Source organism: Ancylobacter sp. TW_SC_1 (assembly GCF_056836805.1).
In genome coordinates, this window is record NZ_CM166365.1 from 671,379 (window position 1) to 894,710 (window position 223,332).

The 223,332-nt window shown below is 68.8% G+C and carries 212 protein-coding genes, 5 tRNA genes and 2 pseudogenes (2 of these 219 running past the window's edge); 108 read left to right on the forward strand and 111 right to left on the reverse strand.

Annotated features, from left to right (window positions below; all coding sequences use genetic code 11):
- The 3 genes in view from rsmG to AC1PZ7_RS03120 are tightly spaced (at most 42 nt apart) and all read left to right on the forward strand, a layout consistent with a single transcriptional unit that may run on beyond the window.
- A protein-coding gene (gene rsmG / locus AC1PZ7_RS03110; protein ID WP_482358060.1) for a 16S rRNA (guanine(527)-N(7))-methyltransferase RsmG crosses the window boundary here: on the forward strand, positions 1-85 show its end. 557 nt of this gene lie to the left of the window's left edge; the window shows 85 of its 642 coding nt (coding positions 558-642); its start codon lies beyond the left edge, outside the window; its stop codon occupies positions 83-85.
- A 42-nt stretch (positions 86-127) separates the two neighbouring features.
- The gene (locus AC1PZ7_RS03115) at positions 128-991 is read left to right on the forward strand and encodes a ParA family protein (RefSeq protein ID WP_482358061.1); all 864 of its coding nucleotides are present in this window, start codon (positions 128-130) and stop codon (positions 989-991) included.
- A gap of 10 nt (positions 992-1,001) precedes the next feature.
- Positions 1,002-1,907 (forward strand): ParB/RepB/Spo0J family partition protein, encoded by a 906-nt coding sequence (locus tag AC1PZ7_RS03120; protein WP_482358062.1) that lies wholly within the window; start codon positions 1,002-1,004, stop codon positions 1,905-1,907.
- Positions 1,908-1,913: 6 nt separating this feature from the next.
- Here AC1PZ7_RS03120 and holA read toward each other — a convergent pair whose 3' ends face one another.
- The 3 genes from holA to leuS are packed head-to-tail and all read right to left on the reverse strand — an operon-like array spanning position 1,914 to position 6,113.
- Positions 1,914-2,939: a DNA polymerase III subunit delta gene (gene holA, locus AC1PZ7_RS03125; RefSeq protein WP_482358063.1), complete on the reverse strand. Its 1,026-nt coding sequence runs from the start codon at positions 2,937-2,939 to the stop codon at positions 1,914-1,916.
- Positions 2,940-2,947: 8 nt separating this feature from the next.
- Complete coding sequence (locus AC1PZ7_RS03130; RefSeq protein ID WP_482358064.1) at positions 2,948-3,514, reverse strand: hypothetical protein; 567 nt, start codon at positions 3,512-3,514, stop codon at positions 2,948-2,950.
- Positions 3,501-6,113 carry a leucine--tRNA ligase gene (gene leuS / locus AC1PZ7_RS03135; protein WP_482358065.1) on the reverse strand — a complete coding sequence of 871 codons (2,613 nt, stop codon included), beginning with the start codon at positions 6,111-6,113 and terminating at the stop codon, positions 3,501-3,503. Before leuS ends, AC1PZ7_RS03130 begins: the two co-directional genes overlap by 14 nt.
- Before the next feature lie 653 nt (positions 6,114-6,766).
- Between leuS and AC1PZ7_RS03140 the strand changes: the two genes are divergently transcribed.
- The gene (locus AC1PZ7_RS03140; protein WP_482358066.1) at positions 6,767-7,465 is read left to right on the forward strand and encodes a YggS family pyridoxal phosphate-dependent enzyme; all 699 of its coding nucleotides are present in this window, start codon (positions 6,767-6,769) and stop codon (positions 7,463-7,465) included.
- A gap of 40 nt (positions 7,466-7,505) precedes the next feature.
- Here AC1PZ7_RS03140 and AC1PZ7_RS03145 read toward each other — a convergent pair whose 3' ends face one another.
- Complete coding sequence (locus AC1PZ7_RS03145; protein WP_482358067.1) at positions 7,506-8,114, reverse strand: L,D-transpeptidase family protein; 609 nt, start codon at positions 8,112-8,114, stop codon at positions 7,506-7,508.
- A gap of 181 nt (positions 8,115-8,295) precedes the next feature.
- Here AC1PZ7_RS03145 and AC1PZ7_RS03150 point away from each other — a divergent pair, with 181 nt between their 5' ends.
- From AC1PZ7_RS03150 to arfB, 3 genes are read left to right on the forward strand one after another with little or no spacing between them, the layout of a single operon-like run.
- Positions 8,296-8,982, forward strand: coding sequence for a response regulator transcription factor (locus AC1PZ7_RS03150; protein WP_482358068.1), 687 nt, complete (start codon positions 8,296-8,298; stop codon positions 8,980-8,982).
- A gap of 43 nt (positions 8,983-9,025) precedes the next feature.
- Positions 9,026-9,511 carry a cyclic nucleotide-binding domain-containing protein gene (locus tag AC1PZ7_RS03155; RefSeq protein ID WP_482358069.1) on the forward strand — a complete coding sequence of 162 codons (486 nt, stop codon included), beginning with the start codon at positions 9,026-9,028 and terminating at the stop codon, positions 9,509-9,511.
- A 49-nt stretch (positions 9,512-9,560) separates the two neighbouring features.
- Positions 9,561-9,989, forward strand: coding sequence for an alternative ribosome rescue aminoacyl-tRNA hydrolase ArfB (gene arfB, locus AC1PZ7_RS03160; protein WP_482358070.1), 429 nt, complete (start codon positions 9,561-9,563; stop codon positions 9,987-9,989).
- A gap of 71 nt (positions 9,990-10,060) precedes the next feature.
- Here arfB and AC1PZ7_RS03165 read toward each other — a convergent pair whose 3' ends face one another.
- The gene (locus tag AC1PZ7_RS03165) at positions 10,061-10,300 is read right to left on the reverse strand and encodes a DUF1674 domain-containing protein (RefSeq protein WP_482358071.1); all 240 of its coding nucleotides are present in this window, start codon (positions 10,298-10,300) and stop codon (positions 10,061-10,063) included.
- Positions 10,301-10,500: 200 nt separating this feature from the next.
- On the opposite strand from AC1PZ7_RS03165, the gene htpX reads away from it, so the two are divergent.
- From htpX to AC1PZ7_RS03185, 4 genes are all read left to right on the forward strand, one after another.
- Positions 10,501-11,463, forward strand: coding sequence for a zinc metalloprotease HtpX (gene htpX / locus AC1PZ7_RS03170; protein WP_482358072.1), 963 nt, complete (start codon positions 10,501-10,503; stop codon positions 11,461-11,463).
- A gap of 108 nt (positions 11,464-11,571) precedes the next feature.
- A tRNA-Thr gene (locus AC1PZ7_RS03175) sits at positions 11,572-11,647 on the forward strand.
- A gap of 196 nt (positions 11,648-11,843) precedes the next feature.
- The gene (locus tag AC1PZ7_RS03180; protein WP_482358073.1) at positions 11,844-12,881 is read left to right on the forward strand and encodes a YeiH family protein; all 1,038 of its coding nucleotides are present in this window, start codon (positions 11,844-11,846) and stop codon (positions 12,879-12,881) included.
- Between the two features lie 19 nt (positions 12,882-12,900).
- Positions 12,901-13,788, forward strand: a complete 888-nt coding sequence (locus AC1PZ7_RS03185; RefSeq protein WP_482358074.1) for a LysR family transcriptional regulator — start codon at positions 12,901-12,903, stop codon at positions 13,786-13,788.
- A gap of 51 nt (positions 13,789-13,839) precedes the next feature.
- On the opposite strand, the gene AC1PZ7_RS03190 is transcribed toward AC1PZ7_RS03185, so the two are convergent.
- Complete coding sequence (locus AC1PZ7_RS03190) at positions 13,840-14,277, reverse strand: hypothetical protein (RefSeq protein ID WP_482358075.1); 438 nt, start codon at positions 14,275-14,277, stop codon at positions 13,840-13,842.
- Between the two features lie 218 nt (positions 14,278-14,495).
- Here AC1PZ7_RS03190 and AC1PZ7_RS03195 point away from each other — a divergent pair, with 218 nt between their 5' ends.
- The 3 genes from AC1PZ7_RS03195 (at position 14,496) to AC1PZ7_RS03205 (ending at position 15,667) form a co-directional block, all read left to right on the forward strand.
- Positions 14,496-14,792, forward strand: a complete 297-nt coding sequence (locus tag AC1PZ7_RS03195) for a hypothetical protein (RefSeq protein ID WP_482358076.1) — start codon at positions 14,496-14,498, stop codon at positions 14,790-14,792.
- A 58-nt stretch (positions 14,793-14,850) separates the two neighbouring features.
- The gene (locus AC1PZ7_RS03200; RefSeq protein ID WP_482358077.1) at positions 14,851-15,300 is read left to right on the forward strand and encodes a hypothetical protein; all 450 of its coding nucleotides are present in this window, start codon (positions 14,851-14,853) and stop codon (positions 15,298-15,300) included.
- A 280-nt stretch (positions 15,301-15,580) separates the two neighbouring features.
- A tRNA-Leu gene (locus tag AC1PZ7_RS03205) sits at positions 15,581-15,667 on the forward strand.
- A 14-nt stretch (positions 15,668-15,681) separates the two neighbouring features.
- On the opposite strand, the gene AC1PZ7_RS03210 is transcribed toward AC1PZ7_RS03205, so the two are convergent.
- On the reverse strand, positions 15,682-16,590 hold the full coding sequence (locus AC1PZ7_RS03210) for a DMT family transporter (protein ID WP_482358078.1): 909 nt from the start codon (positions 16,588-16,590) through the stop codon (positions 15,682-15,684).
- A 108-nt stretch (positions 16,591-16,698) separates the two neighbouring features.
- Between AC1PZ7_RS03210 and AC1PZ7_RS03215 the strand changes: the two genes are divergently transcribed.
- Positions 16,699-18,138 (forward strand): aminotransferase-like domain-containing protein, encoded by a 1,440-nt coding sequence (locus AC1PZ7_RS03215; protein WP_482358079.1) that lies wholly within the window; start codon positions 16,699-16,701, stop codon positions 18,136-18,138.
- 54 nt (positions 18,139-18,192) lie between these two features.
- Here the strand turns inward: AC1PZ7_RS03215 and AC1PZ7_RS03220 are convergent, their stop codons facing one another.
- From AC1PZ7_RS03220 to AC1PZ7_RS03245, 6 genes are all read right to left on the reverse strand, one after another.
- Positions 18,193-19,128, reverse strand: a complete 936-nt coding sequence (locus AC1PZ7_RS03220) for an acetamidase/formamidase family protein (protein WP_482358080.1) — start codon at positions 19,126-19,128, stop codon at positions 18,193-18,195.
- A 32-nt stretch (positions 19,129-19,160) separates the two neighbouring features.
- Positions 19,161-19,853 (reverse strand): urea ABC transporter ATP-binding subunit UrtE, encoded by a 693-nt coding sequence (urtE, locus tag AC1PZ7_RS03225; RefSeq protein WP_482358081.1) that lies wholly within the window; start codon positions 19,851-19,853, stop codon positions 19,161-19,163.
- A 2-nt stretch (positions 19,854-19,855) separates the two neighbouring features.
- The gene (gene urtD, locus AC1PZ7_RS03230) at positions 19,856-20,584 is read right to left on the reverse strand and encodes an urea ABC transporter ATP-binding protein UrtD (protein WP_482358082.1); all 729 of its coding nucleotides are present in this window, start codon (positions 20,582-20,584) and stop codon (positions 19,856-19,858) included.
- Positions 20,581-21,678, reverse strand: coding sequence for an urea ABC transporter permease subunit UrtC (gene urtC, locus AC1PZ7_RS03235; RefSeq protein ID WP_482358083.1), 1,098 nt, complete (start codon positions 21,676-21,678; stop codon positions 20,581-20,583). Before urtC ends, urtD begins: the two co-directional genes overlap by 4 nt.
- Positions 21,675-23,294 (reverse strand): urea ABC transporter permease subunit UrtB, encoded by a 1,620-nt coding sequence (gene urtB, locus AC1PZ7_RS03240; protein ID WP_482358084.1) that lies wholly within the window; start codon positions 23,292-23,294, stop codon positions 21,675-21,677. The genes urtC and urtB overlap by 4 nt, the downstream gene beginning before the upstream one ends.
- A gap of 68 nt (positions 23,295-23,362) precedes the next feature.
- Complete coding sequence (locus AC1PZ7_RS03245) at positions 23,363-24,613, reverse strand: transporter substrate-binding protein (RefSeq protein WP_482358085.1); 1,251 nt, start codon at positions 24,611-24,613, stop codon at positions 23,363-23,365.
- Positions 24,614-25,016: 403 nt separating this feature from the next.
- On the opposite strand from AC1PZ7_RS03245, the gene AC1PZ7_RS03250 reads away from it, so the two are divergent.
- A complete protein-coding gene (locus AC1PZ7_RS03250) occupies positions 25,017-25,373 on the forward strand; it encodes a transposase (RefSeq protein WP_482358086.1) in 357 nt (118 codons plus the stop codon).
- A gap of 124 nt (positions 25,374-25,497) precedes the next feature.
- Positions 25,498-26,676: an MFS transporter gene (locus AC1PZ7_RS03255; RefSeq protein ID WP_482358087.1), complete on the forward strand. Its 1,179-nt coding sequence runs from the start codon at positions 25,498-25,500 to the stop codon at positions 26,674-26,676.
- Positions 26,677-26,703: 27 nt separating this feature from the next.
- Here AC1PZ7_RS03255 and AC1PZ7_RS03260 read toward each other — a convergent pair whose 3' ends face one another.
- Complete coding sequence (locus tag AC1PZ7_RS03260; protein WP_482358088.1) at positions 26,704-27,606, reverse strand: LysR family transcriptional regulator; 903 nt, start codon at positions 27,604-27,606, stop codon at positions 26,704-26,706.
- Between the two features lie 139 nt (positions 27,607-27,745).
- Here AC1PZ7_RS03260 and atzF point away from each other — a divergent pair, with 139 nt between their 5' ends.
- The 3 genes from atzF (at position 27,746) to AC1PZ7_RS03275 (ending at position 31,299) form a co-directional block, all read left to right on the forward strand.
- Positions 27,746-29,545: an allophanate hydrolase gene (gene atzF, locus AC1PZ7_RS03265; RefSeq protein ID WP_482358089.1), complete on the forward strand. Its 1,800-nt coding sequence runs from the start codon at positions 27,746-27,748 to the stop codon at positions 29,543-29,545.
- Between the two features lie 129 nt (positions 29,546-29,674).
- Positions 29,675-30,580 (forward strand): aldo/keto reductase, encoded by a 906-nt coding sequence (locus AC1PZ7_RS03270; protein ID WP_482358090.1) that lies wholly within the window; start codon positions 29,675-29,677, stop codon positions 30,578-30,580.
- Entirely contained in the window at positions 30,580-31,299 is a 720-nt protein-coding gene (locus tag AC1PZ7_RS03275) for a DUF6064 family protein (RefSeq protein WP_482358091.1), read from the forward strand. The genes AC1PZ7_RS03270 and AC1PZ7_RS03275 overlap by 1 nt, the downstream gene beginning before the upstream one ends.
- On the opposite strand, the gene AC1PZ7_RS03280 is transcribed toward AC1PZ7_RS03275, so the two are convergent.
- The gene (locus AC1PZ7_RS03280) at positions 31,246-32,430 is read right to left on the reverse strand and encodes a glycosyltransferase (protein ID WP_482359553.1); all 1,185 of its coding nucleotides are present in this window, start codon (positions 32,428-32,430) and stop codon (positions 31,246-31,248) included. The genes AC1PZ7_RS03275 and AC1PZ7_RS03280 overlap by 54 nt on opposite strands.
- Positions 32,431-32,485: 55 nt before the next feature.
- Positions 32,486-33,928, reverse strand: a complete 1,443-nt coding sequence (locus AC1PZ7_RS03285; protein WP_482358092.1) for a mannose-1-phosphate guanylyltransferase/mannose-6-phosphate isomerase — start codon at positions 33,926-33,928, stop codon at positions 32,486-32,488.
- A 159-nt stretch (positions 33,929-34,087) separates the two neighbouring features.
- Here AC1PZ7_RS03285 and AC1PZ7_RS03290 point away from each other — a divergent pair, with 159 nt between their 5' ends.
- From AC1PZ7_RS03290 to AC1PZ7_RS03305, 4 genes are all read left to right on the forward strand, one after another.
- Positions 34,088-35,458, forward strand: a complete 1,371-nt coding sequence (locus tag AC1PZ7_RS03290; RefSeq protein WP_482358093.1) for a phosphohexomutase domain-containing protein — start codon at positions 34,088-34,090, stop codon at positions 35,456-35,458.
- Between the two features lie 96 nt (positions 35,459-35,554).
- Positions 35,555-36,571 (forward strand): GDP-mannose 4,6-dehydratase, encoded by a 1,017-nt coding sequence (gene gmd, locus AC1PZ7_RS03295; protein WP_482358094.1) that lies wholly within the window; start codon positions 35,555-35,557, stop codon positions 36,569-36,571.
- Positions 36,572-36,719: 148 nt separating this feature from the next.
- Positions 36,720-38,000 carry an FkbM family methyltransferase gene (locus AC1PZ7_RS03300; RefSeq protein WP_482358095.1) on the forward strand — a complete coding sequence of 427 codons (1,281 nt, stop codon included), beginning with the start codon at positions 36,720-36,722 and terminating at the stop codon, positions 37,998-38,000.
- Position 38,001: 1 nt separating this feature from the next.
- The gene (locus AC1PZ7_RS03305) at positions 38,002-41,727 is read left to right on the forward strand and encodes a glycosyltransferase (RefSeq protein WP_482358096.1); all 3,726 of its coding nucleotides are present in this window, start codon (positions 38,002-38,004) and stop codon (positions 41,725-41,727) included.
- Positions 41,728-41,827: 100 nt separating this feature from the next.
- Here the strand turns inward: AC1PZ7_RS03305 and AC1PZ7_RS03310 are convergent, their stop codons facing one another.
- The 5 genes from AC1PZ7_RS03310 to AC1PZ7_RS03330 all read right to left on the reverse strand — a co-directional run bounded on the left by AC1PZ7_RS03310 (position 41,828) and on the right by AC1PZ7_RS03330 (position 47,648).
- The gene (locus AC1PZ7_RS03310; RefSeq protein ID WP_482358097.1) at positions 41,828-44,053 is read right to left on the reverse strand and encodes a hypothetical protein; all 2,226 of its coding nucleotides are present in this window, start codon (positions 44,051-44,053) and stop codon (positions 41,828-41,830) included.
- Positions 44,050-44,901 carry a hypothetical protein gene (locus AC1PZ7_RS03315; RefSeq protein ID WP_482358098.1) on the reverse strand — a complete coding sequence of 284 codons (852 nt, stop codon included), beginning with the start codon at positions 44,899-44,901 and terminating at the stop codon, positions 44,050-44,052. Before AC1PZ7_RS03315 ends, AC1PZ7_RS03310 begins: the two co-directional genes overlap by 4 nt.
- Positions 44,898-45,563 (reverse strand): class I SAM-dependent methyltransferase, encoded by a 666-nt coding sequence (locus tag AC1PZ7_RS03320; RefSeq protein WP_482358099.1) that lies wholly within the window; start codon positions 45,561-45,563, stop codon positions 44,898-44,900. Before AC1PZ7_RS03320 ends, AC1PZ7_RS03315 begins: the two co-directional genes overlap by 4 nt.
- Positions 45,564-45,602: 39 nt before the next feature.
- Entirely contained in the window at positions 45,603-46,535 is a 933-nt protein-coding gene (locus AC1PZ7_RS03325) for a glycosyltransferase family 2 protein (protein ID WP_482358100.1), read from the reverse strand.
- Positions 46,536-46,685: 150 nt separating this feature from the next.
- Positions 46,686-47,648 (reverse strand): alpha/beta hydrolase family protein, encoded by a 963-nt coding sequence (locus AC1PZ7_RS03330; protein ID WP_482358101.1) that lies wholly within the window; start codon positions 47,646-47,648, stop codon positions 46,686-46,688.
- A gap of 79 nt (positions 47,649-47,727) precedes the next feature.
- Here AC1PZ7_RS03330 and AC1PZ7_RS03335 point away from each other — a divergent pair, with 79 nt between their 5' ends.
- Entirely contained in the window at positions 47,728-48,315 is a 588-nt protein-coding gene (locus AC1PZ7_RS03335) for a TetR/AcrR family transcriptional regulator (protein ID WP_482358102.1), read from the forward strand.
- A gap of 103 nt (positions 48,316-48,418) precedes the next feature.
- Here AC1PZ7_RS03335 and AC1PZ7_RS03340 read toward each other — a convergent pair whose 3' ends face one another.
- On the reverse strand, positions 48,419-48,619 hold the full coding sequence (locus AC1PZ7_RS03340; protein ID WP_482358103.1) for a hypothetical protein: 201 nt from the start codon (positions 48,617-48,619) through the stop codon (positions 48,419-48,421).
- 313 nt (positions 48,620-48,932) lie between these two features.
- Here AC1PZ7_RS03340 and AC1PZ7_RS03345 point away from each other — a divergent pair, with 313 nt between their 5' ends.
- Positions 48,933-50,159, forward strand: coding sequence for a lipase family protein (locus tag AC1PZ7_RS03345; protein WP_482358104.1), 1,227 nt, complete (start codon positions 48,933-48,935; stop codon positions 50,157-50,159).
- On the opposite strand, the gene AC1PZ7_RS03350 is transcribed toward AC1PZ7_RS03345, so the two are convergent.
- From AC1PZ7_RS03350 to AC1PZ7_RS03385, 8 genes are all read right to left on the reverse strand, one after another.
- Positions 50,156-50,764 carry a hypothetical protein gene (locus tag AC1PZ7_RS03350; RefSeq protein WP_482358105.1) on the reverse strand — a complete coding sequence of 203 codons (609 nt, stop codon included), beginning with the start codon at positions 50,762-50,764 and terminating at the stop codon, positions 50,156-50,158. The two genes, AC1PZ7_RS03345 and AC1PZ7_RS03350, sit on opposite strands and share 4 nt — an antisense overlap.
- A 5-nt stretch (positions 50,765-50,769) precedes the next feature.
- Positions 50,770-51,177: a response regulator transcription factor gene (locus AC1PZ7_RS03355; protein WP_482358106.1), complete on the reverse strand. Its 408-nt coding sequence runs from the start codon at positions 51,175-51,177 to the stop codon at positions 50,770-50,772.
- A gap of 92 nt (positions 51,178-51,269) precedes the next feature.
- On the reverse strand, positions 51,270-51,926 hold the full coding sequence (locus tag AC1PZ7_RS03360) for a response regulator transcription factor (protein WP_482358107.1): 657 nt from the start codon (positions 51,924-51,926) through the stop codon (positions 51,270-51,272).
- Positions 51,923-53,353: a PAS domain-containing sensor histidine kinase gene (locus tag AC1PZ7_RS03365; RefSeq protein ID WP_482358108.1), complete on the reverse strand. Its 1,431-nt coding sequence runs from the start codon at positions 53,351-53,353 to the stop codon at positions 51,923-51,925. The genes AC1PZ7_RS03360 and AC1PZ7_RS03365 overlap by 4 nt, the downstream gene beginning before the upstream one ends.
- A gap of 205 nt (positions 53,354-53,558) precedes the next feature.
- Positions 53,559-55,130: a DHA2 family efflux MFS transporter permease subunit gene (locus tag AC1PZ7_RS03370; protein WP_482358109.1), complete on the reverse strand. Its 1,572-nt coding sequence runs from the start codon at positions 55,128-55,130 to the stop codon at positions 53,559-53,561.
- Between the two features lie 9 nt (positions 55,131-55,139).
- A complete protein-coding gene (locus AC1PZ7_RS03375; RefSeq protein ID WP_482358110.1) occupies positions 55,140-56,321 on the reverse strand; it encodes an HlyD family secretion protein in 1,182 nt (393 codons plus the stop codon).
- A gap of 110 nt (positions 56,322-56,431) precedes the next feature.
- Complete coding sequence (locus AC1PZ7_RS03380) at positions 56,432-59,596, reverse strand: efflux RND transporter permease subunit (RefSeq protein WP_482358111.1); 3,165 nt, start codon at positions 59,594-59,596, stop codon at positions 56,432-56,434.
- Position 59,597: 1 nt separating this feature from the next.
- On the reverse strand, positions 59,598-60,740 hold the full coding sequence (locus AC1PZ7_RS03385; protein WP_482358112.1) for an efflux RND transporter periplasmic adaptor subunit: 1,143 nt from the start codon (positions 60,738-60,740) through the stop codon (positions 59,598-59,600).
- Between the two features lie 405 nt (positions 60,741-61,145).
- Here AC1PZ7_RS03385 and AC1PZ7_RS03390 point away from each other — a divergent pair, with 405 nt between their 5' ends.
- Positions 61,146-62,066 (forward strand): helix-turn-helix domain-containing protein, encoded by a 921-nt coding sequence (locus AC1PZ7_RS03390; protein WP_482358113.1) that lies wholly within the window; start codon positions 61,146-61,148, stop codon positions 62,064-62,066.
- Between the two features lie 118 nt (positions 62,067-62,184).
- Here the strand turns inward: AC1PZ7_RS03390 and AC1PZ7_RS03395 are convergent, their stop codons facing one another.
- Both AC1PZ7_RS03395 and AC1PZ7_RS03400 read right to left on the reverse strand, forming a co-directional pair.
- On the reverse strand, positions 62,185-62,733 hold the full coding sequence (locus tag AC1PZ7_RS03395; RefSeq protein ID WP_482358114.1) for a cytochrome b: 549 nt from the start codon (positions 62,731-62,733) through the stop codon (positions 62,185-62,187).
- A 2-nt stretch (positions 62,734-62,735) separates the two neighbouring features.
- Entirely contained in the window at positions 62,736-63,890 is a 1,155-nt protein-coding gene (locus AC1PZ7_RS03400) for a catalase family peroxidase (protein ID WP_482358115.1), read from the reverse strand.
- A 541-nt stretch (positions 63,891-64,431) separates the two neighbouring features.
- Here AC1PZ7_RS03400 and AC1PZ7_RS03405 point away from each other — a divergent pair.
- Together AC1PZ7_RS03405 and AC1PZ7_RS03410 are read left to right on the forward strand one after the other, a co-directional pair.
- Entirely contained in the window at positions 64,432-65,556 is a 1,125-nt protein-coding gene (locus tag AC1PZ7_RS03405; RefSeq protein ID WP_482358116.1) for a type III polyketide synthase, read from the forward strand.
- A gap of 16 nt (positions 65,557-65,572) precedes the next feature.
- Positions 65,573-66,124 carry an isoprenylcysteine carboxyl methyltransferase family protein gene (locus AC1PZ7_RS03410; RefSeq protein ID WP_482359554.1) on the forward strand — a complete coding sequence of 184 codons (552 nt, stop codon included), beginning with the start codon at positions 65,573-65,575 and terminating at the stop codon, positions 66,122-66,124.
- On the opposite strand, the gene AC1PZ7_RS03415 is transcribed toward AC1PZ7_RS03410, so the two are convergent.
- Positions 66,093-67,613 carry an MFS transporter gene (locus AC1PZ7_RS03415; protein WP_482358117.1) on the reverse strand — a complete coding sequence of 507 codons (1,521 nt, stop codon included), beginning with the start codon at positions 67,611-67,613 and terminating at the stop codon, positions 66,093-66,095. The genes AC1PZ7_RS03410 and AC1PZ7_RS03415 overlap by 32 nt on opposite strands.
- A 113-nt stretch (positions 67,614-67,726) precedes the next feature.
- On the opposite strand from AC1PZ7_RS03415, the gene AC1PZ7_RS03420 reads away from it, so the two are divergent.
- On the forward strand, positions 67,727-68,353 hold the full coding sequence (locus AC1PZ7_RS03420; RefSeq protein ID WP_482358118.1) for a hypothetical protein: 627 nt from the start codon (positions 67,727-67,729) through the stop codon (positions 68,351-68,353).
- A gap of 49 nt (positions 68,354-68,402) precedes the next feature.
- Positions 68,403-68,939 carry a hypothetical protein gene (locus AC1PZ7_RS03425; RefSeq protein WP_482358119.1) on the forward strand — a complete coding sequence of 179 codons (537 nt, stop codon included), beginning with the start codon at positions 68,403-68,405 and terminating at the stop codon, positions 68,937-68,939.
- 63 nt (positions 68,940-69,002) lie between these two features.
- Here the strand turns inward: AC1PZ7_RS03425 and AC1PZ7_RS03430 are convergent, their stop codons facing one another.
- The 4 genes from AC1PZ7_RS03430 to AC1PZ7_RS03445 form a co-directional block, all read right to left on the reverse strand.
- Entirely contained in the window at positions 69,003-69,926 is a 924-nt protein-coding gene (locus AC1PZ7_RS03430) for an ACP S-malonyltransferase (RefSeq protein ID WP_482358120.1), read from the reverse strand.
- On the reverse strand, positions 69,917-70,822 hold the full coding sequence (locus AC1PZ7_RS03435; RefSeq protein ID WP_482358121.1) for a triphosphoribosyl-dephospho-CoA synthase: 906 nt from the start codon (positions 70,820-70,822) through the stop codon (positions 69,917-69,919). Before AC1PZ7_RS03435 ends, AC1PZ7_RS03430 begins: the two co-directional genes overlap by 10 nt.
- Complete coding sequence (locus AC1PZ7_RS03440) at positions 70,819-71,028, reverse strand: phosphoribosyl-dephospho-CoA transferase MdcG domain-containing protein (protein ID WP_482358122.1); 210 nt, start codon at positions 71,026-71,028, stop codon at positions 70,819-70,821. The genes AC1PZ7_RS03435 and AC1PZ7_RS03440 overlap by 4 nt, the downstream gene beginning before the upstream one ends.
- Positions 71,029-71,124: 96 nt before the next feature.
- On the reverse strand, positions 71,125-71,370 hold the full coding sequence (locus tag AC1PZ7_RS03445; protein ID WP_482358123.1) for a hypothetical protein: 246 nt from the start codon (positions 71,368-71,370) through the stop codon (positions 71,125-71,127).
- Positions 71,371-71,910: 540 nt separating this feature from the next.
- On the opposite strand from AC1PZ7_RS03445, the gene AC1PZ7_RS03450 reads away from it, so the two are divergent.
- The 8 genes from AC1PZ7_RS03450 to AC1PZ7_RS03485 all read left to right on the forward strand — a co-directional run bounded on the left by AC1PZ7_RS03450 (position 71,911) and on the right by AC1PZ7_RS03485 (position 76,371).
- Positions 71,911-72,216: a hypothetical protein gene (locus AC1PZ7_RS03450; protein ID WP_482358124.1), complete on the forward strand. Its 306-nt coding sequence runs from the start codon at positions 71,911-71,913 to the stop codon at positions 72,214-72,216.
- Positions 72,217-72,303: 87 nt separating this feature from the next.
- Positions 72,304-72,546 (forward strand): hypothetical protein, encoded by a 243-nt coding sequence (locus AC1PZ7_RS03455; RefSeq protein WP_482358125.1) that lies wholly within the window; start codon positions 72,304-72,306, stop codon positions 72,544-72,546.
- Positions 72,547-72,769: 223 nt separating this feature from the next.
- Positions 72,770-73,045 carry a DUF1488 family protein gene (locus tag AC1PZ7_RS03460; protein WP_482358126.1) on the forward strand — a complete coding sequence of 92 codons (276 nt, stop codon included), beginning with the start codon at positions 72,770-72,772 and terminating at the stop codon, positions 73,043-73,045.
- 26 nt (positions 73,046-73,071) lie between these two features.
- Entirely contained in the window at positions 73,072-73,884 is an 813-nt protein-coding gene (locus AC1PZ7_RS03465) for a transglutaminase-like domain-containing protein (RefSeq protein ID WP_482358127.1), read from the forward strand.
- Between the two features lie 339 nt (positions 73,885-74,223).
- Positions 74,224-74,436 (forward strand): cold-shock protein, encoded by a 213-nt coding sequence (locus AC1PZ7_RS03470; RefSeq protein ID WP_482358128.1) that lies wholly within the window; start codon positions 74,224-74,226, stop codon positions 74,434-74,436.
- 225 nt (positions 74,437-74,661) lie between these two features.
- Positions 74,662-74,790 (forward strand): hypothetical protein, encoded by a 129-nt coding sequence (locus AC1PZ7_RS03475; RefSeq protein WP_482358129.1) that lies wholly within the window; start codon positions 74,662-74,664, stop codon positions 74,788-74,790.
- 361 nt (positions 74,791-75,151) lie between these two features.
- On the forward strand, positions 75,152-75,559 hold the full coding sequence (crcB, locus tag AC1PZ7_RS03480) for a fluoride efflux transporter CrcB (RefSeq protein WP_482358130.1): 408 nt from the start codon (positions 75,152-75,154) through the stop codon (positions 75,557-75,559).
- Complete coding sequence (locus AC1PZ7_RS03485; RefSeq protein ID WP_482358131.1) at positions 75,556-76,371, forward strand: hypothetical protein; 816 nt, start codon at positions 75,556-75,558, stop codon at positions 76,369-76,371. Before crcB ends, AC1PZ7_RS03485 begins: the two co-directional genes overlap by 4 nt.
- A 95-nt stretch (positions 76,372-76,466) precedes the next feature.
- Here AC1PZ7_RS03485 and katG read toward each other — a convergent pair whose 3' ends face one another.
- Positions 76,467-78,641, reverse strand: a complete 2,175-nt coding sequence (gene katG, locus AC1PZ7_RS03490; protein ID WP_482358132.1) for a catalase/peroxidase HPI — start codon at positions 78,639-78,641, stop codon at positions 76,467-76,469.
- 164 nt (positions 78,642-78,805) lie between these two features.
- Here katG and AC1PZ7_RS03495 point away from each other — a divergent pair, with 164 nt between their 5' ends.
- Positions 78,806-79,765, forward strand: coding sequence for a hydrogen peroxide-inducible genes activator (locus AC1PZ7_RS03495; RefSeq protein WP_482358133.1), 960 nt, complete (start codon positions 78,806-78,808; stop codon positions 79,763-79,765).
- Here AC1PZ7_RS03495 and AC1PZ7_RS03500 read toward each other — a convergent pair.
- The 4 genes from AC1PZ7_RS03500 to AC1PZ7_RS03515 form a co-directional block, all read right to left on the reverse strand.
- A complete protein-coding gene (locus tag AC1PZ7_RS03500) occupies positions 79,762-82,116 on the reverse strand; it encodes an acetamidase/formamidase family protein (protein ID WP_482358134.1) in 2,355 nt (784 codons plus the stop codon). The two genes, AC1PZ7_RS03495 and AC1PZ7_RS03500, sit on opposite strands and share 4 nt — an antisense overlap.
- A gap of 102 nt (positions 82,117-82,218) precedes the next feature.
- A complete protein-coding gene (locus tag AC1PZ7_RS03505) occupies positions 82,219-83,457 on the reverse strand; it encodes an acetamidase/formamidase family protein (RefSeq protein WP_482358135.1) in 1,239 nt (412 codons plus the stop codon).
- A 49-nt stretch (positions 83,458-83,506) separates the two neighbouring features.
- A complete protein-coding gene (locus AC1PZ7_RS03510) occupies positions 83,507-85,141 on the reverse strand; it encodes an amino acid ABC transporter permease/ATP-binding protein (RefSeq protein ID WP_482358136.1) in 1,635 nt (544 codons plus the stop codon).
- Between the two features lie 80 nt (positions 85,142-85,221).
- Positions 85,222-86,103: an ABC transporter substrate-binding protein gene (locus AC1PZ7_RS03515; protein ID WP_482359555.1), complete on the reverse strand. Its 882-nt coding sequence runs from the start codon at positions 86,101-86,103 to the stop codon at positions 85,222-85,224.
- A gap of 453 nt (positions 86,104-86,556) precedes the next feature.
- On the opposite strand from AC1PZ7_RS03515, the gene AC1PZ7_RS03520 reads away from it, so the two are divergent.
- From AC1PZ7_RS03520 to AC1PZ7_RS03555, 8 genes are all read left to right on the forward strand, one after another.
- A complete protein-coding gene (locus AC1PZ7_RS03520; RefSeq protein ID WP_482358137.1) occupies positions 86,557-87,714 on the forward strand; it encodes a transporter substrate-binding domain-containing protein in 1,158 nt (385 codons plus the stop codon).
- Positions 87,715-87,765: 51 nt separating this feature from the next.
- A complete protein-coding gene (locus AC1PZ7_RS03525; RefSeq protein ID WP_482358138.1) occupies positions 87,766-88,380 on the forward strand; it encodes an ANTAR domain-containing response regulator in 615 nt (204 codons plus the stop codon).
- 270 nt (positions 88,381-88,650) lie between these two features.
- Positions 88,651-89,481: a nitrilase family protein gene (locus tag AC1PZ7_RS03530; protein WP_482359556.1), complete on the forward strand. Its 831-nt coding sequence runs from the start codon at positions 88,651-88,653 to the stop codon at positions 89,479-89,481.
- Positions 89,482-89,541: 60 nt separating this feature from the next.
- Positions 89,542-90,696 (forward strand): substrate-binding protein, encoded by a 1,155-nt coding sequence (locus AC1PZ7_RS03535; RefSeq protein ID WP_482358139.1) that lies wholly within the window; start codon positions 89,542-89,544, stop codon positions 90,694-90,696.
- A gap of 344 nt (positions 90,697-91,040) precedes the next feature.
- Positions 91,041-91,877, forward strand: coding sequence for a branched-chain amino acid ABC transporter permease (locus AC1PZ7_RS03540; RefSeq protein ID WP_482358140.1), 837 nt, complete (start codon positions 91,041-91,043; stop codon positions 91,875-91,877).
- Positions 91,870-93,699 (forward strand): branched-chain amino acid ABC transporter ATP-binding protein/permease, encoded by a 1,830-nt coding sequence (locus AC1PZ7_RS03545; RefSeq protein ID WP_482358141.1) that lies wholly within the window; start codon positions 91,870-91,872, stop codon positions 93,697-93,699. The genes AC1PZ7_RS03540 and AC1PZ7_RS03545 overlap by 8 nt, the downstream gene beginning before the upstream one ends.
- Positions 93,696-94,394 (forward strand): ABC transporter ATP-binding protein, encoded by a 699-nt coding sequence (locus AC1PZ7_RS03550; RefSeq protein ID WP_482358142.1) that lies wholly within the window; start codon positions 93,696-93,698, stop codon positions 94,392-94,394. Before AC1PZ7_RS03545 ends, AC1PZ7_RS03550 begins: the two co-directional genes overlap by 4 nt.
- A 13-nt stretch (positions 94,395-94,407) precedes the next feature.
- Positions 94,408-95,139 carry a DUF1028 domain-containing protein gene (locus AC1PZ7_RS03555; protein ID WP_482358143.1) on the forward strand — a complete coding sequence of 244 codons (732 nt, stop codon included), beginning with the start codon at positions 94,408-94,410 and terminating at the stop codon, positions 95,137-95,139.
- Between the two features lie 51 nt (positions 95,140-95,190).
- Here the strand turns inward: AC1PZ7_RS03555 and AC1PZ7_RS03560 are convergent, their stop codons facing one another.
- The 7 genes from AC1PZ7_RS03560 to AC1PZ7_RS03590 all read right to left on the reverse strand — a co-directional run bounded on the left by AC1PZ7_RS03560 (position 95,191) and on the right by AC1PZ7_RS03590 (position 102,051).
- Positions 95,191-95,946, reverse strand: coding sequence for a sulfite exporter TauE/SafE family protein (locus tag AC1PZ7_RS03560; protein WP_482358144.1), 756 nt, complete (start codon positions 95,944-95,946; stop codon positions 95,191-95,193).
- A 104-nt stretch (positions 95,947-96,050) separates the two neighbouring features.
- Positions 96,051-96,806: an SDR family NAD(P)-dependent oxidoreductase gene (locus tag AC1PZ7_RS03565; protein WP_482358145.1), complete on the reverse strand. Its 756-nt coding sequence runs from the start codon at positions 96,804-96,806 to the stop codon at positions 96,051-96,053.
- Positions 96,803-98,176 carry an MmgE/PrpD family protein gene (locus tag AC1PZ7_RS03570; protein WP_482358146.1) on the reverse strand — a complete coding sequence of 458 codons (1,374 nt, stop codon included), beginning with the start codon at positions 98,174-98,176 and terminating at the stop codon, positions 96,803-96,805. Before AC1PZ7_RS03570 ends, AC1PZ7_RS03565 begins: the two co-directional genes overlap by 4 nt.
- Positions 98,173-99,669 (reverse strand): tripartite tricarboxylate transporter permease, encoded by a 1,497-nt coding sequence (locus tag AC1PZ7_RS03575; protein WP_482358147.1) that lies wholly within the window; start codon positions 99,667-99,669, stop codon positions 98,173-98,175. Before AC1PZ7_RS03575 ends, AC1PZ7_RS03570 begins: the two co-directional genes overlap by 4 nt.
- A complete protein-coding gene (locus tag AC1PZ7_RS03580; RefSeq protein WP_482358148.1) occupies positions 99,666-100,160 on the reverse strand; it encodes a tripartite tricarboxylate transporter TctB family protein in 495 nt (164 codons plus the stop codon). The genes AC1PZ7_RS03575 and AC1PZ7_RS03580 overlap by 4 nt, the downstream gene beginning before the upstream one ends.
- A gap of 85 nt (positions 100,161-100,245) precedes the next feature.
- A complete protein-coding gene (locus tag AC1PZ7_RS03585) occupies positions 100,246-101,205 on the reverse strand; it encodes a tripartite tricarboxylate transporter substrate binding protein (protein ID WP_482358149.1) in 960 nt (319 codons plus the stop codon).
- Between the two features lie 144 nt (positions 101,206-101,349).
- Positions 101,350-102,051 carry an FCD domain-containing protein gene (locus AC1PZ7_RS03590; protein ID WP_482358150.1) on the reverse strand — a complete coding sequence of 234 codons (702 nt, stop codon included), beginning with the start codon at positions 102,049-102,051 and terminating at the stop codon, positions 101,350-101,352.
- A gap of 887 nt (positions 102,052-102,938) precedes the next feature.
- Between AC1PZ7_RS03590 and AC1PZ7_RS03595 the strand changes: the two genes are divergently transcribed.
- The 3 genes from AC1PZ7_RS03595 to AC1PZ7_RS03605 all read left to right on the forward strand — a co-directional run bounded on the left by AC1PZ7_RS03595 (position 102,939) and on the right by AC1PZ7_RS03605 (position 106,264).
- Positions 102,939-104,267, forward strand: coding sequence for a tyrosine-type recombinase/integrase (locus AC1PZ7_RS03595; RefSeq protein WP_482358151.1), 1,329 nt, complete (start codon positions 102,939-102,941; stop codon positions 104,265-104,267).
- Positions 104,268-104,422: 155 nt separating this feature from the next.
- Positions 104,423-104,650, forward strand: coding sequence for a helix-turn-helix domain-containing protein (locus AC1PZ7_RS03600; RefSeq protein ID WP_482358152.1), 228 nt, complete (start codon positions 104,423-104,425; stop codon positions 104,648-104,650).
- Positions 104,651-104,881: 231 nt separating this feature from the next.
- Complete coding sequence (locus AC1PZ7_RS03605; protein ID WP_482358153.1) at positions 104,882-106,264, forward strand: Fic family protein; 1,383 nt, start codon at positions 104,882-104,884, stop codon at positions 106,262-106,264.
- Between the two features lie 73 nt (positions 106,265-106,337).
- On the opposite strand, the gene AC1PZ7_RS03610 is transcribed toward AC1PZ7_RS03605, so the two are convergent.
- Entirely contained in the window at positions 106,338-106,556 is a 219-nt protein-coding gene (locus tag AC1PZ7_RS03610; RefSeq protein ID WP_482358154.1) for a helix-turn-helix transcriptional regulator, read from the reverse strand.
- Positions 106,557-106,683: 127 nt separating this feature from the next.
- Complete coding sequence (gene traA, locus AC1PZ7_RS03615; protein WP_482358155.1) at positions 106,684-109,629, reverse strand: Ti-type conjugative transfer relaxase TraA; 2,946 nt, start codon at positions 109,627-109,629, stop codon at positions 106,684-106,686.
- 153 nt (positions 109,630-109,782) lie between these two features.
- Here traA and AC1PZ7_RS03620 point away from each other — a divergent pair, with 153 nt between their 5' ends.
- Together AC1PZ7_RS03620 and AC1PZ7_RS03625 are read left to right on the forward strand one after the other, a co-directional pair.
- Complete coding sequence (locus AC1PZ7_RS03620) at positions 109,783-110,127, forward strand: conjugal transfer protein TraD (protein ID WP_482359557.1); 345 nt, start codon at positions 109,783-109,785, stop codon at positions 110,125-110,127.
- A 1-nt stretch (position 110,128) separates the two neighbouring features.
- A complete protein-coding gene (locus AC1PZ7_RS03625) occupies positions 110,129-110,362 on the forward strand; it encodes a conjugal transfer protein TraD (RefSeq protein ID WP_482358156.1) in 234 nt (77 codons plus the stop codon).
- A gap of 670 nt (positions 110,363-111,032) precedes the next feature.
- On the opposite strand, the gene AC1PZ7_RS03630 is transcribed toward AC1PZ7_RS03625, so the two are convergent.
- From AC1PZ7_RS03630 to AC1PZ7_RS03640, 3 genes are all read right to left on the reverse strand, one after another.
- Positions 111,033-113,693 (reverse strand): cation-transporting P-type ATPase, encoded by a 2,661-nt coding sequence (locus AC1PZ7_RS03630; protein ID WP_482358157.1) that lies wholly within the window; start codon positions 113,691-113,693, stop codon positions 111,033-111,035.
- A 186-nt stretch (positions 113,694-113,879) separates the two neighbouring features.
- Positions 113,880-115,604: a cation:proton antiporter gene (locus tag AC1PZ7_RS03635; protein ID WP_482358158.1), complete on the reverse strand. Its 1,725-nt coding sequence runs from the start codon at positions 115,602-115,604 to the stop codon at positions 113,880-113,882.
- Positions 115,604-115,858 carry a helix-turn-helix domain-containing protein gene (locus tag AC1PZ7_RS03640; protein WP_482358159.1) on the reverse strand — a complete coding sequence of 85 codons (255 nt, stop codon included), beginning with the start codon at positions 115,856-115,858 and terminating at the stop codon, positions 115,604-115,606. Before AC1PZ7_RS03640 ends, AC1PZ7_RS03635 begins: the two co-directional genes overlap by 1 nt.
- Positions 115,859-116,137: 279 nt before the next feature.
- On the opposite strand from AC1PZ7_RS03640, the pseudogene AC1PZ7_RS03645 reads away from it, so the two are divergent.
- Together AC1PZ7_RS03645 and AC1PZ7_RS03650 are read left to right on the forward strand one after the other, a co-directional pair.
- A pseudogene (locus AC1PZ7_RS03645) lies at positions 116,138-116,278 on the forward strand (fumarylacetoacetate hydrolase family protein); the annotation flags it as partial.
- Positions 116,279-116,569: 291 nt separating this feature from the next.
- Positions 116,570-116,801 (forward strand): annotated as a pseudogene (locus AC1PZ7_RS03650) (ATP-binding cassette domain-containing protein); the annotation flags it as partial.
- 233 nt (positions 116,802-117,034) lie between these two features.
- Here the strand turns inward: AC1PZ7_RS03650 and AC1PZ7_RS03655 are convergent.
- The 10 genes from AC1PZ7_RS03655 to AC1PZ7_RS03700 all read right to left on the reverse strand — a co-directional run bounded on the left by AC1PZ7_RS03655 (position 117,035) and on the right by AC1PZ7_RS03700 (position 125,264).
- Positions 117,035-117,109, reverse strand: a tRNA-Gly gene (locus AC1PZ7_RS03655).
- 156 nt (positions 117,110-117,265) lie between these two features.
- Positions 117,266-118,123 (reverse strand): Pnap_2097 family protein, encoded by an 858-nt coding sequence (locus AC1PZ7_RS03660; protein ID WP_482358160.1) that lies wholly within the window; start codon positions 118,121-118,123, stop codon positions 117,266-117,268.
- Complete coding sequence (locus tag AC1PZ7_RS03665; protein ID WP_482358161.1) at positions 118,120-119,385, reverse strand: MSMEG_0569 family flavin-dependent oxidoreductase; 1,266 nt, start codon at positions 119,383-119,385, stop codon at positions 118,120-118,122. The genes AC1PZ7_RS03660 and AC1PZ7_RS03665 overlap by 4 nt, the downstream gene beginning before the upstream one ends.
- Positions 119,386-119,401: 16 nt before the next feature.
- Entirely contained in the window at positions 119,402-119,689 is a 288-nt protein-coding gene (locus AC1PZ7_RS03670; RefSeq protein ID WP_482358162.1) for an MSMEG_0570 family nitrogen starvation response protein, read from the reverse strand.
- Complete coding sequence (locus AC1PZ7_RS03675; protein ID WP_482358163.1) at positions 119,682-120,839, reverse strand: MSMEG_0565 family glycosyltransferase; 1,158 nt, start codon at positions 120,837-120,839, stop codon at positions 119,682-119,684. Before AC1PZ7_RS03675 ends, AC1PZ7_RS03670 begins: the two co-directional genes overlap by 8 nt.
- Positions 120,836-121,876, reverse strand: coding sequence for a sll0787 family AIR synthase-like protein (locus AC1PZ7_RS03680; RefSeq protein WP_482358164.1), 1,041 nt, complete (start codon positions 121,874-121,876; stop codon positions 120,836-120,838). Before AC1PZ7_RS03680 ends, AC1PZ7_RS03675 begins: the two co-directional genes overlap by 4 nt.
- Position 121,877: 1 nt before the next feature.
- The gene (locus tag AC1PZ7_RS03685; protein ID WP_482358165.1) at positions 121,878-122,435 is read right to left on the reverse strand and encodes an MSMEG_0567/Sll0786 family nitrogen starvation N-acetyltransferase; all 558 of its coding nucleotides are present in this window, start codon (positions 122,433-122,435) and stop codon (positions 121,878-121,880) included.
- Complete coding sequence (locus AC1PZ7_RS03690) at positions 122,432-123,574, reverse strand: MSMEG_0568 family radical SAM protein (protein WP_482359558.1); 1,143 nt, start codon at positions 123,572-123,574, stop codon at positions 122,432-122,434. The genes AC1PZ7_RS03685 and AC1PZ7_RS03690 overlap by 4 nt, the downstream gene beginning before the upstream one ends.
- Positions 123,492-124,586: a Nit6803 family nitrilase gene (locus AC1PZ7_RS03695; RefSeq protein ID WP_482358166.1), complete on the reverse strand. Its 1,095-nt coding sequence runs from the start codon at positions 124,584-124,586 to the stop codon at positions 123,492-123,494. The genes AC1PZ7_RS03690 and AC1PZ7_RS03695 overlap by 83 nt, the downstream gene beginning before the upstream one ends.
- A 195-nt stretch (positions 124,587-124,781) precedes the next feature.
- Positions 124,782-125,264 carry an MSMEG_0572/Sll0783 family nitrogen starvation response protein gene (locus AC1PZ7_RS03700; protein WP_482358167.1) on the reverse strand — a complete coding sequence of 161 codons (483 nt, stop codon included), beginning with the start codon at positions 125,262-125,264 and terminating at the stop codon, positions 124,782-124,784.
- Positions 125,265-125,696: 432 nt separating this feature from the next.
- Between AC1PZ7_RS03700 and AC1PZ7_RS03705 the strand changes: the two genes are divergently transcribed.
- A complete protein-coding gene (locus tag AC1PZ7_RS03705; RefSeq protein WP_482358168.1) occupies positions 125,697-127,082 on the forward strand; it encodes an aminotransferase-like domain-containing protein in 1,386 nt (461 codons plus the stop codon).
- Between the two features lie 67 nt (positions 127,083-127,149).
- Here AC1PZ7_RS03705 and AC1PZ7_RS03710 read toward each other — a convergent pair whose 3' ends face one another.
- Positions 127,150-128,208, reverse strand: a complete 1,059-nt coding sequence (locus AC1PZ7_RS03710; RefSeq protein WP_482358169.1) for a threonine aldolase family protein — start codon at positions 128,206-128,208, stop codon at positions 127,150-127,152.
- A gap of 339 nt (positions 128,209-128,547) precedes the next feature.
- Here AC1PZ7_RS03710 and AC1PZ7_RS03715 point away from each other — a divergent pair, with 339 nt between their 5' ends.
- The gene (locus AC1PZ7_RS03715) at positions 128,548-130,122 is read left to right on the forward strand and encodes a bifunctional aminoglycoside phosphotransferase/ATP-binding protein (protein WP_482358170.1); all 1,575 of its coding nucleotides are present in this window, start codon (positions 128,548-128,550) and stop codon (positions 130,120-130,122) included.
- Here the strand turns inward: AC1PZ7_RS03715 and AC1PZ7_RS03720 are convergent.
- Complete coding sequence (locus tag AC1PZ7_RS03720) at positions 130,119-130,775, reverse strand: DsbA family protein (protein WP_482358171.1); 657 nt, start codon at positions 130,773-130,775, stop codon at positions 130,119-130,121. The two genes, AC1PZ7_RS03715 and AC1PZ7_RS03720, sit on opposite strands and share 4 nt — an antisense overlap.
- A gap of 85 nt (positions 130,776-130,860) precedes the next feature.
- Positions 130,861-131,598: an HTH-type transcriptional regulator RutR gene (gene rutR / locus AC1PZ7_RS03725; RefSeq protein ID WP_482358172.1), complete on the reverse strand. Its 738-nt coding sequence runs from the start codon at positions 131,596-131,598 to the stop codon at positions 130,861-130,863.
- Positions 131,599-131,720: 122 nt separating this feature from the next.
- On the opposite strand from rutR, the gene AC1PZ7_RS03730 reads away from it, so the two are divergent.
- A complete protein-coding gene (locus AC1PZ7_RS03730; protein WP_482358173.1) occupies positions 131,721-132,200 on the forward strand; it encodes a cytochrome b in 480 nt (159 codons plus the stop codon).
- A 26-nt stretch (positions 132,201-132,226) separates the two neighbouring features.
- Positions 132,227-133,213, forward strand: a complete 987-nt coding sequence (locus AC1PZ7_RS03735; RefSeq protein ID WP_482358174.1) for an esterase-like activity of phytase family protein — start codon at positions 132,227-132,229, stop codon at positions 133,211-133,213.
- Positions 133,214-133,243: 30 nt separating this feature from the next.
- Here AC1PZ7_RS03735 and AC1PZ7_RS03740 read toward each other — a convergent pair whose 3' ends face one another.
- Entirely contained in the window at positions 133,244-133,873 is a 630-nt protein-coding gene (locus tag AC1PZ7_RS03740) for a queuosine precursor transporter (RefSeq protein ID WP_482358175.1), read from the reverse strand.
- A gap of 5 nt (positions 133,874-133,878) precedes the next feature.
- Positions 133,879-134,172, reverse strand: coding sequence for a 50S ribosomal protein L28 (gene rpmB, locus AC1PZ7_RS03745; RefSeq protein ID WP_482358176.1), 294 nt, complete (start codon positions 134,170-134,172; stop codon positions 133,879-133,881).
- A gap of 265 nt (positions 134,173-134,437) precedes the next feature.
- Here rpmB and AC1PZ7_RS03750 point away from each other — a divergent pair, with 265 nt between their 5' ends.
- From AC1PZ7_RS03750 to AC1PZ7_RS03775, 6 genes are all read left to right on the forward strand, one after another.
- Entirely contained in the window at positions 134,438-135,280 is an 843-nt protein-coding gene (locus AC1PZ7_RS03750; protein WP_482358177.1) for a DUF3108 domain-containing protein, read from the forward strand.
- 128 nt (positions 135,281-135,408) lie between these two features.
- Positions 135,409-138,891: a helicase-related protein gene (locus tag AC1PZ7_RS03755; protein ID WP_482358178.1), complete on the forward strand. Its 3,483-nt coding sequence runs from the start codon at positions 135,409-135,411 to the stop codon at positions 138,889-138,891.
- Positions 138,892-138,904: 13 nt separating this feature from the next.
- A complete protein-coding gene (locus tag AC1PZ7_RS03760) occupies positions 138,905-139,228 on the forward strand; it encodes an RNA-binding S4 domain-containing protein (protein WP_482358179.1) in 324 nt (107 codons plus the stop codon).
- A gap of 102 nt (positions 139,229-139,330) precedes the next feature.
- A complete protein-coding gene (gene fdxA, locus AC1PZ7_RS03765; RefSeq protein ID WP_482358180.1) occupies positions 139,331-139,666 on the forward strand; it encodes a ferredoxin FdxA in 336 nt (111 codons plus the stop codon).
- 387 nt (positions 139,667-140,053) lie between these two features.
- A complete protein-coding gene (locus tag AC1PZ7_RS03770) occupies positions 140,054-140,650 on the forward strand; it encodes a CarD family transcriptional regulator (protein ID WP_482358181.1) in 597 nt (198 codons plus the stop codon).
- A 288-nt stretch (positions 140,651-140,938) separates the two neighbouring features.
- Complete coding sequence (locus AC1PZ7_RS03775; RefSeq protein ID WP_482358182.1) at positions 140,939-141,823, forward strand: RNA polymerase factor sigma-32; 885 nt, start codon at positions 140,939-140,941, stop codon at positions 141,821-141,823.
- A 33-nt stretch (positions 141,824-141,856) separates the two neighbouring features.
- Here AC1PZ7_RS03775 and AC1PZ7_RS03780 read toward each other — a convergent pair whose 3' ends face one another.
- A complete protein-coding gene (locus AC1PZ7_RS03780; RefSeq protein WP_482359559.1) occupies positions 141,857-143,341 on the reverse strand; it encodes a M48 family metalloprotease in 1,485 nt (494 codons plus the stop codon).
- 23 nt (positions 143,342-143,364) lie between these two features.
- Positions 143,365-144,243, reverse strand: a complete 879-nt coding sequence (locus tag AC1PZ7_RS03785) for a thermonuclease family protein (RefSeq protein WP_482358183.1) — start codon at positions 144,241-144,243, stop codon at positions 143,365-143,367.
- A 203-nt stretch (positions 144,244-144,446) separates the two neighbouring features.
- Here AC1PZ7_RS03785 and AC1PZ7_RS03790 point away from each other — a divergent pair.
- Together AC1PZ7_RS03790 and AC1PZ7_RS03795 are read left to right on the forward strand one after the other, a co-directional pair.
- Positions 144,447-144,523 (forward strand) — tRNA-Arg (locus AC1PZ7_RS03790).
- Between the two features lie 158 nt (positions 144,524-144,681).
- Positions 144,682-144,888 carry a hypothetical protein gene (locus AC1PZ7_RS03795; protein WP_482358184.1) on the forward strand — a complete coding sequence of 69 codons (207 nt, stop codon included), beginning with the start codon at positions 144,682-144,684 and terminating at the stop codon, positions 144,886-144,888.
- Positions 144,889-144,982: 94 nt separating this feature from the next.
- On the opposite strand, the gene AC1PZ7_RS03800 is transcribed toward AC1PZ7_RS03795, so the two are convergent.
- The 5 genes from AC1PZ7_RS03800 to AC1PZ7_RS03820 all read right to left on the reverse strand — a co-directional run bounded on the left by AC1PZ7_RS03800 (position 144,983) and on the right by AC1PZ7_RS03820 (position 149,654).
- A complete protein-coding gene (locus AC1PZ7_RS03800) occupies positions 144,983-145,249 on the reverse strand; it encodes a hypothetical protein (RefSeq protein WP_482358185.1) in 267 nt (88 codons plus the stop codon).
- Between the two features lie 53 nt (positions 145,250-145,302).
- Positions 145,303-145,719 carry a hypothetical protein gene (locus AC1PZ7_RS03805; protein ID WP_482358186.1) on the reverse strand — a complete coding sequence of 139 codons (417 nt, stop codon included), beginning with the start codon at positions 145,717-145,719 and terminating at the stop codon, positions 145,303-145,305.
- Between the two features lie 244 nt (positions 145,720-145,963).
- Positions 145,964-146,653, reverse strand: a complete 690-nt coding sequence (locus AC1PZ7_RS03810) for a hypothetical protein (protein ID WP_482358187.1) — start codon at positions 146,651-146,653, stop codon at positions 145,964-145,966.
- A 167-nt stretch (positions 146,654-146,820) separates the two neighbouring features.
- Positions 146,821-148,419, reverse strand: a complete 1,599-nt coding sequence (locus AC1PZ7_RS03815) for a bifunctional helix-turn-helix transcriptional regulator/alpha/beta hydrolase (RefSeq protein ID WP_482358188.1) — start codon at positions 148,417-148,419, stop codon at positions 146,821-146,823.
- A gap of 341 nt (positions 148,420-148,760) precedes the next feature.
- Positions 148,761-149,654 carry a LysR family transcriptional regulator gene (locus tag AC1PZ7_RS03820; RefSeq protein ID WP_482358189.1) on the reverse strand — a complete coding sequence of 298 codons (894 nt, stop codon included), beginning with the start codon at positions 149,652-149,654 and terminating at the stop codon, positions 148,761-148,763.
- 101 nt (positions 149,655-149,755) lie between these two features.
- On the opposite strand from AC1PZ7_RS03820, the gene AC1PZ7_RS03825 reads away from it, so the two are divergent.
- Positions 149,756-150,496 carry an SDR family oxidoreductase gene (locus AC1PZ7_RS03825; RefSeq protein ID WP_482358190.1) on the forward strand — a complete coding sequence of 247 codons (741 nt, stop codon included), beginning with the start codon at positions 149,756-149,758 and terminating at the stop codon, positions 150,494-150,496.
- Positions 150,497-150,575: 79 nt separating this feature from the next.
- Complete coding sequence (locus tag AC1PZ7_RS03830; protein WP_482358191.1) at positions 150,576-150,788, forward strand: tautomerase family protein; 213 nt, start codon at positions 150,576-150,578, stop codon at positions 150,786-150,788.
- A gap of 25 nt (positions 150,789-150,813) precedes the next feature.
- Here the strand turns inward: AC1PZ7_RS03830 and AC1PZ7_RS03835 are convergent, their stop codons facing one another.
- From AC1PZ7_RS03835 to AC1PZ7_RS03880, 10 genes are all read right to left on the reverse strand, one after another.
- Complete coding sequence (locus AC1PZ7_RS03835; RefSeq protein ID WP_482358192.1) at positions 150,814-151,185, reverse strand: YciI family protein; 372 nt, start codon at positions 151,183-151,185, stop codon at positions 150,814-150,816.
- Positions 151,186-151,211: 26 nt separating this feature from the next.
- Positions 151,212-151,550 carry a ubiquitin family protein gene (locus AC1PZ7_RS03840; protein ID WP_482359560.1) on the reverse strand — a complete coding sequence of 113 codons (339 nt, stop codon included), beginning with the start codon at positions 151,548-151,550 and terminating at the stop codon, positions 151,212-151,214.
- Positions 151,551-151,555: 5 nt separating this feature from the next.
- Positions 151,556-152,641: a WD40/YVTN/BNR-like repeat-containing protein gene (locus AC1PZ7_RS03845; RefSeq protein ID WP_482358193.1), complete on the reverse strand. Its 1,086-nt coding sequence runs from the start codon at positions 152,639-152,641 to the stop codon at positions 151,556-151,558.
- A 12-nt stretch (positions 152,642-152,653) separates the two neighbouring features.
- A complete protein-coding gene (locus AC1PZ7_RS03850; RefSeq protein ID WP_482358194.1) occupies positions 152,654-153,070 on the reverse strand; it encodes a VOC family protein in 417 nt (138 codons plus the stop codon).
- 447 nt (positions 153,071-153,517) lie between these two features.
- Complete coding sequence (locus AC1PZ7_RS03855) at positions 153,518-156,220, reverse strand: carbohydrate-binding protein (protein WP_482358195.1); 2,703 nt, start codon at positions 156,218-156,220, stop codon at positions 153,518-153,520.
- Positions 156,221-156,519: 299 nt separating this feature from the next.
- Complete coding sequence (locus AC1PZ7_RS03860) at positions 156,520-158,094, reverse strand: HlyD family type I secretion periplasmic adaptor subunit (RefSeq protein ID WP_482358196.1); 1,575 nt, start codon at positions 158,092-158,094, stop codon at positions 156,520-156,522.
- Positions 158,091-159,845, reverse strand: a complete 1,755-nt coding sequence (locus tag AC1PZ7_RS03865; RefSeq protein WP_482358197.1) for a type I secretion system permease/ATPase — start codon at positions 159,843-159,845, stop codon at positions 158,091-158,093. The genes AC1PZ7_RS03860 and AC1PZ7_RS03865 overlap by 4 nt, the downstream gene beginning before the upstream one ends.
- Positions 159,842-159,964 (reverse strand): hypothetical protein, encoded by a 123-nt coding sequence (locus AC1PZ7_RS03870; protein WP_482358198.1) that lies wholly within the window; start codon positions 159,962-159,964, stop codon positions 159,842-159,844. The genes AC1PZ7_RS03865 and AC1PZ7_RS03870 overlap by 4 nt, the downstream gene beginning before the upstream one ends.
- A gap of 275 nt (positions 159,965-160,239) precedes the next feature.
- Entirely contained in the window at positions 160,240-160,842 is a 603-nt protein-coding gene (locus tag AC1PZ7_RS03875) for a helix-turn-helix domain-containing protein (RefSeq protein ID WP_482358199.1), read from the reverse strand.
- A 187-nt stretch (positions 160,843-161,029) separates the two neighbouring features.
- Positions 161,030-161,980: a LysR family transcriptional regulator gene (locus AC1PZ7_RS03880; protein ID WP_482358200.1), complete on the reverse strand. Its 951-nt coding sequence runs from the start codon at positions 161,978-161,980 to the stop codon at positions 161,030-161,032.
- 161 nt (positions 161,981-162,141) lie between these two features.
- Between AC1PZ7_RS03880 and AC1PZ7_RS03885 the strand changes: the two genes are divergently transcribed.
- From AC1PZ7_RS03885 to rhmD, 4 genes are all read left to right on the forward strand, one after another.
- Positions 162,142-162,987: a fumarylacetoacetate hydrolase family protein gene (locus tag AC1PZ7_RS03885; protein WP_482357822.1), complete on the forward strand. Its 846-nt coding sequence runs from the start codon at positions 162,142-162,144 to the stop codon at positions 162,985-162,987.
- Between the two features lie 14 nt (positions 162,988-163,001).
- Positions 163,002-163,754 carry an SDR family NAD(P)-dependent oxidoreductase gene (locus AC1PZ7_RS03890; protein ID WP_482357823.1) on the forward strand — a complete coding sequence of 251 codons (753 nt, stop codon included), beginning with the start codon at positions 163,002-163,004 and terminating at the stop codon, positions 163,752-163,754.
- 111 nt (positions 163,755-163,865) lie between these two features.
- On the forward strand, positions 163,866-165,185 hold the full coding sequence (locus AC1PZ7_RS03895; protein WP_482358201.1) for an MFS transporter: 1,320 nt from the start codon (positions 163,866-163,868) through the stop codon (positions 165,183-165,185).
- Between the two features lie 64 nt (positions 165,186-165,249).
- Positions 165,250-166,437 carry an L-rhamnonate dehydratase gene (gene rhmD, locus AC1PZ7_RS03900; protein ID WP_482358202.1) on the forward strand — a complete coding sequence of 396 codons (1,188 nt, stop codon included), beginning with the start codon at positions 165,250-165,252 and terminating at the stop codon, positions 166,435-166,437.
- A gap of 197 nt (positions 166,438-166,634) precedes the next feature.
- On the opposite strand, the gene AC1PZ7_RS03905 is transcribed toward rhmD, so the two are convergent.
- On the reverse strand, positions 166,635-166,910 hold the full coding sequence (locus AC1PZ7_RS03905; protein WP_482358203.1) for a hypothetical protein: 276 nt from the start codon (positions 166,908-166,910) through the stop codon (positions 166,635-166,637).
- A gap of 95 nt (positions 166,911-167,005) precedes the next feature.
- On the reverse strand, positions 167,006-167,527 hold the full coding sequence (locus AC1PZ7_RS03910; RefSeq protein ID WP_482358204.1) for an aminotransferase class V-fold PLP-dependent enzyme: 522 nt from the start codon (positions 167,525-167,527) through the stop codon (positions 167,006-167,008).
- Positions 167,528-167,695: 168 nt separating this feature from the next.
- Between AC1PZ7_RS03910 and AC1PZ7_RS03915 the strand changes: the two genes are divergently transcribed.
- Positions 167,696-168,598, forward strand: a complete 903-nt coding sequence (locus AC1PZ7_RS03915; protein WP_482358205.1) for a hypothetical protein — start codon at positions 167,696-167,698, stop codon at positions 168,596-168,598.
- Positions 168,599-168,775: 177 nt separating this feature from the next.
- Positions 168,776-169,198 (forward strand): cupin domain-containing protein, encoded by a 423-nt coding sequence (locus AC1PZ7_RS03920; protein WP_018390379.1) that lies wholly within the window; start codon positions 168,776-168,778, stop codon positions 169,196-169,198.
- 474 nt (positions 169,199-169,672) lie between these two features.
- On the opposite strand, the gene AC1PZ7_RS03925 is transcribed toward AC1PZ7_RS03920, so the two are convergent.
- Entirely contained in the window at positions 169,673-170,590 is a 918-nt protein-coding gene (locus tag AC1PZ7_RS03925) for a LysR family transcriptional regulator (RefSeq protein WP_482358206.1), read from the reverse strand.
- Positions 170,591-170,891: 301 nt separating this feature from the next.
- Between AC1PZ7_RS03925 and AC1PZ7_RS03930 the strand changes: the two genes are divergently transcribed.
- Together AC1PZ7_RS03930 and AC1PZ7_RS03935 are read left to right on the forward strand one after the other, a co-directional pair.
- Positions 170,892-171,440, forward strand: coding sequence for a hypothetical protein (locus tag AC1PZ7_RS03930; protein ID WP_482358207.1), 549 nt, complete (start codon positions 170,892-170,894; stop codon positions 171,438-171,440).
- Between the two features lie 8 nt (positions 171,441-171,448).
- Positions 171,449-172,423, forward strand: a complete 975-nt coding sequence (locus tag AC1PZ7_RS03935; protein WP_482358208.1) for an NAD(P)H-quinone oxidoreductase — start codon at positions 171,449-171,451, stop codon at positions 172,421-172,423.
- A gap of 448 nt (positions 172,424-172,871) precedes the next feature.
- Here the strand turns inward: AC1PZ7_RS03935 and AC1PZ7_RS03940 are convergent.
- Positions 172,872-172,961 (reverse strand) — tRNA-Ser (locus tag AC1PZ7_RS03940).
- A gap of 473 nt (positions 172,962-173,434) precedes the next feature.
- Between AC1PZ7_RS03940 and AC1PZ7_RS03945 the strand changes: the two genes are divergently transcribed.
- From AC1PZ7_RS03945 to AC1PZ7_RS04040, 20 genes are all read left to right on the forward strand, one after another.
- On the forward strand, positions 173,435-174,799 hold the full coding sequence (locus AC1PZ7_RS03945) for a sensor histidine kinase (RefSeq protein ID WP_482358209.1): 1,365 nt from the start codon (positions 173,435-173,437) through the stop codon (positions 174,797-174,799).
- 4 nt (positions 174,800-174,803) lie between these two features.
- Entirely contained in the window at positions 174,804-175,811 is a 1,008-nt protein-coding gene (locus tag AC1PZ7_RS03950; protein WP_482358210.1) for an NADH-quinone oxidoreductase subunit B family protein, read from the forward strand.
- Positions 175,808-177,274, forward strand: coding sequence for a nickel-dependent hydrogenase large subunit (locus tag AC1PZ7_RS03955; RefSeq protein WP_482358211.1), 1,467 nt, complete (start codon positions 175,808-175,810; stop codon positions 177,272-177,274). The genes AC1PZ7_RS03950 and AC1PZ7_RS03955 overlap by 4 nt, the downstream gene beginning before the upstream one ends.
- Before the next feature lie 8 nt (positions 177,275-177,282).
- Complete coding sequence (hypF, locus tag AC1PZ7_RS03960; RefSeq protein ID WP_482358212.1) at positions 177,283-179,568, forward strand: carbamoyltransferase HypF; 2,286 nt, start codon at positions 177,283-177,285, stop codon at positions 179,566-179,568.
- Between the two features lie 176 nt (positions 179,569-179,744).
- The gene (locus tag AC1PZ7_RS03965) at positions 179,745-180,869 is read left to right on the forward strand and encodes a hydrogenase small subunit (protein WP_482358213.1); all 1,125 of its coding nucleotides are present in this window, start codon (positions 179,745-179,747) and stop codon (positions 180,867-180,869) included.
- Entirely contained in the window at positions 180,866-182,677 is a 1,812-nt protein-coding gene (locus AC1PZ7_RS03970) for a nickel-dependent hydrogenase large subunit (protein WP_482358214.1), read from the forward strand. The genes AC1PZ7_RS03965 and AC1PZ7_RS03970 overlap by 4 nt, the downstream gene beginning before the upstream one ends.
- 12 nt (positions 182,678-182,689) lie before the next feature.
- A complete protein-coding gene (cybH, locus tag AC1PZ7_RS03975) occupies positions 182,690-183,442 on the forward strand; it encodes a Ni/Fe-hydrogenase, b-type cytochrome subunit (RefSeq protein ID WP_482358215.1) in 753 nt (250 codons plus the stop codon).
- 303 nt (positions 183,443-183,745) lie between these two features.
- Positions 183,746-184,363 (forward strand): HyaD/HybD family hydrogenase maturation endopeptidase, encoded by a 618-nt coding sequence (locus AC1PZ7_RS03980; RefSeq protein ID WP_482358216.1) that lies wholly within the window; start codon positions 183,746-183,748, stop codon positions 184,361-184,363.
- A 5-nt stretch (positions 184,364-184,368) separates the two neighbouring features.
- Complete coding sequence (locus AC1PZ7_RS03985) at positions 184,369-184,713, forward strand: HypC/HybG/HupF family hydrogenase formation chaperone (protein ID WP_482358217.1); 345 nt, start codon at positions 184,369-184,371, stop codon at positions 184,711-184,713.
- Positions 184,710-185,177, forward strand: coding sequence for a thioredoxin domain-containing protein (locus AC1PZ7_RS03990; RefSeq protein WP_482358218.1), 468 nt, complete (start codon positions 184,710-184,712; stop codon positions 185,175-185,177). The genes AC1PZ7_RS03985 and AC1PZ7_RS03990 overlap by 4 nt, the downstream gene beginning before the upstream one ends.
- A gap of 8 nt (positions 185,178-185,185) precedes the next feature.
- Positions 185,186-186,055 (forward strand): hydrogenase expression/formation protein, encoded by an 870-nt coding sequence (locus AC1PZ7_RS03995; RefSeq protein WP_482358219.1) that lies wholly within the window; start codon positions 185,186-185,188, stop codon positions 186,053-186,055.
- A gap of 9 nt (positions 186,056-186,064) precedes the next feature.
- Positions 186,065-186,883, forward strand: coding sequence for a [NiFe]-hydrogenase assembly chaperone HybE (gene hybE / locus AC1PZ7_RS04000; protein WP_482358220.1), 819 nt, complete (start codon positions 186,065-186,067; stop codon positions 186,881-186,883).
- Positions 186,880-187,878 carry a nickel-dependent hydrogenase large subunit gene (locus AC1PZ7_RS04005; protein WP_482358221.1) on the forward strand — a complete coding sequence of 333 codons (999 nt, stop codon included), beginning with the start codon at positions 186,880-186,882 and terminating at the stop codon, positions 187,876-187,878. Before hybE ends, AC1PZ7_RS04005 begins: the two co-directional genes overlap by 4 nt.
- Positions 187,871-188,212, forward strand: a complete 342-nt coding sequence (gene hypA / locus AC1PZ7_RS04010; RefSeq protein WP_482358222.1) for a hydrogenase maturation nickel metallochaperone HypA — start codon at positions 187,871-187,873, stop codon at positions 188,210-188,212. Before AC1PZ7_RS04005 ends, hypA begins: the two co-directional genes overlap by 8 nt.
- Positions 188,212-189,135, forward strand: coding sequence for a hydrogenase nickel incorporation protein HypB (hypB, locus tag AC1PZ7_RS04015; RefSeq protein WP_482358223.1), 924 nt, complete (start codon positions 188,212-188,214; stop codon positions 189,133-189,135). Before hypA ends, hypB begins: the two co-directional genes overlap by 1 nt.
- Positions 189,132-190,604, forward strand: coding sequence for a sigma-54-dependent transcriptional regulator (locus AC1PZ7_RS04020; protein WP_482358224.1), 1,473 nt, complete (start codon positions 189,132-189,134; stop codon positions 190,602-190,604). Before hypB ends, AC1PZ7_RS04020 begins: the two co-directional genes overlap by 4 nt.
- A 10-nt stretch (positions 190,605-190,614) precedes the next feature.
- Positions 190,615-190,920 (forward strand): HypC/HybG/HupF family hydrogenase formation chaperone, encoded by a 306-nt coding sequence (gene hypC, locus AC1PZ7_RS04025; protein ID WP_482358225.1) that lies wholly within the window; start codon positions 190,615-190,617, stop codon positions 190,918-190,920.
- Between the two features lie 14 nt (positions 190,921-190,934).
- A complete protein-coding gene (gene hypD, locus AC1PZ7_RS04030; protein ID WP_482358226.1) occupies positions 190,935-192,071 on the forward strand; it encodes a hydrogenase formation protein HypD in 1,137 nt (378 codons plus the stop codon).
- On the forward strand, positions 192,068-193,144 hold the full coding sequence (gene hypE, locus AC1PZ7_RS04035) for a hydrogenase expression/formation protein HypE (RefSeq protein WP_482358227.1): 1,077 nt from the start codon (positions 192,068-192,070) through the stop codon (positions 193,142-193,144). Before hypD ends, hypE begins: the two co-directional genes overlap by 4 nt.
- 15 nt (positions 193,145-193,159) lie before the next feature.
- Entirely contained in the window at positions 193,160-193,543 is a 384-nt protein-coding gene (locus tag AC1PZ7_RS04040) for a hypothetical protein (RefSeq protein WP_482358228.1), read from the forward strand.
- Between the two features lie 10 nt (positions 193,544-193,553).
- On the opposite strand, the gene AC1PZ7_RS04045 is transcribed toward AC1PZ7_RS04040, so the two are convergent.
- The 5 genes from AC1PZ7_RS04045 to AC1PZ7_RS04065 are packed head-to-tail and all read right to left on the reverse strand — an operon-like array spanning position 193,554 to position 196,925.
- The gene (locus tag AC1PZ7_RS04045; protein ID WP_482358229.1) at positions 193,554-194,261 is read right to left on the reverse strand and encodes an energy-coupling factor ABC transporter ATP-binding protein; all 708 of its coding nucleotides are present in this window, start codon (positions 194,259-194,261) and stop codon (positions 193,554-193,556) included.
- Positions 194,258-194,971: a cobalt ECF transporter T component CbiQ gene (cbiQ, locus tag AC1PZ7_RS04050; RefSeq protein ID WP_482358230.1), complete on the reverse strand. Its 714-nt coding sequence runs from the start codon at positions 194,969-194,971 to the stop codon at positions 194,258-194,260. The genes AC1PZ7_RS04045 and cbiQ overlap by 4 nt, the downstream gene beginning before the upstream one ends.
- Positions 194,968-195,540 carry a cobalamin biosynthesis protein CbiL gene (locus AC1PZ7_RS04055; protein ID WP_482358231.1) on the reverse strand — a complete coding sequence of 191 codons (573 nt, stop codon included), beginning with the start codon at positions 195,538-195,540 and terminating at the stop codon, positions 194,968-194,970. The genes cbiQ and AC1PZ7_RS04055 overlap by 4 nt, the downstream gene beginning before the upstream one ends.
- A complete protein-coding gene (cbiM, locus tag AC1PZ7_RS04060; protein WP_482358232.1) occupies positions 195,537-196,151 on the reverse strand; it encodes a cobalt transporter CbiM in 615 nt (204 codons plus the stop codon). The genes AC1PZ7_RS04055 and cbiM overlap by 4 nt, the downstream gene beginning before the upstream one ends.
- 6 nt (positions 196,152-196,157) lie before the next feature.
- Positions 196,158-196,925, reverse strand: coding sequence for a DUF4198 domain-containing protein (locus tag AC1PZ7_RS04065; protein WP_482359561.1), 768 nt, complete (start codon positions 196,923-196,925; stop codon positions 196,158-196,160).
- A 176-nt stretch (positions 196,926-197,101) separates the two neighbouring features.
- On the opposite strand from AC1PZ7_RS04065, the gene nikR reads away from it, so the two are divergent.
- Both nikR and AC1PZ7_RS04075 read left to right on the forward strand, forming a co-directional pair.
- The gene (gene nikR, locus AC1PZ7_RS04070) at positions 197,102-197,611 is read left to right on the forward strand and encodes a nickel-responsive transcriptional regulator NikR (protein ID WP_482358233.1); all 510 of its coding nucleotides are present in this window, start codon (positions 197,102-197,104) and stop codon (positions 197,609-197,611) included.
- 128 nt (positions 197,612-197,739) lie between these two features.
- Entirely contained in the window at positions 197,740-200,055 is a 2,316-nt protein-coding gene (locus AC1PZ7_RS04075) for a Tex family protein (RefSeq protein WP_482359562.1), read from the forward strand.
- Positions 200,056-200,211: 156 nt separating this feature from the next.
- Here the strand turns inward: AC1PZ7_RS04075 and AC1PZ7_RS04080 are convergent, their stop codons facing one another.
- Genes AC1PZ7_RS04080 through AC1PZ7_RS04100 form a run of 5 tightly spaced genes read right to left on the reverse strand, consistent with a single transcriptional unit; the run spans position 200,212 to position 204,335 of the window.
- Entirely contained in the window at positions 200,212-200,916 is a 705-nt protein-coding gene (locus tag AC1PZ7_RS04080; RefSeq protein ID WP_482358234.1) for a fumarylacetoacetate hydrolase family protein, read from the reverse strand.
- The gene (locus AC1PZ7_RS04085; RefSeq protein ID WP_482358235.1) at positions 200,916-201,668 is read right to left on the reverse strand and encodes an ABC transporter permease; all 753 of its coding nucleotides are present in this window, start codon (positions 201,666-201,668) and stop codon (positions 200,916-200,918) included. Before AC1PZ7_RS04085 ends, AC1PZ7_RS04080 begins: the two co-directional genes overlap by 1 nt.
- 11 nt (positions 201,669-201,679) lie before the next feature.
- On the reverse strand, positions 201,680-202,486 hold the full coding sequence (locus tag AC1PZ7_RS04090) for an ABC transporter ATP-binding protein (protein WP_482358236.1): 807 nt from the start codon (positions 202,484-202,486) through the stop codon (positions 201,680-201,682).
- A gap of 2 nt (positions 202,487-202,488) precedes the next feature.
- Positions 202,489-203,319, reverse strand: a complete 831-nt coding sequence (locus tag AC1PZ7_RS04095; RefSeq protein ID WP_482358237.1) for an ABC transporter permease — start codon at positions 203,317-203,319, stop codon at positions 202,489-202,491.
- Between the two features lie 11 nt (positions 203,320-203,330).
- Complete coding sequence (locus AC1PZ7_RS04100; protein WP_482358238.1) at positions 203,331-204,335, reverse strand: ABC transporter substrate-binding protein; 1,005 nt, start codon at positions 204,333-204,335, stop codon at positions 203,331-203,333.
- A 183-nt stretch (positions 204,336-204,518) separates the two neighbouring features.
- On the opposite strand from AC1PZ7_RS04100, the gene AC1PZ7_RS04105 reads away from it, so the two are divergent.
- The gene (locus AC1PZ7_RS04105; RefSeq protein ID WP_482358239.1) at positions 204,519-205,205 is read left to right on the forward strand and encodes a FadR/GntR family transcriptional regulator; all 687 of its coding nucleotides are present in this window, start codon (positions 204,519-204,521) and stop codon (positions 205,203-205,205) included.
- 18 nt (positions 205,206-205,223) lie between these two features.
- On the opposite strand, the gene AC1PZ7_RS04110 is transcribed toward AC1PZ7_RS04105, so the two are convergent.
- Positions 205,224-205,643, reverse strand: coding sequence for an RrF2 family transcriptional regulator (locus tag AC1PZ7_RS04110; protein WP_482358240.1), 420 nt, complete (start codon positions 205,641-205,643; stop codon positions 205,224-205,226).
- A 104-nt stretch (positions 205,644-205,747) separates the two neighbouring features.
- Here AC1PZ7_RS04110 and AC1PZ7_RS04115 point away from each other — a divergent pair, with 104 nt between their 5' ends.
- Entirely contained in the window at positions 205,748-206,188 is a 441-nt protein-coding gene (locus AC1PZ7_RS04115; protein WP_482358241.1) for a group III truncated hemoglobin, read from the forward strand.
- On the opposite strand, the gene AC1PZ7_RS04120 is transcribed toward AC1PZ7_RS04115, so the two are convergent.
- Positions 206,185-207,225, reverse strand: a complete 1,041-nt coding sequence (locus tag AC1PZ7_RS04120) for an HPP family protein (RefSeq protein ID WP_482358242.1) — start codon at positions 207,223-207,225, stop codon at positions 206,185-206,187. The genes AC1PZ7_RS04115 and AC1PZ7_RS04120 overlap by 4 nt on opposite strands.
- A gap of 166 nt (positions 207,226-207,391) precedes the next feature.
- Between AC1PZ7_RS04120 and AC1PZ7_RS04125 the strand changes: the two genes are divergently transcribed.
- Positions 207,392-208,711, forward strand: a complete 1,320-nt coding sequence (locus AC1PZ7_RS04125; RefSeq protein WP_482358243.1) for a PAS domain S-box protein — start codon at positions 207,392-207,394, stop codon at positions 208,709-208,711.
- A 36-nt stretch (positions 208,712-208,747) separates the two neighbouring features.
- Here the strand turns inward: AC1PZ7_RS04125 and AC1PZ7_RS04130 are convergent, their stop codons facing one another.
- Positions 208,748-209,668: a LysR family transcriptional regulator gene (locus AC1PZ7_RS04130; protein WP_482358244.1), complete on the reverse strand. Its 921-nt coding sequence runs from the start codon at positions 209,666-209,668 to the stop codon at positions 208,748-208,750.
- Between the two features lie 132 nt (positions 209,669-209,800).
- On the opposite strand from AC1PZ7_RS04130, the gene AC1PZ7_RS04135 reads away from it, so the two are divergent.
- From AC1PZ7_RS04135 to AC1PZ7_RS04150, 4 genes are all read left to right on the forward strand, one after another.
- Positions 209,801-210,955: an aromatic ring-hydroxylating oxygenase subunit alpha gene (locus AC1PZ7_RS04135; protein WP_482358245.1), complete on the forward strand. Its 1,155-nt coding sequence runs from the start codon at positions 209,801-209,803 to the stop codon at positions 210,953-210,955.
- Positions 210,956-210,966: 11 nt separating this feature from the next.
- On the forward strand, positions 210,967-212,124 hold the full coding sequence (locus tag AC1PZ7_RS04140; protein WP_482358246.1) for an aromatic ring-hydroxylating oxygenase subunit alpha: 1,158 nt from the start codon (positions 210,967-210,969) through the stop codon (positions 212,122-212,124).
- A 119-nt stretch (positions 212,125-212,243) separates the two neighbouring features.
- Positions 212,244-212,561 (forward strand): 2Fe-2S iron-sulfur cluster-binding protein, encoded by a 318-nt coding sequence (locus AC1PZ7_RS04145; protein WP_482358247.1) that lies wholly within the window; start codon positions 212,244-212,246, stop codon positions 212,559-212,561.
- A complete protein-coding gene (locus AC1PZ7_RS04150; RefSeq protein WP_482358248.1) occupies positions 212,558-213,775 on the forward strand; it encodes an NAD(P)/FAD-dependent oxidoreductase in 1,218 nt (405 codons plus the stop codon). Before AC1PZ7_RS04145 ends, AC1PZ7_RS04150 begins: the two co-directional genes overlap by 4 nt.
- 48 nt (positions 213,776-213,823) lie before the next feature.
- On the opposite strand, the gene AC1PZ7_RS04155 is transcribed toward AC1PZ7_RS04150, so the two are convergent.
- From AC1PZ7_RS04155 to AC1PZ7_RS04170, 4 genes are all read right to left on the reverse strand, one after another.
- On the reverse strand, positions 213,824-214,645 hold the full coding sequence (locus AC1PZ7_RS04155) for an ABC transporter permease (RefSeq protein ID WP_482358249.1): 822 nt from the start codon (positions 214,643-214,645) through the stop codon (positions 213,824-213,826).
- Between the two features lie 15 nt (positions 214,646-214,660).
- Positions 214,661-215,926 carry an ABC transporter permease gene (locus AC1PZ7_RS04160; RefSeq protein ID WP_482358250.1) on the reverse strand — a complete coding sequence of 422 codons (1,266 nt, stop codon included), beginning with the start codon at positions 215,924-215,926 and terminating at the stop codon, positions 214,661-214,663.
- Between the two features lie 110 nt (positions 215,927-216,036).
- Positions 216,037-217,092, reverse strand: a complete 1,056-nt coding sequence (locus AC1PZ7_RS04165; protein ID WP_482358251.1) for an ABC transporter substrate-binding protein — start codon at positions 217,090-217,092, stop codon at positions 216,037-216,039.
- A gap of 47 nt (positions 217,093-217,139) precedes the next feature.
- Positions 217,140-218,246, reverse strand: a complete 1,107-nt coding sequence (locus AC1PZ7_RS04170; protein WP_482358252.1) for an ABC transporter ATP-binding protein — start codon at positions 218,244-218,246, stop codon at positions 217,140-217,142.
- A 314-nt stretch (positions 218,247-218,560) separates the two neighbouring features.
- On the opposite strand from AC1PZ7_RS04170, the gene AC1PZ7_RS04175 reads away from it, so the two are divergent.
- Both AC1PZ7_RS04175 and argE read left to right on the forward strand, forming a co-directional pair.
- A complete protein-coding gene (locus AC1PZ7_RS04175) occupies positions 218,561-219,439 on the forward strand; it encodes an adenylyltransferase/cytidyltransferase family protein (protein ID WP_482358253.1) in 879 nt (292 codons plus the stop codon).
- Positions 219,436-220,590, forward strand: a complete 1,155-nt coding sequence (argE, locus tag AC1PZ7_RS04180) for an acetylornithine deacetylase (RefSeq protein WP_482358254.1) — start codon at positions 219,436-219,438, stop codon at positions 220,588-220,590. The genes AC1PZ7_RS04175 and argE overlap by 4 nt, the downstream gene beginning before the upstream one ends.
- A 3-nt stretch (positions 220,591-220,593) precedes the next feature.
- Here argE and AC1PZ7_RS04185 read toward each other — a convergent pair whose 3' ends face one another.
- The 4 genes from AC1PZ7_RS04185 to AC1PZ7_RS04200 form a co-directional block, all read right to left on the reverse strand.
- Complete coding sequence (locus tag AC1PZ7_RS04185) at positions 220,594-221,598, reverse strand: LysR family transcriptional regulator (RefSeq protein ID WP_482358255.1); 1,005 nt, start codon at positions 221,596-221,598, stop codon at positions 220,594-220,596.
- A 99-nt stretch (positions 221,599-221,697) separates the two neighbouring features.
- A complete protein-coding gene (locus tag AC1PZ7_RS04190; protein ID WP_482358256.1) occupies positions 221,698-222,375 on the reverse strand; it encodes a DUF1028 domain-containing protein in 678 nt (225 codons plus the stop codon).
- Between the two features lie 10 nt (positions 222,376-222,385).
- The gene (locus tag AC1PZ7_RS04195; protein WP_482358257.1) at positions 222,386-222,805 is read right to left on the reverse strand and encodes a RidA family protein; all 420 of its coding nucleotides are present in this window, start codon (positions 222,803-222,805) and stop codon (positions 222,386-222,388) included.
- An 88-nt stretch (positions 222,806-222,893) separates the two neighbouring features.
- On the reverse strand, positions 222,894-223,332 hold the 3' end of the coding sequence (locus AC1PZ7_RS04200; protein WP_482358258.1) for a 4-hydroxyphenylacetate 3-hydroxylase family protein. It continues 1,025 nt past the right edge of the window; 439 of the gene's 1,464 nt are visible here — the last part of the coding sequence; its start codon lies beyond the right edge, outside the window; the stop codon is at positions 222,894-222,896.

Consider the following 223,332-nt stretch of genomic DNA (forward strand, 5'->3'; position numbering starts at 1 on the left):
TTGGAGAATCAAAAGTGAGATCAGGGACAGTCTGACGGACGCCAGCGGCCATATCCTGATTGTCCAGGCGGCCGAACCGCAGTGACCGATTCACCGGGCTCCATGCCCATCTCGCAGGGTCGACACCATGATGGATGAGGCTTCCCTCGTACCGACCGCGCCGCGACCCGTCCCGCGCGTGCTCGCCCTTGCCAACCAGAAGGGCGGCGTCGGCAAGACCACGACGGCGATCAATCTGGGAACCGCGCTGGCCGCCATCGGCGAGACGGTGCTGATCGTCGATCTCGACCCGCAGGGCAATGCCTCGACGGGCCTGGGCATCGATCGGCGCAGCCGGCTTGTCTCGACCTATGACGTGCTAACCGGTGATGCCGGCCTGCGCGAGGCCGTGCTGGAGACCGCGGTGCCGCGGCTGCATATCGCGCCGTCGACCATGGATCTTTCCGGGCTGGAACTCGAGCTCGCCAGCCAGCGCGACCGGGCCTATCGGCTACGCGATGCCATTCGCCGGCTGAACGCTCCGTCCGGGAGTTCGGTTCGGGTCCGTGACGAAATCGATTACACCTACGTTTTGATCGACTGCCCGCCGTCGCTCAACCTGATCACCGTCAACGCGATGGCGGCGGCCAACGCGATCCTCGTGCCGCTGCAGTGCGAGTTCTTCGCGCTGGAAGGTCTGTCGCAGCTGCTCAAGACCGTCGAGCAGGTGCGTACGACGCTCAATCCTGAGTTGACCATCCACGGCGTCGTCCTGACCATGTTCGATGCGCGCAACAATCTCTCCAATCAGGTGGTCGAGGATGTGCGCCAGTTCATGGGCGAGAAGGTCTATGAGACGATCATTCCGCGCAATGTGCGCGTCTCGGAGGCGCCGTCCTATGGCAAGCCGGTGCTGCTCTACGATCTCAAATGCGTCGGATCGCAGGCCTATCTTCGTCTCGCATCCGAAATAATCCAGCGCGAGCGCGCCCTGCGCCTTGCGGCCGCGTAGGGAGGGTGTGATGGCGGAAGATGGCGGGCGTTCGCGCCTCGGGCGCGGTCTCGCGGCCCTGATCGGCGACATGGGTGACGACAACGGCGCCGCGAATGATCGCGGCCGCAGCGGTGGCGGTGCGCGCAAGGTGCCGCTGGCCTTCCTGCGGCCCAACCCGCACAACCCGCGTCGCTCCTTCGCCGAGGCGGATCTCGAGGATCTCGCCGCCTCGATCCACGAGCGCGGCATCATCCAGCCGATCGTCGTGCGGCAGGTCGCCGGCGAGCGCGACGCCTATGAGATCGTCGCCGGCGAACGCCGCTGGCGCGCCTCCCAGCGCGCCGGTATCCACGAGGTGCCGATCGTCGTCGTCGAGGTCAATGACCGCGAGGCGCTCGAGATCGCGATCATCGAGAATGTCCAGCGCGCCGACCTCAATCCGCTCGAAGAGGCGGCCGGCTATCAGTCGCTGTCGGACCAGTTCGGCTATTCGCAGAACGACCTCGCGCGGGTGATCGGCAAGAGCCGCAGCCATGTCGCCAACACGATGCGTCTGCTGCGCCTGCCGGAGACGGTGAAGCAGTATCTGGCCGACGGGCGGCTCTCGGCCGGCCACGCCCGCGCGCTGCTGACCCAGGACGATCCGGAGGCGCTGGCGCGGGCGATCGTCGACCAGGGCATGAATGTGCGCGCCATCGAGGCGCTGGCGCAGGAACTCAATGTCGCCAAGGCCGAAGCCGCCGGCAAGCCGCCGCGAAAGGCGAAGGTGGCGCTGGATCTCGACGCCGACACCGCCGCGCTGCAGCGGCGGCTCTCGGACGAGCTGGGGCTGAATGTGACGCTCAAGCACAATGGCGAGTCGGGCGAGATCCGCATCCGTTATTCCTCGCTCGATCAGCTCGACGAAGTCTGCCGGCGCCTTGCCGGCGGCTAGGCCGGCTCAACCGCGCCGAGCCTGTCCCGCCACCTGAAGCAAGGCCCGTTCGGCCACTGCCGGGCCAAGCGCGGCGTTGCGCCGCGCAGCCAGCAGCGCGTCGTCGAGAGCAAACAGGGCGGCTTCCAGCCGGGCTGCGGTCCAGCTCCGGAGTGCCGTTTCAATCAAGGGCTTGCGCCTGAAATGGACGGCTGGCCGGGCGCCTTCGACGGCCCGCTCGACGCTGCCGCCAGCCTCGATGCCGAGACGCATCTGGTGGAGCGTCTGCGCCGTCCGGCAGACGGCACCGAGCACGATGTCGGCCCTCATGCCTTCGCCGGTCGCCTTGCCGAAGGCGACGGCCATCTCGGCGGGCTGGCCGGCGAAGGTCGCGTCGGCGATCTCGTCGAGGGCGAGGCTGGAGGCGTCGCCGACAATGGCGCGGACATGTTCGCCGGTGATGCGCGGCTCGCCGGCGGCATAGAGCAGCAGCTTGGCGATCTCGCCGCGCGAGGCCATTCGATCGCCGCCGAGCAGACCCATCAGCTCGGCCCGCGCATCGCGATCGATCGTGATGCCGGCCTCGGCCGTCATGGTGTCGATCAGCCGCGTCAGGTCGCGATCGGTGTCGGAATAGCAGGCGATGGCGAGCGCGTGGGGCGAGGCTTCGCAGAGCGCGCGCAAGCCGGTGCCACGCTTGAGATCGCCCGCCTCGATGACGATGACGGCATCGGATGGCGGCGCCGCCAGCAGCGCCTCCACGGCAGGCAGGACGTTGCGCGAACCGACACGCAGGGAGACGACGCGCCGGCCGCCGAACAGCGCGACCGTACCCGCCTCGTCGACGAGGCGGCCCGGATCGCCGGAAATCTCGTCGCCATCGAGCCGGACGATGCCGAACGGGTCGTCCGACCCCTCGGCGGCGCGGGCGAGATAGGCGCGGCCGCGCTCGCGCACGAGGCCACTGTCCGGGCCGAAGAGCAGCAGGACGGGACGCAGCGCATCGATGCGGGTGAGCGTCGCCTCGACGTCTCCGGGCCGGACCGCGACCATGGCGCGGCTCAGCTCTTGGGGGCGTGCGTCAGGAAATAGGAGGCGAGCTGGTTCTTGATCGAATCGGCGACGACCCGCGAGGAGCGGTTTTCCGCGTCGCGAATGGCGCGGGCGCGGGCGAAACGCTGATAACCGCTGTCCAGCGAGGCCTTGCCGATCGCCTTGCCGGAGGCAAGCGGCACCTTGGGCGTGCCGACATCGAAAAGCTGCCAGCCCACTTCCACGGTGACCAGCTCGACTTCCGGCAGGCCGGTCAGCGGGCTCACCACGGACGCCGCCGTGGTGGAGCTGTGGACATTGAGCACCAGCCGGAAGGGCACGCCGGTTGGATTGCCAGCACCGCCGGTCAGCGCGAAGATGAGGTCGTTGCGGACCTCGTTGCCGACGCGACCATCCGCAAACACCACTTCGATCTGGCTGAACTGGTCATTGAGCGCCGAGCCCTCGCCGGGCTTGGTCTCGGCATACATGGGCTGGAAGCAGCCGGCGGTCGAGGCGGCAAGCAGCCCCGCGCAGGCGAGACCCAGCAGGCGGCGGCGTGAGGGCATCGGGTTCATCCGGTCAGGCGACGACATTCACAATCCTCTGCGGCACCACGATGATACGCTTCGGCGCGCGCCCGTCGAGTGCCTGCGCGACAAGATCGAGCGCAAGAACCGCTCTCTCGACCTCGGCGGGGCTCGCATCCTTCGGCACGACGATCTCGCCGCGCCGCTTGCCGTTGATTTGAATCGGCAGCGTAACGCTGTCGTCAAGCAGCAGCTCCGGCTCGACCTCGGGCCAGTGGGCGTCGGCGACGAGGCCGGCGCCGCCGAGGACGCTCCAGCATTCCTCCGCCAGATGCGGCACCATGGGCGCCACGACGCAGACGAGGATGGTCGCCGCCTCGCGCAGAGCGAAGGCGAGATCGGCAGGAACCTCGTCGCCCTTGTGGGCGGCCACCAGAGCGTCGCTGAACACATTGGCGAAGGCGTGCACGCGGGCCACGGCGACGTTGAAGCGCAGCCGTTCGACATCCTCCGCGACCTGCGCCGCCAGCCGGTGCGCGGCGCGGCGCAGATCGGTCGATTCGGCCCCGAAACCAGCCGGCCTGGCGACCGCCTCCGGTGCGAGCGCCAGGGCCTCGCCGACCACACGCCAGATGCGCTGCACGAAGCGCCAGGCGCCCTCGATGCCGGCGCTGGTCCATTCGCTGTCGCGCTCGGGAGGGGTGTCGGCGAGCATGAACCAGCGGGCGCAGTCGACGCCATAGGTGTCGGCGACGATTTCCGGCGGCACCACGTTCTTCTTCGACTTCGACATCTTCTCCGGCGGCCCGATGGTCACCGGCTCACCGGTGCCGACCTTGACCGGGCGGCCCTCGGCGTCGCGCTCGACCTCCTCGGGGAACAGCCAGCGGCCTTCCGCGTCCTTGTAGGTCTCGTGGACGATCATCCCCTGCGTGAACAGCCCGGCGAAGGGCTCTTCCAGCGAGACGCGGCCGGTCTTCCTGAGGGTGCGGATGAAGAAGCGCGAATAGAGCAGGTGCAGGATCGCGTGCTCGATGCCGCCAATATACTGGTCGACCGGCAGCCACTGGTCGGCGGCTTCCTTCTGCAGCGGCGCGGTGCCGGGCTCGGAGGCGAAGCGGGCGAAGTACCAGGACGAATCCACGAAGGTGTCCATGGTGTCGGTCTCGCGCCGGGCGTTCGCCCCGCAACGCGGGCAGTTCACATGCTTCCAGCTCGGATGGCGGTCCAGCGGATTGCCCGGCTGGTCGAAGGTCACGTCGTCGGGCAGCCGAACGGGGAGCTGGTCCTCGGGAACCGGAACCGGGCCGCAGCTGTCGCAGTGGATGACCGGGATCGGGCAGCCCCAGTAGCGCTGGCGCGAGATGCCCCAGTCGCGCAGGCGATAGTTCACCGCCCGCTCGCCGATCGGCGCATTGCCGAGAATCTCGTTCTCCAGCCTCAGCGCCACCTTCTCCTTCGCCATGGGAACGGAGAAGCCGTCGAGGAAGCCGGAATTGAACAGCGTGCCGTCGCCTTCATAGGGGCCGTCGGCGACCGAGAAGGTCGCCGCGTCGACGTCCAGCGGCAGCACCACCGGGGTGATCGGCAGGCCGTACTTGCTGGCGAAATCGAAGTCGCGCTGGTCGTGCGCGGGGCAGCCGAAGATGGCGCCGGTGCCGTATTCCATCAGCACGAAATTGGCGACATAGACCGGCAGATCCGGCCCGCCCAACGGATGGCGCACCTTCAGCCCGGTATCGAAGCCCATCTTCTCCTGGGTCTCGATCTCGGCGGTGGAAGTGCCGCCGCGCCGGCATTCCTCGACGAAGGTGGCGAGCGCCGGATCGGTCGCCGCCAGCGTCTCCGTCAGCGGGTGGCCGGGGGAGAGGGCGATGAAGGAGGCACCGAACAGCGTGTCGGGCCGCGTCGTGTAGACCTTGATCTCCTGAGGCAGTTCGGCCGGCGCATTGTCCAGCACGAAGCGCACATGCAGGCCCTCGGAACGGCCGATCCAGTTGCGCTGCATCAGGCGCACCTTGTCCGGCCAGCGCTCCAGCGTGTCGAGGCCGGCCAGCAGTTCCTCGGACGCGTCGGAGATGCGGAAGAACCACTGCGCCAGCTTGCGCCGCTCCACCAGCGCGCCGGAACGCCAGCCGCGCCCATCGATGACCTGCTCGTTGGCGAGCACGGTGTTGTCGATCGGGTCCCAGTTCACCTCGCTCTCGCGGCGATAGACGAAACCGCCCTTGAGGAATTCGAGGAAGATGCGCTGCTGCTCGCCATAATAGGAGGGGTCGCAGGTGGCGATCTCGCGCGACCAGTCGAGCGAGAGGCCGAGCAGCTTGAGCTGCTCGCGCATGGTCGCGATGTTCTCGTAGGTCCACTTGCCCGGATGCGTCTTGCGCTCGATGGCGGCATTCTCGGCCGGCAGGCCGAAGGCGTCCCATCCCATCGGGTGCAGGACGTTGAAGCCCTTCATCCGCTTGAAGCGCGCGACCACGTCGCCCATCACATAATTGCGGCCATGACCGATATGGATGCGCCCCGATGGATAGGGGAACATCTCGAGCACGTAATATTTGGGGCGCGGGTCTTCGTTGCGGGTGCGGAAGATGCCGCGTTCGTCCCAGATCTTCTGCCAGCGGGGCTCGGCCTCGCGGGCATTGTAACGCTCGGTGCTCATGGACAGGCTTCTTGGATAGGCAGACGTCGGAAATTGAGGCCGCAAACGGCTCGATGATGGCGCCGGACTAGGCACCAAGTCGCGCGCCTGGTCAACCTTTCGCTGCGCCGCAACGCTGTCAGCCGGCGGCGACATGCAGATCGGCCCGCGACAGCTCCGGCGGGGGATGGCCGGCGGCGCAGCCGATGCTTGCCGTCACACGCCCTCGGGCGCCCCGGCCGAAACGTCGTCCTGAATGAGACCGGTGGTGGTGGCCAGGGTGAGGAGGACGGACCGAACGCCGGCGACCATCTTCTCGTAGTGACCGACGCCGCGGTCGGGAAGCTCCGTCGCACGGCTTTCGGCTGCGGCCGGATTGTCGTAATGCAGACAGACGAGCAGACGGACGCGGAGACTGACGGTTCGCAGCCGAGGCAGGCGCTTGGACGGACTTTCGAGCGTTTCCTCCGCAGAGAGTTTTCGCCCTCAGTGAATTCCTCAGCGATGGAATCCAATGGCCGCAGCGTGCGCGCCGCCCGCCAAAAGGGCAGAGCTGCCGCACGGCGATGCGGCGCTCCACCGGCGCGATCCGGGCAGTGTGAAACGCCCTGCGCGTTGGCGCCAACGGCGGCTGGCGGATTTCGCGTTGGGTTCGAGCAGAGGCAGGGGACAGGATGATGGTGCGTGATCTGGCCGCGGAAGTGACGGCGCGACTTGTCGAGGTACGCGAACGGATCGAACAGGCCTGCGGGGACGCCGGGCGTGATTCCGCCGGCGTCCATCTGATCGCCGTGTCGAAGACCTTCGGCGCCGAGCATATCGTGCCGGCGATCGAGGCCGGTCAGCGCCTGTTCGGCGAGAACCGGGTTCAGGAATCCAAGGCGAAATGGCCGCCGCTGCGCGAGCGGTTCGCGGACCTCGAACTTCACCTGATCGGCCCGCTGCAGACCAACAAGGTGCGCGAGGCACTCGCCCTGTTCGACGTGATCCACACGCTCGACCGCCCCTCGCTGGCGGCGGCGCTGGCGAAGGAACTCGCCCGGGAGCCGGAGAAGGATGGCGGGCGTCCCGCGCCGCGCCTGCTGGTGCAGATCAATACCGGCGAGGAGCCGCAGAAGGCCGGCATCGCGCCGGCGCAGGCCGACGCTTTCATCGCCGAATGCCGTGACGTCCACGGCCTGGCGATCGACGGCCTGATGTGCATTCCGCCGGCGGACGAGCCGGCCGCGCCGCATTTCGCCCTGCTGGCCAAGATCGCGCAGCGCAACGGGCTGGCGACGCTGTCCATGGGCATGAGCGGCGACTACGAGACCGCGATCGCGCTCGGCGCGACCTATGTGCGGGTCGGCAGCGCCATTTTCGGCACCCGCTAGAGCGCCCTCGGGCGAAGCGGATACGTCGAAACGAAAGGCTCTAGACGACCTCGATCACGGTGTTCGCGTCCATCCGCGCCAGCAAGCGCCGCAGATCGGCGCGGCGGAAGGCGATGCAGCCGGCCGTCGGTTCGAAGGCGCCGCGCGCCAGATGCAGGAACACCGCCGAGCCACGTTGCGCCCGGCGCGGGCGACTGTTGTGATCGAGCACGACGACGAGGTCGTAGAGGCCGTCGCCGCGCCACATCTCCTCATGCGAAGCGGCAAAGGGCAGGCGGACCGGGCGATTGTAGCGCCCGTCGCGCGGCTCGTCGCACCAGCCGTCCTCGGCCCGGGTGCGCCGGACCGGCAGGCGCGTCACCGGCCGCATGCCATGGTCGGCACGGTAGCGTACCTCGCGCGGGTGCCAGAAACCCCTCGGCGTCGCGCCGTCGCCCTCGCGCTTGTCGGCGCGGATGCCGGAGCGGCCGAGCGCGACGGGAATGGTGCGGCCGTCGAGGATGAGCCAGCCGCGCTGGCGCGCCGGCCCCTGCAGCCGCGGGCGGGCGATCACGCGCAGGCGGGCAGGGGAAGAACGTGCACCGGGGGATTTCCCGCGACTTTCTTTGTGAAAGGGCTTCTTCTTCACGCGTTTTCCGTTCACGATCACGTCACGAACCCGCAGCTACGTCGTCCCGCGAGACCGCCGACTCTTGCCGAACGCGTCCCACCTGCCTACTCGGGAACGATGGCAACTTTATCCGACGTCGCGCGAGAGTGAACGTGCGGCCCGCCACGACAAATGCTTCGGCAAGCGACCCTCCGGGAACGCGGATATTCGGGAAAGCGACATGGCGAACGCCCAGCGAGTTTTGGTGGTCGACGACGACAAGGATCTGCGCGAGGCGCTGGTGGAACAGCTCTCGCTCTATGACGAGTTCGAGGTCGTCGCCGTCGACACCGCCCAGGCCGCGATCAACGAGGTCGATGCGAACCGCGTCGATCTCGTGCTGATGGATGTCGGCCTGCCTGACAAGGACGGGCGCGAGGCCGTGCGCGTCATGCGTCAGAACGGCTTCAAGGCGCCGGTGATCATGCTCACCGGCCACGACACCGACAGCGACACCATCATGGGACTGGAGGCCGGCGCCAATGACTACGTCGCCAAGCCCTTCCGCTTCGCCGTGCTGCTCGCCCGCATCCGCGCGCAGATGCGCTCGCACGAAGCCAGCGAGGACGCGGTCTTCACCATCGGCCCGTATACGTTCCGGCCCGGCGCCAAGATGCTGGTGACGGAGCGCAATTCCAAAATCCGGCTGACGGAGAAGGAAACCGCGATACTACGTTACCTTTACCGCGCCGGCAAGAAGCCGGTGGCGCGGGAAATATTGCTGCAGGAAGTGTGGGGCTACAATTCGGGGGTGACGACGCATACGCTGGAGACGCATATTTATCGCCTGCGTCAGAAGATCGAAAAGGATCCTTCGCACCCCAATCTGCTTGCCACCGAGGCTGGGGGCTACAAATTGCTGCCTTGAGCAGGTCGGTTGATTCGTCCTGCCGTGGAGTTTCGCCTGCCGAATGTCCATCGAGGACGACATCGCCTTCCTGGAACGTGTACCGACGCTTGCGCTGATCGGGCGTGAGGCCCTGCGCGTGATCGCCATCAGCGTCGAGCACTTTTCCGTCGCCCGGGGGCAGGCGCTGTTCCGCGAGGGCGATGTGGCCGACTGCGCCTATGTCGTGCAGAACGGAATCTTCGCCATCAGCCGCGAGGATTCCGAGCTCGCCCGCCGGCCCGGCCAGACGGTGCGGGTCGGCCCAACCGCCCTGCTCGGCGAAATGGCGCTGCTGACCGACACGCGGCGCCCGGCGACTGCCGTCGCGCTTGAGGAGTCCGAGGTTCTGCGCATTCCGCGCACCGTGTTCCTGCGTACGCTGGAGAGCTATCCGGAAGCCGCGCGCCGGCTGACCAAGCAGCTCAGCGCACAGATCACCGCCACCCTCACCGAGCTCGACCAGGTACGCCAGCGGCTGGAGGGGATCGACGCCGAGCGGCGTCCATGAGGGCGCATCCGGGAGTGCATGTCGGTGCCTCGTCCGCGCGGGTGCGCGCATGATTCCGGTCACGCCGCGCATCTGGCTCGACGAGGACGAGATCGTCGAGACCTTCGTGCGCGCCTCCGGGCCCGGCGGGCAGAACGTCAACAAGGTGTCGACCGCGGTGCAGCTGCGCTTCGACGTGCGCGGCTCGAAGACCTTGCCGGAGGCGGTGAAGCAACGGCTGGAGCGCATCGCCGGCCGCCGGCTCACCAAGGACGGCGTGATCGTGCTGGTCGCGCAAAGCCACCGCACGCAGGAGCGCAACCGCGAGGACGCCGTCGCCCGGCTCGTCGAGATGGTGCAGGAGGCGGCGGTCGCGCCGGTGATCCGCCGTCCCACCCGTCCGACGCTCGGCTCGAAGCTGCGGCGGCTGGAGGGCAAGACGCGGCGGGCCGGCGTCAAGGCGCTGCGCAGCGACAAGCCGGGCACCGGCGGCGACTGAGACCGGGTCTTTCGAATTCCGCCGGCGGCAAGGCTCTTCGACATGCGCGCTCAGGCGCCCGCTTCTGGCGTTCAGAAATCCGAGGCGATGCCCTTCACTTCCCAGTCGCCATAGCGCACCGGCTCGGGCCCGTCGCGGCCGTCGATTTCCGTCGGGCCCGCGACAGGTCGTACGGCGGCGCGCCGTGCGGCGGCCTCGGCCAGCGCCCGTTCGGCGGCCGGGGAGAGCGGGCGGCGTCCGGCCGGCACCGTGGGGGCGGCGGAATCGGACGCGGCGGGTGTCTCGCGAAGGGGGCGGTCGGTCGGCATCATGGCGCCATTGGAACCATCGGACCGGCACGTCCGTCAAGCAGCATGGGCCGCGCCCGGCGCATGGCTCCACGCCGCCGGACGCCGCGTCGGCAAGGCGCGGTGCCGGGCCGTGCGTCGCCGCCAGAAACTTGCAGGCGCCGCGGCCACTTCCCATTCTATCGGTGCGAAGGCCGCGCATGGCGGCGAAGGACGAGGGAAAGATGAACTACTTCCGTACGGCGATCCTGCTGGCAGGCATGACCGCGCTGTTCATGGGCGTCGGCTTCATGCTGGGCGGCCAGAGCGGCATGGTGATCGCGCTCCTGGTGGCCGCCGGCATGAACGTGTTCAGCTACTGGAACTCCGACCGCATGGTGCTGTCCATGTACGGCGCGCGGCAGGTCGACCGTGCCACCGCGCCGGAATTCTACTGCATGGTGGAGGAGCTCGCGGCCCGCGCACAGCTTCCCATGCCGCGCGTCTTCCTCATCGACAACCCGCAGCCCAACGCCTTCGCCACCGGCCGCAACCCGCAGAACGCCGCGGTGGCCGCCACCACCGGCCTGCTGAACTCGCTCTCGCGCGAGGAGGTTGCCGGCGTGATGGCGCACGAGCTGGCGCATGTGAAGAACTACGACACGCTGACCATGACCATCACCGCGACGCTGGCCGGCGCGATCTCCATGCTCGCCAACTTCGCCATGTTCTTCGGCGGCAACCGCAACAACAACAATCCCTTCGGCATCATCGGCACGCTCGCGATGATGATCCTGGCCCCGCTCGCCGCCATGGTGGTGCAGATGGCGGTGTCGCGCTCGCGCGAATACGAGGCCGACAAGCTCGGCGCGCAGATTTGCGGCCAGCCGCTCTGGCTTGCCTCGGCGCTGGCCAAGATCTCCAACGCCGCGCACCGCATCCCCAACATGCCGGCCGAGCACAATCCGGCGACGGCACATATGTTCATCATCAATCCGCTCTCGGGCGAACGGATGGACAGCCTGTTCTCGACCCATCCCGCCACCGAGAACCGCATCGCCGCGCTGCAGGCGCTGGCGCAGGAGATGGGCGCAATGCCGGCCTCCCCGGGTGGGTGGGCGCAGGGCCCGGCCAGCGCCTCGCGTCCCTCCAGCAATGTGTGGGGCCGTAGCGGCCAGGGCGGCGCGCGGCGCGGCCCCTGGGGCTGAAATCGCCGGAATGACGGGCTTCTCGCCTGTCCTGTCGCGCGGCGATGGAGCGGTTGTGTGCGGCAGTGCTTGAAAAGAAGGCCCGTCGCGGCTATCAGAGCCGCGCGTGCCGCTTTAGCTCAGTTGGTAGAGCATCGCATTCGTAATGCGGAGGTCGTCAGTTCGAGTCTGACAAGCGGCACCATTCTCCGATCCGGCGCGACAGCGGCGCCCGAAACTCCTCCCTCAGATCGCTCATGAATCTGATCCCGCCCTGCAGGGGCGCCCGTCGCCGTCGGCGCATCGTTCGTTTTTATCGAATGATTTGTGCGATATAATGCGCTGGATCGAATGATTGCAGCTTGCGAAGACGGGTCGTTGCCAAGAGAGGGACGACGACCATGGTCGCGCATGTGGATATCGCCGATGAGCGCAGGGCATCGAAGGCGCGTCGCTACGGCATCGGACCGGGTCTGGCGCTCACCGCCGGCATCGCCGGCGCGGCTTTCGGGTTGCGCCAGCTGCCGATGGTCGGCGTGCTCAGTCCGATGATCCTCGCCATCCTGATCGGCATCACCTTCCATAATGTCGTCGGCACACCGGCGCGGGCCAAGGAGGGCGTGACCTTCGCGATGCGGCGCATCCTGCGCGCCGCCATCGTGCTGCTCGGCCTGCAGCTCACCGCCGCGCAGGTGGCAGAGGTCGGAGCGAGCGGTCTGGCCGTCATTGCGCTCACGCTGGTGTCGACCTTCCTCTTCACCACCTGGCTCGGCCGGCTGATCGGCGTCGAGCGTGGTCTGGCTGAACTCATCGCCGCCGGCACGTCGATCTGCGGTGCCTCGGCGGTGATCGCCACCAACACGGTGACGCGCGCGCATGACGAGGACGTCGCCTATGCGGTGGCCTGCGTCACCGTCTTCGGTTCGGTGGCGATGTTCCTCTATCCGCTGCTGCCGCAGGTGCTCGACCTCACGCCGCATGCCTATGGGCTGTGGACGGGCGCCTCGATCCACGAGATCGCTCAGGTGGTCGCCGCCGCCTATCAGGAAGGGCCGGCGGCCGGCGAGTTCGGTACCATCGCCAAGCTTTCGCGCGTCATGCTGCTGGCGCCGATGGTGATCGGGCTCGGTCTCGTCGCTGCCCGCCGGGCGGCGCATCACGGCCATGGCGCCAGCCGCGCCAAGCCTCCCATGCCGTGGTTCGTGCTCGGCTTCCTCGCCATGGTGGGGCTGAACAGCGTCGTGACGATGCCGGCCGAGATGAAGTCGGTCCTCGTGCTGCTGACCACCTTCATGCTGTCGATGGCGCTGGCCGCGATGGGGCTGGAAACCGACATCGCCAAGCTGCGCGCCAAGGGGCTGCGGCCCTTCCTGCTGGGCTTCGCCGCCTTCGCCTTCATCGCCCTGTTCAGCCTGGCTCTGGTAAAGATGACGGCGTGAGAGACCTGAAGGACGGCGGATGACCCTGGAGCAGCTACGCATCTTCGTCGCCGTCGCCGAACGCGAGCACATCACGCAGGCCGCCCGGGACATCAACCTCACGCCGTCCGCGACCAGCGCGGCCATCGCCGCGCTCGAGGCGCGCCATGCCACCCGCCTGTTCGACCGGGTTGGACGGGGCATCGCGCTTACCGACGCCGGCCGCCTGTTCCTGCCTGAAGCGCGCGCCGTACTGGTGCGGGCTCATGCGGCGGAGAAGGTGCTCGCCGATCTTGCCGGCCTGGCGCATGGCACGCTGGCGCTGGCCGGCAGCCAGACCGTGGCCAATTACTGGCTGCCGCCGCTGATCGAGAGCTACCGCAGCCGCTATCCCGGCATCGCGGTGAGCCTGTCGATCGGCAATACCGATTTCGTCGCGGCGCGGGTCCAGGAGGGGGCGGACGATCTCGGCTTCATAGAGGGCGATGTCGACGCGCCGGTGCTGGCGGCCACGCCTGTCGCCGACGACGAGATGGTGCTGGTGGCGCCGGTGACGCACCGCTGGTCCTGGCGCCCGCCCGCTTCCGCCGCCGAACTCGCGGAGGGGCCTTGGGTGCTGCGCGAACCGGGATCGGGAACGCGCGCCATCTTCGAGGCCTATCTGCAGGAGGTCGGTGTCGCGCCGCGCGCCCTTCGCGTGGCGCTGGAATATCCGTCCAACGAGGCGGTGCGGGCGGCGGTGGAGGCCGGCAGCGGAGCGACGGTCATCTCCCGCCGGGTCGTCGAGGGGTCGATCCGCGCCGGCACCATGGCGCTGATCGACTATCCCTTGCCCTCGCGCCGCTTCCTGTCGCTGCGCCACCGCGAGCGCTATTCGACCAAGGCGGCGCAGGCCTTCCTCGATCTCATCGCGGCGGCTGGACAATAAAAGGCGCGGACCGAGGCCCGCGCCTTCCTCACATGGTCGAACGGGTCGTCGTCAGCGCCAGACATACCAGCAGGTGCGGATGCGGCGACCCCAGCGGTTGCGCCGCCAGCCGCACACGCGCCGCCGGCGGCGGCGATGACGACGCCGCACGCCGGGCGGCGGGCCCCAATACTGGGCATCTTCGACGGCGGTCCCGTCGGGCGTCGCGCCCGCGCGTGTTTCCGGGAGAAGGTCGGCGTCGGGAATTCGTTCGGGTACGAAATCCTTCAGCTGCCCGAGCACGGTGGCCTGCGCCGGCGAGAGTGTCGCCGAAGCTGCGGCACCCGCGCCGAGCGCGCCGGCGAGACCAAGCAGAAAGCCTCGTCTGTCCATTTCAACTCTCCACTGTCGTCCGCCCATGCCCAGGAAGTCAGGCTCCCCGTCATTGCAACGCGCGCAGGGCGGAATGGTTCGCCAACCACCGACAGGCTCGCCGGTGATCGCGGCCATGATGTGTTCACAATAGCACATTCCGGTGCGTTAGGTCGGACGCTCTCGTTCGTCGAAAACGCGATGAATCAAAGCGTTGACGGAAGAGGCATCAATGTCGGCGGGCCGCGTTCATCTTGCGGCCGCAATCGCGCGGCTCCAATGTACCGCCGCACGGTCCCTTGTCCGCGGAAGGGGCTCGCGCGATAGTCGGATGAGCGAATCGCGCGAGGTGGGACATGAGCATATTCGGATTGACGATGCGTGCCGGCCTTGCCGTCGCGGTCGTCGTGCCGGCGCTGGTGGCGAGCGTGCCGGCCAAGGCGAGCAATTCCACCGGGGCGCTGATCGGCGGTCTGGTTGCCGGCGCGCTGGTCGGCTCGGCGGTCACCGCCGCGACGCAGCCCAGGACCTATTATTACGCGCCTCCGCCGCCTCCGCCGCCGGGCTATTATCCCCCGCCGCCGCGGCCGGCCTATGGGCCCGGCTATTGCGGCGCGCCGCCCTATCCGCCGTGCCGCACGCCGGTCTACTGAGGCTGCGGGCTGCTCGCCCGCTTTCCTGCTTCCTTCGGTCAAGCGACAGGGTCCTCCCATGCTGAAGACGACCGCTACCGCCCTTTGCCTGATGCTGGGTCTCGCCGCCGCGCAGGCGCAGGATTCCGGTCCGTCCGCCGCCGAGCCGCCCCAGGCCGCTCCCGACCAGTCCCTGCCGCCGCCGCTCGCCTGCACCTTCGACAAGGTGTTCGTCTGCGAGGCCAAGGGCTGCGCGCCCTCGCAGGAGCTCGGCACCATCGACCTGCCCGCGCGTTTCCTGGTGCATTTCGGCGAGCAGATCATCGCCAGCGCCTCCGACAGTGACCTGCCGCATATCAGCTCGATCCAGAGCGTCATCGGCGACGGCGACAGCTTCATCATCGACGGCAATGACAACATGACCGCCTGGGCCATGCAGCTGTCGGTCTCGAAGCCCGAGGCGACGCTGACGACGCTTGCCGGCGGCAAAGTGCTGACAGCTTTCGGAACCTGCCAGCCGGCGCCGTGAGCGCCGGTCTTCGCGACGACTTTCGTGCGCGGCGCAAGGTCTGTTTACCAGAGCGGGAATGGTTCGGCGGCAATCTCCAGTGCAAATTGCGTGGAGTCGCGCATTCGAGCCGTCCTGTGCTGGAATGACTTCGAATTGATCGGCGCTTTTGCAGTGGCCGAGACCTGTCTGTCCGGATCGCGACAGGCGCGACACCAGCCGATACATCGCGGGAACCGCCGACGGAGCGCCGTCTTTTCGCTTGGCGACGAGATTCATTCGTTATAGAGAAACGCACCGCGCGGGCGTGGCGGAACTGGTAGACGCGACGGACTCAAAATCCGTTTCTGGTGACAGAGTGTCGGTTCGAGTCCGACCGCCCGCACCATCCCGACGCCCCGCTCAGCCCACGGCGCGCCGCGTCCGAGCCCCGGCGCGCCCGGCCGGTCCCCCCGCGAACTTCCTGGCGCCGGCCACGCAGCCGACGATGCCGAGGGTGGCGAGGAGCATGGCCGTGCTCACCGTCTCGTTCAGCAGCAGCGCCGCGAGGCCGAGCCCGAAGAAGGGCTGGAGCAGCTGCAGCTGCCCGACGGCGGCGATGCCGCCGAGCGCGAGGCCGCGATACCAGAAGACGAAGCCGATCAGCATGCTGAACACGGAGACATAGGCGAGCCCGCTCCAGGCGCTCATGGGCACGTCCGCGAAGGAGGCCGGCAGGGTGAGCGCGGCGAGCGGCAGCATGAGCGGTAGCGACAGCACGAGCGCCCAGCAGATGACCTGCCAGCCGCCCAATTCGCGCGACAGGCGCCCGCCCTCCGCATAACCGAGGCCGCAGACGACGATGGCGGCGAGCATCAGGAGGTCGCCGACCGGGGCAACGGCGATTCCCTCGCGGAGAGCGAAGGCGACGACGAGCGCGCTGCCGATGGCCGAGAACAGCCAGAAGACCGGGCGCGGACGCTCGCCGCCGCGCAGCACGCCGAAGATCGCGGTCGACAGCGGCAGCAGGCCGATGAAGACCAGCGAATGGGCGGAGGAGACGTGCTGAAGGGCGAGCGCCGTCAGCAGCGGGAATCCCACCACGACGCCCAGCGCGACGATGGCGAGCGAGGGCAGCTCGTTGCCGCGCGGAAGCCGCTGCCGCAGCAGGATCAGCCAGGCCATGCCGAGCAGCCCGGCGATCGCGGCGCGGGCGCCGGTGAGGAAGATCGGATCGAAGCCCATCACGGCGGCGCGCGTGGCGGGAAGCGATCCGGAGAAGATCACCATGCCGATGAAGCCGCTGATCCAGCCGCTGGTCGCCTTGTCCATTCGTCGCTCCGTTGGGTCGTCGTCCCTGCTTGCGCGCGCGCGGCATCGACTTCCAGACACACACCAGTACAATCTTGATGAACTGTTATGCATGGATGTGCAGCACGGATGGACGCGGACGCTAAGGCGACACGAGTGGCGAGCGGCGATCGTGGCGGGACCCGCATCGAGGCGGTGATGGCGGCGATCCGGCAGAGGATCACCATGAGGGCCCTGCTGCCGGGCGCGCGCCTGCCCTCGGTGCGCGCCGGCGCGACGGCGATGAAGGTCTCGGTCTCGACGGTGGTCGAGGCCTATGAACGGCTGGCGGCCGAGGGCCTGATCCATGCGCGCCCCGGCTCGGGCTTCTATGTCTCGGGGCCCGCGGCGCCGCTAACGCTCGCGCAGATCGGGCAGAGGGTGGAGCGGGAGGTCGATCCGCTATGGATCTCGCGCCAGGCGCTGGAAGCCGGCGACGACGTGCTCAGGCCCGGCTGTGGTTGGCTTCCCCCGGCATGGATGCACGAGACCGGGTTGCGCCGGGCCCTTCGTACCCTGGCGCGGGCCGATGTGTCCGCGCTCACGGAATATGCCAGCCCGCTTGGCCTTCCGGCGCTGCGCCAGGTGCTTTCCCGCCGCATGGCCGCGAACGGCATCGAGGCGGGTCCGGACCAGGTGATGCTGACCGAATCCGGCACCCAGGCCATCGACCTGATCTGCCGCTTCCTGCTCGAGCCGGGCGACACCGTGCTGGTGGACGATCCCTGCTACTTCAACTTCCATGCGCTGCTGAAAGCGCATCGGGCGAAGGTCGTGGGCGTGCCCTACACGCCGAACGGCCCGGATGTCGATGCCTTCGGCGCGGCGCTCGCCACGCATTCGCCGCGGCTCTACATCACCAATTCCGCTATCCATAACCCGACCGGCGCGGTGCTCTCGCCGGTGACGGCGCACCGGTTGCTGAAGCTGGCCGACCGTTCGGAACTGGTGATCGTCGAGGACGACATCTTCGCCGATTTCGAACCGGCGCCGGCGCCGCGGCTGGCGGCCTATGACGGGCTGTCGCGGGTCGTGCATATCGGCAGCTTCTCCAAGACCCTCTCGGCCTCGGTGCGCTGCGGCTACATCGCCGGGCGGCCGGACTGGATCGAGGGCCTCGCCGATCTCAAGATCGCCACCAGCTTCGGCGGCGGCCGGCTGGCCGCTGAGCTGCTGCTCGCCGCGCTGACCGATGGCGGCTACCGCAAGCACATGGAAAGCGTGCGGCGGCGGCTCGCCGTGGCGATGGAGCGGACCGTCGTCCGGCTGCGCGGGCTCGGCATCTCGCCCTGGCTGGTGCCGCAGGCCGGGATGTTCCTGTGGTGCCGCCTGCCGCACGGCGTGGATGCCGCCGCGCTGGCCCGCGCCTGCCTGCGGCAGGGTGTCGTGCTGGCGCCCGGCAACGCCTTCAGTCCGTCGCAGACGGCGAGCGGCTTCGTGCGCTTCAATGTGGCGCAGTCGGGCGATGACAGGGTCTTCGCCGCGCTCGAACGCGCGCTTGCCGGGAATGCCGACGTCTCGCGCGGGTGACGAGACGCCGGCCGTTCGCGTCGCCGGCAAGATGCGAGGCGTCGCGGGGGCGGTTCAGAGCAGCGATTTGGCGAGCAGCATGTGGATGCCCTTGTTGCCGTCGACCATCTGCGTCACGCGCAGGTTTCCGGCCAGCGAGCACAGCATGTAGGCCTGGTTGCGCGACAGATTGGTGCGCTGGCACACATGCTTGACCATTTCCCGCGTCGCCTGCTTGGCGGCGTCGTCGAGATCCTCGTCGAGGCCGATCGACATCAGATGCGTCGCGCTCTCGGCGAAGGGCCAGTCGAGCTGCATGTCCTTGCGCAGGGTGAGGCGGAACGTGCCGGTCACGCCGGTCTCCAGCGCGGTGATGCACACTTCGCCGTCACCCTGCACGCCATGGCCGTCGCCGGCGAAGAACAGCGCGCCCTCGTTGAAGACCGGCAGATAGAGCGTCGTGCCGGCGCGCAGCTCCTTGTTGTCCATGTTGCCGCCGAAGGCGCGCGGCACCGGCGAGCCGCAGCGGCCCCAGGCCGGCGGCGGCGCGGTGGCGATGATGCCGAAGAAGGGGTCGAGCGGAATCTCGGTGCCCCAGGGCATGACGCAGACATTCCTGGAGTGGTCGACGAGCGGGTGGATGGTCTCGTAGTCGGTGAACTCGTCGGGCAGCGTGCCGAGCAGCGGCAGAATGGAGACGAAGCCCCAGTCCTGGCGCACCTTCACGTCGAGGATGTCGACCTGCAGCGTGTCGCCGGGCCTGGCGTCCTTCACATAGACCGGTCCGGTGATGAAATGCGGGCCGGGGCCCTGCGGCAGCGTGTTCAACGCGGCCATGAAGTCTTCCGGCACCGGCAGGTTGTCGGGGAGCGTCTCCTTGCCGCCGGCCGGGAAGGAATGCAACGTCACCACGTCGCCTGAAGCGACCTCCAGCACCGGTGGCGTGGAGCTGTCGAGATAGCCCCACACCATGTTCTCCGGCGTGGAGGGAATTTCAAAGCGGCGCGACATGCGGAACTCCTGGGGTCGACTGCGGATAGGGATCAGACGGCGATGAAGCGGGTGAGGTGATCGCGGTTCATCGTCTCGCCGCGGCCCGTCTCGACGACGGCGCCGCGTGAGAGGATAACGAAGGCGTCCGCGGTCTCGACCGCGAAGTCGAGATATTGCTCGACCAGCAGGATCGACAGGCGGCCCTTCAGCGCGCGCAGCACCTCGCCGATGGCGACGACGATGTTGGGCTGGATACCTTCGGTCGGCTCGTCGAGGATGAGCAGCTTCGGCTGGGTGACCAGGGCGCGGGCGATGGCGAGCTGCTGCTGCTGGCCGCCCGAGAGCGCGCCGCCGGGGCGCCTCCACATCTCGCGCAGCACGGGGAACAGGTCGATCGCCTCTTCCATCGCCGGGGTGCCGTAGGTGCCATGGGCGCGGGCGGCGGCCTCGATGTTCTCAGCAACCGTCAGCTCGGAGAAGATCTCGCGGCCCTGCGGCACATAGGCGAGGCCGGCGCGGGACCGGCGGTTGGGCGACCAGCCCGTCGCGTCCGCACCATTGAGGACGATCTTGCCCGAGGTCGGCGCGATCAGCCCCATGACGCATTTGAGCAGGGTGGACTTGCCGGCGCCGTTGCGGCCGAGCACCGCGAGGCACTCGCCCGGCGCGATCTCGAAGCCGACCTGACGCAGCACCTGCGCCGAGCCGTAATGCTGGTCCAGAGCCTCGATACGGAACTGCATGCTCAGCGCCCCAGATAGACGTCGACGACGCTGGCGTCGGCGCGCACCTTGTCCATCGAGCCCTCGAACAGCGTGCGTCCTTCGTGCAGGACGGTGACGCGGTCGGCGATGCGCTCGACGAAGTCCATGTCGTGCTCGACCACCACGATGGCGCGGTCGGGCCGGTTCAGCGAACGTACCAGCCGTGCGGTGCGCTCGGTCTCCTCGTCGGTGAGGCCGGCGACCGGCTCGTCGAGCATCAGCACCTTGGGGTCGGAGGCGAGCACCATGCCGATCTCCAGCCACTGCTTCTGCCCGTGGCTGAGCTCGCCGGCTAGGCGGTCCGCCTGATCGCACAGCCCCACGGTCTCCAGCACCTCGCCGACGCGGTCCTCCAGCGCCGGGGCATCCAGCCGCGAGCGGAAGCCGACATCGGCGCCGATGGCGATGTGCTGGCGCACGCTCAACCCCTCGAAAACGCTCGGCTTTTGGAACTTGCGACGGATGCCGGCGCGGGCGATGGCGGATTCGCTGGTGCCGGTGATGTCGGTCGTGCCGTCGAACAGCACGCGCCCCTGCCGGGGCCGGGTGATGCCGGAGATGACATCGAGCAGCGTCGTCTTGCCCGCGCCGTTCGGCCCGATGATGGCGCGCACCTCGCCATAGTCGATGGCGAGCGACAGGTCGTCGATGGCGCGGAAGCTGCCGAAGCGCACGGTCAGGCCATCGACGAGAAGGGCGGTGAGGCTCATGGGCGCGCCTCCCCGAGATCGGCGGCCATGCGCTTGGGTCCCATGGGGCGGGTCAGCCGGAGTTTGGCGAGGTCCATCAGTCCGTTGGGGAAGACCAGCACCACCAGCACGATGAGGCCGGAGAGGATGAAGGGCCAGATGTCCGGCGCGGCGGAGGACAGCCAGAACTTCACCGCATTGACCAGCAGCGCGCCGATCACCGCGCCGACCAGGTGCCCGCGCCCGCCGATGGCCACCCACACGGCGATCTCCAGCGACAGTTCCGGCGAGAGCAGGCGCGGATTGATGATGCCGACCTGCGGCACGTAGAGCATGCCGGCGATCATGGCGATCAGCGCCGACAGGCACCAGACGATGAGCTTGAGCCGCAGCGTCTCGTAGCCGAGCGTGCGCAGGCGCGTCTCGTCGTCCCGCGTGGCCAGCATCAGCGCGCCGAAGCGGCTGCCGACCAGCCAGCGGCAGAGCACCAGCACCAGCGCCAGCACCAGCAGGGAGGCCGCCGCGAGCGCGGTGATCATGCCGTTCGTGCCCATTGGCCAGCCGAACATGACGGTGAAGCCGGTCATGCCGTTATTGCCGCCGAAGCCGGTGTCGTTGCGGAACATCAGCAGCATGGCGACATAGACCAGCGCCTGGGTGATGATGGCGAAATAGACCCCGCCGACCCGCGAGCGGAAGGAGACATAGCCGAAGACGCCGGCGATCAGCGTGGTGGCGACCACCGCCACGGCGAGGGCATAGGGGAAGAACTCGAAGCCGGCCCAGTAGAAGGGGAATTCCTTCCAGCCCATGAACTGCAGGAAGTCCGGCACTGTGCCCGTCACCACGAAGGAGTGCTTGAGCAGGTACATCGCAATGAGGTAGCCGCCGAGCGCGAAGAACAGCCCGTGGCCGAGCGACAGGATGCCGAGATAGCCCCAGATGAGATCGAGCGAGAGCGCCAGCACGGCGAAGGCGGCGAGCTGGCCGATCGCGTTGGTGAGATAGCGCGACAGCTCGAATCCGCTGCCCGCGAGCGCCGGCATGGCGAGCGCGACGACGACCAGCAGGGCGACGAGGGCGAGGAAGGGGCGGTCGGAGCTCCAGCGTCTCATTTGCGGCGGCCCTTCACGGCGAACAGTCCCTCCGGGCGCCATTGCAGGAAGGCGATGATCATCAAAAGTACGATGACCTTGGCGGCGACGGCGCCCCAGAGCGGCTCGATCAGCACGTTGATCTGGCCGATGCCGAGCGCGGCGACCACCGTGCCGGCAATGGTGCCGACACCGCCGAGCACGACCACCATGAAGCTGTCGATGATGAAGTTCTGGCCCATTTGCGGGTTCACCGAATAGATCGGCGAGAGCGCGAGGCCCGCCAGGCCGGCAAGGCCCGAGCCGAGGCCGAAGGCGGTCATGTCGACCCGCCGGGTCGGGATGCCGATGCAGGCGGCCATGTCGCGGTTCTGCGTCACCGCGCGGATGTTGAGGCCGAGGGGGGTCTTGCGCACGATGGCCCAGGTCAGCGCCAGCGTCGCCACGGCGAAGCCGATGGCGAACATGCGGTTCCAGGTGAAGATGAAGTCGCCGATCACCGGCACTCCGCCGGTGACGTAGAACGGCGTCTCGAACTGCAGGTTCTGGGTGCCGAAGACGACGCGCACGAGATTCATCAGGAACAGGCTCACCGCCCAGGTGGCGAGCAGGCTCATCAGCGGGCGCTTGTAGAGATGGCGCAGCAGGGCGGCTTCCAGCGCCACCCCGATGGCGGCGGTGACGAGAAAGGCGACGGGTATGGCGAGGATCAGGTACCAGTCGAGCAGGCCGGGTGCGAAGCTGCGCAGCCCCTGCTGCACCAGCCAGGTGACATAGGCGCCGATCATGATCAGCTCGCCCTGAGCGAGATTGATGACGCCCATCAGCCCGAAGATGATGGCGAGGCCGATGGCGGCCATGAACAGGATCGAGGCGAAGCTGAGCCCGTTATACAGCGCGGCCAGTACGTCGCCGATGGCGATGCCGCGCTCGATCGCGCCGGTCGCGGCGTCGACGGCGGCGCGGAACGCCGGATCGGACGCGTAGGCCGGGTCCTTGGTGAGCGCGGTGATCTGGGTGAGCGCCCGCCGGCTCGGATTCTCGGCGATGCGGCCGATGGCGCGGATGCGCGCGGCCGGATCGGCGGCGTTGAGCGCGGCGGCCTGCGCCAGCGTCTCGATCTGTGTCTTCAGGGCCTGGTCGCTCTCGGCCGCGGCGGCGAGGTCGAGCAGCCCTTCGGGGATCAGCGCCGGGCGACGCTCCAGTGTCTTCAGTGCCGCCGTTCGCTGGGCCGCCTCCGGCGCGGTGCGCAGAGCGAGGGCGGCGTCGGCGAGTTCGTAGACCGCGCGGTTCTTCAGGCTCAGCACCGGCGTGCGGTCGCTCGCGGTAACGGCGCGCGGCGCGCGGGTGACGGCGTCGAGGTCGCCCTCGGTGAGCACGGCGCCGGCATCGTCGCAGGCGAGCTTGCGGTCGATCACGGCGCGGGCGAGCGGCACCGCCCAGGCGCGGTCGGCGTCATTTCCGGATATGGCGAGGCCGGTGAGCGCGGTCGCCGCCTCGCCCATCGCGCCGGCATTGCCGCAGAGATTGCCGATGAGGCCGGCGCGGTCGAGCGGCTGCGCGGCGGCTCCGGCGACGGGCAGCAGGCAGCCGGCCAGCAGGCTGGCGGCGAGAATGGGCAGGAACCGGTGCTTCATCGGGAACTCAAGACGGCCGCCCTGCGGGCAGGACGGCCGTCCTTCGAGGGAACGGGAAAGGCGCCGACTCAGCCGTAGGGGCTGAAGGGGACCGGCTTCGGCGTGTCCTTGGACTGCCAGAGAATATCGAAGCCCTGGGCATCGTTGACCGAGCCGATGAACACGCCGCGGGCGACGTAGTTGTTCTCGCCCGTCATCGAGATCTTGTAGCCCGACGGGCAGTCGAAGGTGAGGCCGGCGAAGGCCTTGGAGACCTCCGGCACGTCGAAGGAGCCGGCCTTCGCCGCCGCCATCGCCCACAGGTGTACCGAGTCGTAGGCCGACACCATCGGATCGATGGAGACCGTCCCGCTGAACGGCACGTTGTTCTTCTTCACATAGGCCGCCCAGTTCTTCAGGAACGCCTCGTTGGCCGGTCCCTTGGCGTTCTGCAGATAGGCCCAGCAGTTCAGGTGGCCGACCAGCTTGGTGGTGTCGAGGCCTTCGAGATCGGCCTCCACCATGTCGAGGCCGAGCACCGGAATGTCGGTGGCGAGGATGCCCTGATTGGCGAATTCGCGCATGAAATCGGGGATCGAGTTGCCGACCACGGTCAGCACCACGATGGGCTGGCCGCCGCCCTCATCGGCGAAGGCGCGGATCTGGTTGACCAGGGTCTGGAAGTTGGAGAAGCCGAAGGGGACGTATTCCTCCTTCCAGGCGCTCTCCGGGATGCCCTTGGACTTCCAGTAGCCCTTGAGCTGCTTGTTGATGGTGCGCGGCCACACATAGTCCGAGCCGAGCATGAAGAAGCGCTTGGCCGAGACGCCTTCCTCGCCCATGAGATAGTCGACCGCCGGCAGCACCGAGCTGGCGGGCGGCGAGTTCACATAGACGACGTTCTTGGAATTCTCGTCGCCCTCGAAATGCAGCGGGTAGTAGAGCAGGCCGTTCTCCTGCTCGACCACCGGCAGCACGGTCTTGCGCGACACCGAGGTCCAGCAGCCGAACAGCGCGGAGACCTTCTCCTGCTGCAGCATCTGCTTGGCGGACTGGGCGTAGAGCGGCCAGTCGGAGGCGGGGTCGGAGACCAGCACGTCGATGGTGCGGCCGTTGACGCCGCCCTTGGCGTTGATCTCCTCGGCGGCCATCTTGACCACATAGTTCAGGCGGCCTTCGAGATTGGCCATCGTGCCGGACGAGGAGAACAGGCAGCCCAGCTTGACCGGGCCGGCCGCCTGGGCGCTGCGCAGGATGGCGGGGGCACCGAGCGGGGAGGCCAGACCGACGGCGGCAAGGCCGCTGGCCTGGAGGAGAGAACGCCGCGAGATCTTGACCATGGACGACACCTCAAAAGGGTTCGGAGATGTCGGGAATTCTGTTTAGACGCGGCGCGCGCGCAACTTCATATAATGTTCAGCCCTGCTCAATGCGGCGCCAATACGCTGCCGCAACTCGGCATTCTGGCAGGATTGTCACTATGGGACCGCCGGCTGCTGGTCCCCTCCTGCGGCGAATACTCGAATTCCGTCGCGCTGGCCTGTCGCCGGGCACCTGCGATCCCGGCGCGGCAAGAATGTGCATTCACCTGAAGGTATCCTGGGTCTATAATGCTGCCTACAACAAGCGCACGCCGAAATTATGTGCGACATCCGCCGCTGCACGGCGGAGCGGGACATGATGGGACGGGGGCGTCCGCGGCACCCGTCCGAGCCTCCGTCAACGAATCCTGAGGGCGAGCCGATGCGACGTTCGCAGTTCACCGACAGCGAGATCATCCACCTCATCCGCGAGGCCGATGCCGGGGTGCCGATCGGCGAGATCTGCCGCACCGCGCAGGTTTCGCTGCGCACCTTCTACCGCTGGCGCCGGCGCTTCGGCGGGCTCGACGTCGCCGCCGTGACGCAGATGAAGGAGCTGGAGGCGGAGAACCGGCGGCTGAAGTCGCTGCTCGTCACCCTGTCGCGGCAGCGCGTCTCGCTCGTCGGCGACACGGTCCGCGTCGGTGGCCTGCAGCCGGCGCGCGCCTCGGCGCTGGCGGCGGAGCGCTCCGGCGGATCGGTGGTCGGTCGTTTCGCTTCCGTGAGAATCTCTCGCTGAACAGGGCGGCGGGCGTCCGGCGACAGGGCTGGACGCTCATCCCTTAGCCGGCTATTTCCCGGTACGGCCGGCGGCGTGCCGGGGTGGGACCGGCATCGCCGTCCGCGAGCGTTTGGGAAGAGGCATGAGTGAGTTTTCCGCCGCGCGGGAGCAGCGTGCGCTGTTCACGTCGCGCGTGGCCGTGAGCCTTGTCTTCTTCGTCGGCGGATCCGGCCTGACGCTGTGGGCCACCTATATTCCGATCCTCAAGGCACGCGCCGGTCTCGATGACGCGCAGGTCGGCCTCGTGCTGCTGTGCGTGTCGATCGGCTGCCTGTGCGGCATGCCGGCGGCGGGCTTCCTTCGCCCGCGCCTCGGGCCGCTGCGCTCGGGCGCACTGGCCGGGCTCGCCTTCGCCGCCGCGACGTTCGGCCCGGCGCTGGGCGTGAGCATGCCTCTGCTGGCGGCTTCCGGCTATGTCTTCGGGCTGTGCTTCGGTTTCCTCGACGTGTGCATGAACTCGCACGCCTCGGCGCTGGAGCGCGAGCTGGGCCGGCCGATCATGTCGTCGGCGCACGCCTTCTTCAGCCTCGGCAATGTCGCCGGGGCGCTGGCCGGTGGCGCCCTGATCGGGCTCGGCCTGGGTCCCGCGCCCGGTCTCGGTCTCGCCAGCCTGGCGCTGATGGCGCTGGCCCTGGTGGCGATGCCGTGGCTCTGGCTACCCGACATCCATGTGCGCGAGGCGGCGGACACCTCGATCTTCCGCCTGCCCAACCTCACCATGCTGGGGATCGGCATCCTGACCGTTCTGTCCTTCGTCATCGAGCTGGCGCTGATCGACTGGGGCGCGCTCTATCTGGTGCAGGCCACCGCCTCGGCTCCGGCGCAGGCCGCCTATGGCGTGGCGTCCTTCTCGCTCGCCATGACCTCCGGGCGGCTGGTCGGCGACCGCATCACGCGCCGGCTCGGCGCGGTGGCGACGATCCAGATCTCCGGGGTGATCGCCTTCTTCGGCGTGGCAGTCATCGTGTGGGCGCCGACGACGCTCGCCGCGCTGCCCGGCTTCGCCATAGCCGGCCTCGGCATCGCCAATCTGGTGCCGATCTTCTTCTCGCTGAGCGGACGCATGCCCGGCATTCCGCCCAATGCCGGCATCGCCATGACGGTGACGATCGCCTATGGCGGTGGCCTGTTCGGGCCGCCGCTCATCGGCTTCGTGGCGCATGCGCTGGGCATGCGCGCCGCCTTCGTCATGCTGACCGTGGGCGCGCTGGTGATCGCGGCGATGGTCCGTCGCGTCATTCCGCGCAACGTCCGGCACTGAACCCCCGGGGCGCGACGGTCCGGCGATTCACGCCGCACTGAGGGTCTTCAGTGCCTGTGCGAGCTGCTGCGCGAAGCGGGCGGAGCCGACCGGCAGCGCACGGTTGCGGCGCTGGCCGAGGATGAGGCTGCCGACCGGCAGGTCGCGCTCGGCGATCGGCCGGAACACCAGCGAGCCGTCGCCGGGATCGCGCAGGCCGATGGGAATCTGGAAGCCGACCGCGCGCTCGTGCAGCACATAGTGCCGGATGAGCTCGAAGCTCTCCGTCTCGACGATGGGCGCGACGCGGCGCGAACCCTTGCGGGCGGCGTAGTCCAGCAGATGGCGCACGCCATATTGCGCCGCCGGGGCGACATGCGGTCCGTCGAGGCAGTCGCGCAGGCGCAGCTCCCGCCGTCCCGCGAGCGGGTGGTCGGCCGCCATCACCGCGTGCACCGGCTGCGGCACGCTCGCGATCACGTCGAAATCGACGAGATAGACCGGCTCGAAGACCAGCGCGAGATCGCTTGCATAGCTGGCCAGCTCCTGCTCGGCCTCGGCGCGGTCGCGTATCTTGACGTTGAAGGTGACGCCGGGATGGTCGGCGCGGTAGCGGGCGATCTGCTCGGGCAGGAAATAGGGCAGCAGCGCCTGCGAACAGGCGATGGAGACATGCCCGCGCCGCTCGCCCGACAGGTCGGCCACCTGTCCCTGCACCCGCGCGAGGTCGGAGAGCGTGGCGCGGTAATGCTGCAGCAGCAGTTCGCCGGCGGGGTTGAGCCGCACCCCGCCCGGGAGGCGCTCGAACAGCTCGGCGCCGAACTCGGTCTCGAAGCGCCGGATACGGCGGTTGAGCGCGGAGGCGGTGATGTTCATGTCTTCCGCCGCCTTGCGCATCGAGCCGATGCGGGCGACCACCTCGATCAGGCGCAATGTGTACAGGTGCCGCATGGGGCGCCGTCTCCCGGAGGCGGTGCATTAAGTGCAACGCTCCGGTGAATTCATAGCATTTTCGCGAACGCCTCCGCAGGGGCAGGATGATCGCGCCCGCATCCGGCCGCCGGCTCCTCATCTCCGCAAAGGCCCCGCCATGCTTCGCGATCTTGTCTTCACGCTGGCCAGCCTGCGTGCCGCCTATGCCGACGGCGTGCGGCCGGAGGCGGTGGTCGAGGAGGCGTTCCGCCGGCTCGACGCGCTCGCCGATCCCGGCATCTTTCTCTATGAGGCGCGTCATGCCGCGCTCGGCGAGGCGCGCGCGCTCGGCAGGCCCGATGGCCGCCCGCTCTGGGGCATCCCCTACGCGGTGAAGGACAATATCGACGTGGCGCGCATGCCGACGACGGCGGCCTGCCCGGAGTTCATTTACCTGCCGGAGAAGGATGCCGTGGTCGTCGCGCGCCTGCGCGAGGCCGGCGCGATCTGCCTCGGCAAGACCAATCTGGACCAGTTCGCCACCGGGCTGGTGGGCGTGCGCACGCCTTATCCCGTGCCGCGCAACGCGGTCGATCCGGAGCTCGTGCCGGGCGGATCCTCCTCGGGTTCGGCGGTGGCGGTGGCGCGCGATCTCGTGGCCTTCGCGCTGGGCACCGATACGGCGGGATCGGGGCGCGTGCCGGCCGCGTTCAACGACATTGTCGGCCTCAAGCCGAGCCTGGGGGCTCTGTCCTCGACCGGCATGGTGCCGGCCTGCCGCACGCTCGACACCGTGTCGCTCTTCGCGCGAAGCGTCGGCGAAGCGTGGGAGCTGTTCGACCTGTGCGCCGGCTATGACGCCGCCGATCCCTATTCGCGTCCGCTGCCGCGCCCGCGTCTCTCGCCGCTTCCGCCGGTATTCGACATCGCGGTGCCGGATGCCGCGACGCTACGCACCTTTGGCGATGACGTGCAGGCGGCGGATTTCGAGGCGACGCTCGAGCGCCTGCGCCATCAGGGCGCGCGCATCCGCGCGATCGACTTCGCCCCGTTCTACGCGGTGGCCGAGCTGCTCTACAGCGGGCCATGGGTCGCTGAGCGCGTCATCGCGGTGGGCGAGCGGCTGTCGGCGGCGCCCGAGACGCTGCATCCCACGACCCGCGCGATCCTGGCCGCGGGGATGAGCCAGTCGGCGACCGATGTCTTCAGGGGATTCTACCGACTGGCGGAACTGAGGCGCGCCTGCGCGGACGCCTTCGCTGGCGCCACCTTTCTCTGCGTGCCCACGATTCCGTGCTTCGTCACGCTCGCGGAGGTGGCGGCCGATCCGTTCGGACCGAATGCCCGGCTCGGCACCTACACCAATTTCGTCAACCTGCTCGACCTGTGCGGCATCGCCGTGCCGACGGGCCCGCGCCCCGACGGGCGCCCCGGCAGCCTGACCATCCTGGCGCGCAAGGGCGAGGATGCCCGCGCCGCCGCCCTGGCGCTGCGGATCGAGCGGGCGGGGGACGCTGCAGGAACTTCCGGGATCGGTGTCGAGCCGGATCCCGACGAGGTGGCCGTGGCCGTCTGCGGGGCGCATATGTCCGGCCTGCCGCTCAACCATGAGCTGGTCCTGCGTGGCGGGCGCTTCCTGCGGAGCGCCCGCACCGCGCCGGTCTACACTCTCCACGCGCTGCCGGGCGGCTCGCCGGCCCGGCCGGGCATGGTGCGCCGCGAGGAAGGAGCGGGGGCGGCGATCGCCGTCGAGATCTGGGCGCTGCCGCGCGCCGCGTTCGGCGACTTCGTCGCCGGCGTGCCGGCGCCCCTCGTCATCGGCACGGTGATGCTGGAGGATGGCCGCGAGGTGAAGGGTTTCCTGTGCGAGCCGCACGCGCTCGCCGGCGCCCGCGACATCACCGCCCTGGGCGGATGGCGGGCGGCGCTCGCCGAGCCGAGCGGGGCCTTCGCGCTGTCGCCCGCCGCGCCGGTCTGAGCGGCTCTCGGGCAGGCACCACACCAAAGAGTGAAGCGGCGCCGGCTCGCCGGGCGGTGGCGCGCCTCGTTACCATGGGTCATCCGGCCGAGGCCGCGAACGATTCCACCCCGACGACCCGGAGCGCGCATGGCACTGACGCGCCGCCGCCTGCTGCAACTGAGCTGCGCCGCCGGGCTCGTTCCGGCGTGGGGCGCGGGTGCGCAGCCCGCGCCGCTGGCCCGCACGATCCCGTCGAGCGGCGAGGCGATGCCGGCCGTCGGGCTGGGCACCTGGATCACCTTCAATGTCGGCGACGATCCGGTGCTGCGCGAGGAATGCGTCGGCGTGATGGGCGCGTTCTTCGCGGCCGGCGGGCGGATGATCGATTCCTCGCCCATGTACGGCTCCTCGCAGCCGGTCGTCGGCCATGGCCTTGCCCGGCTGAAGCCGGCGGCGCTGTTCTCGGCGGAGAAGGTGTGGACGTCCGCGGGTGCGGACGGGCCGGCGCAGATCGCGCGCTCGCGCGCGCTGTGGGGCGTGCCGCGCTTCGATCTGGTGCAGGTGCACAACCTGCTCGGCTGGGAGGCGCATCTGGCGACGCTGGAGGAGATGAAGGCGGCGGGGCGCCTGCGCTATGCCGGCATCACCACCTCGGAGGGGCGCCGGCACGACCTGTTCGAGCGCATCATGCGTGAGCGGCGGCTCGATTTCGTGCAGCTCACCTACAACATCGTCGATCGCGAGGCGGAGGAGCGCTTGCTGCCTCTGGCGGCCGACCGCGGCATGGCGGTGATCGTCAACCGGCCGTTCCGGCAGGGCGCGCTCACCCGTCGGCTGGAGCGCGTGCCGCTGCCGCAATGGGCCGGCGAGATCGGCGCGCGCAGCTGGGCGCAGGTCATGCTTAAATTCATCCTGTCCCACCCGGCGGTGACGGTGGCGATTCCCGCCACCACGCGCGCCGACCATGTGCGCGAGAACCTTGCCGCCGCGTCGGGTCCGCTGCCCGACCGGGCCTTGCGCGAGCGCATGGCCGCCCATGTGCGGGCGCTGTGATGGCGCAGTGGTGGACCTACCGGCCCGAGGACTTCCTCATGTTCGCGCCGCGCGTCTTCTGGCGGCTGTACGAACTGCACAATGAGGCCCTCTGGCCCCTGCCGGTCGCGACCCTGTTGCTGGGCTGTGCCGCCCTTTGGGGCGTGGCGAGCCGCCGGGTGGGCGCGACGCGCCTCGTGCTGGCGGGGCTGGCGCTGGGCTGGGCCTTCGTCGGCTGGTCGTTCCTGTGGAACCGCTACGCGGCGATCAACTGGGCCGTCGCCTATGCCGTGCCGCTTTTCGCCCTTCAGGCGCTGCTGCTCGCCAGCCGTGCGGCAGGCCGGCCTCCGGCGCCGCGAGGCGCGCCCGCAAGGCCGGCGCGATTTGCCGGCGTCCTGCTGGCCGGCGCGGCACTGGCCTATCCGCTGCTGGCGCCGCTGGCGGGCCGGCCGCTCGCCGGCGGCGAGGTCTTCAGCATCGCCCCCGACCCGACCGCGATCGGCACGCTCGGCCTGCTGCTGCTGGCCGGCGAGGCGGGGTGGCTGCTGGTGGTCCCCGTTCTGTGGTGCCTGTTCAGCGCCGCCACCCTGTGGACGCTCGGCGAGCCACAGGGCTGGCTTGCCTTTGCGGCCGTGCTGATTGCCGTGGCGGGCTGGCGCGGCGCAGGGCCGGCCCGGGCGCGCCGGTCACTCGAGGATCCGCATGACCTCGCGGATGCGCGCCCCGACCGATTCGAATGAGTTGTTGAACTGGAGAAACTTGTAGCCGGCCTGCGCCTTCGCCGCCGCCGCGGCGGGATCGTCATAGATCGTCTTCAGGAGCTGGGCGGCATGCGCGACCTCGGGCTCCGCCCAGTAGCTTCCTTCCGATCCCGGATAGTCGCCGGCCTGCAGCCGGACCGGCCGGAAATTCACGGGATAGCCGGTGTTCGGGGTGACGAAGTCGCGCGTGCCGCCGAAATGCGTCGCGACTACCACCTTGCCATGGGCGAGCGCCTCCGCCGAACCCAGGCTGAAGCCTTCCGAGCGATGCAGGGAAAGGAAGACGTCGCAGCTCTGCATGAGCGCGATCAGCTCGTCGCGGGGAATGGTGCGGTCGATCACGGTGATGCGGCGGTCGCGCGCGGCGAGGCGGCTGAGGTCGCCGCGCGCGCTGGTCAGCACGGTGCCGCGCGCCTTCACGACAAGCTCGACATCTTCCGTTCCGGCGGGAAAAGCCTCCAGGAACGCCTCGATCGAGCCCTGCGGGTTCTTGCGGGCGACGAAGGAATCGTAGTCGAACAGGGTCATGATCCGGAGCGGCCCGTGAAAGCGCGGCGGCGGCGGGGGCGCGTCGGGAAGCTCGATCGGCTGGGGCACGAGGTGGACCGGACGGTCCTGCACCGAGGTGAGCATATCCCGGATGAAGGTGGTCGGCGCCCAGAAGGCGTCGAATCCGTCGAACGCCTTGCGCCAGGCGTCGGGCACGGTCGGCAGTTCCCAATAGGTGTAATGCACGTTCTGCTGGCCGCGGCAGGCCCGGCGGGCGAAGGGCACGAGCTCGGCCACGCCCGAGACCGACAGCGCCACCGAATGGCGGCCATTGCGCGCGATCCGGGATGCCATGGTGCTTTCCGACTGGCGCCCGGGAAGCGGCACATTGATGAGGCTGGAGGGTATCTGCGCGCTGTCGAGCGCGCCGACGAGCAGGCGCGCCGCCTCGCCGAGGCCGATCTCCGACAGCAGATAGCCGATGAGGTCGACGCCGTACTCCCTGTCCTTGCCGAAGCCGGGATGAATCCAGCACGGCTTTGCGATCGCCGGCGGGCAGTTGGTCCGGTTGCAGCGCAACGACCAGATGCCGCGATTGAGACTCCTGCTCGAAATCAGCATGTCGTCCACGACAGTCGCCTTCGGCCTTTCGTCGTTCCGGCCCGCTGGTTGTCCGTCAGCCCTTCGCGCCCTGGCCCCGCGCGTAGACGTCCTCGTAGCGAATGATGTCGTCCTCGCCGAGATAGCTTCCGGTCTGGACCTCGATCAGCACCATCGGCACCTTGCCGGGGTTCTCCATGCGATGCACGGCGCCCAGCGGGATGTAGATGGACTGGTTCTCGGTCAGCAGCCGCACATTGTCGTCCACCGTCACGCGCGCCGTGCCCTCGACCACGATCCAGTGCTCGGACCGGTGGAAATGGCTCTGCAGCGACAGCGACGCGCCCGGGTGGACGACGATGCGCTTCACCTGAAAACGCTCGCCGAGCACGAGAGTTTCAAACCACCCCCACGGCCGATGGTCGCGGGGGAAATGCTCGGCCTGGCGGGCGCCCTTCGACTTGAGGGCGGCGACGGCCAGCTTGACGTCCTGGGCGCGGCTGCGGTCGGCCACCAGAACGGCGTCCGGCATGGCCACCACCAGCATGTCCTTCAGCCCGATGCCGACGAGTTCGAGCCCCTCGGCTTCCGAGCGCAGCAGCGAATTCTCGCAGTCGATGGCCGTCACCGGGCCATGGGCGACGACGGCATGCGCATCCGGCTCGCCCTCGCGCTGCACCGAGGCCCAGTCGCCGAGGTCGGACCATTCTCCGGCGAAGGGCACGACCTGCAGGTTCGACGAGCGTTCCATGATGGCATAGTCGACCGAGATTTCCTCGGCGAGCTGCCACGGTTCCGCGGCGAGCCGCAGGAAGTCGAGATCGGTCGCCGCCTCGCGCACCGCCTGGCGCACCGGCGCGAGCATCTGCGGGGTGTGGGTGTGGAAGGCCTCAAGAGCTGTCTTCACCGACATCAGGAAGATGCCGGCGTTCCAGAGATAGCGGCCATCGGAGAGCATGGCGGCGGCGCGCTCGGCGGCCGGCTTCTCGACGAAGCGTTTCAGGGCGATGGCGGTCGGCTGTCCGCTCTCGGGCTGGTGAGCCAGCTCCAGCCAGCCATAACCGGTCTCGGGCCGCGTCGGCCGGATGCCGAAGGTCACGATCTGGCCGCCGGCGGCGGCATCGATGCCGGCCCGCACCGCCGCCGAGAAGGCGTCGCGGTCCGGCACGACCTGATCGGACGGCATGACCAGGAGCAGCGCATCCGGATCCTGGTCGGCCAGGAACTGCACCGCGGCGAGAATGGCCGGCGCGGTGTTCCGGGGGCTGGGCTCGATGAGAATAGCGCCGGGGACGATGCCAGCTTCGGCGAGCTGTTCGGTGACAATAAACCTAAAGTCTGAGTTCGTAATAATGACAGGGGGCATGATATCCGGCCCCGTCATCCGCCGGGCGGCCGCCTGAAAAAGGGTCTCACCTTCCCCGAGCTTGACGAACTGTTTCGGAAAACTCTTGCGGGAAAGCGGCCATAACCGGGTGCCGGAGCCGCCGCACAGAAGAACAGGGTATAGATTCGTCATGTGAAAAATGTTGATTCGTCATCCGCAGGCTTGCGTGGAGCTACTCTGGCGGGGCGGGCGGGGAAAGGCAAGGCGAGCGAAATGACTTGACCGAAATCTGGCGGCGACGCTACCGCCTATCTGCAGCGCGTATTCGCCCGATAGTGGATTTCCCATCCTATGCTCAGCTGTTTCAAGGCTTATGACATTCGCGGTCGTCTCGGCGAGGAGCTGAACGAGGATATCGCCCGGCGCGTGGGACGCGCCTTCGTCGAGGCGCTCTCGGCGCGCCGCGTCGTCATCGGCCGCGACTGCCGCGCCTCCTCGCAAGCCCTGGCCGCCGCCTGCACCGAGGGCCTTGTCGCCGGCGGCGCGGAGGTGCTGGATCTCGGCCTGTGCGGCACCGAGGAGATGTATTTCGCGGTGACGCATTTCGGTGCCGATGGCGGCATCGAGGTCACCGCCTCGCACAATCCCATGGACTATAACGGCATGAAGCTGGTGCGCGCGGGCTCGGCGCCGCTCGACACGGCAACGGGGCTGGCGGCGATCCGCACGCTCGCCGAAGCGCCGGAGCCGGCGGGCCGGCCGGGTGGCCGGGTGGTGCCGGCCGGGCCGGCGCGCGCGGCCTATGTGGAGCGGGTGCTGTCCTTCGTCGATCTCGGCGCGCTGCGCCCGCTGACGATCCTGGTCAATGCCGGCAATGGCGCCGCCGGGCCGACCTTCGACGCCATTGCCGGCGCGCTGGCGGCGCGCGGCGCGCCGCTCTCCTTCCAGCGCCTGCACCATGAGCCGGACGGCGACTTTCCCAACGGCATTCCCAACCCGCTGCTGCCGGAGAACCAGCCGGTGACCGGGCAGGCGGTGGTGGCGGCCGGCGCCGACATGGGGGTGGCGTGGGACGGCGATTTCGACCGCTGCTTCCTGTTCGACCATGCCGGCCGCTTCATCCCGGGCGAATATATCGTCGGGCTGCTCGCGGCGGTGTTCCTCGCCAAGGAGCCGGACGCCATCATCGTTCACGATCCGCGCGTGGTGTGGAACACGCAGGACATGGTGGCGCGGGCCGGCGGGCGCGCCGTGCAGGCCCGCACCGGCCACGCCTTCCTCAAACAGGCACTGCGCGACACCGGCGCGGTCTATGGCGGGGAGATGTCGGCGCACCATTATTTCCGCGACTTCATGGCCTGCGATTCGGGGATGATTCCCTGGCTGCTGGTGGCCGAGCTGATGGGGCGCACTGGCCGGAGCCTGTCCGACCTCGTCTCGGACCGCATGGCGGCCTTCCCGTCCTCCGGCGAGATCAATTTCCGCATCGCCGATCCCGAGGCGGCCATCGCCCGCGTCGAGGCCGCGCTGGCCGACCAGAAGCCGGTGCGCGACGAGACCGACGGCCTCTCCCTCACCTTCGCCGACTGGCGTCTCAATCTGCGCAGGTCCAACACCGAGCCGCTTCTGCGGCTGAACGTCGAATCCCGTGCCGACGCGGCCGGGATCGAGCGCCGGGTGGCCGATCTGGCCGACCTCATCCGCGCGTCCGGCGAGCTTTGAGGAGCGGCGATCCGCGCCGGTTGGATAGCTGGACATGAGCGGCGACTGTGTTTACCACCTCGCGCCAACGCGCTGCAGCTTCGATGGGGGATTTTCGTGAAACGGGCATTGATCACGGGAGTAGGTGGGCAGGACGGTTCCTATCTCGCCAAGTTGCTGCTCGAGAAGGGCTATGAAGTGACCGGCGCCATGCGCCGTAATTCGCAGCCCGAGACCGCGCGTCTCCAGAAACTCGGGGTCGCCGACGACGTCCGCTATGTTGATTTCGATCTGAGCGAGCTCAACAACATCACGCGCCTGATTCGGGGCAGCTCGTTCGACGAGGTCTACAATCTGGCGGCGCAGAGCTTCGTCGGCTCGTCCTGGGAGCAGCCGATCTATGCGGCCGATGTGAACGGTCTCGGTGTTGTCCGTCTGCTGGACTCGCTGCGCACCTTCTCGCCGGAGACGCGCTTCTACCAGGCGTCGACATCGGAGATGTTCGGTCTGGTCCGGGCCATTCCGCAGAATGAAGACACCCCCTTCTATCCGCGTTCGCCCTATGGCGTGGCCAAGGTCTACGGCCACTTCATCACCGTCAACTACCGCGAATCCTTCGGAATCCACGCCTCCTCGGGCATCCTGTTCAATCACGAGAGCCCGCTGCGCGGTTCCGAGTTCGTCACCCGCAAGATCACGCTCGGCCTGGCGCGCTTCGCCCGTGGCGAGCATGTGCCGGTCGAACTCGGCAACCTGAACGCCAAGCGCGACTGGGGCTTTGCCGGCGACTATGTCGACGGCATGTGGCGCATGGTCCAGCAGGACAAGGCGGACGACTATGTGCTCGCCACGGGCGTGACGACGCCGATCCGCGACTTCGTCAATTTCGCCGCCGAGGCGCTCGGGCTGGACCTGGAATGGTCCGGCGAGGAGGAAACGGAGCAGGCGGTCGACCGCAAGAGCGGCAAGGTCGCGGTGCGGGTCAATCCGAAGTTCTATCGTCCGGCGGAAGTTGAGCTTCTGCTCGGTGATTCGACCAAGGCGCGCACCCGGCTGGGCTGGGAGCCGAAGGTGTCGGTGTGGGAGCTCGCGACGATGATGGCGAAGTCGGACTACGACGACTGGCGCGCTTGAGCCATGCGGGCTCCAGGCGTGGGCGCCGATCCGGCGCTCCCACCTGGAGCCGTGCGCGGCGGATCGGAGACCCCTTGCGGCTGAGGCGTGTGGAAGGCCAACGTTGCTCTGACGAGGCAGTTGCAGGCAAGAGGCTGCGCGAGGGACCGTGACATTCGTATCGTATGCGCAGAATTTCGAAGACGTCATGCTCTGGCGGGCGCTCAGACACGTCGAGCACGGCTTTTATATCGACGCGGGCGCCTACCTGCCGGACATTGACAGCGTCACGCGCGCCTTCAGCGAGCGCGGCTGGCGTGGCATCAACATCGAGCCCCATCCCACCTTTCTCGCCGCTCTGGAAGCGGCACGGCCCGCGGATGTGAATCTCGGCATCGCGGTCGGCGACGTCGAGGGAACCGTCACCTTCCATGGCTTCGCCAATACCGGCCTGGCGACCGCCAATCCGACCTATGCCGAGATGCACATCGAGAACGGCCGTGCGCCCGACCGGATGGAGGTGCGTTGCCGGAAGCTGGCCAGCGTCTGGGACGAGCATGTTCCCGCCGACCAGCCGGTGCACTTCCTGAAGGTCGATGTCGAGGGGCAGGAGGCGGCGGTGCTGCGCGGCCTCGATTGGTCGCGCCAGCGGCCGTGGGTCGTCGTGGTCGAGGCGACGCTGCCGCTGACGCAGATTCCCACCCATGACGCATGGCATGGCATTCTCGAGGCGGCCGGCTACCGCTTCGTCTATTGGGATGGGCTCAACCGCTTCTATCTCGCTTCCGAGCACGAGGAGTTGGCAGCGCATTTCGCCAGCCCGCCGAATGTCTTCGACAAGTTCGTGCGCGGCACCGCGGCGCGCGAGCTCGCGGCCCTCAAGCCGGCCCTGAAGGCGGCCAGGGACGCGCTCGATCTGGCGCGCCAGAAACAGGTGGAGCTGGCGCAGCGATTCGACGGCGCGACCCAGGCATTGACGCGCCTGACGGTGGAGCGCGACGAGATTCAGCGCCGCCTCGATGAATCGCTGCGCGCGCGGGCGGGGCTTTCCGAGGACGCGGCGCGGCTGCGGGCGGCGCTGGAGCAGGCGGCCGCGGAGGCCGAGGCGACGGGCGGCCACCGCGATTACCTGCTCGGACGCGGATTCTGGGAGAGCCTGCTGTTCCATCGTTCGGGCAAGCCCAAGAAGCTGGTCCGGACCCTCATGTTCCACAAGAGCGGCAAGCCGCGCGGGGTGGTACGGCGCTGGATCGTGCACCGCGACGGCACGCCGCGGCGGGCCTTTGCCATGTGGATGGCGAGCCCCGCCTATCAGGCACTGCGCCACCCAGCCGGGCGGAAGGCGCAACAGGCGCCGATGGAGACCCAGGGGCCGACCGATCTGTCGCCGCGCGCCCGGCATTTCCTGACGCGCCTCGAGGCATCGCGGGCCCGCCGCATGGACGCGTGAGATGCGGATCGTCGTCGATGTGCAGGGGGCGCAGGGCCAGAACCGCCTGCGCGGCATCGGCCGTTATTCGCTCGATTTCGCCCGCGCCCTGGCGCGTAATCGCGGCCGGCACGAGGTTCTGCTCGCGCTGAACGGTCTTCTGCCCGACGCGATCATGGATATCCGCGCGGCGTTCGACGGCCTGCTGCCGCGCGAGGCCTTCCACGTCTGGACCGCTCCCGGCCCGGTGGCACTGGCCGACCGCAACAATGCCGGGCGTGCGCGCGATGCGGAGCTGATCCGCGAAGCCTTCCTCGCCTCGCTGCAGCCGGATGCCGTCGTGGTGACGAGCCTGTTCGAAGGGCTGGGCGACGACGTCGTGATGAGCATCGGGCAGTCCGTCGACCTGCCGATCGCGGTGGTACTCTACGACCTGATCCCGCTGAACAATCCGGCGACCTACCTGCCCGACGAGGTCGCGCGCTCCTGGTATATGGGCCGGATCGACGCGCTGCGGCAGGCGGACCTGCTGCTGGCGATCTCCCAGTCCTCGGCCGATGAGGCGATCGCCTCGCTCGACCGCGACCCGGCGCGGGTCCGCAGCATGTCGAGTGCGGTCTCCGAGCGGTTCCGCCCGCTCGACCTCCCGGCGGACGAGCGGGCCGAGGTGACGGCGAGATATTCCCTGCAGCGGGACTATCTCATGTACACGGGCGGCATCGACCCGCGGAAGAACATCGAGGGCCTGATCCAGGCCTTTGCCCGCCTGCCGCGGGCCGTGCGGGGGCAGCACCAGCTCGCCATCATCTGCAAGATCACCGAGGCGGACCGGCATCGCCTGAGCCGGCTCGCGGCCGAGGCCGGCCTGGCGCCGTCCGACGTCGTGCTCACCGACTTCGTGCCGGACGAGGATCTGCTGGCGCTCTACAATGGCTGCAAGGCCTTCGTCTTTCCCAGCCGGCTCGAAGGGTTCGGCCTGCCGGCGCTGGAGGCCATGCAGTGCGGCAAGGCGGTCATCGCCTCCGACCGGTCGAGCCTTCCCGAGGTGGTGGGGCGCGAGGACGCGCTGTTCGATCCCGACGATCCGGCCGCCATGGCGGCGAAGATCGAGCAGGTTCTCACCGACGCGGATTTTCGCGCCGCGCTGGAGGCGCACGGCCTGCGGCAGGCGGAAAAGTTCAGCTGGGACAAGACGGCCCTGAAGGCGCTGCGCGCGCTGGAGGAGGCTTTCGAGCCACGCGCGCAGCCGGGCGACGAACCCGCCCGTGCCGAGCGGCCCGATCCCGAGCGCTCCCATGGCCAAGGCGCCGCCGACCCCGGCAAGCCGCGCCTCGCCTTCGTCGCGCCGCTGCCGCCGCTGCGCTCCGGGGTGGCCGATTACAGCGCCGACCTGCTGCCCGCCCTTGCCGAGCATTATGAGGTCGAGGTGGTGGTCGCTCAGGACGAGGTCGCCGAGTCCTGGGTCGCGGCGAACCTTCCGATCCGCGACGTCGCGTGGCTGCGCCGCAATGCCGACCGCTTCGACCGGGTGCTCTATCAGATCGGGAATTCCGAGTTCCACCAGCACATGTTCGAGCTGCTCGAGGAAATCCCCGGAGTGGTCGTGCTGCATGATTTCTTCCTGTCCTCCATCCAGGCTTTCAGGGGGAAGGAGAACTGGACCCGCTGCATGCTGCGCAGCCATGGCGTGCAGGGGCTGGCCGCGCTGTCGCGCTTCGAGGATGAGGAACAGGGCCTGTGGGACTTTCCGGCGAACCTGCCGGTGCTGCAGGCCGCAGCCGGCATCATCGTTCACAGCAGCTGGTCGAAGCAGCTGGCGGAACACTGGTACGGCGCCGGCGCGGCGACGGACTGGGCGGTGGTTCCGCTGCTGCGCCGAGCCGTGGAGGTGGACGCGGACCGTCGCGCCGAAGCCCGGCGCCAGCTTGGCTTCTCCGACGATGAGCTGATCATCTGCTCCTTCGGCGACGTCGTGAAAACCAAGCTGTCGAAGGAGCTTATGCAGGCCTTCGCGGCGGCGCGCCCCGCGCTGGGCAAGCGGGCGCGGCTGATCTATGTCGGCAGCGCGGAAAATCCCTATGGCGCAGACGTCGACGCGCTGCGGCGCGGCGCGGCCCTCAAGGACGCCGTCACGATCACCGGCTGGGTCGATGCCGCCACCTATGAACGCTATCTGCGCGCCGCCGACATGGCGGTGCAGTTGCGGACGAAGTCGCGCGGCGAGACCTCGGCGGCGGCGCTCGACTGCCTGGCCCACGGCCTGCCGCTGATCGTCAACGCGCACGGCGCCATGGCCGAGATAGACCCCGCCTCGGCTCTCGTCATTCCTGACGTGGTCGAGGTCGAGGAACTGGCCGCTGCGCTGATCCGTCTGGCGGCGGACCCGTCACTGAGGGCGAAGCTGGGCGCCAAGGCCCGCGTCGTCATGGCGACGGAGCACTCGCCGGCCCATTGCGCGGCGCTGTATCGCGACGCGATCGAGGCCTTCGATGCCCCGCACCGCCGCGCCGTCCGGCATCTTCCCGGCCAGTTGGCCCGGCTCGAACCCGACGAGGGCCGGGACCGTGCCGTGGCCGCGGCGCTGGCCGTGAGCTTTCCGCCGCATCCCCGGCCGCGCGCGCTGTTCGTCGACGTGAGCAACATCGCCGAATTCGACCTGCATACCGGCATTCAGCGGGTCGTGCGCTCGATCCTGTCCGCCCTGCTGGCGCACCCGCCCGAGGGGTTCTCGGTCGTGCCGGTGTACCGCGCCGCCGGCGGCCACCACATGGTGGCGCTGCGTTTCCTGGAACGGATGGGGGCGATCGCGCCGGCCTATGTGGCGGAGGAGCCGATCGACGCCTATGCCGGCGACATCTTTCTCGGTCTCGACCTCGCGCCGCTCAGGAGCGAGCGGGAGACGCAGGAGCTTGAGCGCCTGCAGCGTCTGGGCGTCCGGGTCGTTCATGTGGTCTACGACATCCTGCCGCTCCGGCTGCCGGAGTATTTCCCCGGCGCGGCGAGCTGGTTCGACCCCTGGCTCCGGATGGCGGTGTCGCTGGACGGGGTGATCTGCATTTCCAGGGCGGTGGCGGACGATCTCGCCGCCTGGATGCGCGAGCAGGCCATTCCCCGCGCCACCGCGCTCGACATCGGCTGGTTCCACCTCGGCGCGGACGTGACGAACTCGGTGCCGACGCGCGGCCTGCCGGGGCAGGCCGACGAGGTGCTCGGCCGGATCGCCCAGCGCCCCTCCTTCCTGATGGTCGGCACCATCGAGCCGCGCAAGGGGCACCGCCAGGTGCTCGCCGCTTTCGAACGGCTCTGGGACAGCGGCGTCGACGTCAATCTCGTGATCGTCGGCAAGCAGGGGTGGAATGTCGAGGATCTGATCGCGCGCATCCGCCGGCATTCGGAGTATGGAGTCCGGCTGTTCTGGCCCGACGAGGTCAGCGACGAATATCTCGACCGCATCTATGCCGCCAGCACCTGCCTCCTCGCAGCCAGCGAGGGCGAAGGCTTCGGCCTGCCGCTGATCGAGGCGGCCCAGCACGGGCTGCCCCTTCTGGCGCGGGGGCTGCCGGTGTTCCGCGAGGTAGCCGGCGCGCATGCCAGCTATTTCGAGGGACGCGATCCGGCGGGCCTCGCCGACGCGGTCGAGGCCTGGCTGGGACACTGGCGCGCGGGGCGGCATGTCCGTTCCGAGGGAATGCCGTCGCTGGGCTGGCTCGAGAGCGCGGAGCAGCTTCTGCGCGTGCTGGGCATCTAGTGGGTCGACCGAAGCGGACGGAACCCGTGCGCTTCGAACATTGATCCAGCGATCAATGTTTTGTGGGCTGCCCGGGCGGCGTTCGCCGTGCCCGTAACGCTCAGTCGATTCTCTGGAGGCGGTAGCCGGTGAAACGGAGGTCGCTTTGTGGTTCGACCCAGAGCCGGATCTCGGCGTCCGGCACCGCCCGGTCGAGCTTCATCGTCTGATCGAGGATCAGGCCCTCGGTTCCGCTGTGGTCGGGAATCGGAAAGTGCCCATGGATTTGGGCGCCCTCGGAGGAAGCCACATCGGCCCAGGCTCCGGCGGGAGCGGTCGCCGTGCCGAAAAGCGTCAGCCTGTAGGTTCCCGGACCGATGGGAGCGTAGGGGCCGAAATGGAGGTAGCCGGCCTGGCCCGTCGCACGGAGCGCGCGGTCCCGGATTTCGCCGACGAGATGCAGGGTGCCGGCATCGAATTCGTCCTCCGCCACGCATTCCGGCGGCAGACAGAATGTCCGGCGGATCCGACGCTCCAAGGCCTCCTTCCGGTCGGTGGGCCTCAGTTCGGGCGCGAGCCGGACGGTGGCGTAATAGGTGCGCTCGTCGATGCTCACAAGGCCGGTGGCGGACAGTTCCTTGAGGGTGGCGGCGACATCTTCCCGATATTTGTTGGGGCTCGGCCATACGTGGGCGGCCACGAGAAGGTCGATATAGGGGAGGACCACGACGTCGGCTTCGTGCCGTGCCAGCATCAGTAATATGCGTGCACCGAACGCATCATCATACCGGGACATCGGGAACTGGCGCATGATTTCCGGCCAGTTCTCCCGCGCCTCCATCAGGTTTTTGTCGCCGCCGATATTGTACGCATTCGTATCGGAGGCCGGTGCGAGGTAGTTGGCGAAGAAATCGTTCCTGTAGGGAAGAAACGCAATCCTCTCGCCCGGCACCAGCTCTTGCCGCAGATCGGCGACGAGTTCACGATCAATCGCCATGAAATCGTCCCGGTTCTCCGCGTTGGCGCGCCAGGTCTTGGTCAATGGGGGGAGATTGGAGACGACGAGCAGGGCGCATATCAGTCCCGCCGTCAGCCGGCGCCCCTGTGCCGCGAGCCGGCCCAGCAGCAGCACCAGGAGCAGCCAGAAGCCGAAATAGGCGAGTGCGATCCAGCGATACGACGCCCGCATGTTCCTGAAACCCGGAACGTGCTTGGAAAGCCACGCCGTTCCGGTGGAGCCGAGCGCGGCGCTGGCGGGCATCAGTTCGCCGGCGTCGAGCAGTTCCGCCGGGCGGGTCGAATCGATCTTGAGCGAAGGCCCGAGCGACAAGTAAAGGCCGCACAGGGCGAGGAGGAGGAAGGCTGTCGCGAGCCATCCCCTCTGGCGATGGGTGAAGATCCATGCGGCCAGGCCGACGAGGGCGAATGGCAGTATGAAGGTCGAAACCCAGACCGAGTGATCACCGAAAAACTGCCGTTGCGTCCGTTCCTGACTGATGTTCAGGAGGTCGCCGATCCAGAGTACCCCCTTGGTCGGCCACAGGAAAAAAGTCAGATCGGCGCCCCACCCGCGGAAGAAGGTAATCGGCGCGGCATCGAATTGCGTTTTGCCGATATAGAGGGCGTAAAGCAGATAGGCCGCCGCGAACGCGATGGCATGAACCGGTGCCGCGAAGAAAACGAAGTACTTCCAGCGGTCGCGGATGTTCAAGAAGGCGCCGAGGAGCAGCAGGCTCGACCCGACGGCGAACATCATGAAACTGTAACCATCCATGAAGACGGACGTCAGACAGGCGAGCAGGTAGAACGCCGCCGTACCTGCTCGGCCGGGCGCGGCCTGATCGCGAGCGGCGATCAGGCGCAGGACAGCCAGGAAGTAGAATGGCAGCAGGGCAAAGCCGATCGCGGACATCGAATAACTGGCATGCACCCAGATCAACGGCAGGCTGGTCCAGATGAACGCGGCGGCGACGGCGAGGTAGGGGCCGGCGCCAAGCCGCAGCGAAATCCGCCACGCGGACAAGAAGGCGACGGCAAGCCAGATCGCCACCATTGCCGAATACGCATCCGCGGGATGGAGGCCGGCGCATATGAGGAGGGCGACGGGATAGGCCCCGGCCAGGCCAAAGGCGATGGCGGCCGGCTCGGGCGCTCCGAAATGAGTGGCAACGAGGCCCGGCGGAAAGCTGTCGGCGAAGGAGAGCGCGAAACCGGAGGTCCAGATCGCCTGTCCCAGGGTGGGCGAGGCAATGCCCGGCAGGGTCCCGTGCAGCATCCATGTGAGCACCAGCCCGAAGATGAGCGCCGCGTAGCTGCCGGCGGTCGGCTGCGGGAGGGAGTGTCTCATGCCCTGATCCGTCCGAGGAACGCCCCGAGGGCGAAGAAGGCGACATCGCCGGCAACGTTGACGATGCGGCCAAGCAGCACCGCGAGCAGGATTTCCGGCTCTGTGCCGACATCGACGAGCAGGAACAGCAGGATCGCCTCGCGCACGCCAAGGCCGGCCGGCGCGCCCGGCGTCACCAGCCCCCCGAGCCAGGCCAGCACGAACGCGCCAGCCACCGCCACCAGAAGACCCGCCGAGGTGTCGAGCTCAGGCGCGGCAATCGTCAGGCAGCCGACGAACACCGCTCCCGACAGCCCCAGGAACAGCGCCTGCTCGGCCATGGCGAGGGCGACGCGGCGCGACAGCAGCCGCGCGACGACGGCGATCGCGCCCGCCAGGGCGAGGATGAAGGCCAGTGCGCCGGCGAGGACCGGCATCTGCCTGAAGACGAGGCCGAGGGCGAGCAGGCCGAACAGCCCGCCCGTCACCGAGATCAGGCCGAGCTCCCAGAGGGTGGAGCGCGCCAGCGCCCATGCGCTGTGGCCCGCGGCCATACCCATCATCTGCCGGCCGGCGACGTGGAAGATGTTGCCGGGGATGTATTTGGCCAGTTGCGAGACACCATAGGCGTGGACCGTCCAGAGCCGCGTCGCATGCGCCGTGCAGAAGGCGAGGAGCTGGCGCCAGGCCAGCGCCAGCAGGATGTTCGCGGCTCCGTAGACCAGCGCCAGCGCGCCGAGCATGGCGAGATCGGCGGCGGACAGGCCGCCGAAATCCAGCCCGGCCGCATGCTGGCGCAGCCGGAGCACGACGAAGACGCCGCCGAGCAACGCCAGCGCCCCGCCGATCCAATGCAGCAGCCGTCTCATATAATCGTGCTGGCACGCCCGGCCCCGGCACGCCCGGCCTTGGCGCGGCAGAGCAGCATGGTCCAAGGAATGGGCGTCCGAACGGCCACCACGTCGAAATGGCGGGACACAAGTTCGATCAGGCCGGATTTGGACCAATGCTGAACATGCCCCTCCGTATTCCCCAGCGAACCGAGATACTTGCCGCGTGCCATGTTCAGGACCCGCCACAGCGGCTCGCGCGGCACGCTCACGATCAGGTAGTTGGTGGTGATGTCCTTCAGGACACGCAGCGCCTCTTCCGGCCGATCAAGGTGTTCGAGAACCTCGCAGCAGACGATGAGGTCGGCGCTGTCTTCCGGATATTTGAGATCGTAGATGCTCTTGACGCTGAAGATGCCGGGGTCGAGCTCCGCGGCGTTGGCACGCGCAATGTCGATCACCTGCGATGAGAAATCACTTCCGCGCGTCGCGATTCCTGCCTTGCTCCACTGGCTCGTCCAGTACCCCTCTCCGCAACCCACCTCGTGGATCGACGTCGGTGCAGCAATTTGGACAAGTCCCGACAGACTGTCCGAGAAGCCGTGCATGAGGTGGCGAACGATGGGGTTACGCGATCCGTATTTGTCAAAGACATTGCCGATCGCAATGTCCGCTTCCTTTAGTCCGCCCGCAATCTTCATGCGATATTCCTCGGCAGGCTGGCGCGCCAGCCCTTATGTCTAGCTCTTGGACTTCAAGATGTGCCGCACGTCCTCCATCAGCCGGCGGTTCGCCGCCAGCAGGTCGGCGACGAAGGCGATCAGGATGGTCTGGAATCCCATGCCGAGCAGCACGCCGCTGAGGATCAGCGACTGCACATGGCCCTCGCCCCCGCCGCTGAGATAGGCCCAGAGGAAGCGCAGGCCGATCAGGAAGCCCGCCGTGAACAGCACCATGCCGATGGTGCCGAAGAAGCGGAACGGCCGGTAGATGACGAAGATGCGGATGATGGTCGCGATCGACCGGCGCAGATAGGAGGGGATGCTCTTCACCAGCCGCGATGGACGCAGGTCGGCATTCACGCGGACCGGAACCGAGAGGATGGGGATGCCGCGCTGGCCGGCCTGGATGATCGTCTCCAGCGTGTAGGTGTAGGTGTTGAACACGATGAGCTGCTGCGCCGCCCGGCGCGAGATCGCCCGGAAGCCGCTCGGCGCGTCGGGGATGTCGGTCTTGCTGGCGACCCGCACGACCCAGCTTCCCAGCTTCTGCAGCCCCTTCTTGACCGGCGAGAAATGCTCGATGGAGCTGATCGGCCGGGCACCGATCACGATATCCGCCCGCCCCTCGATCACCGGCGCCACCAGCGTGGGGATGTCGCCGGCATTGTACTGGTTGTCGGCGTCGGTATTGACGATCACGTCGGCGCCCAGCCCGAGACCGGCGTCGAGCCCGGTCATGAAGGCGCGCGCGAGGCCCATATTGACGCTGTGGCGCACCACATGATCGACCCCGTTCGCCTTGGCGACCGCCGCCGTGTCGTCACTGCTGCCGTCGTCGATTACCAGCCACTCGACGCTGTCGAAGCCCTCCACCTGCCGCGGCAGTTCCGCCAGCGCTATGGCGAGGGTTTCGGCCTCATTGTAGCAAGGTATCTGGATAACGAGCTTCATCGACGCGGCTGGGCCCATCTGAGACAGGATCTGGCCAATGGCGGCCGGCCTTCCTGCATAACGAAAAGGTGATCCCGTGGCGAGCATGATCGGCCCGGCCAAGGCCGGAACGGTACTCGCTTCCATGAAGAGCCGCATGCCCGGCTTCAACTATAGGCGCGCCTGGAGCGCAGCGGGATCGGGCGCAACCCGGATGTCGCGGTCCTCGGACCAGACAACATGGCGCGGCCAGGGATTGCGACCGTCGCGCAGCCAGATGACGGTATCGAGCCAGAAGCCGGCGGCGTGGCTGTCGTGGAAGAGGTCGAAATGGCCGATCGCGTCCCGCCCGTAATCGGAAGGGGCGATCCGCACCAGCGTCCGCGCGGCGCCCGTATAGTAGCGCAGCGTGCGGCGCAGCGCCGGGATCGTGCCGAATTCGTCGTCGGCGACGGACACGGCAAGGATGTCCGCCTGCACGTCCGCCATGCGCGCGACGGCGGCGGCGCGCTCGCCCCTTGGGTGGCTCCTTTCGAAGCGCGGCCCGCGGAAACTCCATTCATGGGCGACGCCGGCGGGCAGGTCTTCCAGCCAGCCGAGCCGGCGTCCGGGAAAATAGCCGCAGAGGGCGGTCGCCGCCGGCATGACGAGATGCCATTTGAACAGCAGGCCGAGCCGGCGGCGCGGCGCGTAGTCGGCCCACCAGGCATATTGCGCGCCGACGGTGAGCATGCGGCGGATGTCCCTGCCGTTTTCCGCGAGACCGGGCAGGAATCCGCCGATGCTGTGGCCGACCACCATGAGCGGTCCGTGACCCGCCTCGCGCGCCATGAAGTCGAGCGCGGCCTCGACGTCGCGTTCGCCCCAGTCCCGCCAGCGATAGCCGCAGCCGCGCAGGCGCGGCGGCCGCGACAGGCCGATGCCGCGGTAATCATAGGTGAGCACGTCGAAGCCGTGGCCGGCGAGGAAGCGGGCGTAGCGGTGATAATAGCGGGCCGGCACGCCGGTGGCGGGATTGATGACGACGGCGCCGGCATCGCCGCGCCCCTGGCCGCGCCCCTGCCAGAAATGCCCGCCCAGCCCCACTCCGTCCCGGCAGGCGATCGCGACGGCCCTTGCCTCGCTCCCGGTCATAGCACTCCCCCTGATCGTCACGGCAGACGCTAGAGGCCGGCGGCGTTGATGTATATTCACTAGGCGGTATACATGACGCATGGAGACCAGCACGGCGCCGACCCGCGAGCGCATCCTTCAGGCGGCCGGCAAGCTGTTCCACGGTGAGGGCATCCGTGCGGTCAGCGTGGACGCGGTGGCCGCAAGGGCCGGCGTCACCAAGCGCACCCTCTATTATCATTTCCGCAGCAAGGACGACCTGATCGCTGCCTATCTGGCGGCACGCGATGCGCCCAACCTCGCCTGGTTCCGGCGGTATTACGGCGAGGCCGAAGGCGACGTCGCCGCGCGGATCGAGGCGCTTTTCGGCGCGCTCGCCCGGTCCGCCGGCCATGCGCGCTGGAAGGGCTGCGGCTTCCTGCGCACCTCGGCCGAGCTGGTCAACATGCCGGGGCATCCGGCGCTTCAGGCCGGCCGGCTGCACAAGAAGCGGGTCGAGGACTGGCTGTGCGGGCTGTTCGAGGAGGCGGGCGCCGGCGACGGCGCGCGCGAGCTTGCCCGGCAGATCGTCCTGCTGATCGACGGCTGCTTCGCCGTCGTGCTGCTCAACCGCGACGCGAGTTACATGGAATCGGCCGGCCGCGCTGCCGGGGCGCTGGTGCGGGCGGCACTCGGCTTGCCGCGATAGGGCGTCGACGCGGGCGATGGGGTCGAAAAAGAAATCGGCCCGATCCTGCGATCGGGCCGATATGGGTCCGCGCAGGCCGCGCGGTGGCGATGCGCGGCCGGAATCAGCTCGCCGAGCGCGCGTTGGCCTCGGCCTGGTCGCGGATGGCGGCCGCGCCGTTGCGGGCGGCGAAGGTCTCGGTGGCGTTGCGGCCCTCCATGACGGTCTGGTGGGAGGCGGCCGGCTTGTAGCTGGCCGCTTCGGCGGAAGCCGCGCCCAGAGCGATGGTGGCCGACAGGATGGCGAGGGCAAGGAACTTGTTCATGACGGTTCTCCAGAAATCGCCGGGCAGGTGGGGGGCAGTGAGAGGCGGCCCGGTCGTCATGGAAAGCTAGGGGTCGGCGGCGGCGGCGGATATCATGCCTGCGCTTAGCCGGATCATGAGTTCCGGTCGTCAAGCCGAAATCTTCGGATGATTCCGGTACGGCAGCTTCCTATCGGGCAGGCGCGATAGTTCCGGGGCGGTTTCGAAAGAGCGATGACGCTCCCGCCGCTTAAATCGCAGGTGCCGCCGATGGGGCGGCTGGCGTTCCGGGCCCGTGCGTCCGGCGTGAGGCGAGGGCCGGACCATGCCTGGGATGATGACGTTCCTGAGCCGCAAGGCGATCCCGGCGATCTGCGCCGGCGCGAGCGTGCTCGCGTTGTGTTCCGGCGCCGCACGTGCCGACGATCCCGCATTCTATCAGGTCTCCGCCGCGTCGCTGCGCGGGCGGCCCGGCACGCTCATCAAGGCCGAGCCCGTCACGCCGCCGCCCGGCGCGACGATGGCCTACCGTATCCTCTACCGCTCGCGCAGCGTCGATGGGGCGCCGGTTGCGGTTTCCGGCGTCGTGGCGGCCCCGCCCGCCGGCGCGGGACGCGAGCCGGTGGTCACCTGGGGGCACGGCACCAGCGGCATCATGCCCGGCTGCGCGCCCTCCCGTTTTCCCCGGCACGCCTTCGGCAGCATCAGCGGCCTGCAGGAGCTGCTCGCCGACGGCGCTATCGTCGTGGCGACGGACTATCAGGGGCTCGGCGCCGGCAAGGTGCATCCCTATCTGGTCGGGGCCAGCGAGGCGCATGCGATGATCGACGCGGTGCGCGCCGCGCGCGCTCTGCCCGGCCTCCGGGCCGGCCGCCGCTTCGCCAGCTGGGGTTTTTCGGAAGGCGGGCAGGCGGCGCTGTTCACCGGTGCCCTTGCGCGCAGCTATGCCCCCGAGCTGCGCTTCGAGGGCGCGGCGGCGGTCTCGGCGCCCACCGAGCTGCGCCGGCTGTTGCGGAACGACGCCGGCACGCCGGCCGGCGAGGTCGTCGCCTCCTTCGCCGCCTGGTCGTGGAGCCAGACCTATCATGTGCCGATCGGCGAGGTCGTCCGACCGCAGGCGCTGCCGGCGCTGGAGCACATCGCCACGCTGTGCAGCCTCAATGGACCGGATCGGCTTGCGCTTGGGCTCTCCACCTTCGCCTTCGCCGGAACCGGCGTGCTGCGCCATGATGCCGAAGATCGTCCCGGCTGGAGCCGGCTGATCGCGGCGAATTCGCTGCCGCTGCCCCGCGGTGTTCCGGTTTTCCTCGCGCAGGGCGGCGGAGACGCTCTCGTGGCACCGGCGACGACGCGGGATTATGCCCGGCGGCTCTGCCGCGACGGGGTGGCGCTGGACTACCAGCAGATTCCCTTCGCCTCGCATGGCGGGGCGGAGATCGTCAGCGCCGGGCCGGCGACGAGCTGGCTCGCCGCCCGGCTCGCCGGCGCGCGGCCGCCCACCGACTGCGCCGATCTGGCCGATGCAGCGACGCCCCATCGCGGCGGGGCGGGCCGGCGCTAGCGCAGCAGGGCGCGCAGCCGGCGCCGCAGCCGGAAGGCGAAGCGGCGGATGCGCTGCTTGATGGCGTCCAGACGCAGCGCCGTGACGATGCGCCGCCGCACGGCGTTGGCAGTGTCGATCGCCCATGCCATCCAGGCGATGGTCATGAGCTTCGCCCGACCGGCCGAGAAGATGCGTTCGATGAGGACGAAGCTCACCAGATGGGCGAAGAGGAACAGCACCGTGCCCCGGCGCTCGGCGCCGTTGGCGATCCAGATCAGGCCGACGAATTTCAGCGGCTCGACGATGGCATAGGGAATGGCGAGCAGCGTCAGGACCGCCCAGGCGGACAGGCCGCCGACCCAATGCTCGAAGGCCTGCATCACCCGGAGCGAGGCGATGCGGGCGATGAGGGGCCGGTAGATCGGCCTTACCAGTTCGTCGAGGATGATGACGAGGGCGCAGGCTAGGCGGAAGGCAAAGCCCAGCGCGAGACGAAGCGGATGCCGCCTGTGCGGTCGGGGCAGCGGTCGGGGTATGGGAGGCGGCGCGGGCGTGTGGGCGCGCTGGTCCTCGGCGGCAACGCCCACCGGCGGGGCGCCGGAGCCTTCGTCCGGTGCGGCCAAGGGCGTCAGCTGTCGGTGGCGGCCGCGCCGCGCTCGCCGAGCGCGCGGTCGATGCATTCGATCATGGCGTTGCCGTCGAACGGCTTGGCGAGGAAGCCGATCGCGCCGGCGGCATGGACCTGGCGCCGGATGCGCTCTTCCGGGAAGGCGGTGATGAAGATCAGCGGCGTGCGGTCGCCCCGATCGCGCAGCGCGGTCTGCAGCTCGACGCCGCTCATACCGGGCATCTGCACGTCGGTGATGACGCAGGCCGTCTCTCCGCGCGCCGGCGAAAGCAGGAAGTCTTCAGCGGACGCAAATGTGCGTGCCTTGAAGCCGAGCGATCGGACAAGACTTTCAGTAGCGATCCGCACGGATTCATCGTCGTCGATGATCGTGATCATCGGGGTCGAGGACACGTCAACACACCTCATCAAGAGACTTCCGGCCAGCCGTCACGGTGCCGGGCTGTCGTCCATATAGACCCCAATACACCTTAATTCGAATTATACAGACGTTTGCCGAATTATCTCTTGGCGCTGGATAGACCCAACGTTTCGGCCATACGCACCAGATCGGCGAGCGAGCCCGCGCCCATTTTGCGCATCACGTGGCCGCGGTGGATTTTTACCGTTATCTCGCTGAGGCCGACCTCGGCGGCGACCTGCTTGTTCATCAGGCCGGAGGTGACGAGCGCCATGACCTGCTTCTCGCGCGGGGTCAGGGTCTCATAGAGCGTCTGCACGCCGGATACCGCCTGGCGGGCGTCGCGCCGCTCGCGGTCGATCGCCAGCGCGGCGGTCACGGCGTCCAGCATGTCCTGATCGCGGAAGGGCTTGGTCAGGAAGTCGACCGCGCCGGCCTTCATGGCCCGCACGCTCATGGGGATGTCGCCATGGCCGGTCATGAAGATGATCGGCATCTCGATCGCCGAGCGGGCGAGCTGGGACTGGAAGTCGAGACCGCTCACCCCCGGCAGGCGGATGTCGAGCACCAGGCAGCGCGGCACCTCGGGAAGCTTGGCGCCGAGCAGCTCGGCGGCGGAGCCGAACAGCTCGACCTGCAGGCCGATGGAACGGAACAGGCTGGACAGCGCCGCCCGCAGGTCGGCATCGTCATCCACCACGATGACGAGGGGATCGGTCGACGGCGCAGGCGGGCGGGGCAGCGTACGGCTGATCACGACATGCTTTCCTTCGAGGCGGGGAGGGCCACGGTGAACAGCATGCCGCCACCCTGACCAGGATCGGCGGCGATGCGCCCGCCATGCGATTCGATGATCGATCTCGATATGGACAGGCCCATTCCCATGCCATCCTTCTTGGTGCTGTAGAAGGCGTTGAACAGCTTGGGGAGGCTTTCCGGGTCGACCCCCGGGCCGTTGTCGCCGACCTCGATGAGCACACAGGTCCGGTCGGGGCGTTCGTCGACCCGCGTGGCGATCCAGAGCCGACGGTGGTCCTCTCTCACGCCCGCCATCGCCTGCACGGCGTTGAGGGTGAGATTGAGCACCACCTGCTGGAGCTGGACGCGATCGCCGAGGATCGGTGGCACCCGGTCGTCGAGCGTGAGGTCGAGGGCGACACGGTGGCTCATCCGTTCGCGTTCGAGCAGCGGCAGGACTTCGTCGATCACCTCGTTGACGTGGACCGGTGCCTGGATCGGTTCGTCGCGCCGGGCAAGCGAGCGCAGGCGCGCGACGACGTCGCTGGCCCTGCGGCCATTGGCGATCATCCGCTCGACCGATGCCCGGGCCTCGCCGACATCGGGTTCGGCACGGCCAAGCCAGCGCAGGCAGGCTTCGCCATTGGTGACGACGGCGGCCAGCGGCTGGTTGACCTCGTGCGCGATCGACGCCGTCAGCTCGCCCATGGTGGTGATGCGGGTCACATGGGCGAGCTCGGCGCGCGTCTGGTTGAGCGAATTCTCGGCCTGCTTGCGCGCGGTGATGTCGCTGTTGGTCTCCATGGCGGCCAGCGGCCGGCCCTTCTCGTCCCGCTGCAGCGACCAGCGGCTCATGACCGTGACCTGGGTGCCGGATTTGCGGGTATGGATGAGCTCGCCCTCCCATCGCCCGGTGCGGAACAGCTCGGCGCGAATGTCGGCGAGCGGCACGGGAAAGACCGTCTGCAGCAACTCGGTGGCCGGGCGGCCCACCACTTCCTGCCGCGTCCAGCCATAGAGCTGCTCGGCGCCGTGGCTCCAGTAGAGCACGGTGCCGGCGGTGTCGCGGACGAAGATGGCGTCATGGGTGAGGTCGAGCAGGTCGGCCTGACCGCGCAGCGACTGGGTCGCGGCCTGGTTCTCCAGGCACAGCAGCGTGGTCACGGTGATGGCGGCGATGCTGACCAGCACGCGTATCGTGGCGGCCAGATCGTAATCGTCGCTGTGCATGATGAAGAAGCTGAGGATGGTCAGCCCGATGCACAGTCCGGAGATGGTGAACAGCCCGGGACGGTCCGAATGGTTGGCCGACAGCAGCACGACCACGACATAGAGCACCGCGATCGCCATATCGAGCGACGAGAAGGTGTCGATGGTGAAAATTGCGGCCGCCAGGACCGCAGCGACGACCGGCATGAACCACCGGCTCGACGGTCTGTCGTCCAAGATCGCTCCCCTTGAATTGTACATCGCGCCCCACCTGTCCGTGTCGGCCATCGAACGGTTGCCCCTCGAGTGCCGCACTCTAGGCGAGGTCACGCAGTCACGCGAGGCTGGAAGGAGATGCCCGCCGGGTCTTTCCGGTCCGCCGGAGACTTTCCCATTCGCACGCCGCGCGTGGCGCGGGGGTCGCTTCCCACAGCCGGCGCGTCTAGGCCGGCCGGCGCGTGAGGGCGACCGCCACCGCGGCGACGAGCAGGATCGTGCCAAGCACCGCGAAGGTGTCGGAATAGCCCATGATCAGGGCCTGCTGCGCCACCAGCTTGCCGAGCAGGATCTCCGCCTGATGGTGGGCGCCCGCGGGGTCGGTCATGCCATGCTGCATGAAATAGTGCTGCATCGTGTCGAGAAAGCCGCGCACGCTCTCGCCATAGGGCGTCACCGACTGGCCGATGATGTTGGAGTGGAACTGCTCGCGCTTGCTGATGAAGGTCGCGAGCGCCGCCGTGCCGATGGCGCCGCCGAGGCTGCGCATCATGTTGAACAGCCCGGAAGCTTGGCCGGAATATTCCGGCGGCATGCCGAGCATGGTGATGCTGGCGAGCGGGGAGAGGACGATGGCCTGCCCGAGGGCGCGCACGATGTTGGTCATCATGAGCTGGTCGCCGCCGTCGTCGAAGCTCAGATGGGTGTTCATGAAGCAGCTCAGCGCGAAGATCGCAAGGCCGGCGATGACCATGAGGCGCGCGTCGATGCGCTTCATCAGCATCGGCACGAACGGGATGATGACGAGCTGCGGCAGGCCGACCCAGGCCAGCACCGCGCCGATCTGCTGCGCATTGTAGCCCTGCACTTCGTCGAGATAGGTCGGCAGCACATAGACCGAGCCGAACAGCGCGAAGCCGACAATGGTGTTGGCGAGGATGCCGAGGGCGAAATTGCGCCGCGCCAGCAGCCGGAACTGGATGGTCGGCTTCGCCGTCCTGAACTGTATGACGATGAAGATGGCGAGGCAGACCGCCGCCAGCAGGCTGAGACGGACGATGAAGGGCGAGCCGAACCAGTCGTCCTTGTTGCCCTCGTCGAGCACCGTCTGCAGGCTGGCGAGGCCGACCGCCATGAAGCCGATCCCCCACCAGTCGCCCTCGCGCAGCAGCTTCAGCTGCATCGGGCTGCGCTCCAGCGTGGGATACAGCAGGCCCAGCATGACCGCGCCGGGGATCAGGTTGATGAAGAAGATGGTGGGCCAGCCATATTGCTCGGTGAGGTAGCCGCCTATGGTCGGCCCGATCGCCGGACCGAAGGTCGCGGTGAGCGCGAAGGCGGCGAGGCCGATCGGGCGCTGGTGGAGCGGCAGCCGCGTCAGCACGGCGGTGAAGGCGAGCGGGATCAGGCATCCGCCGAAGAAGCCCTGCAGGCCGCGCGAGAGGATCATCTGGTTGAGGCTGGTCGCGAAGGCGCAGGCGATCGAGAAGACGAGGAACAGCGAGGTCGCGCCGAGGATGAAGCGCCGGAACCCGAACACACGGGTGAGATAGTCGGTGAGCGGGATCATGACGATCTCGCCGATCAGATAGGACGTCGAAATCCAGGTGCCGTTGTCGATTCCCGTGCCGATGCCGCCCTCGATCTGCGGCAGCGAGGAATTGGTGATCTGGATGTCCAGCACCGCGATCAGCGCGCCGAGCAGACAGCCGCTCACGCCGACCCAGGTGGTGACGCTGGCGCCTTCCGGCCGGGCGGGGGCGGCAGGGGCGCCGGCGACGGTCGCTGCAATGGCCATCTCCGCCTCCTACTTCGCCTTGGCGGCGGCGTCGCCATCGACGCGGATCGTCGTCGTCACCGACATGCCGGGGCGCAGCCGGCCGGCGAGCGGATCGGTCGGGTCGAGGTCGACGCGCACCGGGATGCGCTGGACGATCTTGGTGAAGTTGCCGGTCGCGTTGTCCGGCGGCAGCAGGGCGAATTCCTGCCCGCTCGCCGGCGCGAGGCTGCGCACGAAGCCGCGCACGCTGACACCGGGAAAGGTGTCGACGGCGATCGACACGGGCTGGCCCGGCTGAACGTCGGTGAGCTGCGTCTCCTTGTAGTTGGCGATGACGTAGGTCGCCTGCAGCGGCACCACGGCGAGGAGTTGGTTGCCGGGCTCGACGAACTGGCCGACGCGCAGGGTGCGCGCGCCGACGACGCCGTCGACCGGGGCACGCAGCACGGTGTAGCCGAGATTGAGCGTCGCGGTCCGCAGCGTCGCCTCGTTGTGCGCGAGCGTGGCCCGCGCCTCGGCGAGCTGCGCGGTGAGGGTGGCGATCTGCTTCTGTGCGGCGTCGAGCGCGGCGGTATCGCGGGCGAGCGTCGCCTGCGCCTGGCCAATCTGGGCGGTGGCCTGCTGGGCGGTCTCGACCGAGCCGTAGCCGTCCTTGGCCAGTGTGCCGAAGCGCTCGTTGTTTTGCTTGGCGAAGACGAACTGCGCCTGATCGGCGTCGATCTGAGCCTTGGCCTCGGCGATCAGCGCCTGCTGCTCGTCGATCTGGGCGGCGTGGTCGTCGACCGCGGCCCTGGCCTCGGCGACGTCGGCCTGCGCCTGGGCGACCGCGGCGCGATAGTCGCGCTGGTCGATGACGGCGAGAGTGTCGCCCTTGCGCACCGGCTGGTTGTCGGTGACGTTGACGGTGGTGAGATAGCCGGAGACCTCCGGCGCAATGGTGACGATGTCCGCCTGGACATAGGCGTCATCGGTCGATTCCTCGAAGCGCCAGACGGTCCAGTATTCATAGCCGGCGAAGAAGCTGCCGGCGAGGAGCGCGAGAACCAGGGCGGTTCCGATCAGGCGCCGCCGAAGCTTCGACGGGCCGCGCGTGGCGGCGGCCGTGACGGAGGGGGTGGCGGGCGGGATGGCAGGGGTACTGCCACTGCCCGGCAGGAGGGCCGTGAGCAGGTGGGCGTCGAGCTTGGCGGGATCCGTGGCGACGTTCATCATGGCGCTCCGCGCGGCAGGGTTGTTCGATGCCCGAACCATGCCGCCGATCGGTCGGCGCGTATTCCCTGGTGCCACGCGGCTTTCGCAATCGCACCGTTGCCCTTGGGTCAGGCGACGCCGGTGGCGGGTTTGTGTCCTTCGTCCTTTTCGTCTGTCTGCCGGCGGCGGCCGAACCGGTCGAGCGTGAGATAGATCACCGGCGTGGTGTAGAGCGTGAGCAGCTGGCTGACCACGAGGCCGCCGACGATGGCGTAGCCGAGCGGCTGGCGCAGTTCCGAGCCGGTGCCGTGGCCGAGCATCAGCGGCACGCCGGCGAGCAGCGCGGCGAAGGTGGTCATCAGGATCGGCCGGAACCGCAGCAGGCAGGCCTCGCGGATCGCGTCATGCGGCGACAGGCCCTCGACGCGCTCCCGCTCTATGGCGAAGTCGACGATCATGATGCCGTTCTTCTTCACGATGCCGATGAGCAGGATCACGCCGATCAGCGCGATGATCGAGAAGTCGAAGCCGAACATCCACAGCATGATCAGCGCGCCGAGCCCGGCGGAGGGCAGGGTCGAGAGGATGGTGATGGGGTGGATGTAGCTCTCATAGAGCACGCCGAGGATCACATAGATGACGAGCAGCGCCGCGGCGACCAGCCAGGGCTCGCTGGCGAGCGAATCCTGGAACGCCTGCGCGTTGCCCTGGAAGGTGCCCATCAGCGTCGCCGGCTTGCCGATCTCCACCTCCGCCCGGTGGATCGCCGCCACCGCGTCGCCGAGCGCGACGCCGGGGGCGAGGTTGAAGGAGAGTGTCACCGCCGGGAACTGCGACTGGTGGTTGATCGACAGGAAGCTGGTCGGCTCCGAGGTCCATTTCGCCAGCACGCCGAGCGGCACCTGCTGGCCGGTCAGCGGCGATTTCACGTAGAGCTGGTCGAGCGCATGCGGCGAACTCTGCAGCTCCGGCAGGATTTCCAGGATGACGTGGTAGGAATTGAGCTGGGTGAAGTACTGCGTCACCTGCCGCTGGCCGAACGCGTCATAGAGCGTGTTGTCGATGTCGGCTGGGCTGATGCCGAGCCTCTGCGCCTGGTCGCGGTCGATGCTCAGCGTCAGTGTGGCGCCGCCGGTCTGCTGGTCCGAGGCGAGGCTGGTCAGCTCGGGCAGCGTCTTCAGCTTCGCCAGCATCTTCGGCGCCCATTCGTTCAACTCGCCGATGTCGCCGTCCTGCAGCGTGTACTGGAACTGCGTGCGCGCGATGCGCCCGCCGACATTGAGATCCTGCGCGGCCTGCAGGAACACGGCGGCGCCCTCGACCCCGGCAAGCTTCCGGTTGAGCCGGTCGATGACCTGGAACACCGAGGCGCGGCGCTCCTCGCGCGGCTTCAGCGTAATGAACATCCGGCCATTGTTCACTGTCTGGCCGGCGCCGGCGCCGGCGGCCATGCCGATGGTGGCGACGTCCGGGTCGGCGGCGATGATGCGGCCGAGGTCGAGCTGGTGCCGGACCATGTCGGGGAAGGACACGTCCTGCGCCGCTTCCGACACGCCGATGATGAGGCCGGTGTCCTGCAGCGGGAAGAAGCCCTTCGGTATCTCGTAGAACATCACGCCGGTGGCGCCCACCGCCGCGAAGAAGATGCCGAGCGTCACGCGGCGGTGGTCGAGCGCCAGGTCGAGCGTGTGCCGGTAGCCGGTGAGCAGGGCGTCGAAGCCGCGCTCCGACCAGAGATAGAGCCGGCCGTGGCGGGTCTCGCCCTTCGGCTTCAGGAACAGCGCGGCCATTGTGGGCGTCAGCGTCAGCGAGACGAAGGCCGACACCGCGATGGTGATGGTGACGGTGACGGCGAACTCGCGGAACAGCCGGCCGACCAGCCCGCCCATCAGCAGCAGCGGAATGAACACCGCGATGAGCGACAGGCTGATCGACAGGATGGTGAAGCCGATCTCGGCCGAGCCGTCGAGCGCCGCCTGCAGCGGCGTCTTGCCCATCTCCAGATGCCGCTCGATGTTCTCCAGCATCACGATGGCATCGTCGACCACGAAGCCGACGGCGATGGAGAGCGCCATCAGCGAGAGATTGTCGAGGCTGTAGCCGAGCGCGTACATGGCGCCGAAGGTTCCGATCACCGCCAGCGGTACCGCTATGCCGGGGATCAGCGTCGCCCACAGGCTGCGCAGGAAGACGAAAATCACCGCCACCACCAGCACCACGGTGATGATCAGCGTCGTCTCGACATCGGCGATCGAGGCGCGGATGGTCGTGGTGCGGTCGCTGAGCACCTTCAGGTCGATTCCCGCCGGCGCGGTGGCCAGCAGCCGCGGGAGCTGCGCCTTGATCTGGTCGACCGTGTCGATGACATTGGCGCCCGGCAGCTTGAAGACGCCGAGGATGATCGCCTGCTGGCCATTCGCCCAGGCCGCGAGCTGGTCGTTCTCCGGCGCGTCGACCGCCCGACCGATGTCGCGCACCCGCACCGGCGCGCCGTTGCGGAAGGCCAGGATCGCGTCGCGCCACGGGCCGGCGGTGGTGAGTTGGTCGTTGTCGTAGAGCGTGAAGGTGCGGTGCGTGCCGTTCACGATGCCCTTGGGGGCGTTCACCGTGGTCGAGATGATGGCCTGGCGCAGATCCTCCAGCGACAGGCCGAGATTGGCCACCTTGGCCGGATCGACCTGAATGCGCACCGAGGGCTTCTGCTGGCCGAACACCAGCACCTGGCCGACGCCTTCGACCTGGCTGATGTTCTGCTCCAGCACGTTCTCGGCATAGTCGTCGACCTTGGTGATCGGCAGCGAATGCGAGGTCAGCGCCAGTACGAGGATCGGCGGATCGGCCGGATTCACCTTGCGATAGGTCGGCGGGGAGGGAAGGTCGGTCGGCAGCTGGCCGCCGGCGGCGTTGATCGCGGTCTGCACGTCCTGCGCGGCGGCGTTGATGTCGACGTCGAGATTGAACTGCAGCGTGATCGCCGAATTGCCGAGCGTCGAGACCGAGGTCATCTGCGCCAGGCCGGGGATCTCGGCGAACTGGCGTTCCAATGGCTGGGTGACGGAGGAGGCGATGATCTCCGGGCTGGCGCCGGGAAGCTGGGTCGCCACCTGCAGGGTCGGGAAGTCGACTTCCGGCAGCGGGGCCACCGGCAGGCGCGGGAAACACACCGCGCCGAGCACCAGCAGGCCGGCCATCAGCAGCGAGGTGCCGATGGGATGGTGGATGAACCAGGACGAGAGCGAGGCTCGCGTCGTCGTCGGGGCAGTGGTTCCGGTCGTCATCGGCGTGCCGGACATCTCAGCTTCCCGCGACGTGCGATCGGACGACGACGCGCGTGCCCGGCGCGAGGCGGTACTGGCCGCGCGTCACGACGCGCGCGCCGGGGGTGACGCCGCTGTCGACCACCGCGACGTCGTCGGCGACCTGCCCGACCTTCACCGGTTCGGTCGCCACCGTCGCGTCGGGCCGGACGACGAAGACATAATCGCCGTCGGGGCCGCGCTGGATGGCGTCGGAGGGCACCGTCACCACGCCGGAAAGGGTGGCGACGCGCACTTCGACATCGACGAACTGGCCCGGCCAGAGCCGGTCGCCATGGTTGGAGAACACCGATTTCAGCCGCAGCGTGCCGCTTTGCGGGTCGATCTGGTTGTCGATCAGCTCCACCGTGCCGGTGTCGAGCACCGAGCCGTCGTCGCGCGAGAGTGCCTGTGCCTCGACCTTGCCGGTCTCGAGCGCGGTGCGGATGGCCGTCACGTCGCGCTGCGGCAGGGTCGATATCACGCTGATCGGATGGATCTGGTTGATGACCACGAGTCCGTTCGGGTCGCTGGCGTGGACGATGTTGCCCTGGTCGACGAGGCGCAGCCCGGCCCGGCCGTCTATGGGCGCGGCGATTCGGGTATAGGAGAGCTGCGTCGCCGCCTCGTCGATCATCGCTCTGTCCTGGGCGATCTGGGCATTGAGCTGATCGACCGCGCTGCTCTCATTGTCGATCACCTGCTGGCTGGCGAAGGCATCCTTGCCGAGCGTGGCGTCGCGGTGGAAGTTGAGCTTGGCGTTGGCGAGGGACGCCTCGTCCTGCGCCAGCTTGGCCTTGGCCTGGTCGAGCGCCGCCTGGAACACGCGCGGGTCGATCACGGCGAGCAGCGCGCCCTTGCGGATGTCCTGCCCTTCCTGAAACAGCACCTGCTGCAGTTCGCCGTCGACGCGCGAGCGCACGGTGACGGTGTTGTAGGGCTCCACCGTGCCGATGCCGGTCAGATAGACGGGAACATCCGTGCGGGCCGCCTCGGCGATCTCGACCGGTACGGCCGGGGGAATCGCGGCGAGCGGCGCGGGCGCGTGGTCGTGCCGCCAGACCTGATAGCCGGCGCCGCCGAGCGTGGCGACGAGGATCGTCAGTGCAGCGATGCGGAGCGCCGTCGTCTTGTTCGGCATGGGCGTGCCCTCGGGCGAAACGGCCGCCGGCGGCATATCCACGGGCGGCGGGTGGGTCTCAGCAGTCCCGCCTTTCCGTCCCGGGGTCTTTCGCATTCGCCCCGACCTTGCCGATGCGCCCCGTAATGGCGCGGCGAGTGCGTCGCGGGCGTGCGTTCATACCAAGGTATGGGTCGTGCAAACTCATCATATAGAAGGCGAAACCCACGTAGAATGGTGCGAAATCGACCGGTCTCTACTCTGGACACATCGCCAGCCGATGTCTGGATAGACCGAACGACAGGTGTAATCGACGCAATATTTGATCCGGTAAACGAAGACCCACCGAGTCAAATATTGAGCCGGCCATCACGATCGGAACGTCCAGCGGCTTCCTCTCTTTCCGAGGACCATGGAGTCCAGGCCATGTCGATCCACGTTTCGCCGCTCGTCAGCAGCTTCCGGTCGCGCCTCGCCGATACCCCGGTTTCCTATTCCACCGCCGCTTCCCTCCCGGTGCCCGTGCGTCCGTCCCGTGCGGCGGATCCGTCGGATGCGGGTTTCTCGGTCCGGCTCGGCCATATGGGCGTGGTGATCGACATTGCCGCTGCGGCGCGCGGCCTTCCCGCCGCGACGATGCGCGAGACTCCCGCCCTTTCCGACAGTGCCGACACCATCCGCCTCGAGGTCACGCCGGAAGGTATGCGCCGCTGCGCCGGCGTGCTTGCCGGGCCCGCTTCGAGCGAGGGCATGGGTGCCAATGATCCGGTCGTCCGCCGCCTCTCGCAGGCTCTTGAACGGGCCGAGCATGAGGGGCGCGAATTCGGCGGGCTCTATGCCGACGCGCTGCGGCTCGCCATCGTCACCCGCCTGCTGAGCGTTCCCGATCGCACGGACGGCCCGGCCGGCTGCACGACGGAAGGCGCGTCGGTCGGCGATCTGGAGGGACGGGCGCCGGTGGCGCCGCAGCCCCGCGAAGAGCCGGCCACCGCGCCGCGCCGCCTGAAGTCGGGTCTGCCGAAATGGCGCTTCAAGCGCGTCGCTTCCTATGTCGAGGAGAATCTCGGCGAGCCCATCACCCTGGCCGACATGGCGAACGCCGCCGGCCTGAGCCGCATGCACTTCGCCGCCCAGTTCCGCATCGCCACCGGCATGCGCCCGCATGAGTACCTTCTGCGCCAGCGCATCGAAAAGGCCCAGCAGATGCTGCTGGAGACCCGCGACCCGCTGGTGGAGATCGCCCTCTGCGTGGGCTTCCAGACGCAGGCCCACTTCACCACCGTCTTCCGCCGCTTCGTCGGCGACACCCCCTATCAGTGGCGCTGTGCCAACCGCGCCCGCAACTGACCGCCGGTCCCGCTCTTCTCCTCTCGCTTCCCCCAAGGCTCCTCCCCGGAAGCCTCCCTTGACCCCGGCTCTCGCGAGCCGGGGTTTTTTTTGGCGCTGCGGTACCGCCTAGGGCGCCTCAGGCGGCCCGGCCACGACCGCGCCGCAGTGAGGCCATGCTGGCGAACACGCCGTCGCGAAACACCAGCGCATGGGTGAGGGCGGCGGCGAGATGGAGAAGGACGACCGCGAACAGCGCCAGCGCCAGCACCGTGTGGGTGCTTCGCAGCCACGCATAGAGCATGTCGTTCTGCGGCAGGATCGGCGGCAGTTGCAGCGTGCCGTAGAGCACGACCGGGTAGCGCGCCGCCGACAGCATCGCCCAGCCGACCAGCGGCACCGCGAACATCAGCGCATAGAGCAGGAGATGCGAGGCCTGCGCGGCAAGGCGCAGGAGGCCGGGCATGTCGTCGGGCAGGGCCGGGGGCGGGTTGATCTGCCGGTTGACGAGCCGCAGCGCCGCCAGCGCCAATATGGCGATGCCGAGCGGGCGGTGGATCGACAGAAGCCAGTGATAGTCGGCTAACGAACTGACCATGCCGATGCCGATGAACAGCATGGCCAGGATCATCAGGGCCATCAGCCAGTGCAGCAGGCGGGAGAATGCGGGGAAGCGCGGCGTGGTCATGATCAGCTTCCTTTCCGTGTGTCGGGCGTGCCGTTGGCGGGATCGCGCGCCGCGGGAACCGGGCTGTCGGGAACCTGCACCTGGCTCGGCGTCTTGGCCTCGCCGGCGCGCCGGGTGAACGAGACCGAATAGGCGGCCGAGCGCGCGCTCAGCAGCGGATCGTCCGAGGCGGCGATGCCGTCCGGCAGCACCAGCGGATCGTAATTGATGTCGCGGCAATTGCCGGGAGCCTCGGCCTCGATGTGGTCGAGGCTCAGCGTGCCGACCTCGATCCCCTCGCGCCCCGCCGGCCAGGGCAGCGTCGCGTCGTCTGTGGGATCGCCGGGCTGCCCGACCGTGACGACGAGGCGGTACCGCAGCGGCCCCTCGCCCATGCGGGCGATGAGTGCGTCGAAGAGATAGTTCGGATCGCGGTCCGCGTCGGTCGCCGGGGTCTCTGCGACATAGGGATCGAGCGCGACCATCGACCAGCGCACCGGCAAGGATTGGCCGGCGGCGTTGATGAGCCGGAAGGTGTCGAGGCTGTTGTAGCTGGCATTGGCGAAGCCGGTGGAAAAGGGTTGCGCGTGAATGAGCTGGAGCGCCCGCGCGGTCTCCGGATGGGCGTCGAGGAAATCCTTCATGCGGGCCGGATCCGGCTTGCCCGTCGCCGGGTCGGCGGCCGAGGCGCGCAGGAGTTCATAGAAGCCCTCCGGCGTGCGGACGGGGAAGACCGGAATGGCGTTCATGCCGGTGCGCCATTCCTCACCGCCTTCGGGACGGAAGCTCAGCGCCAGGCTGCGCACCTCGGCCCCGTTGTCCGGCAGGAACGGCTTGCCGATGCCGACGGCGAAGCGGCCGACCACCGGCACGCTGCCGGGCGTGAACACCGCGGCGCGCGACATCCGGACGCCGGCGCCGTTGCTTTCGAAGGTGCCGGCGACGCACACGCCCTTGGCATGGTTGCGCCGGAAGCCCGGATGCACGCCGTTGAGCGCCTGGAAGCGGTCGATGAGGCGGGTCTGGGTGAGCGTCTCTGGCGAGAGAAGCCCGCCTGTATAGGCGAAGGCGGCGGCGACGCCGGCGAGTACGAGGCCCGTGGCGCCGAGGCCGGCCAGAGCGCGCGGCCGGATCGGCCAGAGCCGATAGCGCTCGCCTGGAGGTTGCTGGGGGATCATCCAGTCGAACTCCTGATGTGAGAGTGACGGTAGCCCGGGTGTCGGGCCGGGCGTGGTGGCAGCCGTCTCGGGTCGTGCATGACGGGACGGCGGCACGTCAGCAGACCGGCGATGCCGCAGGCGGGTCTACCGGGAACGAACGGGGTCGCGAGGCGTCGCTGCGAGTTGGCAGGATTGTCGTCGCCGATCGCGCGAATATTACGCAAGGCACAGTGGTTTTGCCGACAAAACGACATCATTCCGGCGATCGCGCGGAGCGAATAGTTCCTGATGCTTTACCCTGCGTCGCAAACCAAAGTGTTCATAAACTAAACGACAATAGGACGGCGGAAAAGACAGCAAGTAGCTACCTTCCCAAGGGACGGACGGAAGCGTCCGCCACGCTGAATGCGGGAGATCGCCACGATCACGCGGGCCAGCGCGCAGCGGCACAGGGCAATGGGGGCCAGTCGTCGCGTGCGGTCTTCCGACCAACCCTCCGGGCCGTCCGCCCGTCGCCTGCGCGCGACGCCGGGCGGCGACCGCGATCCGAGTGACCCCCATGCTGAACACCACCGATACGATCTCCGCCTTCCCGTCTCCCGCGACCCTTTCGCCGCACGCGCGCCCCGCCGACCGGCCGGCGCCGGCGGGCCTGCTCTCGCTCGCCACCGCGCTGCCCCCGCACCGCATTGACCAGAACGATGCGGCGCTGGCGATGCACCATGTCTTCGCCGACATCTTCGCCCGTTCCGCCACCCTGTCCGGGGTGTTCGCCTCGACCGGCATCCGCCAGCGTTTCGCGGCGCGTCCGCTCGACTGGTATCTCGCTCCGCGCGGCTGGCCCGAGCGCACCGAGGTCTATGTCGAGGAGGGCACGCGCCTCTTCATCGAGGTGGCTGAGAAGGCGCTGGCTGGCGCCCATGTGCGGCCCGAACAGGTCGACGCGGTGGTGTTCGTCTCCTCCAGCGGCATCGCCACGCCGAGCCTCGACGCCGTGGTGCACAAGCGGATGGGCTTCCGCCCCGATATCGAGCGCGTGCCGGTGTTCGGCCTCGGCTGCGCCGGCGGCGTGACCGGTCTCGCGGTCGCCGCGCGCATCGCCGAGGCGCAGCCGGGCGCCACGGTGCTCATGGTGACGGTGGAGCTTTCCAGCCTCTCCTTCCGGCTGGACCGGCCGGACAAGGCGAGCCTCATCTCCGCCGCCCTGTTCGGCGACGGCGCGGCGGCCTGCGTGCTGCGCAGCGGCGATACCGGGCTGGCGGTGATCGAAGGGGCGGGCGAGCATCTGTGGCCGGACACGCTCGGCATCATGGGCTGGAGCATCGACCCGGTCGGCTTCGGCGTCATCCTCGTGCCGGACGTGCCGAGCTTCGCGGCGACCCATCTGCGCCCGGCGGTCGAGGGCATTCTCGGCCGGATCGGCCTTTCCGTCGCGGATGTCGGCCGCTTCGTCTGCCATCCCGGCGGCACCAAGGTGGTGGCGGCGATCGAGCGGTCCTTCGGCCTCGACCAGGGCTCGCTCGACCATGAGCGCGGCGTACTGGCCGACCATGGCAATATGTCCGCCCCGACCGTGCTGTTCATCCTCGAACGGGTGATCGGTCAGGGGCTGCCGGAGCGCGCGACGCTGGTCTCGATGGGGCCCGGCTTCACCGCCTCCTGCGTGTCGCTGGCGGCGGCGTGAGGCGGCGATGTCGACCATGATACCGACAACACCGTCCATCGCGGCGTTGCTGCTGCTCGGCTTCGTCACGCTGCAACGGCTGGCCGAGCTGGTGGTGGCACGGCGCAACACCGCCCGGCTGAGGGCCGCGGGCGCCCGCGAGACCGGGGCCGGGCATTACCCGGTCATGGTCGCGCTGCACGCCGCCTGGCTCGCCGGCCTGTGGCTGCTCGCGCCCGGCCGCCTGGTCGCGTGGGGCTTCCTCGCCGCCTATGTGCTGGTGCAGCCGCTCCGGCTCTGGATACTGGCGAGCCTCGGTCCACGCTGGACGACGCGGATTCTCGTGCTTCCCGGCGCGCCGCTGGTGCGCGCCGGTCCCTACCGTTTCCTCTCGCACCCCAACTACGCGGTGGTGGTGGCGGAGATCGCGCTGCTGCCGCTGGTCTTCGGCCTCATCTGGTACGCGCTGGCCTTCTCGCTCGCCAATGCGGCGCTGCTCGGCGTGCGCATCCGGGCGGAGAACGCGGCGCTGGCCGGGGCGGCCGGCACGCGCGCGCTCAGCTACGGGGCAGGTACAGGCGGGCGATGACGAGCGCGAACAGCGTCGTTGCCACGCAGGCGAGTGCCGCATGGTCGAGTGCGCTGGCGAAGGAGGCGTGGGCGGCCTCCAGCAGCGGCGTGGCCTCCGCCTCCGGCAGCTTCCGGGCGAGGATCACGGCGGCGTCGAGCGTGCGCCGCGCCGGGTCCAGCAGGTCGGGCGCGATGCCGGCCGGCGCGACATTCTCCATCGCCAGCCGGTAGCTCGCCGCCACGAGGCTGCCCAGCGAGGCGATGCCGAGCGCGCCGCCGAATTCGAAGCTGGTCTCGGAAATGCCGGAGGCGGCACCGGCCCGTTCCGGTGGCGCCATCCGCATCACCAGATCCGTGGTGATGGTGCCGACCGGCGATAGGCCGAGGCACATCAGCAGGATCGCGCCCATCAGCACCGGCAGCGGGGCGCCGGTGTCGAGCCGGGTGAGCACCAGGAAGCCGGAGGCGGCCAGCACGAGACCGACGGAGAGCACGTCCACCGCCCGCCAGCGGCGCACCAACTGCGGCGTCGCCATGGAGCCGATGGCGAAGCACACGCCCGACGGCGCGGTCCACAGCCCGGCCTCCATCGGGCTCATGCCGAGCACGAGCTGGAGATATTGCGAGATGAAGACGAAGATCCCCATCGCGCCGAGCATGGCCGACACGTTGATCGCCAGCGCCGCCCCGATGCCGGGATGGCGGAACAGGGCGAGATCGATCATCGGGTCGGCGAGGCGCTTCTGCCGCGCGACGAAGAAGGCGCCCACGGCGAGGCCGAGCGCGATCGCCGCTCCCGCCTCCCATCCGAAGCCGTGCTCGGCGATGTGCTTCATGCCGTAGATCAGCGCCAGCGCGGCGATGATCGACTGGAGCGCGCTGGCCACGTCGAGCCGGCCGGCGGTCTCGTCGCGGAACTCCGGCAGCAGCAGCGGGCCGGCGATGAGCAGGCCGATCATCACCGGCACGGCGGCGAGAAACACCGCGCCCCACCAGAAATAGGTGAGGATGACGCCGCCGATGAGCGGGCCGAGCGCCGCGCCGGAGGAGAAGCAGGCGATCCACACACCGATGGCGAAGGTGCGCTGGCGGTCGTCGAGGAAGATGTTGCGGATCAGCGAGAGCGTGGAGGGTGCCAGCGTCGCCCCGGCGATGCCGAGCACGGCGCGGGCAAGGATGAGCTGGTCGGCGCTGCGCGCCATTGCCGCCAGGATGGAGGCGCAGGCGAAGGCCGCCGCGCCGATGAGCAGCAGCTTGCGTCGGCCGATGCGGTCGCCGAGCGTGCCCATCAGCATCAACGTGCCGGCGACCATGAAGCCGTAGATGTCGATGATCCAGAGCAGCTGCGAGGCTGAGGGCGCGAGGTCGAGCGCGAGGTGCGGCACGGCGAGGTTCAGCACCGTGAGGTCCATCGCGTAGACGAGGCAGGGCAACGCGATGACCGCCAGCGCCAGCCAGTCGCGGGGGGTGGCCTTCGGAGCGGCCAGCGGAGGCGGTGCCATCTTCATGTTTCGCTTTTCTCCACCACGCCGCGCGCCTAGCATCGCCCCGTTGGAACGCGGGCGAGCTGGATAGCCCATTGCAGGGCGCCATGGCCAGAGTGGGCGGGAGTATCCCGGCGATGTCCGTCTCGCTGGGTGGAGAGGACGCGGATGGCAATTCCGGTTTTGCGTGGCGCAGTCCTGGGTCCGTGTCTTCCGCACGCGGGGAATCGATGAAGGTCGCGGTTCTGGCGTCCTACAATCCCAATCTCTTCCCCAACCTGCACTATCTGGCGGCGGCTCTGGCGCGCGAGGGAGCCGAGATGTTTTTCGCCTCCCGAGCCTCGCCGCAGGTGCGCGAGATGGAGCTTGAGACGATCTCCTACGCCACCATTCCCGACATCGGCCGCTGGGGCGTGCGCGTCTCAAATGTCGAGCGGCATTACCGCGTCTGGCAGATGCTGGCCGACTTCCGGCCCGACTGGGTGATCGGCGAGCACGAGCTGGCGGTGTCTGCGCTGGCCTACAAGCTGTCGCGGCCGCGGCGGCGGGTGAAATATGCGGCCTATTTCTGCGACTATTATCAAAGCCGTCACATGACCCTCATCGGTCGGATGGCCGGCCAAATGGACGTCTATATCGATATCTGCGATCTGCGATCTGCGGTACGCGTGGCGTCGGCGCGATTGGCCGCGCCTTGCCGCGCCGGCCTTTATCCAGCGGCAGGCGCCGCGGCTGCAGCCGGAGGCGCCGTTCGTGCCGCATGAGGGGGCTCCCCGGGTTGTCTATACCGGCTCGCGCAACGTCTTATGCTGGATGGACCGTGCGCGACTGTCCCGTTTCATCACCCGGCTCAGCGGACGCGGTGTCGCGGTCGACTGGTACCTGCCGGGCACGCCGGAGGAGAGGGAGATGGCGCGCGCGCTTGCCGCACATCCGCTCTACCGCGTGCTCGAGCCGCTCGGCAAGGATGCGTTGCTCGCACGGCTGCCGGACTATGATGTCGGACTGTTCTGGGCACCGCTCGCCGAGCGCCTCACCTCGCCGCCGCTCGGCGATTCCTATTTTCTCTCCTCCTCTTCCAACAAGATCGGCGAATACATCGCGGCCGGACTGGTGATCGCGCATTCGGGCAATCCGGGGCTCGCCTATCTGCCGGAGGAGGTCTGCGCGGTCTTCGATCCGACCGATCCGGAGGAGGGGGCCGACAGGCTCGCCGACGCCCTCTCCGATCGGGAGGCGCTGGAGCGCAAGCGCGCGGCGGCGCTGGAATATCATTGCGGGGAGATGAACTTCGAGACGCAGCTCGCGCCGCTGATCCACCATATCATGAGCGGGAGCGGCCCGGCCTGAGCGGCCGGACGGGGACGATCGCCGGCTTTCGAGGCAAGCCGCCACGCCGGGCGGCCAAGGGGCTCAGAGCTGGCGGGACAGCCAGTTCATCACGCCGTCGCGGGAGCGGAAATCCTCGAAGGGCCGGGTCGGAACATCGGGAATGATGTCGGCGGCCAGCCGCGTGAGGCTGTGGCCGGGACCGATCTCGATGGCGCAGCGTGCGCCGCGCTCCCCGGCGAGTTCCAGGCAGGCCCGGAAGTCGAGTGGCTTCCAGAGCTGATCGGACAGCGCGGTGACGGCGTCCTCATGGCTGCGGATGGTCCGCCCGTCGAGGCCGGACAGCACCGGCAGCCGGGCCGGCCGGAACGGCGCCCGCCGCAGCACCTCCCGGAACGCCGGTCCCGCCGACGCGATGAAGCGCGTGTGCGAGGCGACCCGCACCGGCAGCCGCTTCACGTTGCGCGCACCGCGTGCCGCCAGCTCCGGCTCGATCCGGTCGAGCACGGCCGCCGGTCCGCCCAGCACGACATGGTCGGCGCCGTTGATGATGGCGACGGCAAGGCCGGCTGCCTGCGCGAACGCGGTGATCGCCGGCAGCGCGATGCCGATCACCGCCATCATGCCCTGCGGCGTGCCGGCGGCCTGGCAGGCCTCGTCCATGCAGCGCACCCGTTCCTCGATGAGATCGAGGGCGGCAACCGGATCGAGGCAGCCGGCACAGGCCACGGCGGCGATCTCGCCGACGCTGTAGCCGACGCAGAGGTCGCCGACCTCCTCGCCGAGCACCGCGCGGACCGCAAGGCAATGGGCGGTAAGGAGAATCTGCGCCACCCGGTTGTCGGCATAGTCCAGCCCGTCGACGGCGCCGCCGAGACGGCGCAGGTCGACCCCGAGCCGTGCGCCGGCGAGATCGAGGATCGGCCGCGCCGCCGGTTCGTCCACGAGCCGCGCGAACATCGCCGGGTGCTGGTTGCCCTGTCCCGGGCACAGCAGCATCACGCCCATGACGGCTCATCCTGTCGCACCATGCCGGTCGCGGCGGCGAGGAACAGCGCGGCGGCGATGAGGTCGGCGGCGCCGCCGGGGCTTAGGCGACGAACGACAAAAGAGCGGTGAAGGACACCCGCGCGCTCGAACCCGTCGGGTGCGAGCATGCCGCCAGCCGCCAGGAACTCCCGCGCGGAGTGCTGCGCGTGGGCGAGCCCGTCGGGGCCGGCGCGGTAGAGCAGGTTGTTGTCGTCGAGCGTGGCGACCGTCGCGTAGAAGCCCTGCAGCCCGGCGCGCTCGATGCAGCCGGTCGCGCGATAGGTCGTCTCGAAGGCCGGCAGGGTGTGGCGGCACAGCGCCGGATAGCCGGCCGCGGCCTGGTCGCGGGCGCCGGGTGCGCCGTAGCGGGTGCGCACTGCAGCGCCGTGGCTGGAATCGACCGGCGGACGCCCGGCGAGGATGGCCGGTCCCCAGAGCCCGACGTGGGCGCAGATCCTGCGCGCCCGCACCGCCGGGGGCCCGGCGCCGTGCGAAAGTCGCTCATGGCCGGCGGCGGCGGCGAGCAGGCCGAGGGTGAACACCGCGCCGCGATGGGTGTTGATGCCGCCGGTGGCGGCGAACATCCGCGCCTCTGCCGCCATGCCCAGCGTTTTCAACTCGTTAAAGCCGGCGCCGCGCGCGCCGGCCGCCGCCATGCGGCCGAAATAGCCGGTCAGCGCGGCGGCGCTGCGCAGGAAGGTGCCGGCATCCATGTCGTCATGGCTGCCGGTGTCGACGAAGCTCACCAGCCCCGCCTTGGGATAGAGCCGCAATTCGCTTTCCAGCGCCCAGATCGCGCAGCGGTCGATCTCGGCGCAGGCCTGTTGCGTCAGGTCCGGACGCGGTTCGGAGCGGGCGGGACGGCTGCAATTCATGCTGCAACCTCGTGCTGCAGCATCGGGCACGCTGCCGAAGCGCGGCGGGGCGCGCCGGCGGCCACGGCGTGCCGGCCGAGCGCACGCTCGGGACCGCGGCCGGGGCCGGGCTCGATCAGCGGATCGATGTCGGAATCGGGGTGCAGATGGTTCTCTCCCGTCGGGTGCCGCCAGCCGAGAGAACCGTAGACGCGCGCGCCCCGCAAGCCTCCAGGCGATCACTAAGCCGGTTGATCGCCGCGCGCCAGCCCGGCCGCGCCGGTGAATCGCATGTCGATCCCCGTCCCGTTCCGGCCGGCGGGTCAGTCGTCGAACTGCGGCGGCAGCCGGCCGAACCGGAACAGGATCTTGGGCTCGTCGTCGAACTCGCCGGTCTCGGCATCGCCCGATGTGGAGAAGGCGACCACGCCGGCCTTGGCCGTCGCCAGGCGCTCGGCGGTGCGGATGGCCATGGCCTCGTTGCGCGCGCTGCTCGGCGGCTCGGCCTTCAGCCCGCCGCGGGCACCGGCCTTGAAGGCCTGCACGATGTAGATCGTCTCGATTGCCACGCCATCTCTCCGGCCGTGCCCGCACGGCGCGGGCGGAACTGAATCAGGTCGCGACGAGAACAGATGTGGAACGAATAGGCAAGGCCGGCGACGGCCCGCGGCAGGGTGGCTCCCGCGCCGGCGGCCTTGTTCCGGCGGCCGGCTCAGGATCAACCCGAATTGCCGGGCCCGTTTATTTCGCCTTGTTCGCAACGCAATACAGGCGTATCAATAAATCCTAATTGTTTGGTCGAGCTGGCTTCGCGACGTTTGAGACGTCCGCCCGCCATACACCATGAAATTCTCGAAAACGGATGCATCACGCCGATCAGGCGTGCGTGTCGCCCTGTTCGAATACGAAATGAAGTCCGCGCTGACCACGGATGTACTGGCAGCCGGAAGCGTCGTTTCGATTCGAACGGGAGGCGTCCATTTCGGGATCCGCATGATTGTGCCTTCGTCCCGTCCGCCATCGCGCCTGCGCCGGCTTCCGCCGTCGCGCGTGGCGCCGATTGCGTGGCGAGGCACCACCCCGTCTTAGAATAAGGACCACACCTCGTCATGACCGCCACACCCAATCCGCAGCGCAGCAGCCGTCCGATCGAGCGCGATGCGGCGACACATCAATTTTCCATCGGGCAGACCGTCCGGCTGAAGAGCGGCTTCGGCGCCACCTCCTCCCGGCACGGCGATGTCTACAAGATTACCGGCCGGCTGCCGCCGCTCGGAAATTCCGCGCAGTACCGCATCCGCAACGAGGGCGAGCAGCATGAGCGGGTGGCCACGGAAGACAGCCTCGAGCCGGTCGCCGTGGTGAAGATGGGCGAAGGCGCGGCGCTTCGCGCGCGGACCTTCGGCAAGGTCTGAGGCCGGATGGTTCCCGTCGCGGAACCATCGACCGGGACGGCCGGAGGGACAGCCGGCGCCCCGCGGCGCACGGGGAAGCACGTGTCGATGAAGATCGTGATCGAGTTCTATCGTATCCGGCAGCAGGACGGCGCGCATGCGGTCGTCGGCCGCGAGACGTTGGACGCGCTCGATCTCGATGGCGCGATCGGTGCCGCCCGGGCGCTGGCGCAGACCCTCGACATGCCGCAACGCCCCGACGCCCTGTGCATCACCGACGCGACCGGCAGGACGCTCTACTCCTGCCCGCTCGACGGCGCGACACTGCCGGAAGAGAGTTCTTCGCCATGAAAGACCCGCACGCCGCCGCCGCACGCAGGGGCGATGCCCTGGCGATCAGGGTCTGGGAGGGCGAAGGCGGCGCGCCGGGTCGTGCACCCGACCGCGCGACCGACTACGTACCCGGTCGCGCACCATATGGCCACGGACGCGCCGGCCCGAACGGCCCGGCGTCCGTCTCGCTCATTCCGGGCATTGCCGGGGGCGGGCCGGGCGAAACCACGAGGCGCCTGTCATGACATTGGCCTTTCCCAATCCCAGCCGCAGTTTCGACAAGTCACGAAGCGCCGTGCGCTTCACCGGCTATGACGGCATGTTCGAGGTGCCGTTCCTCATCGAGACCGCGGCGCTCGCCCGCTCGAACGCCGGCGCCGGCGCGGTCGACGGGTCCGAGGATGGACATCTGCGGGCCTTCGACGCGGCGCGCGGCGCGATCCACGATCTCGCCCGCAAGGTCTATTCCCAGGGCCGCCGCACCTCGTACATTCTGACCGTCGCCGATATCCGGTAGATGCACCGAGCTGCGAGATCCCGCCCATGCTGATCCGTTACGGCTATGAAATGACGTTGGCCTGCCCGCAGCCGACGGCGCTCGTCTGCCTGTTGTCGGTTCACCAGGATCGCGCGGCGGACATGCGGGCGCCGGAGACGTTCTTCACCACGCCCGAGGTCCCGACATCGACCTATCTCGACCTGTTCGGCAATCGCTGCCGGCGGCTCGTCGCGCCGGCGGGCGACCTGACGATCTGGGGCGACGCCACGATCGAGGACGATGGCGCGCTGGACGTCGTGCGGCCGCATGCCCGCGAGCTGCCGGTGCCCGAGCTGCCCGACGATTGCCTCGTCTATCTCCTGGGCAGCCGCTATTGCGAGACCGACCGTCTCAGCCAGACGGCATGGGACATGTTCGGCGGGCACGCGCCGGGCTGGGGCCGCGTGCAGGCGGTGTGCGACTTCGTCCATGACCATATCCGCTTCGACTACATGCAGGCGCGCTCGACGCGGTCGGCCTTCGAGACCTTCCACGAGCGTGTCGGCGTCTGCCGCGACTTCGCCCATCTCGCGGTCGCGCTCTGCCGCTGCCTCAACATTCCGGCGCGCTATGTGAACGGCCATCTCGGCGACATCGGCGTCCCGGTGGTCGACCCGATGGACTTCAGCGCCTGGATGGAGGTCTTCCTCGACGGTGCCTGGTATACGTTCGATCCGCGCAACAACGTGCCGCGGATCGGCCGGATCGTCGTCGCGCGCGGCCGCGATGCCGCCGACGTCCCGCTGATCAATTCCTTCGGCCCGCATCTGCTGAAGGCGTTCCGGGTGTGGACCTACGAGGTGCCGGCCGCGTCCTAGCCGCGTCCCGGCCGCATGGCCTGGTGGCGGAACGCCGCGCGCCGCGTCCGGGGCATGAAAACGGCAGATCCGGAACGTATTTCCGCGTGTATTGGAAGCGTTTTCGGGCTCTCATTCACGGCGGACGGCGAAATACTCGGCGTCGCTGAATTTTAAGAAGGCGCGGCCTTGAAAAACAGGTGCCCGAGGCGTATCTTATCTAAGTCGATGTACGGTTAAATCTGCTGTCATTAGCGCCTTTTATCGAGGGCGCCGCCAGCTTTTTATTCCTGAAAATGCAATTTCGACGACCTGCATCTTTGCGGGCGCGCCACGACTATAATCACGAAAGGGTTTCCCATGGCCACGGGAACCGTAAAATGGTTCAACGCCCAGAAGGGCTTTGGATTTATCGCGCCGGATGATGGCGGCAGCGATGCGTTCGTTCACATCAGTGCTGTCGAGCGCGCCGGCATGAGCGATCTGCGCGAAGGTCAGAAGGTGGGCTTCGAGCTCGTCACCGACCAGAGAAGCGGCAAGATGTCCGCCGACCGGCTCCAAGCACTGAGCTGATCCGGGGCGCCCGGAGGCGCGGACCCGAGGGTTCGCCGCTGCCGTGCGCTTCCTCCCATTGCTCGTGTTGTGCCGACCACGGATGTACTGGCGGCCGGGACGAGCGATGAGACGGTCCGTGCGACCGCAGGCGCCTGGCGCCCTGTTGCCCCGCGCCTCCCTGAGGCCGCGGGGTTTTTCGTTTCTGGCGGCGCCGTCGCGCGCCGCGATCAGGAGGACATGATCATGGCGAAGGGGCAGTTGCGCAGCAACCGCGAAGCGAAGAAGCCGAAGAAGAAGAAAGAGGCCGAACCCGTTTCCGTGCTTTCCAAGGCGAGCCCGGTGTCGATCGGCCTGCCGAAGAAGAAGGGCTGACGCGAGGTCGCGCCCGCCTGGTCCGCCGCACGCGGGAGAGGACGGCCCTGTCCGGGCCGCGACGGGCGGGCCTTGCCCGCTCGCCAGCTGTCGCGTGCCGGCGCCTGGCGTCCGCGCGATCGGCGACGGTTGCCGGTATCCCTGGGTTAGCCGGCAAAATATGGCCGGCCGGCGACGGGATGCCGTCGTCCCGGGCGGTCCGTTCGAGGCACGGACGAGACAGGCGCAGGTCCGTCGCCGCCATACGATCGTTTGAAGTCTCCACATCACTGTAGAATATTGCCGTCCGGTCCGCCGTGAGACTCTCCCGCCATGGCCGCTGCCCGTTGGCTGGCGCGGATTTCGTCGGAGGGGTGGCGTCATGCTTGCGTATGGATATGTCGCGCTTGGTGGCGCCGTCGGCAGCGTGCTCCGCTTCGGCTTGAACCGCTGGCTCACCTTGCTGCTGGGCGATGCGCTGCCCTGGGGCACGATCCTCATCAACATAGGCGGGTCCTTCGCGATCGGCCTGTTCGCCGCTCTCTTCGAGAGCGGCGCCCGGTCGACGGTTCCGCTCGAAGTCCGCCAGTTCGTGCTGGTCGGCCTGTGCGGCGGCTTCACCACCTTCTCGTCGTTCAGCCTTCAGACCCTGGTGCTGCTCAATGCCGGCGAGGCGGGCCGGGCGGTGCTCAATGTCGCGCTGTCGGTCGTGATATGTCTGGTCGCCGTCAGCCTGGGCTATATGTTTCCGGGCGCCCTGACGGCGATGACGAGGAGCGTGGGCACATGAAGATCCTGTCGGTCCTGACGAGTTCCGCCAGCGTTCCCGCCGCGCTCGACGCCGCGGAGCTCGCGGCCGCGACGCTGCCCGGGGTGTCGATCGAGGCCCTCGAAGTGGTCGTCGATCCCGCGCAGATGATGGCCTCGAGCGAGGAGGTCAGCATCCAGCAGCTGCGGGAGATGAAGGAGGGCACGGCCGAGCAGCGTGCCCGCGCGACCCGCGCGGCGTTCGACGCCTGGGAGGCGCAGCGCGGCCCGAAGGCGGCGCCGGTCGCCTGGCGGTCGGTCACCGGAGCGGAGACCGCCGTCGTCGTCGAGGAAGCGGCCGGGGACATCGCCCTCATCGTCATGGCTCACGACGCCAACATGGATGCGACGGACGCGCTGCATGCGGCGATCTTCTCGACCCGCAAGCCGGTGCTGCTGGTTCCCACGGGCTGGCGGCCGGGCGGGCGCACGCATTTCGCCCATATCGCGGTCGGCCTGATCGACGACGACACCATGCGCCGGGCGATCATGGCCGCCGAGCCCTGGCTGCGCGCCGCCGAGCGGATATCGGCCCTCAACATCCAGCGCGCGGACGCGGCCGATGCCGATCTCGAGGCGATGTGGCCGATCGCTGCCATCCGCCCGGAGTTCGCAACGGTCGCGCTCTCGCACGAGACGACCGGGGCCTGCCTCGTACAGGAGGCGGATCGCCTGGGCGCCGATCTCCTGGTCGCCGGCGCCTATGGACACATGGAACTGATGGAATGGCTGTTCGGCGGAACCACGCGCGAACTCCTGCAGGTCGCCGACCTGCCGCTCTTCCTGGCGCATTAGCCGGGCGAGCCGGCACGGGCGCGGGGCCTCGCCCTTGAGGCAAGGCGGCCTCTCCCCACCCCCATCAACGCGGGTGGGGAGAGGCGGGCTTGCGATCAGGCGAGATCGAAGCGGTCGGCGTTCATCACCTTGGTCCAGGCGGCGACGAAGTCGTCGACGAACTTCGCCCCGGCGTCGTCCTGGGCATAGACCTCGGCATAGGCGCGCAGGATCGCGTTGGAGCCGAAGACTAGGTCGACGCGGGTCGCCGTCCACTTCGGCGCGCCGGTCTTGCGGTCGCGCAGCTCATAGAGCCCCTCGCCCACCGACTTCCACGTATTGCCCATGTCGGTCAGGTTGACGAAGAAGTCGTTGGTCAGCGCGCCTTCGCGGGCGGTGAAGACACCGTGCTTGCTGCCGCCATGATTGGCGCCGAGCACGCGCATGCCGCCGATCAGCACGGTCATCTCCGGGGCGGTGAGGCCCATGAGCTGGGTGCGGTCGAGCAGCAGTTCCTCGGCGCTGACGACATAGTCCTTCTTCAGCCAGTTGCGGTAGCCGTCATGGATCGGCTCCAGCACGCTGAAGGAGTCCGCGTCGGTCTGCGCGTCGGTGGCGTCGCCCCGGCCGGGGGCGAAGGGGACGCTGACGTCGTGGCCGGCGGCCTTCGCCGCCAGTTCCACGCCGACATTGCCGCCGAGCACGATGACATCGGCCACGCTGGCGCCGGTCTCGGCCGCGATCGTCTCCAGCACGCCGAGCACCTTGGCGAGGCGGGCCGGCTCGTTGCCTTCCCAGTCCTTCTGCGGGGCGAGGCGGATGCGCGCGCCATTGGCGCCGCCGCGCATGTCGGAGCCGCGATAGGTACGGGCGCTGTCCCACGCGGTGCTGACGAGTTCGCCGATGGTGAGGCCGCTATTGATGATCTTCGCCTTGACCGCAGCGACATCATAGTCCGTGCGGCCGGCCGGCACCGGGTCCTGCCAGATCAGGTCTTCACCGGGAACGTCCGGGCCGATGTAGCGGACCTTCGGCCCCATGTCGCGGTGGGTCAGCTTGAACCAGGCGCGGGCGAAGGTGTCCTGGAAATAGGCCGGATCGGCCATGAACTTCCGGCAGATCGCGTTGTAGACGGGATCGACCTTCATCGCCATGTCGGCGTCGGTCATCATCGGGTTGTGGCGGATCGAGGGATCGCTGGTGTCGACCGGCTTGTCCTCTTCCCGGATGTTGACCGGCTCCCACTGCCAGGCGCCCGCCGGGCTCTTGCGCAGCTCCCATTCATGGCCGAACAGCATCTCGAAGAAGCCCATGTCGAACTTCGTCGGGTGGGTCGTCCAGGCGCCTTCGAGGCCGGACGTCACCGCGCGGCTGGCCAGCCCGTTCTGGTTCGGGTTGGACCAGCCGAGGCCCTGCTCCTCCAGCCCGGCGGCTTCCGGGTTCGGGCCGAGAGCCGTGGCGTCGCCATTGCCGTGGGTCTTGCCGACGGTGTGGCCGCCGGCGGTGAGCGCCGCGGTCTCCTCGTCGTTCATCGCCATGCGGGCGAAGGTCTCGCGCACCTGGGCGGCGGTCTTCAGCGGGTCGGGAACGCCGTTGACGCCCTCGGGGTTGACGTAGATGAGGCCCATCTGCACGGCGGCGAGCGGGTTCTCCATCGTCGCGGGCTCGTTGACGTCGGTGTAGCGGTTGTCGCTCGGCGCCAGCCACTCCTTCTCGGAGCCCCAATAGGTGTCCTTGGCGGGGTGCCAGACGTCCTCGCGGCCGAAGCCGAAGCCGAAGGTCTTCAGGCCCATGGTCTCATAGGCGATGGTGCCGGCGAGCACGATGAGATCGGCCCAGCTGACCTTATTGCCGTACTTCTTCTTGACCGGCCAGAGCAGCCGGCGCGCCTTGTCGAGGCTGACATTGTCCGGCCAGGAGTTGAGCGGGGCGAAGCGCTGGTCGCCGGTGCCGCCGCCGCCGCGGCCATCCGCCAGACGGTAGGAGCCGGCCGCGTGCCACGACAGGCGGATCATCAGGCCGCCATAATGGCCCCAGTCGGCCGGCCACCATTCCTGGCTGTCGGTCATGAGGGCGCGCATGTCGGCCTTCAGCGCGTCGAAGTCGAGGCCCTTGAGCGCCTCGCGATAATCGAAGTCCTTGCCCAGCGGATTGGTCTTGGTGTCGTGCTGGTGGAGAATGTCGAGATTGAGGGCCTTCGGCCACCAGTCCATGTTGGACGTTCCGACTTCCGTGATGGCGCCGTGCATCACCGGGCATTTGCCGGCCGGCTTGTTCGTGATGTCGTCCATTGCGTTCTCCGATCGTCTGCGGGTTCGCGGAGCCCGGGCAAGCCGGCACGCATTCGGCCGATACGCCCCGCTCCGCGTGGAAACTCTCACCTTAGAAGTGGTCTTATCGTACATACTCAATAATGAAAATTTGCATTTTCTAATCAGGACGATATGTACAGCTTATGACAGACATCTCCATGAGGCATCTGCGCTATTTCGAGGCGCTGGCCCAGCATGGTCATTTCGGCCGGGCGGCGGAGGCGTGCGCGATCTCGCAGCCGGCGCTGTCGCTGCAGATCAAGGAACTCGAGGAGATCCTCGGCGCGCCTCTGGTCGAGCGGGGAACGCGGCAGATCCGGCTCACCAGCCTCGGCGAGGAATTCGCGACGCGGGCACGCCGCATCCTGCGGGCGGTGGACGAGCTCGACGACCTCGCCCGGGCCTCGCAGAGCCCGCTGGCCGGCCGGCTGCGGATCGGCGTGATCCCCACCGTCGCGCCCTATCTGCTGCCCTCCGTCATGCAGCGCCTGGCCGAACGCTTCCCCGGCCTCGACCTGCGCCCGCGCGAGGCGGTGACGCAGAGGCTGGTGGACGACCTCATGGAGGGTCGGCTCGACGCCGCGATCGTCGCGCTGCCGGTGTCGGAGCCCTCGCTGACCGAATACGCGCTGTTCGAGGAGGAGTTCGTCCTGGTGCGCCCGTCGGACGAGGCGGGGCTGCCGGTGCCGAGCTCGGACATGCTGCGCGAGATGAGGCTGCTCCTGCTGGAGGAGGGCCACTGTTTCCGCGAGCAGGCGCTTTCGTTCTGCAAGATGTCGTCGCGCCTGCCGCGCGATCTGATGGAGGGGAGTTCGCTGACCACCCTGGTGCAGATGGTCGGCGCCGGCATCGGCGTCACGCTCATCCCGCAAATGGCCGTGCCGGTCGAGACGCGCTCGGCCGCCGTCTGCGTGGCGCGGCTCGCCGCGCCGCGTCCCTCGCGGAGGATCGGCATGGTCTGGCGCAAGACCAATCCGCTGTCCGGCCCGCTGCAGCTGATCGCGGGCATCGTTCGCGAGATCGGCCGGGCGGGGGCGGACGCGATGGAGCGGCAGGCCGGCGACGAGGGACACGTGGCCGCGCCCGTCGAGGCCGTGTCCTAGGGGCGCGCGCGTGCCGGCGCGTGGTGGAACAGGCTCTTCTTGACGATGGCATGCACGCCCCAATTGCCGTCGACCACCTGGGTGATGCCGAAGTCGACCGCCGCCGACATCAGGGCGATCGCCTCGTCCTCGCTCAGCCCGGCGCTGGTCATCAGGAAGCGCCGGACCTTGCGGAAGGCATCGCGCATGGCGAGGTCGAGCGAGGATTTGGCGTAGACCTCGCTCTGGCTGTGGGCGCCGAACTCGGCGAGGTAGTTGGGATGGCTGAACCCGGTCAGCACCCATTCCTGCGGGGTTTCGATCAGCGGATAGGTGAGGTCGGCGAGCAGGCCGCCGACGATGTCGGCCTTCTTGTGCAGCACCACCTGGAACGTGCCGGTCATCGAGCACTCGATCGCCGTTCCGCTCAGCTCGCCATCGCCCTGCGCGGCGTGCGGGTCGCCGATCGACAGCAGCGCGCCGGGCACGGAAACCGGGAGATAGACCGCCGCTCCCTTGCCGAGCCGCCAATTGTCGAGATTGCCGCCGAAATAGGCCGGCGGCACCGAATCGACCAGCTGCGCCTCGCGCGGGGCGACGGCGATCACGCCGAAATGCGGCCTGAGCGCGATGCGCACCCCCTCCAGCACCGGGGACAGCCGGGTGACGCTGTCGGGCGTGACCGGCACGCCGGGATAGTCGTAGGTCTCGTGGCGGACGCCGAAAGGATCGACCTGCGGCTCCCAGCGATAGGAATGGACCGCCTCGGCATAGGGCGCGTCGTCGTCGGTGACGATCTCGTAGATGGTGACGGTCTCGCGCGGCCGCGGCTCCGACAGGAACTCCGAGTAGTGGAATCCCCACCAGGCGGCGACGCTGCTGCCGAAGACCCGGCCGGCATGGTCGGGATGGCGCGAGCGGCGCGGCTCGATGTCGAGTATGCGCACTTCGAGGACGTCGCCCGGCTGCGCGCCGCGAATCGCGACGGGGCCGGTGCAGATGTGCACGCCGAACCCCTCGCCGGCGCCGCGCCCGTAGATCGAGGCGTCGAGCGGCCCGGCGCCGCGGCGGTCGACGCCCTTCCCGGCGGCGGTCCAGTGGAAGACGCTCTCGGCGCCGGGATCGCCGGCGATCATCCGCTCGGGATCGTCCGAGGCATGCTGCGTCAGGGTCTCGATCGTGACGATATCGCCGGAATTGATCTCCATCAGCGGCTTGAGCGCCCGGCTGAAGAAGCCCCAATGCACATGCGCGGCGTCCACGGGAAGATAATGATGCGCCGGCCGGTCGGGCTCCGGCGCCTCGGCTTCCGGGCTCTCGGCGGCCGTGCTCCGGCGCTCGCCGGAATCCGACCGGCCCTGCAGCGCCCGCAGCTGCACGAGCGCCTGCTGCGGCCATCCGCGCTGCCCGCCCGGCACTGCCGGCGGGCTCTGGAACTCGCTCTCGCGCCGGCGGAACTCGCGCGGCGGCATGCCGAACCGCTCGCGGAAAAGCCGGCTGAAATGGGCTGAATCGGAAAAGCCGTAGCGATAGGCGATGTCGGAGATCGGCACCGCCGCCTCGGCGGGATTGGACAGGTCGTGCCAGGCGCGCTGCAGCCGCCGCTCGCGGACATAATGGCTGAAATTCTCGCCGGTCGATTCGAACAGCTTCTGCACATAGCGTTCGGAGATGCCTTCCGCCTGCGCGATCTCGGCGACGGAGATGTCCTCGTTCTGGATGCCGCGCTCGATGCTGGCGTAGATGCGCTGCAGCAGGGCGGCCTTGCCGGAGGGCGTGTCGGCCCCGGCGGTCGTGCGTTCGACCATGAGGGCGAGCAGCAGTTCCGCCGTGCTCTGCGCCACCGCCTCCCACTCGGCATCCGAGAGAGTGTCGATCGAGGCCGCCGCCGCGTGCAGGGTGCGGGCCACGATGTCCGCCATGCCCTCGCCGCCGAGGAGGCGAGGCCGGCCGAGCGACAGCGGCGATATCTTGCGGCCGCGGAACGAATCCGCCGGGGCGGCGAAGACGATGGCGCGCAGTTCGCCGGGAAACTGCATCTGCCAGCCGCGCACCGGCGGCGCCATCACCAATTGCCCGGCCGGCACGGCCTCCTGATCGTCCTGATGGCGCAGGATCGTGCCGCCGCCGAGCGGCAGGATCAGCGTCGGCAGGCCGGCGCGCGAGGGCTGCGCCACGAGGGTCTGGCCGCCGGCGGCGAAGGTGCCGAGGCGCACGCCGAGCGAGGAGGCGCGCGTCAATGCGCTCGCATGGGCGAGCGGCGCGGCGCTGGCGGCGGAACAGTGCAGGCCGAACCCGCCGAGGACGTCCTGCCAGGCTTTCTCGCGGGCCGCCTCGGCGTAGGACTCGCTGGAGAACGGCTGTGCATTCATGCTCCCGACCCTACGAACGAAGGTCCGGCGAAGCAACAAGCGTGCCGTCCCGGCGCGGACCGGGCCGCGCCGGAATCGGGCTGGTGGATGGCTCGGCGAGCGTCAGCGGCCGGCGAAGATGCGCTTGCGGATCGAGCCGGTGACGCCCCAATTGGCGTCGACCACCTGGGTGACGGCGAAATCCGCCGCCACCGACATCAGCGAGATCGCCTCGTCCTCGGAGAGCTTGTGCACGGTCATCAGGAAGCGGCGCAGCTTGCGGAAGGCGTCGCGCATCGCGCTGTCGAGGCTGCCGCGCTTGAGGATCTCGCTCTGGTGGTCCGGGCCGAGCTCGGCGAGATAATTGGCGACGCTGAAGCCGTAGACCGACCAGACGTCGTCGTTTTCGAGCAGGGGATGGGTCAGCCCTTCGAGGATGGTGCCGGGCAGATCGGCCTTCTTGTGCAGCACGAACTCGAACTCGCCGGTGAGCGAAATCTCGATGGCGGTGCCGGAAAGCTCGCTGTCGCCCTGCGAGGCATGGGCGTCGCCGCAGGAGAACAGGCCGCCGGGCACCGCGACCGGGTAGTACATGCGCGCGCCCTTGGCGATGCGCCAGTCATCCATGTTGCCGCCGGTGTAGTTGGGCGGAATGGTGCTGACGAAATCGGCCTCGGCCGGGGCGAGGCCCATCGTGCCGAAATGCAGCCGCGCCGGCACCTTGATGCCCGGCAGGATGCCCTCCTTCTTCACGACGGTGGCGTGATCGACCCTGACGCCGGGATAGTCGATGGTCGGATGGACGATGCCGTCCGGGTCGGTCTGCGGCGTCCAGAGATAGGAATAGAGCGCCTTCACCGCCTGCTCGACCATGTCGAGCTCGTAGATGGTGACGACCTCGCGCGGCTTGGGCTCCTCGATCAGGTCCTTGTACTGGAAGCCCCAATTGGCGGAGGGGTTGGAGCCGAAGAAGCGACCGGCATAGGCCGGGTTGGCGCTCGGGCGCGGCCAGGTGTCGATGACGCGCACCTCGATGATGTCGCCCGGCTCGGCGCCCTCGACCGCCACCGGGCCGGTGAGCAGATGCACGCCCAGCCCCTCGCCGGCGCCATAGGTGAACGGCCCGTCGGTGGCACCGGCGCCGCGGCGGCGCATCGTCTTCTGGTCCTTGGTCCAGAGGAAGATCTCCTCCGCCGCGCGGTCGCCCTCGATCATGCGGGCATAGTCGTCATTGGCGTGGTGGGTGATGGACTCGATCACCGCCCGCTCGCCGGATTTGAGGGTCAGGACCGGCTCCAGCGTCTTGCTGAAATAGCCCCAATGGACGGTGTCGGGCGTGGCGGGCAGGTGATGCTTGGTCATGTCGGGCCTCGGTGGGAAGCGGTTGGCACGGGCGGCGCAGCGCGCGGCCCTATTCGGCGTTCATCTTTCTGAGGAAACGCGCGGTCAGCGGGTGGCGGGGATGTTCGAGCACCTGATCGGCCGGGCCCTCCTCGACGATCGCGCCGCCGGCGAGGAAGACGATCCGGTCGGCCACGTCGCCGGCGAAGCGCAGCTGATGGGTCGAGATGATCATGGCGAGCCCTTCCTCCACCGCGAGGCGGTGAATGACCTCCAGCACCTCGCTGACCAGCTCGGGGTCGAGCGCCGAGGTCGGCTCGTCGAGAAGCAGCACGGAGGGGTTGGGCGCCACGGCCCGGGCGATCGCCACGCGCTGCTGCTGGCCGCCGGAGAGATGGCGCGGCAGGGCGTCGGCGCGGTGGGCGAGCCCGACCCGCTCCAGCAGCTCCTGCGCCCGGCGGTCGGCGTCGAGCCGCGACAGTCCCTGCACCCAGCGCAGCGGGCCGGCGATGTTCTCCTTCGCCGTGAGATGGGCGAACAGGTTGAACTGCTGGAACACCATGCCGACGCCGACGCTGGCGCGCATCTGGGCGATCGCCCGCGGGGCGAGGGCACGGCCTTCCTCGCTGATGCCGAGGAACTGGCCGCCGACGCGGATCGCGCCGTCCTCCCAGCCTTCCAGCCGGTTGATGCAGCGCAGGAGCGTGCTCTTGCCCGATCCGCTCGGCCCCAGCAGGGCGACGACCTCGCCGGTGCGCACGGTCAGGTCGATGCCGTTCAGCACCGTCTGCGCGCCGTAGTGCTTATGCAGCTTCGTCACCTCCACCGCCACGGCGTTGCCGGCGAGGCGCCGGGCGCGCGCCGCGCGGTCGATGCGGCCGACGCTGGCGCCCGCCACCCTGGCCGAGGCTGGCGGCAGGGGATCTTCGGCGATCTCCTCGAGGATCTCCTGCGCGACGTCGGGCGGCGTCGGCGCGGCGGGGGATGCCGTGAGCGGCTCGGCCCGGCCGGGCAGCAGCGCGCGGAAGAAGCGGGCGAGCTGCTGGCGCGGCGGCGGGCGATCGAGATCGAGCAGCATCTCGACGATGATCTGGATGAGCGCGATGGCGCCGGTGAGGATGAGATAGATGAGGCCGGAGGCGAAGAAGATGGAGAAGAAGTCGAAGGTCGCCGAGGCGAGCTGGGTCGAGCGCAGGGTGAGCTCCTGCACCGCCACGACGGAGGCGAGCGAGGAGTTCTTCAGCGCGCTCACCGTCTCGTTGCCCAGCGCCGGCACCATGGAGCGGATGGCCTGCGGCGCGATGATCCGGCGCATGATGGCGGCCGGCGTCATGCCGAGCGCCTGGCCGGCGCTGAGCTGGCCGCGGTCGACCCCGAGAACGTTGGAGCGCAGGATCTCGGCGATGAACGGCGCCTCGTTGAGCGCCAGCGCCAGCCCCGCCGCGGCGACGGCGGTGAGCTTGATGCCGATCATCGGCAGCGCGTTGTAGCAGAACACCATCTGCAGGATCAGCGGCGTGCCGCGGAAGATGATCGAGTAGGTCCGCGCCACGATGGCCAGGGCGCGGAAGCGGCTGAGCTGCATCCAGGCCAGCACCAGCCCCATGGCGAGGCCGCCGAGCAGGCCGAGGCCGGTGATGAGCAGCGTGTAGCCGACGCCGTCGATCAGGTACGGCATGCTGAGATAGTGAAGGAAAAGATCCATCGGCCTGCTTCGCAACAACGGTAGGGGAGCGGCGGCCGTGGGGGACTCCACGGCCGCCGGACGTCGTCGGGCTGGGAGGGTCAGTCGGCGAGCACCAGCTTGGGGGTCTCGAGCTGGTCGGCCGGCAGGTTCCACTTCTTCATCAGCTCGGCCTGCACGCCGGCCTTCTGAAGCTCGCCGAGCGCCGCCATCACCGCGTCGCGGAACGCGACATTGTCGCGCGGCACGGCGATGCCGACCGAATAGGGCAGCGTCACCGCCGTCGCCTTGTCGAGCTTGTCGGGATAGGCCTTCACCGCGCCGTCGACGGTGTTGACGTCGTTGATGTAGGTGTCGGCGCGCCCGGCCAGGAGCGCCTGGATGCAGTTGGCGTTGTTGTCGAACAGCAGGATCTCCGGCGCCGGCTTGCCGGCGGCCTTGCATTCGGCTTCCAGCGCCTGGATGAGGGGCACCTCGACATAGCCGGTGTTCTCGGCCGCCACCGCGCCGCACAGCGAGGCGTCGATGCCGGTGATCTTCTTCGGGTTGCCCTTGGCCACCAGCACGCCGTCATACACCTTCAGATAGGTGATGAAGTCGGCCGCCTTGGCGCGGTCCTTGGTGGCGTAGATGTCGGAGATGACGATGTCGGCCTGGCCGGCCTGCAGCGTGGTGAGCAGCGCGGCGAAGGTCACCGCCTTGTAGGTGAGGGTGAAGCCGAGGCATTCGCCGATGGCCTCGCCGAGATCGATGTCGAAGCCGATATATTTGGTGGGGTCGGCGGGATCGATGGTCTCGTAGCCCGGCGTGTGCGGGTTGATGGCGTTCACCAGCGTCTTGCCCTTCAGCGCGGGATATTTCGCCTGAAGCGCGGCGCAGGCGGCGGGCGCCGCGGCCTGGGCCGGGAGCGTCAGGCCGCCGATCAATGTCGCGAGGCCCATGATGCCGAAAGCCGCCGCCTTGCAGCGGCGGGCGAGCGACATGCGGCGTCCGCCATGATGTTCGTCGAGATTGAGTGCCACTTAGCTTCTCCTCTGGTGCCGGGTGCCATTGCGGGCGGCGGCGATAACGCTGAGGAAGAGTCTTAGGGCGGAGGGCGTCTTTCCGACTTGTCTGGAGGCGCACCCATTGTTGGATCGCCCAAACCCAACAATTGGGCAGTTCCTGCACGTTTCATGAGCGCCGGGCCGATGCAGGGCCCCTACGCGGCCTGCGCCACGAGGAATGGCCGAGCGGCGGTGGCAGGGGGGCGGCAGACCGGGCACCGGCAGCGGCTCCGGCGCGTCGCCCGGCCGGAAAGCGCGCGGGCGCTTGCGTTTTGCGCTCCCGCGCGCCAATAAGCAGCGGATGCCGGGTCCGTGTGCCAGCCGCTGCGATGGCCGCCGTTCCCGGCACGCGATCTCCGGGCCGGTAAGGCGCAGCAGCAGGCAGGAGCCGTGGCGGGTCTCGACAATGAGGATGGCACTGCGAGCGTCGCGAACGCCGTCTGGCGGGTCGGCGTGCTGTTTTCCCGCAAGGGGCACATGCAGGAGCCGGAGACGGAGCATTTCCGCGGCACGGCGCTGGCCATCGAGGAGATAAACCTCGCGGGCGGCGTGCTCGGCCGGCCGATCGAGCCGGTCTGCTACGATCCGGAATCGAGCCCCGAGCTGTACCGCCGCTACGCCGAGCGCCTGCTCACCGAAGACGGCATCAGCACCATCTTCGGCTGCTGCACCTCTTCCTGCCGCAAGGCGATCCTCGCCACGGTGGAGCGCCGCAACGCGCTGCTCTGGTACCCCTCGCTCTATGAGGGCTTCGAATACTCGCCGAACGTGATCTACACCGGCGCGGCGCCCAACCAGAACAGCCTCCAGCTCGCCCGCCACCTGCTCGCCACCTTCGGGCCGCGCTTCTATCTCGTCGGTTCGGACTACATCTATCCGCGCGAATCCAACCGCATCATGCGCGACCTCGTCTCGCGCGAGGGCGGCGAGGTGGTGGCGGAAACCTACGTTCCCGAGCAGCCGCACGAGGACCAGATCCGCCGCGTGGTGGAGGACATCCGCCGCCGCGCGCCCTCGGTGGTGTTCTCCACCGTCGTCGGGCGGGGCGCGCACACGCTCTACCGCATCTTCCGCGAGGTCGGGTTCGACCCGCGCACCATGCCCATCGCCAGTCTCACCATGGCGGAGGGCGAGATCCGCGCCATCGGCCCGGAGCTGTGCGTCGGCCACATCACCTCCGCCCCCTATTTCTCGACCGTGGACACGCCCGCCAACCACCGTTTCGTCGAAGCCTACCGCGCCCGCTTCGGCCGCGACGCGGCGGTGACGATGTATGCCGAGGCGGCCTATTTCCAGATCCGCCTGTTCGCCGACGCCCTCGCCCGCGCGAAGTCGCTCGACACCCAGCGCCTCGTCGATGCGGTGCTCGGCACCGAGCTCGATGCGCCGCAGGGCCGCATCCGCGTCGACCCCGACAACAACCACACCTATCTCCTGCCGCGCATCGGCATGGTGAACGAGCATGGCGATTTCGACGTGGTGTGGCAGGCCAAGGCGCCGGTGAGGCCCGACCCCTATCTCGTCGACCACATCTACGACCATGCCTGAGCGGGCGCGCCGGCAGGAAGCCGCACCGGAACACACCGGCGGGCCGCCCGCATGAGCGCCTCGCAGCTCATCCACAACCTGCGCAACACCCGCGTCGCGGTGGTGCATCCGCGCGACCAGGACGGCGACGATCTGGTGCGCCAGCTGCAGCGCATCGGCTGCCAGGTGCAGGTGGTCTGGCCGCCGCCGCCGCAGCTTCCGCTGCCGCTGGACGCGGTGTTCTTCCTGCTCGACCGCGACACCAAGATCTCGATGCCCTGGCGCATGGCCGACCTCCAGATCGCCCATATCGCCATCGTCGACTATGAGAACCCGACGGTCCTGAAGGCGCTGCTCGATTCCAGCGCGCATGGCGTGCTGGTGCGCCCGATCCGCGCCTCGGGCGTGCTGTCGAACCTCGTCCTGGCGCTCTCCATGCGCGGCTATGAGAGCCGCCTGCTGGCCAAGATCGCCAAGCTGGAGGACACGCTGCGCACCCGTCGCGACGTCGAGAAGGCGACGCGCCTGCTGATGGGCCTGCGCAATCTCTCCGAGGACGAGGCGTACCAGTTCATCCGCAAGCAGGCGACCGCCAAGCGCGTGCCGATCGGCACCATCGCCGGTTCCATCATCAACGCCCATGCGATGCTGGCCGAGCTGGACCGCGACGGCGAGCCGGAAAAGTAAGGCCGCCTGCCTATCTCATAGGCAGCAGGCGTCCTGCCTCTATCCTCGGCATTTCCGCTTGACTCGGGTGACGGGCTGCGCTTCCATGCTGCCCAGCGCTTCGTGAGCGTGGCGGCAGCGTTGCCGCTCTACATCCAGGCTATGCAGCCCTCGATGGTGCCGGAAGGCACTGCCGGGGGCTTTTTGTTTTCACGCCGCGGTGCCCCGCGGCGATCGCAGAGGTGTGCCCATATGCCGAGTTCGAGCCTTGTCCGCGTGGCCTGTATCCAGATGGAGCCGCGCTTCGGCGACACCAGCGCCAATGTCGCGCATTCGCTCGACCTCATCGGCAAGGCCGCCGACGCGGGAGCGACCCTGCTCGTCCTGCCGGAACTCGCCAATACCGGCTATGTCTTCGAGACCCGCGCGGAGGCCTTCGCGCTGGCCGAGACCATTCCCGACGGGCCGACCTGCGTGGCCTGGGCGAAGATCGCCGCCGAGCGCGGCCTGTACATCGTCGCCGGCATCACCGAGCGGGAAGGCGTGTCGCTCTACAACAGCGCGGTGGTGATCGGCCCCGAGGGCCATGTCGGCACCTACCGGAAGATGCATCTGTGGGGCAACGAGAACCTGTTCTTCGAGCCCGGCAATAACGGCTTCCCGGTGTTCCACACCGCCATCGGCCGCATCGGCGTCGCCATCTGCTACGACGGCTGGTTCCCCGAGACCTACCGGCTGCAGGCGCTGCAGGGCGCGGACATCGTCTGCGTGCCGACCAACTGGGTGCCGATCCCCGGCCAGGCCGAGGGCCGCGAGGCGATGGCCAACATCCTCGCCATGGCCGCCGCCCATTCCAACTCGCTGTACATCGCCTGCGCCGACCGCATCGGCACCGAGCGCGGCCAGCCCTTCGAGGGCCAGAGCCTGATCGTCAGCTACACCGGCTGGCCCGCCGCCGGCCCGGCGAGCCGCACCGGCGAGGAAATCGTGAGCGCCGAGGTGGATCTCGGCGCCGCGCGCCGTGCCCGCAACTGGAACGCGTTCAACCAGGTGCTCCGCGACCGGCGCACCGACGTCTACGCCGAGATGCTCGGCTCCGACATTTCCCGGGGCTGGTACTGAGCCCGCCCCGCTCCGCCCTCCACCGCTGAAAAACAACCCATAACCTTCCGGAGAAAGCCTATGTCCCGCACCTCCCTGCTGATGGCCGGCGTGTTTGCCGCCGGCCTTCTCGCCGGCCCGGCCCATGCGGCCGACACCATCACCATCGGCATTCCCGTCGGCCTGTCCGGCGCCAACTCGGTCGTCGCGCCCTCGGTGGTGCAGTCGGCCGAGCTGGCGGTCGAGGAGATCAACGCCAAGGGCGGCATCCTCGGCAAGAAGGTCGTGCTCGAGGTCGCCGACGACGCCTCGGGCGCCGCCGGCGCGCAGAAGGCCTTCGATTCGCTGATCTTCCAGAAGAAGGTCGACGTGCTGATCTCCATGGAGACCTCGGCGGCGCGCAATGCCGGCCTGCCGATCGTCAACCGCGGCAAGGTGCCTTACATCTACACCTCGTTCTACGAGGGCCGCTCCTGCAGCCCGTACATGTATGTGAACGCCTGGGTGCCGGACCAGCAGGTCGCCCCCATCGTCGACTTCTTCAACAAGGAAGGCGCCAAGACCTACTTCCTGATCGGCTCGGACTACGCCTTCGGCCGCGGCATGCTGGCCTTCACCAAGGACTACATCGAGAAGACCGGCGGCAAGATCGTCGGCGACGAATACGCCCCGATGGACGCCACCGACTGGACCGCCATCCTCTCCAAGGTGAAGGCCGCCAACCCGGACGCCATCATCACCTCCACCGCCGGCGGCGCGCCGAACGTGACGCTGACCAAGCAGCTGCGCGCGGCGGGCATCAAGTCGCTCTACGGCAATCTCGCCGTCGACGAGGGCACCGCCAAGAGCATGGGCCCGGATGCCGAGGGCATCTATATCGCCGGTTCCTACTTCACCAACATCGACACCCCGGCCAACAAGGCCTTCCTCGCCGCCATGGCGAAGAAGTTCGGCGCCGATCTGAAGACCCCGAACGACCTCTCGGTTCCGGAATACGAGGCGGTCTACGCCTACAAGGCGGCGGTGGAGAAGGCCGGCACGACGGATGCCGCCAAGGTGATCCCGGCGCTGGCGGAAGTCGCGGTGGAAGGCCCGCGCGGCACCATCGTGATGAACAAGCAGCGCCACGCGCCCCTCACCATGTATCTCGGCCAGGTGAAGGCCGACGGCTCGGTAGGCATCATGTCGACCTTCAAGGACGTCGATCCGGGCGAGCAGTGCCCCAAGCTGAAGTGAGAGCGGGAGACCCCGCAACGACCTCTCCCCGACGGGGAGGGGTCGGCGCGAAGCGCCAGGTGAGGGGGAGGGCTTTATCCGTGCCCCGCCCGCCGCTGCCCCTCACCCCACCCCTCTCCCCGTCGGGGAGAGGGGGCCTCGCGGCACTGATGGCGCGATCCTTGCGACCCGCCTTGCGACGTCATCCCGAGGCGCCCGGCAAAGCCGGGCCTCGATGGATGTTCACGCCGAAGACCGGCCCTCTTCCGGCATCCTTCGAGGCGCGCTGCGCGCCCGCCTCGGGATGACGTGGTTCCGACCCGGCCCTTTCCGGCCCGCCGTGCCTCCAACCCAAGGACCTTCGCATGATCGCCCAGACGCTGGACATCGTGACGACCGCCGCCATCCTCTATGCGGTGGCGACCGGGCTGCTGCTCGTGTTCGGCGTCATGAAGATCATCAACTTCGCCCATGGGGGGCTGATGACGCTCGGCGGCTATGCCGCGCTCGTCACCACCCAGGCCGGGCTCAATCCCTGGCTCGCCATCCCCGCCGCGGCGCTGTTCGGCGGCATCGCCGGCATGGCCATCGAGCGCTTCGTGGTGCGCCCGCTCTATTCCCGCCCGCTCGACGCCATCCTCGCCACCTGGGGCCTGTCGATCATCATCGGCCAGCTCATCACCATCGCTTTCGGCCGCGGCGTGCAGTTCACCCAGTCGCCGCTGAGCGGCACGATCGACCTGCTCGGCGAGAGCTATTCCGCCTATCGCCTCGCCCTTGTCGGCATCGCCGCCGCGCTCGGCATCGCCCTCACCGCCCTGCTGCAGGGCACCCGGCTGGGGCTGGAGACGCGCGCGGTGATCATGAACGAGGACCTCGCCCGCGGGCTCGGCATCAATAGCGGGCTGGTGCGCTTCCTCACCTTCACCCTCGGCTCGGCGCTGGCCGGCGTGGCGGGCGCGCTCATCACGCCGCTGTCCAGCGTCGATCCCGGCATGGGCGTGCCGTGGCTGGTGAACGCCTTCATGCTGGTGCTGGTTTCCGGCGCCTCGCTGGTCAGCCTGCTGTTCGCCTGCCTGGTGCTCGGCGGGGCGCAGGTGCTGGTCGCCACCCATTTCAGCCCGGTTCTGGGAGGGCTCACCATCGCCGTGCTCGCCGCCGTCATCCTGCGCATCCGGCCTCAGGGGTTCGCCCGTGACTGAAGCGCGCCGCCTTTCCCTCATCCTCGCCGTGGCGCTCCTCGCGCTCGCGGCGGTCTTCGCCGGGCCCACTGTGCTCGACACCTATTCGGTGAACGTGCTCACCCGCTCGCTGCTCTATGCGGCGGTGGCGCTGACGGTGGACCTGCTCTGGGGGTTTCTGGGCATCCTCACCTTCGGCCAGTCGGTGTTCTTCGCCTGCGGCGCCTATGCCGCGGGGCTGGTCTTCACCCACATGGATTTCTCGACCTCCAACGCCTTCCTGGCGCTGGGGCTGGGGGTCGGCGGCGCCCTGATCGTGGCCGCCATCGTCGGCTGGCTCGCCTTCTGGCACGGCGCCTCGGCGCTCTATGCCTCGGTGATCACGCTGGTGCTGCCGATCGTGGCGACGCAGCTGCTCTATTCCGGCGGCACCTTCACCGGCTCGTCGAGCGGGCTCTCCGGCTTCATGAGCTTCGACCTGTCGATGGAAGCCTGGTTCTGGCTGTCCGGCAGCTTTCTCGTCGGGGTGACGACGCTCGCCTACATCTTCGTCAAGAGCGATGCCGGAAGGCTGCTGGTCGCGGTGCGCGAGAACGAGCAGCGCTGCAAATATCTCGGTCTCGACACCTCACGGCTGAAGATCCTCGTCTATCTCGTCTGCGCCGTCATCGGCGCCGTCGCCGGCTACATCTATGCCGGCTATGCCATGGTGGTGGCACCCGAGCTCGCCGGCTTCGTGTTCGGCACCGAACTCGTCATCTGGACCGCGCTGGGCGGGCGCGGCACGCTGCTCGGGCCGGTGTTCGGCGCGCTGATCGTGGACTATGAGAGCGCCCAGCTCGCCGGCGACTATCCCTTCGTCTGGCAGCTCATCATCGGCGTGCTGTTCGTGCTGGTGATCGTCGCCTTCCCGCGCGGCCTGCTGCCGGTGCTGTTCGACCTGCCGCGCAAGCTGCTCGGCCTTATCCGCCCGCGCGCCGCGACCCCGGCAGCCTGCGTGACGCTCTCGACGCTCGATCCGGCCGAGTCGCAGGGTGTGGAGCCGGGCGACGGGCCGGCGCTGGCGGTTTCCGGCGTGGTCAAGCGTTTCGGCAGCCTGACCGTGCTGGAGGCGATCGACTTCGAGGCCCGGGCCGGCGAACTGGTCAGCCTCGTCGGTCCCAATGGCGCCGGCAAGACCACGCTGATGCGCTGCATCGCCGACGGCGCCGAGCGTTCCGCCGGCTCGATCATGGTCAATGGCTACGACATCGGCCGCAAGCCGCCGGAGGCCTGCGTGGCGCTCGGCGTCGGCCGCAAGTTCCAGATGGCCAATGTGTTCGAGACGCTGACCGTGGCGCAGTGCCTGCAGATCGCCCGGGTGCGTCACGCCCGCCCCTCGCTGTGGCGCCGCGCGCAGGAACTGCCGCTGCCGGAGGCGGCGATGCACGTCATCACCACCACGGGTCTGGACAGGCAGCTTTCGACGCCGGCGCACCTGCTCTCGCACGGCATGAAGCAGGCGCTGGAGCTCTCCATGGTGCTGGCGCTGGAACCGCGCGTGCTGCTGCTCGACGAGCCGACCGCCGGCCTCACCAAGACCGAGCGCATGCAGATCGGCGCGATCCTGGTCGACCTGACGAAGAAGCAGGGCCTGTGCGTGCTGCTGGTGGAGCACGATCTCGACTTCGTGCGCGAGATTTCCTCGCGCGTCATCGTGCTGCATCAGGGCCGCATCGTGCTCGACGGTTCGGTCGAGGAAGTGGTGGCCTCCGAACTGGTCAAGCAGGTCTATGCCGGCTCCGGCCATGCCGGCATCGCGCATGAGACGGCACCGTCCCCCACGAAGGAGATGCCGGCATGAACGCCCTCTCTGTCGAAGCTCTCTCCAGCGGCTATGCCGGCGCCGTCGTGCTGCGCGAGGTCAGCCTCGCCATCGCGCCGGGCGAGATCCTCGCCGTGCTCGGCAAGAACGGCATGGGCAAGTCGACGCTGCTGAAAGCCGTGATGGGCTTCCTGCCGAAGATGACCGGCACGGTGGCCATCGGCGGCAGCGAGGCGACGCGCCTCTCGCCGCACCGGGTCGCCCGCCTCGGCGTCGGCTATGTCGCGCAGGAAAAGGCGCTGTTCCAGGACATGAGCGTGGAGGAAAACCTGCGCCTAGCCGTCCGGCGGCCGGATTTCGAGGCGGCGCTGGCGGAGGTGGAGGCGTCCTTTCCCTTCCTGCTGCAGCGGCTGAAGCAGCGCGCCGGCACGCTGTCGGGCGGCGAGCAGAAGATGCTGCTGATGGCCCGCTCGCTGGCGACGGGGGCGAGGCTTCTCCTCATCGACGAGATCACCGAGGGGCTGCAGCCGTCCGTCATCGACCGGCTCGCCGGGGTGATCCGCAGCGCCCGCGAGCGCCACGGCACCACCATGCTGCTGGTCGAGCAGCATCTGCCCTTCGCGCTGGCGGTGGCCGACCGCTGGGCGGTGCTGGACCGCGGCGAGATCGCCGAGAGCGGCGCGAGCAGCGAGCCGGACGCCCGCGCGCGGGTGCTGAAACATCTGAGCGTGTGAGCGGGAGCCCGCCGTGACCTTTTCCATCGTCGCCCGCTGCCCCACCACCGGCCGTCTTGGCGTCGCCGTCGCCACGGCTGTGCCGGCGGTCGGCTCGATGTGCCCGTTCACGCGGGCGGATACCGGCGCGGTCTCCACCCAGTCCTGGGTCAACCCCTATCTCGCCCTCGGCGCGCTCGAACTGATCGCCGGGGGGATGTCCGCCCGCGCCGCGCTCGACAGCGTGCTTGCGGACGACAGTGCACGGGAGCTGCGCCAGATCGGGCTGGTGGACGCCTCGGGCGAAGCTGCCGCCTTCACCGGCGCGGAGTGCACGCCCTGGTGCGGGCAGGAGGTCGGCGCGGGCTTCACTGTCCAGGGCAACATGCTGACCGGGGCGGAGGTGATCGCCGCCATGGCGAGCGCCTTCCGCGCCAGCGAAGGCGCGCCGCTCGACGAGCGGCTGATGCGGGCGATGGAAGCGGGCGACGCGGCCGGCGGCGACAGGCGCGGCCGGCAATCGGCGAGCCTGCGCCTTCAGGGAGCGGAAGATTATCCCGCGCTCGACCTCAGGGTCGACGAGCATCCGCGCCCCGTCGGCGAGCTGCGCCGCGTGCTGGAGATCGCCCGGCTCCAGCTCGTGCCCTTCGTGGAAGGCATGCCCAGGCGCGGGGCGGCGCCCGGCCCGGCGCCGGAGGCGGTGACGGCGATGCTTGCGCTCGCACCGCCGGATCGGCCGGGCGGGGGCGGCAGCGGCCCAGCCTGATCCGCCGGCCGGGCGAGCAGGAGGCCGACAGTGGCCAAAGGCGGCGGCGCGTCAGCCGAGCAGCGCGCGCAGCCCCTGCACGATGATGACCAGCCCGCCGATGACGACGATGCCGTCGAGGATGCGGATATGGGCGCTGTCGGACAGGCTGCCGACCAGCCGCTTTGCCAGAAAGACGCCGGGGGTCGCCGAGACGCCGATCAGCAGCGCCATGATCCACGAGGAAAGCGGCAGCGACCCCGCCGCCTGGAACACGCCGACCTTGACGACGCCGAGCACCAGCGAAATGCCGGCATCGGTGGCGATCACCGCCGCGCCGTTCAGCCCCGCCGCCAGCAGGATGGACAGCAGGACAACGCCGGTTCCCGCCGTGCCGCCCATCAGCAGCCCGAAGCCGGCGCCCGCCGCCAGTATGCCGGGCGGCGACAGGTGCCCGCGCAGGCTGAGCAGCAGATGCCGGACGGGGATGGCGAGCAGCAGCACGGTGCCGATCACCACCGACACTCCGCCGCCGGAGAGGCGCGTGTAGCCATAGGCGCCGAGCGCCGAGGTCGGCAGCGCAACGGCGATGATCAGCATGGCCCGCCGGGCGTCGAATTCTCGCCAGAAGGCGACCAGCCGGCTGGTGTTGGACAGCATGGCGGACACGGCGATCACCGGCACAACGGCCTCGGCGCCGACGATCGGCAGCAGGATCGGCGGCATCAGCAGGCCGGGCCCGTAGCCGGTCACGCCGCCGGCCACGCCGGCGATGAAGGCGACGGCCGCCACCAGCCCATATTGCGCCAGCGTGACGTCACCGAACATGGCGGCGGCTTTCGGCGGGACGGCTGCGGGGCGTGCGTCGTGGATCGGGCATGGCGCGTGGTCCGGGGACGGTGCTTCGGCGGTGTTTCCGGTTGCCTTCCCGCCTAGGGCAGGAAGGCGCCGCCATTGACGTGGAATGTCTGCCCGGTGAGGAAGCGCGCGGCAGGGCTGGCGAGATAGGCCACCATGGCGGCGACGTCCTCGGCGGTGCCTTCGCGGCCGAGCAGCGTCTGGTTGCGCGCGTGGTGGGCGGGGTTCTTCTCCGACGCGGCGTGGCTGCGGTCGGTGGCGATGCGGCCGGGCGAGACGAGATTCACCGTGATGCCGCGCGGTGCCAGCTCCACCGCCAGCGCCTTGGTCAGCCCGTCCAGCCCGGCCTTGGCCGCGACCACATGGGCGCGGTTGGGCGCGCCGGTATAGGCGGTCAGGCCGCCGATATTGACGATGCTGCCGGCGGGCGAGGCGGCCAGGTGCGGGATGGCGGCGCGCGCCAGAAGAAAGGCGCCGTCGAGGCAGATGCCGAGGATCTCGCGCCATTCGGCGAAGCTCATCGCCTCCAGCGGCTTCTCGCGCCGCAGGGCGGCGTTGTTGACGAGGACGTCCAGCCGGCCGAAGCGGGCGAGGGCGGTCTCGACAATGATGTCGGCGGAGGATTCGCGCGCCACGTCGGCAAGCACCATAGCGGCGTCGCCGCCCTGCCGCTCGAGCTCGCGCACCACCGCCTCGGCGCCGGCCCTGTCGCTGCGCGCGACCACCACGACCGAGGCGCCGCCGGCCCCCAGCGCCAGCGCGATGGCGCGGCCGATATTGCGCGAGGCGCCGGTGACGATGGCGACGGGACGGGAATGGCGATCGCTCACGACACGACTCCGAATTCGATGCGGCGCGCGCCGGCGGCGATGGCGTCAATGGACGCACGAAGCGCCCCGGCGGTGGCCGCGTCGCCGCCGCCGAACAGTACATTGGCGGTGAACTTGGCCACTAGCTCGGCGTCGGAGAGCGGCTCGCGCGCACCCCCGCGCATGTGCGGCTGGCGGATTTCGCGAACCGAACCGTCCTTCAGCGTGGCCCTGAGATGGCCGGTGAAGTTGCGCGGATATTCGTCGTCGGGGTCGATCTCATAGGAGATCCTGGCGGCCAGGGCCCGCACGTCCGGGCGGCGCGTCTGATCATCGGCGAACTGGCGCAGCCCCGCCGCGCCGTCGAGGAAGCCGACCGCCATGCAGAAGGGCGTCGAGAATTTCGCGGCGTAGCCGTTCGGTACCGCCTGCTTGGCGGCGAGCGGCTCCCACAGGCGGTGCACCGTGCCCTCGCCCGCCTTGCACACGAGGCTGACGATGTCGTTGGCCGCCACGCCCTGCCGGGCGAGGGCGATGGCGCAGTCGATGAAGGGCTGCGTCATGGTTCCGCAGGCATAGGGCTTGAAGGCGATGGTCTGCATGATCCAGCTCTCGCCGAGCCCGTCCAGCAAGGGGGCGAAGTCGGCCGTCCGCGAGGGCGCGAAGGCGCGGAAGAAGCCGTGATCACCCTCGAACACCGTCGCCGGCCCGACGAAGCCAGCCTCCGCCAGCAGCGCCGCGCGCAGCCCCGCCTGCGCCGCCGCGCCCGGGTGCAGACGCTTGGTCCACGAACCGTCGGCGAGATATTCGATGATGCCGGAGGCGAGGCTGCCCGCCGTGCCGAGCGCGTTGGCGAGGCGCGCACGGTCGAGCCCGATGGCGGCACCGGCCGCGGCTGCCGCGGCCATGGCGCCGATCACCGCGGTGGGGTGGAAGCCGGCGCGATGGATCGCCTGCGGCGCCACGAGACTTAGCCGGCTCATGAGTTCTGCCCCGACGGCGATGGCGCGCATCACCGCCGTTCCGTCGAGCCCGCGGTGCTGGGCGATGGCGAGTGCCGCCGGCACGACGACGACCCCGGCATGGACCGGCCCGCCCTCGAAGGTGTCGTCATAGTCCTCGCCATGCGCCGCCATGCCGTTGACCAGCGCGGCGTCATAAAGGTTCAGCCCCTTCCGGTGGCCGATGGCGGTGCAGGTGCCCGGCCCGGCGGCGCTGGCCAGCGCCGCCCGCACATAGGTCTCGCCACGCGCGGCGAAGGCGAGGCCGGCAATGTCGAGCAGCAGGCGCCGGCTCACCGCATCGACCGCCGGGGGCGGCGCGGCGCTTTCGGCGAAGGCGGCAAGGTGGCTCGCGACGGTGCCCTGGGAGATCGAGCTGTGCTTGTTCACTGATGGGCTTCCTGCAGCTTGGCCTTGCGCGCGTCGCGATATTCGCGCGTCAGGGAGAACACGACGAAGAACAGCGCGGCCCCGAGAAGAACGACGGCGATCGGGTCCTCGAGGAAGATGCGGAACTCGCCGCCGGAGAGCACGAGCGACCGTCGGTAGCTCGATTCGACCATGTGGCCGAGCACGACGCCGAGGATCATCGGCAGCACCGGGAAGCGCGCCATCCGCATGAAATAGCCGACGAGGCCGAGCGCGAGCGCCAGGCCGAGGTCGAACGGGCTGTTGTTGAGGGTGAACAGGCCCGAGAGGATGAGCGCGAAGATGAAGCCGGAGCGGTAGGGGCGCGGCCGGTTCACCAGCCACACGCAGGCCGGAAGGATGATCACGCCGACGCCGATCTGGGCGATGATGGCGATGAGCGACCCGACATAGAGGCTGTCGATCACCTGCGGGTTCTGTTCGAACAGGCGCGGGCCGGGCAGCAGGCCGTGCATCAGCAGGCCGCCGAGCAGCACGGCGGTGGAATTGGAACTGGGAATGCCGAAGCTGAGCAGCGGGATCAGCGCGGTGGAGGCCACCGTGTTGTTGGCGGCCTCCGGCGCGGCGATGCCTTCTTCCGAACCCTTGCCGAAGCGCTCGGGCGTCTTCGACCAGCGGCGGGCCTCATTGTAGGACATGAAGGCGGCGATGGAGCCGCCGCCGCCCGGGGTCAGCCCCTCGAACAGGCCGAGGATGCAGCCGATGGCCTGCGAGCGCCGGAGCTTGCGCATCAGTTCCCAGCCCGGCAGGCGGACGCGGATCGAGCCGCCGAGCTGGGTGGCGGCGGTGGAACCGGACTGGCTCATCAGCTCGGTCAGCGCGAACAGGCCGACCATCACCACCACCGGCTCGATGCCGCTCAAGAGGTCCGCCACGTCGAAGGTGAAGCGGGTGACGCCGGAGATCGGATCGGTGCCGACGGTCGCGATCATCAGCCCGATCACCGCCGAGGCGAGGCCCTTGAGCAGCGAGCCGCCGCTCATCGAGGCGATGACGCTGAGGCCGAGCACGCCGAGGGCGAAATAGGAGGTCGGCTTGAAGGCGAGCGCCAGCCACGACAGCGGCTCGGTCAGCAGCACCAGCATCATGAGGCCGAACAGGCTGCCGACGACGCCGGACATCAGCGAGATGCCGAGCGCCTCGCCGGCCCGCCCCTGGCGGTTGAGCTCGTAGCCGTCGATCACCGTCGCCGCGGAGGAGTTGGTGCCGGGCGTGCGGATCAGGATGGCCGGGATCGAGCCGCCATATTCCGCGCCGATATAGACGCAGGCGAGCAGCGCGATCGCCATGGCCGGGTCCATGGTGTAGGTGAAGGGCAGCACCAGCGCCATGGTGATGGACGCCGAGATGCCCGGCAGCGCGCCGCCGAGAATGCCCCAGGTCAGCCCCAATATGGCGACGAGGACGAGCGGCGTGCCGGTGAGCAGATGTACGATGTCCCAGAAGGTCGTCACGAGAACAGTCCCTGCAGGAGCGTGCCCGTCGGCTGATGCACGCCGAGCAGCTTGACGAAGATCGTCCAGTAGAGAGCCGCTCCGCCAAGCGCGGCGGCGGGGATGATCCAGTTGCGGGCGGCGCCCTCATAGAGCGCCACGCCGGCGATCAGCAGGGCGACGGCGATGACGTAGCCGAGGAGCGGCAGCAGCACGACATAGGCGGCGCCGAGCAGCAGCAGCCCCACGGCGCGGGGCAGCGAGGCGCCGTCCTCTTCGTCCTCGGCCGGGTCGCGGACCGGTCCGGCGGCGCGGCGGGCGGCACGGTGGGCGAGCGCGGCGCGCGCCATCAGGGCAACGCCGATGAAGGCGAGGAGCGCGGCCAGCAGGTGCGGCAGGCCGGTCGCGCCGACCTCGTCGGACAGCGTGCTCTCCGCGATGGTGCCGGAGGCGAGATAATAGGCGGCGGCGATGGCGAGCAGGACGCCGCCGCTGAGGAAATCCCGGTTCATGATGCGCTCCTCGGGGGGCGGAGAGGGCGGCGGGCAAGCGGGCGCCGGCGGCATGGGGCCGGCGCCGCGCCGGGCGGCGGGATCGCTACTTGACCGCGCCGGTTTCCTTCAGGAACGCCTCGGTGGCGTTGGCGAAGTTGGTGATGAAGGCCTGGTATTCCTGGTGCGGAATGAAGTTCGCCACCAGGATCTCCTCGGTGTAGCGCTTCTTGTAGTCGGGATCGGCGAGCACGTTCCTGATCGCCTCGTCCCAGATGGCGGTGACATTGTCCGGCAGGCCCTTCGGCCCGGCGAGGCCGCGGAACTTCACCAGGGTGACGTCGTAGCCGCTTTCCTTGACCGTCGGCACGTCCGGCTTCTCGGGGATGCGCTGCGGGTTGAAGGTGGCGAGCAGGCGCACCTTGCCGGCGTCGATCTGCGAGCGCAGCTCCTGGACCTCGCCGATGCCGATGTCGAGCGTGCCGTTCAGCACGTTGAGCATCATGTCGCCGCCGCCCTCATGGGTGACGATGGCGGCGTTGACGCCGGCGGCGCGCTTGAGCTGCTCGGCGGCCTGGCGCTCCAGCGAGGCCGGATTGGCGGCGCCCCAGCGGCCGCGGTCCTTCTTCGCCTTGTCGATGACGTCGGCCAGCGTCTGGTAGGGGCCGTCGGCGCGCGTATAGATCACCTCGCTGTCGGCGAACAGGTTCGCTACCGGCTCGAGGTCCTTGTAGGTGGCCGAGGGCTTGGAGAGCAGCGAGGTGTAGATGTAGGTCGGCGTGGTGGCGTAGAACACGCTGCCATCGGCGGGGGCCGCCGCGACGCGGGCGACGGCCTTGGCGCCGCTGCCGCCCTGCACGTTCTCGACCACGAAGGTCGCGCCGATATATTTGCCGAGATACTTCGTGAGTTCGCGCAGGAACACGTCGCTGCCGCCGCCCGGGCTGGAATGGGTGACGAGCGTGACGACCTTGTGCGGGTAGGCGAGCGGTTCGGCGTGGAGGGCAAGAGTGCCGAGGCCGGCGGTCAGCACCGCCGTCAACAGGCCGGTCAGGGTCTTTCGCATGGACTTCCTCCCAATGCGGGGCCACCTCTGTCGGGCGGTCTCCCAATGACGGTCTCGTCTTGATTCGCGTCTCGACGTCGCCGTCGATGGCGTCTCGGCGGTGCGTCGTCTCCCGTTGGCGCGGGAGAGGCGCGCAATCGGAGATCAGGCGCGGCGCTCCTCGGCCCGCGCGGTGGCGGAGCGCGCCAGCAGGCGGTCCTTGCCGCGCTCGACATGGTCGAAACTCGCCTCATAGGCGGCCGGGGCGTCGCCGCGGGCGATCGCCTCGACGATGCGTGCATGCTCCTCGTTGGAGAGTTCCAGCGTGTTGCCGGTCATCAGATTGCCGGCCCGGTAGAGCCGAAGCTGCTTGACCAGGCCGCGATACTGCCCCGCCAGAACGCCGTTGCCGGTGCTCGCGACGATGAAGTCGTGGAAGGCGAAATTCAGCGGGTAGTAGCGGTCGAAATCGTGCGCCTGCGCCGCCGCCGTCATCTGCTCCAGCATGTCGCGCAGCCGCGCGATCGTCGCCGCGTCGGCACGCCCGGCGAGGAGCTGGGCCGCATAGCCGAAGAGCGCGGCGCGCACGCCATACATCTCCACCACCTGCCCGATTTCGAGGCTGCGGATGAAGACGCCGCGATTGGGCAGCAACTCGACCAGCCCGAGCGCCTCCAGCGAGCGCAGCGCCTCGCGCACCGGCCCGCGGCTGACGCCGAAGGTGGCGGCGAGCTGGTTCTCGTTGATCCGCCCGCCAATGGAGAGCCGGCCGTCGAGGATCATGCTCTCGATCTCGCGCTCCAGCAGCATGGGCAGCGAGTTGAGGCGCAGGAAGGTGACGTCGTGGGCGGCGGATGAGGACGACATGTGGGGGAGCGTATCGCTGAACTGTAAAGTGTCAACAATTTAATGTCGCCATATGGCATTCGACATTCGCGTCGACGAACCGGACCGACGTCGGCCCGGATCGCCGGCATCGCGGGAGATGCCTCGGAGGCACGGGTCGGTCGGAGGCAAGGGGGGGCGGCGGCGACGGTCGGGAACATCCGCGCGCGTCCGTGTGCGGGAGGCGGCGGCACTTTGGAGGTGCCGCGATCCCGTTCAATGCCGGCAGGCCAAGCCGGTCGACGGGGCGAACCATGACCATTGACGGGAGGAGGCTTGTTTCTCGGCCCGTTGTGAGGGTGGATCCCGGCAAATCCGCGCCTCGGGTCGGGTCCGCGCCGAGCAAGCTCGACCGCCTCGACCCGCATTGCCGTGTTCTGCCGACGGGGCTGACGATCTCGGATCCGGGACGGCCTCGGGCGGATTCCGGGCCTGCCCGGAGAGGCGCCGGGCGCCGGCGCCATCAGGCTGCGGACCACGATCAGGACAGGCACGCTGAGGGGAAGTCAGGGATAAGCCCGACGGTCGTCACCCGTGCGTGACGCATCGCCCAAATGGCCCGCCTCAGGGAGGTGTCCCCAGGGGCGCGATCTAGCCCGGCAGTTCATTTGAAGGAAATTGGAGCGGGCGATGGGATTCGAACCCACGACCCCAACCTTGGCAAGGCGCCCCACGGCCTTACTCGGTACTGCGACGTTCTACGCCAGAATTTACTAACTTACTATATATATTGAGATATTAGTCAAAACATCGATGCCGCAGACTCTCTAGAGCGCGCCAACATACGCCCTAAAAGGGTGACTTTTTGCTTACTTTCGTGAGTGCTTCGTGCTAGAGTAAGCAAAATCCGCCTAACACTCGGATATTTCATGAAAAAACTCACGAAGCAGGCAGTCGATGCTCTGAAACCTTCGAAGGTTGGGGTCCAGGGTTCGTATTCGATCGAGTGGGATCAGGAGCTCAGGGGCTTCGGCGTCAAGGTCGTCGCCTCGGGGCTGAAGACCTTCGTCGTCCAGTATCGCAATGCTCAGGGCCGCAGCCGCCGCATCATGATCGGCCGCTACGGCGTCATGACCGTGGAGGAGGCACGGCGCGAGGCGAAGGCCGTCCTCGGCAGGATCGCCAGGGGTGTTGACCCGCTCGAGGAAAAGCAGGCGGCCACCGGCGACGCCGTTACCATTGCGGAAGTATGTGACTGGTACCTGACTGAGGCTGAAGCTGGGCGCATACTCGGTCGGCGGCGGCGACCCATCAAGGCTTCCACTCTCGCCATGGACCGTAGCCGGATCGACGTGCATATCAGGCCGCTTTTGGGAAAGCGCGCAGTCAGCGCGCTCAAGCTCGGCGATATCGAGGGTGCCCAGGCTGATATCGCTGCCGGCAAGACCTCCAAGCCCCGCGTCGGTAGTCGCGGTGGCGCCGCGACAGGGGGCGAAGGGGTCGCCGCCCGCACCATGTCGACACTGCACGCCATCCTCGAGCACGCGGTGCGTCTCGGGAAGATTGAGAGCAACCCGGCGCGCGGCGTTCGGCGCCTCGCGAGCACGCCGCGTGATCGCCGGTTGAGTCGTGCCGAGATAGAGAAACTGGGCAAGGCGATGCGGGCCGCGGAGCCGCAAGGGGAGCACCCGACCGGCCTCGCCGCGATCCGCTTTTTCCTGATGACGGGTCTGCGCCGCATGGAGGGTCTCGCCCTGGAGCGGGCCTGGCTCAATGAAGAGGAGGGCTCAATCCGCTTTCCCGATACGAAGAGTGGTGCGCAGACGCGGGTCATCGGCCGCGCCGCCGTGGACCTGCTGCTGGCACAACCGCAGACAGGGTCGCGCTTCTTCTTCCCGACCGACTGGGGTGAAGGGCATTTTGTCGGCGTGGTTCGCGTGCTCGACCGTGTGTGTGCGATGGCGCGGCTGGAGGATGTCACCCCACATACCTTGCGCCATACCTTTGCGAGCGTCGCTGGCGATCTCGGATTCTCCGAATTGACCATCGCGGCGCTTCTGGGCCACGCGGCACGCGGCGTTACCCAGCGCTACATCCATATCGACGAAGCGCTGAGGCTCGCCGCCGATCGCGTCGCGGATGAGATGGCTCAAATCCTGGACGGCAAGACGATTGCTTCGCCCGCCACGCGGCGCGGCGCACCTCAGTCACAGGAATTTCGGGTGACGAACCAGGGAGCGCCGCAGGCAGAATCGTGACACGATAGAGTGGAAGCAGGCTCTATTGGCCCTTGGGCTGGGGACCGAGGTAACCAGTGATGGCAGCGACAAAGAAGGTTGAGAGCGGCATCCTAAGCTCGGTCCACAGGACGGCTATCGGCCTCCACGAGACTGGCCTCGTGGACGAGGCAGCCATGCGCGAGCTCGTTATTTTATGCCTTACCCCGGTCCAGCCTCTGGCTCCCGAAGAGATCAGGGCCCTGCGCGAACGAGAGCAAGTCTCCCAATCCGTCTTTGCGCAATACCTGAATGTTCGGAAGGAAGCCGTCAGCAGATGGGAGAGTGGCGAGAAGCGCCCGGACGGTCCGTCGCTCAAGCTGCTCAATCTCGTGAAGGCAAAGGGCCTGAGCGGGATCGTCTGATATGCTGGGGCAAATGCTCGCGGCACATCCCGCGCAGCTGTGACCAGCCCATTTGGTCATAATTCCTGTGACGACTCATATTTGCGCAATCGCGTGGCCGCGATCGGCGACGACCTGCCGGACTCATGTTCTGGATGCGGAGATTGCGCTCAGCATTCTCCGCATATTTGCGGACAATGCTCTTGTGTTTGCGGAGATTGAACATCACATTCTCGGCGTGGAGTGCGGAGAATGCTGCCCTATATCCATGAACTGACAGACTGGCCTCGGTTTCGCTGGGATCACATGGCGTTGGCGGCGCCTCTGGCGGCGGTGCGTCATCACCAGGGCCGATTGGTCGGCCGCATGGAGGGGCTCGGCTTCGAGCTCCGCGGCGAAGCCGTTCTGCAATCCCTGACCGAAGAGGTCCTCAAATCCAGCGATATCGAGGGCGAACGGCTCGACCGTGAGCAGGTCCGTTCCTCAATCGCGAGGCGCCTCGGCATGGACATCGGGGCACTCGCCCCGGTGGATCGCCATGTCGAAGGCGTCGTCGAAATGATGCTGGACGCAACCCAGAACTACCGCGCCCCTCTCACTGAGGAGAGGCTTTACGGCTGGCATGCCGCGCTGTTTCCCACCGGTCGCAGCGGCATGGCCAAAATTGCTGTTGGCGCATGGCGTACCGGGGAAGCCGGACCGATGCAGGTCGTTTCGGGACCCATCGGGCGTGAGCATGTCCATTTCGAAGCACCGAGCGCGGAGCGACTCCCGGCCGAAATGCAGGTCTTCCTCGCGTGGTTCGACGCGCCCAGTAGCATCGATCCTGTCCTCTTCGCGGCCGTGGCCCATCTGTGGTTCGTCACGCTCCACCCGTTTGAGGATGGCAATGGGCGCATCGCGCGGGCCATCGCCGACATGGCGCTGGCCCGTTCGGAGCGGTCACCGCAACGGTTCTACAGCATGTCCGCACAGATCCGGGTCGAACGGAAGACCTACTATGACACCCTGGAGCAGACCCAGAAGGGCGACCTCGACATCACGGCGTGGTTGGCCTGGTTCCTGGAGTGTTTGGACCGGGCCTTCCATGGGGCGGAGGCGGTCCTCGCCACGGTTCTGCGCAAGGCCCGATTCTGGGAGGCCCATTCCGGAACGGAGCTGCACGCGCGCCAGCGCCTCGTGGTCAACCGCCTGCTCGACGGCTTCGAAGGCAAGCTGACGTCGTCCAAATACGCCGCCCTCGCCAAGTGCTCACAGGACACTGCCGCTCGAGACATCGAGGACCTGTCCGGCAAGGGCATTCTGGTCCGCGATCTCGCTGGCGGCCGGAGCACCAGCTACAACCTCATTGCCAGCTCAGCAGACGCCCTGGAGGCAGTGGCACGCTGGGTTTTAGCGCACGCCGACAAGGCAGCTCGGGATGGACCGGGATCGCCCAGTCACGATGAGAATTCGGCCAAGATTGAGCGTATCCAGGCGGTCTGCCGTGAGCTTCAGACGCTGGCCAACGAACCCGGCGCGACGCCAAGCTATGCAGATTTTGAGGCAAAGCTGCATGCTCTGCACGATCAGGGTGTTTTCCCGGACGAAAGGCTGATCTTTGCGGTTGCGCAGGCCATCCACCGCGGCCTCTAGCTGAAAGGGCAATTCCGGCAGTTACGGACAATGACGGAAGTCTGAGCCGAAGCAGATCTCTGCCCCGGGTGCGTTAGAAGCTATCGACCTCGCACCTCTCCCGTGCCCGCCATCTCGGGGGATCGGCGACCCATCGGTTGATGTCGGATTCCCGCCAGCCGGCGCCGTTGGTGCTGATCTTGAGCTGGGCGGGGAAGGTCCCCTCGGCGACCTTGCGATAGATGGTGGAGCGGGACAGGCCGGTGCGAGCGAGCACGGTCTTCAGGCGGATGATACGCTCTGGTGTCTGCATGGCGGTGCTGCCTCCTGCTGGATGCGCCTGAGGGCGCCTGCGCAAGCCAAGGCATGGGGCGCCGACCAGCAAGAGGATGAACGGCGCCGGTGCAGCGCGGCGAAGCGGCGGCGGCACATCGGACAGGTCAGAGACCCAGGCCCCGGCTCCGGTCGAAGTCGATGCCGTGGCTATGGGCGAGTTCGCGGCCCAGACTGCGGCCGGTTTCAAAGCTGATGCCGAGTTCCTTCTTGCGCGTGGCGAGCAGGGATTCGAGCTGCGGATCGCGCTCCAGGCTCCGCGCCATGTCGCCCATCTGGACGCGGGTGGCTTTGTAGCCCGCGTAGTCGCCTTGCGCGTACAGACGCTGGTGCTGCCGGTCGAGCTTCTGCCAGCGCTCGACGAAGCGATCGGCGCGGCGCTCCGGATCGGTGCGGATTTCGGTTTCAAGCTGAAGGGCGCGGATGGTGCGATTGAGCTTGCCGGAGCTCACTTCGCGCGCGAGGCTGTTATCCCTGCTGTAGGCGGCTTCCGCATCCTGCCAGCCGTGGGGCCGCACCTCATCGAATGCGCGCCTTGCCGCACCGAGCTCGCGCCGCTGCTCGACGGAAGGCGCAAGGCTCTGTCGTTTGACTTCAATGATAGCGTCGGACGCGCGGGCGTGGCGGACAAGCGCCCGCCTGCGGGCGCTGCGCAACGCGTCCTCCGGGTCTTCCGCCGCCTTCCTGTCCGGCGCTACCCGCTCCGGCGCCCGTGTGCCGTCTGCGGGTGAGCGCACGGCCTCTATCATGTCGCCGATGCGCTCGCGGACCTGTTCCGGCACGATCCTCCTGACGATCTCCACGACACGCTCGCGGAAGATGATGCCGCGCCGCTCGGCATAGTCCTGCACCGGATCGGACCGCGCGTAGTCCGACGCCATGTCCTTGGCCCGGTCGCGCGACAGGGTGCGCACCAGCCGGTTCCCATCCGCGAAGTCGTCGCGGCCATAGTGCAGTTCCATACCGTCGCGGTGGCGCGACAGCGCGACATAGCTGGAATGGGCATCCAGGCCGGGCGTCGCCAGCACATGGGTGCGGTCCACCGTCATGCCCTGCGCCTTGTGGATGGTCGCGGCATAGCCATGATCGATGCGGTCATAATCCCTGAGGTCGAAGGCGATGGATCGGCCCTCATCGGTGCGCACCGACATGGACTGCGCGCTGACCTGCTCGAGGGTGCCGAGCGTGCCGTTCTTCACCCCGAGCCCACGTTCGTTCTGCAGGAACATGACACGGTCGCCACCAGCGAAGGAACGCTCTCCGCGCTCGACCGTGACGCGCACCTCCTCGCCAAGATCGCCGGCTTCCCGCATCCGCTCGCGGGCGGCCTGGTTGAGGGCACGCACCTCGTCATTGGTGTGGGTGAGGATGATACGGCTACAGTCCGGTGCCGCCTGGCGGTCACGGTCCCAGCGATCAATCAGCTCGCCGCGCGCCTGCTCCCGCGTTTGCGAGGAATGGACCATGCCATTCCTCTCATAGGCCTGGATCGCATCGCCGATCTTGCCAGTCGCGAGGTCGCGCGTGGCGTCGCGCTGCCAGTCCGCGCGCTGGCGGCGGACTTCGCTGATCTCCGCGCCGCCATGGCGCTCGACGAGCGAACGGAAGGCGGCACCGGCCTCGATCGATTGCAGCTGCTGCGGATCGCCAACCAGCACCACCTTGGCGCCGACGTCAGCGGCATGGGAGAGCACGCGCTCCAGCTGGCGCGTGCCGACCATGCCGGCCTCGTCGATCACCAGAACATCGCGGGAGGTGAGCAGATCCCGGCCCTGCCCCCAGCCGTGTTCCAGGCTGGCGATCGTGCGGGAGGTGATGCCCGATCCGCTCTCCAGATTCTCCGCCGCGATACCGGACAGGGCGACACCGCGCACCTCAAGGCCGGCCGCCTCCCAGGCCTCGCGCGCGACACCCAGCATCGCGCTCTTCCCCGTCCCGGCATAGCCGACGACGATGCCGAGATCGCGCGTGCCGGTGATGTGCGCCAGCGCATCAGACTGCTCAGCGGAGAGAACGAGGCCGCGCTGCTCGGCGCGCTCCAAGGCGGCTTCGCGGTCCCTGTCGTTCACGGAATGGCGTTCGCGCTCGGCCATCAGCTCGGCAGCTTTGTGCAGGCGCTGCTCGGCCTCAATCATTGCCTTGGTGGTGAAGCGATCTTCGCCGCGTCCATCCTTGCCGAGTTCGACGAGATCGGGGGCACGGCCCATTGCGCCCATCACTTCGTTGAACTGCTCGATCCCGTCGCTGTGGCGGTGCGCGAAGCGCGCCATGTCGCGCCGGGCAAAGGTCGATTGCTGATGGGTGATGGCGTCCAGCGCCAGTGACGGAACGGCGATGATGCGCGCGCCATTGCCGCGCGCGATCTCCCGATGCAGTTCCGCCCGATCGGCCGCCTCGATCCCCTCCGCTTCGATGCGTTGCGCCGGTGCGCCGATCTGGCTCTGCGGCTCCAGCGAGATGCCCTGCGCTTCCAGTCTGCGATGATCGATGCGTGCGTCGATATCGAGCTCGGCCAGCCGCTCATTGGCAAGCGCGGCCCAGCGTTCGCGCCAGCGCTCGACCATGTGGGTCGCGTTCCACTCTCGCACCTTCGGGCCGAAGCCGTCCTCGTCGACCGAGCGCATGGTGAGCATGACATGGGCATGGGGCTTGGCCATGCCGTCCTCGCCAATATCCCAATGCACATTGAGATCGGCGACCATCCCGAGATCGACGAATTCGGATTGCACGAAGTCACGGGCGAGCGCGATGCCCTGCGCCTGGCTCATCTCCCGTGGCAGGGCGAACTCGACCTCGCGGGCGAGCTGCGCGTCCTTGCGCAGTTCGAAGGCTTCGACATCATTCCAGAGCCGCTCACGGTCGCCCCACACCTCGGGAGCCCCATCCGGGAGCAGCACCTCGGAATGCACGACGCCGCGCTTGCCAGAGAAGTCCTGGACCCGATCGATGCGCGCATCGCGCAGCCGACTAGCAGAGCGGTAGGCTGCGGACGCCACCGCACTGGAGCCGGCCTTGCGGCCGATGACCTTGACGTGAAGATGATAGATCGCCATCGCGATCCGAACATCACCACGGCGAAGCGCACGTCGGAACGACGTATAAGCGCGCCCTCCCTCGAAAAAATCTCGGGAGCGACAAGCCCATACCAGTCTGTCCCGGCAACATTACAGCCATCCGCAACCCGCTCAACTATCATCCTCCCATTGATTGCTGATGGAGAGACCCATGCGCAACCACGGGACTTCGACGCGGAGCTGAAGACACTCGAAGACAAGGCACGAGAGCTCAAGACCGGCAAGGTGCAGCAACTCGGCGATCTGGTGATTGCCACCGGCGCGGACGCGCTCACCGCCGAGGAACTCGCCGTCGCGCTGCTCGTGCTGGCCGAACTCAATGACACTGGACGGAAGGAGGCGTGGGCGCGACGGAGTGCGGTATTTTTTCAAGGAAAGGCACGCCGATCTGCATCAGCGCCTGACGACAACGCGGTCAGCGCTCCGGCGCAACCAGGCGGCTCGCAACCGCCATCAGGCGAGCCAGGCGCGGCATGACATGCGCGACTGGCAGGTCGAGCGCCGCAGGCGCACGCGGCACCTGATCGAACTTGGCGGGCTGGTGGTCAAGTCAGGCCTGGTCGAGCTGACTAACGACGACCGCGTCGTCATCTATGGCGCATTGCTCTGGGTGGCCGGCAAGCTCAGGAGCGAGGAGAGCGAACGGGCACGCGGCCTTTGGAAGGCGAAGGGAACGCAGGCTTTCGAAGAAGGTCGCCAAGACCGGAAATAGGCCACGCTTCACATCAGCGATTCAATCGGCCTTGAACCATGCCCATTGGCTCGAGGGTAATCGGCTCCTGCCCTAAAGCGCGCACAGCTAGCCGCTCTCGGATGACTGCAACCGAGAATCTTCCTTCGTGGGGATTGCTACGGTCCTAACCTAGAGCGACCGTTGGAAGTGTCTGCTGGCGGTCAACCAATTCTGCGGAGTGAAGGCCGTACGCGCGCCCTCACGTCCGTCCTAGAACCGCGCCGCTGCATTGTCACTTATTCGTCTGACGTCCCCTTGCGATTGCGATCATGATCGCTGAGGCAGGAAGTAAGGAGGGTTAGCCCCACAGACCGGCCCGTGACTCAACGGGTCCCGACACTCGCGCGCAAGCCTGGACGAATGGGGGAATTGGATGGGTCATCTGCGACTCACCCGCTCCCTGCGAAACAATCAGCGATAGCGATAATGTCGCCGTGCAGAACGGCATCAATCTCGCTGCGGCTGATGCCCATAGCTCGTCGGAGATGATTCGCAGTTCTGGCGACAAATCCGGCGCGGTTCATTGCATAAGTGGCGCGATCGTCTTGTGGGCCTTCGCTTCGGAGCAAATCGAGGGCGACCGCATCATCAATGCTGATCTGCCTGATGCGGTGCTGAGAAGGGCGCCGCCCGTGCACACGACCGATCTTTACGCAGCACCTTTTTGTATGGAGATCCCCGCTTCCGGGCGTGATTGGCGACGCAGACCCAGCCTGATCTGCTTCTCGATCTCGATAACGGCATAGAATGCCACGCCGACTCCCACGATCAGGACACCGTCCCACAGAGATACCGGCCGGGTACCGAGGATCGCCTGCGCCGACGGCAGATAGGTGACCGCGAACTGCGTTGCGGTGATAGCAACAACGACGGCCCAAACCACCTTCGTTCCCCGCACAGCAGCCCAGGTGAACGAGGTGCCGTGGATGTTGCGGATGAAGAACAGGTGGAAAATCTCCAGCACCACCAGGGTGTTCATCGCCATGGTCTGCGCCAGTTCCAGCGGATATCCCCGGTCTGTCGCATAGGTGAAGATGCCAAACACCGCCGCGAGGAACAACAGCGCCACCAGCGAGACGTGCCACACCAGTTCGCCGGACAGGATCGGCGTCTCGCGCGGTCGTGGGGGGCGAGCCATGGTCCCCGCCTCCGTCGGCTCGAAGGCCAGCGCGATCCCCAGGGTGATGCCAGTGATAAGATTGACCCAGAGGATCTGCACCGCAGTGATCGGGAGCGAGAGGCCCGCCAGCAGAGCCAGGACCACGACCATGGATTCACCCGCATTGGTGGGCAGGGTCCAGCTGATCACCTTCGTGAGATTGTCGAACACGGTGCGGCCCTCGCGCACCGCTGCGGCGATGGACGCAAAATTGTCGTCGGCCAAGACGAGATCGGCCGCTTCCTTGGCCGCTTCCGACCCCTTCAGCCCCATTGCAATGCCGACATCGGCGCGCTTCAGCGCGGGCGCGTCATTCACCCCGTCGCCCGTCATCGCGACCGTCAGCCCATTCGCCTGAAGGGCGGTCACGAGCCGCAACTTATGCTCGGGGCTGGTTCGGGCGAAGACATCGACGCTCGCCACCTCGAGCGCGAGTTGCGCATCGTCGAGCTTGTCGAGGTCCGCGCCCGTCAGCACCCGGACAGGGTTTTCAAGACCGACCTGCGCCGCGACGGCCGCCGCCGTTCCAGCATGATCGCCGGTGATCATCTTGACCCGGATGCCCGCCGCCCGACACTCGGCCACCGCCGCGATTGCCTCCGGGCGGGGCGGGTCGATCAGCCCGACCAGGCCGAGAAAGGTGAGCCCGCCTTCGAGGGCGTCCGGGTCAATGCGCTCGGCGGTTTTGGTGCGCTCGGCCAGCGCGAGCACGCGCAGTCCGCGCCGCGCAAGAATTTCCGCGCGATCATGCCAGTGCTTGGGATCGATATCGCGGCACATGCGCAGCACGCGCTCGGGCGCGCCCTTGACGTAGGTCACTTGGCTCTGCGCACCCTCGACCAGGACGGCCATATAGCGATGGCGGGAATCGAAGGGGATGGCGTCGAGCCGTCGCGTCTGCGCCCGCGGATCGGTTGTCACCTTGCCGGCAAAGGCGAGAAGCGCCCCTTCCATCGGATCACCTTCGACGACCCAGTGGCCGGCATGCTGGTGCAGCTCGGCATCGTTGCAGAGCGCCGATGCACGGGCGAGGCTTTCGAGCTTGCCGGACGAAGCGATAATACCGTTTGGCTCATATCCTTCGCCGGGAATCTCAAACACGCCTTCCGGCGTTTCCGCGGCTGCGACCACCATTTCATTGCGGGTCAGCGTGCCGGTCTTGTCGGTGCAGATCACCGAGACCGAACCGATCGCCTCGATGGCCGGTAGACGGCGGATGATGGCGTTGCGACGCGCCATGGCCTGAACGCCGATGGCGAGCGTGATCGTCATCACCGCCGGCAGGCCCTCCGGGATCGCCGCAACGGCAACGCCCACGACCACCATGAACATTTCAGAGAATTCGTAGTGGCCGACATAATAGCCGTATGCGAGCAGCAGCCCCGAACACAGCAGAATCAGAAACGACAGCCAGCGGGCAAAATTGTCCATCTGCGTGACCAGCGGAGTCTTCAACTGCTCCACCTCAGCCAGGAGCCCGCCGATGCGGCCAATCTCGGTGCCGGAACCCGTCGCAACCACCAGGCCGCGCGCCGTTCCCTGTGTGAGAAGCGTGCCCGACCACAGCATTGATCGGCGGTCTCCGAGCGCCGTGTCGGCGGCGACAGGATCTACGACCTTCTCGACGGGAACGGATTCACCCGTCAGGATCGCTTCCTGAGCGGAAAGGCCGTGGGCCTCAAGGACACGCAGGTCCGCTGGCACCTTGTCGCCGGCTTCCAGCAGCACGATGTCTCCCGGCACAAGGTCGGCTCCGTCGACAGAGATGCGGGCGCCATCGCGCAACACCGCCGCGTGCGGCGCCAACATGTTGCGGATCGCCGTCATCGCGGCCTCGGCTTTACCTTCCTGAATGTAGCCGATCACCGCATTGGCCAGGACGACCGCCAGAATGACGCCCGTATCCACCCAGTGTTGCAGCGCCCCGGTGACAATGGCCGCTCCGATCAGCACGTAAATCAGCACGTTGTTGAAGTGCGCGAGGAACCGCATAACCGCGCTGCGGGCTGGAGGCTCGGGCAAGCGGTTGGGACCATGCTGCGCCAAGCGCCGCGCCGCATCGGCAGAGGACAGCCCTTCAGCCCCGGTGTCCAAGGCCGCGAGGCAAGCCTCGACCGACTGGCTATGCGGATGGATCAGTGTCGACGACATGACTTTTCCAGTCCTGCTTGAGGGCCCCGTCCATTGACGGGGATCATCAAATCCGGGCTTCCAGTCTTGGCACGGTGCCCCGCAATGCGGAAGGACGAGCCCCTCGATCGGAGCCGGTTGTGACGGCACGCCTGGCGCGATGTCGGCCAGTGCCGGTGGAAGACCTATAAAATCGAGCGGCCGCGCTCATGCGAGCTCGCGCCCTTCCGCATCGATCTCTGGAATGACGGTACGGTTGTCCGCTGGACTACCGCACAATATCTCGACGGCACGATCTGCCGCGTCCTGAAAGGGTTCGAGCACCGTATCAGCACCGGAAGCCACCAAGAAGGCCGTTTCCTGCGAACCGTGGGAGGTCACCGCAACACGCCCGCCAAACCCGGCCGCTTGAACCAGTTGAAGCAGGGTACTGCGGGCATCCTCGTGACTAAGTCCGATTGCCTGCTGCGGCACGGACAGAACGACCCAGCCTGCATGGTGCAGCGGAAGTTCGGCGACAAACTCGGGATCGGTTGCGTCACCAAATTGGGCATCGAGCCCCAATTCGTGCCAACGCCGGACGGCCTGCGGGTTGAAATCCACGCCCAGTACGCTGAGCTTCCGCGCTTTCAGACGTAGCCCGATCGCCGTACCGAAGCGGCCGAGACCAAACACGATCACTTGGGCGGACCCGTTGGGATTTGGTCGCTCGTCGCGCCCCTCGCACGGGGTGTTCTTACGCTCGAACACTCCGAGGAGGGGTTCACACAGCGCATAGAGTCGGTGGGAATAGGTAATCATGTAGGTCGACGCGGCGATCGTTACCAAACCCACCATGGTCACGAGCCCAAGTGCATCTTCGCCGACGTGACCCAGGCTCACCCCCATGGCGACAAAGATCAGGGAGAATTCGCTGATCTGCGCCACGGTCAGCCCCGCTAGAAAGCTGGTCCGTTTGCGGTACCCCATCGCGCTCATGATCGTAAGGACGATGAGCGGATTGCCGATTAGGACGAAAAGCGAGAAGACGATGGCTCCGGCGACGTGCCCACCGAGAAGTGAGAGATCGAGCGTGGATCCCAGCGCAATGAAAAAGAAGAGGAGCAGAAAGTCTCGCAGCGGCCCAAGTCGGGCCGAGATGGTTTCTCGATAGGGAGTGGAGGCAAGCGAAACACCGGCGAGCAGGCCACCGACCTCCTTGCCGAGGCCCATGAGATCACCGACCGCGGCAAACATCGCGGCCTGAGCGATGGCGAAGACCACCAAAAGCTCGGGCGCTCGGGCCAAGCGTTCGGTGAGCGGTGTGGCAATGTACTGAATGAAGACAGCGACTACGGCCACCATCCCAAGACCCGCGAGCAACACAGTGGCGACCGACGCCCCGCCGTGGCTACCCTCGGTGGCCGCCCCGATACCGATGGCCGACAGCAGGATCATCGCCAGCACCACAACGAGGTCCTGTACGATCAGGAAGCCCAGTGCGATCTGACCGTGAAGCGAGTCGATCTCACGCTTATCGGACAGCAGCTTCACGACGATGATCGTCGAGGAGAAGGTAAGCGCGACAGCGACGTAGAGGCTCGTCACATGACCGAGCCCCAGCGCCAGTCCTATCAAGTAGCCGAATACGGACGTGAACCCCACCTGGCCCAAGCCCGTCATCAGCGAGACGGTACCGAGCGAACGGATCAGCTTTACGTCGAGCTTGATGCCCACGAGAAACAGCAGGATCGCGATTCCGAGTTCCGCTAGCAGGTCGATCTGGGCATCCGAGCGAACCACATCCAAAGCCGAAGGGCCGGCGATGAGGCCCACGGCGATGAAACTGACGATCAAGGGCTGGCGCAGTAGGATTCCGACGAGACCGATGCCGGCCGCCATCACCAGCAGAAGCGCAACCTCGGCAAAAGGCGGAAGCAGCAAGAGGTCCATCAGCTGTCTTTCCGATCTGTCGGAGGGAGGGGATCGTTCGCATCGTTGTGGAGCGGAGGAGGATTTCCGTCCTCCCTCGACCGGGTCTCGTGGAGGTGGAGAAACTGTGCCAGATCGGCATCGGAGATCCTCCATCCTTTGCCGATGTCGATGGCTCGCAAATCGCCGTCCTTTATCCAGCGACGGACCGTCGCGTCGTTGACCCTCAGCCGGTCGGCCACCTCATGGACGGTCTGATACTGATCGTGGGGCATAGATTTCTTCGTATGCTGCAGTTCAGTGCAGAATAACGACGTTTCGTTTGCTTGCGTTGATCGAGGTCAAGCGACGCTTCGCTCGAACCTGCTTTGTTTTTTGCGCCTGAGAGGAGCACCTGATGAAACTTGTCCTGGTCGGAAATACATCTCGAACGCTTGGATCGCGCGCGCCGCCGGGCGGCCTTACTTGCCCACCAGCGCGGCGCGTGGCCCACTCGTGATGACCCTCAGCTATCACCGAAGCCTTGGTGACCGAGCCGTCACCACAGTCAGAATCCCGGCGACGTCATCGCCATCGGCACGTCGTTGGGCGTAGGCTACGACCGCAAGCCGCCAGTGTTCATGAAGCACGGCGATGTCGTTGAGATCGAAGTCGATGGCATCGGCATTTTGCGCAATCCCGTTGTCGACGCATAAGGCTGCAGCATGAGCACCGCTCCCGTTTCCGCCGCCGCCGCTGCAGAGCTTCGTGGCGCGCGCCTTCTTCGTCTTCGACATACCGCGTAAGAATGCGGCGGCCGCGCTTATGGCGCGCGGGGACATGGCGGCAACCCGACATAAATGCAGCAACGGCACATAGGTCGAACGCATTATCGGATGGCCGGCCCCGCCAGGTGGCCAATGTAGATTTTATGCCCAGTCGGCTTCTGCGGTCGGAGTTGAGTGTAACCAGCAGATTGCCAAGTTTGTACAATTTAGATTTCGCTCAGCCGCTACCCGCACGAGTTCTCCGGCGGTCAGCGCCAGCGCATCTACCTCGCCCGCGCGCTAGCGCTGGAGCCGAAGCTCATCTCGGCGGACGAAAGCGTCGCGGCGCTCGACGTGTCGGTGCGGGCCCGCGTGCTCGATCTAATGCTGGAGTTGCAGGAGACGATGGGTCTCGCCTATCTCTTCATCTCCCACGACATTGGTCATCGAGCGCATGTGTCAGGACGTGGCTCCTTGATCGCCGCAGTGCCGATTATCGCAAGTGATCTTCATCTGCCGAGCCGTCGCGCGTACCCCGCCCGGGCTTTCGACGCGAGCTTGAGCAGTCCGTCGGCTACGCTAGAGCTCGCCAAGGCTTTACCTGACAAGCTTACCGAGCGCTTACCAAGCAGACCAAATTGGCGCCAGTAAGCAAAAAGCGCCCCGAAGGGCGCTTGCTAAGCATTTGATTTTCTTTGGGAAAATTGGAGCGGGCGATGGGATTCGAACCCACGACCCCAACCTTGGCAAGGTTGTGCTCTACCCCTGAGCTACACCCGCCCGCTCCGTGTTCGCAGATCGGCGGGCTGTGCCTGCCGCCCCGAACGGGCCGTCTCTATGCCTCAGCCGCGCGGCGAATGCAACGGGCTTTTGCAGCTTTTCTCACAGCTCGATGACGGCGGGCATTCCGGTGCCGCCGCGGCCGCGCATTGGCGCTCACACCGCGCGCAGGGTGAAGGCTTCGGCAAGACAGGCGCCATCGCCGGCGCGTTCCAGCCGGCAGTGATGGGCGAGCTGCCCGCGATCGCGCCGCGCTGCCCGCCAGCGCACCACCAGCCGCTCACCGGGGTCGATATTGCCGCGGTAGAACACATCGCGCGCCAGCGTCGTCGCGCGCGGGGCGCGGCGACCGTCGAAATGCCATTCGGCGTGGTCGATGAAGGCCACGAAGCTGGAGAAATACAGGAAGCCGGCGCCGTTGAAGTCCTGTGCCGGGCAGGGATCGATCTCGAAGGTCGCGCCGGTCGCCTTGCCCGCGAGGTCGAAGCCGTAATGGGCGGGGAGCCGCCCGGCGCGCAGGTCGGCGGCGCGCGCGGCGAGGCCGCCCGGGATCCGTGCCGGCGGAGGGAAGTTCTCCAGCGCGACGCGCGCCACCGTGTGGTTGCCGCCTCCGCTCGCCCTGCGCACGAAGGCGGAGACGAGTTCCACCCGGCCTACCGGACGGCCGCCGCTGCTTAGCGCGTGCCGGCTGGCGCATTGGGTGCGCGAGACGCGCGTGATGCCGGAACGGATGGCGAGGAGGTCATTCTCGCCGAGGCTGGCGAAATCGCCGTCCGTCACGGACAGCGCGCTGAAGGCGGCATAGACCGGCGCGCCGTCTGCATCGCGGAAGTCCGGCACCGCGCGGCCGGCCATCCGCGCCAGCCCCATCCAGTGGCGGTGGCCGAGCTCCTTCAGCAGCCATGTCTCCGACAGCCCGCCGAGGCAGAGCTGAGGCATGCCGAGCCGGATCATGTCGCCGGCTGCGGGAATCGCCGCAGCGACGAAGGTCTCGGGAGGCCGCGCGACGTTCATGCGGCGCTTCCCTGCCGGGCCTGCTCCGCCCGCCCGGCGATATGGGCGACGATGTGCTCGGCGTCGCGCCCGACGCTGCCGAAGCGGCCGGAGCCCCATGTGTGCAGCCAGGGCAGGCCGATGAAGTAGACGCCCTCGCGCCCGGTCACGCCGCGCCGGTGCTGGGGATGGCCGGCGCCGTTGAACACCGGCGCGTCCAGCCAGCCGAAATCCGGCCGGAAGCCGATGCACCAGACGATGGAGGTGATGCCCGACGTGGCGAGGTCCAGCGTCTCCCGCTCGCCCGAGGGGCGCCAGACCGCCTGGTAGACCGAGGGCGGCGGCGCCGTGAGGCCGTTGTCGGCGATGTGCCTGTCGATGGCGGCGTTGATGCCGTTATAGGTCTTGTCGGCATCGTCGAGCGCGCCGGCGAGATTGGTGTCGAACACGAGCCGCGCGCCGTCATAGTCGCGCAGCACGCCGTAGAGCTCCATGCCCTCGATGGCGAATTTGCGCAGGTCGATGTCGCGCCCGCCGTCGCGGCCGGTGACATAGTGGTTGGTATTGTCGCGCACGCCTTCGCGCAGCGGGTGCTGCTCGACCGGCATGTCGTAATAGCCCATGTCGGCGAGCCAGGTGACGACGTCGCGGCCGCGGTAGAAACGGGCGCAGCGCGGTGCATTGCCGACGGCCAGATGCACCTTGCGGCCGGCCAGGTGCAAATCCTCGGCGATCTGCGCGCCGGACTGGCCGGAGCCGACGACGAGCACCCCGCCTTCCGGCAGCTGCGCGGCGTTGCGGTACTGGGCGGAGTGGATCTGCGCGATGCCCGCCGGCAGGCGCTCGGCCATGCGCGGCACGATCGGCTCGTGATAGCCGCCCGAGGCGACCACCACATTGTCGGCGCTGAACTCGCCCGAGGTGGTGGCAATGAGGAAGCCGCCCTCGGCGCGCGGGCTGACGCGGCGCACGCTCACCCCCTCGCGGATCGGCGGGTCGACCTTGGCGCGGAACTCCTTGAGATAATTCAGGATCTCGTCCTTCTTCATGAAACCGTCGGGGTCCGGTCCCTGATAGGGGTGGCCCGGCAGGTCGCACTGCCAGTTCGGCGTGACGAGGCAGAAATTGTCCCAGCGCTGGGTCTGCCAGGCGTGCATCGCCTTGTGCTTCTCGATCACGAGATGGCCGATGCCCTGGCGGGAGAGGTGGTAGCTGGTCGACAGGCCGGCCTGACCGCCGCCGACGATGACCACCGGGTAATGCTCGATGCGGTTCTCGTTCATGAGTTCTCTCCGGGGCTCACTCGTCGAAGGCCTCGACGGCGACGCGGGGGTCGGGATGGGTTGAATGGGTCCGGCCGGCGGCCTCGATGCGGGCGAGCTGGCCCATGGCGCGCGAGCAGGGAAAGCCGTAGCGCACCTCGACGCGCTGGCTGGCGATGGTCAGCGCCTCGCGGCTTCGGGCGAGGAAATCGGCCAGCGCGTAGCTCTCGCCGGGGGTGAGGTAGTCCTTGATCACCAGCGAGGGCGAGTAGCAGCCCTCAAGCGTGCCGTCCGGCCAGCGGATGGTGAAGCGCATTTCAGGCATGGGCGGGCTCCGCGAGGCTTTCATAGGTGGCAAGATGCGCGTGCGCGGTTCTCGTCCAGTCGTGCCGCGCGGCGACGCAGGGGCCGAGCGTCGCGAGGCGGGCGCGCGTTTCCGGCTGAAGGGCGAGCATCAGCGCGTCGGCGATCGAGCCGGCCTGCAGCGGGTCGCACCAGACGGTCTCGGCCTCGCCGATATGCTCGGTGAAGGGCGCGATCCGCGAGACCACGGTGGGCACGCCGCAGGCCATGGCCTCCAGCGCGACGAGGCCGAAGCCTTCCTTCACCGAGGCGAAGGCGAGCACGTCGGCGAGCCGGTAGAGCGCCGGCATGTCCGCCTGCGGCAGGGTGCCGGCGCGGATGACGGCCTCGGCCGGCAGGCCGGAGGCGGCGAGCGCGGAATCGAACTCCTGCAGATAGTCGTGATGATCCAACACGGTAGCGCCGCCGGCGATGACGAGCTGGGCCTTCGGATGGAGGGCGCGCATCTGCGTGAAGGCATCGAGGATTCGCCGCGTGTTCTTGCGCCCCTCCACGCCGCCGACGGCGAGCACGACCGGGCCGGGCCCGAGACCGAGGCGGGTCGCCAGCGCGGCCTCGCGCCCGTCCGGCGCCGGGGTGAAGCGGTGCGTATCGACGCCATTACCGACGAGGGCGGCCTCGATGCCGAACATCTCGCCGAGCAGGCCCTGCCACAGATGGCTGACGACGAAATGTCGGTCGGCGCAGACGATGGCCCGGCGCTGAAGCTCCAGCAGGGCCGCGTCGCGGAAGGCGTCGACATGATGGACGGTGCGGGCGAAGCCGGCGATCAGGCCGTTTTCCCTGAGCGTTGCCAATGCGTTGCCGGATATGCCGTCCTGCGCGTGGAAGACGTCGAAGCGGCGATGCGCCGGGGCCTCGAAATGGCGGACATAGTCGCCGGCGCGGATGCGCACCATCTCCGTCACGTCGGCGCCGACCGGCGAGGCGGGCACGCTCACCGTGCCGCACAGGCTGGGGCGGAAGAAGCCGGCGCCGCGGGGGTCGGGGGCATGCACCACCGCCTCGTGGCCAAGCCGGGTGAGCGCGTCGCCCAGTTCCAGCGCGTGCACCACGCCGCCGCGCGGGTTGGTCGAATGGGCCAGGATGGCGATGCGCAGGGGCCGTTTCATGCCGCGTCCTCCGCTGCCGGCACTGCTGCTTCCTCAAGCTGCAGGTCGGCGGGACCGCAGCCGAGCAGCGGCGCGCGGGTGAAATCCCAGATCGTCTCGCGCGTCCGCCCGTTCACGACGTTCACGCGCCGGTCCGCCGTCACCGCGCCGATGGCGGCGGCGGCGATGCCGCGCGCCTCGAACGCCATCACGATCGCCGGCACGTCGGCGGGGGACGCGGTGAGCAGATAGCCGAAGCTGGGAAAGCTGGTCAGCCAGCGCGCCGGATCGACGCCCTCCGGCGCCGGCACGCCGGCGAGGTCGATCTCGAGGCCGACGCCGGAGCACTCCGCCAGCATGGCGCCGGTGCCGACCACCCCGCCCTGGCTGATGTCCTTGGCGGCGCGCGAAAGGCCGGATTCGGCGATCATCGGCAGGAGTTCGAGATCGCCGCGCAGCCTCGCCGCCGGCGCGTCGGTCGCCGCTTCCCAGTTGGCGAACGGCTCGCGGTAGCGCCCGCGCAGGTCGATGGCGGCGATCAGCGTCTCGCCGGGGCGGGCGTCGAAGGAGGTGAGGAGCCGCGAGGCCCGGCCGAGCACGGCGACGGAGAGCTGGCCGCGATCGGTGGAGAGGTTGGTGTGGCCGCCGACCAGCGGCACGCCGAAGCGCTCCGAGGCGGCGCGCAGCCCTTCCAGCACCGGCGCGGCGCCGTCCTCGCCGCGCGCCCACACCGCATCGACCACGGCGAGCGGGCGCCCGCCCATGGCGGCGATGTCGGACAGATTGACCATCACCCCGCACCAGCCGGCGAACCAGGGATCGCCGGCGACGAACTCGTTCATGAAGCCCTCGATGGCGAGCAGCAGGAAGCCGTCGCCATCGGGTATCGCCGCGCAGTCGTCGCCGACCGGGACGGCCCCGGTGCCGCCGAGGCCGAGCCGGGCGGCGGCGCGGCCGATATCGGCCTTGGCCTTGAGCCCGGCGGCGGCGCGCAGCTTCGCGGCGATCGCCTCGAAGGCGGTGGCCGACAGCGGCAGGGAAGGGGCGGGGGCTCTCATGTCACGCCGCCTTCCGTGCCGGGGACGCGCGGGACGGCGAGCGGAAGCCGGTCTCGGCATCGAGGATCGGCGGGTAGAAGGCGAGGTCCGCCTGCATCAGGTAATGCGGGCGGCCGTGCAGCTCCTTCTCCTCCACCACGTTCCAGTGCAGACGGCGGAACAGCAGGCCATTCTGGCTCTGCACATGGGCGAGGAACCGGGTACAGCCGCGCGCATGGGCGGAAGAGACGGCGAGACGGATCAGCGCCGCCCCGAGCGCGCCGACCTTGCGGTAGTCCGGCGCGACGGCGAGGCGCGAGCCCCACCACACGCCCGGCTCGGATTCATGGATGCGCACCGTGCCGACGACGTCGTCGGCCAGCAGGCCGAGCAGGGAGAGCGCGACGATGGGGATGGCGACGTCGTCGAGGCCGTCGCGGTCGTCGCCGTCGAACAGGCCCTGCTCGTCGCAGAACACCTCTCGGCGCAGCCGCGCGGCGCCGCGCTTCTCCCAGGTCTGGGTGGCGAACTTCACCTGGAAGTCGGCGGCGAGGAAGGGGCGGAAGGGCTCGAACATCATGCGCAGCCTCCCTGCCCGAGATTGCGCCGCTCATAGGTGGAGAGCGCCGAGCAGGCGCCGCATCTGGCGCAGCCGGCCTTCACCTCGATGGATTTCAGCCCGGTCGCCAGCAGCATTCCCGAGAGCGGGCCGAGAATGGCGTTCATGAAGGCCGGGGAGGGGGTGGGGTGGCTTTCCAGCGGCGTGCCGGAGATCGGCACGAAGGGCACCACGAAGGGGTAGACGCCCATCTTCGTCAGCCGGTCGCAGACGGAGAGGATGTCCTCGCGGGTGTCACCCAGCCCGGCGAGGATGTAGGTGGAGACCTGGCCGCGCCCGAACACCGGCACGGCGGCGGCGAAGGCCTCGAAATAACGCGCCACCGAGACCTGCGCCTTGCCGGGCATGATCTTTTGCCGGACGGGCTCGGTGCAGGCTTCCAGATGCATGCCGAGCGCATCGGCGCCGGCCTCGAACATCCGGGAAAACCACGCATCGTCGTCCGGCGGCTCGCACTGCACCTGGATCGGCAGGTTGACCGCGCCCTTCACCGCCGCCGCGCTCTCGGTGAGGATCGCGGCGCCGCGGTCCTTGCCCGGCGGGGTGCCGGTGGTCATCACCATGTGCCTGACGCCGTCCAGCTCCACGGCGGCTTTCGCCACTTCCGCGAGCTGGGCCGGGGTCTTGCGCTCGATGGTGCGGCCGGCGGCGAGCGACTGGCCGATGGCGCAGAACTGGCAGGTCTTGGTGCGGCTCTGATAGCGGATGCAGCTCTGCAGCACCGTGGTCGCCAGCACATCGCGCCCATGCAGCACGGCGATCCTGGAATAGGGGATGCCGTCGGCCGTGCTGAGCCCGTAGAATTTCGGCTGGAGGGGAAACGACACCTCGCCGAGCACCAGCCCGTCGCGGCTGATGCGGCTCCGGCCATAGGCATCCGGCTTCTCGACCAGGTACGGGCTCTCGAAGGCCGGCGCGGTGTGCACCGGCACCATCACCGTCATGCCGTCCAGCGTCATCGCCTTGTGGTCGGAAGGCCCGGCGCCGCCGCGACGCGACTCCGCGCCGGCCCGGGGGTCAACCAGCCGCACCCCGTAGGACTGCAACTCGTTGATCAGCTGTTCCGTCGGCAGCGGCCGCAGCTCGGTCGCCGGGTCCATCGGTTTCATCGGGAAGGCTCCCTGTCAGGACGGGGAAGGGGGTTGCGCGCGCGCTCATGTGCATGGGCACGGCCGGGCGGTCGTCGAGGTGCAGGCTGAGCAGTTCCGGCCGGGCGTAATGGCCGACCGAATCCATCATCCGCTTGCGCTTGGTGATGAGGCCCATGTCGAGATCGGCGATCAGGATGCCCTCGCCGGAGGTCAGCGGGGGCACGACATGGCTGCCCTCGGGCGAGATGATCGCGCTCATGCAGCCGCCGGTGAGGGCCTTGCGCAGCCTCTCGTCCGGCGAGATGCGGGCGATCTGCGCCTCGGTGAGCCAGCCGGTGGAATTGACCACGAAGCAGCCCGATTCCAGCGCGTGGTGGCGGATCGTCACCTCGATCTGCTCGGCGAAGATCGGCCCGACCAGCGAGCCGGGGAACTGGGCGACGTGGATTTCCTCGTGCTGCGCCATCAGCGCGTAGCGGGCCAGCGGATTGTAGTGCTCCCAGCAGGCCAGCGCGCCGACCCGGCCGACGGCGGTGTCGACCACCTTCAGCCCGGCGCCGTCGCCCTGGCCCCAGATCATCCGCTCGTGGAAGGTGGGGGTGATCTTGCGGCGCTTCAGCTTCAGCGCGCCGTCGGCGTCGAAGACGAGCTGGGTGTTGTAGAGCGAGCCGTGGTCGCGCTCGTTCACGCCCAGCACCACCACCACGCCGAGCCGGCGGGCGGCAGAGGCCACCGCCTCCGTCACCGGGCCGGGGATGACGACGCCATTCTCATAAAGCCGCAGATGCTCGGCGCCGGTGAGAGCCGGGGGCAGGACGAAGGAGAAATAGGGGTACCAGGGCAGGAAGGTCTCGGGGAACACCACGAGCTGCGCCCCCTTGCCCGCCGCCTCCTCCAGCGCGGCGAGCACGCGGGTCAGCGTGCCCTCCAGGCTGTCGAGGTCGGGCGCGATCTGCACCGCGCCGACGCGGACGATGCGTTTTTCCGCGATGCGCTTTTCCGCGATTGTCATGTCTGCCATTGCGGCCTCCTTCGGCCTCGGCCGTCATCCCGGATGGCGGCACCACCGCCGATCCGGGATCGCTCTGTCATTGGCGTACGATCCCGGCTCCGCGCCCTGCGGGCTGCGGCCGGGATGACGGAGAAACCGTCACCCTCGGGATGACGGAGAAACCGTCACCCTTGGGATGACGGAAACCTCGTCACAGCGTCTGGATCAAAGTGTCCAGGTGTCGAGGATGAAGGCGTTGTCGCGGCGGTGGAGCAGGACGATGTCGAGCACGTCGAGCGGGCTGACCGGAACGATGCCGGGGATCAGCGCGCCTTCGCCATGGCCGTAGAGCGCCTGCAGGGCGAAGCGGCAGGCATAGACCTTGCCGCCATCGTTCAGGATCTTCTCGATGCGGCCATTGAAGTTGAGATGGCCGGGAAAGGCCTCGTCGCCGAGCTTGGGGAAGCCGCGCTGCACGCCGAGCGTGACGCCGGGGCCGTAGAGCAGCACCGAGGTCTCGAAGCCCTTCTGGATGAGGCGCGAGGCCTGCAGCAGGTTGACCAGGCCGATCGAGCCCTCGAAGGCGACGGTGTGGAAGGTGACGAGCGCCTTTTCGCCGGGGGCGGCTTTGACGTCCTCGAACTTCTTGTCCTCGTAGTCGACCAGAATGTCGCCCTTCTGATGGGCCGGCACGGTGATGGTGGCCATGTCGCTCTCCTTGGCTGGCTCGACACCGGCGGCGGTGCCGGCGTGGCCAGGGGAATTGCAATCAATGTGCCAATTGATGGAATGCAAAAAGAATCATCAAAACAATCAATTTACATTCAATAATACATTCAATCCGGAGTTCTGCCGCCTCCCGGATCTGTGCAAAAAGCAAGCGTACGCTCAAGGAAACGGCGGGAAACTGCCCGCTTCATGCGCATGCGCCGGGGTGCCGTCGGTAACTCCACTTACGCAGCAAGTTGTGGACCAGTGGTGACAGGAAACCTCTGCAACATTATACAGTCAATTAGGATGGGTCGGATTCGCAAAGTCATCCCGGCCGAGCGGCAGCGAGAGCCGGGAGCGCGATGAGATCCGGCAGACGAGCCCGGATCGGCCTTGCGGCCGTCCGGGATGACGACAGGTGAAAGCGCCATGGCCGACTGGATTCCCGACCTCGCCCGCTCCGACAAGCCGCGCTACCTCGCCATCGCCGACCTGATCGGCGAGGACATACGCGCCGGGCGCCTCGCCATCGGCGACCGGCTGCCGCCGCAGCGCAAGCTCGCCGCCCGGCTCGCCATCGACTTCACCACCGTGGCGCGCGGCTATGTCGAGGCGCAGAAGCGCGGCCTGGTCGAATCGCGCGTCGGGCAGGGCACCTTCGTCACCGGCACGCCGCGCCCCAGGCCGCGCGCCGCGGTGGCCGGCGGCTCGGGCGTGGTCGACCTGTCGATGAACCTGCCGCCCGAGCCGGACGACCCGGCGCTGATCGAGCGCATGCAGGACGGGCTCGCCGAGGTCGGGCGCGATCTCGTCGCCCTGCTGCGCTATCAGGGATTCGGCGGAACGCCGGCCGACAAGAACGCCGCCTCGGCCTGGCTCGGCCGCCGCGCCATGGTGCCGGCGCAGGAGCGCATCTTCGTCACGCCCGGCGCGCATCCCGCGCTGCTCGGCATTTTCGGCCTGCTCGCCCGGCCCGGCGACACGGTGCTGTGCGAGGCCATCACCTATCCCGGCGCGCGGGCGGTGGCCGCCCAGCTCGGCCTGCGGCTCGTCGGCCTGCCGATGGACCGCGCCGGCATCGACCCGGACGCCTTCGGGCAGGCCTGCCGCGAACTGGCGCCCAAGGCGCTCTATCTCAACCCGACGCTGCACAACCCGACGACGCTCACCATACCGGAGGCGCGGCGCACCGCGCTGGCCGCCGTCGCCCGCCGCCATGGCGTGCCGATCGTCGAGGACGACGCCTATGGCTTCGTGCCGCCGCATGGCCCGCCGCCCTTCGCGGCCATCGCGCCGGACCTGACCTGGCATATTGCGGGCCTGGCCAAATGCATCGGCGCGGGCCTGCGCGCCGCCTATGTCGTGGTGCCCGAGGCGCGCGCCGGCTATCCCTTCGCCGCCGCGCTGCGCACAGCCAACGTGATGGCCTCGCCGCTGACCACGGCGCTCGCCACCCGCTGGATCGAGGACGGCACCGCCGATACGCTGCTGCGCTTCATCCGCGCCGAGACCGCCGCCCGGCAGGCGCTGGCGAGCGAGATCCTGCCGCCGGGTAGCTTCCGGGCCGACCCGCTGAGCTTCAACCTCTGGATCGAGCTGCCGGAGCCGTGGACCCGCTCGGCCTTTGTCGGCCACATGCGCACCACCGGCATCGGCGTCGTCGCCAGCGACGCCTTCACCGCCGCCGGGCCGGCGATCGAGGCGGTGCGGGTGTGCCTGGGCGGGCCGGCGAGCCGGGCGCAGATCCGCTCGGCGCTGGACTTCATGGCGCACGCGCTGAGCCAGGCGCCCGAGGCGGTGTCGTCGGTGATGTGATCGCGCTCCACCCCGTCATCGCGGACGGCCGTAGGCCGATCCGGGATGACGCGAGTGGCAGAAAGCCTCACGCCAGCTTGCCCGCCGCCTCCAGCAGCAGGTCGACGTCGTCCGGCGTGGTGGCGAAGGAGGTGACGAGGCGCACCACGCCCGTGCCCCAGCGGTCGGTGTAGAAGCGGAAACCCTGTTCCAGCAGCCCGTCGATCATCGGCTGCGGCAGGCGCACGAACAGCATGTTGGCCTCCGCCGGGGCGGTGAGCGCGAGGCCGGGGATCGCCTCCAGCCCGGCCGCCAGCCGGCCCGCCATGGCATTGGCGTGGCGGGCATTGACGAGCCAGAGCTCGCCCTCGAGATAGGCGTCCATCTGCGCCGCGAGGAAGCGCATCTTGGAGGACAGGTGCCCGCCGCGCTTGCGGCGGAAGGCGATCTCCTGCGCGCGGGCGCGGTCGAACAGCACGATGGCCTCGACGCCCATGGCGCCGTTCTTGGTGGCGCCGAAGGACAGGATGTCGACGCCGGCCTTCCAGGTCATCTCCGCCGGGCTGACACCCAGCGCGGCCACCGCATTGGCGAAGCGCGAACCGTCCATGTGCAGCGGCAGGCCGGCGGCGCGGCAGACCGCGCCGATGGCGCGCACATGTTCCAGGCTATAGAGCGTGCCCAGCTCGCTCGCCTGGGTGATGGAGACGCAGGCCGGCTGCACGCAGTGCACGTCGCCGCGGTTGCGCTGCGCCGCCTCGGCCAGCGCCTCGGGGTCGATCTTCGCCGCCGCGCCGCGCACATGCACCAGCTTGGCGCCGTGGGTGAAGAATTCCGGCGCGCCGCACTCGTCGTTCTCGATGTGGCTCTCGGCATGGCACAGCACGGCGCCCCAGGGCGGCGTGAGCACGCTCAGCGCCAGCGCGTTGGCGGCGGTGCCGGTGGAGACCAGCAGGACGCTCACCTCGCGCTCGAACAGGGCGGAAAGCCGCGCCTCGACGCGGGCGGAGATCTCGTCGGCACCATAGGAGGGCATCGCCCCCTCATTGGCCGCCGTGAGCGCGGCGAGGATGGCGGGGGAAATTCCGGCGACGTTGTCGCTGCCGAAGCCGGGCGGGCGGCGGGGGGTGGTCGGGCGGTCGGTCACGGGCGATCCTGTGGGGTGGGGGCGGGCCGAGGTCCTGGGCGCGATCCGATCCGATTGCGCGGCAATCGGGTCGGTGTGTGCTCTAGGGGGAAACCGGCGCGCCGGCCATTGTCAATTCGCCGGAGCCGGCATTGACTGCGTCACGTGCCGGATGGCGCGCGCCGGTGCGGCGGGTTTAGTGCCTGTTTGACGATTCCTTCACCGGCGTCATCCCGGAAGGACCGCAGGTCCTGTCCGGAAACGCTACGGCTTCCAGGGACGATCCCGGCTCTCCGCCTCCGGCGGCGGCCGGGACGACGGCCTCCAAGGGATTTGCAGACAGGCTGCGAGATGACCAGCATGAGTGCCACCGACCATGTCGTCGCCGACCAGGAGCCGGTGTTCGCCCTGCTCGCCGATCCTTCCTCCCATGGGCTGCCGGGCCATGGGCTGCCGGGCGAGGTCCGACGCATCGACACGCATGGCGCGGTGGTGTTCCTCGCCGGCGCGGACGTCTACAAGGTCAAGCGCGCGGTGCGCTTCTCCTTCATGGATTTCTCGACGCTTGCGCGCCGCCGGCGGGCCTGCGCGCGCGAGCTGGAGCTGAACCGCGCCACCGCGCCCGAGCTCTATCTCGGCCTCGTTCCCATCGTCGCCCGCGCCGGGGCGCTGCATCTGGGCGGCGAGGACGAGATGGACGGCGAGGTGGTGGAGTGGGCGGTGCATATGCGCCGCTTCGACGAGGAGGCGACGCTCGACAAGGTGGCCGCGCGCGAGGGGCTGTCGCCGCCGCTCCTCGCCGCGCTGGCGGTCGCCGTGGAACAGGCGCACCGGCAGGCGCCGCGCGCGGCCAAGGGCGCGCAGGCGCCGCTGCGGGAGGTGGCGCGCAACGTCGTGGCCGGGCTGATGGAGGCGCCGGACGTGCTGGCGCCGGCGCGCGTGGCGGCGCTCGACGCCGCCTTCATCGAGGCCTTCGACCGGCTCGACCCGCTGCTGGCGCGCCGGGCGGCGGCCGGCGAGGTGCGGCGCTGCCATGGCGACCTGCATTTGCGCAACATCGTCCTGATCGACGGCGCGCCGGTGCTGTTCGACGCGCTCGAATTCGACGAAGCGCTGGCCACCACCGACCGGCTCTACGACCTCGCCTTCCTGCTGATGGATATCGGCGTGCGCGGGCTCGCCTTCGAGGCGAACTACCTGCTCAACCGCTACCTCGTCGCCTGCGGCGACGACCCGCCGTTCGACGGGCTGGCGGCGCTGCCGCTGTTCATCGCGCTGCGCGCCGCCATCCGCGCCCAGGTCACCGCCGCCGCGCTGGCCTTCCGCTCCGGCGCGACGCGCGAGGCGGCGGTCGCGGAGGCGCGGGACTATCTCGCCTTCGCCGAGGCGGCGCTGCACCCGCGCGCCGTGCGGCTGGTCGCCGTCGGCGGGCTTTCCGGCTCGGGCAAGAGCACGCTCGCCGCCCGGCTGGCGCCGCTGGTCGGCCCGGTGCCGGGGGCGGTGCATCTGCGCTCGGATGTCGAGCGCAAGCGGCTGCAGGGCAGCCCGGAACTGGAGCGCCTGCCGCCCGAGGCCTATTCGATGGAGGCGACGCAGGCGGTCTACGAAACGCTGCGGACGCGGGCGGAGACGATCCTCGCCGCCGGGCACGGCGTCGTCGTCGATGCCGTCCACCAGCGTGCCGACGAGAGGCAGGCGATCGCCGAGGTCGCCTATGAGAGCGGCGTCGACTTTCTCGGCCTGTGGCTGGAGGCGCCGGTGGCGGCGCTGGCGGAGCGCGTCGACGCCCGGCGCGGCGATGCCTCGGATGCCACGGGGGAGGTGGTGCGCTGGCAGGCGGGGCGCGATGTCGGCCCGCTCGACTGGGTGCGGATCGACACCTCCGGCCCGCGCGGGCAGGCGCTGGCGCAGGCGGCGGCGCTGCTGGAGGGCTAGGGCTGCTCGGCGGCGCGCCGGCGGGCGTCCTCGACCACGTCCTTGAAGCCCTGATAGTCGAGCGCGGCGGCGACCTTGAAGGGGCCGACGAGATAGACCGGCGTGCCCGGCAGGCCGAGCGCCTCGGCCTGCTCGTTGTTGCGCTTGAGCAGCGCGCCGATCTCGCCGGCATGCGCCTTGAGATCCTTCGCCAGCCTCTGGCGGTCGATGCCCGCATCGGCCAGCGCCTCGCTCATGCGCTCGGTGGTGGTCTTGCCCGGCAGGTTCATCAGCTTGTTGTGGGCGGCGGCATACTTGCCCTGATACTTCGCCGCGAGGGCGAGCTGGGCGGCGACCACCGAGGACTTGGCCAGGATCGGCCAGTCCTTGTAGACGATGCGGATATTGCCGTCCTCCGCCACCAGGCGCTCCAGCTCCGGCAGGGATTTGCGGCAATAGCCGCAATTATAGTCGAAGAAGGCGACGATGGTGACGTCGCCCTTCGGGTTGCCGGCGGCCGGCGCCTCGGGGTCGTTCAGCAGCGCGTCGATGTCGAGCGGCCTGGGCGCGGCGGCGGCGGGCGGCGTGTCCGGCGCGGCGGCCTGGAGCGGGCCCGCCAGAAGCGCGGCCAGCGCGGCGCCGGCGGCGGTCAAGAGCAGCGCGCGGCGCTTCATCGCGAACGTCCTTTTCAACGCAATCCGGCGAAGGCGGGCCCGCGCGCGGCACATATCCCGGATCGAACACCGAACCGGGGACGGCTCAGCCGTCACTCCGCACGCGCAGCCCGTCGAGGATGATGCGCTGCACGTTGCGCGTAGCCTCCTCGACAAACTGGTCGTCGTCCAGCCCCGTCTTGACCAGCGCATCGATCTGCGAGGCGAAATCGGCATAGTGTTGCGTCGTCGCCCAGATCGAGAAGATCAGGTGATGGGGGTCGATCGGCGCCAGCTTGCCGGCCGCCGTCCAGGCGCGGATCACCTCGGCCTTGGCGTCGACGAGCTCCTTCAGCGAGGTTTCCAGCTCGCGGCGCAGCAGCGGGGCGCCCTGCACCATCTCCAGGCAGAACAGGCGCGAGGCTTCCGGATGGGTGCGCGAGAACAGAATCTTGCGGCGGATATATTCGCGGATGCCCTCGATCGGGTCGGTGTCGAGCCGAAGCTCGCGCAGCGGATCCAGCCACTGGTCGAGCAGCCGGCTCAGCACGCCGACATAGACCTCGTCCTTGGTGGCGAAATAGTAGAACAGATTGGTCTTGGAGACCTCGGCCGCGCGGGCGATCTCTTCCACCGTGGTGCCGTGCAGGCCGTAGCGCGAGAACAGCGAGAGCGCGGCGTCGAGGATCGCGGTGTGCTTGGCCTCGATCCGCCTGAGGCGGTTCGGCGTCTTCGGCCGCGCGCCGCCGGCGGGCTCGCCGGAGGATGCCTCCGGCGCCTTGCGCGGCAGGATCTGGCGGGTGCGCGCTTCCGCCCGGACCTTCCGGCTGGACAGGCGATCCATGGTTTGCGCGCGCGTCAACGATGTCCCTCGGCCACTCCCCCATGACATGACATGGAAACGAAACGCGCTGCAATATAGCGGTTCGCTCCTGGCTCCGATTCGGTGAGGCGAAAGACCGCTGAATGGTACTAAATTACGACCGGACCTCCCGAATTCTCCATTGGGCGGTCGCCGCGCTGGTGCTGGTGCAGTTCGCCACGGGGTGGAGCTGGGGCTTTTTCGAGCGCGGTTCCGAGCCGCGCTTCTACCTCTTCCGCCTGCATCTCTACTCCGGCTATGGCGTGCTGGCGCTGGCGGTACTGCGCATCGGCTGGCGGCTGACCCACGCGGCGCCGCCGCTGCCCGCCGGCATGGGCCGGGCGACGCAGATCGCCGCGCGCGCCACGCATGGCCTGCTCTACCTTCTCATCCTCGTGCAGCCGATTCTCGGCGCCGTCACCGTCACGGCGCTGGGCAAGAGCCTGGGCTGGACCGGGGCGGCGCATGTGGCGCTCGCCTACGTCATCGCCGGCATCGTCGCGGCGCATGTCGCGGCGGCGCTCTGGCATCATTTCGTGTGGCGCGACGGGCTGATCCTGCGCATGCTGCCGGCCCGGCGCTGAGGGCGGGGATCATGGCCGGGGGATTCATGCGTTCATTGCCTGCCGCCGTTCTGCTGCTGCTCCTGCTCGGTCCTCAGCCGGCGCCGGCGCAGTCGACGCCGATCGAGGTCCAGGCGACGCCGGTGGAGCGCTTCGATGCCGGCGGCGCGGTGCGCTTCGGGCCGCTGGAGTTTCGCGGCGGGCTGATCCTGTCGTCGCCGGCGGGGGATTTCGGCGGGCTTTCCGGCCTGTCCGTCGATGCCGACGGGGCGGGCTTCGTCGCTGTCACCGACCGGGGCTCCTGGCTCTCCGGCCGCATCCTGAGCGAGGGCGACCGGCCGACCGGCATCGGCGCGGCGCGGCTGGCGCCGATGCGGGTGCAGGGCGGCGGCACGCTGGCGGCGCAGGGGCGGGGCGACGTCGAATCCCTGGCGCGGACCCCGTCGGGCACGCTCGTCGGCATCGAGCGCAAGCAGGAGATCTGGCTGTTTCCCGGCGCGGACCCGCTGAGCGCCACCGGCCGGCGGCTGATCGCCGATCCGGCGCTGGGCAAGCTCGGCTTCAACGAGGGCCCGGAAGCCCTGCTGGCGCCACCGGACGGCACGCCGGCCGCGATCATCGTCATCGCCGAGCAGAGCCCGGACGATCCGGCGGTGCTGCCCGGCTTCCTGTTCGGGCCGCTGGCCAAGCCGGTGCTGACCGGGCGCTTTTCCATCCGGCGGAGCGACGAGTTCTCGGCGACCGACGCGGCGCTGGCCGATGACGGCACGATCTATCTGCTGGAACGGCGCTTCGACCTGCTGCGCGGCGTCGCCATGCGCATCCGCCGCTTCCCGCTGAGCGCGATCGCGCCGGGGGCGCTGGTCGAGGGCGAGGTGCTGGTCAGCGCCAACCGGCTGGCGGCCATCGACAATATGGAGGGCCTCGCCCTGCACCGGAACGCGGCCGGCGAGCTCATCCTGACGATCCTGTCGGACGACAATTTCTCCGCGCTCCAGCGCACGCTGCTGCTGCGCTTCGCGGTCGTCGACTGACAGGAGAGAAGAGGGCGCCCGCGGGCAGGCTCAGCGGGCGGAGCCGCGCGTGGCCTGCGGGCCGCTCCAGGGCTTGAGCCGGCCCATCACGGCGCCGTAGGGCACCAGGGCCAGAAGCGCGCAGGCGAGCTTCACCAGGAAATCGAAATAGGCGAGGCCGACCCACAGCGGCACGGTGATGCCGGTGGAGGCGTAGGTCACGGGGAAGGACATGTCCGCGTCGCCGGCGAAGGCGAGGGAGAAGAACATCGCGGTGTCGATGGCCGAGCCGAGCAGGCTGCCGGCCAGCGGCGCCTGCCACCAGCTCAGCCGGCGCAGCCGGTTGAACACGCCGATGTCGAGGAGCTGGCCGACGAGGAAGGCCGCGCCGGAAGCCAGCGCGATGCGCGGCGTCGCCAGCCAGATCGACAGCACGACCGCCAGCGCAAAGCCGAAATAGACCACCTGCCGCGTGACGGCGGGGCCGAAGCGGCGATTGGTCAGGTCATTGACGAGAAAGGCGAGCGGATAGCTGAACGCGCCCCAGGTCAGCACTTCGTGCAGGCCGAAATACTGCACGGGGTGCTGCACCAGCACGTTCGACGCCGCCACCACCGCCATCATGGCGATGACGGGAATGGCAAGCGTCGTGACGGATATTCTCGTGCCGGCGACGTTCATCGCGCTCAGGCGGCGACGGCCGTGGTCGCCTTGATCACCGCGCGGCGCAGATCCGCCGCCTTCGGCGACAGCTCTTCGCTGTGGGCCTTGAGGAGGAACGCGTCGAGACCGCCGCGATGATCGACGGTCTTGAGGGCGTTGGCACTCACGCGCAGCTTCACCGACCGCTTCAGCACGTCGCTGGTGAGCGTCACGTTCACCAGGTTCGGCAGAAAACGCCGACGGGTCTTGCGGTTGGAGTGGCTCACGAGATTGCCGGTCAGAACCGCCTTCCCGGTAAGTTCGCACCGACGCGACATCGTGGACTTCCTTGTATCAAAACCGATGCGTCGCAGGCTAGTCTAGCAGCCCGACGATCCCGCATGCGGCATCCGTGGAAATTAAGAGTGCGCTCCTATAAGGAACGCCCCCCGCGCCGTCAAGGCCGGCGGCGCGGCTCGCGCGCGGCGCTGGCGGTTTCGTGAGCGGCCCGAGTCACAGTTCCGCCGCCTTCCAAGATCATCCGAAACGAGGGTAAATGACGCTCGGGCAATGCGGTCGGGGCGATTCGGGATTTTTGCCTTCATGTTGCGTGTGTGCCTCACGGCAGTTCTGGCGCTCGCGGGTGCGGGCTCTGTGGTCACGGACGCCCGCGCGGACGGGCGTCTGGAGGCGCGCTACCGCATGTCCATCGGCGGGCTGGAACTCGGCAAGGCGGCGCTGCTGGTCGAGGTCGACGACAGCTCCTACATCGCTTCCGGCAGCGGGCGCCTCACCGGCGTGGTGCAGGCCGTCTCTCCCGGCAAGGGCACGGCCGGGGCGCGCGGCACCATCAGCCGCGGCGCGCTGGCCCCGCGCAGCTTCGCCATGGAAGCGGAATCCGACAAGAAGTCCGAGGCGATCCGCCTCGTCATGAACGGGTCGAGCGTCACCGACATGCGCATCGAGCCGCCGGTGTTTCCCTCGTCCGATCGCGTGCCGGTCAGCGACAAGGACAAGAAGGGCATCTTCGACCCGATGACGGCGGCGCTGATCCTGGTGCCGGGCACCGAGGACCCGCTGTCGCCCAAGGCCTGCGCGCGCGTGCTCTCCATCTTCGATGGCCGCCAGCGCTACGACCTCGCGCTCAGCTTCGAGCGCATGGACCAGGTGAAGGCGGAAAAGGGCTATGCCGGCCCGGCCGTGGTCTGCCGCGTCGCCTATCGCCCCGTCTCCGGCCACAAGCCGAACCGCAGCGGGGTGAAGTACATGATGAAGAACAAGGAAATGTATGTGTGGCTGGCGCCCGTCGCCGGCACGCGCATGCTGGTGCCGTTCCGCGCTTCGGTCACGACCGCGATCGGCATCGCCCAGCTCGAGGCGGAAGCCTTCGAGACGCAGGCGCTGGTCGGCACGCGCACCGCGCCGGCCAAGGCGGGCATGCCCTGAAGGCGGCCCCGCGCGGCGACCGGCCCGCATGACGGGCAATTGCGGCCGGACGTCCCCATATCGGACTTCCCGTGCTAAAAGGACCGCCCCCGGCCCGGCCAACTGAACGGCTCCAACTGAACGGCCCCATGAACATCGCCGCCCCGCCGGCCCATCTGCGCCCCGACGCCAAGCCCTTGCCGCCCTCGCTGAGGGCGCGCGGCGTCACCGCGGTGCTGGGCCCCACCAATACCGGCAAGACCAGCCTCGCCATCGAGCGCATGCTCGGCCATTCGAGCGGGCTGATCGGCCTGCCGCTGCGCCTGCTCGCCCGCGAGGTCTACGGCAAGCTGGTCGAGCGCGCCGGGGCCGGGAGCGTCGCGCTGATCACCGGCGAGGAGCGCATCAAGCCGGCCAATCCACGCTACTGGGTCGCCACCGTCGAGGCGATGCCGCGCGACCTCGACGTCGCCTTCGTGGCGCTGGACGAGATCCAGATCGCCGCCGATCTCGACCGCGGCCACGTCTTCACCGACCGGATGCTCAACCGGCGCGGACGCGAGGAGACGCTGCTGCTCGGCGCCGCCACCATGCGCCCGCTGGTGGAGAAGCTGCTGCCGGGCGCCAGCATCCTCGTGCGCCCGCGCCTGTCCAACCTTTCCTTCGCCGGCGAGAAGAAGATCACCCGGCTGCCGCGCCGCTCGGCCATCGTCGCCTTCTCCGCCGACGAGGTCTACGCCATCGCCGAGCTGATCCGCCGCCAGCGCGGCGGTGCGGCGGTGGTGCTCGGCGCGCTCTCCCCGCGCACCCGCAACGCGCAGGTGGAGATGTACCAGAATGGCGACGTCGACTATCTCGTCGCCACCGACGCCATCGGCATGGGGCTCAATCTCGACGTCGATCATGTCGCCTTCGCCGGCGACACGAAATTCGACGGCTGGCAGTTCCGCCGGCTCAATCCGGGCGAGATGGCGCAGATCGCCGGCCGCGCCGGCCGCGCCCAGCGCGACGGCACCTTCGGCACCACCGGGCGCTGCGGGCCGTTCGACGCCGAACTCGTCGAGCGGCTGGAAGCGCACAGCTTCGATCCGCACCGTGTGCTGCAATGGCGCAACAGCGCGCTCGACTTCGCGACCATCGAGGCGCTGCACCGCTCGCTGGCGGTGCCGCCGCGCGAGGAAGGGCTGACCCGCGCGCCCACCGCCGACGACGTTCTGGTGCTCGAACGATTGAGCAGCGACCCTGCGATCCGCCGCCTCGCCACGAGCCCGCAGGCGATCGAGAGACTGTGGGAAGCCTGCCAACTGCCGGATTATCGCAAGGTCTCGCCGGCCTCGCATTCCGACCTCGTGACCACCGTTTACGACGACCTGATGCGGCGCGGACGCCTCTCGACCGACTGGTTCGCCAAACAAGTGGCCTTGGCGGACCGAGCGGAAGGTGACATAGACACGCTGTCGGGGCGCATTGCGCAGGTCCGTACCTGGACCTTCGCGGCGAACCGGCCGGATTGGCTTGACGACCCGGAACACTGGCAGGGTGTCACGCGGCGTGTGGAGGATAGGCTTTCCGATGCGCTTCACGAGCGGTTGGCCCACCGCTTCGTTGATCGCCGGACCAGCGTGCTGATGAGGCGCCTGCGAGAGAACGCGATGCTCGAAACAGAAATCACCAAGACCGGCGACGTCATCGTGGAAGGCCATGTTATCGGCCATCTGCTTGGATTCCAGTTCGCGGCGGACGCATCCGCCGGCGGACCTGAGGCCAAGGCGCTGCGCGCCGCGGCGCAGAAGGCGCTTGCCGGGGAGATCGAGGCGCGCGCCGCCCGGCTCTCGGAGGCGCCGGACGACGCCTTCGTGCTGTCGGTCGACGGCACGCTGCGCTGGATCGGCGATCCGGTCGCCAAGCTCATTCCCGGCGAGGAGGTGCTGAGCCCCCGCCTCAAGCTGATCGCCGACGAGCATCTCACCGGCACCGCCCGCGACGGCGTGCAGGCGCGGCTCGACCTGTGGCTGAAGGCGCATGTCGAGAAGCTGCTCGGCCCGCTGCTGGCCATCGGCAAGGCCGAGGACATCACCGGCATCGCGCGCGGCATCGCCTTCCAGCTGGTCGAATCGCTCGGCGTGCTGGAGCGCCACAAGGTGGCCGAGGAGATGAAGGCGCTCGCCCAGGAGGCCCGCGCGGTGCTGCGCGGCCACGGCGTGCGCTTCGGCGCCCATCACATCTATCTCCCCGCCCTGCTCAAGCCGGCGCCGCGCGGGCTCGCCGCCCAGCTCTGGGGCCTCAAGCATGGCGGGCTGCAGCAGAAGGGCCTCGACGAGCTGCCGCATCTGGCGGCCAGCGGGCGTACCTCGATCCCGGTCGATCCCGAGATCCAGAAGGGCCTTTATCGCGCGGTCGGCTTCCGGGTCGCCGGTGACCGCGCGGTGCGCGTCGATATTCTGGAGCGCCTCGCCGACCTGATCCGCCCGGCGCTCGCCTGGCGTCCCGGCACGAGCGGCGAGAAGCCGGCCGGCGCCTTCGACGGCAATGGCTTCGTCGCCACCGTCGCCATGACCTCGCTGGCCGGCTGCGCCGGCGAGGACTTCGCTTCGATCCTGCGCTCGCTGGGCTACCGCATGGAGCGCCGCCCGGCGCCCGTGGTCGAGACTCCCGTGGAAGCGCCCGCTGCGGAGGCGGCCGAGGTCGAGATTCCCGTGGCCGAGGTTTCCGCACCCGAGGCTGCCGCGACTGAGGCGGTCACCGAGGATGTGGTCGCGATGTCGGACGAGGCCGCCGTGCCGGCGATCGAGCCGGTCGAGGCCGTGCCGGTCGAAGAGGTCATCGTCGAAGAAGCCACCGTCGAAGAAGCCGCCTCCGAACAGGCTGCTGCCGATGCTGCCGTCGCCGAGGAAGTGGCTGCCGAACCGGCGTCCCTCGACGAGATCGTCGTCGACGTGACGGTGGAGGCCGAGTCTTCGTCCATTGAGTCTTCCTCCATCGAGTCTTCCTCCGGCGAATTTTCCGCCGTCGAGATTTCCGTGGCGGAGGTTTCCGTGACGGAGATTCCAGTGGCGGAGGCTTCCACCGTGGAGGCTGCCGCGGGCGAGCCGGCGGACATCGCCGCCGAGGCCGCGCCGGCCGAACCGGCGATGATCGAGATCTGGCGCCCCGGCCGTCCGCCGGGGCAGAACCGCCCGGCGCATCACCAGCGCAAGGGTGGTCATGCCGGCGGAAATCCGGCCGCTCATTCCGGCGGCCGCGCCGGTGGCCGCGACGCGGCGCGAGACGGTGCCCAGCCGGGCCGGCCCGCGCCGCGCGGCGACGCGCCGGCCGAGGCCGGGCGTCCCGATGCCGCGCGCGAGCGCCCGGAGGGCGAGCGTGGCCGCCGCCCCTTCCGCGAGGACCGGCGCGAGCGTCGTCCCGAGCGCGCCGATGGCGAGCGCGAGCCGCGCCGCGACGAGCACCGCCGCGAGCACGGCAACCGTCCGCCGCGCCCCGACCGGGGCGAGCGGCAGGACCGCTTCGCCGGTGCCGCGCGGCCGGAGACGCGCAACGAGCCGCGCCGCGACAAGCCGGTGGACCCGGATTCGCCCTTCGCCGCCCTGCTCGCGCTCAAGGCGCGGATGGAGGCGGAGAAGAACGGCGGCTGAGGCGGGGGCGCGGTTGAGCGGCGGCGAGGCTGGTCCGCGCGACGCCGATTCCGGCCGCCACCGTCTCGACGTCTGGCTCTGGCACGCGCGCTGCGTGCGCACGCGCTCCAGCGCCGCGGCGCTGGTGAAGGCGGGCCATGTGCGGCTCAACGGCACCCGCGTGACCTCCCCGAGCCATCCCGTCCGGCTCGGCGACGTGCTCACCCTCGCGCTCGACAGGCGGGTGCGGCTGTGGCGCGTGACCGGCTTTATCGCGCGGCGGGGGGATGCGCGGGCGGCGGCCAGCACCTATGTGGAGATCGACGGCGAAGGCGCACCGGGCAGCCATGCACCCTGAGCGAGGGATGCTTGTTGCGCCACGCGGAGAGGTGCGCTAGGGAGCCCTCGCGGAGCCCTTCCTGCGTGCCTAATTCACATGTTCCGCACGGAGACTGGATAAATGACCTACGTAGTCACGGATAATTGCATCAAGTGCAAATACACCGACTGCGTCTCCGTGTGCCCGGTGGACTGCTTCTACGAGGGCGAGAACTTCCTCGTCATCCACCCCGACGAGTGCATCGACTGCGGCGTGTGCGAGCCGGAATGCCCGGCCGAGGCGATCAAGCCGGACACCGAGCCGGGGCTCGACAAATGGCTCGCGCTGAATGCCGACTATGCCAAGGTCTGGCCGAATATCACGGATCGCAAGGACCCGTTGCCGGAGGCCAAGGAATGGGACGGTGTGCCCGATAAGTTACAGTATCTGTCGCCCGAACCGGGTAAGCAGGACTGAGCGTCGGCCCCAGCGTCACGCCCCGATCTGCCTTCGCCGCCGGCCGCTGCCCGATCGCGCAGCGCCGGAGCGGCTTGCGCTGCAATGCGGCAGTATTTTGATTCTTCCCGGATTTGTGCTATATACCCATCGTGCAGTCGATTGGGTTTGCCATGTTGCAACGCTCCACCACCGGAGCGCCCTTCCCGGAATTTATGTCGGGCCTTCGTTCTGCGTGCGGAAACTCCCGCGCGCGGGGCTTCCCTGAGTTTTCCGTCGGCGGCTGAAGTACGGTTCCCGCATCCGTTGGAGCCGGGGTGTTTCTTTTCCCTGCGGGCGAACCGCAGGCGGCAGCGCGCCGAGGGCGACGCGGAGCCGGATGAACCGAGACCCAGGAGCAGGCACAGCATGACGTCGACCAAGAAGCCGTCCAACAATATCCGCCAGGGTTTCAAGACGGGTGAGCACATCGTCTATCCGTCCCATGGCGTCGGACGCATTATGGCGATCGAAGAACAGGAAGTCGCAGGTTTCAAGCTGGAGCTGTTTGTCATCCATTTCGAGAAGGACAAGATGACGCTCCGCGTTCCTGTCCCGAAGATCGTCTCGGTCGGCATGCGCAAACTCTCCGATTCCACGGTGCTGAAGAAGGCGCTGGAGACGCTGAAGGGCCGCGCCCGCGTGAAGCGCACCATGTGGAGCCGCCGCGCGCAGGAATATGAGGCCAAGATCAATTCCGGCGATCTCGTCGCGATCTCCGAAGTGGTGCGCGATCTCTACCGCTCCGAGGCGCAGCCCGAGCAGTCCTATTCCGAGCGTCAGCTCTACGAGGCCGCGCTCGACCGCATGGCGCGCGAGCTCGCCGCCGTCGACAACCTGACCGAGACCGAGGCGATCAAGCTGATCGAGCAGAACCTGCTCAAGGGCCCGCGCCGCGCCGGCAAGGGCGAGGTCGATGCCGCCGAGCCGGAAGACGAGGCCGACACGGAAGAGGCCGCCGCCTGACGGGCGGACCCGGCGCCGTCCATCGGCGACACGCTTTGACAAAGGCCCGGCCCTCGCGCCGGGCCTTTTGCTGTCGGGCGCCTTTCCCCGCGCCTTTCCCCGCGCCTTTCCCCGCGCCTTTCCCCGCGCCTTTCCCCGCGCTCTCCCCCGCGCGCGTGCCCGCTTCCGCGCCGCGCAAGGCGGGCGCGGGGGAACCTTCGGGCCGGTCCGGCGTTGACGGCCCGTTCGGGCACGTCAGCCGTGGAGTGTCGCCACGCCTGACGCCCCGAGGTTTCGGGGGAGAGGCGCATGAGCGAAGGGGACGGCCGCCGCACCCAGTTCGCGCGCACCGCGATGGCGGTGCCGATGCTCGACCGCGAGGATGAGTTCCGGCTCGCCCGGCGCTGGGAGGAAGCCCATGACGAGAAGGCGCTGCACGCGCTCATCCACGCGCATATGCGCCTGGCCATCGCCATTGCCCGGCGCTTCCGCAATTACGGCCTGCCGATGTCGGACCTCGTGCAGGAGGGCCATATCGGGCTGATGGAGGCGGCCGCCCGCTTCCAGACCACCCATGAGGTGCGCTTCTCGACCTATGCCACCTGGTGGATCCGCGCCGCCATACAGGATTATGTGCTGCGCAACTGGTCGATCGTGCGCGGGGGCACGTCCTCCGGCCAGAAGGCGCTGTTCTTCAACCTGCGGCGGGTGCGGGCCCGGCTCGAACGGGCCAATGGCGGCGCCGGCGCGGTGACGCGCGAGGAGCTGAACCGCACCGTCGCCGCGCGGCTCGGCGTCAAGCCGGTGGAAGTGGCGCGCATGGATGCGCGGCTCAGCATTCCCGACCTGTCGCTGAACGCGCCGCTGGCGCCGGGCGAGGAGGACGGCGCCGAGCGGCTCGACCAGCTGGTGGCGCAGGACCCGCTGCCCGACGAGCAGGCCTCGCGGGAGATCGACGGCGAGCGCCGCCGCCGCTGGCTGCTGGGCGCCCTGCGCGGGCTCAACGAGCGCGAGTTCCGCATCATCAAGGCGCGCCGGCTCAACGACGAGAGCGAGACGCTGGAGGTGCTGGGCGCGCGCCTCGGCATCTCCAAGGAGCGGGTGCGGCAGATCGAGAGCCGGGCCATCGAGAAGCTGCGCCTCGCTCTGACCACCGGCCCCGACGTGCCGCGCGGGGCGTTCGGCCCGACGTGAGCGGCAAACGGCGCGCGGCGAGGCCGGCGCGCGTTATTCGGCGACGATCTTGTACTGCTCGCCATAGGCGAGCTTGTCGCCGCGATTGAGCCCGTTGAGGATGAGGAAGCGCTCCAGCCCCTTGTCCTGCACGTCCATGCGGGCGGCGAGGCGCTCGGGCGTGTCGGTGAGCCCGGCGCTGACGACGCGCAGGCGCAGCGGCTTGACGTTGTCCGCCTCCTCGATGGAGACGCGGCGGAACGTCTCGGCCGCCTGGCGGAAGGAGCGGTCCAGCTCCGGGGTGAGCTGGCGGGCGGCGAAGATCAGCCGGTACACGTCGCTGCCGAAGCGGATGGCGAACATGCGGAACGACCATTGCTCGCCGCGCGCCACCGCGGTGGCGGCGGAGAAGCCGTTCAGCACCAGGCTTTCCACGGTGGAGATCTCCACCCCCTCGATCCAGCCGGAAGACAGGTATTGCGCCAGGCTCTGGTCGCCGGCGACGCGCACCGCGTCGAGGCGCAGCGCCTCGCGGCCGGAGGTGCTGGCGCCGAGCACGGCCTGCGAGGTGTTCTCCAGCGTGAAGCCTTCCGGCGCGGTGAAGGTGAAGCCGAGCTTGGGATGGAAGAAGCGCCGCCCGCGCACGAAGCCTTCCTTGGGGTCGTCGCCATAGACGAGGCCGTCGATCGCCGCCATGTACTGCTTGCGGTCGCGCTCGCCCGGCTTGTCGGGCGAGGCGTATTCGCGGGCATTGGCCATGACGATGGAGATGCGCTCGGGCGTCGCCGGGTGGCTGGCGAGGAAGTCGGAGGTGTCGGTGCCGGCACTCTGGTTCATCGAGGTCGAGCGGATCGAGGCCTGCCGGCCCATCGTGGTGAGGAAGCGCTCGGCGCCATAGGGGTCGAAGCCGGCGCGGGCGCTGATGCCGACGCCGATCGCGTCCGCCTCCAGCTCCTGACCACGCGAGAAGCTGGCAAGCGAGATGCGGCTGCGCGCCAGCGCCAGCGCGCCGAGATCGGAATCGTTGACCACGTCGGAGATGACGCGGCTGACCAGCACCGCCTGCTTCATCTGGTCCTCGCGCGTCGCCGCGTGGTTGGCGATGACATGCGCCATCTCATGCGCCAGCACCGAGGCGAGCTCGGAATTGTCGGAGGCCAGCGCCAGCAGGCCGCGCGTGACGTAGAGCGAGCCATTGGGCAGCGCGAAGGCGTTCACCGCCGGCGAATTGAGGATGGTGACGCGGTAATGCAGGTCCGGCCGCTCGGAGGCGGCGACCAGCCGGCTCACCACGTCCTCGATCTGCTTCTGCAGCTTGGGGTCGTTGTAGGTGCCGCCATAGGCCGCGACCAGGCGCTCATGTTCCTTGCGCTGCGCCGGAGTCAGCGTTTCCTCGAGGCGCGGCGGCGGGGTGGGCGCGGAGGCCTGCTTGTCGTCGAGCGCCGCGCAGGCGCCGAGCAGCAGCGCGCCGCCGAGCAGCAGGACGCGCGCAAGGGTACGCGCAAACGCCCGCTGCCGCGGCGCCGCCCGGTCGTGCACGCCCCCGATGCCCTCGGCCTGTCTCACTCGCTCCCCGTCTGCCTCTCTTCGCCTGCCCGTGCGTCCCACGCGATCTGTTCGGCCCAGCGCAGATCGATCGCCGGACCACCGGCTTCCAATACCGTTCCGCGCAGCGTCACGCGCCGCCCGGCGAGATCCGCCGCTGGCGTGCCGCGCGCGTCGAGCGCGATTCGCGCGGCCGGCGCGATCCTGCCCGTCATGTCCTGCCGCCAAACCGGGCCGAAATTGAGGTAATCCACCCGGCGCCGGTTTCCAACACTCAGCACGCGGCCTGCTATGATTGTGAAGCGGCCCTGCCGTGCGCGAATCGCGGCGATGTCGCGGGCGTCGAGCGGAAATTCGGCCCAGATGCCGCGCCGCGCGCGCCGCGCCGGCGTCTCGATGCCGGTCCATGCGGCGATGCAGCCCAGCAGGTCCTGCTCCGGCCGGGCGGCGGCAAGGCCGCGGGCGAGCATTTCCTCCTGCAGCGTGCGCGATTCCCCGGCGAGACGGACGAGGCCGGGCTGGCGGCCATAGCGATCGGCCCTGCCGGCGCCGGCGAACTCGACCACGCGGCCCGCGGCGCGGCCGGCCAGCGCGGCCCGCCAGACCCGCCCGCCCTCGGCACCGTCGGCGGCGAGGCCCGCGAGGCGCAGCACGCCGCCATCCGCCAGCACCAGGTCGCCCGCCTCGTTCACCGCCGCGACCGGTCCGCGCGGGGCGAAGCGGTCGGGGCAGGCCGCGGTGTCGGCCTCGGCCCGCGCGCCGCCGGAGGGCAACATGCCGAGCAGGACACTGAGGAAGACGCCGAGGAAGACGCCGAGCACGGCGCAGCCGCGCGGGCCGCGCGACGCCAGGGGCGCGGCGGACGGGGAAGGCGGCGCAGTCACGTGTCCCGGCATGATCATCCCCGGCCGTCCGATGCCCGCTCTGGCCGCCTCCCGGACGCGATCATCCGGGCCGGCGCCGTGCGGGGCATCGCGATCGAACATCATCGCGCGGCTCCAGCCTAGCGCAAGGCGGCCGCCGCGCCCACCCCGAGGCGGGGACAGGGATCGCCGCCCCTTGATCCGCGGCGCCGATTGGGTTCATGTACGCGCGGTCACTCCCGGTAGCTCAGCAGGATAGAGCACAGGTTTCCTAAACCTGGGGTCAGGGGTTCGATTCCCTTCCGGGAGGCCACTTTCGGCCGGGCGGGCGGCTGTCTCGCCGCATCCTCGCCCCCCGCCGCCGCGAACAACCGGCCGGGATCCGGCGGTTTCTCCGGAGCGTCCTGAATTACCTTGGAACGGTCGGCATCCGCGCCGGTTGTCCCATGCAGGACGAATCGGGAGAGCCACATGATCATCGCGGAACAGCACAAGCCGACCAGGCCGGACGACCGCCGCAAGGGCGCGGGTGACCGGGGCCGCAAGGATGCCGACAAGGCGGGCGCCGACAGGGCCGGCAATGCCGGCGGCAACTCCGACGATACGATCGTCGAGGCGAACCGGCGCACGCGTCAGGAAAACCCGCGCGCGAAAAGCCCGCGCGACCGCGAGACGTGACCCCAGGGGACGACGGCCCGTGCGGCCTCGCCATGCCGGCTCTCACCGGCGGCGGGGCGCCGAATTCAATGCGGCAGGCGCCGCGCCCTCCCGCTCACGACTGCGGACGACGGATGATCGGCTGCGCGTCGCAGGGCGCGGTGACGCAGCTCGGGAAGGGGTTCTGCTGGCGCGCTGCCGGTGTCGAGGGCGCCACGGGCTCCCAGGTCGCCGGCGGCGCGCCGGCCCGCTTGGGAGCCGGGGTCGAGGCGCCGGGATTCCTCAGTGTCGAATTGCCGTAATACTGCGCGCAGGCGGCGCTTGCGCCGATACCGATCATCAGCGTGGCGAGGGCGGCGGTGAGTGGCAGGCGGAAGGTCATCGGCCGTCCCGGTTTGCGTTTCGCCCCATAAACAAGAGTTTCGATGCCCGCGGTCAAGGGGTGGCGTCCGCCGACGCCAGGCAGGGATCGAGCACGACATGGTGATCGTCGAGCTGCCTGTAGCCGCCGCCCATGACGACGGCATCGCCCCGCTTCAGGTCGTTGGCGCTGTATGTGACGCACATGACCTGCACATCGGCAGGTTCGCACATCAGCAGATAGGCCATCACCCCATCGGTGTGCAGGCCGGTGAGCGCGCCCCGGATGCCGAGCGTCACGCGATTGTCGGTCTTGGGTGCCCGGTCGGCCCAGTGGCGGATCGTGTCGCAGGTGGCGAGGGTGTCCGGATAGGCCTCGCCCGGCCGGAACGGGCTCGCCGGATCGCAGCAGCCGCCCTCCTGCGCCGCCAGCGGCTGGGCGATGAAGGCGAGGAGCGCCGACAGGATGTGGAACCGGGTCGCCAAGGTCATCTCGCCCCCCAAACGCATGATGAAGCAGGGGGTAGGGGCACGTCTTGGTGAAAATGCGGCCGTGCCCGTGCCCGTGCCCGTGCCTGTGCCTGTGTCGGAGCCGGGACGGCGTTCACCGCCAATCCTGTGCTTCCCGCGTGCTCCCGCGCGCGGCAACGCCGACGAGGTGGTCTTCGTCGGTCGCGCCGCGTGTTCAGTTCCGGGCATTCAGTTCCGGGCGTTCGAAGGCCCGCCGGCGGGGCCGCTAGCTCGGGACGCGCCGGACGGTCTGTGTGACCGACCAGCGGCAGGGGCCTTCCTCGTTGCGCGCGTCGAACTGCCAGTTCATCCGGAACAGCGTCGGCGTCAGCAACTCCATGTCGTAGCGGCTGACCATGCCCTCAAGCGTTTCGCGGCCGCTGAAGCGATAAGGGCCCTGCCGCGTCCATTTCGGATTGGCCGCTTCCGGGTCGGGATTGGCGGCGAGCCAGGCGCGGAAATAGGTGTCGGCGTCGAAGACACCCTTCCAGGCGACGCGTGCCGGCTTCGCGCCGTGCAGGTTGCTCTCCAGAACGCCGCGCATCCTCGCCGTTCCGCTGCCGCAGCTGAGCGCGTTGACGCGCGCCCTGGAGGCCCAGATGCCGTCCTCCGGCTTCATCTCCTCGAAGAGTTCGAGCTCGCACGTGCCGTCGCCGCCCATCTGGAGGTCGATGTCGTCCAGGCTCTTCGAGCTCCATTCGGGCGTGCCGTCGGTCAGCACCAGCACGCTGTCCGCAGCGGAGGGAGCCGCGATGCCGAATACGATGGCCGCCTCGTCGGCGGTCGCGCTGGTGAGCTGGCAGCGGCAGCCCTTGCTGCCGCATTCGGCGATGACGACCTTCTCTGCGGCGGTGGCGCCGTGCGGCAGGCCGAGGAGCAGCAGGGCAAGGCCCAGAAACCGGAAGGACGCGGTCATGACGGGTTCCCGAATGTGCGGCGGCGGGACGCGGCCGGCTCAAGTGGTGGGGCGTAGCGGATCGATCCGGCGGCGCTGCCGAAGGCGGTCCGTCCCGGCCACGAAAGCTATCGCCCCATGACGGCGTGTCCGACTACCATTTGGTAGTGAGGCGGGATTTTCTTCCGCTAGGAGAGCGCCTGTTCCGGCAGCCCGGCGCGGGCGGCCATCAGCAGCGCCTGGCGCAGCAGCAGGTCGCCATGGTTCAGGGCGAGCGTGTGCCCGGCATCCGGCAGCAGGCGGAATTCGCCCTGCGGGATGCGTTCGGCGAGTTCGGCGGCGGCCTTGGCGGAGACGGTCTGGCTCCGGTCGCCATGGATGAGCAGGGTCGGGCAGGCGATGCGCCCGGCGAGCCCGCTCCAGTCCTCGTTGGTCAGGCGCATGTCCTGGCAGAATCCGCGCGCCTGCTGGCTGCCGACCAGGCCGAAGAACTCCTGGAGCGAAGGGGCGAAGCGCGGCTGCTGCCACATCTGCCGGTCGAAGTCGCAATCGGCGAAGACGAGGTCCGGGATGATCTCGACGCCCTTGCGCGCCACCTGCGCGAAGCCGAGCGCGACGATCCTGTCCATCAGCGCCGGCATCCTCTGCGAGGCCCAGGCGTTGACGCGGTGCTTCAGCGGCATGTCGGCGGTCTGCGACCAGGAGCGCATCGGCGGCGTGACGGGCGCGCAGACAAGGCCGGCGACGCGTTCGGGGTGGGCAATGGCGAGCGCCGCGGCGAAGCGGGTGCCGATGTCGTGGGCGACGACCACGACGCGCTCGAAGCCGTGGCGCGACAGCACGGCCAGCATCTGCCCCACCGCGCGATCGACGACCGACCCGTCCTCCGGCAATTCGCAGGCGCCGTATCCGGGGCGCGTCGGGGCGAGGACATCCAGTCCCAGCGTGTCCGCGGCCCGGCGTATCTCCGGTTGGGCGACGATGCCGAACAGCGCGCCGTGGATCAGCAGCACGGGATATCCGCCGGGCCGGCCGAACCGGTGCACGGGCACCTCGCAGCCGTCGACGCACTCGACGTTCAGCCGGGCGAGCGGCATCTGCACGCCGGCCGGCCGCTCATGCAGCCTCTCGCTGGTGATGGCCAGCGCGTAGCCGAGCGCCACCGCCTGCGTCTGGCTGTGGACACCCATCTTGGCGATGACCGCCTTGACGCTCTGGCGCACCGTGGAAAGCTTGCGCCCGCTCGCGGCGGCAATGGCCTCGACGCTCTTGCCCTCCATGAGCGCGAGCATGAGGCGCAGCTCGACCGGGGACAGGCCGAAGGTCTGCGCCAGAAGATGGGCCAGCGCCGGCTGCTGGCCGAAGCGGCACTCGGCCAGCACGATGTTGCCGCGGGTCTCCGGCGACGTGCCGGCGAGCAGGACGCTCTCGCCGCCGCTTGCCGTCACCTGGAGCGTTCCGACGCCGGACGACGCCCGCACGGCCTTCAGCAGGACGGGGACCGCGCTGTCCGCCAGCGCGATGATGCCGATGTTCTCGCCGATGGTCAGCGACAGCTGGCTGGAGGCGGCGGCATTGAGGCTCATGACGCGGCCGGTCGGATCGATGACCAGCAGCATGCCGTCGGTGGCGAAGGACTGGCCGTCGGGAAGAGCGGCGGGCACCTCGTCGAGCAGCGCGCCGAGCCGCTTGAGGTCCCCCTGACCGCGAATCTCGGCCGAGACCGAGTCGATGAGCTGGCGATAGGCAATGAGTGGCGCGGCGCGCGCCTCACGCGTCTCACTCAAGGACCGCCCCCACGCATGACCCAAGGAAAGATGATCCCGACGCTAGCAGCCGGACGGACAAAGTCCAGCGCGCCGGGAAGAGGCCTGCCCGCAGGCCGCGGCAAGCGCGCCGGGCTTTCGCCGTCGGGGGAGACGTCCGGTGCGGGCCCCCGTTTCATCCGGCGGTCTCCGGTGCCTGTGGCGGGCGTCCCGGATCCGGTCGCGGTGCCGGTCGCGGTGCCGGTCGATCGGGGCCGACCCAGAGCATTTCCGGTGAGTCGCGGTTCACCAGAAATGCTCTGGGTGATTGCTTGAACGCGCTTTCTTCACGCGGACCGGAATCCTCTTCGCGCGAAGGCGCCCTAGAGCGGCGCCTGCCGGAACACGTCTGTCACCCATTCCAGAAAGACGCGCAGGCGCGGGGCGAGCTGGCGGTTCTGCGGATACAGGCCGGACAGCGGCGTCGGGGGCGGCGCCGCGGCCGCGAGAACCTCGCGCAGCGTTCCCTTCGCGAGGTCTTCGGCAAAGCGGTAGCGCGGCGCCTGGATGAGCCCCAGACCCAGCCGGGCCAGATCCGCGATCGTGTCGGAATTGTTGCTGGTCACGCGGCTCGGCAGCTGGATCCGGCGAAGGCGCCCGCCGACCGTGAATTCGAGGGGCAGCACCTCGCCGGTCCGCGAGGAGACGAAACCCACCATGTGGTGCCCGTCGAGGTCCTCCGGGCTTTCGGGCGTGCCATGACGCGCGAGATAGGCCGGGCTCGCGACCGTGATCTCGTCGATTGTTCCAAGATGACGCAAAATCATTCCGCTGTTCACCGGCTCTCCCACCCGGATGACGCAGTCGATGCCCTCCCGCACGAGGTCGACCAGCCGATCTCCCTGGCCGAGGTGCAGATCGATCAGCGGGTAGCGTTCGAGAAAGGCGGGGAGTCGCGGCAGCAGGAAGGTGCGGGTGAGCAGCCCTGGCGCGTCCACCCTGAGCAGGCCGCGTGGCCGGCCACCGCGCAGGGCGGCTTCGGCTTCGTCCAGTTCGGCGAGAATGGCCAGGCAGCGCCTGTAATGGTCCTCGCCGTCCAGCGTGGGCGAAACATGCCGCGTCGTCCGCTCCAGCAGGCGGGCTCCCAGATGGGATTCCAGGTTCTTGATCGCCGCGGTGGCGGTGGAGCGCGGCAGGCCGAGATCCGCGGCGGCCGCAGTGAAGCTCCGCCGCTCCACGACGCGGACGAACAGGCGCATCTGCTCCAGGCGATCCATTCCGCATTGTTCATCACAGCTGAAAAGTGATGGCAACCGGCAGGCGATTATTCCGGCGCCGGCCGCCGCTATCTCCTGCATCGCACGACAGGAGATCCAGCATGACCAACCAGCAGCAACGCGTCGCGATCATCACCGGCGCCTCCAGGGGCATCGGCGCCGCCGTGGCCCTGCGGCTCGCCCAGGACGGCTTCGCCATCCTCGTCAACTATGCCCATGGCCGGCAGGAGGCCGAGGACGTCGTCGCCGCCATCGAGCGGGCGGGTGCGCGCGCCATCGCCGTTCATGCCGATATCACTGAAGCCGGGGGCATGGCCGCGCTCTTCGACGCCGCCGAACAGGCCTTCGGCGGCGTCGACGTCCTCGTCAACAATGCCGGCATGATGAAGACGGGTCCTCTCGCCGAGGTCGAGGATGCCGATTTCGAGCGTCAGATCGCGCTGAACCTCGGCGGCGTCTTTCGCGGCATGCGCGAAGCCGCGCGGCGCCTGCGCGAGGGCGGACGCATCGTCAGCTTCTCGTCCAGCGTCGTCGGGCTCTACCAGCCGGGATATGGCGTCTACGCCGCGACCAAGGCCGCGGTGGAGGCCATGACGCACATCCTGGCGAAGGAATTGGGTGCACGCCGCATCACCGTCAATGCCGTCGCGCCCGGCCCGGTCGAGACCGAGTTCTTTCTGCGGGGCAAAACGCAGGCGCAGATCGGCGCGATCGCCGACATGAACCCGTTCAAGCGCCTTGGCCAGCCGGCCGATATCGCCGGTGTCGTCGCCTTTCTCGCCGGACCGGAGGCCGGCTGGGTCAGCGGCCAGATCATCCGCGCCAATGGCGGCGTCATCTGAGGCGTGCCCGTCGGCGTCCTAGAGCCGTTCCGTTCCATCCCGCTTCCAAGGGCGGTGTACTCAACGAAGGAGACGTCCCATGCCCTTTGCCAACATCAAGGTGCCGCAGGCGGCCCTGTCGTCCGCCCAGAAGGAAGAGATCGTTCACCGGGTGACGAACATGTTCGTCGACTATTTCAGCGAAGCGGCACGCGCGCACAGCATGGTTCTGATCGAGGAGGTGCCCGATGGCGGCTATGGCCGCGCGGACGAGGTCTTCGTCATCCCGGAAGCCTATCGCGCCCGGGAGTGAGCCGCGGTTGCGCGGGCCTCGCCCGTCATGGCCGCGCGCCGCCGTCGTGGAACAGGCCGACGGGGCGGATCTCGTAGGAGCCGCCGGGATTGGCGGCGCCGAGTTCGCGGGCGATGTCGAGCGCCTCCTCCAGATCCCTGCAGTCGAGGATGTAGAAGCCGAGCAACTGCTCCTTGGTCTCGGCGAAGGGGCCGTCGAGCACCAGAGGCGGGTCCTGATCCTTGTGCAGCGTGGTGGCGGCGGTGGTGGGCAGCAGCCGCGCCACCGGGCCGAGCTTGCCGGCGGCCGCGAGCCGCTCATGGACGACGCCGAGCTTCTGCATCACGGCGTCGTCCTCTTCTTTGGTCCAGGCGCAGACGACATCTTCCTGGTGGTAGCAGAGCAGAGCGTAGAACATGCGGGACCTCTCCCAAGGCGTGCGGCTCAGCCGCCGCTGATGGCGGTGATGACGAAGACGTCGGCGCCCGGGGCCAGCGGCGTCGAGAGCCGGGCGCGGCGGCCGTCGACGAACACGTTGATATGCCGCCTTATCGCCGGCGTCTCGTCGCAGATGCGCTCGCGCATGCCGGGCCAGAGCGCGTCGAGGCCGTCGACCATCTCGGCGACGCTGCCGGCATCGAGCGGCACGAGCCGGTCGGCGCCGGGGAACAGCACGACGAGGTGCGGCGGCAGGCGCACGAGCACGGGCGCCCGTGCCGGCTCTCGCGCCGGCTCCCGCGCCGGCGCTTCGCCCGCCTCTTCCCGCCGCGCCTCGCCTTCCATCGCTCTCACCGCTCCATCACCACCGTCTCGACCGAGGTGATGGTCGGCAGATAGGGGGCGACGCAGTCCCATGTCTCGCCCTCGTCGCTGCTGGCATAGAGGCCGCCGGCATTGGTGCCGAAATAGACCCCCGCCGGTTCCAGCGTGTCGGTCGCCATCGCCTGGCGCAGCACGTTGAAATAGGCGCCGCCCTGCGGCAGGCCCTCGCGCCTGGCCTGCCAGTTCGCGCCGGCGTCGCGGGTGCGCCACACCGCGGCGTTGCCGTCCGGCATGAAGCGGCCCTTGATGTCGCCATTGAGCGGGATCAGGTAGAGGCCGTCCGGGTCGCGCGGATGCACCGCCGCCGGGAAGCCGAAGGAGGAGGGCAGGCCCTGCTCGATGCTCTCCCAGCTTCTGCCGCCATCGTCCGAGCGGTACATGCCGCAATGGTTCTGCTGGTAGAGCCGGCCGCGCCCGCCCGGCGCCATGACGAGGCAGTGCACGCACTGGCCGAACTCGGGATAGTTCTGCCCCTCCGGCATGAAATCGGCGCGGGTGCCGCGGTTGCGGGTCTCCCAGGTGACGCCGCCATCCTCGGTGGCGAAGACGCCGGCGGCGGAGATGCCGACCCAGATCTTGCTCTCGTCGGCGGGGTCGAGCACCAGCGAGTGCAGGATCAGCCCGGCGCCGCCGGGATTCCACTCCGGCCGCGTCGGATGCTTCTGCAGGCCCTCGACATGGGTCCAGCTGATCCCGCCGTCGCTGCTGCGGAACAGCCCGGCCGGCTCGACGCCGGCATAGAGGCTGCCGTCCGGCCCGGTGGCGAGGCTCCAGACCGCCTTCACCGGGGGCTGTCCGGCCTCATAGGCGAGGCCCTGGCTCGAATGGCTCCAGCTGGCGCCGAAATCCGTCGATTTCCACACCGCCGGGCCGAACCACTCATTGCCGCCGCCGGCATAGATCGTGCCGCTCGCGGGATCGGCGACGACATGGTTGGTCGGCCATGTTTCGCAGAACGGGCCGCGCATCTGCCATGAGCGGCGCGCGGCGTCGCTCTCCAGGATGAAGGCGCCCTTGCGCGTGCCGACCAGGATGAAGACCTGCTTCGCCATGGTGCCCTCCTGTCACACGGTGGATACGACGATCATCCAGGACACGCCGAAACGGTCGGTCAGCGTCCCGAAGGCGGGCGAGAAGAAGGTCGCGGCCAGCGGCATGGTCACCTGTCCGCCGTCCGCGAGGGCCGCGAATGTCGTTTCGGCCTCTTCCGGCGACGCGGCCGAGAGCGCCAGCGAGATGCCGTTGAACCCGGCGGCGTCGGACTGGCAGCCGTCGGACGCCATCAGCTCGGCATTGCCGACCCTGAAGCTGGAATGCATGATCTTGTCGCCCCAGCCCTCCGGGATCATGCCGGGCGGCGGCGGTTCCGGCGCCTCGCTGAAGCGCATCAGCGCGGTGACCTCGGCACCGAGCGCCTTCCTGTAGAAGTCGATGGCCTCCTCGGTGCGGCCGTTGAACATCAGATAAGCCTGCACATTCATCGCTTTTCGCTCCGCTTCTTATTCTCTTGGCCGCGCGCCTTGCTTCGGCGCCGGTGACACGAGGACGAACGGGGAAAGGCAGGACCGACATCGCCGCGAATTTTTTTCTTCGTACCCATGTGGACCGGTCCAGCCGCCGATCCCTACCGGGGAGGGGTTCCTCCAGAGCGTCGTCGGCGAGCGGATGTCGGCTGTGCGGCGGCACGGGCGAAGCGTCGCCGCGCGCCCGTGCCTCATGTTCCGATTCGACGGGAAACCCGTCAATGCGGGCCGGTCGCGCCCGGCCGGCTGCCGAAGCAGGCGCTCTTCCTCCTGCTCCGGCGCGGCTCCGTCCTCTGGTGTGGACGGAGCCCTTGCGACGCCTGATGCCGATCTGCCGGGCTCGACGCCCGGATCAGGCGTCGCTCGAGGCCACCCGAGCAACGGCTCCGGATGCTGCCCGCGGTTTCAGGCGAGGCCGTCCGAGGCATGCAGCGCATTGGCGACGGACACCGTCTCGGCCGCGGCCTCGTCGGCCGCATCGAGAAGCGCCTGCCATTCCGCGAGCGCCGTCGCATCCTTGGCCGCGATGTCGTCGATGGACATGTCGGCAAGCGTCACGCCGTCCAGCGTGTAGGTCTGGTCGTTGCCGGCGATGTCGATGACGACCGCGCCTCCCACTTCCGAAACCGAGAAGCTGTCCGCCGACATCCAGCCGAAATCGAGGGTGTCGGTGGCCGAATCGAAGGACACGACGCTGTGGCTGCCCCATGCCCAGGTGACGGTCGTGGTGGTGCCGGTTTCGCCGCTATCGGTGTTCCCGGTGTCGTCCTCGTCCCCACCGGTGTCGTCCCCACCGGTGTCGTCCGCATCGGTGTCGCCCGTGTCGGTGTTGTCCCCGTCCGTCGGATCCGTGTCGGAGCTGTCGTCGGCCGCGGCATCCAGCGCGTCCTGCCAGGCGGAAAGCGCGCTGGAGTCCTTTGCCGTGATGTTGTCCATCGACAGATCGTCGAGGCTCACCCCGTCCAGCGTATAGGTCTGGTCGTTGGAGGGGATGGAGATGACGACCGAGCCGTCTTCTTCCGAGATGGTGAAGTTGTCGGAGGAGAACCAGCCGAAGTCGAGCACGTCGGTGGCCGGATCGAAGGACACGACGCTGTGGCTGCCCCACGCCCAGGTGACGGTCGTGGTGGTGCCGGTGCCGATGTCGTCGCCGCCGGTGTCGTCGGTATCGGTGTCGTCGGTATCGGTGTCGTCGTCCGTATCGGTGTCGCCGGCCTCCGGGTCGTCGGTGTCGTCCGTATCGGTGGTGTCGTCGTCGGTGTCGGTGTTGCCGGTATCGTCGCCCGGCACGTCGTCATCCGTATCGGTGTCGTCGGTGTCGGTGGTGTCGTCGTCGGTCGTGCCGGTGTTGCCGTCGCTTACCGTCTTGAAGACTTCCGTGAAGGCATAGGTGTCCTGATCAACGCCGCTGCCGGTCGGCGAGACGTAGCCCGTGGCAGAGCCGTTGTCGCGGCTGAGGGACCATATGGAGAGGCCGGCCACGCTGGCGTTCGATTCCGCGAAATCGACGAGCTGCTGGGCATCCTCCAGCGTGAACACCTCGGTGGTGACATCGTTGATGCCGACCATCACGGTGATGACGATCTGGCTGTCGAGGCCGATGGCCTGCAGCTGGGCGATGGTCGCCAGCGTGGCGGAAATGGCGTCGGCGCCCATGTCGCCGGTGTCGTAATAGTCGCCATAGTCCATGGCCATGATGTTGACGGTGGAGATCGCCACCCCCGCTTCCATGGCCGCGGTCAGCAGGTCGATGCCGTCCTGGGTCAGGCCGGTGGTGAGCACCGGCAGGGTGAACGACACCTCCAGCTCGGGGTTCGCCGCCTGCAGCTGCACGAGGGCCTCGTTGCGCAGCGCGTTGGCGGCGTCATTGGCGATCGCCGACCCCTCGATATCGAAGTCGAGCTTGTCGACGTGATAGCGGTCGATGATCTCCTGGTAGGCGGCGGCGAGGGCCTCGGCGCTGCTGAAGGTGAGCGCCCCTTCCTGGCCGTTGGCGCCGCCGAGCGAGATGGTCACCTCCACGCCCATGGCCTGGAGCTGCTCGATCTGCGACAGTATCGTGGTGCCGTTGGGCTGGGTGTCCCCGGCAATCGTCCCGATGCCGCCCCAGCCGAGCGTATCGGTGCCGGAGGACAGGACGAAGGCCAGGGTGATGGCGCCAAGACCGGCGGCCGAGACGATCTCGACCAGATCCTGGCTGCTGGACAGCGACATGTCGATATAGGGCGAGAAGGTCTTGTCGCCGGTGCCGGTGCCTTCCGCCGCCGTGCTCACGCTCAGCACGTCGGAGGCCTCGGACGCCCCCGCCTCGTCGACCGCGACGATGGTGAAGGAATAGGTCGTGGAGGCATCCAGCTCCGTCACCTTGTAATAAGTGGAGGTGGTGGTGCCGATCAGGACGCCGTCCTGATAGATCTCGTAGGCGCTGACGGTGCCGACCCCGTTCACCTCTGCGGCATCCCACACCAGGACGGTGGTGGAGGCGGAGGTGCTGGCGGCATAGAGATCCTCGGGTGCATCGGGCACCACCGGGGTGGTGTCCATGTAGCCGACGAACGTCCACACCGAATTGCTGCCGGAGGGATCGTCACCCTGCGTCCACCACCCGGCCTGGTACACGGAATTGCCGATGCTGACGAGATCGCCGGCGGTGTAGACATTGCCGGCGGACCAGGTGGCGGCATAGGCGACGGTCTCGCTGGCGCTGTCCGTATCGCCGTCGGTGGCGCCGGACGAGCCGCTGTCATCGGTGCCCTCGTCGGTACTGTCGTCCGTACCGTCGTCGCTGCCGGAGCTGTCGCTGTCGGAGCTGTCGGCGGCCTCGCTGCCGGCGGCCTCGATCGCCGCCTGCCAGACCACGAGGGTCGAGGCATCCCGGGCGGTGACGTTCGCCAGCGTCAGATCGGAGAGCCGCACGCCCTCCAGCCTGTAGGTCTGGTTGTTGGACGGGATGGAGATGACGACCGAGCCGTCTTCTTCCGAGATGGTGAAGTTGTCGGAGGAGAACCAGCCGAAGTCGAGCACGTCCGTGGCCGGATCGAATGCAAGCACCGTCTCGGTGCCCCACAGCCATGTGATCGTCGTTGTTGTACCGGATGCAGAAGACATGATTGCCCCTTGTTCATATGCCGTCAGCCGCGAGGCTACTCCGCCGTAGAATCCGCGTGTCATCGGCTTCCAGGCTCCATATGCCCCTGTTGGATTTCGCTCGCGCGTCGGTCTATTCTGTCAAAAATACCCCGCTCGGACCATTTCAGCGGATGTTATATTTTATAAGTGTTCGTCTTCGGAATGATGACGGTCGCAAGAGCGGCAGATACTGAAGCATCCCGTCTTTCTGTTCATGTGATCTGTCGGCGCGGCGGGGCATCGCCCATGGTGGGCGTGCGGCAGGCCCGCCGCACGCTTCAATCCTCCCGGAACGCCCGGGCCATCTGGTCCGTCAGCGGCTTCGTCAGGTAGCTGAGGGGCGTGCGCATGCCGGTCACGACGAACACATCCGCCGGCATGCCGGGCACCAGGGGCTTGTCCGGGCCCAGCAGGGCCAGCTCGTCGGCATCTATTTCGACCTTCAGCGCGTAATAGGGGGCACCGGTCTGGGGATCGACGAGGCGGTCGGGCGAGACGACAAGAAGCGTGCCGGCGAGCTCCGGTGTGGAATGCTGGTCGAAGGCGACGAGGCGGATGCGGGCCGGCTGGCCGGCGCGGATCCGATCCACCGAGGCGGGGTCCGCCCGCGCCTCCACGATCAGGGTCTCGTTGTCCGGCACGATCTCCATCACCACGTCGCCCGGCTTCACGACGCCGCCGAGGGTGTGGAAGGCGAGGCCGTTCACCCGTCCGCTCACCGGGGCGCGGATATCCGTGCGGTTCAGCTTGTCGATGGCCTCGATGCGCTGTTCCGTCAGCTCCTGCACATTCGCGTCCGCCTCGCGCAGTTCGGTCAGGACCTTTTCCCGAGTGTCGCGCTCAAGCTCCAGGATCTGCAGCTGCAGCTGGCCGATCCCCTGCTCGATGGCGGCCTTGTCGGCAATGCGCCCGGCGATGGCGCCTTCCAGCTCGGCCTGCTGGCGCTCCAGCGCCAGAAGCCGGGTCGTCGGCATCAGGCCCTTCCTGCTGAGTGTGCGGGCCGCCTCCAACTCCTTGCCGATGAGATCGTGCTGCCGCAGGACCGCTTCCCGCTGCGCCTCGAGGCCGCCTATCTGCTCCCGGCTCTGGGCAATGCCGGCCTCAAGGCGCGCGACCTGGGCCTTCAGCGTGTCGCGCCGGGCCTGAAAGAGCCGCTCCTGGCCGGAAAACACCCGGTCGGCGATCTCCGCGCCGGTTTCCGGCGGGGCGATCGCATCCGGCGGCACGCTGGCGCCGACACCGACACCGACACCGACACCGACACCGGCGCCGGCGAGGACGAGGGCCGATGCGGGATCGGCCGGCACGAGGTTGGCCCACGTCCGGTCCGCCGCGACCATGACATCCAGCATCGCCGGGCGCGTCATCGCCGGGGCGTCGTCGCGCTCGGCCTTGAGGCGGGCCTGCCGGGCGAGGGCCTCGTAGAGCCGGTTCTCGATGATCGCCCGCTCGGCGGCGTGACGGGTGGCATCGAGGTGGATCAGCAGGTCGCCGGCCTTCACCTCGGCGCCGTCGCGCACCGCAAGCGCGCCGATGATGCCGCCATCCAGATGCTGGACGGCACGGGTCTTTCCTTCCGTGACCACGATGCCGGAGGACACCACCGCGCTCTGCAGCGGGGCGAAGGCCGACCAGACGCCGAAGCTGAGGGTGACGCCGGCGCACACCGCCGCTCCGAAGCGCAGATGGCGGGCGGGATCGGCGGGGTCGTGGGTCGCGCGGGGGCGGGCGGTGACGCCTCGCCGCGGGCGCAGGAGAGCACGCTTTCGTTTGCGCGCCGGCCTCGTGGACGTCGCCGGGGAGGTCCCTGCGGACGCGTCGTCCGGATGGATGCCCGTGGGCGTGGTGCTCACTGTGTGCGCTCCTTCGCGAGATGTGGTCTTGCCGGGGCGGCGGCGGCCGGCTTCATCAGGTCGCGCAGGACCACCTCCTTGGGACCGAGCGCGGCGATGCGCCCGTCCTTCAGCACCAGGGCCCGGTCGCAGGCGGCAAGGCCGCTGGCCCGGTGGGTGATGACGATCACGGCCGCCCCGCGCCTTCGGGCGGCCAGCAGCGCGGCCGTCAGCGCCGCGTCGCCCTCCTGGTCGAGGCTGGCATTGGGTTCGTCGAGCACGATCAGGCAGGGGTCGCCAAAGAGCGCCCGGGCCAGGGCGATGCGCTGGCGCTGGCCGCCGGAAAGCGCCGCCCCGCCCGGCCCGAGGCGGGTCATGTAGCCGTCGGGCAGCTTCAGGATCATGGCGTGGGCCGCCGCAGCCTGGGCGGCACGGATGATATCCTCGTCCTTCGCGCCGGGCCGGTGCCGGCTGATGGCGTCGCGCACGGTGCCGCCGATCAGCTCCACATCCTGCGGCAGATAGCCGAGATGCCGGCCGAGCCTGTCGGCGTTCCACTGCTCCAGTGTGGCGCCGTCCAGCCGCACGCTGCCGCTCATGGGGCGCCACAGGCCGACGATGATGCGGGCGAGGGTGGACTTGCCGGAGGCGCTCGGCCCGAGGATGCCAAGACCCTCGCCGGGTTCGAGCTGGAAGCCGATGCCCTCCAGCACCGGGCGGCGGATGCCCGGGGGGGCGGCCACCACGCCGGCGACGCAGAGGCGGCCGGTGGGCGTCGGCAGATCCATTTTCGGCCCGGCGCCGGCTTCCTGGGCAAGCCGGTTCTCCAGCCGGGCAAGGGCGGCCCGGGCGCCGGCCATGGCCTTCCACTGGGCCACGATCTGATCGATCGGCGCGAGCGCCCGGCCCAGCATGATCGAGGAGGCGATCATGATGCCGCCGGTCGCCGCCTGCTCGATGACGAGGACGGCGCCGATGGCCAGTGCCGCCGACTGCAGGAAGAGGCGGAAGCCGCGGGAGATCGCGGCAATGCGGGCGGCGGCATCGCCGCCGTCGCGCTCGGTGGCCCGCGCGCCGGCCAGGGCCCGGCTCCACAGGCCGGCCACGTCGGGCCGCATGCCCAGAGCCGTCACCGCCTCGGCCGAGCGGCGGGCGGCTTCCAGCATCAGGCCGGCCTGGGCCGCCTCGCCTCCTGCCCGGGCCATGGGCACGCGCGTCAGGCGATCGTTCAGGACGGCCAGCGACACCACCACCGCGACGCCGAGGAGGCCGATGAGCCCGAGGGACCAGTGGAGAAGCCCCAGCACCACCAGATAGAGCGGCACCCATGGCAGGTCGAACAGCGCCAGCGGCGCCGGGCCGCCGAGAAAGCGGCGGACCGTGGCCAGATCGGCGGTCGAGCGCCCGTCGGCCGCCTGTCCGCTGAACGCGTCGGCGATCTCGCTGCGGAAGGCCGGGCCGGCGAACTGCGCCTCCAGCCGGTCGCCGAGGCGCGCGAGAACCCGGCTGCGGGCATAGTCGATCATGGCGAAGGCGATGTAGAGCGCCGTCGCGATGAGACCGAGCACCCACAGCGTCGGCAGCGACCGGCTGACCAGCACCCGGTCATAGACCTGGAGCATGAAGAGCGGGCCGGTGAGCATCAGGAGGTTGGTGACGCCGCTGAACACCCCGACGCCGACGAGAGCCCGCCGGCTGCCGTCGAGGAGGCTCCTCGCGACGTCTCCGGGACGGCGGCGGGTGGGATCCGACGGTCTCGGACGCCCCGTCATGCGATCACCCGGTCGAAGGTGCGCCTGCGCGACGACAGGCCCGGCTGCACGGCCGCGCTCCGGAAAAGCCGCGTGCCTGCGACCGGCGGCTGGTTTTCCACGGACTGAATCGTGCTCATTGTCGAAGAGTCATCGCTCTTGGCCTGCATGCGCAGGGTTATGGGATGTACATGTTGGCAGGTGCGAACGTCGATATAAATTACCACGCGCGATGACAGGAAGTTATATTCGATAACATCGAGGATCTGCGGTTTGGTGTAGTATTGAATCCGTCCTGACCTCGTTGGAGGGGCTGGACCGCAAGAAGGCGGCGGCGGCCGGAGGCATGCGGGACCGGGAGCAGGAAGAAGCCGCGGGGAGGGGAGCGCACGGAGAGGAGATCCTTCCGGGCGGGCTATTTCAGGTCGTCGAAATTCCTGACCTCGGTGATGCCCACCGGGACCGTCTCGCCGCAGGGCTCATAGGAGATGGACATGAGCGTCATGTGTCCGAAGCGGCGGAAGCAGATGTTCCACTCGTGACGGACAGCGGTATCGACGACGATGTCGGTGTGGCGGTCGCTCACGCCGCTGATAAGCGCCAGCTTGCCGGACGCGATGTCCCGCTTGAGAGCCTCGTTGGACAGCAGCGATCCGGACTCGTTGACGAGATGGCCCGCCATGGACTGGCCCTGCAGAAGCGACATGCCCGGCCACAGGGCCTGATAGCCCCGCGACGCCGCCATGAAGCGTATGCCCTCGAAATCATAGAGCGCCATGATTCCGGGCTGGCGTTGGGTGAACACGCGCTCCAGCACGACCTCGTCGAGGCCGGTCCTGGAGATCATGTCGCTGATCCGCTTCATGAGGTCGGGAGATGGCCTGTCGCGCCCGGTCTCCCAGTAGGACACGGCGGCCTGGGAGACGCCGAGCATATCGGCCAGGGCAAGCTGCTTCATTCCGCTCAGTCGGCGCCAGGAGCGCAGCTTCTGAGAGAAGGGGATATCATTTTCCGACATCGACCTGGCATTCCACCCGAGGCGCCCAGAGCTTTCTCGCCGAAAGATCATGGCGGCGCTTCATCCGGAGTGTCAATCAGCCTCTGTGTTTCTCGTTGAAATTCCGCCCCTGCGCATTGATCGGCCGGCAGGTCCGCATGGCCGACGATGTCTCGCACATGGACTTCATCGTCCTCGACGCACCCGGCTATCCGCCCGCGCCGGCGGTCGATCGCCCCATGGAACGCAGCACGTCGATGAAGTCGGCGGCATTGGCGGAGGGCGTCTCGCCCTTGCGGGTGATGATGCCGAGCATGCCGAGCTGGTTCGGCATGTCCACCGGCAGGCGGGTGAAGGTGCCGCTTGCCACCCCCTCCACCAGGATGGATTTCGGCAGGCACGCCACCATGCCGGCCTCGCGCACCAGGTGCAGCGTGGCGAAGATCGAGGTGGTCTCGACGCAATTGTCGAGCGAGGCGATGCCCTGCTCGGCGAAGGTGCGGTCGATCAGCTGGCGCATCGGGCTGCTCTTGGGCTGAAGCACCCAGGGCAGCCGTGCCATTTCGACAAGCTCAATCGCCGCGCGCCCTGCCAGCGGATGGTCGTTGGCGGCGAAGATCCATAATTCCTCGCGCGCCAGCGGCTCGATGTCGAAGGCGAGCGCATCCTCCGGCTCGGTGAAGCGGCCGATGGCGAGGGCGATCTCGTTGCGGCTGAGCGCGCCGAGCAGGATGTCGCTGGTGGCGGCGAGCAGGCGGATGGTCATCAGCGGACGGCGCTGCTTCAATTCGGCGATGGCGCGCGGCAAGAGGCCCGGCGTCGTCGCCATGATGGCGCCGATGGCCAGCGCGCCGAAGCCGCCGGCCTTCAGATTGTCCAGCCCCTCGGCGAAGCTGTCGGTCTCGCGCAAGAGGCGCGCGGCATAATCGGCGACGAAGCTGCCGATCTCGGTCAGCGCCATGCCGCGCGGGCGCCGCTCGAACAGCGCGGCGCCGAGGATGTGCTCGGCGTCCTGCAGCATCTTGGTCGCCGCCGGCTGCGTGACGTGCATCTCCACCGCGACGCGGTGCAGATTGCCGTTGCGCGCCAGCGCATCGACGAGGCGCAGGTGCCGCAGGCGCAGCCTGGCGATCAGATGGGCGGCAAGGGGAGGGGCCATGGGACGGGTTGCCGATGGAGGAACGGGAAAGCGATAACCAGAAGGAATTATCCAAGTCAGAATTTTCATTATTCAGTTATCGGGCCTGCCGCTAGTGGAAGTTCGGTCTAGAGCCGCCCGCCAGAAGGCTGCCGTGAAAACAGTTTCAGGAGGTACGTTCGATGAAGCTCGTCCGCTATGGTTCCGCCGGTCGCGAGAAGCCCGGGCTGCTTGATGACGGGGGCGTTCTGCGCGACCTGTCCGCGCTGGTGTCCGACATCGCCGGCGACGCGCTGCTGCCGGAGAGCCTGGCGCGCATCCGTGCCGCCGATCCCGCCGCGCTGCCGGCGGTGGCGGGCGCCCCGCGCATCGGCGCCTGCGTCGGCAAGGTCGGCAAGTTCATCTGCGTCGGCCTCAACTACACCGACCACGCGGCGGAAGCCGGCATGGCCATTCCCGACGAGCCGGTGCTGTTCATGAAGCCGCCGAACTGCATCGTCGGCCCCTATGACAATGTCGAGATCCCCCGCGGCTCCACCAAGACCGACTGGGAGGTCGAGCTCGGCATCGTCATCGGCAAGCCGGCTAAATATGTCTCGGTGGAAGACGCCTATGACCACGTCGCCGGCTATTGCGTCATCAACGACGTCTCCGAGCGGGCCTTCCAGCTCGAGCGCGGCGGGCAGTGGGACAAGGGCAAGGGCTGCGACACCTTCGGCCCGATCGGCCCCTGGCTGGTGACCACCGACGAGATCCCCGACCCGCAGGTGCTCGACATGTGGCTGGAGGTCGACGGCAGGCGCTACCAGAACGGCTCGACCCGCACGATGATCTTCGACGTGCCGACCATCGTCTCCTACATCAGCCAGTTCATGAGCCTGCAGCCGGGCGACGTCATCTCCACCGGCACCCCGCCGGGCGTCGGCCTGGGGCAGAAGCCGCCGGTCTATCTCACGGCCGGCCAGACCATGCGGCTGTCGATCGCGGGCCTGGGCGAACAGCAGCAGACGACCGTCCCGGCGGCCTGAGGGGAAGACAGCTCATGAACGTTCTCGACCTCAACGGACGCGTCGCCATCATCACCGGCGGCGCCCGCGGCATCGGCTACGCCACCGCCGCGCGCTTCCTCAAATCCGGCGCCGCGGTGGCGCTGTGGGACATCGACGCCGCCCGCCTCGACGAGGCGGCGGGCCAGCTGGGAACCGCCGGCGAGGTCTCGACCCATGTGGTCGAACTGACCGACGAGGCCTCGGTGCGGGCGGCGACCGCCGCCGTCGTCGCCGCCCATGGCAAGATCGACATCCTCGTCAACAATGCCGGCATCACCGGCGGCAACGGCAAGCTGTGGGAGCTCGACACCGACACCTGGCGCCGCGTGGTCGACGTCAACCTGGTCGGGCCGTTCCTCACCTGCAAGGCGGTGGTGCCGGAGCTGTTGAAGAATGGCTGGGGCCGTATCGTCAACGTCGCCTCGATCGCCGGCAAGGAGGGCAACCCCAACGCCTCGCATTATTCGGCCTCGAAGGCGGGGCTGATCGGGCTGACCAAGTCGCTGGCCAAGGAACTGGCGACCTCCAACGTGCTGGTCAACGCCATCACCCCGGCGGCGGCCAAGACCGAGATCTTCAACCAGATGCGCCAGGAACACATCGACTTCATGCTGTCGAAGATCCCGATGAACCGCTTCCTCGCCGTCGAGGAAGCCGCCGCGCTGATCGCCTGGCTCGCCTCCGAGGACTGCGCCTTCTCCACCGGAGCCGTCTTCGACATCTCCGGTGGAAGAGCCGTCTACTGACGAGGTGCCGCCGGCAAAAGGCGGTCCCTCCAACAACAATGAAGATCGCAGCGGCCGGAAAGCTCCGGGCGCAAGGGCGGCGTATGTCCATCTAGCAAGGAGGGCGCCCGCATGGCTGCGCAGACACCGTTACTTCTACCGACCATCAGCAAGGTCACCAAGCGGCTGCTGCCGTTCCTGCTGCTGATGTACGTCCTGGCCTTCCTCGACCGGGCCAATGTCGGCTTCGCCAAGGCGGCCTTCCAGGCCGATACCGGCATTTCCAACGCGGCCTTCGCCTTCGGCGCCAGCATCTTCTTCCTGGGCTATGCGCTGTTCGAAGTGCCCTCCAACCTGATCATGCATCGTGTCGGCGCCAGGATCTGGATGGCGCGCATCATGGTGACGTGGGGCCTGATCTCGGCGGCGATGATGTTCGCCCACAACGAGACCACCTTCTACACGCTGCGCGTGCTGCTCGGCGTCGCCGAGGCCGGCTTCTTCCCCGGCGTGATCCTGTATCTGACCTACTGGTTCCCCTCCTTCGCGCGCGGCCGGGCCATGGGCCTGTTCTATTTCGGCGCGCCGCTGGCCTTCATCTTCGGCTCGCCGCTGTCGGGCCTGCTGCTGGAGTTTCAGGGCGTCGGCGGCCTGCATGGCTGGCAGTGGATGTTCCTGGTCGAGGGCCTGCTCGCCTCCATCGTCGGCGTCTGGGCGTATTTCTACCTCGACAACAAGCCGTCCGACGCCAAATGGCTGACGGCGGCGGAGAAGTCGGTGCTGCACGCGGCGCTGAGCGCCGAGGACACCGCCAAGCAGTCGCACGGTCCGCGCGGCGCGCTCGCGGCGCTGAAGAGCGGGCGCGTGCTCTATTTCGCGCTGATCTACTTCATCATCCAGATGAGCGTGTACGGCGTGGTGTTCTACCTGCCGACCCAGGTCGCCGGCCTGCTCGGCACCAAGGTCGGGCTGACGGTCGGCATCGTCACCGCCATTCCGTGGGTCTGCGCCATGCTCGCCACCTATTTCCTGCCGCGCTGGTCGGACCAGACGGGGGAGCGGCGCCTGTTTGCCGGCGGCATCCTCGTGGTCTGCGCGGCCGGCATCGCCGCCTCGGTGGCCTCGGGCTCGCCGCTGCTGTCGATGATCGCGCTGTGCTTCGCCGCGGCCGGCTTCATCTCGGTGCAGCCGATCTTCTGGACGCTGCCGACCGGCTATCTCGGCGGCGTGGCGGCGGCGGGCGGCATCGCGCTGATCAACTCGCTCGGCTCGCTCGGCGGCTTCGTGGCGCCGAACGTGAAGAACTGGGCGGAAGCCACCTTCGAATCGACCTCGGCGGGCCTCTATTTGCTCGCCGGCACGACGCTGATCGGCGCCATCCTCGTCTTCGCCCTCGCCGCCATCGGCGTCGGCCGCGAGACGCGGGTGCCCGCGCCGGCCGCGAGCCGCTGACGACACGCCCGCGGCGGGCTGTTTTCCGCCGCGGGCCCTTCATCTTCCGGGAGCTTCGACCACCATGACCATGCCGACCATCAAAGCCGTGCGTGCCTTCACCGTGCGTGGCGGCGGGGCGGACTATCACGACCAGGGGGCGGGACACTGGATCGACGACCACATCGGCACGCCGATGAGCAAATATCCGGAATACCGCCGGAGCCGGCAGAGCTTTGGCATCAACGTGCTCGGCACGCTGGTGGTGGAGATCGAGGCGGATGACGGCACGGTCGGCTTCGCGGTGACGACGGCCGGCGAGATCGGCGCCTATATCGTCGAGAAGCATCTTTCCCGCTTCCTGATCGGGCGCAAGGTCACCGAGATCGAGAAGATCTGGGACCAGATGTATTTCGCCACCCAGTATTATGGCCGCAAGGGCGTGGTGGTGAACACGATTTCCGGCGTCGACCTGGCGCTGTGGGACCTGCTCGCCAAGGTGCGCAAGGAGCCGGTGCACGCGCTGCTCGGCGGCCCGGTGCGCGACGAATTGCAGTTCTACGCCACCGGCGCGCGGCCCGACATCGCCAAAGAGCTCGGCTTCATCGGCGGCAAGATGCCCCTGCACCATGTGCCGGCCGAGGGCGAGGAGGGCCTGAAGGCGAATATCGAGGAACTCGCCACCATGCGCGCGCGCTGCGGCGACGATTTCTGGCTGATGTTCGACTGCTGGATGAGCCTCGACCTCAACTATGCCACCCGCCTCGCCCACAAGGCGCAGGAATACGGGCTGAAATGGATCGAGGAATGCCTCTCGCCCGACGACTACTGGGGCTATGCGGAGCTGCGCAAGAACGTGCCGAAGGGCATGCTGGTGACCACCGGCGAGCACGAGGCGACGCGCTGGGGCTTCCGCCTGCTGCTGGAAATGGGCTGCTGCGACATCATCCAGCCGGATGTCGGCTGGTGCGGCGGCGTCACCGAGCTGATCAAGATCTCGGCGCTGGCCGACGCGCATTCCACGCTGGTCGTGCCGCACGGCTCGTCGGTCTACAGCTACCATTTCGTCATCACCCGGCATAACTCGCCCTTCGCCGAGTTCCTGATGATGCACCCGGTGCCGGACCAGGTGGTGCCGATGTTCACGCCGCTGCTGCTCGACGAGCCGGTGCCGGTGAATGGGCGGATGAAGGCGAGCGCGCTCGACAAGCCGGGCTTCGGCGTGCGGCTCAACCCGGACGTCAAGCTGCACCGGCCCTATCCGGTCGGCTGAGCCGGACACCCATGGCAGGCCGGCGCGGCGCCCAAAGGTCCGCGCCGGCATCCATCGCCCGGACAGCAGGTCGGGAATGCCTGCGAACGCCGCTTCAGCCCTGCCGCGCCGGCAGCATCGAGCCGGCGAACTGCGCGTTCAGCGCATCGAAGGCGCTCTGGAAGACGTTCTGGCGCACGGTGGGGATCAACGTCGGGTCATCCTGCGCCGAGGCCGACCCGGTCGGCCGTCCACGCCGCGAGCGTGGCGTCGTCTGCGGTGACTCGATAAGGCCGCAGCCCGGCATGAGAGTTCGGCCACGGCATCGGGCTCATATCGATCTTGTAGCGGAACGCCGTGTCGCGGTCCGAGAGATATGCAAGCTGTTCGCGCAGCCTTCCGTCGCCGAACAGGATACGCCCCTCCTCGACCAGCGCTATCGCCGGAGCCATGGTGTTGGAGCCGGAGAACAGCGGGTAGCCGAGACACTCCATGATGATGACGCCCGCCGCGGCGCGCGGATCGCAGGCCGGCCGCGCAGATAGTCGCGCCGGGCGCGGACGAGCGCCTCGTGCGAGCCTCGGCTGGGTCAACGCCGGCTCAGCGCGGAATCCATGGCGCGGACGACGCGGTCGATCTCCTCGGGCGTGTTGTAGTGCACCGGCCCGATGCGGATGCCGCTGCCCTTTTCGAGAATGCCGAGATGACGGTTGGGCTCCAGCCCGTAATTGTGGCCGCTCCAGACCTGGATGCCCTCGGAGCTCCAGGATTTGGCGATCTCTGCCGAGGACGCCTCCTCGACATAGACGCTCACCGTCGACACGCGCCGGCCGAACGCCGCCGGATCGGTGATGCCGAGCACGCGCACGCGGTTGAAGGGCTTCAGCCCTTCGATCAGGCGCAGGGTCAGCATGTCGTCATGCTGCTTCATCACCTTGAAGCCGGCGGCAAGTTTCTCGCGCAGGCTCGCGGCGCCCGAGGCGCCTGCGTCGAAGCGCGAGAGGCCGGCGATGTAGTCGATCGCGGCATGCACGCCGGTGCCGTCGTCCTCGACGACGAGGCTTTGGCAGAGGGGGCGGACAGCATGGCCGCCCAAGCCGCGCTGGAACAAGCTCTCCGCTGGAACCTCTGCTGCTCCGCGCAGTGGAGCGTCACCAGGCTCTTCTCCCCAAGCGCTGGCCGCTCCCAACCGGCTCTGTGCATGGCACCTGCCAATTCGGTCCCGTTTGAGTAAGACTGTGCCGACAATTGGGAAGGCGCTGCGTCGAATGAGATCCTTATGATGGAGCTCCAGCCTCCGCTGTCGGCGAACGACATCCTGGCGCAACCGCGCTTCGGGCTGGCGCGGGAGATTTATGTCCGCGAAATGCTCGAACTGCACGAGAACCAGCCGGCCGAGAACCGGCTGCTGATCGATGGCGGCACAGCGACGATCTTCATGAGCGTCATCATCATGGACGCCGGACATCGACCCCACGACCGCGCTACATGGCCGACCATGCAACTGCTCAAAGGGCAGATGGAGGCACATGGCATCGCGAGCGGGCGCCGCACCCACGATATCGTCCGCCGTCTTGCGGATACGGGATACATCTCGGTCTACCGGGCGCCGGACGATCGCCGCGTCACATTGCTGGCGCCCACGGACAAGATGCTAATCCATGATCGCCGCGCGCTCCGGGTCTATTATCACCCGCTGCACGTCCTCTTTCCGGACCCTGGATATCCCGAACCGGTCAACCACGACCCGGCCTTTCATCGCGTGGCGCGCGATATATGCGCCGCGTTCCTGGCCCATGCGCAGCAATTCATCCTGGCCAATCCGGTGATCGCCTTCTTCCTGCCCCGGCAGGCCGGCCACATGATCCTGACCAAGCTCAAGCATGTGTGCGCCCATCAGGACGATCAGGCGGCGCCGCAGGTCTCCTTTCTCAAGATCGGCGACAGCTTCGGCGTGTCCCGCACCCATGTGCGCAAGTTGCTGCAGGCGGCGGCGGAGCTCGGCTTCGTGCGGCTGTCGGGCAACAGCGTCGACGTCACGCCCAAGTGTCGCGCCGGCTTTGACCGGTTCCTGGCCGACACCATGGCTGGCCATGATCTCATTTATCGCATGGCGAAAGCACGCATGGCCCCTGGCGAAGACACCGCAGCGGCCCCAATCGCGACCGTTGGAGCCATTTGACGGTATAGGGTAACCTAAAGCGCCGCCTTTCGCTTCCCTTTGCCAATACAGGCGAAAAGTTCCGTAACGCCCGTCCGGTGGCGCCTCTAGTGTCGGTGCGTCGGGACGTGGCGCGCGGCGTATCAGGTGGCTAGCAGCGCTCCGTGGCGATTGGAGCATCAGTATCGGAGGAATGTCATGGTACCCATTGTTGCCGCCGACATGCTCGCGCGGATCCATGTGCACGGCGCGACGGACCCGTCCGTCAACTGGCTCGGAGCCTTCGCTACCTGCGGCGGGCATGGCGCGAGCCAGTCCTCCACCATCGTCTATGAGATTCCGTCCGGCGGGCGCCTGGGCTGGCACACCGATGCCACGGAAGAGACCCAGTACATCCTCGCCGGGACCGGCGAACTCCTGATGGAGGACGGCAGCCGCACCATCGGCGCGGGCAGCGTCTTCGCCTTGCCGCCGAACGTGCGGCACGACATCGTCAATACGGGCAGCGAGACGCTGCATGCGGTGGCCTTCTTCGCGGCGGCCATGTTCACCCAGACCTTCGACCAGGTGATGCTGCCGCCCGATACGCATGTGCTCGGCACGCCGAACCGGGACGGCTGACTTCCGGCGCTGAAGCGCTCTCTCTTTTCTGAGCGGATCGGCCGGCATGCCTTAGGGCGCGCGGGCGCGGGGTGTTGGCCGCCTGCGCGCTGCCGCCCGAAGCGGCCTTATCTCGGCGTCCACGAAACCGGCAGCAGGCCACCGTAATTTATTGAGTTTCTGATACGATTCTGGACTCGTCGGAGTTGGGCCACCGATTCCAATTATTTCTTAAGTACTTTCTTCGAACGACTTCCTGTAAGGCAGAACTTCGAAACTTCCACAATAGGCAGCTCTAAACGGCCCCGAAAGCGGAAATTCCCGGAGCCCGACATGGGTCACTTCAGGACGCCACGTCGGTTAACCACGACGGCCGCTTTTGACTGGCCTGACGCCAAAAGCCGCCATTCCGCATACGGCCCCATACCGGGCGTTCAGACGCGCACCGGGCAATGTCTGCTGCTGGCGCGCCACGCCCATTCAAGTGTTATTCGATCACGGCTCCCAACTCGGCGGACTTCCGATAGACGCACGCAATGCCTCGGTGAAGGCGCGCACCTTCGCGCTCGGTTGGGCGAGGGCGCGCAGAAGGAAGATGCCGCCGGGCGCCGCGTTCCAAGCCTCGTCGCCGAGCCGCAACCGGATCAGCCTTCCCGCCCTGACATCCGGGCCGGCGACCCAGCTCGACAGGAATGCCACGCCCAGGCCTGCCTCGGCGGCTGCCCGCAGGGCCTCGAAATCATCCGAGCGAAACGCCACCGTGCCATTCCCGGCGTGGCCCGCCGGGCAACCGAGCACGTCGCGCCAACCAAGGAGATCGGCGCCATGGAGCTTGTCGAGCAGCCGATGCGATGACAGATCCGCCGCGCTGCTGGGCGTGCCCGCCCGCGCCAGATAGGCCGGGCTCGCGACCAGCAGCCGCGTGAGCGGCGCCAGTCTTGTCGCGATCAGCGTACTGTCGGCAAGCGCGCCCATGCGGATGACGACATCAAGCCGCTCGGCCACCGGATCGGCCAGCCGCTCCGTCAGGTCGAGCTCGACATGCAGAGCCGGATGCTCGGCCTGCAACGCCGCGACGACCGGCAGGACATAGCGCTTACCGAAGGTCGGGAAGCAGGCGATCCGAAGCGTGCCGGAGACGGAGCCCTCGAAGGCGGCAACCTCGGCGTGCGTGTCGGCCAGTTCGTAGAGATGCCGCAGGGCCCGCTCATGCAGGCGCTGGCCGGCATCGGTGAGCGTGAGCGCCCGCGTCGAACGGATGAGCAAGGCGACGCCCAGATCCTGCTCCAGCGCATCGATCTGGCGGACGATCGCCGAAGGCGTCACCGCGCGCCGGCGAGCGGCCCCGGAAAAGCTCCCCGCCCGGACGACATCGACGAAGGTGGCGAGGAACTCGGCGAAATGGGGTCTCATCTTTGCGATCCAGGCAAAGCCGTTTGCAGCAGGCTCCGGCTTATCGCCGATCCCGGACACTCGCATATTCGCGGCGTCCACACAGCGTCGGCGCCGCATCGCCGAACCACAATCGCCGGGGCAGAGCGAGCCAGCGTTCCATCTCGCAAGCAAGGATGGCGACTATGGAAATGTCGAAATACGTCCGGCGTGGCCGCCGCGCATAACCGCTTCAGTATCGATCTTCATCGTATTGGCGCTCGACCTCCGGGGGAGACGATCGCCGAAAGCTAATACAAACGTTTACCGATAGGGAAAATCCATGAAAATCCTGACCGACAAGATCCTCTCGCAGTCTGCCTATACCGCGGAAATCGACATGCCGCTGGAGAAAATCGACATCGCCGAGTGGCTGTTCAACCTTCCGGAGGCGGAATATCTGCGCTGTTGCCCGCCCGACCATATCGGTTCCGGCGTCACGACCACGGATGACGGCCGCCGCATGGTGATCAATGTCGAGATGATCGGCACCGGGCTGGTCATCCAGCACTATGTCGCCGAGGAAGCCACGGCGAGCTATTGCCGGATGAATTCGATCTCCGACGTGTTCACGCCTGTGGGCCGTACGCAGGTCAACGTGATCTGGGAGCTGATCGCCGAGGTCATCGACGGCGGGCGCACCCGCTACACCAACCGCGTCACCTCGCACCCGACCGACGCGTTCATGGACTTCGTCGCCGCGCACGGCCAGACCTTCGAGCAGGCGGCGGTGGCCCGGCAGGAAGCCGGTGGCGACCATAACCGCCGCGAGACGCCGCTTTTCGCCGCCAGCATCGCCCGCCGCGCCGTCGCCAAGGCCGCGACAAAATGAAAGCGGTCGTGTTCGACGATTTCGGTGCGGCGGACGTGCTCCGCCTCACCGACGCGCCCATGCCGGAGGTCCGCCCCGGCGACCTGCTGGTGAAGGTCCGCGCGGCGGGCGTCAACCGCGCCGATCTTCTGCAGCGTCAGGGCTATTATGGTCACCAGAGCTATGGCGAGAGCGACCTGCTCGGGCTGGAATTGGCCGGCGAGGTGATTGCGGTCGGCACCGACGTCATCGACATCCGGCCAGGCGAGCGGGTGATGGCAATCGTCGGCGGCGGCGCCTATGCCGAGTTTGCCCGGGTTGACCGCAGCATGGCGGTGCCTATTCCCGAGGATCTCGATTATGTCGGGGCGGCGGCGGTGATGGAATCCTTCGTCACCGCCTGGGAAGCCGCCGTGCATCTGGGCGAGACAGCCCGCGGGATGGCCGTGCTCATCCACGCGGCGGCCGGCGGTGTCGGCTCCGCCGGTGTCCAGATCGCTCACGCCCTCGGCGCCCGCGTCTTCGCGACCGCAAATGCCGAGCGCCGCGCCGAGGTGCTGGCGCTGGGTGCCGAGGCGGCGTTCGACTATCGATCCGAGGACTTCGAGCAGGGCGTGCGTGACGCCACCGGCGGGCGCGGGGTCGATGTGATCGTCGATTTCGTCGGCGGCGACTATCTCGCGCGCAACCTGCGCAGCCTCGCCCCGGGCGGGCGCCTCGTTCAGGTCGGCCTGCTCGGCGGGCAGGACACCGCCAGCATTCCGCTCTCGGTCCTGCTGCACAACCACCTGCGCCTCATCGGCACGGTAATGAAATCGCGAACAGTGGACGAGAAGCGCGCCATGGTGCGGCGTTTCGCCGAAAGCGCGCTGCCGATGTTCGCCGATGGCCGGCTGAAATCGCTGGTCGGCAAGGTCTTTCCGTTCGCGCAGGCCGCCGAGGCGCATCACGCGATGGAGGCCGGTGGTGGGTTCGGCAAGATCGTGTTGAAGATGACCGCGTGAGGCACAGCGGCGCGCTCCGCCTCGCGCTGCGGCCGTCGCCAGATTAATGGCCGAGATGGCGGCGCAAAGCGGACGTCGCTGAAAGGGCCGTCGAGGGGCAGGTATGGGTCAAGAGTGGCAGCGCCACCGTAGCCGAGAGACCGCCATGTCGAGCAACGAGGCGAGAGCTCAACCGCGGCGAGTTCCGATACCGGACGCCGATTGGTGTTTCGGTGATCTTGCTCGGCGAATTCGCGGTTCGAACCCGCGGCGCGCTTTTTTCGTGCGAAACCGGACTGCATCGCCGGCCGCGAGAGAATATCCTTGAGGGCTTCACCTCAGCGGCTCTTTTCAGAGCGAAATCTGGCGCCATGGAGACGGCCGCGAGTCGGAAAAGCGCCGCGCTTTCCGGTGGTTGCCGCGGTGCGTCAGAAGTCGAATATCTGGCGATATCAATTACTTGACTGGATGGCGGAGAGGGTGGGATTCGAACCCACGGTACGCTTGCACGCACAACGGTTTTCGAGACCGTCCCGATCGACCACTCCGGCACCTCTCCGCATGCGAGGCGCGGTGGCCGTCCGCGCCGTGGAGCGGGGGCTCAATAGCCGAGGCAAGGCCGGTGCACAAGAGCCGAGCCTGCGCTTCGCCGATATTCCTGTCGATCGGGAACGCCGGTACGGCGGCCGGCCGTGCTCGACCGGTTCACGATCGCGCCACGCGTCTGGCGCCGTGCCGGCGACAATGCCCGCGCGAGCCGCAGCGGCCCGAAAACCTTCGTCCGGGAGGTGGCCGCCATAGGCTTCACGCAGGCATCCTCATCGTCGACCGGCCCGTCGACCGCTTCTGCCGCGCGCCGTGGGCACCGAAGGCCGGACCATCCGGCCCCCATCGGCCGATACGGCCGGGCGCCCGGTGCGGGCGCCACACGGCACGGCGCCGGACCCGTGGCGGCAGATGCGGGGCCGCATTGCTGATCACCGGAGCCCGCACTACTGTCGGGCCGGATAAGGGTCGTCGGGAGCATCGAGGGTGCGGGAACGTCCGGGCCATATTTGGGATGAGGCGGAGCGGGCGCTCGACGCCGGTGGGGCGTCGGCCCTTGGCGTCGCGCAGACCGACGAGGCCTGGATCGCCGTCATCCAGAAGATGGACGAGACCTACGCCAAGCTGGTGACCCAGCAGGTGGCGCTGGAGCAGAAGAACGTCGCGCTCGAGGAAGCCCAGACCTTCATCGCCGGGCTCATGGCCTCGATGACCGACATTCTGATCGCCTGCGACCTCTCCGGCCGCATCGAGCAGGTGAACCTCGCCGCCGAGCGCGCCCTCGGGCGGCCGACCGGCGAGCTGGCGCGCACGCGGCTCGAGGAGCTGCTGGCGGCGGAATCGCCGACCCATTTCGACCATCTGCGCGGCTGCGTCGAGCAGCGCGCGCGCATCAGCGACCGCGAGCTGGTGTTCCGCACGCCGGAGGGGGCGTTTCTGGTTTCCGCCAATGGCGCGGTGCGCTTCGACGCGCGCGGGCGCGCCGTCGGGCTGGTGCTGGTGTGCCGGCCGATCGGCGAGCTGCGCCAGGCCTATAGCGACCTCGAAGCCGCGCATGAGCGGCTCAAGCAGGCGCAGCAGCAGCTCGTCCATTCCGAGAAGATGGCCTCGCTCGGCCGCCTCGTCGCCGGCGTCGCCCATGAGCTCAACAACCCGATCTCCTTCGTCTACGGCAATGCGCACACGCTGCGGCGCTATAGCCAGCGCCTGACCGCCTATGTCGACGCCGTCGCCCGCGGGACCGACGCGCCGGCTCTGGCGAAGCTGCGCCAGGAACTGAAGATCGACGGCACGCTCGCCAATATGGAGGGCACGCTCGACGGCATGCTGGAAGGCGCCGAGCGGGTGCGCGACATCGTCGCCGACCTGCGCCGCTTCTCCGCCGACCGGCGCGAGGCGCGCGAGGTGTTCGATGTCGGCGTCCTCGTGCGCGCGGCGCTCGACTGGGTCGCCAAGGCGCAGGCCCCCGACATCGAGACGCGGATCGACGTGCCGGAGGGCCTGAGGGCGGTCGGCCATCCCGGCCACATCCACCAGGTGCTGATGAACCTCGTGCAGAACGCCGTCGACGCGATGGACGGGCAGGCGGTGCGCCGGCTGGAGATCACCGGTAGCGGCGGCGACGAGATCGTGCTGGTCCTGCGCGACACCGGGCCGGGCATCGCGCCGGAGATCGCCACGCGCATCTTCGATCCGTTCTTCACCACCAAGCCGGTCGGCAAGGGCACCGGCCTCGGCCTGTCGATCAGCGACCGGATCGTCGAGGAGCATGGCGGCAGCCTTCGCGCCGGCAACCACCCGGAGGGCGGGGCGGTGATGACGCTGCGGCTGCCGGCGGCGCGGGAGGACTGAGCGCATGTCCGAGACCTTCAACGTGCTGTGGATCCAGTCCGGCGGCTGCGGCGGCTGCACCATGTCGCTGCTCTGCGCCGAGGCGCCGGACCTCGCCGCCACGCTGGCGAGCGCAAATATCCGCATGCTGTGGCACCCGACGCTGTCGGAGGAGACCGGCGCCGAGGCGCTCGCCCTGTTCGATCGCGTGCTGTCGGGCGAGGTCCGGCTCGATGCGCTGTGCGTCGAGGGGGCGATGCTGCGCGGTCCGAACGACACCGGCCGCTTCCATCTGCTCGCCGGCACCGGCGTGCCGACCATCGCCTGGGTGCGCCGGCTGGCGGCGGTGGCCGAGCATGTGGTCGCAGTCGGCACCTGCGCCGCCTATGGCGGCGTGACGGCGGCGGGGATCAACCCGACCGACGCCTGCGGCCTGCAATATGACGGACGCCGGGAAGGCGGCGCGCTCGGCGCCGATTTCCGCGCCCGCTCCGGCCTGCCGGTCATAAATGTCGCGGGCTGCCCGACCCATCCCAACTGGATCACCGAGACGCTGATGCTGCTGGCGGCGGGACTGCTGGGCTCGGATGATCTCGATCTCTACCGCCGGCCGCGCTTCTATGCCGACCACCTCGTGCACCATGGCTGCCCGCGCAACGAATATTACGAGTACAAGGCGAGCGCCGAGAAGCTGTCCGATCTCGGCTGCATGATGGAGCATCTGGGCTGCGTCGGCACCCAGGCGCATGCCGACTGCAACACGCGGCTGTGGAACGGCGAGGGCTCCTGCACGCGCGGCGGCTATGCCTGCATCAACTGCACGGCCCCCGAATTCGAGGAGCCCGGCCACGCCTTCCTGGAGACGCCGAAGCTCGCCGGCATTCCCATCGGCCTGCCGACCGACATGCCGAAGGCGTGGTTCGTCGCGCTGTCCTCCCTCGCCAAGGCGGCGACGCCGGAGCGGCTGCGGCGCAACGCCACCAGCGACCATGTCGTGACCCCGCCGGCCGTGCGCGACCTGCGCAGACGATGAGCGCGCCGGGGGCAGGGGACGGCACGACGCGCCTGGTCGTCGGCCCGTTCAACCGGGTCGAGGGCGACCTCGAAGTGCGGCTGGAGATCGCGGAGGGAAAGGTCGAGGCGGCCTTCGTCTCCTCGACCCTGTTCCGCGGCTTCGAGCGTATCCTCGAGGGCCGCGACCCGCACGACGCGCTGATGATCGCGCCGCGCATCTGCGGCATCTGCTCGGTCTCGCAGTCGCATGCGGCGGCGCTGGCGCTGGCGGGGGTGCAGGGCCTCGTGCCGACGCCGAACGGGCGCACCGCCACCAACCTGCTGGTCGCCACCGAGAATGTCGCCGACCACCTGATGCATTTCCACGTCTTCTTCATGCCGGACTTCGCCCGCGCCGCCTATGCCGACCGGCCGTGGTTCGCGCGGGCGGAGGCGCGCTTCAAGGCGGCGCAGGGCGCCTCCGTGCGGGCGGCGCTGGCGACGCGCACGACGCTGCTGCACATACTCGGGCTGCTCGCCGGGCGCTGGCCGCACACGCTGGCGCTGCAGCCGGGCGGGGTGACGCGCGGGGCCGATTCGCGCGACAAGATGCGGCTGCTGGCGACGCTCGGCGCGGTGCGACAGGCGCTGGAGGAGCGGCTGTTCGGCGTCCCGCTGGAACGCGTCGCCGCCCTTGCCGAACGCGGCGAGCTCGCCGCGCTGCGAGAGGGCGAAAGCGATTTCGCGCTGTTCCTCGCCATTGCCGAGGATCTCGAGCTCGACCGGCTCGGGCGCGCCCATGACAGCTATCTCAGCTATGGCGCCTATCCCGGCGAAGACGGCCCGCTCTATGCGCGCGGCATCTTCTCGGCCGGCGGCACCGGCCGGCTCGACACCGGGGCCATCGCCGAGGACCACACCAATGCGCGGATGGAAGGCCGCTGGCGGGCCCATCATCCCTTCGAGGGCTTCACCTTCCCGGATGCGGAGGACGAGGACGGCTACAGCTGGTGCAAGGCGCCGCGCCTCGCCGGACGGCCTTTCGAGACCGGCGCGGTGGCGCGCCAGCTCATCGACGGCCAGCCGCTGATCCGCGCGATCGTGGCGGAAGGCGGGGGCAGCGTCCTCGCGCGCGTCGTCGCCCGGCTGGTGGAGACGGCGCGCACCCTCATCGCCATGGAGGGCTGGGTGCGGGCGCTGGAGCCCGGCGCCCCGTGGTGCGCGCAGGGCGACATGCCGCGCGAGGGTCGCGCGGCCGGGCTGACCGAGGCGGCGCGCGGCGCGCTCGGCCACTGGCTGCGTGTCGAGAACGGTCGCATAGCCGGCTATCAGATCATCGCGCCGACGACCTGGAACTTCTCGCCGCGCGATGCCGCCGGCGTGCCGGGGCCGCTCGAAGCCGCGCTGGTCGGCGCGGCGGTGCGCCAGGGCGAGACGACGCCGGTGGCGGTTCAGCACATCGTCCGCTCCTTCGACCCGTGCATGGTCTGCACGGTTCATTGAGGCCAGCGATGCCCGCCGAGGAATTCGTGGTGCGCGGGCTGGTGCAGGGCGTCGGGTTCCGGCCCTTCGTCTGGCGGCTGGCGCAGCGGCTGGGCGTTGCGGGCGAGGTGTCGAACCGGGGCGACGGCGTGCTCATCCGCGCCATGGGGCCGCAGCCGGCGCTGGACGCCCTCGCGCTCGCGCTGCGGGCCGAGGCGCCGCCGCTGGCCCGGATCGAGGCGCTGGAGCGTCGCTGCGTCGCGCCATTCGCAGTGGAGGGCTTCACCATCGCGGCGAGCGCGCCGGGCGCGGTCTCGGTCGGCGTGGTGCCGGACGTCGCGACCTGCCCCGCCTGCCTGGCGGAAATCCGTGACCCGGCGGCGCGCCGCCATCGCTACGCCTTCGCCAACTGCACCGATTGCGGGCCGCGCTTCTCCATCGTCGAGGGCCTGCCCTATGACCGGGCGACCACCACCATGCGCGGCTTCCGGCTCTGCGCCGCCTGCCGGGGCGAGTATGAGAATCCCGCCGACCGGCGCTTCCACGCTCAGCCGATCGCCTGCCCCGCCTGCGGCCCGCGCCTGAGCTTCGAGGCCGGCGGCGTCGCGCCGGGCGGCGATCCGCTCCAACTGGCGGCCGGGCGCCTGCGGGCCGGGGCGATCCTCGCCATTAAGGGCATTGGTGGCTTCCACATCGCCTGCGACGCCGGCAATGAGGTCGCGGTGGCGGAACTGCGGCGCCGCAAGCGCCGTCCCACCAAGCCGCTCGCGGTCATGGTGCGCGACCGCGCCATGCTCGAGGCCCTGTGCGAGGTCGGCGCGGCGGAGGCGGAGGCACTGGCCCACCCCTCGGCGCCGATCCTGCTGCTGCGCCTGCGGCGTGGGGCCGCCCTCGCGCCCGCGCTGGCGCCGGGGCAGGACCGGCTCGGCGTCATGCTGCCCTACACGCCGCTGCATCACCTGCTGCTGGCGGCGGTCGACCGGCCGCTGGTGATGACCAGCGGCAACCGCTCCGGCGCGCCGCAGATCCATCGCGACGCGGAGGCGCGCGTGTCTCTCGCCGGCATCGTCGACGGCCTGCTGCTGCACGACCGCGCCATCGCCCGGCGGCTCGACGACAGCGTGGCGCAGGTCGCGTCGGGCCGGCTGCGGGTGCTGCGACGGGGACGCGGCCTCGCCCCGGCGCCGCGCGCCCTGCCGTCGGGCTTCGCGCCGGCGCCGGCGGTGCTGGCGCTGGGCGGCGAACTCAAGAGCGCCATCTGCCTCTGCGTCGCCGGCCAGGCGCTGCTCTCGCATCATCTCGGCGATCTCGACGAACTGGCGACGCAGGACGCGTTCGAGGCGGCGCTCGCCGACTACACCGCCCTGTTCGACCATCGGCCCGAGGCGGTGGCGGTCGACCTGCACCCTGACTACCGCGCCAGCCGGATCGGCGCGGGGCTGGCGGCCGCGCGCGGCCTGCCGCTGATCGGCGTTCAGCACCACCACGCCCACATCGCCGCCGCCATGGCGGAGAACGGCTGGAACCTGCAGGGCGGTTCGGTCGTCGGCATCGCCCTCGACGGGCTGGGGCTCGGCGAGGACGGCACCGCCTGGGGGGCGGAAATCCTGCTCTGCGACTATGCGGCGAGCCGGCGGCTGGCCCACCTCGCGCCGATTCCGCTGGCGGGCGGCGACGTCGCGAGCCGCGAGCCGTGGCGGGTGCTGCTCGCCCATCTCGACGCCGCCCTGCCGCCCGAGGCGGTGCCGGCCGGCCTGTTCGAGGGGTTTCCGGCGGCGACGCTGCGGGCGATGATGGCGCGCGGGCTCAACGCGCCGCCGGCGAGTTCGGCCGGCCGGCTGTTCGATGCCATGGCGGCGCTGCTCGGGCTGGCGCCGGCGCGGCTCAGCTTCGAGGGCGAAGCGGCGATGGCGCTGGAGGCGCTGGCCGCCACCGCGCCGGCCGACCTGTCGCCCTATGCGCTGGAGGTTCGCCGCTACGGTGAGCTGGCGCAGATCGACCCGGCGCCGATGTGGCGCGCGGCGGTCGCCGACCTCGCGGCCGGGAGACCGGCGGCGGAGATCGCCCGGCGCTTCCATGCCGGCGTGGCGTACGCCTTCGCCGACCTCGCCATGACCCTGGCCACGGCGCATGGCGCGACGGCCATCGCGCTCTCCGGCGGCGTCATGCAGAACGCGCTGCTGCTCGATCTCCTGCTCGGCCAGCTGGCCGGCGCCGGCCTGCCGCTGCTGGTTCCCGCCGAGGTTCCGGCCAATGATGGCGGGCTCGCCTTCGGCCAGGCCGCGGTCGCCGCCGCGCGCCTCCTGAAGCGGTAAGCGGCTTACCGATCCGGCCGGAAAGCGGTCTGCCGGCTTCCGCGCCGCCAGCCGGGTGAAGTCCATCAATTTGTTGTAATTGTTATAAAATCTACGCTGGCACAGCGGTTGCTGTGATCCTCCCGACCGGGATGCCTCGACGCGCCCGGTGCTCGAACCAATGGGAGGGCCGCTGCATGGCCGGGCTTGAGACCTTCTACGAGGTGATGCGACGCCAGGGCATCACCCGCCGCTCGTTCCTGAAATACTGCTCGCTGACCGCCGCCGCGCTCGGGCTCGGCCCGGAATTCGTGCCCGAGATCGCCCACGCCATGGAGACCAAGCCACGCACCCCGGTGCTGTGGCTGCACGGGCTGGAATGCACCTGCTGCTCGGAGAGCTTCATCCGCTCGGCGCATCCGCTGGCCAAGGACGTCGTGCTGTCGATGATCTCGCTCGACTACGACGACACGCTGATGGCCTCCGCCGGCCATCAGGCCGAGGCGATCCTCCATGAGGTGATGGAGAAGTACAAGGGCAACTACATCCTCGCCGTCGAGGGCAACCCGCCGCTCAACGAGGACGGCATGTACTGCATCGTCGGCGGCAAGCCCTTCCTCGACCAGCTGCGCATGGTCGCCAAGGACGCGAAGGCGGTGATCTCGTGGGGCTCCTGCGCCTCGCATGGCTGCGTGCAGGCGGCCCGACCGAACCCGACCCGCGCCACGCCGGTGCACGAGGTCATCACCGACAAGCCGATCATCAAGGTGCCGGGCTGCCCGCCCATTGCCGAGGTGATGACCGCCGTCATCACCTACATGCTCACCTTCGACCGCATCCCCGAGCTCGACCGGCAGGGGCGGCCGAAGATGTTCTATTCGCAGCGCATCCACGACAAGTGCTACCGCCGGCCGCATTTCGACGCCGGCCAGTATGTCGAGGCCTTCGACGACGAGGGCGCGCGCAAGGGCTACTGCCTCTACAAGGTCGGCTGCAAGGGCCCGACCACCTACAACGCCTGCTCGACCACCCGCTGGAACGACGGCGTGTCCTTCCCGATCCAGTCCGGTCACGGCTGCATAGGCTGCTCGGAGGACGGCTTCTGGGACAAGGGCTCCTGGTATGCCCGCCTGACCGACCTGCACGGCGTCGGCTTCGGCATTGAGGCCAATGCCGACCGCATCGGCATGGCCGCGGCCGGCGTGGTGGGCGGCGCCGTCGCCGTGCATGCCGCCGTGAGCGCGCTCAAGCGCGCCCGGCACAAGGGCGGCGACCTTCAGAAAAACGCCGCTGAAAACGGACATACGGGAGAAGCGGCATGACCATCCAGACGCCAAACGGCTTCACGCTCGACACCTCCGGCAAGCGCATCGTCGTCGATCCGGTGACCCGCATCGAAGGCCATATGCGCTGCGAGGTGAATGTCGACGCCGACAACATCATCCGCAACGCGGTCTCCACCGGCACCATGTGGCGCGGGCTGGAAGTGATCCTCAAGGGCCGCGACCCGCGCGACGCCTGGGCCTTCGTCGAGCGCATCTGCGGCGTGTGCACCGGCTGCCACGCGCTCGCCTCGGTGCGCGCGGTGGAAGACGCGCTGCAGATCAAGATCCCCTACAACGCCTTCCTGATCCGCGAGATCATGGCCAAGGTGCTGCAGTGGCACGATCATGTCGTGCATTTCTATCACCTGCACGCGCTCGACTGGGTGAACCCGGTCAACGCGCTCAAGGCCGACCCGAAGGCGACCTCGCAGCTGCAGCAGATGGTCGGCCCCGACCATCCCAATTCCAGCCCCGGCTATTTCCGCGACGTGCAGAACCGGCTGAAGAAGTTCGTCGAGAGCGGGCAGCTCGGCATCTTCAAGAACGGCTACTGGGACAACCCGGCCTACAAGCTGCCGCCCGAGGCCGACCTCATGGCGGTGACGCATTATCTGGAGGCGCTCGACTTCCAGAAGGAGATCGTGAAGGTCCACACCATCTTCGGCGGCAAGAACCCGCACCCGAACTACATGGTCGGCGGCGTGCCCTGCGCCATCAACATGGACGGCAACATGGCGGCCGGCGCGCCGCTCAACATGGAGCGACTGAACTTCGTCCACCAGCGGCTGATCGAGGCCTACGAGTTCTCCAAGAACGTCTATGTGCCCGACGTCATCGCCATCGCCTCGTTCTACAAGGATTGGCTCTATGGCGGCGGCCTGTCGGGCTCCAACGTGCTCGACTATGGCGACTACGAGCTGGTGCCGGGCGACAAGTCGACCGACCAGCTGCCCGGCGGCGTGATCCTGAACGGCAACTGGGACGAGATCCATCCCATCGACCCGCGCGACCCCGACCAGGTGCAGGAATTCGTCGCGCACAGCTGGTACAGCTATGGCGACGAGACCAAGGGCCTGCACCCCTGGGACGGCGTCACCCAGCCGAAATTCGAGCTCGGGCCCAATTTCAAGGGCACCAAGACCGACATTCGCGAGCTCGACGAGAGCGCGAAATATTCCTGGATCAAGTCGCCGCGCTGGCGCGGCAATGCCTGCGAGGTCGGCCCGCTCGCCCGCTATATCCTCGCCTGGGGCCACAATGTCACCTATGTGAAGGACCAGGTGAACGACGCGGTCGGCCGCTTCAATTCGCTCGCCGGCACCAGCCTCACCCCGAAGCAGGCGCTGCCCTCCACCATCGGCCGCACCCTGGCGCGGGCGCTGGAGGCGCATTACTGCGCCAAGATGATGCTGGAGGATTTCGAGCGGCTGATCGGCAACATCAAGGCCGGCGACAGCTCGACCGCCAATGTCGAGAAGTGGGACCCGGCCACCTGGCCGAAGGAGGCCAAGGGCGTCGGCACGGTGGCGGCGCCGCGCGGCGGCAACGCCCACTGGATCCGCATCAAGGACGGGCGGATCGAGAACTACCAGTGCGTCGTACCGACCACCTGGAACGGCGGCCCGCGCGACCCGATGGGCAATATCGGCGCCTTCGAGGCCTCGCTGATGAACACGCCGATGGAGCGGCCGGAGGAGCCAGTGGAAATCCTGCGCACCCTCCACTCCTTCGACCCCTGCCTCGCCTGCTCGACGCACGTCATCTCCCCCGACGGGGAAGAGATGGCGCGGGTCACGGTGCGCTGAGGGGAGGCGGCGATGACAAGCATCGACCCGTCCGCCCTCGAGGGCACCGACCGCCCGGCCATTCCCGCGACCGTCGAGGGGGAGCCGGCCGGACGCGTGACCGCCGTCTATGTCTATGAGGCGCCCGTCCGCCTGTGGCACTGGATCAACGCCGCCGCGATCAGCGTGCTGGCGGTGACGGGCTATCTCATCGCCTCGCCGCTGCCGACCATGTCGGGGGAGGCGAGCCAGCACTATGTGATGGGGACGATCCGCTTCCTGCATTTCTCGGCGGGCTACATCTTCGCCATCGGCTTCCTGTTCCGCATCTACTGGGCCTTCGTCGGCAACCACCACGCGCGCCAGCTCTTCATCCTGCCGTTCTGGCGCCGTGCCTACTGGATCGGTCTCGTCGAGGAGGCGCGCTGGTACTTCTTCCTCGCGTCGAAGCCGAAGAAATATGTCGGCCACAACCCGCTGGCGCAGTTCGCCATGTTCTGGGCGATCGGGGTGGGGTCGGTGTTCATGATCTTCACCGGCTTCGCCCTCTATTCCGAGGGCGCGGGGCGGGGAAGCTGGCAGGACGATCTGTTCGGCTGGGTCATTCCGCTGCTCGGCGGCAGCATGGAGGTGCACACCTGGCACCATCTCGGCATGTGGGTGATCCTGCTGTTCGTGATCGTCCACGTCTACGCGGCGGTGCGCGAGGACATCATGTCCCGCCAGTCCATCGTCTCGACGATGATCTCCGGCGTGCGCACCTTCAAGGACGACGACCCCGACTGAATTCCACCATCCCGGCCTTCCAGGCGGGGTCCGGCCGTGCGGGGACATGGTCGGCATTGGGGCGCGGCTTCGGCTGCGCCCTTTCTTTTGGAAAACAACCTTCCAATTTTACCCAATGTTGGAAATCATACTTCCAATACGTTGGAAGGCAGGTGTCCGTCAGATCCGGTTTTCCACGTATTCGCAAGGTGTTAGCCAGGCAGTCCGGCGTTGGCACGCGGCTTGAATTGAGAAGTATTCGAAAGAGCGGCGCAGACCGCTCGCATTCTGGGGCCTAGGAAATCCGCTCGGGAGACGTCGCCTATGGACGACGAACGCATTCTTGTGCTCGGCATCGGCAACATATTGTGGGCGGATGAGGGCTTCGGCGTCCGCGTCATCGAGACGCTCGACGCGCGCTACGAACTGCCGGACCATGTCTCCGTGCTCGATGGCGGCACGCAGGGGCTCTACCTCCTGCCCTATCTCGAAGACGCCTCCGGCGTCGTCATCGTCGACGCCATCGATTACGGCCTGCCGCCGGCGACGCTGAAGGTGCTGCGCGACGACGAGGTGCCCGCGGTGCTCGGCGCCCGCAAGATGAGCCTGCACCAGACCGGCTTCCAGGAAATCCTCGCCCTTCTGAAACTGAGGGACCGCGCGCCGCGCCGGCTGCGCCTCGTCGGCGTGCAGCCGGAACGGCTCGACGATTATGGCGGCGGCCTCACCCCGGTGGTGGCGGCGCGGATCGAGCCGGCGCTCGAGACCGTCCTGTCGATCCTCGCCGACGAGTTCGGCGTCGCTGCCGCGCCGCGCCGCTCCTTCGCCGGTTTTACCGCGCCCGCCATCTCGCGCGAGGCCTATGAAGCCAGCCGCCCGAGCGCGGAGGCGGCCTGCCGGGTCGGCGACGCGCGCGTGCTCGCCGGCTGGCATCGCGGGTAAGCGCCATGTGCCTGGGAATCCCGATGCGGATCGAGCGGATCGAGGGCTGGACCGGCCTCTGCCGGAATGGCGACGAGATCACGTCCATCGACCTCTCCCTGCTGCCGGAGGCGCAGCCGGGCGACCATGTGCTCACCTTCCTCGGCGCCGGCCGCCGGCTGCTCGATGCGCAGGAGGCCGGCCAGATCGCCCAGGCGCTGGCCGCCGTCGCCGCGGTGATGCGCGGCGAGACCGAGGGCATCGACGCCGCCTTCGCCGATCTTGTCGGGCGTGAGCCGACGCTGCCGCCGCACCTTGCCGCCCTGACCGGCCCCCAGACCGCTTCCGACCGGGAGGAAACCGCGCCGTGACCCTCGCCACGTCTACCCTCGCCCCGACTGTTCCCACGACGCCGGCCGGCGACAGTCTCCATCCGCTGGTCGGCCGCCTCATTGACGTGCACGGCTATCCCTATCTCGACGCGGAGAGCCTTCCCGACTGGCCGTCCGGTGTCCGGCTGCTGTTCCTGCCGGCGCACGGACGCGGCCATGTCGAGACGCCCGACATCGCCGTCGTGCTGCCCGAGCTCGTCGCCGTGCTCGGCACCGATGCGGCGGCGGTGGCCGGCCCGGCCTGCGAGCGCCACATGCGCGACAGGCTGGGCGGCATCGCGCTCCCCGCCATCGTCGTGCTGCGCGGCGCCGAGCCGATCGGCTCGCTCGCCCGCATGCGGGACTGGGACGAGTTCATCGACCGGCTCGCTCCGCTCGTCGCGGCGGCGCGGGACGGCGCGGCGTTGCCGCCTTCCGCCGCGCTCCCCACCGTCACGTCGTGAGGCCCGCCATGTCGTCACTGCCCTACGCAACGGTCCCGCCCATCGGCTACGGCCCCGGCAGCCAGCCCGAAGGCGAGGAAGGGCTCGCCTATATGCCGATGCCCTCCGGCATGCGCACCTATGAGCCGCATCTGCCGGAAATCGACGATCCGGAACGCGCCCGGCCAGCGCTGGAGACGCTGGAGGCGATCCATGCCGCGCTGGCGCAATGGACGCCGAACGGCTCCAGCGCCATCGCCCTCGACGAGCTCGACGCCGCGGCGCGCGCCCTCGTCGACGAGACGCTGGGCGAGGGCGAGGTCTCGGTGCTGCTCGAGACGCCGGGTGAGCGCATCGAGATCCAGGAAGCGACGCTGGCCGGCGTCTGGCGGGTACGTGCCGTCGCGAAGAGCCAGGGCCGGGCGGCGCCGGCGCGCGAGCGCATCGAGGTGACCGCCTTTCCGCGCGGCGCGCTGGTCCGCGCCTTTCCCCGCGAATGGCCGGTCGATCTCGACTACGCGCAGGCGCCGCGGCCCGGCATCGTCAACGCGCCGGCCATCCTGACCGAGATCGTGCACAAGAGCCGGGCCTACCGCCCCGGCGAGCTGCCGCACGTCGTCAATCTCACACTGCTGCCGGTCACGCCGGAGGACTTGGCGGCGATCGAGATGGGGCTGGGGCAGGGCGGCGTCACCATTCTCTCGCGCGGCTACGGCAACTGCCGGATCGACGCCACCGCGACGCGCGGGGTCTGGAGGGTGCGCTACTTCAACTCGGCCGACACGCTGATCCTCGATACGATCGAGGTGGCCGACGTGCCGGCAGTGGCCTGCGCGGCGCCGGAGGATATCGCCGATTCCGCCCTGCGCCTCGCCGATATCCTCGAATCGGTGCGCTAGGAGGCCGCCATGTCGATGCTCCGCTTCGAAGGCTCCTTCCTCGGCGATGCCTCCCGGCTGCCGCCCGAGGCCGTGCTCGAATGCAAGATCTGCTGGCACGTCTACGATCCGGCGGAGGGCTGCGACTACTGGCAGGTGCCGGCCGGCACGCCGTTTGCGGCGCTGCCGGGCCATTGGCGCTGCCCCAAATGCGACGGCGCCCGCGACCAGTTCATGGTGATCGACACCGGCGCCGCCGGCGCCGTGGCAGAAACACCGCGCCCGGCGCCGCGTGCCGATCCGCTGCCCGCGCTGGCGGCGGAAAGCGCCCGCCGCTTCGAGGCCACCTTCCGCGAGATCCATGTCGGGCAGATGCGCGGCGTGCCGCTGGTCAACGAGACGCTGGAGGTCCGCGCCATCGGCTTCCGCCCCTATGATGGCCGCGTCATCGGCGTGCTGCTCACTCCCTGGTTCATGAACATCGTGCTGGTGCCGGGGCCGGACGACGATTGGTCGGCACGGGATTCCGGCAGCCGCGAACTGCTCGACTTCCCCTCGGGCGAATATGAGTTCATCGACGCCAGCCGGCCCGAGACCGGGCCCTACAAGGCCTGCTCGCTGTTCTCGCCTATGTTCGACTTCTCCTCGATGCTGCAGGCGGAGGAGACCGCCCGGGCCGCCCTCGCCGCCCTGTTCGACCCCTCGCTGCGCGTGGACGAGGACGAGGCCGGAGGCACTGCCCTGGAAGGCCCCGCGCCGACCGCCGGCGGCACCCGGCCGGCCGAGCCGAGCCGCCGCGCGCTGATCTTCGGCGCCGGCCTCGCCGAGGCGCGGAGCGCGCAGACATGATCGGGGCGCTCGACATCGCGTTCGACGCGTCCGGTTCCGGGCCGAGGTGGCGCTTCGCCCCTACCGCCGGGCCGGAGGTCGCGCGCGTGGTGATCGGGCGCTCGCCGGAAGAGGCGGCGCGCATGCTGCCGCGTGTCTTCAACCTCTGCGCCGCCGCGCATGCTGTCGCCGCCGCCGGTGCCCTCGGCCTGGCATCGACCGGCGCCGGTGTCGAGGAGGGCCGGCGTGAGGCCGTCCGGCAGGAGCGGCTGCGCGACCACGCCGTCGCGGTGCTGAACGACTGGCCGGCGCTGCTCGGCGCGCAAGGCGATCGCGCCGCGCTGCGCCGGCTCGGCGGCGGCGCGCAGGAGCGGCTCGCGCTGCGCCGTCACCTGCTCGGCGGCGACATTGAGCTCGCCGAGGCCTCGCCCGCCGCGCTCGACGGCTGGCTGGCGCGCGGCGACAGCCCGACCGCGCGCCTCTTGCTGCTGCTGCGGACGCGGCTCGAACCGGGTTGGGGTCGGGTGGAGCTCGACCGGCCCCGGATGCCGGACATCGTCGCCGCGCTCGATGCCGGCCAGCCCGGCGCGCCGCGCGAGACGACGGCGGCGGACGGATGGCGCACGGCGCCGCTGATCGCCGCGCTGGTCGTGCGCGAGGGCGCCAGCCTGTTCGTCCGGCTGCTCGCCCGCCTGCTCGATTTCGTCGCCGGCCTCGCCGGGCGGCCGGAGCGGGACGCGCCGTGCCGCGCGCCGGCCGGCATCGGCCTTGCCCGCGCCGCGCGGGGCCTGCTCGCCCATCGCGCCCGTGTCGAGCACGGCATCGTCGCTGATTATCGCGTGCTGGCGCCGAGCGCGTGGAACCTGGCGCCGGACGGGCTGCTGGCGCGTATGCTCGCCGTCTTGCCGGTGGGGAGCGACACGCCGATGCTGGCGCGGATCGCCGTCGCCTGCGTCAATCCCTGCGTGCCGGTGCGGCTGCGTTTCGAGACCCGGGAGGGACGAGGCGATGCATGAGATGGCGCTGTGCGAGAGCCTGCTCGATTCGCTGCGCGAGGCCTCGCGCACCCATGGCTTCGCGCGGGTGACCAAGGTGCGGCTCGCCGTCGGACGCTTCGCGGGGGTCGAGGTCGAGGCGCTGCGCTTCGGCTTCGACGTCGTCATGCGCGGCTCGCTCGCCGACGGCGCCGTGCTCGACGTGCTGGAGGAGCCGGGCACCGGATGGTGCTTCGACTGTTCGACCACCGTGCCCCTCGCCGACCGCCTCGCCTCCTGCCCGCATTGCGGCGGCGAGCGGCTGCGGCCGAACGGTGGAACGGATTTGCGCATCAGGGATCTGGAGGTGGTGTGATGTGCGTGACCTGCGGCTGCGGCCCGGACGAGGTGACGATTTCCGGCGCCCAGGGCGAACGGCGACCGAGCGACCATGGCCATCACCACCACCCCGGTGGCCACGATCATGATCATCATGAGCATGGCCACGACCACCACGATCATGACGATCAGCATCACGCCGATCATCCCCCGCACGATCACGGCGGCCCGCGCGAGCAGCGGCTGATCGAGCTGGAGGACCGCATCCTCGCCAAGAACGACGCCTATGCCGTGCGCAACCGCGTCCGGCTGAACGAAGGCGGCGTCTTCGCCATCAACCTTCTGGCGGCGCCCGGCGCCGGCAAGACGACGCTGCTGGTCGAGACGCTGAAGGCGCTCGGCGGCCGGGTGCCGGCGGCGGTGATCGAGGGCGACCAGCAGACGCAGAACGATGCCGAACGTATCCGCGCCACCGGCACGCCGGCAGTGCAGATCAACACCGGCAAGGGCTGCCATCTCGACGCGCACATGGTCGGCCATGCGCTGGAGGAACTCCCGCTGCCGGCTGGCGGGCTGCTCTTCATTGAGAATGTCGGCAATCTCGTCTGCCCGGCAGCGTTCGATCTCGGCGAGACGCGCCGCGTGACGCTGATCTCGGTCACGGAGGGCGAGGACAAGCCGCTGAAATATCCCAACATCTTCGAGACGGCGGATCTCGTCGTGCTCACCAAGGTCGATCTGGTGCCGCATCTCGATGTCGACGTGGCGATGATCGAGCGCAACATCGCGCGGATCAATCCGACCGCGCCGATCCTGCACAGTTCGAGCCGCGGCACGCCGGGCCTGGCCGCCTGGCTCGGCTGGCTCGCCGAGGAGAGGCGTCACCTGCTCCACGTGCTCGCGGCGGAATCGGAAGGCAAGGCGCGCGCCCTGCGCGCCAGCGCGGAGATGGTGCCATGACGACGCGGGCGGGGATCCTCGTGGTCGACGACGAGCCGCGCTCGGTGGAGGTGATCGCCCGCGTGCTCGGCGAGGATTTCGACGTCCACACGGCGCTCAATGCCGGCGACGCGCTGACGATCCTCGAGAACGAATGGATCCAGGCGGTCTTCTGCGACCAGCGCATGCCCGGGCGTTCCGGCGTCGACCTGCTCACCGAAGTGAGGGCGCGCTGGCCCGACGTCGTGCGCATCATCGTCACCGGCTACACCGATCCCGGCGACATGATCGGCGCCATCAACGAGGCCGGCATCCACCAGTTCATCACCAAGCCCTGGCACCCCGACCAGCTGCTGCTGGCGGCGCAGGGTGCCGCGCGCCTCTACCAGCTCCAGCGGGACTATGACCGGCTGTCGCTCGAACTGAAGCTGGCGGCGCCGGCGGCGCAGGCGCGTGTCGTCGAGCGCCACGAGAAGGTGCTGCGCAATTTCCATTTCGACGCGCTGGTGCGCACGCCGGGCAGCCCGCTGAACGAGGTGTGCCGGCGCGCCGCGCAGGTCGCCAGCTTCGACATCCCGGTGCTGATCCTCGGCGAGACCGGCACCGGCAAGGAGCTGCTGTCGCGCGCCATCCACTATTCCAGCCTGCGCTCCGAGCTGCCCTTCTTCGCGGTGAATTGCGGGGCGATCCCCGACGAACTGTTGGAATCCGAGCTGTTCGGCCACAAGAAGGGCGCGTTCACCGGCGCCCACACCAACCGCATCGGCCTGCTCGACCAGGCCGATGGCGGCACCATCCTGCTCGACGAGATCGGCGACGTCTCGCCCGCCTTCCAGGTCAAGCTGCTGCGCTTCCTGCAGGAGGGCGAGATCCGCCCGGTCGGCTCGAACGACGTCAAGCGGGTGGATGTGCGCGTCATCGCCGCCACCCACCGCACCCTCGCCGCCGAGGTGAAGGCGGGCCGCTTCCGCGAGGATCTGTATTACCGCCTTGCCGCGCTGACGCTCACCCTGCCGCCGCTGCGCGAGCGGCGCGGCGATCTGCGCGCGCTCGCCCTGCGGCTGCTCGACCAGCTGTCCACGACCCATGGCAAGCGGGTGAAGGGCTTCACCGACGAGGCGCTGGGCTGCATCGAGACCTATGACTGGCCCGGCAATGTCCGCGAGCTGCAGAACGAGGTCACGCGTATGCTGGTGCTGACCGGCGGCGACCTGCTCGGCGCCGACCTGCTCTCCTCCCATGTCGTGCACGGCGCGGCGGCCGCCGCCGCCCGCACCATGCCGGACGACGACGCGGCGATCCGCGCCACCGGCCCGCTCAAGGACCGCGTCGAGCGGATGGAAGCGCTCATCCTGATGGAAACGCTCGTGCGCTGGCGCTGGAACAAGAGCCGCGCGGCGGAGGAACTCGGCCTGTCCCGCGTCGGGCTGCGGGCCAAGCTGGAACGCTACGGTATCGACCGCAACGCCGCGTTCGCGCGCAGTCACTGAGGAGGAAACCATGTGCCTCGGCATTCCCGGCCGCATCGTCGACATCGTCGACGAGGACGCCATGCTGGCCACCGTCGACGTCTCCGGCGTGCGCCGGACGGTCGACGTCGTCTGCGTGGCCACGCCCGGCAGGCCGCTGTCCGATCTCCTCGGCGGCTGGGTGATCGTCCATGTCGGCTTCGCGATGAGCCTGATCGACGAGGAGGAGGCGGCCGCCACGCTCAAGGTGCTGGCCGAGATCGGCGAGGCGGAGGCCGAGATCGAGGCGATCCGCGCGAGCAGCGTCGAACCCATCCACCCGGCCGCCGCTTCCTGAGGGGGAGAAACGCCATGCGCTATGTCGACGAATTCCGCGACCCCGCCCTCGCCCGCGCGCTGATCCGCGAGATCGAGACGCTCGCCGCGCGCATGGAGCGCGGGCGCGACCGGCCCTTCGCCATCATGGAAGTGTGCGGCGGGCATACCCACGCCATCTTCCGCTACGGGCTGGAGGGGCTGCTGCCCGACATCATCGAGTTCGTGCACGGCCCGGGCTGCCCGGTCTGCGTGCTGCCCATGGGGCGGGTGGACGACTGCGTCGACATTGCCGAGCGGCCGGAGGTGATCTTCGCCACCTTCGGCGACGCCATGCGCGTGCCGGGCTCGCGCAAGAGCCTGCTGACCGCCAAGGCGGAGGGCGCGGATGTGCGCACGGTCTATTCGCCGCTCGACGCGCTGGCGCTGGCGCGCCGCAACCCGGAGCGCGACGTGGTGTTCTTCGGCCTCGGCTTCGAGACCACCATGCCCTCGACCGCGCTCACCGTGCTGCGCGCCGCCCGCGAGGGCGTCGACAATTTCTCGATCTTCTGCAACCACATCACCATCATCCCGACGCTGCGGGCGCTGCTGGAGACGCAGGATCTCGGCATAGACGGCTTCATCGGGCCGGGCCATGTGTCGATGGTCATCGGCACCGAGCCCTATCGCTTCATCGCCGAGGAGTTCGGCAAGCCGCTGGTGGTCTCCGGCTTCGAGCCGATCGACCTGCTGCAGTCGCTGCTCATGGTGCTGCGCCAGCTCGACCGGGGCGAGGCGGCGATCGAGAACCAGTATGCCCGCGTCGTGCCGGATAGCGGCAACCGGGCGGCCATGGATGCGGTCGAGGCGGTGTACGAGACGCGGCCCACCTTCGAGTGGCGCGGCCTCGGCTCGATCGAGCGCTCCGGCGTGCGCCTGCGCGAGGCCTATGCCCGCTTCGACGCCGAGCGGCGCTTCGCCGTGCCGGAGATCAGCGTCGCGGACCCTGACGCCTGCCGCTGCGGCGAGGTGCTCACCGGCAAGCTCAAGCCCTGGGGCTGCCCGATGTTCGGCACCGCCTGCTCGCCCGAGACGCCGCTCGGCGCTCTGATGGTCTCCTCCGAGGGCTCCTGCGCCGCCTATTACCAGTATGGCGGGGTGCGCCAGCCCAGCCTGGAAGGTGCCGCATGAACCCGCATGTCCGCCCGCCATCGGTGTCGTCGGCGCGTCCCGCGCGCCGCGCGCTGCCGCCGACCATCACGCTCGCCCATGGCGGTGGCGGCAGCGCCATGCGCGACCTGATCGAGGAGATTTTCGTCGCGGCCTTCGCCGGCGACGGCGCCCCGCTGGAGGACCAGGCCCGTTTCGACCTCGCCACGCTCGCCGCGTCCGGCGACCGGCTCGCCTTCACCACCGACAGCTTCGTGGTCGATCCGCTGTTCTTCCCCGGCGGCGACATCGGCAAGCTGGCGGTGTGCGGCACCATCAACGACATCGCCGTCGGCGCCGCCCGCCCGGTCGCGCTGTCCTGCGCCGTCATCATCGAGGAGGGGCTGCCGGTCGAGACGCTGCGCGCGGTCGCCACCTCGATGGCGGAGACGGCGCGTGCGGCGGGGGTGCCGATCGTGACCGGCGACACCAAGGTCGTGACGCGCGGGGCCTGCGACAAGCTTTTCGTCACCACGACCGGCATCGGCGTCGTGCGCGCCGGCTTCGACATCGGCATTGGCCGCGCCCGGCCGGGCGACGTCGTGCTGGTCAACGGCCTCCTCGGCGACCATGGCGCGGCCATTCTCAACGCGCGCGGCGATCTCCTGCTGGAGACCGCCATCGAGAGCGACTGCGCCGCGCTGCACGGGCTGGTCGACGTGCTCGTCACCGCCGCGCCCGGCGTGCGCAGCCTGCGCGACGCCACGCGCGGGGGCGTCGCGGCGGTGCTGAACGAGCTGGCCGAGGCGAGCGGTGTCGGCGTGCGCATCCGCGAGCTAGACACGCCGGTGCGGCCGGAGGTGCAGGGCTTCTGCGAGATATTGGGGCTCGACCCGCTCTACCTCGCCAATGAGGGCAAGCTCGTCGCCATCGTCCCGCCGCAGGAGGCCGACGCGGCGCTGCGCGCCCTGCGCGCCCATCCGCTCGGCGTCGAGGCGCGGGCGATCGGCGAGGTGGTCGCCGATCGGCCGGGCCGGGTGGTGATGGAGACCCGGTTCGGCGGCGAACGCATCGTGGATATGCTCGTCGGCGAGCAGCTGCCGCGCATCTGCTAGCGCCGCGCGTCGCCCATGCCGCCCTCCACTCCGACGATCGGCGAGATGCTGCGCGTCGTCGGCTGCCCGCTGGTGGAGGTGGCGGCCGACGAGGACGTGCGGTCGATCGCCCGTCTCATGAGCTTCTCCGGGCTCGACGCGGTGCTGCTGGTGCGGCCTTGCGGCGCTGCCGAGCGGATCGTCGCCGGTCGGGACGTGCTCTGCGCGCTCGCCGGCCGGGAGAGCCCCTGCCGGCACGCCTGCGGGATTCCCCGCTGCGCGCCGGAGGACGCCTTCCACGCGGTCGCCCGGACCATGCTCGACGAGGATCACCCGGCCGTGCTGGTGGAGCGCCGCGGGGAGCGGCTCGCGCTCATCACCCGCGACAGCCTCGCCGACTATCTCGCTGCCGGTGCCTGATATCGCCCGGCTATTCCGGCGCCGGGTGGACGTGCAGGTGGCTGTGGTAGTGCGGATGGGCGTGGATCTCGCCCGGGACCAGGCGACGGTCGCGGAAGACCAGCGCGCGGGTCGCGAGATCGGCGACGAACGCGTCGTCATGCGAGACCAGCAGCATGGCGCCGGAGAAGGCGCGCAGCGCCGCGCGCAGGCGCTGCCCATTCGGCGCGTCGACGCCGTTGGTCGGTTCGTCGAGCGTCAGCACGTCCGGGCGCATCGCCAGCAGCCCCGCCAGGCAGACGAGCCGCTTCTCGCCACCCGACAGGCGATGGCTGAAGCGGTCGGCGAGATGCGCGATGCCGAGCTCGTCCAGCGCCGTGCGTGCCCGCTCCAGCGCCTCGGCCTGCGTGCAGCCGGTGTTCAGCGGTCCGAAGGACACGTCCTCGATCACGCTGGGGCAGAAGAGCTGATCGTCGCTGTCCTGGAAGAGATAGCCGATGCGCGGCCGCAGGAGCCGGAATTGGCGCTCCTCGCGGCACTCCGTGCCGAACAGCCGGACCTGCCCCCGGTCCGGGCGGTCGAGCCCGACGATCGTGCGCAGCAGCGTGGTCTTGCCTACGCCGTTCGGTCCGACGATGGCCAGCCTTTCGCCGGCGCCGAGCGTGAGGCTGACCTCGTCGAGAACGCCGGCACCGCCGCGCGAGACGCAGACATCGCGAAGTTCCAGAAGCGCGCTCATAGCCGGTCCATTAACAGTGCGAGGACGCCGCTGCCGGCGATCAGGCCGAAGCCGGCCCAGTCGCGCCGCGTCGGCGCCGACTGGGCACGATAGGGGAAGCGCCCGTCATAGCCACGGCACAGCATGGCCTCCTCGACCCGCTGCGCGCGTTCGAGCGCGCGCACCAGCAGCATGCCGATCAGATTGCCGTAGCTGCGCCAGGTGTGTCGGTTCGAGCGCGGCCGGAAGCCGCGCGCGCGCATGGCGTCGTGCAGGCGCCGCGCCTCGTCGCGGATCAGCGAGGTGTAGCGGACCGTCATCACCAGCAGGCGGGTGAGCCGCTCGGGAACGCGCAGGCCGCGCAGCGCGGCGCCGAGGCGGGAGGGTTCCGCGTCGCCCAGCAGCGTCATCAGCACCAGCACCGAGGCCGAGACCTTGCTGGCGATCAGCGCGGCGCGCCAGAAGCCCTCGACGCTTGCGGTCAGCGGTCCCAGCGTGAACAGCGGACGCCCCGCCAGGGTGAAGGGCAGGGTGGCGAAGAGCAGCAGCACGAAGCCCTCGACATGCAGCAGCCGGCGCCACGCCGGCGCCCCCGGAGCGGCGCGCCACACGGCCAGCATCACCAGGGCGAGCACGGCGCCCGCCACCGGCAGCGCGTGCAGCTGCGAGATGCAGGCGATCAGCACGAACGCCGCGACGATCCGAAGCCTGAGATCGCCGGATGTGATCATGCGCGCCGGCCGCGTGCCCAGAGGGCGATTCCGGCCAGGCCGACAATGAAGAAGATCCCCGAGAGGATGTCGACGAGGCGCAGGCGCGAATCCATCTGCTCGATGCGCTCCAGCAGCGGCTCCACCTGTCGCTGCACGGCGGCTTCGACCAGCGCCGCGACCTGCCCGTCCGCCAATGGCCGGGGCGCGGCGCCCGCGCTGGGCGCCGCCGCACCGGCCGTCGCGACGGGTTCCGATGCGGCAGTGCCGATGCCGAGCCGGGCGGCGGACAGCGTGGCGGAGGCGACATGCGCCTCATGCGTGTCGATGGTGACGGTGATGTCGGTGGTGACGGTATCGGGCAGCTCGAACGCGAAGCGCCCCTGATCGTCCGTCGTGCCGGCGGCGATCTCCGTGCCCTGCGTGTCCCTGGCCACCCACGAAGAGCCCCGCGCCCGGCCGCCGCCGACGAAGAAGGCGTAGCCGCCGACGCCGTCGCCCTCGGCCGTCGCGAAGACCTTCAGCCTGTGGGCGGCGGCCGGCCCGCACAAGGCGAGCGCGACGAGTGCGCAGAGCAAGGCGCGGATCATGAACGGGCCGATCCCAGCGCGTCGGGCTGCACGCGGGCGAGGAAGCTCACGATGCCGGCGGTGACGAACGCCTCGGCGAGCGCGAGCGGCAGATAGGTGGCGATGAGCACGCTCGCCACCGGCGTGTATTCCGACGAGGAAAGCGCGAGCGCGAGCGCCACCAGCCCGCCCGTGCCCAGCACGGAGAGCGCGCCGACGGCGCCGGCGAGCGCGGCCCGCGAAAGGCTCCCTCGCGCGCTGCGGATCGCCGGACCGAGGATCATGGCGAAGACGACGCCGGGCAAGGCGATGTTGACCGTGTTGACGCCGAGCGTCGTCAGGCCGCCGAAGCCGAACAGCACGGCCTGCAGCAGGAGCATCACCAGCACCGCGGCGAAGGTACCGGTGCCCAGCATGAGGCCCATCAGTCCCGAGAGCAGCACATGCACGCTCGACGGGCCGACCGGCACCGCGATCAGCGAGCCGGCGAACACCGCGGCGGAGAGGATCGCCGCCCGCGGGATCATCCTGTCGTCCAGCCGGCGCAGCGCCAGCGCCACCCCGCCGGCGGCGATCAGACCTCCGGCGACCAGCACGGGGACGGAAAGGATACCGTCGGGGATATGCGCCATCGGTGCCTACTTCGCGCCCATGTCGGTCTTCGCGCCCATGTCGGTGGCCTTGACCCAGATGAGGGCGCCCTCCTCGACGGGCACTTCCTTGCCGTCCGGGGACGTCTTCGGCGTGTCACCTTCCAGCAGGGCGGCAAAGCCCCACCAGCCGCCGCGCGGCATCGCATAGGTGAAGGTGCCGTTGGCATCGGCCTTGATGACCTGGGTCACGAAGGCGTCGTTCGGCGGCGTGACGGTGCCGTCATTGACGAACTCCACCTCCACCTCGGCGAAGGGAACCGGCTTGCCGTCCTTCAGCACGACGCCGGAGAACACATTGCCGGTCCAGATGCCGGTGGGGCGGGTGAGCGGCTGGATCTCGACCGGCAGACCCACCAGCTGGTCCCAACCCTCGCCGGAGGCGAAGCTGTCGACCACGACCTTGGCGTAGTGGACAATGAACTTGCCTTCCGCCGGCTCCCAATAGGCCTGCGGCTCGACATAGAAGATCGCGGCGCCGGGCTGGGGAAGTTCATGGGTCAGCGTCCAGGCAGCCTTGCCCTGAACGGGCTTCTCCGTGAGCGTCGCCAGCAGATCCGTCGGCTTGCCGTCGGCGAGCACGCCCACCCGCACCGGCTTCTTCATCTCCATCACCGGGCCGCCCTCGACGGGATGGGTGAACACCATGTCGAGCGTGACCGTCCCGCCCTCGGGCAGGACGTCGGCGGAGGGTATGATCTCCTGGAAATGGGCGAAGGCGGAGGAGGAACACAGCACCAGACCGACGAGGCCCATGCAAAGCGACGAGGTGATGCCGGTCACGGCGGTTCTCCGTGTATGAAATTTACTAGATAAAATCATACTCGCGGAATTCAGGACAAGGCAAGCGCGCAAGGCGCCGGTCAGGCCCATTATGTTGAGAAAATCAGAGTGATAGCCTAGCTTCCACCTCCTCTGAATGGAGCGCTTCCATGCAACGGACCACCATCGCCATCGACGACGAGCTGGCCGCCGCGCTCGATGCCTATATGGAGAGCACGGGCGCGCTGAGCCGGTCGGAGGCGATCCGCGACCTGGTGAGGCGGGGATTGTCCGCCCGTCCGGGTGGCCCGGCCGAGGCGCATTGTTTCGGCATCATAAGCTGCACCGTCGACCAGTCGGTGCGGAACCTGGCGGCGCGGGTGCCCCAGGGGCGGCTCGACCGGCACGACCAGACCGTTGCCGCCCTGTCGATCCCGCTGGACCACACCACCTCGCTCGACGTCACGCTGATGCGCGGTCCCGTCGGCGACGTCTCGGCCTATGCCGAGGCGCTGTTCATCGAGCGCGGGGTGATGCACGGCACGCTCAATCTCATCCCGGTGGCCGAGGACAAGCAGCCGCACGCCCATACCCACGATCATGCCCACGCCCACGACCATGCTCATGACGACGGGGCGGCGAAGCCGCATACGCATCTGAAGGTTCGTAGCGGCTTCTAGTTCGCCGGGGCGCGGGCCCGTCCGCCTGCCCGACAGGCCCGTCGCCGGGGGCGGCATGCGCCCGGGCGTGGCCTTTGCCGGCGCAACTGAATATGGTCGCGCCCTCCCGAAGCCAACCCGTGTTCCGCATGACAGCCGACATCTCCTCCATCGCCGCCCGCATCGCCACCGAGATCGGCGCCCGCCCGCAGCAGGCCGCCGCGGCCATCGCGCTTCTCGACGGCGGCGCGACCGTTCCGTTCATCGCGCGCTACCGCAAGGAAGCGACCGGCGGGCTCGACGACACCCAGCTGCGCCTGCTCGGCGAGCGGCTGATCTATCTGCGCGAGCTGGAAGCCCGGCGCGAGGCGATCCTCGGGGCCATCCGCCAGCAGGACAAGCTGACGCCGGATCTGGAAGCCGCGCTCAACGCCGCCGCGACCAAGGCGGAGCTCGAGGACATCTACCTTCCCTTCAAGCCGAAGCGCCGCAACCGGGCGGAGATCGCCCGCGAGCGCGGCCTCGGCCCGCTCGCGGAGGGCATCCTCGCCGATCGCGCGGCGGTGCCCGCCGAGCTGGCCAGGGCCTATCTCACCGACGAGGTGCCGGAGGTGAAGGCGGCGCTGGAGGGCGCGCGCGACATCGTCTCCGAGCAGTTCGCGCAGAATGCCGATCTCATCGGCCGGCTGCGCGCCCATCTGCAGGCGCATGCGCAGCTGTGCGCGCGCGTCGTCGAGGGCAAGCAGGAATCGGGCGCCAAGTTCTCCGATTATTTCGATCATAAGGAGCGCTGGTCGGGCGTGCCGAGCCACCGGGCGCTGGCCATGCTGCGCGGCCGCAACGAGGATGTGCTGGCGCTGGAGATCGAGGCCGACGCGGACGATCCGCGCCCTATCAAGCCGGTGGTGCGCATGATCGCGCAGGCCTACGGCATCGGCGAGCGCCTGACCGGCGACGCCTGGCTGATGGAGGTGGCGGGCTGGACCTGGCGGGTGAAGCTGTCGCTGCATCTGTCGCTCGACCTGATGACCGAGCTGCGGCTGAAGGCGGAAACCGAGGCGATCAACGTCTTCGCCCGCAACCTCAAGGACCTGCTGCTGACCGCGCCGGCCGGCTCGCGCGCGACCATGGGGCTCGATCCCGGCATCCGCACCGGGGTGAAGGTGGCGGTGATCGACGGCACCGGAAAGCTCGTCGCCGCCACCACGGTCTATCCGTTTCCGCCGAAGAACGACGTACGCGGCACCCAGGGCGAACTCGCCGGGCTGATCCGCAAGCACGGGGTCGAGCTGGTCGCCATCGGCAACGGTACCGGCGGCCGCGAGACGGAGAAGCTGGTCGCCGAGATGCTGGGCGACATGCCGGCGCCAAAGCCCATCAAGGTGGTCGTTTCGGAAGCCGGCGCCTCGGTCTATTCGGCCTCGGAGGCGGCGGCGGCCGAATTCCCCAATCTCGACGTGTCGCTGCGCGGCGCGGTCTCCATCGCGCGGCGGCTGCAGGACCCGCTGGCCGAACTCGTCAAGATCGAGCCGAAATCCATCGGCGTCGGCCAGTACCAGCACGATGTCGACCAGTACCATCTGGCGCGGGCGCTCGACGCCGTGGTCGAGGATGCGGTGAACGCCGTCGGCGTCGACCTCAACACCGCCTCGGCCTCGCTGCTGGCGCGGGTGTCGGGGCTGGGCAGTTCGCTCGCCGAGGCCATCGTCGCCCATCGCGACGCCAACGGCGCCTTCGCCAGCCGCAAGCAATTGCTCGACGTGGCGCGCCTGGGACCGCGCACTTTCGAGCAATGCGCCGGCTTCCTGCGCATCCGCGACGGCGCCGAGCCGCTCGACGCTTCCTCCGTCCATCCGGAAGCCTATGGCGTGGCGCGCAGGATCATCGCCGCCTGCGGGCGCGACCTGCGTACGCTGATGGGCGACAGCGCCGCGCTTTCCGCTGTGGACGCTCGCGCCTTCGTGGACGAGCGCTTCGGCCTGCCGACGGTGCGCGACATCATCGCCGAGCTGGACAAGCCCGGCCGCGATCCGCGCCCGGCCTTCCGCACCGCGACCTTCGCGGAAGGCGTCGACGACATGAAGCAGCTCAGGCCCGGCATGGAGCTGGAGGGCACGGTGACGAATGTCGCGGCGTTCGGGGCCTTCGTCGACATCGGCGTCCACCAGGACGGGCTGGTGCACGTCTCGCAGCTCGCCGACCGCTTCGTGAAGGACGCGCATGAGGTGGTGAAGGTCGGCGACGTGGTGAAGGTGCGGGTGCTCGAGGTCGACCTGCCGCGCAAGCGCATCTCGCTGTCGATGCGCCGGGACGGGGCTGCCGGCGGCACCCGGCCGCAGCCCGAGCGCGGCGCGCAGGAATCGCGCGACAAGGCGGGAGGACGCGGTGCGGCGGCCAAGGCACCGCCGCGCGCGCCGCAGGGTGCGCTCGGCGCCGCGCTGATGGACGCCTTCAAGAAGCGCTAGTGGTCGGGTCAGGGACGCCGGCGGCGCGATCGGCCGTCCGCCAATGAAAAACGCCGGCCACCCTTCGGCGGCCGGCGTCTTCCGATCATCATTAGCCGGCTCGTTCTATCCCGTGGCCGCCTATCCCGTGGCCGCGCGCGGGCGGAGCCGGTGGCCTCAGACGACCTTGACGTCGAGCGTGCCGACGCCGTCGACGCCGCCCTCCATGTGGTCGCCGCGCACGATGGCGCCGACGCCGGCCGGGGTGCCGGACATGATGACGTCGCCGGCCTTCAGCTCGAACAGGCCGGACAGGTAGGAGATCATCTCCGGCACCTTCCAGATCATCTGGTTGAGGTCGCCCTGCTGGCGCAGCACGCCATTGACCTTGAGCCACACCTTGCCGTGCGTCGGGTGGCCGATCTTCGAGGCGGGCACCAGCGCCGAGCACGGCGCGGAGGCCTCGAACGCCTTGCCGACCTCCCACGGGCGGCCGAGCTTCTTGGCCTCGCCCTGCAGGTCGCGGCGGGTCATGTCGAGGCCGATGCCGTAGCCCCACACATGCTCCATCGCCGATTCGACCGGGATGTTGATCCCGCCCTTGCCGAGCGCGACGAGCATTTCCAGCTCGTAATGCACGTCGTTCGACTTGTCGGGATAGGGGAAGGTGCCGTTGGTGATGACGTTGTCGGCGTTCTTCTGGAAGAAGAAGGGCGGCTCCTTGTCGGGGTCATGCCCCATCTCGATCGCGTGTTCGGCATAGTTGCGGCCGACGCAGTAGATGCGGTGGATCGGGAACAGCCGGTCCGAGCCTTCGACGGGCAGCGTCGGAATGCCAGGAGGCGTGATCACATAGGCGGAAGTGTCGATAGGCGCGTTCATCAGCGTACTCCTGCGTAATAATCGACGCGTTTTTCAATGGATTCGATGATCGCCGAGAGCAGCATGGCCGCGGCGAAAAGGATGATGGTCAGGGCCCAGAAGTTCTCCATGTCGAAATTGCGCGAATAGAGCTCGAACAACTCGCCATAGCCGAGGATCGAGACCAGCAGCTGGCCGATCACCACGCCCTTGACGCCGCGGATCACGCCGAGGCGGATGCCGGCGAGGATCTCCGGCAGCGCCGCCAGCAGGATGATCTTGCCGTAGAGGGCGAGGCGCGAGGCACCGTAGCTGCGGCCCATCTCGACCAGCGAGGGCGGCACGCCCTGGATGCCGGCGCGGGTGTCGAGCACGATGATCCAGACCGCGAAGAGGAACACGGTGACGACCACGGTCGTCTCGCCGATGCCGAACAGGATCATCAATACCGGCACCAGCGCCGACAGTGGCGCCGAGACGAAGATGTTGACCCAGATGCCGAGCAGGTTGTCGGCGGTGGCTGAACGCCCCATCAGCACCCCGACCGCCACCCCGACGAGGATCGCGAAGGCCATGCCGAGCAGGAAGCTGTTGAGCGTGGTGAGCGCCGCCGCCTGCCAGGTGCCGGTCTGCACCAGCGCCACCGCCGCCACCAGCACGTCGGAGAGCGGCGGGATGAGGAACATCGCGCCCGAGCGCCCGACAAGTTCCCACACGACGCACCAGACGAGCAGGGACGCCATCATGGGCACGCGATAGCCGAAAAGCGTCATCTTCCGCCTCCTCAGTCGACGTAGCGCTTGAGGCCCTGCCAGATCTCCTCGACCGTATCGAGGTAGCCCTGGTCACGGCGGATGGCGTCGGGGGAGGCCGAGCGGTCGATCTCCGGCTCGATGATCTGGGCGATGCGGCCCGGACGGCGCGACAGGATGACGATGCGGTCCGAGCAGTAGACCGCCTCCTCGATCGAGTGGGTGACGAAGATGAAGGTCTTCTTCTCCAGCGCGACGAGGCGCAGCAGGTCCTCCTGGAACTTGCGGCGGTTCTGCTCGTCCACCGCCGAGAACGGCTCGTCGAGGAGCAGCACGTCGGCGTTGACGGCGAAGGCGCGGGCGAGGCCGACGCGCTGGCGCATGCCGCCGGACAGCTCGTGCGGGTACTTGTTCTCGAAGCCGGACAGGCCGACCTCGGCAATGTATCTCTGCGCGATCGCCTGGCGCTCGTTCTTGCCCATGCCCTTGAGTTCGAGGCCGAAGGCGACGTTGCGCAGGACCGTCGCCCACGGCATCAGCGCGAAGTCCTGGAACACGAAGGCGCGCTCGGGGCCTGGTCCCGTGACCGTCCGGCCGTTCACCCGTATCTCGCCCGAGGTCGCTGGAACGAGGCCGGCGATGATCTTGAGCAGCGTGGTCTTGCCGCAGCCCGAGGGCCCCAGCAGGGTGGTGAGCTTGCCGGCGGGAAAGTCGAGGTCGATGGAGCGCAGCGCCTCGACCTCGCTGTACATCTTGCACACGCCGCGCACCTCGACGGCGATGTCGGGGCCGGCGGGCCGGGCGGCGGCGGTGGTCGCCTGGGCGGTGATGTTCCGCATGGTCAGGACTTCCTCTTCTCGGGGCGCAGCACGCGAAGCTCGAAAGCCTCAAGCGCGGCGAGCGTCAAGGTGGACACGAGGATGATGGAGACGACGGCGGCGTACATTTCCGGGTAGTCCGCCACCGAGCGGTGATAGGTGATGAGGTCACCGATGCCCGTCGGGGTGATCAGCAGCTCTGCAAGGATCACGCCGATGAAGCCGGCGGCCAGGCCGAGGCGCAGGCCCGCGAAGATGACCGGGCTGGCGTCGGGGATGATGATCCTGGTGATGCGCTGCCACCAGCTGCCCTGGAAGGAGTAGCACATCGCGACCAATGACGGATTGGCGTTGCGCACCGCCTTGTAGCCGTTGAGCGCGATCACCGGCAGGGCCAGCATGATCACCGCCAGCGTCTTCGACACCAGTCCGATGCCGTAGACGAAGGTGATGAGCGGGATCAGCGCTGCCATCGGCGCGGCCTGCAGCACGATGAACACCGGCGCGGCCAGCCATTCGGCGAAGCGCGACAGGCCCATGAGGATGCCGAGCCCGACGCCGATGACGGCGGAGATGACGATGCCGATCACCAAGGGCTGCAGCGTTTCGGCATAGGCCGCGACGAAGGAGCCGTCGAACGTCATCGTCACGAAGGCACGCAGCGTCTCCAGGAAGGTCGGGAAGGCGTAGCTGATCGGAATCCGGCCGGCGATTTCCCAGACGAGGAAGAAGAGGCCGATCGACGCGATGCGCCAGAGGGCCGAGCGGTGCTCCGAGAGCTTCCTCCAGAAGAAGGAAGCCTCGGAGGGGGGAACGGCTCGCGAGGAGCCGTTCGCCTGTACCGGGAAGCTCATCCGCCCGGCCTTCAGTTCGTGCCGACCTTGCCGAGCGCGCGGTTCAGCGGCTCGAGCGCCCAGAACTCCTCGATCTTGAGGCTCGCGGGCGCGCCGGTGAGCTGGCCGGAGAGGGTGTAGAAGGCGAAGTCGTCCTTGGCCGCCGCCGCGCCGCCGCCATTGGGCGGGAAGGCCTTGCCCTCGGCGAGCTCGGTGAAATAGGGCGTGATTTCCGCCACCTGGTCGGCCGGTAGGTCGGGCAGCAGATTGTACTTCTTGCGCCACTCGGCGACGATGGCCGGGTTCTTCGTCACCTCGCGCCAGGTGGTGAGCACCGACTCGACGATGACGTCGACATCCCCGGGGTTCTTGTCGAGGAAGTCCTGGCGGGCGAACAGTGCCTCGTCGGTGGCGTTGATGCCGTCGAGCGGCAGGATGATGAACTTGCCGGGGGCCTTCTCCTGCAGCAGCCGGCGGCCGGCCGAATCCACGATCGTCGCCTTGACGTTGCCCTGCAGCAGCGCGCCGGTGCGCACTTCCGAGCCGGGGATGTAGCTGATCTTGGAGAACTTGATGCCCTGCTTGTCCTCCATCAGCTTCATGATGGCCTCGGTGCCCGAGCCGCGCGAATGCACCGCGACCTCCTGGCCGTCGAGGTCCTTCCAGCTCTTGTAGAACTCGGCGTTGACCGCGGGATAGAAGCGCAGGGTCGAGAGCTGGAGGAAGATGCGCACCGGCACCTTCACCTTCTGGATCAGCGCATAGGGCCCGCCGACGCCGATATCGGCCTGTCCGCTGACCACCGCCTGGGCGGCGATGTCCTCGGACTTCAGATAGGTCATCTCGATCTCGACGCCCTTCTGCCGGGCGAGTTCGAAGGCCGCCAGAAGGTGGAGATTCTCCACGCTGGCGATGTCGCCATAGGCGACGCGGACCTTCGCCTCGGCCTGCGGCATGGCGATCAACACGGTGGAGAAACCAATGGCGGCCGCCACCCCGGACAGGTGACGCAGGCGTCCCTTGAGGTTCTTGAGCATTTCCAGTCTCCCATGAAGCACCGGGCGGTTGAATCCGCCCATGACCAACCTTGCAAGGTTGGATACCAATTGTTATTTGGTTTATATTGGCCCTAGCGAGGCGTCAAGGACTGGCTGGCTTGACCAGACGATTCCCGCGCTCCATACATTGAACCAATTCTGATTTGGTTGGACCCAGCAGGTATGTTGACGACAAGTGATCCGCACCCCGAAAAGAGCCTCGTGACCCAGCTCCGGGGGTTCCTGGCGCAGGCCGAACTGCCGGAAGACGGGCGCCTGCCGCCCGAGCGCGAGCTTTCCGCCGCGCTCGGCGTGTCGCGCGCCGAGCTGCGCAAGGCGCTGGACGTGCTGGAAGCCGAGGGCCAGCTCTGGCGTCATGTCGGCAAGGGCACCTTCATGGGCAGCCGGCCGCTCGACACCTTCTCCGACATCCAGGCCCTCGCCCGGCGTTCGAACCCGACCGAGGTGATGCGCACCCGCATCGCCATCGAGCCGGAGATCGCCCGCGCCGCGGCGTTCAACGCCACGCCTGCCGCGATTTCCGAGATGCGGCTGTGCCTGTCGCGCTCGCGCCAGGCCGATACGTGGCGCCAGTATGAGGGATGGGACACGCGCCTCCACCGCACCATCGCGGAGGCGACGCAGAACAGCCTGCTTCTGGGGCTGTTCGACACGCTGAACGCGGTGCGCCGCGCGGTGACCTGGGGGCGCCTGCGCACGGCGCCGCTGCGGCCGCTAGCCGACCATCACAGCTTCGCCGAGCACGAGGTGATCGTCGACGCCATCGAGAATCGCGACATGGCCGGCGCCGCCGCAGCGATGCACGCGCATCTGCAGACCGTCGAGCGCAAGCTGCTCGACAAGCGATAGGCGCGGCGCCTCAGGGGTTCAGGACGCTTTCAGCAGATGGCTGAAATCCCCGCGCCGGCTCAGCACGTCGGCCAGCGAGTGGCGGTCGAGCACCGCCATGAAGGCGCCGAGAGCCTCGTCGAGGACGCAGGTGAGGCCGCAGGCCGGCGCGATGATGCAGGTGCCGCAGCCGGCGAGGTCGAAATCGTCCTCGGTATGGCGGACCAGCGCGCCGATGTTGATCTCGCCGGGCGGGCGCGCCAGCCGGATGCCCCCGGACCGCCCGCGCACGCTCTGCAGGTAGCCGGCATTCACCAGATCGTTGACCACCTTCATCAGATGGTTCTGCGAGATGGCATAGGCGCGCGCGATCTCGGCGATGGAGCACTGCCGGTCGGGCTGCGAGCCGAGGAAGAGCAGCACGCGGATCGCATAATCGGTGTAGCGCGTGAGGCGCATCGCGGTGTCCAGACAATCGACGGGTTGGCTTTGAAGACTTCGGGATTTGAATGTTTCGAACCTGCCGTATAGATGTACACGAGATGCATCTTTTGGAGAAGGCGATGGCCAGACTTCCAATCGACGAGGCGGGGCTGAAGCGCCTGGTCGAGGCGTTCTACGCCCGCATTCGCGCCGATGCCGAGCTCGGCCCGATCTTCGACGACGCCATCCACGACTGGCCGGAACATCTCGACACGCTGGCGGCCTTCTGGTCGTCGGTGATGCTGACCAGCGGCCGCTACAAGGGCCGGCCCGTGCCGGCCCACATGAAGCACCGGGACCGCATCTCGCCGGCGCTGTTCGCGCGCTGGCTCGCCCTGTGGGGCCAGACGGCGGACGAACTGGCGAGCCCCGAGGCGGCGTTCGCCCTGAAGGACAGGGCCGCGCGCATCGCCCAGAGCCTGCAATTCGCACTGTTCCCGACGCTGGACGGGCCCCGCTCGTCGCCGCCGCTACCGTCGCCGCCCTTGCCGTCGCCGCGTCCCGGGGGGCGGCCGAACTAGGCCAGTCCCCGCGTGAGCACGGCGAGCCAGTCGGCCTCGGTGACGACGCCGACGGGCCGGCGCGCCTCGTCGACGACGAAGACCGCGTGGACGCGGTCATGCGCATAGCGATCCAGCAGGCCGATCGCCGGCGTCTGCGGCGCGGCGGTGGCGGCCGGCGTCATGATCTCGCGTATCGCCACGGCGGGCCGGACAAGCTCGCGCAGGCCGATGGCGCCGGCGATGCGGCCCTGCGCGTCGAGGACGGCCAGGCGGCGGACGTCATGCTGCACCAGAAGGGCGCGCGCCTGCTCGGGTGACGCGGCTTCCGTCACGGAGATGACGCCGGAGGTCATCAGGTCGGCGCATTTCAGCTCGTGATAGGTCCGCGCCAGCGCGCGCCGCTCGATCTGGTGCAGCAGCCCTTCGAGGTCCTCCGCGGCGATGTCGAACGTCTCGTCGATCTCCTCCAGCGCCGCCGCCACGTCCGACCGGCGGAAGGTCCACGGCGCCTCGCCAGGACGGGCCTGCGGCGGGACGGCGACATGCGGATAGGTATGGCCGGACAGGCGGTGATAGATCCAGGCGCTGGCGACCAGCACCACCGCGTTGAGGCCGACCGGGACGAACGGGAACAGCAGGCTCGACGACGTGCCTGCGAAAAGGCCGACCAGCGCGGCGGCGCCGCCCGGCGGATGCAGGCAGCGCAGCAGCGACATCGCCCCGATGGCGCCGGCGACCACCAACCCGGCCGAGAAGGCGGATAGCGGTAGGACATGGGCGACGAGGACGCCGATGGCGGCCGAGATCACATTGCCGCCGATGGTGGGCCAGGGCTGCGCCATGGGGCTTGTCGGCACCGCGAAAAGCAGCACGGCGGATGCGCCCATCGGCGGAACGATCCACAGAAAGTGGATGTTATCCGTGGCGACGAACCCGCCGACAAGCGCCGAGAGGGCGATGCCGGCCAGGGCGCCGAGGCATGCCAGGGCCCGGTTGCGAAGCGTCGCGCCGGCGAGGATGGGACGGAATAGTCGTAAGCGTGCAAAGGCTGACAAGGCCGACTCCAAATGCATCGCGTGGGGTGGGATGGATGAGGCTCGTGGTTTCGCGGCGCGCGTGCAAGCGCCGTCCGCTCGCATATCGTGCCGAGCCCATCTTTCTGGAGGCTTTCCAGTGTTCTTAAACATGCATATCATATGCATGAATGAACGGGAGTCCAGCATGACCAAGTCGACAGACGCGACCACGGGGACCATCGCTCCGGGTTCCGTCCCGCCGTCCGGCACGCGCCCCTTCGTCGTCGACAAGCGACGGCGCGAGAGCGAGACGATCGTTTCCTTCGTCCTGCGTCCCACCGATGGCCATCCGCCTGCCGCCCATATCGCCGGCCAGCATCTGACGCTCTTCGCGGAGATTCCCGGGGCCGGACTGCAGAAGCGCAACTTCACCCTCTCTGCGGCGCCCGATGGCGCGACCTATCGCATCTCGGTAAAGCGGGAGGCCGCAGGCACCGTCTCGCCCTGGCTGCACGACAGCGCCGCGCCCGGCACGACGCTCGCCATCGCCGGTCCGGGCGGCGGCTTCGTCCTGCCCGAACCGATGGAGCGACCGATCGTCATGGTGAGCGCCGGCGTCGGGGCGACGCCGATGATCGCCATGCTCGAGGCATTTGCGCGCCATCCGTCCGACGTCGCCATCCAGTACGTTCACTGCACGCAGCATGGCGGAACCCACGCTTTCGGCGATCATGTCCGCCGCCTCGCGGCCGTGGCGCCCGCGATCACGGCGACGACGTTCTACACCCGCCCGCGCGAGCAGGACGAGCCGGGGCGCGACTTCGACGTCGCCGGCCGCCTCACCGTCGACTGGCTGGCGACGCATACGCCGCTCGGCGAGGCTGATTTCTTCGTCTGCGGGCCGCTGGGCTTCCTGCGCGACATCGTGTCGGGCCTGGTGGCGCGCGGCGTTGCCAGGGAGCGGCTGCACTACGAATTCTTCGGTCCGGTCGAGGACCTGTTCGACGAGGCGGGAGCCTCGGCCCCGCCGGTGCCGCAGGCCGGTGCGGCGGTCGCGGCGCGCCATTCCCGGCTGATCGGCGGGTTGACGCGCGCGCAGATCGGCGACGCGCTGCTGGACAGCGCCGCCGACGCCGTCGTCGCCAGCGACGCCGAGGGCACGATCGTGCTGTGGAACGCCGGCGCCGAGCGCATCTTCGGCTTCACGGAGGCGGAGGCGTTGGGCCAATCGCTCGACATCATCATTCCCGAGCCCTTCCGGCAGCGCCACTGGGACGGCTATCGCGAGACGGTCGCCTCGGGGCAAAGCCGCTACGGTGCCGGCGACATGCTCGCCGTTCCCGGCCTGCGCAAGGACGGCACGCGCAACTCGCTGGAGTTCACCATCGTCCTCCTCACGGGCGCCGACGGGCGGGTCTCCGGCATGGTCGCGACCATCCGCGACGTGACCGCCCGCTTCGAGGAGACGAAGGCGCTGAAGAAGAAGCTGAAGGAGCTGGCGGCCGGTCCGACGGCGTCCGCCTAGCCTTCCGGCGCGACGGACGCCCGGCGGCGCGCCGCTTCAGGGCGCCTCGCGGGTGGCGGCGCGCGCGAAATAGCCGGCGGCGTGTTCGGTGAAGCGGTGCAGCAGCCCGCGATGGGCGCCGTAGCGCGAGGCGAGCACGATGCCCAGCGGGCGCACCGGCCCCTCGATCCGCAGCGTCTTGACCCTGCGTCCGTCATAGGTGGCGGCGGAAGGCGGGCGCATGACCAGCAGGGTGAAGCCGAAGCCGGCGGCCACCGCGCTGCGCACGGCCTCCAGCGAGGTCGAGACATAGGACACCGGCGGGCTGATGCCGCCTTCCGCCAGCAATTCCTCGAAATAGGTGCGGCTGCCGGGACCGTCGAGCATCACATAGGGCTCGTGGGCGAGTTCGCTCAGCCGGACGGAGCGCCGCGACGCCAGCGGATGGTCCGCCGCCAGCACGACCATCGGCTTGAGCGCCGTCATCGCGGCGAGGGTGAGCTCGGACAGATCGGCGCCGCGATCATAGGTCAGGGCGAGGTCGATCTCCCCCTCGCGCACCGCCTCGGCGAGTTCGGTCAGCGCCATCTCCTTCTGGCGGATGATGACGCCCGGCGCCTCCCGCGCGAAGCCGCGGATGAGGTCGACGGCGTAGAAGGGGGCGAGCGTCCAGAATACGCCGAGCCGGATCTCGCCGGCGGTCTCGGAGGCCAGCGCGCGCGCCTCGCGCTCGACCTGCTCGGCGTTGCGCTCGAGCGCGGCGACATGCTGGAGGAAGACGCGCCCCTGCAGCGTGAGCGTCAGCCCGCGCGCGTGGTGGCGCTCGAACAGGGTCAGCTCCGTCGCGTCCTCCAGCTTCTGCAACGCCTGCGAGATGGAGGGCTGGGAGATGTTCAGCGAACGCGCCGCCTGGGCGATGCCGCCATGCGCGGCGACCGCGCGGAAATAGGTGAGCTGGCGAAGCGTGTAACGAACCATAATTTGCCTAATTCAAAGCTCGGATAATTGAGTTTTTCCTTATCTTAGGATTGGTCCAGTCTGATGTCCAAGGCGCCGGGCAAGCCGTTTGCCGGCGCGCTCTCGCGCCTTTTTGGAAGACAGGATATCCGCATGTCCCTCGCTCAGCCCGCCGCCGAGCTGCTTGCCGCTGCCAGCCTTCCCTTCGAGGACGCCCGGGCGATGCCGCCGAGCGTCTACACCAGCCCGGATTTCCTTGCCCGCGAACTGGAGACCATCTTCTCGCGCGAATGGATCTGCGTCGGGCGGGCGAGCTCGCTGGCCAATCCCGGCGACTACCTGACCTACGACCTCGCCGGCCAGCCGGTCGTGGTGCTGCGCGACCGCGAGGGCGAGATCCGGGCGTTCTCCAATGTCTGCCTGCACCGCATGTCGACCCTGCTGGAGGGGACGGGCAACCGGCGCACCATCGTGTGCCCCTATCATGCCTGGACCTACGGCCTCGACGGCAAGCTGCGCGGCGCGCCGTTCATGACCGAGACCACGGGCTTCTGCAAAGAGGACTACGCGCTGCCGTCCATCCGCAGCGAGGAGTGGCTCGGCTGGATCTACGTCACGCTCGACGATGAGCGGCCCAGCGTGAAGGAGAGCCTGGGCGCGCTGGAAGCGATGATCGCGCCCTACCAGATGGAGAACTATGTCGAGTGCTTCCGCGAGGCCCATGTCTGGGACACCAACTGGAAGGTGCTCGCGGAGAATTTCATGGAGAGCTACCACCTGCCGGTGTGCCACGCCGATACGGTGGGCGGCCATTCCAAGCTGGAGGAGATGGAGTGCCCGCCGGGCCTCGCCGCCTTCAACTATCACTGGATCACCAAGGAGGCGTCGCTGCCGATCGGCAACGCCCATCCCACCAATACGAGGCTGGAGGGGCGCTGGCGCAAGACCACGGCGCTGCTGTCCCTCTATCCGAGCCACCTCATCACCCTGACGCCGGGCTATTTCTGGTATCTGTCGCTGCACCCGAAGGGCACCGGCCAGGTGTCGCTGCTGTTCGGCGGCGGCCTGTCGCCGGAGTTCATGGCCGATCCAAGGGCCGATGAGTACATCGCCACGCTCAAGGGGCTGCTCGACGAGGTGAACGAAGAGGATCGCGGCTGCACCGAGAAGGTGTACCGCGGGCTGAAGGCGGACCGCGCGCGCGCCGGCCACCTGTCCTATCTCGAGCGGCCGATCTACGATTTCATGCATTACATCGCCGAGCGCGCCGCCGGCTTCGACCGCTCCTTCGCCCTGGCCGCCGAGTGACGGGAGCGCCCATGTCCAGCCTCGCCACGATCGCCAACATGAACGCCACGCTGCGCGACGTCGCGGCGCTGCCCGAGCACGCGGCGCAGTCGCTGCCGGGGCGCTTCTATACCGACCCGGACTATTTCCGTTACGAGGTCGACACCTATCTGTCGCGCGACTGGCACTGCCTCGGCCGCGCCGACGAGATTCCGAAGGCGGGCGACTATTTCACCGCGCATCTGTTCGGTGAGCCGCTGCTGGTGGTGCGCGGCGATGACGGGGCGATCCGCGTGCTCTCAAACCTCTGCCGTCATCGCGGCATGCCGCTGGCGGAGAAGGCCGGCTCCACCCGTCGCTTCGTCTGCGCCTACCATGCCTGGAGCTATGGGCGCGCCGGCGAGCTGGTGAACGCCCCGCGCATGCGCGACAAGGGCGTGACCGAGAAGAACTGCAGCCTTCCCCGCTTCCGCAGCGAGATCTGGAACGGCTTCATCTACGCCAATCTCGACGACGATGCCGCGCCGCTGGCGCCGCGCCTCGGCCAGCTCGAACACCTGCTCAAGCACTACGATACCGCCAATATGCGGATCGTGCGCAGCTTCGAGGAGGAGTGGAAGACCAACTGGAAGTGCCTCGTCGAGAACTTCATGGAGGCCTACCACCTCTCCGTCGTCCATCCCGAGACGCTGCACCCCTACACGCCGACCGGGCTCAGCCGCAAATCCATGGCGGATGACGCCTTCACCTCCTATTGCGCCAATTACCCCGAGACGGCGGCCGCGCGCGGCAATGGCGCGCCGGGGCTGACCGAGGAGGAGCGCCGGCGCTCGACGCTGTTCTGCCTCTTCCCCACCCAGCTCGCCAGCCAGGCGGCGACGCTGCTGGTCTCGCTCTCGATCCAGCCGCTGGAGGTCGACCGCATCCGCGTGCGCTGGACGCTCTCGACCTATGCAGACGAGCTGACGCAGGACGAGCTTGAGCAGCGCATCGCCCTCTGGCACGAGGTCAATCGCGAGGACCGCGAGAAGCTGGAGAAGATGCAGCTCGCGCTGACCTCGCGCCATGCTCCCTCGGGCCCGCTGGCGCCGCGCGACTACGAGGGCACGATCTGGGATTTCTACCGCTACCTCGCCCGCCGCACCGACGCCGTCGCGCCCGCCATGCAGCCGGATATCGCGCAGGTCTGAGGCGTCGACGGTACGGCGCCCCTCCTTCCACTCGCCCGACACTCCGCAACCGACGCCACGCCCGGGCCGTGCCCGGGCGCTCGGGTCGGCGTGCCGTCTTCCCGTTCAGGATATTCGCCATGCCCCGCATCATCTGGAAAGGCCCCGATGGCCGCGTCGTCGCCGGCGAGGTCGCCGCCGGCCAGAACCTCATGGAGGGCGCGCGCGCCCATGGCGTCGACGGCATCCACGGCGATTGCGGCGGGGCGCTGGCCTGCGCCACCTGCCATGTGGTGCCCGAGGGCGACTGGGCCCAGCGCCTCGGCCAGCCCGGGGCGCTGGAAGAGGACATGCTCGACATGATCGAGGGCGGGCGCCAGCCCGCCAGCCGGCTGAGCTGCCAGATCCTCGCCCGCGACGAGCTGGACGGGCTCGTCCTTCACGTGCCGGGGGAATGAGCGTGCGCGGGCCTCTCGTCGTCGTCGGCGCCGGGCAGGCGGCGCTCTCCGCCATCGCCGCGCTGCGGGCCGCCGATCCCGCCCGCCCGATCACGCTGGTCGGCGACGAGCCGCATCTGCCGTACCGGCGTCCGCCATTATCCAAGACCTGCCTGCTCGGCGAGGAGGCGACGGCTGAGACGCTGGCGCTGCGCCCGCGCGACTGGTTCGCCGGCGTCGAGCTGCGCCTCGGGCGCCGTGCCGAGGCGGTCGACCGCAAGGCCGGGCGCGTCCGTCTCGACGACGGCACCCACCTTTCCTATGAGGCGCTGCTGCTGTGCACCGGCACCCGCGCGCGCGCCCTTCCTGCCGATATCGGCGGGAGCCTCGACGGCGTCCGCACGCTGCGCAGCCTCGCCGACGCCGAGCGGCTGAAGGTCGAACTCGCCGCTGCGCGCCGCTTGCTGGTCGTTGGCGGCGGCTATGTCGGGCTGGAGGTCGCGGCCGCCGCCCGCCAGCGCGGGCTCGACGTGACGCTGGTCGAGGCCGGCCCGCGCCTGCTCGGGCGCGTCGCCTGTGCCGCCACGGCCGATCACATGCGCGCGCTGCACGCCGCGCGCGACGTCGACATCCGCGAAGCCACCGGCCTCGTCACGCTGTCCGGCGACGGCCGGGTGCGGGCCGCGCATCTCAGCGACGGCAGCGAGATCGAGGTCGACCTCGTCGTCGCCGGCATCGGCGCCCAGCCCAATCAGGAGCTGGCCGCCGCGGCGGGCCTCGCCACCGACGACGGCATTCTCGTGGATGAATTCTGCCGCACCAGCGATCCCGCCATCCTCGCCGCCGGCGACTGCGCCAGCTTCCCGCATGACGGCGGGCGGCGCCGGCTCGAATCGGTGCAGAACGCGGCGGATCAGGGCACGGCGGCGGCGCAGACGCTGCTCGGCCAGCCGGCGCCGTACCGGCCGCTGCCGTGGTTCTGGTCGGACCAGTACGACACCAAGCTGCAGATCGTCGGCCTGGGCGAGGGGCACGACACCATCGTCGAGCGGCCCGGCCGGCGGGCCGGCGCGCGCTCGCACTGGTATCTGCGCGCGGGAAACCTTCTCGCCGTCGATGCCATCAACGACCCGGCCGCCTACATGCTCGCCCGCCGCCTGATCGCCGCCGGCATCAGCCCCGCGCCGGCGATGATCGCCGACGGCGCCGATCTCGCCGGCCTGCTGCGGAGCTGAGGGCGGTCGTCCGCCCCTTCACATCGCGCCCCTTCACATCGCGCCGCGTCACGCCGCCTTGCGGGCGGCGTTGCGGCCCTGCAGCCAGTTCAGCGTCAGGATCAGCACCACCGCGAAGATCGTCAGCAGCCCGGCCATGGCCAGGATGGTCGGGTTGATCTGGTCGCGTATGCCCGCCCACATCTGGCGCGGGATGGTTCTCTGCTCGGTGCCGCCGATGAACAGGATCACCACCACCTCGTCGAAGGAGGTGGCGAAGGCGAACACGCCGCCGGTCGCCACCCCGGGCAGGATCTGCGGCAGCATCACCCGCCGGAACGAGGTCCAGGGCGAGGCGCCGAGATTCGCCGCCGCCCGCGACAGGCTTTGATCATAAGCCATCAACCGGGCGGTGACGGTGATGACCACGAAGGGCGTGCCGAGCGCGGCATGGGCGAGGACCACGCCAAGATGGGTGTTGATGAGCCCGAGCGGGGCGAAGACCAGGTAGAGGCTGACTGCGACGATGACGATCGGGATGATCATCGGTGAGATCAGCAGCGGCACCACGAGCCCGCGCAGCGGGAAGGCCGGCCGGCTGATGCCCATGGCGGCGAGGGTGCCGAGTATGGTCGCGATGGCGGTCGACGACAGCCCGATGAGGAAGCTGTTGAGGATGGTGGCGCGCCATTCGGGCGAGGCGAAGATGGTATTGTACCAGCCGAGGGTGAAGCCGGTCATCGGGTAGGAGAAATAGGTGCTGTCGTTGAAGGACAGCGGAATGACGATCAGCACCGGCGCGATCAGGAAGACGAGAACGAGGCCGGTGAAGAGCCATAGCGCCCGCCGGGCGATGCGTTCCGACAGGACGGTGGTTGCGTTGACGCTCATCCGCGCCTCCCTCGCTCAGCCGAGCCGCAGCCGGTCGATGCCGACCAGCTTGTTGAAGACGAAATAGACCGCCAGCGTGAACACCACGAGATAGACCGACAGGGCGCCGGCGAGGCCCCAGTTGAGCTGGCGGTCCATCTGCAGCGCCACGAGCTGGCTGATCATCTCGTCGCCCGCCCCGCCCAGCAGCGCCGGCGTGATGTAGTAGCCGAGCGCTAGGACGAAGACGAGGAAGGTGCCGGTGCCGATGCCCGGCAGGGTCTGCGGCACGTAGACCCGGAGGAAGGCGATGGCGGGATGCGCGCCGAGCGACACCGCCGCGCGCTGATAGACCGGCGAGATGCCGCGCATCACCGCGTAATTGGCCAGAATCATGAAGGGCAGGAGAATGTGCGTCATGCCGATCAGCACGCCCGTGCGGTTGAACATCAGCCCGATGGGCGCGTCGATCAGGCCGCTGCCTTTGAGCAGCGAATTGACCACGCCATTGGGCTGCAGCAGCACGTACCAAGCGGTGGTGCGCACCAGCAGCGAGGTCCAGAACGGCACGATCACCAGCAGCATCAGGAGGTTGCTGTGGCGGGTGGGCAGGGCGGCCAGCAGATAGGCGACGGGGTAGCCCAGGATCAGGCAGATCAGGGTGACCGAGGCGCTGATGGCGAAGGTGCGCAGGAACGCGTCGACATAGATGGCCTGCGAGGGGTCGACCGGAGCGACCGCGCCGCTGGTGTCGACCTGCCGGTCGAGCGCGAGCAGAAGGAAGTCGGGCGTGTAGCCGCTCGACGCCCGCTTCAGCAGCCGCCACGTCTCTGCATCGCCCCAGCGCGGGTCGATCTCCGGCAGGACCTCGCCGGAGGGTCGGTCCGAGGCCGGGGTGAGGCGGCGGGCGCTCTTCAGCAAAAGGCTGCGGAATCCCGGCTCATAGGTGTTGAGCCGGCGTCCGGCGGTGGCCAGCGTGCCCTGTTCGGAGGCGTGGCGCAGATCCCCGGCGAGCCGGTCGAACGCCTCCGGCGGCGGAAGGCCCGGCGGGCCGGGCCATTGCGCCAGCGCGGCGGCGGTGCCCGGCAGGACCGAGGCCACCTCGTCGCTGCGCACGCTCATCATCAGCAGCTTGGCGATGGGATAGATGAAGGTGGCCGAGAGAAAGACCAGCAGCGGGACCGCGAGCAGGAAGGCGCGCAGCGCCTCGCGCCGACGTGCGGCGCGGTAACCGGCCTGCAGGTCGACGCCCTGTGTCCGCACATGGTCCAGCGGAATTCTCTCCATGTCAGCGATGGTCACGCGCCGATCCTCAGTTTGCAACCGAAGGCCGTCGGCGGGGTGTGTGGACACCGCCGACAGCCTGAACATCCCCGCCAGGGCTTGCGGGGGGTGCTAACGGGGATGTCCGCTCACTGGCTGAGCCAGGTGAGGAAGCGATTGTTCAGGCTGTCGTAATTGTCCGCCCAGAACTCGGCGTCGATCTGCAGGCCGTTCTTGAAGTTCTCCGGCGCGGTCGGCAGATGCGGCAGCACCGCCGGATCGACCTTGCCCACCGCCGACTTGCGCGGCGGGGCGTAGGGGATGAAGTTCGAGAGCTTCCAGATGTTGTCCGCCTGCGAGGCGTAGGCGATGAATTCCTTGGCCGCCTTTTCCTTCTTGGCGCCGGTCGGAATGCCCCACCACTCGTAATCGTAGACCTGGCCGTCCCACACGATGGCGAAGGGGCGCTTGGCTTCGAGCTGGGCGACACGGATGCGGCCATTATAGGCCATGGTCATGACCACCGCGCCGTCGGCGAGGAGCTGCGGCGGCTGCGCGCCGGCCTCCCACCACACGATGTCGTTCTTGATCGACGAGAGCTTCTTGAAGGCGCGATCGGCGCCTGCCGGCGTGCCGAGCACCTTGTAGACCTCGGCGACGGGGACGCCGTCGGCGATCAGCGCCCATTCCAGCGCGCCCTTCGGGCTCTTGCGCAGGCCGCGCTTGCCCGGGAACTTCGCGAGGTCGAAGAAGTCCGCCATGGTGGTCGGCGGCGTGGTGAGGCGGGTCGTGTCGTAGGCATAGACGGTCGACCACACCATCGAGGCGACGGCGCAGGGCAGCACGGCGCCGGGGATGTAGTCGTTCAGGTCGCCGAGCAGCTTGGGATCGAGCTTCTGCAGCAGGCCCTCGTCGCAGCCGGCGATGGCATCGTTCGATTCGAGGTCGATCACGTCCCAGGTGGTGTTCTTCGCCTCGACCATGCCGCGCAGCTTGGCGAGACCGCCATCATACTGCTCCTTGACGATCTCGACGCCGGTCTTGGCGGTGAAGGGCCCGAAGAACGCCTTGTCGACCGCGTTCTCGAACGCGCCGCCAAAGGTGACGACAGTCATCGAATCGGCAGCCGACGCCGGAGCTGCGAGACCGAGGCAGCCGACAGCCAGCAGCAAGGCCCGACCGGCCTTCTTAACGTCCATATGCATCGTTGTACCCTCTGAAAGATTTTATAATTAGTTGGGTCGGCGGCGATTCAGCCGCCTTCGTTTGCGATGATCTTGCAATCATCGAAGCTCCAGGAGATGGCGACCGACTGGCCGGATTCGGGCGGCGCCAGCGCCGTGCGGTTCGGCACGCGCATGATGAAGCCGCCGCAGCCGGCGACGGCCAGATGCAGGCGCCAGTGGTCGCCGCAATAGATGACCTCGTCGATCACCCCGGTGAGGCGGTTGCGGCCCTCGCCGGCGCCGTCGTGATCGAACGTCACATTCTCCGGGCGCAGCGCGAGCACCGCCTCGTCGCCGACGGCGACGCCCGGCCCGACGCGCCCGCACACCTCGACGCCCGGGGCCACGGCGAAGCTGGCATAGCCGTTGCCGATCCGCGTCACCCGGCCGGCCAAGCCGTTGTTCTCGCCGATGAAATTGGCGACGAAACTGTTGGCCGGATCCTCGTAGAGTTCCTTCGGCGTCGCGATCTGCTGGATCCGGCCGTGGTGGAACACCGCCACGCGGTCCGACATGGTGAGGGCTTCGGACTGGTCATGGGTGACGTAGACGATGGTGACGCCGAGCCGGTCGTGCAGGCGCTTGATCTCGTACTGCATGGTCTCGCGCAGGTTCTTGTCGAGCGCGCCGAGCGGCTCGTCCATCAGCACCAGCCGCGGCTCGAACACCAGGGCGCGGGCGAGCGCGACGCGCTGCTGCTGGCCGCCCGAGAGCTGCGCCGGCTTGCGCTCGGCGACATGCGACAGCTCGATCATGCCGAGCGCGCGCGCCACACGCTCCTTCTGCTCGGCACGCGACATGCCGCGCACCGACAGCGGGAAGGCGATGTTCTCCGCCACGCTCATATGCGGGAACAGCGCGTAGTTCTGGAACACCATGCCGATGTCGCGCTTATGCGGCGGCAGGTCGTTGAGGCGCCGGGTGCCGAGCAGGATGGTGCCGTTGCTGGGCGCCTCGAAGCCCGCCAGCATCATCAGCGTCGTCGTCTTACCGGACCCGGAGGGGCCCAGGAGCGACAGGAACTCGCCGTCGCGGATCTCGAAATTCAGGTTGCTGGCGACGAAGACGCGACCGTCATACGTCTTGTGGACGTCCGAGAAGACTACCAGCGGGGTGGGCGTACTTGTCGGCATGCTGGCCCACTTCAGTCGCTTGCGGGGTTGTGTGCGGCGCACGCATCGGAATCCGAAAGTGCCTCCAAAATTCGCGCGCCGCCAAACTGTGCAGCGCCCGTTTGGTTCTGAAAACTTAATTTTTTCGAAGCAGTGCTGCGGAAAAGCCGAGGTTCGCCGCGTGGTCGGCGGGCCGCGCGGGGTGGGGCGTCCGGCGAGCACCGGGGGCGCGCCGTCGGTGACGCGGATGGATCAGGCGCCGCTTAGGTTTTTCCGATGCGAAGTCTCATAAATTACTGTTTTCCTGAAGGTGGGCCGGACCTCATGTTTGGATCATGAGACAGGCATGCGCGACGATGGCCGGGCTGGAGCCGGCGCCCCCGCGGGGAGCGCCCCGGGCGTCGTGGCGCGCGCCGGCCTTCGTCGTCGACGGCACGCAGAGGATCGCGGACGAGCTGGCCGGCAGCGTCATGCTGCTCGGCAATTTCGACGGCTTCCACCGCGGCCATCGCGCGCTGCTGGCGCAGGCGCGCCGGCTGGCGGGCGCCGCGCCGCTGTCGGTGATGTCGGTGGAGCCGCATCCGCGCCAGTTCTTCAACCCGGATCTGGCGCCGTTCCGGCTCTCGACGCCGCGCATGAAGCAGCACCTGTTCGCGCGCGGCGGCTTCTCCTTCGTCTTCGGGCCGCGCTTCGACCGGGCTTTCGCCGACCAGAGCGCCGAGGCCTTCGTCGAGCATCTGCTGGTGGCGCGGCTACGGGTCGCCCATCTCGTGGTCGGCGAGGATTTCCGCTTCGGTCACCGCCGCCGCGGCGATGTCGCGCTGCTGCGGGCCATGGCGGCGGAGCACGGTTTCGCCGTGTCGCCGGTCGCCCCCGTGCGGCAGCAGGAGCTGGCGTGCTCCTCCTCGCTGGTGCGCGAACTGCTGCGGGCCGGCGACGTCGCCGGCGCGAACGAGGTGCTCGGCGCGCCCTGGCGCGTCGATGTCGGCGTCACCCGCCGGCCGGCGGGATTGGGTCTCGACTGGCCGGAGGGCGTGCTTCGGCTGCCCGACGGGGCCTATCGGGCGCGGCTCGTCGACATGGCGACCGACGCCGCCATCGGCGCCGGTACCCTCGCCATCCGTGGCGCACACACGACATTCCGGCCGGACCGCCCGGTCGCGTCCCTGCGCGCGCCCCACTCCCTCGCACTGGATATCACCGGTCCAGAATGACCTCGTCGCGCTCCATTGAGCTGCTGGAGCGGCTCATCGCTTTTCCCACCGTCAGCCGGGACTCCAATCTCGACCTGATCGCGTTCGTGCGCGGCGTGCTCGAGCCGCTCGGCGCGCGCCTGACGCTGGTGCACAACGAGGCCGGCACCAAGGCCAATCTTTACGCGGTGCTCGGGCCGGAGGGCCCCGGCGGGGTACTGCTTTCCGGCCATAGCGATGTGGTGCCGGTGGAGGGGCAGGCGTGGAGTACCGATCCGTTCCGCCTGACCGCGCGCGGCGACCGGCTGCTGGGGCGCGGGACGTGCGACATGAAGGGCTTCCTGGCCTGCGTGCTGGCGGCGGCCGAGCAGGCGGCGACGCGGCGCCTGGCCCGTCCGCTGCACATGGCGTTCAGCTATGACGAGGAAATCGGCTGCGTCGGCGTGCGCGGACTGATCGACCGGCTGGCGGGTACCGAGAACCTGCCGGCCTTCTGCATCATCGGCGAGCCGACCCTGCTGGAGACGGTCATCGCCCATAAGGGCAAGGTGGCCGGCCGCGTCACCTGCCGTGGCAGGGAGTGCCATTCCAGCCACGCGCCGGAGGGGCTCAACGCCATTTATCTGGCGACCGACATGATCGGCGCGATGCGCGGGCTGCAGGACGAGCTCGCCGCCGGCGGCCGGGACGAGGCCTATGCCGTGCCGTTCACCACGGTGCATGTCGGCACGATACGCGGCGGCACGGCGCTGAACATCGTGCCCAACGCCTGCACGCTCGACTTCGAGATCCGCAACCTGCCGACCGACGCGCCCGGGCCTCTGCTCGACCGTCTGTTCGACCGGGCGGCGGCGCTGACGCATGAAGCGAGGACCCGTTTTCCCCAGGCCGGGGTCGAGGTCGAGATCGTCAATGCCTATCCCGGCCTGGAGACCGCACGGGAAGCGCAGATCGTGTCGATGGTGCGCCGCCTGAACGGCGCGGGGCCGCTGCGCAAGATCGCCTTCGGCACCGAGGGCGGCCTGTTTCGCGAGCGGCTCGGCATTCCGACCGTGATCTGCGGCCCCGGCGACATCCGCGACGCGCACAAGCCGGACGAATATGTGAGCCGCGACCAGCTCGCCCGCTGCGATGCCATGCTGGCGCAACTCGTCGACGAACTCGCCGCCTGAGTTTCAGTCTTCCCAGGGGGCGGTGCCCGGCAGGCTGTCGGTCGAGATGAGCGCCCGGCAATGCTCCTCGAATTCCTGCGCGGTACGGGTCTTGCGCAACCCCTTCAGCGTCGCGATGCCGAGCACCATCGGCTCGTAATTCCCCTCCAGCCGCACATAGGCGAGCGGGCGGCCGTTCAGCGCCGCCTTGTTCATCGGCCGGGCCGTCAGCAGCGAGAAGCCGAAGCCGCTGGCGACATAGGAGCGGACCGTTTCCGGATAGTCCGAGCGGGCGACGATGTTGGGCTGCAGATCCTCGCGCAGGAACAGCGAGGCGAAATATTCGCGGCTGAGCGGCATGTCGAGCAGGATGAACGGCTCATGCGCGATCTCGCGCAGGGCGATGCTATGCCGGCTCGCCATCGGGTGGTCGGCCGGCAGGACGATGTAGGTCGGCAGCTGCGCCAGCGGCTCGAAATCGAGGTCGGGCGTGACGTTGAGGACATAGGTCAGCGCCACGCTGATCTCCGCCCGGCGCAGGTTGACCAGAAGCGAGGCCTCGTCGCCTTCGATGACGGTCAGCTGGACCCGGGGGAAGCGGTCGAGGAAGCTGCGGCACAGCCCCGGTATCAGCAGCGGCGACAGGGTGCGGAACGAGCCGACCTGCAGCGGCCCGGCCACCGCGCTGGCCACTTCGTCGGCGACGTTGTGCAATTCGTCGGCCTGCCGCAGCAGCGCCTTGGCGGCCTGCAGGAAGCGCTCGCCGGCGACCGTCAGCGACAGGCCCTGCGCGTGGTGGCGCACGAAGAGCTGAATGCCGAACTCGGTCTCCAACTGCGAGATCGCCGCGGAGACGGAAGGCTGCGAGATGTTCACGCGTTCGGAGGCGAGCGTGACGCTCCCGGTCTCGCCCGCCGCGACGAAATAGGCCAGTTGCCTGAGCGTGAAGCGCATCGCGAAGGACTGCGGGCCGGCTGTGACGATCATGATCTGCCCGGATGCCTGCGGGGCGACGAGCGCCGCGCCCACCGATCCGCATTTCCGGACGGCGGCAGGATCGGACACCTGCCGGGGGCGGTCAAGCGACGCGCCGGCGCGGGCGCGCCTCGAGCCCCCGACGGGTTCACCTCAGCTATCGCCGGGCACGCCGTAGGACGGGGCGGCGGACGGGTCGAGCGCGCGGGTGACATAGGCCTGCATCTGCGGCTTCCAGAGCTGCCACAGCGCGTCCAGCGCGCCGATGGGATCGGTCTCGTGCCAGTCGATCCGCAGGTCGGCGACCGGCCAGGCCACCGCGTCGACGAGCAGCATGCCGACCGAATGCACCGGGCCTTCCTCGCCGCCGGCGTCGAGCGCCGCCTTCATGGCGGCGATCAGCCGGTCGCCGAGCGGGTGCGCGGCTTCTGCCAGGAAAGCGGTGACCATGGCGTCCGGCACGTCCGGCGAGGCGAGCAGGTTGCCGGCGGCGATGACGCCGGCGCCTTCCGCGACGCGGTGCGTGCCGAGCGTCCTGGCGCCGGAGAAGCCGGCGGTGCGGCCCTCGCGGTCGATCAGGGCGAGCTGGCGATAGTCGATGTGGGTCGCCTGCGCCCGCAGCGCGGCCAGCGCCTCCGGCGCCGACAGGCCGGAGGCCATGAGGTCGAGCCCGCGCGGCCCGAGCGTCGGGTCGGTGATGTTCTGCGTCGCCACCGCCCCGATGCCGGCCCGCGCATGGGCGCAGCGGGCGGCCACGCAGGGCGAGGACGAGGAGACGGCGATGCCGAACATGCCGGTGCGCGCGCAGCGCGCGGAGATCGAGAAGGTCATGTCGGCTCGCTCAGGCGGCGTCGGGGATGACGGCGGTGACCTCGATCTCGACCACCCATTCGGGGCGGGCGAGCGCCGGCACGACGAGGCCGGTGGAGCAGGGGAACACGCCCGCCATCCACTTGCCCATCTCCTGATAGACCGCCTCGCGGTAGCGGATGTCGGTGAGGTAGACGACGATGCGGCAGATATGGCCCATCTCGCTGCCCGCCTCTTCGAGCAGCAGCTTGATGTTGGCCATCGCCTTCGCCGTCTGCGCGCCGGCATCGCCGACATGCAGGCTCTCGCGGCTGTCGAGATCCTGCGACACCTGCCCGCGCAGGAACACCATGGTGCCGCGCGCGACCACGCCCTGCGACAGGTCGTTGTTCAGCTTCTGCTCGGGATAGGTCTTCTGGGTGTTGAACGGGCGGAGACGCGTGTGAACCATGGCGGCCGGCTTTCGTGTGGCGATGGGCGGGGGACAAATGGCGGCGGTGCCGGACGGGGCCCGGCACCGTTCCGCGCGGGATGGGGGACTACTCGGCCGCGGCGCGCACGCCGTAGACGCGGTCCGACAGGCCCGCCGATTCCTTGGTGAAGCGCAGCGCGTCGTCCCAGTCGAAGTTCCGGTACACCGCCGCGAGATGGGCGAAGGGCGGCGACTGCGCGAAGAGCTGGAAGGTCAGGCGGTGGCCGGCATAGTCCGAGTTCAGCAGGTCGCGCGCGAAGGCGAGCAGCTTGCGGCGATCCTCGGCCTGCCATTCGTCGTTCAGCGTGTAGTACTTGTTGAGCCACTTGCCGGCTTCCGGGTCGCGGAAGGCGGCGGCGTCCGGGGTGACGCAGATCTGGCCGCCGCAGAGCTCGCGCGCCAGATGCATCATCTCGTGCAGCTGCGAGCAGGCGAGCACGCGGCCGGTCAGCAGCAGCGACTGGTTCGGCATCAGCAGCCCCGCCGGGCTCTTCTCGGCGGTGGCG

Coding starts and splice junctions, on each gene's coding strand:
- AC1PZ7_RS03115 (WP_482358061.1), top strand. CDS start 128: ATGATGGATGAGGCTTCCCTCGTACCGACCGCGCCGCGACCCGTCCCG.
- AC1PZ7_RS03120 (WP_482358062.1), top strand. CDS start 1,002: ATGGCGGAAGATGGCGGGCGTTCGCGCCTCGGGCGCGGTCTCGCGGCC.
- holA (WP_482358063.1), bottom strand. CDS start 2,939: ATGGTCGCGGTCCGGCCCGGAGACGTCGAGGCGACGCTCACCCGCATC.
- AC1PZ7_RS03130 (WP_482358064.1), bottom strand. CDS start 3,514: ATGTCGTCGCCTGACCGGATGAACCCGATGCCCTCACGCCGCCGCCTG.
- leuS (WP_482358065.1), bottom strand. CDS start 6,113: ATGAGCACCGAGCGTTACAATGCCCGCGAGGCCGAGCCCCGCTGGCAG.
- AC1PZ7_RS03140 (WP_482358066.1), top strand. CDS start 6,767: ATGATGGTGCGTGATCTGGCCGCGGAAGTGACGGCGCGACTTGTCGAG.
- AC1PZ7_RS03150 (WP_482358068.1), top strand. CDS start 8,296: ATGGCGAACGCCCAGCGAGTTTTGGTGGTCGACGACGACAAGGATCTG.
- AC1PZ7_RS03155 (WP_482358069.1), top strand. CDS start 9,026: ATGTCCATCGAGGACGACATCGCCTTCCTGGAACGTGTACCGACGCTT.
- arfB (WP_482358070.1), top strand. CDS start 9,561: ATGATTCCGGTCACGCCGCGCATCTGGCTCGACGAGGACGAGATCGTC.
- AC1PZ7_RS03165 (WP_482358071.1), bottom strand. CDS start 10,300: ATGATGCCGACCGACCGCCCCCTTCGCGAGACACCCGCCGCGTCCGAT.
- htpX (WP_482358072.1), top strand. CDS start 10,501: ATGAACTACTTCCGTACGGCGATCCTGCTGGCAGGCATGACCGCGCTG.
- AC1PZ7_RS03180 (WP_482358073.1), top strand. CDS start 11,844: ATGGTCGCGCATGTGGATATCGCCGATGAGCGCAGGGCATCGAAGGCG.
- AC1PZ7_RS03185 (WP_482358074.1), top strand. CDS start 12,901: ATGACCCTGGAGCAGCTACGCATCTTCGTCGCCGTCGCCGAACGCGAG.
- AC1PZ7_RS03190 (WP_482358075.1), bottom strand. CDS start 14,277: ATGGCCGCGATCACCGGCGAGCCTGTCGGTGGTTGGCGAACCATTCCG.
- AC1PZ7_RS03195 (WP_482358076.1), top strand. CDS start 14,496: ATGAGCATATTCGGATTGACGATGCGTGCCGGCCTTGCCGTCGCGGTC.
- AC1PZ7_RS03200 (WP_482358077.1), top strand. CDS start 14,851: ATGCTGAAGACGACCGCTACCGCCCTTTGCCTGATGCTGGGTCTCGCC.
- AC1PZ7_RS03210 (WP_482358078.1), bottom strand. CDS start 16,590: ATGGACAAGGCGACCAGCGGCTGGATCAGCGGCTTCATCGGCATGGTG.
- AC1PZ7_RS03215 (WP_482358079.1), top strand. CDS start 16,699: ATGGACGCGGACGCTAAGGCGACACGAGTGGCGAGCGGCGATCGTGGC.
- AC1PZ7_RS03220 (WP_482358080.1), bottom strand. CDS start 19,128: ATGTCGCGCCGCTTTGAAATTCCCTCCACGCCGGAGAACATGGTGTGG.
- urtE (WP_482358081.1), bottom strand. CDS start 19,853: ATGCAGTTCCGTATCGAGGCTCTGGACCAGCATTACGGCTCGGCGCAG.
- urtD (WP_482358082.1), bottom strand. CDS start 20,584: ATGAGCCTCACCGCCCTTCTCGTCGATGGCCTGACCGTGCGCTTCGGC.
- urtC (WP_482358083.1), bottom strand. CDS start 21,678: ATGAGACGCTGGAGCTCCGACCGCCCCTTCCTCGCCCTCGTCGCCCTG.
- urtB (WP_482358084.1), bottom strand. CDS start 23,294: ATGAAGCACCGGTTCCTGCCCATTCTCGCCGCCAGCCTGCTGGCCGGC.
- AC1PZ7_RS03245 (WP_482358085.1), bottom strand. CDS start 24,613: ATGGTCAAGATCTCGCGGCGTTCTCTCCTCCAGGCCAGCGGCCTTGCC.
- AC1PZ7_RS03250 (WP_482358086.1), top strand. CDS start 25,017: ATGCGACGTTCGCAGTTCACCGACAGCGAGATCATCCACCTCATCCGC.
- AC1PZ7_RS03255 (WP_482358087.1), top strand. CDS start 25,498: ATGAGTGAGTTTTCCGCCGCGCGGGAGCAGCGTGCGCTGTTCACGTCG.
- AC1PZ7_RS03260 (WP_482358088.1), bottom strand. CDS start 27,606: ATGCGGCACCTGTACACATTGCGCCTGATCGAGGTGGTCGCCCGCATC.
- atzF (WP_482358089.1), top strand. CDS start 27,746: ATGCTTCGCGATCTTGTCTTCACGCTGGCCAGCCTGCGTGCCGCCTAT.
- AC1PZ7_RS03270 (WP_482358090.1), top strand. CDS start 29,675: ATGGCACTGACGCGCCGCCGCCTGCTGCAACTGAGCTGCGCCGCCGGG.
- AC1PZ7_RS03275 (WP_482358091.1), top strand. CDS start 30,580: ATGGCGCAGTGGTGGACCTACCGGCCCGAGGACTTCCTCATGTTCGCG.
- AC1PZ7_RS03280 (WP_482359553.1), bottom strand. CDS start 32,430: ATGCTGATTTCGAGCAGGAGTCTCAATCGCGGCATCTGGTCGTTGCGC.
- AC1PZ7_RS03285 (WP_482358092.1), bottom strand. CDS start 33,928: ATGACGAATCTATACCCTGTTCTTCTGTGCGGCGGCTCCGGCACCCGG.
- AC1PZ7_RS03290 (WP_482358093.1), top strand. CDS start 34,088: ATGCTCAGCTGTTTCAAGGCTTATGACATTCGCGGTCGTCTCGGCGAG.
- AC1PZ7_RS03305 (WP_482358096.1), top strand. CDS start 38,002: ATGCGGATCGTCGTCGATGTGCAGGGGGCGCAGGGCCAGAACCGCCTG.
- AC1PZ7_RS03310 (WP_482358097.1), bottom strand. CDS start 44,053: ATGAGACACTCCCTCCCGCAGCCGACCGCCGGCAGCTACGCGGCGCTC.
- AC1PZ7_RS03315 (WP_482358098.1), bottom strand. CDS start 44,901: ATGAGACGGCTGCTGCATTGGATCGGCGGGGCGCTGGCGTTGCTCGGC.
- AC1PZ7_RS03320 (WP_482358099.1), bottom strand. CDS start 45,563: ATGAAGATTGCGGGCGGACTAAAGGAAGCGGACATTGCGATCGGCAAT.
- AC1PZ7_RS03325 (WP_482358100.1), bottom strand. CDS start 46,535: ATGAAGCTCGTTATCCAGATACCTTGCTACAATGAGGCCGAAACCCTC.
- AC1PZ7_RS03330 (WP_482358101.1), bottom strand. CDS start 47,648: ATGACCGGGAGCGAGGCAAGGGCCGTCGCGATCGCCTGCCGGGACGGA.
- AC1PZ7_RS03335 (WP_482358102.1), top strand. CDS start 47,728: ATGGAGACCAGCACGGCGCCGACCCGCGAGCGCATCCTTCAGGCGGCC.
- AC1PZ7_RS03340 (WP_482358103.1), bottom strand. CDS start 48,619: ATGAACAAGTTCCTTGCCCTCGCCATCCTGTCGGCCACCATCGCTCTG.
- AC1PZ7_RS03345 (WP_482358104.1), top strand. CDS start 48,933: ATGATGACGTTCCTGAGCCGCAAGGCGATCCCGGCGATCTGCGCCGGC.
- AC1PZ7_RS03355 (WP_482358106.1), bottom strand. CDS start 51,177: ATGAGGTGTGTTGACGTGTCCTCGACCCCGATGATCACGATCATCGAC.
- AC1PZ7_RS03370 (WP_482358109.1), bottom strand. CDS start 55,130: ATGGCCATTGCAGCGACCGTCGCCGGCGCCCCTGCCGCCCCCGCCCGG.
- AC1PZ7_RS03375 (WP_482358110.1), bottom strand. CDS start 56,321: ATGAACGTCGCCACGGATCCCGCCAAGCTCGACGCCCACCTGCTCACG.
- AC1PZ7_RS03380 (WP_482358111.1), bottom strand. CDS start 59,596: ATGTCCGGCACGCCGATGACGACCGGAACCACTGCCCCGACGACGACG.
- AC1PZ7_RS03385 (WP_482358112.1), bottom strand. CDS start 60,740: ATGCCGAACAAGACGACGGCGCTCCGCATCGCTGCACTGACGATCCTC.
- AC1PZ7_RS03390 (WP_482358113.1), top strand. CDS start 61,146: ATGTCGATCCACGTTTCGCCGCTCGTCAGCAGCTTCCGGTCGCGCCTC.
- AC1PZ7_RS03395 (WP_482358114.1), bottom strand. CDS start 62,733: ATGACCACGCCGCGCTTCCCCGCATTCTCCCGCCTGCTGCACTGGCTG.
- AC1PZ7_RS03400 (WP_482358115.1), bottom strand. CDS start 63,890: ATGATCCCCCAGCAACCTCCAGGCGAGCGCTATCGGCTCTGGCCGATC.
- AC1PZ7_RS03405 (WP_482358116.1), top strand. CDS start 64,432: ATGCTGAACACCACCGATACGATCTCCGCCTTCCCGTCTCCCGCGACC.
- AC1PZ7_RS03410 (WP_482359554.1), top strand. CDS start 65,573: ATGATACCGACAACACCGTCCATCGCGGCGTTGCTGCTGCTCGGCTTC.
- AC1PZ7_RS03415 (WP_482358117.1), bottom strand. CDS start 67,613: ATGAAGATGGCACCGCCTCCGCTGGCCGCTCCGAAGGCCACCCCCCGC.
- AC1PZ7_RS03420 (WP_482358118.1), top strand. CDS start 67,727: ATGTCCGTCTCGCTGGGTGGAGAGGACGCGGATGGCAATTCCGGTTTT.
- AC1PZ7_RS03425 (WP_482358119.1), top strand. CDS start 68,403: ATGGACCGTGCGCGACTGTCCCGTTTCATCACCCGGCTCAGCGGACGC.
- AC1PZ7_RS03430 (WP_482358120.1), bottom strand. CDS start 69,926: ATGGGCGTGATGCTGCTGTGCCCGGGACAGGGCAACCAGCACCCGGCG.
- AC1PZ7_RS03435 (WP_482358121.1), bottom strand. CDS start 70,822: ATGAATTGCAGCCGTCCCGCCCGCTCCGAACCGCGTCCGGACCTGACG.
- AC1PZ7_RS03450 (WP_482358124.1), top strand. CDS start 71,911: ATGACCGCCACACCCAATCCGCAGCGCAGCAGCCGTCCGATCGAGCGC.
- AC1PZ7_RS03455 (WP_482358125.1), top strand. CDS start 72,304: ATGAAGATCGTGATCGAGTTCTATCGTATCCGGCAGCAGGACGGCGCG.
- AC1PZ7_RS03460 (WP_482358126.1), top strand. CDS start 72,770: ATGACATTGGCCTTTCCCAATCCCAGCCGCAGTTTCGACAAGTCACGA.
- AC1PZ7_RS03465 (WP_482358127.1), top strand. CDS start 73,072: ATGCTGATCCGTTACGGCTATGAAATGACGTTGGCCTGCCCGCAGCCG.
- AC1PZ7_RS03470 (WP_482358128.1), top strand. CDS start 74,224: ATGGCCACGGGAACCGTAAAATGGTTCAACGCCCAGAAGGGCTTTGGA.
- AC1PZ7_RS03475 (WP_482358129.1), top strand. CDS start 74,662: ATGGCGAAGGGGCAGTTGCGCAGCAACCGCGAAGCGAAGAAGCCGAAG.
- crcB (WP_482358130.1), top strand. CDS start 75,152: ATGCTTGCGTATGGATATGTCGCGCTTGGTGGCGCCGTCGGCAGCGTG.
- AC1PZ7_RS03485 (WP_482358131.1), top strand. CDS start 75,556: ATGAAGATCCTGTCGGTCCTGACGAGTTCCGCCAGCGTTCCCGCCGCG.
- katG (WP_482358132.1), bottom strand. CDS start 78,641: ATGGACGACATCACGAACAAGCCGGCCGGCAAATGCCCGGTGATGCAC.
- AC1PZ7_RS03495 (WP_482358133.1), top strand. CDS start 78,806: ATGACAGACATCTCCATGAGGCATCTGCGCTATTTCGAGGCGCTGGCC.
- AC1PZ7_RS03500 (WP_482358134.1), bottom strand. CDS start 82,116: ATGAATGCACAGCCGTTCTCCAGCGAGTCCTACGCCGAGGCGGCCCGC.
- AC1PZ7_RS03505 (WP_482358135.1), bottom strand. CDS start 83,457: ATGACCAAGCATCACCTGCCCGCCACGCCCGACACCGTCCATTGGGGC.
- AC1PZ7_RS03510 (WP_482358136.1), bottom strand. CDS start 85,141: ATGGATCTTTTCCTTCACTATCTCAGCATGCCGTACCTGATCGACGGC.
- AC1PZ7_RS03515 (WP_482359555.1), bottom strand. CDS start 86,103: ATGTCGCTCGCCCGCCGCTGCAAGGCGGCGGCTTTCGGCATCATGGGC.
- AC1PZ7_RS03525 (WP_482358138.1), top strand. CDS start 87,766: ATGAGCGCCTCGCAGCTCATCCACAACCTGCGCAACACCCGCGTCGCG.
- AC1PZ7_RS03530 (WP_482359556.1), top strand. CDS start 88,651: ATGGAGCCGCGCTTCGGCGACACCAGCGCCAATGTCGCGCATTCGCTC.
- AC1PZ7_RS03535 (WP_482358139.1), top strand. CDS start 89,542: ATGTCCCGCACCTCCCTGCTGATGGCCGGCGTGTTTGCCGCCGGCCTT.
- AC1PZ7_RS03540 (WP_482358140.1), top strand. CDS start 91,041: ATGATCGCCCAGACGCTGGACATCGTGACGACCGCCGCCATCCTCTAT.
- AC1PZ7_RS03550 (WP_482358142.1), top strand. CDS start 93,696: ATGAACGCCCTCTCTGTCGAAGCTCTCTCCAGCGGCTATGCCGGCGCC.
- AC1PZ7_RS03560 (WP_482358144.1), bottom strand. CDS start 95,946: ATGTTCGGTGACGTCACGCTGGCGCAATATGGGCTGGTGGCGGCCGTC.
- AC1PZ7_RS03580 (WP_482358148.1), bottom strand. CDS start 100,160: ATGAACCGGGATTTCCTCAGCGGCGGCGTCCTGCTCGCCATCGCCGCC.
- AC1PZ7_RS03585 (WP_482358149.1), bottom strand. CDS start 101,205: ATGCGAAAGACCCTGACCGGCCTGTTGACGGCGGTGCTGACCGCCGGC.
- AC1PZ7_RS03590 (WP_482358150.1), bottom strand. CDS start 102,051: ATGTCGTCCTCATCCGCCGCCCACGACGTCACCTTCCTGCGCCTCAAC.
- AC1PZ7_RS03595 (WP_482358151.1), top strand. CDS start 102,939: ATGAAAAAACTCACGAAGCAGGCAGTCGATGCTCTGAAACCTTCGAAG.
- AC1PZ7_RS03600 (WP_482358152.1), top strand. CDS start 104,423: ATGCGCGAGCTCGTTATTTTATGCCTTACCCCGGTCCAGCCTCTGGCT.
- AC1PZ7_RS03605 (WP_482358153.1), top strand. CDS start 104,882: ATGCTGCCCTATATCCATGAACTGACAGACTGGCCTCGGTTTCGCTGG.
- AC1PZ7_RS03610 (WP_482358154.1), bottom strand. CDS start 106,556: ATGCAGACACCAGAGCGTATCATCCGCCTGAAGACCGTGCTCGCTCGC.
- traA (WP_482358155.1), bottom strand. CDS start 109,629: ATGGCGATCTATCATCTTCACGTCAAGGTCATCGGCCGCAAGGCCGGC.
- AC1PZ7_RS03625 (WP_482358156.1), top strand. CDS start 110,129: ATGCGCGACTGGCAGGTCGAGCGCCGCAGGCGCACGCGGCACCTGATC.
- AC1PZ7_RS03630 (WP_482358157.1), bottom strand. CDS start 113,693: ATGTCGTCGACACTGATCCATCCGCATAGCCAGTCGGTCGAGGCTTGC.
- AC1PZ7_RS03635 (WP_482358158.1), bottom strand. CDS start 115,604: ATGGACCTCTTGCTGCTTCCGCCTTTTGCCGAGGTTGCGCTTCTGCTG.
- AC1PZ7_RS03640 (WP_482358159.1), bottom strand. CDS start 115,858: ATGCCCCACGATCAGTATCAGACCGTCCATGAGGTGGCCGACCGGCTG.
- AC1PZ7_RS03660 (WP_482358160.1), bottom strand. CDS start 118,123: ATGAACGTCGCGCGGCCTCCCGAGACCTTCGTCGCTGCGGCGATTCCC.
- AC1PZ7_RS03665 (WP_482358161.1), bottom strand. CDS start 119,385: ATGAACGAGAACCGCATCGAGCATTACCCGGTGGTCATCGTCGGCGGC.
- AC1PZ7_RS03670 (WP_482358162.1), bottom strand. CDS start 119,689: ATGCCTGAAATGCGCTTCACCATCCGCTGGCCGGACGGCACGCTTGAG.
- AC1PZ7_RS03675 (WP_482358163.1), bottom strand. CDS start 120,839: ATGAAACGGCCCCTGCGCATCGCCATCCTGGCCCATTCGACCAACCCG.
- AC1PZ7_RS03680 (WP_482358164.1), bottom strand. CDS start 121,876: ATGAGAGCCCCCGCCCCTTCCCTGCCGCTGTCGGCCACCGCCTTCGAG.
- AC1PZ7_RS03685 (WP_482358165.1), bottom strand. CDS start 122,435: ATGATGTTCGAGCCCTTCCGCCCCTTCCTCGCCGCCGACTTCCAGGTG.
- AC1PZ7_RS03690 (WP_482359558.1), bottom strand. CDS start 123,574: ATGGACCCGGCGACCGAGCTGCGGCCGCTGCCGACGGAACAGCTGATC.
- AC1PZ7_RS03695 (WP_482358166.1), bottom strand. CDS start 124,586: ATGGCAGACATGACAATCGCGGAAAAGCGCATCGCGGAAAAACGCATC.
- AC1PZ7_RS03700 (WP_482358167.1), bottom strand. CDS start 125,264: ATGGCCACCATCACCGTGCCGGCCCATCAGAAGGGCGACATTCTGGTC.
- AC1PZ7_RS03705 (WP_482358168.1), top strand. CDS start 125,697: ATGGCCGACTGGATTCCCGACCTCGCCCGCTCCGACAAGCCGCGCTAC.
- AC1PZ7_RS03715 (WP_482358170.1), top strand. CDS start 128,548: ATGAGTGCCACCGACCATGTCGTCGCCGACCAGGAGCCGGTGTTCGCC.
- AC1PZ7_RS03720 (WP_482358171.1), bottom strand. CDS start 130,775: ATGAAGCGCCGCGCGCTGCTCTTGACCGCCGCCGGCGCCGCGCTGGCC.
- rutR (WP_482358172.1), bottom strand. CDS start 131,598: ATGGATCGCCTGTCCAGCCGGAAGGTCCGGGCGGAAGCGCGCACCCGC.
- AC1PZ7_RS03730 (WP_482358173.1), top strand. CDS start 131,721: ATGGTACTAAATTACGACCGGACCTCCCGAATTCTCCATTGGGCGGTC.
- AC1PZ7_RS03735 (WP_482358174.1), top strand. CDS start 132,227: ATGCGTTCATTGCCTGCCGCCGTTCTGCTGCTGCTCCTGCTCGGTCCT.
- AC1PZ7_RS03740 (WP_482358175.1), bottom strand. CDS start 133,873: ATGAACGTCGCCGGCACGAGAATATCCGTCACGACGCTTGCCATTCCC.
- rpmB (WP_482358176.1), bottom strand. CDS start 134,172: ATGTCGCGTCGGTGCGAACTTACCGGGAAGGCGGTTCTGACCGGCAAT.
- AC1PZ7_RS03750 (WP_482358177.1), top strand. CDS start 134,438: ATGTTGCGTGTGTGCCTCACGGCAGTTCTGGCGCTCGCGGGTGCGGGC.
- AC1PZ7_RS03755 (WP_482358178.1), top strand. CDS start 135,409: ATGAACATCGCCGCCCCGCCGGCCCATCTGCGCCCCGACGCCAAGCCC.
- fdxA (WP_482358180.1), top strand. CDS start 139,331: ATGACCTACGTAGTCACGGATAATTGCATCAAGTGCAAATACACCGAC.
- AC1PZ7_RS03770 (WP_482358181.1), top strand. CDS start 140,054: ATGACGTCGACCAAGAAGCCGTCCAACAATATCCGCCAGGGTTTCAAG.
- AC1PZ7_RS03775 (WP_482358182.1), top strand. CDS start 140,939: ATGAGCGAAGGGGACGGCCGCCGCACCCAGTTCGCGCGCACCGCGATG.
- AC1PZ7_RS03785 (WP_482358183.1), bottom strand. CDS start 144,243: ATGCCGGGACACGTGACTGCGCCGCCTTCCCCGTCCGCCGCGCCCCTG.
- AC1PZ7_RS03795 (WP_482358184.1), top strand. CDS start 144,682: ATGATCATCGCGGAACAGCACAAGCCGACCAGGCCGGACGACCGCCGC.
- AC1PZ7_RS03800 (WP_482358185.1), bottom strand. CDS start 145,249: ATGACCTTCCGCCTGCCACTCACCGCCGCCCTCGCCACGCTGATGATC.
- AC1PZ7_RS03805 (WP_482358186.1), bottom strand. CDS start 145,719: ATGACCTTGGCGACCCGGTTCCACATCCTGTCGGCGCTCCTCGCCTTC.
- AC1PZ7_RS03810 (WP_482358187.1), bottom strand. CDS start 146,653: ATGACCGCGTCCTTCCGGTTTCTGGGCCTTGCCCTGCTGCTCCTCGGC.
- AC1PZ7_RS03820 (WP_482358189.1), bottom strand. CDS start 149,654: ATGGATCGCCTGGAGCAGATGCGCCTGTTCGTCCGCGTCGTGGAGCGG.
- AC1PZ7_RS03825 (WP_482358190.1), top strand. CDS start 149,756: ATGACCAACCAGCAGCAACGCGTCGCGATCATCACCGGCGCCTCCAGG.
- AC1PZ7_RS03830 (WP_482358191.1), top strand. CDS start 150,576: ATGCCCTTTGCCAACATCAAGGTGCCGCAGGCGGCCCTGTCGTCCGCC.
- AC1PZ7_RS03835 (WP_482358192.1), bottom strand. CDS start 151,185: ATGTTCTACGCTCTGCTCTGCTACCACCAGGAAGATGTCGTCTGCGCC.
- AC1PZ7_RS03840 (WP_482359560.1), bottom strand. CDS start 151,550: ATGGAAGGCGAGGCGCGGCGGGAAGAGGCGGGCGAAGCGCCGGCGCGG.
- AC1PZ7_RS03845 (WP_482358193.1), bottom strand. CDS start 152,641: ATGGCGAAGCAGGTCTTCATCCTGGTCGGCACGCGCAAGGGCGCCTTC.
- AC1PZ7_RS03850 (WP_482358194.1), bottom strand. CDS start 153,070: ATGAATGTGCAGGCTTATCTGATGTTCAACGGCCGCACCGAGGAGGCC.
- AC1PZ7_RS03855 (WP_482358195.1), bottom strand. CDS start 156,220: ATGTCTTCTGCATCCGGTACAACAACGACGATCACATGGCTGTGGGGC.
- AC1PZ7_RS03865 (WP_482358197.1), bottom strand. CDS start 159,845: ATGACGGGGCGTCCGAGACCGTCGGATCCCACCCGCCGCCGTCCCGGA.
- AC1PZ7_RS03870 (WP_482358198.1), bottom strand. CDS start 159,964: ATGAGCACGATTCAGTCCGTGGAAAACCAGCCGCCGGTCGCAGGCACG.
- AC1PZ7_RS03875 (WP_482358199.1), bottom strand. CDS start 160,842: ATGTCGGAAAATGATATCCCCTTCTCTCAGAAGCTGCGCTCCTGGCGC.
- AC1PZ7_RS03880 (WP_482358200.1), bottom strand. CDS start 161,980: ATGGCCCCTCCCCTTGCCGCCCATCTGATCGCCAGGCTGCGCCTGCGG.
- AC1PZ7_RS03885 (WP_482357822.1), top strand. CDS start 162,142: ATGAAGCTCGTCCGCTATGGTTCCGCCGGTCGCGAGAAGCCCGGGCTG.
- AC1PZ7_RS03890 (WP_482357823.1), top strand. CDS start 163,002: ATGAACGTTCTCGACCTCAACGGACGCGTCGCCATCATCACCGGCGGC.
- AC1PZ7_RS03895 (WP_482358201.1), top strand. CDS start 163,866: ATGGCTGCGCAGACACCGTTACTTCTACCGACCATCAGCAAGGTCACC.
- rhmD (WP_482358202.1), top strand. CDS start 165,250: ATGACCATGCCGACCATCAAAGCCGTGCGTGCCTTCACCGTGCGTGGC.
- AC1PZ7_RS03905 (WP_482358203.1), bottom strand. CDS start 166,910: ATGGAGTGTCTCGGCTACCCGCTGTTCTCCGGCTCCAACACCATGGCT.
- AC1PZ7_RS03915 (WP_482358205.1), top strand. CDS start 167,696: ATGATGGAGCTCCAGCCTCCGCTGTCGGCGAACGACATCCTGGCGCAA.
- AC1PZ7_RS03920 (WP_018390379.1), top strand. CDS start 168,776: ATGGTACCCATTGTTGCCGCCGACATGCTCGCGCGGATCCATGTGCAC.
- AC1PZ7_RS03925 (WP_482358206.1), bottom strand. CDS start 170,590: ATGAGACCCCATTTCGCCGAGTTCCTCGCCACCTTCGTCGATGTCGTC.
- AC1PZ7_RS03930 (WP_482358207.1), top strand. CDS start 170,892: ATGAAAATCCTGACCGACAAGATCCTCTCGCAGTCTGCCTATACCGCG.
- AC1PZ7_RS03950 (WP_482358210.1), top strand. CDS start 174,804: ATGTCCGAGACCTTCAACGTGCTGTGGATCCAGTCCGGCGGCTGCGGC.
- AC1PZ7_RS03955 (WP_482358211.1), top strand. CDS start 175,808: ATGAGCGCGCCGGGGGCAGGGGACGGCACGACGCGCCTGGTCGTCGGC.
- hypF (WP_482358212.1), top strand. CDS start 177,283: ATGCCCGCCGAGGAATTCGTGGTGCGCGGGCTGGTGCAGGGCGTCGGG.
- AC1PZ7_RS03965 (WP_482358213.1), top strand. CDS start 179,745: ATGGCCGGGCTTGAGACCTTCTACGAGGTGATGCGACGCCAGGGCATC.
- AC1PZ7_RS03970 (WP_482358214.1), top strand. CDS start 180,866: ATGACCATCCAGACGCCAAACGGCTTCACGCTCGACACCTCCGGCAAG.
- cybH (WP_482358215.1), top strand. CDS start 182,690: ATGACAAGCATCGACCCGTCCGCCCTCGAGGGCACCGACCGCCCGGCC.
- AC1PZ7_RS03980 (WP_482358216.1), top strand. CDS start 183,746: ATGGACGACGAACGCATTCTTGTGCTCGGCATCGGCAACATATTGTGG.
- AC1PZ7_RS03985 (WP_482358217.1), top strand. CDS start 184,369: ATGTGCCTGGGAATCCCGATGCGGATCGAGCGGATCGAGGGCTGGACC.
- AC1PZ7_RS03995 (WP_482358219.1), top strand. CDS start 185,186: ATGTCGTCACTGCCCTACGCAACGGTCCCGCCCATCGGCTACGGCCCC.
- hybE (WP_482358220.1), top strand. CDS start 186,065: ATGTCGATGCTCCGCTTCGAAGGCTCCTTCCTCGGCGATGCCTCCCGG.
- AC1PZ7_RS04005 (WP_482358221.1), top strand. CDS start 186,880: ATGATCGGGGCGCTCGACATCGCGTTCGACGCGTCCGGTTCCGGGCCG.
- hypA (WP_482358222.1), top strand. CDS start 187,871: ATGCATGAGATGGCGCTGTGCGAGAGCCTGCTCGATTCGCTGCGCGAG.
- hypB (WP_482358223.1), top strand. CDS start 188,212: ATGTGCGTGACCTGCGGCTGCGGCCCGGACGAGGTGACGATTTCCGGC.
- AC1PZ7_RS04020 (WP_482358224.1), top strand. CDS start 189,132: ATGACGACGCGGGCGGGGATCCTCGTGGTCGACGACGAGCCGCGCTCG.
- hypC (WP_482358225.1), top strand. CDS start 190,615: ATGTGCCTCGGCATTCCCGGCCGCATCGTCGACATCGTCGACGAGGAC.
- hypD (WP_482358226.1), top strand. CDS start 190,935: ATGCGCTATGTCGACGAATTCCGCGACCCCGCCCTCGCCCGCGCGCTG.
- hypE (WP_482358227.1), top strand. CDS start 192,068: ATGAACCCGCATGTCCGCCCGCCATCGGTGTCGTCGGCGCGTCCCGCG.
- AC1PZ7_RS04040 (WP_482358228.1), top strand. CDS start 193,160: ATGCCGCCCTCCACTCCGACGATCGGCGAGATGCTGCGCGTCGTCGGC.
- AC1PZ7_RS04045 (WP_482358229.1), bottom strand. CDS start 194,261: ATGAGCGCGCTTCTGGAACTTCGCGATGTCTGCGTCTCGCGCGGCGGT.
- cbiQ (WP_482358230.1), bottom strand. CDS start 194,971: ATGATCACATCCGGCGATCTCAGGCTTCGGATCGTCGCGGCGTTCGTG.
- AC1PZ7_RS04055 (WP_482358231.1), bottom strand. CDS start 195,540: ATGATCCGCGCCTTGCTCTGCGCACTCGTCGCGCTCGCCTTGTGCGGG.
- cbiM (WP_482358232.1), bottom strand. CDS start 196,151: ATGGCGCATATCCCCGACGGTATCCTTTCCGTCCCCGTGCTGGTCGCC.
- AC1PZ7_RS04065 (WP_482359561.1), bottom strand. CDS start 196,925: ATGGGCCTCGTCGGTCTGGTGCTGTGTTCCTCCTCCGCCTTCGCCCAT.
- nikR (WP_482358233.1), top strand. CDS start 197,102: ATGCAACGGACCACCATCGCCATCGACGACGAGCTGGCCGCCGCGCTC.
- AC1PZ7_RS04075 (WP_482359562.1), top strand. CDS start 197,740: ATGACAGCCGACATCTCCTCCATCGCCGCCCGCATCGCCACCGAGATC.
- AC1PZ7_RS04080 (WP_482358234.1), bottom strand. CDS start 200,916: ATGAACGCGCCTATCGACACTTCCGCCTATGTGATCACGCCTCCTGGC.
- AC1PZ7_RS04085 (WP_482358235.1), bottom strand. CDS start 201,668: ATGACGCTTTTCGGCTATCGCGTGCCCATGATGGCGTCCCTGCTCGTC.
- AC1PZ7_RS04090 (WP_482358236.1), bottom strand. CDS start 202,486: ATGCGGAACATCACCGCCCAGGCGACCACCGCCGCCGCCCGGCCCGCC.
- AC1PZ7_RS04095 (WP_482358237.1), bottom strand. CDS start 203,319: ATGAGCTTCCCGGTACAGGCGAACGGCTCCTCGCGAGCCGTTCCCCCC.
- AC1PZ7_RS04100 (WP_482358238.1), bottom strand. CDS start 204,335: ATGCTCAAGAACCTCAAGGGACGCCTGCGTCACCTGTCCGGGGTGGCG.
- AC1PZ7_RS04105 (WP_482358239.1), top strand. CDS start 204,519: ATGTTGACGACAAGTGATCCGCACCCCGAAAAGAGCCTCGTGACCCAG.
- AC1PZ7_RS04110 (WP_482358240.1), bottom strand. CDS start 205,643: ATGCGCCTCACGCGCTACACCGATTATGCGATCCGCGTGCTGCTCTTC.
- AC1PZ7_RS04115 (WP_482358241.1), top strand. CDS start 205,748: ATGGCCAGACTTCCAATCGACGAGGCGGGGCTGAAGCGCCTGGTCGAG.
- AC1PZ7_RS04125 (WP_482358243.1), top strand. CDS start 207,392: ATGACCAAGTCGACAGACGCGACCACGGGGACCATCGCTCCGGGTTCC.
- AC1PZ7_RS04130 (WP_482358244.1), bottom strand. CDS start 209,668: ATGGTTCGTTACACGCTTCGCCAGCTCACCTATTTCCGCGCGGTCGCC.
- AC1PZ7_RS04135 (WP_482358245.1), top strand. CDS start 209,801: ATGTCCCTCGCTCAGCCCGCCGCCGAGCTGCTTGCCGCTGCCAGCCTT.
- AC1PZ7_RS04140 (WP_482358246.1), top strand. CDS start 210,967: ATGTCCAGCCTCGCCACGATCGCCAACATGAACGCCACGCTGCGCGAC.
- AC1PZ7_RS04145 (WP_482358247.1), top strand. CDS start 212,244: ATGCCCCGCATCATCTGGAAAGGCCCCGATGGCCGCGTCGTCGCCGGC.
- AC1PZ7_RS04150 (WP_482358248.1), top strand. CDS start 212,558: ATGAGCGTGCGCGGGCCTCTCGTCGTCGTCGGCGCCGGGCAGGCGGCG.
- AC1PZ7_RS04155 (WP_482358249.1), bottom strand. CDS start 214,645: ATGAGCGTCAACGCAACCACCGTCCTGTCGGAACGCATCGCCCGGCGG.
- AC1PZ7_RS04165 (WP_482358251.1), bottom strand. CDS start 217,092: ATGCATATGGACGTTAAGAAGGCCGGTCGGGCCTTGCTGCTGGCTGTC.
- AC1PZ7_RS04170 (WP_482358252.1), bottom strand. CDS start 218,246: ATGCCGACAAGTACGCCCACCCCGCTGGTAGTCTTCTCGGACGTCCAC.
- AC1PZ7_RS04175 (WP_482358253.1), top strand. CDS start 218,561: ATGAGACAGGCATGCGCGACGATGGCCGGGCTGGAGCCGGCGCCCCCG.
- argE (WP_482358254.1), top strand. CDS start 219,436: ATGACCTCGTCGCGCTCCATTGAGCTGCTGGAGCGGCTCATCGCTTTT.
- AC1PZ7_RS04190 (WP_482358256.1), bottom strand. CDS start 222,375: ATGACCTTCTCGATCTCCGCGCGCTGCGCGCGCACCGGCATGTTCGGC.
- AC1PZ7_RS04195 (WP_482358257.1), bottom strand. CDS start 222,805: ATGGTTCACACGCGTCTCCGCCCGTTCAACACCCAGAAGACCTATCCC.